Source organism: Hydrogenobacter subterraneus (genome assembly GCF_055390195.1).
In genome coordinates this window covers 655742-879692 of record NZ_AP042473.1, presented here as the reverse complement: position 1 = coordinate 879692, position 223951 = coordinate 655742, and the positions used below count along the sequence as shown (strand labels likewise).

General features: G+C 43.2%; 227 protein-coding genes, 7 tRNA genes, 1 other RNA gene and 1 pseudogene (2 of these 236 cut by a window edge). 126 read left to right on the top strand and 110 right to left on the bottom strand.

Annotation, left to right across the window (positions count from 1 at the left end; genetic code table 11):
• Both ACZ5GB_RS04860 and ACZ5GB_RS04855 read left to right on the top strand, forming a co-directional pair.
• Positions 1–282 carry the 3' end of an N-6 DNA methylase gene (locus tag ACZ5GB_RS04860; protein ID WP_464326131.1) on the top strand. It extends 1080 nt beyond the left edge of the window, so 282 of the gene's 1362 nt are visible here — the last part of the coding sequence; the start codon falls outside the window, past its left edge; it ends in the stop codon at positions 280–282.
• On the top strand, positions 273–1229 hold the full coding sequence (locus ACZ5GB_RS04855; protein ID WP_464326130.1) for a hypothetical protein: 957 nt from the start codon (positions 273–275) through the stop codon (positions 1227–1229). Before ACZ5GB_RS04860 ends, ACZ5GB_RS04855 begins: the two co-directional genes overlap by 10 nt.
• On the opposite strand, the gene ACZ5GB_RS04850 is transcribed toward ACZ5GB_RS04855, so the two are convergent.
• From ACZ5GB_RS04850 to narG, 10 genes are all read right to left on the bottom strand, one after another.
• Positions 1218–1793 carry a 3'-5' exonuclease gene (locus ACZ5GB_RS04850; protein WP_464326129.1) on the bottom strand — a complete coding sequence of 192 codons (576 nt, stop codon included), beginning with the start codon at positions 1791–1793 and terminating at the stop codon, positions 1218–1220. The two genes, ACZ5GB_RS04855 and ACZ5GB_RS04850, sit on opposite strands and share 12 nt — an antisense overlap.
• On the bottom strand, positions 1793–3994 hold the full coding sequence (locus ACZ5GB_RS04845; RefSeq protein WP_464326128.1) for a penicillin-binding protein 1A: 2202 nt from the start codon (positions 3992–3994) through the stop codon (positions 1793–1795). Before ACZ5GB_RS04845 ends, ACZ5GB_RS04850 begins: the two co-directional genes overlap by 1 nt.
• A gap of 179 nt (positions 3995–4173) precedes the next feature.
• Complete coding sequence (locus tag ACZ5GB_RS04840; protein WP_464326127.1) at positions 4174–5400, bottom strand: FAD-dependent oxidoreductase; 1227 nt, start codon at positions 5398–5400, stop codon at positions 4174–4176.
• Between the two features lie 3 nt (positions 5401–5403).
• Positions 5404–6633: a dihydrolipoamide acetyltransferase family protein gene (locus ACZ5GB_RS04835; RefSeq protein WP_464326126.1), complete on the bottom strand. Its 1230-nt coding sequence runs from the start codon at positions 6631–6633 to the stop codon at positions 5404–5406.
• On the bottom strand, positions 6623–7600 hold the full coding sequence (locus tag ACZ5GB_RS04830) for an alpha-ketoacid dehydrogenase subunit beta (RefSeq protein ID WP_464326125.1): 978 nt from the start codon (positions 7598–7600) through the stop codon (positions 6623–6625). Before ACZ5GB_RS04830 ends, ACZ5GB_RS04835 begins: the two co-directional genes overlap by 11 nt.
• Positions 7587–8558, bottom strand: a complete 972-nt coding sequence (locus ACZ5GB_RS04825) for a thiamine pyrophosphate-dependent dehydrogenase E1 component subunit alpha (RefSeq protein WP_464326124.1) — start codon at positions 8556–8558, stop codon at positions 7587–7589. The genes ACZ5GB_RS04830 and ACZ5GB_RS04825 overlap by 14 nt, the downstream gene beginning before the upstream one ends.
• 15 nt (positions 8559–8573) lie before the next feature.
• Positions 8574–9242: a TorD/DmsD family molecular chaperone gene (locus tag ACZ5GB_RS04820; protein ID WP_464326123.1), complete on the bottom strand. Its 669-nt coding sequence runs from the start codon at positions 9240–9242 to the stop codon at positions 8574–8576.
• Position 9243: 1 nt separating this feature from the next.
• Complete coding sequence (locus ACZ5GB_RS04815; RefSeq protein WP_464326122.1) at positions 9244–10080, bottom strand: ethylbenzene dehydrogenase-related protein; 837 nt, start codon at positions 10078–10080, stop codon at positions 9244–9246.
• A gap of 12 nt (positions 10081–10092) precedes the next feature.
• On the bottom strand, positions 10093–11199 hold the full coding sequence (gene narH / locus ACZ5GB_RS04810; protein ID WP_464326121.1) for a dissimilatory nitrate reductase subunit NarG: 1107 nt from the start codon (positions 11197–11199) through the stop codon (positions 10093–10095).
• Positions 11200–11210: 11 nt separating this feature from the next.
• Positions 11211–14672 carry a dissimilatory nitrate reductase subunit NarH gene (narG, locus tag ACZ5GB_RS04805; protein ID WP_464326120.1) on the bottom strand — a complete coding sequence of 1154 codons (3462 nt, stop codon included), beginning with the start codon at positions 14670–14672 and terminating at the stop codon, positions 11211–11213.
• A 260-nt stretch (positions 14673–14932) separates the two neighbouring features.
• Between narG and uvrC the strand changes: the two genes are divergently transcribed.
• On the top strand, positions 14933–16618 hold the full coding sequence (gene uvrC / locus ACZ5GB_RS04800) for an excinuclease ABC subunit UvrC (protein WP_464326119.1): 1686 nt from the start codon (positions 14933–14935) through the stop codon (positions 16616–16618).
• An 87-nt stretch (positions 16619–16705) separates the two neighbouring features.
• Here uvrC and ACZ5GB_RS04795 read toward each other — a convergent pair whose 3' ends face one another.
• From ACZ5GB_RS04795 to ACZ5GB_RS04785, 3 genes are read right to left on the bottom strand one after another with little or no spacing between them, the layout of a single operon-like run.
• Positions 16706–17086: an SCP2 sterol-binding domain-containing protein gene (locus ACZ5GB_RS04795; RefSeq protein ID WP_464326118.1), complete on the bottom strand. Its 381-nt coding sequence runs from the start codon at positions 17084–17086 to the stop codon at positions 16706–16708.
• A gap of 58 nt (positions 17087–17144) precedes the next feature.
• Positions 17145–17480 (bottom strand): DUF2173 family protein, encoded by a 336-nt coding sequence (locus ACZ5GB_RS04790; protein ID WP_464326117.1) that lies wholly within the window; start codon positions 17478–17480, stop codon positions 17145–17147.
• Between the two features lie 15 nt (positions 17481–17495).
• On the bottom strand, positions 17496–17837 hold the full coding sequence (locus ACZ5GB_RS04785) for a DUF2173 family protein (protein ID WP_464326116.1): 342 nt from the start codon (positions 17835–17837) through the stop codon (positions 17496–17498).
• A gap of 193 nt (positions 17838–18030) precedes the next feature.
• On the opposite strand from ACZ5GB_RS04785, the gene def reads away from it, so the two are divergent.
• The 6 genes from def (at position 18031) to trmD (ending at position 21449) form a co-directional block, all read left to right on the top strand.
• On the top strand, positions 18031–18537 hold the full coding sequence (def, locus tag ACZ5GB_RS04780; RefSeq protein ID WP_464326115.1) for a peptide deformylase: 507 nt from the start codon (positions 18031–18033) through the stop codon (positions 18535–18537).
• Complete coding sequence (locus tag ACZ5GB_RS04775) at positions 18534–18797, top strand: septation protein SpoVG family protein (RefSeq protein WP_464326114.1); 264 nt, start codon at positions 18534–18536, stop codon at positions 18795–18797. Before def ends, ACZ5GB_RS04775 begins: the two co-directional genes overlap by 4 nt.
• Positions 18794–19000, top strand: coding sequence for a hypothetical protein (locus ACZ5GB_RS04770; RefSeq protein ID WP_464326113.1), 207 nt, complete (start codon positions 18794–18796; stop codon positions 18998–19000). Before ACZ5GB_RS04775 ends, ACZ5GB_RS04770 begins: the two co-directional genes overlap by 4 nt.
• A 169-nt stretch (positions 19001–19169) precedes the next feature.
• The gene (locus ACZ5GB_RS04765) at positions 19170–19802 is read left to right on the top strand and encodes a hypothetical protein (protein WP_464326112.1); all 633 of its coding nucleotides are present in this window, start codon (positions 19170–19172) and stop codon (positions 19800–19802) included.
• Positions 19803–19812: 10 nt separating this feature from the next.
• Positions 19813–20676, top strand: a complete 864-nt coding sequence (locus ACZ5GB_RS04760) for a tyrosine-type recombinase/integrase (RefSeq protein ID WP_464326111.1) — start codon at positions 19813–19815, stop codon at positions 20674–20676.
• Entirely contained in the window at positions 20673–21449 is a 777-nt protein-coding gene (gene trmD / locus ACZ5GB_RS04755; RefSeq protein ID WP_464326110.1) for a tRNA (guanosine(37)-N1)-methyltransferase TrmD, read from the top strand. Before ACZ5GB_RS04760 ends, trmD begins: the two co-directional genes overlap by 4 nt.
• Here trmD and ribD read toward each other — a convergent pair.
• From ribD to ACZ5GB_RS04740, 3 genes are read right to left on the bottom strand one after another with little or no spacing between them, the layout of a single operon-like run.
• On the bottom strand, positions 21439–22515 hold the full coding sequence (gene ribD, locus ACZ5GB_RS04750; protein WP_464326109.1) for a bifunctional diaminohydroxyphosphoribosylaminopyrimidine deaminase/5-amino-6-(5-phosphoribosylamino)uracil reductase RibD: 1077 nt from the start codon (positions 22513–22515) through the stop codon (positions 21439–21441). The genes trmD and ribD overlap by 11 nt on opposite strands.
• A complete protein-coding gene (locus ACZ5GB_RS04745; RefSeq protein WP_464326108.1) occupies positions 22515–22787 on the bottom strand; it encodes a TFIIB-type zinc ribbon-containing protein in 273 nt (90 codons plus the stop codon). The genes ribD and ACZ5GB_RS04745 overlap by 1 nt, the downstream gene beginning before the upstream one ends.
• A gap of 5 nt (positions 22788–22792) precedes the next feature.
• On the bottom strand, positions 22793–23215 hold the full coding sequence (locus ACZ5GB_RS04740; protein ID WP_464326107.1) for a hypothetical protein: 423 nt from the start codon (positions 23213–23215) through the stop codon (positions 22793–22795).
• A gap of 32 nt (positions 23216–23247) precedes the next feature.
• On the opposite strand from ACZ5GB_RS04740, the gene eno reads away from it, so the two are divergent.
• The 8 genes from eno to ACZ5GB_RS04700 all read left to right on the top strand — a co-directional run bounded on the left by eno (position 23248) and on the right by ACZ5GB_RS04700 (position 31177).
• Positions 23248–24531, top strand: a complete 1284-nt coding sequence (gene eno / locus ACZ5GB_RS04735) for a phosphopyruvate hydratase (RefSeq protein WP_464326106.1) — start codon at positions 23248–23250, stop codon at positions 24529–24531.
• A 58-nt stretch (positions 24532–24589) separates the two neighbouring features.
• Positions 24590–24802 carry a hypothetical protein gene (locus ACZ5GB_RS04730; protein ID WP_464326105.1) on the top strand — a complete coding sequence of 71 codons (213 nt, stop codon included), beginning with the start codon at positions 24590–24592 and terminating at the stop codon, positions 24800–24802.
• Between the two features lie 324 nt (positions 24803–25126).
• A complete protein-coding gene (locus ACZ5GB_RS04725) occupies positions 25127–25336 on the top strand; it encodes a hypothetical protein (protein ID WP_464326104.1) in 210 nt (69 codons plus the stop codon).
• Between the two features lie 65 nt (positions 25337–25401).
• A complete protein-coding gene (gene topA, locus ACZ5GB_RS04720; protein WP_464326103.1) occupies positions 25402–27012 on the top strand; it encodes a type I DNA topoisomerase in 1611 nt (536 codons plus the stop codon).
• 42 nt (positions 27013–27054) lie between these two features.
• Positions 27055–29349 carry a DNA gyrase/topoisomerase IV subunit A gene (locus ACZ5GB_RS04715; RefSeq protein ID WP_464326102.1) on the top strand — a complete coding sequence of 765 codons (2295 nt, stop codon included), beginning with the start codon at positions 27055–27057 and terminating at the stop codon, positions 29347–29349.
• Positions 29350–29416: 67 nt separating this feature from the next.
• On the top strand, positions 29417–29920 hold the full coding sequence (leuD, locus tag ACZ5GB_RS04710) for a 3-isopropylmalate dehydratase small subunit (protein WP_464326101.1): 504 nt from the start codon (positions 29417–29419) through the stop codon (positions 29918–29920).
• Positions 29913–30455 carry an orotate phosphoribosyltransferase gene (gene pyrE, locus ACZ5GB_RS04705; RefSeq protein WP_464326100.1) on the top strand — a complete coding sequence of 181 codons (543 nt, stop codon included), beginning with the start codon at positions 29913–29915 and terminating at the stop codon, positions 30453–30455. The genes leuD and pyrE overlap by 8 nt, the downstream gene beginning before the upstream one ends.
• The gene (locus ACZ5GB_RS04700) at positions 30452–31177 is read left to right on the top strand and encodes a ZIP family metal transporter (protein WP_464326099.1); all 726 of its coding nucleotides are present in this window, start codon (positions 30452–30454) and stop codon (positions 31175–31177) included. Before pyrE ends, ACZ5GB_RS04700 begins: the two co-directional genes overlap by 4 nt.
• Here ACZ5GB_RS04700 and ACZ5GB_RS04695 read toward each other — a convergent pair.
• Positions 31169–31987: a hypothetical protein gene (locus tag ACZ5GB_RS04695; RefSeq protein ID WP_464326098.1), complete on the bottom strand. Its 819-nt coding sequence runs from the start codon at positions 31985–31987 to the stop codon at positions 31169–31171. The genes ACZ5GB_RS04700 and ACZ5GB_RS04695 overlap by 9 nt on opposite strands.
• Before the next feature lie 146 nt (positions 31988–32133).
• Between ACZ5GB_RS04695 and ACZ5GB_RS04690 the strand changes: the two genes are divergently transcribed.
• The 4 genes from ACZ5GB_RS04690 to ACZ5GB_RS04675 all read left to right on the top strand — a co-directional run bounded on the left by ACZ5GB_RS04690 (position 32134) and on the right by ACZ5GB_RS04675 (position 35217).
• Positions 32134–32463 carry a hypothetical protein gene (locus ACZ5GB_RS04690; protein ID WP_464326097.1) on the top strand — a complete coding sequence of 110 codons (330 nt, stop codon included), beginning with the start codon at positions 32134–32136 and terminating at the stop codon, positions 32461–32463.
• Positions 32464–32484: 21 nt separating this feature from the next.
• Positions 32485–32982 (top strand): hypothetical protein, encoded by a 498-nt coding sequence (locus ACZ5GB_RS04685; RefSeq protein WP_464326096.1) that lies wholly within the window; start codon positions 32485–32487, stop codon positions 32980–32982.
• Positions 32983–33026: 44 nt separating this feature from the next.
• Positions 33027–34007 (top strand): NAD(P)H-dependent glycerol-3-phosphate dehydrogenase, encoded by a 981-nt coding sequence (locus ACZ5GB_RS04680; RefSeq protein ID WP_464326095.1) that lies wholly within the window; start codon positions 33027–33029, stop codon positions 34005–34007.
• 124 nt (positions 34008–34131) lie between these two features.
• Complete coding sequence (locus ACZ5GB_RS04675) at positions 34132–35217, top strand: AI-2E family transporter (protein WP_464326094.1); 1086 nt, start codon at positions 34132–34134, stop codon at positions 35215–35217.
• Here ACZ5GB_RS04675 and ACZ5GB_RS04670 read toward each other — a convergent pair.
• From ACZ5GB_RS04670 to ACZ5GB_RS04635, 8 genes are all read right to left on the bottom strand, one after another.
• Complete coding sequence (locus ACZ5GB_RS04670) at positions 35195–35833, bottom strand: bacterio-opsin activator (protein ID WP_464326093.1); 639 nt, start codon at positions 35831–35833, stop codon at positions 35195–35197. The genes ACZ5GB_RS04675 and ACZ5GB_RS04670 overlap by 23 nt on opposite strands.
• 22 nt (positions 35834–35855) lie before the next feature.
• Positions 35856–35928: transfer RNA gene (locus ACZ5GB_RS04665), tRNA-Pro, on the bottom strand.
• 5 nt (positions 35929–35933) lie between these two features.
• The gene (locus ACZ5GB_RS04660) at positions 35934–36176 is read right to left on the bottom strand and encodes an HU family DNA-binding protein (protein ID WP_464326092.1); all 243 of its coding nucleotides are present in this window, start codon (positions 36174–36176) and stop codon (positions 35934–35936) included.
• Positions 36173–37738 carry a S1 RNA-binding domain-containing protein gene (locus ACZ5GB_RS04655; RefSeq protein WP_464326091.1) on the bottom strand — a complete coding sequence of 522 codons (1566 nt, stop codon included), beginning with the start codon at positions 37736–37738 and terminating at the stop codon, positions 36173–36175. Before ACZ5GB_RS04655 ends, ACZ5GB_RS04660 begins: the two co-directional genes overlap by 4 nt.
• A gap of 30 nt (positions 37739–37768) precedes the next feature.
• Positions 37769–39214 carry an RtcB family protein gene (locus tag ACZ5GB_RS04650; protein ID WP_464326090.1) on the bottom strand — a complete coding sequence of 482 codons (1446 nt, stop codon included), beginning with the start codon at positions 39212–39214 and terminating at the stop codon, positions 37769–37771.
• Positions 39215–39234: 20 nt separating this feature from the next.
• Positions 39235–39309: transfer RNA gene (locus ACZ5GB_RS04645), tRNA-Val, on the bottom strand.
• Positions 39310–39319: 10 nt separating this feature from the next.
• Positions 39320–39529, bottom strand: coding sequence for a hypothetical protein (locus tag ACZ5GB_RS04640; protein WP_464326089.1), 210 nt, complete (start codon positions 39527–39529; stop codon positions 39320–39322).
• A complete protein-coding gene (locus ACZ5GB_RS04635; RefSeq protein ID WP_464326088.1) occupies positions 39526–40455 on the bottom strand; it encodes a histone deacetylase family protein in 930 nt (309 codons plus the stop codon). The genes ACZ5GB_RS04640 and ACZ5GB_RS04635 overlap by 4 nt, the downstream gene beginning before the upstream one ends.
• 40 nt (positions 40456–40495) lie before the next feature.
• On the opposite strand from ACZ5GB_RS04635, the gene lysS reads away from it, so the two are divergent.
• Positions 40496–42199, top strand: coding sequence for a lysine--tRNA ligase (gene lysS, locus ACZ5GB_RS04630; RefSeq protein WP_464327806.1), 1704 nt, complete (start codon positions 40496–40498; stop codon positions 42197–42199).
• Positions 42200–42201: 2 nt separating this feature from the next.
• Positions 42202–42933 carry a ferredoxin reductase gene (locus ACZ5GB_RS04625; RefSeq protein WP_464327805.1) on the top strand — a complete coding sequence of 244 codons (732 nt, stop codon included), beginning with the start codon at positions 42202–42204 and terminating at the stop codon, positions 42931–42933.
• Here ACZ5GB_RS04625 and ACZ5GB_RS04620 read toward each other — a convergent pair.
• Complete coding sequence (locus tag ACZ5GB_RS04620; protein WP_464327804.1) at positions 42930–43697, bottom strand: Gfo/Idh/MocA family oxidoreductase; 768 nt, start codon at positions 43695–43697, stop codon at positions 42930–42932. The two genes, ACZ5GB_RS04625 and ACZ5GB_RS04620, sit on opposite strands and share 4 nt — an antisense overlap.
• 57 nt (positions 43698–43754) lie before the next feature.
• Between ACZ5GB_RS04620 and purH the strand changes: the two genes are divergently transcribed.
• Positions 43755–45272 carry a bifunctional phosphoribosylaminoimidazolecarboxamide formyltransferase/IMP cyclohydrolase gene (gene purH / locus ACZ5GB_RS04615; protein ID WP_464327803.1) on the top strand — a complete coding sequence of 506 codons (1518 nt, stop codon included), beginning with the start codon at positions 43755–43757 and terminating at the stop codon, positions 45270–45272.
• On the opposite strand, the gene ACZ5GB_RS04610 is transcribed toward purH, so the two are convergent.
• Entirely contained in the window at positions 45262–45918 is a 657-nt protein-coding gene (locus ACZ5GB_RS04610; protein ID WP_464327802.1) for a lipoyl protein ligase domain-containing protein, read from the bottom strand. The two genes, purH and ACZ5GB_RS04610, sit on opposite strands and share 11 nt — an antisense overlap.
• Before the next feature lie 19 nt (positions 45919–45937).
• Between ACZ5GB_RS04610 and ACZ5GB_RS04605 the strand changes: the two genes are divergently transcribed.
• Genes ACZ5GB_RS04605 through rsmG form a run of 11 tightly spaced genes read left to right on the top strand, consistent with a single transcriptional unit; the run spans position 45938 to position 57549 of the window.
• Positions 45938–48745: an AAA family ATPase gene (locus ACZ5GB_RS04605; RefSeq protein WP_464327801.1), complete on the top strand. Its 2808-nt coding sequence runs from the start codon at positions 45938–45940 to the stop codon at positions 48743–48745.
• 9 nt (positions 48746–48754) lie between these two features.
• Positions 48755–50113, top strand: coding sequence for an Rne/Rng family ribonuclease (locus tag ACZ5GB_RS04600; RefSeq protein WP_464327800.1), 1359 nt, complete (start codon positions 48755–48757; stop codon positions 50111–50113).
• Positions 50106–51002 (top strand): outer membrane protein assembly factor BamD, encoded by an 897-nt coding sequence (locus tag ACZ5GB_RS04595; RefSeq protein WP_464327799.1) that lies wholly within the window; start codon positions 50106–50108, stop codon positions 51000–51002. The genes ACZ5GB_RS04600 and ACZ5GB_RS04595 overlap by 8 nt, the downstream gene beginning before the upstream one ends.
• Entirely contained in the window at positions 50989–51330 is a 342-nt protein-coding gene (gene rsfS, locus ACZ5GB_RS04590) for a ribosome silencing factor (RefSeq protein WP_464327798.1), read from the top strand. The genes ACZ5GB_RS04595 and rsfS overlap by 14 nt, the downstream gene beginning before the upstream one ends.
• On the top strand, positions 51327–52457 hold the full coding sequence (locus tag ACZ5GB_RS04585; protein WP_464327797.1) for a lipopolysaccharide assembly protein LapA domain-containing protein: 1131 nt from the start codon (positions 51327–51329) through the stop codon (positions 52455–52457). The genes rsfS and ACZ5GB_RS04585 overlap by 4 nt, the downstream gene beginning before the upstream one ends.
• Entirely contained in the window at positions 52441–53013 is a 573-nt protein-coding gene (locus tag ACZ5GB_RS04580) for a GTP-binding protein (RefSeq protein ID WP_464327796.1), read from the top strand. The genes ACZ5GB_RS04585 and ACZ5GB_RS04580 overlap by 17 nt, the downstream gene beginning before the upstream one ends.
• Positions 53010–54413 (top strand): hypothetical protein, encoded by a 1404-nt coding sequence (locus ACZ5GB_RS04575; protein ID WP_464327795.1) that lies wholly within the window; start codon positions 53010–53012, stop codon positions 54411–54413. Before ACZ5GB_RS04580 ends, ACZ5GB_RS04575 begins: the two co-directional genes overlap by 4 nt.
• The gene (locus tag ACZ5GB_RS04570; protein WP_464327794.1) at positions 54410–55084 is read left to right on the top strand and encodes a response regulator transcription factor; all 675 of its coding nucleotides are present in this window, start codon (positions 54410–54412) and stop codon (positions 55082–55084) included. The genes ACZ5GB_RS04575 and ACZ5GB_RS04570 overlap by 4 nt, the downstream gene beginning before the upstream one ends.
• A complete protein-coding gene (locus tag ACZ5GB_RS04565) occupies positions 55074–56387 on the top strand; it encodes a sensor histidine kinase (protein WP_464327793.1) in 1314 nt (437 codons plus the stop codon). The genes ACZ5GB_RS04570 and ACZ5GB_RS04565 overlap by 11 nt, the downstream gene beginning before the upstream one ends.
• The gene (locus ACZ5GB_RS04560; RefSeq protein ID WP_464327792.1) at positions 56384–56968 is read left to right on the top strand and encodes an SCO family protein; all 585 of its coding nucleotides are present in this window, start codon (positions 56384–56386) and stop codon (positions 56966–56968) included. The genes ACZ5GB_RS04565 and ACZ5GB_RS04560 overlap by 4 nt, the downstream gene beginning before the upstream one ends.
• Complete coding sequence (gene rsmG, locus ACZ5GB_RS04555; RefSeq protein WP_464327820.1) at positions 56950–57549, top strand: 16S rRNA (guanine(527)-N(7))-methyltransferase RsmG; 600 nt, start codon at positions 56950–56952, stop codon at positions 57547–57549. Before ACZ5GB_RS04560 ends, rsmG begins: the two co-directional genes overlap by 19 nt.
• Here the strand turns inward: rsmG and ACZ5GB_RS04550 are convergent.
• Positions 57519–58259, bottom strand: a complete 741-nt coding sequence (locus tag ACZ5GB_RS04550; RefSeq protein ID WP_464327791.1) for a tRNA (adenine-N1)-methyltransferase — start codon at positions 58257–58259, stop codon at positions 57519–57521. The two genes, rsmG and ACZ5GB_RS04550, sit on opposite strands and share 31 nt — an antisense overlap.
• On the bottom strand, positions 58256–58702 hold the full coding sequence (locus tag ACZ5GB_RS04545) for a hypothetical protein (RefSeq protein ID WP_464327790.1): 447 nt from the start codon (positions 58700–58702) through the stop codon (positions 58256–58258). The genes ACZ5GB_RS04550 and ACZ5GB_RS04545 overlap by 4 nt, the downstream gene beginning before the upstream one ends.
• A 27-nt stretch (positions 58703–58729) precedes the next feature.
• On the opposite strand from ACZ5GB_RS04545, the gene ACZ5GB_RS04540 reads away from it, so the two are divergent.
• A complete protein-coding gene (locus ACZ5GB_RS04540; RefSeq protein WP_464327789.1) occupies positions 58730–59017 on the top strand; it encodes a DUF503 domain-containing protein in 288 nt (95 codons plus the stop codon).
• Here ACZ5GB_RS04540 and ACZ5GB_RS04535 read toward each other — a convergent pair.
• Both ACZ5GB_RS04535 and resB read right to left on the bottom strand, forming a co-directional pair.
• Positions 59006–59302, bottom strand: a complete 297-nt coding sequence (locus ACZ5GB_RS04535; protein WP_464327788.1) for a hypothetical protein — start codon at positions 59300–59302, stop codon at positions 59006–59008. The two genes, ACZ5GB_RS04540 and ACZ5GB_RS04535, sit on opposite strands and share 12 nt — an antisense overlap.
• On the bottom strand, positions 59262–60929 hold the full coding sequence (gene resB / locus ACZ5GB_RS04530; protein ID WP_464327787.1) for a cytochrome c biogenesis protein ResB: 1668 nt from the start codon (positions 60927–60929) through the stop codon (positions 59262–59264). Before resB ends, ACZ5GB_RS04535 begins: the two co-directional genes overlap by 41 nt.
• A 145-nt stretch (positions 60930–61074) precedes the next feature.
• Here resB and ACZ5GB_RS04525 point away from each other — a divergent pair, with 145 nt between their 5' ends.
• A complete protein-coding gene (locus tag ACZ5GB_RS04525) occupies positions 61075–61806 on the top strand; it encodes a hypothetical protein (RefSeq protein WP_464327786.1) in 732 nt (243 codons plus the stop codon).
• Positions 61807–61844: 38 nt separating this feature from the next.
• Positions 61845–62933: a radical SAM protein gene (locus ACZ5GB_RS04520; RefSeq protein ID WP_464327785.1), complete on the top strand. Its 1089-nt coding sequence runs from the start codon at positions 61845–61847 to the stop codon at positions 62931–62933.
• On the opposite strand, the gene lysA is transcribed toward ACZ5GB_RS04520, so the two are convergent.
• Entirely contained in the window at positions 62909–64153 is a 1245-nt protein-coding gene (lysA, locus tag ACZ5GB_RS04515) for a diaminopimelate decarboxylase (RefSeq protein ID WP_464327784.1), read from the bottom strand. The two genes, ACZ5GB_RS04520 and lysA, sit on opposite strands and share 25 nt — an antisense overlap.
• Positions 64154–64174: 21 nt before the next feature.
• The gene (gene pgsA / locus ACZ5GB_RS04510; RefSeq protein ID WP_464327783.1) at positions 64175–64675 is read right to left on the bottom strand and encodes a CDP-diacylglycerol--glycerol-3-phosphate 3-phosphatidyltransferase; all 501 of its coding nucleotides are present in this window, start codon (positions 64673–64675) and stop codon (positions 64175–64177) included.
• 310 nt (positions 64676–64985) lie between these two features.
• Between pgsA and moaD the strand changes: the two genes are divergently transcribed.
• Together moaD and ACZ5GB_RS04500 are read left to right on the top strand one after the other, a co-directional pair.
• Positions 64986–65219, top strand: a complete 234-nt coding sequence (gene moaD, locus ACZ5GB_RS04505; RefSeq protein WP_464327782.1) for a molybdopterin converting factor subunit 1 — start codon at positions 64986–64988, stop codon at positions 65217–65219.
• Positions 65212–66147, top strand: coding sequence for a glycosyltransferase family 9 protein (locus ACZ5GB_RS04500; RefSeq protein WP_464327781.1), 936 nt, complete (start codon positions 65212–65214; stop codon positions 66145–66147). Before moaD ends, ACZ5GB_RS04500 begins: the two co-directional genes overlap by 8 nt.
• Here ACZ5GB_RS04500 and ACZ5GB_RS04495 read toward each other — a convergent pair.
• Positions 66136–66510: a DsrE family protein gene (locus ACZ5GB_RS04495; protein WP_464327780.1), complete on the bottom strand. Its 375-nt coding sequence runs from the start codon at positions 66508–66510 to the stop codon at positions 66136–66138. The genes ACZ5GB_RS04500 and ACZ5GB_RS04495 overlap by 12 nt on opposite strands.
• Before the next feature lie 136 nt (positions 66511–66646).
• On the opposite strand from ACZ5GB_RS04495, the gene ACZ5GB_RS04490 reads away from it, so the two are divergent.
• Genes ACZ5GB_RS04490 through ACZ5GB_RS04470 form a run of 5 tightly spaced genes read left to right on the top strand, consistent with a single transcriptional unit; the run spans position 66647 to position 70184 of the window.
• Positions 66647–66913 (top strand): hypothetical protein, encoded by a 267-nt coding sequence (locus ACZ5GB_RS04490; protein ID WP_464327779.1) that lies wholly within the window; start codon positions 66647–66649, stop codon positions 66911–66913.
• A gap of 51 nt (positions 66914–66964) precedes the next feature.
• Complete coding sequence (locus ACZ5GB_RS04485) at positions 66965–68377, top strand: hypothetical protein (protein ID WP_464327778.1); 1413 nt, start codon at positions 66965–66967, stop codon at positions 68375–68377.
• 10 nt (positions 68378–68387) lie between these two features.
• Entirely contained in the window at positions 68388–68585 is a 198-nt protein-coding gene (locus tag ACZ5GB_RS04480) for a hypothetical protein (RefSeq protein ID WP_464327777.1), read from the top strand.
• Entirely contained in the window at positions 68557–69426 is an 870-nt protein-coding gene (locus tag ACZ5GB_RS04475; RefSeq protein WP_464327776.1) for a metal ABC transporter solute-binding protein, Zn/Mn family, read from the top strand. Before ACZ5GB_RS04480 ends, ACZ5GB_RS04475 begins: the two co-directional genes overlap by 29 nt.
• Entirely contained in the window at positions 69423–70184 is a 762-nt protein-coding gene (locus ACZ5GB_RS04470) for a metal ABC transporter permease (protein WP_464327775.1), read from the top strand. Before ACZ5GB_RS04475 ends, ACZ5GB_RS04470 begins: the two co-directional genes overlap by 4 nt.
• Here ACZ5GB_RS04470 and ACZ5GB_RS04465 read toward each other — a convergent pair.
• From ACZ5GB_RS04465 to hfq, 3 genes are read right to left on the bottom strand one after another with little or no spacing between them, the layout of a single operon-like run.
• Positions 70117–71415: an adenylosuccinate synthase gene (locus ACZ5GB_RS04465; RefSeq protein ID WP_464327774.1), complete on the bottom strand. Its 1299-nt coding sequence runs from the start codon at positions 71413–71415 to the stop codon at positions 70117–70119. The genes ACZ5GB_RS04470 and ACZ5GB_RS04465 overlap by 68 nt on opposite strands.
• Positions 71412–72518: a GTPase HflX gene (hflX, locus tag ACZ5GB_RS04460; protein WP_464327773.1), complete on the bottom strand. Its 1107-nt coding sequence runs from the start codon at positions 72516–72518 to the stop codon at positions 71412–71414. Before hflX ends, ACZ5GB_RS04465 begins: the two co-directional genes overlap by 4 nt.
• Positions 72518–72721, bottom strand: a complete 204-nt coding sequence (hfq, locus tag ACZ5GB_RS04455) for an RNA chaperone Hfq (RefSeq protein WP_464327819.1) — start codon at positions 72719–72721, stop codon at positions 72518–72520. Before hfq ends, hflX begins: the two co-directional genes overlap by 1 nt.
• A 109-nt stretch (positions 72722–72830) precedes the next feature.
• Here hfq and ACZ5GB_RS04450 point away from each other — a divergent pair, with 109 nt between their 5' ends.
• The 3 genes from ACZ5GB_RS04450 to ACZ5GB_RS04440 all read left to right on the top strand — a co-directional run bounded on the left by ACZ5GB_RS04450 (position 72831) and on the right by ACZ5GB_RS04440 (position 76027).
• Positions 72831–74522, top strand: coding sequence for an NAD+ synthase (locus ACZ5GB_RS04450; protein ID WP_464327772.1), 1692 nt, complete (start codon positions 72831–72833; stop codon positions 74520–74522).
• A gap of 24 nt (positions 74523–74546) precedes the next feature.
• Complete coding sequence (locus ACZ5GB_RS04445) at positions 74547–74735, top strand: nucleotidyltransferase family protein (RefSeq protein WP_464327771.1); 189 nt, start codon at positions 74547–74549, stop codon at positions 74733–74735.
• A 155-nt stretch (positions 74736–74890) separates the two neighbouring features.
• Positions 74891–76027, top strand: a complete 1137-nt coding sequence (locus ACZ5GB_RS04440; RefSeq protein WP_464327770.1) for an acetylornithine/succinylornithine family transaminase — start codon at positions 74891–74893, stop codon at positions 76025–76027.
• Here the strand turns inward: ACZ5GB_RS04440 and folD are convergent.
• Positions 76014–76883 (bottom strand): bifunctional methylenetetrahydrofolate dehydrogenase/methenyltetrahydrofolate cyclohydrolase FolD, encoded by an 870-nt coding sequence (gene folD, locus ACZ5GB_RS04435; protein ID WP_464327769.1) that lies wholly within the window; start codon positions 76881–76883, stop codon positions 76014–76016. The genes ACZ5GB_RS04440 and folD overlap by 14 nt on opposite strands.
• Complete coding sequence (gene cysS, locus ACZ5GB_RS04430) at positions 76868–78340, bottom strand: cysteine--tRNA ligase (protein WP_464327768.1); 1473 nt, start codon at positions 78338–78340, stop codon at positions 76868–76870. The genes folD and cysS overlap by 16 nt, the downstream gene beginning before the upstream one ends.
• Positions 78341–78390: 50 nt before the next feature.
• Between cysS and accD the strand changes: the two genes are divergently transcribed.
• Genes accD through ACZ5GB_RS04410 form a run of 4 tightly spaced genes read left to right on the top strand, consistent with a single transcriptional unit; the run spans position 78391 to position 81692 of the window.
• Positions 78391–79224 carry an acetyl-CoA carboxylase, carboxyltransferase subunit beta gene (accD, locus tag ACZ5GB_RS04425; protein WP_464327767.1) on the top strand — a complete coding sequence of 278 codons (834 nt, stop codon included), beginning with the start codon at positions 78391–78393 and terminating at the stop codon, positions 79222–79224.
• Positions 79211–79822, top strand: coding sequence for a segregation/condensation protein A (locus tag ACZ5GB_RS04420; protein WP_464327766.1), 612 nt, complete (start codon positions 79211–79213; stop codon positions 79820–79822). Before accD ends, ACZ5GB_RS04420 begins: the two co-directional genes overlap by 14 nt.
• Positions 79803–80420 (top strand): bifunctional phosphoribosyl-AMP cyclohydrolase/phosphoribosyl-ATP diphosphatase HisIE, encoded by a 618-nt coding sequence (gene hisIE, locus ACZ5GB_RS04415; protein ID WP_464327765.1) that lies wholly within the window; start codon positions 79803–79805, stop codon positions 80418–80420. The genes ACZ5GB_RS04420 and hisIE overlap by 20 nt, the downstream gene beginning before the upstream one ends.
• 15 nt (positions 80421–80435) lie before the next feature.
• Complete coding sequence (locus ACZ5GB_RS04410; RefSeq protein ID WP_464327764.1) at positions 80436–81692, top strand: NfeD family protein; 1257 nt, start codon at positions 80436–80438, stop codon at positions 81690–81692.
• A gap of 1 nt (position 81693) precedes the next feature.
• Here the strand turns inward: ACZ5GB_RS04410 and ACZ5GB_RS04405 are convergent.
• A tRNA-Ser gene (locus ACZ5GB_RS04405) sits at positions 81694–81783 on the bottom strand.
• 251 nt (positions 81784–82034) lie between these two features.
• Between ACZ5GB_RS04405 and ACZ5GB_RS04400 the strand changes: the two genes are divergently transcribed.
• From ACZ5GB_RS04400 to ACZ5GB_RS04375, 6 genes are all read left to right on the top strand, one after another.
• The gene (locus ACZ5GB_RS04400) at positions 82035–82883 is read left to right on the top strand and encodes a hypothetical protein (protein WP_196607743.1); all 849 of its coding nucleotides are present in this window, start codon (positions 82035–82037) and stop codon (positions 82881–82883) included.
• A 133-nt stretch (positions 82884–83016) separates the two neighbouring features.
• A complete protein-coding gene (groES, locus tag ACZ5GB_RS04395) occupies positions 83017–83310 on the top strand; it encodes a co-chaperone GroES (RefSeq protein ID WP_464327763.1) in 294 nt (97 codons plus the stop codon).
• Positions 83311–83334: 24 nt separating this feature from the next.
• On the top strand, positions 83335–84972 hold the full coding sequence (gene groL, locus ACZ5GB_RS04390; protein ID WP_464327762.1) for a chaperonin GroEL: 1638 nt from the start codon (positions 83335–83337) through the stop codon (positions 84970–84972).
• A gap of 75 nt (positions 84973–85047) precedes the next feature.
• Positions 85048–85494 carry a DUF4149 domain-containing protein gene (locus ACZ5GB_RS04385; protein WP_464327761.1) on the top strand — a complete coding sequence of 149 codons (447 nt, stop codon included), beginning with the start codon at positions 85048–85050 and terminating at the stop codon, positions 85492–85494.
• Positions 85495–85496: 2 nt separating this feature from the next.
• Positions 85497–85799, top strand: coding sequence for a cupin domain-containing protein (locus ACZ5GB_RS04380; RefSeq protein WP_464327760.1), 303 nt, complete (start codon positions 85497–85499; stop codon positions 85797–85799).
• Positions 85799–86941, top strand: a complete 1143-nt coding sequence (locus tag ACZ5GB_RS04375; protein ID WP_464327759.1) for a hypothetical protein — start codon at positions 85799–85801, stop codon at positions 86939–86941. The genes ACZ5GB_RS04380 and ACZ5GB_RS04375 overlap by 1 nt, the downstream gene beginning before the upstream one ends.
• A 26-nt stretch (positions 86942–86967) precedes the next feature.
• Here the strand turns inward: ACZ5GB_RS04375 and ACZ5GB_RS04370 are convergent, their stop codons facing one another.
• Positions 86968–88980: a SulP family inorganic anion transporter gene (locus ACZ5GB_RS04370; protein WP_464327758.1), complete on the bottom strand. Its 2013-nt coding sequence runs from the start codon at positions 88978–88980 to the stop codon at positions 86968–86970.
• A gap of 81 nt (positions 88981–89061) precedes the next feature.
• Here ACZ5GB_RS04370 and ACZ5GB_RS04365 point away from each other — a divergent pair, with 81 nt between their 5' ends.
• From ACZ5GB_RS04365 to ACZ5GB_RS04340, 6 genes are read left to right on the top strand one after another with little or no spacing between them, the layout of a single operon-like run.
• On the top strand, positions 89062–90045 hold the full coding sequence (locus ACZ5GB_RS04365; RefSeq protein WP_464327757.1) for a substrate-binding domain-containing protein: 984 nt from the start codon (positions 89062–89064) through the stop codon (positions 90043–90045).
• Positions 90042–90797 carry a molybdate ABC transporter substrate-binding protein gene (gene modA / locus ACZ5GB_RS04360; RefSeq protein WP_464327756.1) on the top strand — a complete coding sequence of 252 codons (756 nt, stop codon included), beginning with the start codon at positions 90042–90044 and terminating at the stop codon, positions 90795–90797. Before ACZ5GB_RS04365 ends, modA begins: the two co-directional genes overlap by 4 nt.
• Positions 90794–91456: a molybdate ABC transporter permease subunit gene (gene modB, locus ACZ5GB_RS04355; RefSeq protein ID WP_464327755.1), complete on the top strand. Its 663-nt coding sequence runs from the start codon at positions 90794–90796 to the stop codon at positions 91454–91456. The genes modA and modB overlap by 4 nt, the downstream gene beginning before the upstream one ends.
• Positions 91453–92124 carry an ABC transporter ATP-binding protein gene (locus tag ACZ5GB_RS04350; RefSeq protein WP_464327754.1) on the top strand — a complete coding sequence of 224 codons (672 nt, stop codon included), beginning with the start codon at positions 91453–91455 and terminating at the stop codon, positions 92122–92124. The genes modB and ACZ5GB_RS04350 overlap by 4 nt, the downstream gene beginning before the upstream one ends.
• A 24-nt stretch (positions 92125–92148) precedes the next feature.
• Entirely contained in the window at positions 92149–92817 is a 669-nt protein-coding gene (phoU, locus tag ACZ5GB_RS04345) for a phosphate signaling complex protein PhoU (RefSeq protein ID WP_464327753.1), read from the top strand.
• The gene (locus ACZ5GB_RS04340) at positions 92814–94526 is read left to right on the top strand and encodes a sensor histidine kinase (RefSeq protein ID WP_464327752.1); all 1713 of its coding nucleotides are present in this window, start codon (positions 92814–92816) and stop codon (positions 94524–94526) included. The genes phoU and ACZ5GB_RS04340 overlap by 4 nt, the downstream gene beginning before the upstream one ends.
• Here the strand turns inward: ACZ5GB_RS04340 and ACZ5GB_RS04335 are convergent.
• The 3 genes from ACZ5GB_RS04335 to ACZ5GB_RS04325 are packed head-to-tail and all read right to left on the bottom strand — an operon-like array spanning position 94496 to position 96248.
• Complete coding sequence (locus ACZ5GB_RS04335; protein WP_464327751.1) at positions 94496–94984, bottom strand: hypothetical protein; 489 nt, start codon at positions 94982–94984, stop codon at positions 94496–94498. The genes ACZ5GB_RS04340 and ACZ5GB_RS04335 overlap by 31 nt on opposite strands.
• The gene (locus ACZ5GB_RS04330; RefSeq protein WP_464327750.1) at positions 94981–95550 is read right to left on the bottom strand and encodes a hypothetical protein; all 570 of its coding nucleotides are present in this window, start codon (positions 95548–95550) and stop codon (positions 94981–94983) included. The genes ACZ5GB_RS04335 and ACZ5GB_RS04330 overlap by 4 nt, the downstream gene beginning before the upstream one ends.
• A 2-nt stretch (positions 95551–95552) precedes the next feature.
• On the bottom strand, positions 95553–96248 hold the full coding sequence (locus ACZ5GB_RS04325; protein ID WP_464327749.1) for an energy transducer TonB family protein: 696 nt from the start codon (positions 96246–96248) through the stop codon (positions 95553–95555).
• Positions 96249–96453: 205 nt separating this feature from the next.
• On the opposite strand from ACZ5GB_RS04325, the gene guaA reads away from it, so the two are divergent.
• Genes guaA through ACZ5GB_RS04285 form a run of 8 tightly spaced genes read left to right on the top strand, consistent with a single transcriptional unit; the run spans position 96454 to position 105327 of the window.
• Positions 96454–97983 (top strand): glutamine-hydrolyzing GMP synthase, encoded by a 1530-nt coding sequence (gene guaA, locus ACZ5GB_RS04320; protein WP_464327748.1) that lies wholly within the window; start codon positions 96454–96456, stop codon positions 97981–97983.
• 10 nt (positions 97984–97993) lie between these two features.
• Positions 97994–99280: a serine hydroxymethyltransferase gene (locus ACZ5GB_RS04315; protein ID WP_464327747.1), complete on the top strand. Its 1287-nt coding sequence runs from the start codon at positions 97994–97996 to the stop codon at positions 99278–99280.
• The gene (locus ACZ5GB_RS04310) at positions 99246–100493 is read left to right on the top strand and encodes an EAL and HDOD domain-containing protein (RefSeq protein ID WP_464327746.1); all 1248 of its coding nucleotides are present in this window, start codon (positions 99246–99248) and stop codon (positions 100491–100493) included. Before ACZ5GB_RS04315 ends, ACZ5GB_RS04310 begins: the two co-directional genes overlap by 35 nt.
• A gap of 13 nt (positions 100494–100506) precedes the next feature.
• Complete coding sequence (locus ACZ5GB_RS04305) at positions 100507–100749, top strand: NIL domain-containing protein (RefSeq protein WP_464327745.1); 243 nt, start codon at positions 100507–100509, stop codon at positions 100747–100749.
• Entirely contained in the window at positions 100746–101672 is a 927-nt protein-coding gene (thiL, locus tag ACZ5GB_RS04300; protein WP_464327744.1) for a thiamine-phosphate kinase, read from the top strand. The genes ACZ5GB_RS04305 and thiL overlap by 4 nt, the downstream gene beginning before the upstream one ends.
• 9 nt (positions 101673–101681) lie before the next feature.
• A complete protein-coding gene (gene oadA, locus ACZ5GB_RS04295; RefSeq protein ID WP_464327743.1) occupies positions 101682–103517 on the top strand; it encodes a sodium-extruding oxaloacetate decarboxylase subunit alpha in 1836 nt (611 codons plus the stop codon).
• Positions 103514–104185 (top strand): response regulator, encoded by a 672-nt coding sequence (locus ACZ5GB_RS04290; RefSeq protein ID WP_464327742.1) that lies wholly within the window; start codon positions 103514–103516, stop codon positions 104183–104185. The genes oadA and ACZ5GB_RS04290 overlap by 4 nt, the downstream gene beginning before the upstream one ends.
• A complete protein-coding gene (locus ACZ5GB_RS04285; protein WP_464327741.1) occupies positions 104182–105327 on the top strand; it encodes a metallophosphoesterase in 1146 nt (381 codons plus the stop codon). The genes ACZ5GB_RS04290 and ACZ5GB_RS04285 overlap by 4 nt, the downstream gene beginning before the upstream one ends.
• Here the strand turns inward: ACZ5GB_RS04285 and ACZ5GB_RS04280 are convergent.
• The 11 genes from ACZ5GB_RS04280 to ACZ5GB_RS04230 all read right to left on the bottom strand — a co-directional run bounded on the left by ACZ5GB_RS04280 (position 105299) and on the right by ACZ5GB_RS04230 (position 117522).
• The gene (locus ACZ5GB_RS04280) at positions 105299–106876 is read right to left on the bottom strand and encodes a CTP synthase (protein ID WP_464327740.1); all 1578 of its coding nucleotides are present in this window, start codon (positions 106874–106876) and stop codon (positions 105299–105301) included. The two genes, ACZ5GB_RS04285 and ACZ5GB_RS04280, sit on opposite strands and share 29 nt — an antisense overlap.
• Positions 106877–106892: 16 nt before the next feature.
• On the bottom strand, positions 106893–107744 hold the full coding sequence (locus tag ACZ5GB_RS04275; protein WP_464327739.1) for an ATP phosphoribosyltransferase regulatory subunit: 852 nt from the start codon (positions 107742–107744) through the stop codon (positions 106893–106895).
• A gap of 7 nt (positions 107745–107751) precedes the next feature.
• Positions 107752–108774 carry a chorismate-binding protein gene (locus ACZ5GB_RS04270; RefSeq protein WP_464327738.1) on the bottom strand — a complete coding sequence of 341 codons (1023 nt, stop codon included), beginning with the start codon at positions 108772–108774 and terminating at the stop codon, positions 107752–107754.
• Positions 108775–109266 carry an ADP-ribose-binding protein gene (locus ACZ5GB_RS04265; protein ID WP_464327737.1) on the bottom strand — a complete coding sequence of 164 codons (492 nt, stop codon included), beginning with the start codon at positions 109264–109266 and terminating at the stop codon, positions 108775–108777.
• Positions 109267–109270: 4 nt separating this feature from the next.
• Positions 109271–110971, bottom strand: coding sequence for a chloride channel protein (locus ACZ5GB_RS04260; RefSeq protein WP_464327736.1), 1701 nt, complete (start codon positions 110969–110971; stop codon positions 109271–109273).
• The gene (locus ACZ5GB_RS04255) at positions 110953–112167 is read right to left on the bottom strand and encodes a glycosyltransferase (protein ID WP_464327735.1); all 1215 of its coding nucleotides are present in this window, start codon (positions 112165–112167) and stop codon (positions 110953–110955) included. The genes ACZ5GB_RS04260 and ACZ5GB_RS04255 overlap by 19 nt, the downstream gene beginning before the upstream one ends.
• Entirely contained in the window at positions 112154–112780 is a 627-nt protein-coding gene (locus ACZ5GB_RS04250; protein ID WP_464327734.1) for a DUF5752 family protein, read from the bottom strand. The genes ACZ5GB_RS04255 and ACZ5GB_RS04250 overlap by 14 nt, the downstream gene beginning before the upstream one ends.
• Positions 112773–114953: a bifunctional alpha,alpha-trehalose-phosphate synthase (UDP-forming)/trehalose-phosphatase gene (locus tag ACZ5GB_RS04245; RefSeq protein WP_464327733.1), complete on the bottom strand. Its 2181-nt coding sequence runs from the start codon at positions 114951–114953 to the stop codon at positions 112773–112775. The genes ACZ5GB_RS04250 and ACZ5GB_RS04245 overlap by 8 nt, the downstream gene beginning before the upstream one ends.
• A gap of 13 nt (positions 114954–114966) precedes the next feature.
• A tRNA-Arg gene (locus ACZ5GB_RS04240) sits at positions 114967–115040 on the bottom strand.
• Positions 115041–115098: 58 nt separating this feature from the next.
• A complete protein-coding gene (gene rimO, locus ACZ5GB_RS04235; RefSeq protein ID WP_464327732.1) occupies positions 115099–116367 on the bottom strand; it encodes a 30S ribosomal protein S12 methylthiotransferase RimO in 1269 nt (422 codons plus the stop codon).
• 93 nt (positions 116368–116460) lie between these two features.
• Positions 116461–117522 carry a cytochrome-c peroxidase gene (locus tag ACZ5GB_RS04230; protein ID WP_464327731.1) on the bottom strand — a complete coding sequence of 354 codons (1062 nt, stop codon included), beginning with the start codon at positions 117520–117522 and terminating at the stop codon, positions 116461–116463.
• A gap of 168 nt (positions 117523–117690) precedes the next feature.
• On the opposite strand from ACZ5GB_RS04230, the gene dapA reads away from it, so the two are divergent.
• Genes dapA through upp form a run of 4 tightly spaced genes read left to right on the top strand, consistent with a single transcriptional unit; the run spans position 117691 to position 119944 of the window.
• Positions 117691–118581: a 4-hydroxy-tetrahydrodipicolinate synthase gene (dapA, locus tag ACZ5GB_RS04225; protein ID WP_464327818.1), complete on the top strand. Its 891-nt coding sequence runs from the start codon at positions 117691–117693 to the stop codon at positions 118579–118581.
• Entirely contained in the window at positions 118574–118966 is a 393-nt protein-coding gene (locus tag ACZ5GB_RS04220; RefSeq protein WP_464327730.1) for a DUF4149 domain-containing protein, read from the top strand. The genes dapA and ACZ5GB_RS04220 overlap by 8 nt, the downstream gene beginning before the upstream one ends.
• Positions 118963–119337 (top strand): RusA family crossover junction endodeoxyribonuclease, encoded by a 375-nt coding sequence (locus ACZ5GB_RS04215; RefSeq protein WP_464327729.1) that lies wholly within the window; start codon positions 118963–118965, stop codon positions 119335–119337. Before ACZ5GB_RS04220 ends, ACZ5GB_RS04215 begins: the two co-directional genes overlap by 4 nt.
• Positions 119318–119944, top strand: a complete 627-nt coding sequence (upp, locus tag ACZ5GB_RS04210; protein ID WP_464327728.1) for a uracil phosphoribosyltransferase — start codon at positions 119318–119320, stop codon at positions 119942–119944. Before ACZ5GB_RS04215 ends, upp begins: the two co-directional genes overlap by 20 nt.
• Here upp and ACZ5GB_RS04205 read toward each other — a convergent pair.
• Both ACZ5GB_RS04205 and ACZ5GB_RS04200 read right to left on the bottom strand, forming a co-directional pair.
• Positions 119928–121520 (bottom strand): LysM peptidoglycan-binding domain-containing protein, encoded by a 1593-nt coding sequence (locus tag ACZ5GB_RS04205; protein WP_464327727.1) that lies wholly within the window; start codon positions 121518–121520, stop codon positions 119928–119930. The genes upp and ACZ5GB_RS04205 overlap by 17 nt on opposite strands.
• On the bottom strand, positions 121489–121761 hold the full coding sequence (locus ACZ5GB_RS04200; RefSeq protein WP_464327726.1) for an acylphosphatase: 273 nt from the start codon (positions 121759–121761) through the stop codon (positions 121489–121491). Before ACZ5GB_RS04200 ends, ACZ5GB_RS04205 begins: the two co-directional genes overlap by 32 nt.
• A gap of 120 nt (positions 121762–121881) precedes the next feature.
• Here ACZ5GB_RS04200 and ACZ5GB_RS04195 point away from each other — a divergent pair, with 120 nt between their 5' ends.
• Together ACZ5GB_RS04195 and purF are read left to right on the top strand one after the other, a co-directional pair.
• Positions 121882–124845 (top strand): AAA family ATPase, encoded by a 2964-nt coding sequence (locus ACZ5GB_RS04195; protein WP_464327725.1) that lies wholly within the window; start codon positions 121882–121884, stop codon positions 124843–124845.
• Positions 124846–124957: 112 nt separating this feature from the next.
• A complete protein-coding gene (gene purF, locus ACZ5GB_RS04190) occupies positions 124958–126349 on the top strand; it encodes an amidophosphoribosyltransferase (protein ID WP_464327724.1) in 1392 nt (463 codons plus the stop codon).
• On the opposite strand, the gene kdsA is transcribed toward purF, so the two are convergent.
• Positions 126307–127089, bottom strand: coding sequence for a 3-deoxy-8-phosphooctulonate synthase (kdsA, locus tag ACZ5GB_RS04185; RefSeq protein WP_464327723.1), 783 nt, complete (start codon positions 127087–127089; stop codon positions 126307–126309). The two genes, purF and kdsA, sit on opposite strands and share 43 nt — an antisense overlap.
• 20 nt (positions 127090–127109) lie before the next feature.
• Between kdsA and proB the strand changes: the two genes are divergently transcribed.
• Complete coding sequence (gene proB, locus ACZ5GB_RS04180; RefSeq protein WP_464327722.1) at positions 127110–128171, top strand: glutamate 5-kinase; 1062 nt, start codon at positions 127110–127112, stop codon at positions 128169–128171.
• On the opposite strand, the gene ACZ5GB_RS04175 is transcribed toward proB, so the two are convergent.
• Complete coding sequence (locus ACZ5GB_RS04175) at positions 128168–128587, bottom strand: CoA-binding protein (RefSeq protein WP_464327721.1); 420 nt, start codon at positions 128585–128587, stop codon at positions 128168–128170. The two genes, proB and ACZ5GB_RS04175, sit on opposite strands and share 4 nt — an antisense overlap.
• A 229-nt stretch (positions 128588–128816) precedes the next feature.
• On the opposite strand from ACZ5GB_RS04175, the gene ACZ5GB_RS04170 reads away from it, so the two are divergent.
• Genes ACZ5GB_RS04170 through ACZ5GB_RS04145 form a run of 6 tightly spaced genes read left to right on the top strand, consistent with a single transcriptional unit; the run spans position 128817 to position 137045 of the window.
• Entirely contained in the window at positions 128817–129578 is a 762-nt protein-coding gene (locus ACZ5GB_RS04170) for a hypothetical protein (RefSeq protein ID WP_464327720.1), read from the top strand.
• Positions 129579–129612: 34 nt separating this feature from the next.
• Positions 129613–130914: a ribosome biogenesis GTPase Der gene (gene der, locus ACZ5GB_RS04165; protein ID WP_464327719.1), complete on the top strand. Its 1302-nt coding sequence runs from the start codon at positions 129613–129615 to the stop codon at positions 130912–130914.
• An 11-nt stretch (positions 130915–130925) separates the two neighbouring features.
• On the top strand, positions 130926–134363 hold the full coding sequence (gene rgy / locus ACZ5GB_RS04160; protein ID WP_464327718.1) for a reverse gyrase: 3438 nt from the start codon (positions 130926–130928) through the stop codon (positions 134361–134363).
• Positions 134363–134761, top strand: a complete 399-nt coding sequence (locus ACZ5GB_RS04155) for a hypothetical protein (protein WP_464327717.1) — start codon at positions 134363–134365, stop codon at positions 134759–134761. Before rgy ends, ACZ5GB_RS04155 begins: the two co-directional genes overlap by 1 nt.
• A 20-nt stretch (positions 134762–134781) precedes the next feature.
• Complete coding sequence (dxs, locus tag ACZ5GB_RS04150; protein ID WP_464327716.1) at positions 134782–136671, top strand: 1-deoxy-D-xylulose-5-phosphate synthase; 1890 nt, start codon at positions 134782–134784, stop codon at positions 136669–136671.
• Between the two features lie 56 nt (positions 136672–136727).
• A complete protein-coding gene (locus tag ACZ5GB_RS04145; RefSeq protein ID WP_464327715.1) occupies positions 136728–137045 on the top strand; it encodes a hypothetical protein in 318 nt (105 codons plus the stop codon).
• A 156-nt stretch (positions 137046–137201) separates the two neighbouring features.
• On the opposite strand, the gene ACZ5GB_RS04140 is transcribed toward ACZ5GB_RS04145, so the two are convergent.
• On the bottom strand, positions 137202–139082 hold the full coding sequence (locus tag ACZ5GB_RS04140) for a 2Fe-2S iron-sulfur cluster-binding protein (protein ID WP_464327714.1): 1881 nt from the start codon (positions 139080–139082) through the stop codon (positions 137202–137204).
• Between the two features lie 10 nt (positions 139083–139092).
• Positions 139093–139668: a DeoR family transcriptional regulator gene (locus ACZ5GB_RS04135; RefSeq protein WP_464327713.1), complete on the bottom strand. Its 576-nt coding sequence runs from the start codon at positions 139666–139668 to the stop codon at positions 139093–139095.
• A gap of 86 nt (positions 139669–139754) precedes the next feature.
• Here ACZ5GB_RS04135 and ACZ5GB_RS04130 point away from each other — a divergent pair, with 86 nt between their 5' ends.
• Both ACZ5GB_RS04130 and ACZ5GB_RS04125 read left to right on the top strand, forming a co-directional pair.
• Positions 139755–140255 (top strand): DUF29 domain-containing protein, encoded by a 501-nt coding sequence (locus ACZ5GB_RS04130; RefSeq protein WP_464327712.1) that lies wholly within the window; start codon positions 139755–139757, stop codon positions 140253–140255.
• Complete coding sequence (locus ACZ5GB_RS04125; protein ID WP_464327711.1) at positions 140252–140752, top strand: DUF29 domain-containing protein; 501 nt, start codon at positions 140252–140254, stop codon at positions 140750–140752. Before ACZ5GB_RS04130 ends, ACZ5GB_RS04125 begins: the two co-directional genes overlap by 4 nt.
• A 167-nt stretch (positions 140753–140919) precedes the next feature.
• On the opposite strand, the gene metG is transcribed toward ACZ5GB_RS04125, so the two are convergent.
• The gene (gene metG / locus ACZ5GB_RS04120; RefSeq protein ID WP_464327710.1) at positions 140920–142392 is read right to left on the bottom strand and encodes a methionine--tRNA ligase; all 1473 of its coding nucleotides are present in this window, start codon (positions 142390–142392) and stop codon (positions 140920–140922) included.
• A 29-nt stretch (positions 142393–142421) separates the two neighbouring features.
• Here metG and ACZ5GB_RS04115 point away from each other — a divergent pair, with 29 nt between their 5' ends.
• Genes ACZ5GB_RS04115 through ACZ5GB_RS04105 form a run of 3 tightly spaced genes read left to right on the top strand, consistent with a single transcriptional unit; the run spans position 142422 to position 145398 of the window.
• Positions 142422–143501, top strand: coding sequence for a hypothetical protein (locus ACZ5GB_RS04115; RefSeq protein ID WP_464327709.1), 1080 nt, complete (start codon positions 142422–142424; stop codon positions 143499–143501).
• Between the two features lie 10 nt (positions 143502–143511).
• Positions 143512–144063, top strand: a complete 552-nt coding sequence (locus ACZ5GB_RS04110) for a hypothetical protein (protein ID WP_464327708.1) — start codon at positions 143512–143514, stop codon at positions 144061–144063.
• Positions 144064–144075: 12 nt separating this feature from the next.
• Positions 144076–145398, top strand: coding sequence for a sigma-54-dependent transcriptional regulator (locus ACZ5GB_RS04105; RefSeq protein ID WP_464327707.1), 1323 nt, complete (start codon positions 144076–144078; stop codon positions 145396–145398).
• Here ACZ5GB_RS04105 and ACZ5GB_RS04100 read toward each other — a convergent pair.
• Positions 145370–146398 carry a PAS domain-containing sensor histidine kinase gene (locus ACZ5GB_RS04100; protein ID WP_464327706.1) on the bottom strand — a complete coding sequence of 343 codons (1029 nt, stop codon included), beginning with the start codon at positions 146396–146398 and terminating at the stop codon, positions 145370–145372. The genes ACZ5GB_RS04105 and ACZ5GB_RS04100 overlap by 29 nt on opposite strands.
• 171 nt (positions 146399–146569) lie before the next feature.
• Here ACZ5GB_RS04100 and ACZ5GB_RS04095 point away from each other — a divergent pair, with 171 nt between their 5' ends.
• The 4 genes from ACZ5GB_RS04095 (at position 146570) to ACZ5GB_RS04080 (ending at position 149768) form a co-directional block, all read left to right on the top strand.
• On the top strand, positions 146570–147871 hold the full coding sequence (locus ACZ5GB_RS04095; RefSeq protein ID WP_464327705.1) for an NAD(P)/FAD-dependent oxidoreductase: 1302 nt from the start codon (positions 146570–146572) through the stop codon (positions 147869–147871).
• Between the two features lie 114 nt (positions 147872–147985).
• Positions 147986–148072, top strand: a tRNA-Leu gene (locus ACZ5GB_RS04090).
• Positions 148073–148079: 7 nt separating this feature from the next.
• On the top strand, positions 148080–148880 hold the full coding sequence (locus tag ACZ5GB_RS04085) for a TIGR00282 family metallophosphoesterase (protein ID WP_464327704.1): 801 nt from the start codon (positions 148080–148082) through the stop codon (positions 148878–148880).
• A gap of 9 nt (positions 148881–148889) precedes the next feature.
• On the top strand, positions 148890–149768 hold the full coding sequence (locus ACZ5GB_RS04080) for a HepT-like ribonuclease domain-containing protein (RefSeq protein WP_464327703.1): 879 nt from the start codon (positions 148890–148892) through the stop codon (positions 149766–149768).
• Here ACZ5GB_RS04080 and mqnE read toward each other — a convergent pair.
• Both mqnE and polX read right to left on the bottom strand, forming a co-directional pair.
• Positions 149759–150871 (bottom strand): aminofutalosine synthase MqnE, encoded by a 1113-nt coding sequence (mqnE, locus tag ACZ5GB_RS04075; RefSeq protein WP_464327702.1) that lies wholly within the window; start codon positions 150869–150871, stop codon positions 149759–149761. The two genes, ACZ5GB_RS04080 and mqnE, sit on opposite strands and share 10 nt — an antisense overlap.
• A 22-nt stretch (positions 150872–150893) precedes the next feature.
• Positions 150894–152648, bottom strand: coding sequence for a DNA polymerase/3'-5' exonuclease PolX (gene polX, locus ACZ5GB_RS04070; protein WP_464327701.1), 1755 nt, complete (start codon positions 152646–152648; stop codon positions 150894–150896).
• Positions 152649–152664: 16 nt separating this feature from the next.
• Between polX and ACZ5GB_RS04065 the strand changes: the two genes are divergently transcribed.
• Entirely contained in the window at positions 152665–153483 is an 819-nt protein-coding gene (locus ACZ5GB_RS04065; protein ID WP_464327700.1) for a metal ABC transporter permease, read from the top strand.
• On the opposite strand, the gene rnhC is transcribed toward ACZ5GB_RS04065, so the two are convergent.
• Together rnhC and mgtA are read right to left on the bottom strand one after the other, a co-directional pair.
• Positions 153452–154231 carry a ribonuclease HIII gene (rnhC, locus tag ACZ5GB_RS04060; RefSeq protein ID WP_464327699.1) on the bottom strand — a complete coding sequence of 260 codons (780 nt, stop codon included), beginning with the start codon at positions 154229–154231 and terminating at the stop codon, positions 153452–153454. The genes ACZ5GB_RS04065 and rnhC overlap by 32 nt on opposite strands.
• A 4-nt stretch (positions 154232–154235) precedes the next feature.
• A complete protein-coding gene (mgtA, locus tag ACZ5GB_RS04055; RefSeq protein ID WP_464327698.1) occupies positions 154236–156941 on the bottom strand; it encodes a magnesium-translocating P-type ATPase in 2706 nt (901 codons plus the stop codon).
• Between the two features lie 346 nt (positions 156942–157287).
• Here mgtA and ACZ5GB_RS04050 point away from each other — a divergent pair, with 346 nt between their 5' ends.
• On the top strand, positions 157288–158604 hold the full coding sequence (locus tag ACZ5GB_RS04050; protein ID WP_464327697.1) for an arsenic transporter: 1317 nt from the start codon (positions 157288–157290) through the stop codon (positions 158602–158604).
• Here the strand turns inward: ACZ5GB_RS04050 and ACZ5GB_RS04045 are convergent.
• Entirely contained in the window at positions 158573–159634 is a 1062-nt protein-coding gene (locus tag ACZ5GB_RS04045) for a type II secretion system F family protein (protein ID WP_464327696.1), read from the bottom strand. The genes ACZ5GB_RS04050 and ACZ5GB_RS04045 overlap by 32 nt on opposite strands.
• Positions 159634–160137: a DUF29 domain-containing protein gene (locus tag ACZ5GB_RS04040; protein WP_464327695.1), complete on the bottom strand. Its 504-nt coding sequence runs from the start codon at positions 160135–160137 to the stop codon at positions 159634–159636. The genes ACZ5GB_RS04045 and ACZ5GB_RS04040 overlap by 1 nt, the downstream gene beginning before the upstream one ends.
• A gap of 29 nt (positions 160138–160166) precedes the next feature.
• Here ACZ5GB_RS04040 and hisD point away from each other — a divergent pair, with 29 nt between their 5' ends.
• The 4 genes from hisD to ACZ5GB_RS04020 all read left to right on the top strand — a co-directional run bounded on the left by hisD (position 160167) and on the right by ACZ5GB_RS04020 (position 164043).
• Positions 160167–161444: a histidinol dehydrogenase gene (hisD, locus tag ACZ5GB_RS04035; protein WP_464327694.1), complete on the top strand. Its 1278-nt coding sequence runs from the start codon at positions 160167–160169 to the stop codon at positions 161442–161444.
• 63 nt (positions 161445–161507) lie between these two features.
• The gene (locus ACZ5GB_RS04030) at positions 161508–163442 is read left to right on the top strand and encodes a thioredoxin domain-containing protein (RefSeq protein WP_464327693.1); all 1935 of its coding nucleotides are present in this window, start codon (positions 161508–161510) and stop codon (positions 163440–163442) included.
• Positions 163443–163495: 53 nt separating this feature from the next.
• The gene (locus ACZ5GB_RS04025; RefSeq protein WP_464327692.1) at positions 163496–163870 is read left to right on the top strand and encodes a DUF302 domain-containing protein; all 375 of its coding nucleotides are present in this window, start codon (positions 163496–163498) and stop codon (positions 163868–163870) included.
• Entirely contained in the window at positions 163867–164043 is a 177-nt protein-coding gene (locus tag ACZ5GB_RS04020; RefSeq protein WP_464327691.1) for a hypothetical protein, read from the top strand. The genes ACZ5GB_RS04025 and ACZ5GB_RS04020 overlap by 4 nt, the downstream gene beginning before the upstream one ends.
• Here ACZ5GB_RS04020 and era read toward each other — a convergent pair.
• Genes era through fbp form a run of 4 tightly spaced genes read right to left on the bottom strand, consistent with a single transcriptional unit; the run spans position 164014 to position 167273 of the window.
• Positions 164014–164919: a GTPase Era gene (era, locus tag ACZ5GB_RS04015; RefSeq protein ID WP_464327690.1), complete on the bottom strand. Its 906-nt coding sequence runs from the start codon at positions 164917–164919 to the stop codon at positions 164014–164016. The genes ACZ5GB_RS04020 and era overlap by 30 nt on opposite strands.
• A 34-nt stretch (positions 164920–164953) precedes the next feature.
• Positions 164954–165679: a sulfite exporter TauE/SafE family protein gene (locus ACZ5GB_RS04010; protein ID WP_464327689.1), complete on the bottom strand. Its 726-nt coding sequence runs from the start codon at positions 165677–165679 to the stop codon at positions 164954–164956.
• Positions 165676–166128, bottom strand: a complete 453-nt coding sequence (locus ACZ5GB_RS04005; RefSeq protein ID WP_464327688.1) for a hypothetical protein — start codon at positions 166126–166128, stop codon at positions 165676–165678. Before ACZ5GB_RS04005 ends, ACZ5GB_RS04010 begins: the two co-directional genes overlap by 4 nt.
• A complete protein-coding gene (gene fbp / locus ACZ5GB_RS04000) occupies positions 166128–167273 on the bottom strand; it encodes a fructose-1,6-bisphosphate aldolase/phosphatase (protein WP_464327687.1) in 1146 nt (381 codons plus the stop codon). Before fbp ends, ACZ5GB_RS04005 begins: the two co-directional genes overlap by 1 nt.
• A 147-nt stretch (positions 167274–167420) precedes the next feature.
• On the opposite strand from fbp, the gene ACZ5GB_RS03995 reads away from it, so the two are divergent.
• Genes ACZ5GB_RS03995 through ACZ5GB_RS03970 form a run of 6 tightly spaced genes read left to right on the top strand, consistent with a single transcriptional unit; the run spans position 167421 to position 172914 of the window.
• Positions 167421–168170: a tetratricopeptide repeat protein gene (locus ACZ5GB_RS03995; RefSeq protein ID WP_464327686.1), complete on the top strand. Its 750-nt coding sequence runs from the start codon at positions 167421–167423 to the stop codon at positions 168168–168170.
• Between the two features lies 1 nt (position 168171).
• The gene (uppS, locus tag ACZ5GB_RS03990; RefSeq protein ID WP_464327685.1) at positions 168172–168852 is read left to right on the top strand and encodes a polyprenyl diphosphate synthase; all 681 of its coding nucleotides are present in this window, start codon (positions 168172–168174) and stop codon (positions 168850–168852) included.
• Positions 168853–168886: 34 nt separating this feature from the next.
• Positions 168887–169552, top strand: a complete 666-nt coding sequence (locus tag ACZ5GB_RS03985) for a phosphatidate cytidylyltransferase (protein WP_464327684.1) — start codon at positions 168887–168889, stop codon at positions 169550–169552.
• Positions 169553–169554: 2 nt separating this feature from the next.
• Complete coding sequence (locus ACZ5GB_RS03980) at positions 169555–170868, top strand: TldD/PmbA family protein (protein ID WP_464327683.1); 1314 nt, start codon at positions 169555–169557, stop codon at positions 170866–170868.
• 1 nt (position 170869) lies between these two features.
• Positions 170870–171472, top strand: coding sequence for a hypothetical protein (locus tag ACZ5GB_RS03975; RefSeq protein ID WP_464327682.1), 603 nt, complete (start codon positions 170870–170872; stop codon positions 171470–171472).
• The gene (locus tag ACZ5GB_RS03970; RefSeq protein ID WP_464327681.1) at positions 171469–172914 is read left to right on the top strand and encodes a hypothetical protein; all 1446 of its coding nucleotides are present in this window, start codon (positions 171469–171471) and stop codon (positions 172912–172914) included. The genes ACZ5GB_RS03975 and ACZ5GB_RS03970 overlap by 4 nt, the downstream gene beginning before the upstream one ends.
• Here ACZ5GB_RS03970 and ACZ5GB_RS03965 read toward each other — a convergent pair.
• From ACZ5GB_RS03965 to ispE, 9 genes are all read right to left on the bottom strand, one after another.
• Positions 172907–174646: an ABC transporter substrate-binding protein gene (locus ACZ5GB_RS03965; RefSeq protein ID WP_464327680.1), complete on the bottom strand. Its 1740-nt coding sequence runs from the start codon at positions 174644–174646 to the stop codon at positions 172907–172909. The two genes, ACZ5GB_RS03970 and ACZ5GB_RS03965, sit on opposite strands and share 8 nt — an antisense overlap.
• A complete protein-coding gene (gene dxr, locus ACZ5GB_RS03960) occupies positions 174643–175776 on the bottom strand; it encodes a 1-deoxy-D-xylulose-5-phosphate reductoisomerase (protein ID WP_464327679.1) in 1134 nt (377 codons plus the stop codon). The genes ACZ5GB_RS03965 and dxr overlap by 4 nt, the downstream gene beginning before the upstream one ends.
• Positions 175773–176735, bottom strand: coding sequence for a KpsF/GutQ family sugar-phosphate isomerase (locus ACZ5GB_RS03955; RefSeq protein WP_464327678.1), 963 nt, complete (start codon positions 176733–176735; stop codon positions 175773–175775). Before ACZ5GB_RS03955 ends, dxr begins: the two co-directional genes overlap by 4 nt.
• Complete coding sequence (gene ppa, locus ACZ5GB_RS03950) at positions 176735–177259, bottom strand: inorganic diphosphatase (RefSeq protein ID WP_464327677.1); 525 nt, start codon at positions 177257–177259, stop codon at positions 176735–176737. The genes ACZ5GB_RS03955 and ppa overlap by 1 nt, the downstream gene beginning before the upstream one ends.
• A 21-nt stretch (positions 177260–177280) precedes the next feature.
• Positions 177281–177850: an aminoacyl-tRNA hydrolase gene (pth, locus tag ACZ5GB_RS03945; protein WP_464327676.1), complete on the bottom strand. Its 570-nt coding sequence runs from the start codon at positions 177848–177850 to the stop codon at positions 177281–177283.
• Positions 177847–178416, bottom strand: coding sequence for a 50S ribosomal protein L25/general stress protein Ctc (locus ACZ5GB_RS03940; protein WP_464327675.1), 570 nt, complete (start codon positions 178414–178416; stop codon positions 177847–177849). The genes pth and ACZ5GB_RS03940 overlap by 4 nt, the downstream gene beginning before the upstream one ends.
• Positions 178417–178428: 12 nt before the next feature.
• Entirely contained in the window at positions 178429–179364 is a 936-nt protein-coding gene (locus ACZ5GB_RS03935; RefSeq protein WP_464327674.1) for a ribose-phosphate diphosphokinase, read from the bottom strand.
• Between the two features lie 29 nt (positions 179365–179393).
• Positions 179394–179466 (bottom strand) — tRNA-Gln (locus ACZ5GB_RS03930).
• Complete coding sequence (gene ispE, locus ACZ5GB_RS03925; protein ID WP_464327673.1) at positions 179457–180266, bottom strand: 4-(cytidine 5'-diphospho)-2-C-methyl-D-erythritol kinase; 810 nt, start codon at positions 180264–180266, stop codon at positions 179457–179459. The genes ACZ5GB_RS03930 and ispE overlap by 10 nt, the downstream gene beginning before the upstream one ends.
• A gap of 115 nt (positions 180267–180381) precedes the next feature.
• Between ispE and ACZ5GB_RS03920 the strand changes: the two genes are divergently transcribed.
• From ACZ5GB_RS03920 to metK, 4 genes are read left to right on the top strand one after another with little or no spacing between them, the layout of a single operon-like run.
• Entirely contained in the window at positions 180382–182391 is a 2010-nt protein-coding gene (locus tag ACZ5GB_RS03920; RefSeq protein ID WP_464327672.1) for a heavy metal translocating P-type ATPase, read from the top strand.
• A 35-nt stretch (positions 182392–182426) separates the two neighbouring features.
• Positions 182427–182666 (top strand): 30S ribosomal protein S16, encoded by a 240-nt coding sequence (rpsP, locus tag ACZ5GB_RS03915; RefSeq protein WP_464327671.1) that lies wholly within the window; start codon positions 182427–182429, stop codon positions 182664–182666.
• Between the two features lie 14 nt (positions 182667–182680).
• A complete protein-coding gene (locus ACZ5GB_RS03910; RefSeq protein WP_464327670.1) occupies positions 182681–182920 on the top strand; it encodes a KH domain-containing protein in 240 nt (79 codons plus the stop codon).
• A gap of 15 nt (positions 182921–182935) precedes the next feature.
• Complete coding sequence (gene metK, locus ACZ5GB_RS03905; RefSeq protein WP_464327669.1) at positions 182936–184072, top strand: methionine adenosyltransferase; 1137 nt, start codon at positions 182936–182938, stop codon at positions 184070–184072.
• A gap of 5 nt (positions 184073–184077) precedes the next feature.
• Here the strand turns inward: metK and ACZ5GB_RS03900 are convergent, their stop codons facing one another.
• The 3 genes from ACZ5GB_RS03900 to ACZ5GB_RS03890 are packed head-to-tail and all read right to left on the bottom strand — an operon-like array spanning position 184078 to position 185895.
• Positions 184078–184887 (bottom strand): sulfite exporter TauE/SafE family protein, encoded by an 810-nt coding sequence (locus ACZ5GB_RS03900; RefSeq protein WP_464327668.1) that lies wholly within the window; start codon positions 184885–184887, stop codon positions 184078–184080.
• A 60-nt stretch (positions 184888–184947) separates the two neighbouring features.
• Positions 184948–185448: a peroxiredoxin gene (locus ACZ5GB_RS03895; protein WP_464327667.1), complete on the bottom strand. Its 501-nt coding sequence runs from the start codon at positions 185446–185448 to the stop codon at positions 184948–184950.
• Between the two features lie 18 nt (positions 185449–185466).
• Positions 185467–185895, bottom strand: a complete 429-nt coding sequence (locus ACZ5GB_RS03890) for an arsenate reductase ArsC (RefSeq protein WP_464327666.1) — start codon at positions 185893–185895, stop codon at positions 185467–185469.
• Positions 185896–185938: 43 nt separating this feature from the next.
• On the opposite strand from ACZ5GB_RS03890, the gene ACZ5GB_RS03885 reads away from it, so the two are divergent.
• The 3 genes from ACZ5GB_RS03885 to ACZ5GB_RS03875 are packed head-to-tail and all read left to right on the top strand — an operon-like array spanning position 185939 to position 188820.
• Positions 185939–186592 (top strand): endonuclease V, encoded by a 654-nt coding sequence (locus tag ACZ5GB_RS03885; protein WP_464327665.1) that lies wholly within the window; start codon positions 185939–185941, stop codon positions 186590–186592.
• A gap of 6 nt (positions 186593–186598) precedes the next feature.
• A complete protein-coding gene (locus ACZ5GB_RS03880) occupies positions 186599–187441 on the top strand; it encodes a glycine--tRNA ligase subunit alpha (RefSeq protein WP_464327664.1) in 843 nt (280 codons plus the stop codon).
• Positions 187438–188820: an MBL fold metallo-hydrolase RNA specificity domain-containing protein gene (locus ACZ5GB_RS03875; RefSeq protein ID WP_464327663.1), complete on the top strand. Its 1383-nt coding sequence runs from the start codon at positions 187438–187440 to the stop codon at positions 188818–188820. The genes ACZ5GB_RS03880 and ACZ5GB_RS03875 overlap by 4 nt, the downstream gene beginning before the upstream one ends.
• Here ACZ5GB_RS03875 and ACZ5GB_RS03870 read toward each other — a convergent pair.
• The 4 genes from ACZ5GB_RS03870 to ACZ5GB_RS03855 are packed head-to-tail and all read right to left on the bottom strand — an operon-like array spanning position 188817 to position 192898.
• Positions 188817–189947, bottom strand: coding sequence for an SH3 domain-containing protein (locus ACZ5GB_RS03870; RefSeq protein ID WP_464327662.1), 1131 nt, complete (start codon positions 189945–189947; stop codon positions 188817–188819). The genes ACZ5GB_RS03875 and ACZ5GB_RS03870 overlap by 4 nt on opposite strands.
• The gene (locus ACZ5GB_RS03865; protein ID WP_464327661.1) at positions 189944–190189 is read right to left on the bottom strand and encodes a hypothetical protein; all 246 of its coding nucleotides are present in this window, start codon (positions 190187–190189) and stop codon (positions 189944–189946) included. Before ACZ5GB_RS03865 ends, ACZ5GB_RS03870 begins: the two co-directional genes overlap by 4 nt.
• 8 nt (positions 190190–190197) lie before the next feature.
• Positions 190198–190923: a hypothetical protein gene (locus ACZ5GB_RS03860; RefSeq protein ID WP_464327660.1), complete on the bottom strand. Its 726-nt coding sequence runs from the start codon at positions 190921–190923 to the stop codon at positions 190198–190200.
• 7 nt (positions 190924–190930) lie between these two features.
• Positions 190931–192898: an ATP-dependent helicase gene (locus tag ACZ5GB_RS03855; RefSeq protein ID WP_464327659.1), complete on the bottom strand. Its 1968-nt coding sequence runs from the start codon at positions 192896–192898 to the stop codon at positions 190931–190933.
• 65 nt (positions 192899–192963) lie between these two features.
• Here ACZ5GB_RS03855 and ACZ5GB_RS03850 point away from each other — a divergent pair, with 65 nt between their 5' ends.
• Both ACZ5GB_RS03850 and ACZ5GB_RS03845 read left to right on the top strand, forming a co-directional pair.
• A complete protein-coding gene (locus ACZ5GB_RS03850) occupies positions 192964–193518 on the top strand; it encodes a TetR/AcrR family transcriptional regulator (protein ID WP_464327658.1) in 555 nt (184 codons plus the stop codon).
• Positions 193519–193531: 13 nt separating this feature from the next.
• Entirely contained in the window at positions 193532–194830 is a 1299-nt protein-coding gene (locus tag ACZ5GB_RS03845) for a TrpB-like pyridoxal phosphate-dependent enzyme (RefSeq protein WP_464327657.1), read from the top strand.
• On the opposite strand, the gene ffs is transcribed toward ACZ5GB_RS03845, so the two are convergent.
• Positions 194819–194916, bottom strand: an RNA gene (ffs, locus tag ACZ5GB_RS03840) — signal recognition particle sRNA small type. The two genes, ACZ5GB_RS03845 and ffs, sit on opposite strands and share 12 nt — an antisense overlap.
• Positions 194913–196229: pseudogene (gene trmFO / locus ACZ5GB_RS03835) on the bottom strand (FADH(2)-oxidizing methylenetetrahydrofolate--tRNA-(uracil(54)-C(5))-methyltransferase TrmFO); the annotation flags it as partial. The pseudogene trmFO and the gene ffs, both read right to left, overlap by 4 nt.
• Positions 196230–196262: 33 nt before the next feature.
• Here trmFO and ACZ5GB_RS03830 point away from each other — a divergent pair.
• The 7 genes from ACZ5GB_RS03830 to ACZ5GB_RS03800 all read left to right on the top strand — a co-directional run bounded on the left by ACZ5GB_RS03830 (position 196263) and on the right by ACZ5GB_RS03800 (position 203775).
• The gene (locus tag ACZ5GB_RS03830; RefSeq protein WP_464327656.1) at positions 196263–197294 is read left to right on the top strand and encodes an MraY family glycosyltransferase; all 1032 of its coding nucleotides are present in this window, start codon (positions 196263–196265) and stop codon (positions 197292–197294) included.
• Positions 197291–198607 (top strand): flippase, encoded by a 1317-nt coding sequence (locus tag ACZ5GB_RS03825; RefSeq protein WP_464327655.1) that lies wholly within the window; start codon positions 197291–197293, stop codon positions 198605–198607. Before ACZ5GB_RS03830 ends, ACZ5GB_RS03825 begins: the two co-directional genes overlap by 4 nt.
• Positions 198604–199920, top strand: a complete 1317-nt coding sequence (locus ACZ5GB_RS03820) for a protoporphyrinogen/coproporphyrinogen oxidase (protein WP_277654704.1) — start codon at positions 198604–198606, stop codon at positions 199918–199920. Before ACZ5GB_RS03825 ends, ACZ5GB_RS03820 begins: the two co-directional genes overlap by 4 nt.
• A complete protein-coding gene (locus tag ACZ5GB_RS03815) occupies positions 199920–200978 on the top strand; it encodes a hypothetical protein (protein WP_464327654.1) in 1059 nt (352 codons plus the stop codon). Before ACZ5GB_RS03820 ends, ACZ5GB_RS03815 begins: the two co-directional genes overlap by 1 nt.
• Positions 200979–201041: 63 nt before the next feature.
• Positions 201042–202073, top strand: coding sequence for an EpsG family protein (locus ACZ5GB_RS03810; RefSeq protein WP_464327653.1), 1032 nt, complete (start codon positions 201042–201044; stop codon positions 202071–202073).
• Positions 202070–202942: a glycosyltransferase family 2 protein gene (locus ACZ5GB_RS03805; protein WP_464327652.1), complete on the top strand. Its 873-nt coding sequence runs from the start codon at positions 202070–202072 to the stop codon at positions 202940–202942. The genes ACZ5GB_RS03810 and ACZ5GB_RS03805 overlap by 4 nt, the downstream gene beginning before the upstream one ends.
• Positions 202939–203775 (top strand): glycosyltransferase family 2 protein, encoded by an 837-nt coding sequence (locus tag ACZ5GB_RS03800; RefSeq protein WP_464327651.1) that lies wholly within the window; start codon positions 202939–202941, stop codon positions 203773–203775. The genes ACZ5GB_RS03805 and ACZ5GB_RS03800 overlap by 4 nt, the downstream gene beginning before the upstream one ends.
• On the opposite strand, the gene rfbD is transcribed toward ACZ5GB_RS03800, so the two are convergent.
• The 5 genes from rfbD to ACZ5GB_RS03775 are packed head-to-tail and all read right to left on the bottom strand — an operon-like array spanning position 203768 to position 207743.
• On the bottom strand, positions 203768–204610 hold the full coding sequence (gene rfbD / locus ACZ5GB_RS03795; protein WP_464327650.1) for a dTDP-4-dehydrorhamnose reductase: 843 nt from the start codon (positions 204608–204610) through the stop codon (positions 203768–203770). The two genes, ACZ5GB_RS03800 and rfbD, sit on opposite strands and share 8 nt — an antisense overlap.
• On the bottom strand, positions 204607–205593 hold the full coding sequence (gene rfbB, locus ACZ5GB_RS03790; protein WP_464327817.1) for a dTDP-glucose 4,6-dehydratase: 987 nt from the start codon (positions 205591–205593) through the stop codon (positions 204607–204609). The genes rfbD and rfbB overlap by 4 nt, the downstream gene beginning before the upstream one ends.
• 5 nt (positions 205594–205598) lie before the next feature.
• Positions 205599–206165, bottom strand: coding sequence for a dTDP-4-dehydrorhamnose 3,5-epimerase (rfbC, locus tag ACZ5GB_RS03785; RefSeq protein ID WP_464327649.1), 567 nt, complete (start codon positions 206163–206165; stop codon positions 205599–205601).
• A complete protein-coding gene (gene rfbA, locus ACZ5GB_RS03780; protein WP_464327648.1) occupies positions 206155–207045 on the bottom strand; it encodes a glucose-1-phosphate thymidylyltransferase RfbA in 891 nt (296 codons plus the stop codon). The genes rfbC and rfbA overlap by 11 nt, the downstream gene beginning before the upstream one ends.
• 11 nt (positions 207046–207056) lie before the next feature.
• A complete protein-coding gene (locus ACZ5GB_RS03775) occupies positions 207057–207743 on the bottom strand; it encodes a Wzz/FepE/Etk N-terminal domain-containing protein (RefSeq protein ID WP_464327647.1) in 687 nt (228 codons plus the stop codon).
• 45 nt (positions 207744–207788) lie between these two features.
• Between ACZ5GB_RS03775 and glmS the strand changes: the two genes are divergently transcribed.
• Positions 207789–209567 carry a glutamine--fructose-6-phosphate transaminase (isomerizing) gene (glmS, locus tag ACZ5GB_RS03770; RefSeq protein ID WP_464327646.1) on the top strand — a complete coding sequence of 593 codons (1779 nt, stop codon included), beginning with the start codon at positions 207789–207791 and terminating at the stop codon, positions 209565–209567.
• Positions 209568–209569: 2 nt separating this feature from the next.
• Here glmS and ACZ5GB_RS03765 read toward each other — a convergent pair whose 3' ends face one another.
• From ACZ5GB_RS03765 to ACZ5GB_RS03755, 3 genes are all read right to left on the bottom strand, one after another.
• Positions 209570–209920, bottom strand: a complete 351-nt coding sequence (locus tag ACZ5GB_RS03765) for a TlpA family protein disulfide reductase (protein ID WP_464327645.1) — start codon at positions 209918–209920, stop codon at positions 209570–209572.
• Between the two features lie 67 nt (positions 209921–209987).
• Positions 209988–211217 carry a threonine synthase gene (gene thrC, locus ACZ5GB_RS03760; protein ID WP_464327644.1) on the bottom strand — a complete coding sequence of 410 codons (1230 nt, stop codon included), beginning with the start codon at positions 211215–211217 and terminating at the stop codon, positions 209988–209990.
• Positions 211218–211268: 51 nt separating this feature from the next.
• Positions 211269–211535, bottom strand: coding sequence for a hypothetical protein (locus tag ACZ5GB_RS03755; protein WP_464327643.1), 267 nt, complete (start codon positions 211533–211535; stop codon positions 211269–211271).
• Positions 211536–211913: 378 nt separating this feature from the next.
• Here ACZ5GB_RS03755 and hemL point away from each other — a divergent pair, with 378 nt between their 5' ends.
• Entirely contained in the window at positions 211914–213188 is a 1275-nt protein-coding gene (hemL, locus tag ACZ5GB_RS03750; RefSeq protein ID WP_464327642.1) for a glutamate-1-semialdehyde 2,1-aminomutase, read from the top strand.
• Here the strand turns inward: hemL and ACZ5GB_RS03745 are convergent.
• The 7 genes from ACZ5GB_RS03745 to ACZ5GB_RS03715 all read right to left on the bottom strand — a co-directional run bounded on the left by ACZ5GB_RS03745 (position 213180) and on the right by ACZ5GB_RS03715 (position 219899).
• Entirely contained in the window at positions 213180–214832 is a 1653-nt protein-coding gene (locus ACZ5GB_RS03745; protein WP_464327641.1) for a lytic transglycosylase domain-containing protein, read from the bottom strand. The two genes, hemL and ACZ5GB_RS03745, sit on opposite strands and share 9 nt — an antisense overlap.
• Position 214833: 1 nt before the next feature.
• Positions 214834–215241 carry a hypothetical protein gene (locus tag ACZ5GB_RS03740; RefSeq protein ID WP_464327640.1) on the bottom strand — a complete coding sequence of 136 codons (408 nt, stop codon included), beginning with the start codon at positions 215239–215241 and terminating at the stop codon, positions 214834–214836.
• Complete coding sequence (gene rpoZ, locus ACZ5GB_RS03735; RefSeq protein ID WP_464327816.1) at positions 215234–215464, bottom strand: DNA-directed RNA polymerase subunit omega; 231 nt, start codon at positions 215462–215464, stop codon at positions 215234–215236. The genes ACZ5GB_RS03740 and rpoZ overlap by 8 nt, the downstream gene beginning before the upstream one ends.
• A gap of 18 nt (positions 215465–215482) precedes the next feature.
• Positions 215483–216742, bottom strand: a complete 1260-nt coding sequence (locus ACZ5GB_RS03730) for a nicotinate phosphoribosyltransferase (RefSeq protein WP_464327639.1) — start codon at positions 216740–216742, stop codon at positions 215483–215485.
• Positions 216743–216829: 87 nt separating this feature from the next.
• Positions 216830–218857 carry a DUF3536 domain-containing protein gene (locus ACZ5GB_RS03725; RefSeq protein ID WP_464327638.1) on the bottom strand — a complete coding sequence of 676 codons (2028 nt, stop codon included), beginning with the start codon at positions 218855–218857 and terminating at the stop codon, positions 216830–216832.
• Entirely contained in the window at positions 218854–219804 is a 951-nt protein-coding gene (locus tag ACZ5GB_RS03720) for an acetyl-CoA carboxylase carboxyltransferase subunit alpha (RefSeq protein ID WP_464327637.1), read from the bottom strand. Before ACZ5GB_RS03720 ends, ACZ5GB_RS03725 begins: the two co-directional genes overlap by 4 nt.
• 19 nt (positions 219805–219823) lie before the next feature.
• Positions 219824–219899, bottom strand: a tRNA-Val gene (locus tag ACZ5GB_RS03715).
• A 19-nt stretch (positions 219900–219918) separates the two neighbouring features.
• Here ACZ5GB_RS03715 and gmk point away from each other — a divergent pair.
• Positions 219919–220554, top strand: a complete 636-nt coding sequence (gmk, locus tag ACZ5GB_RS03710; protein WP_464327636.1) for a guanylate kinase — start codon at positions 219919–219921, stop codon at positions 220552–220554.
• A complete protein-coding gene (locus ACZ5GB_RS03705) occupies positions 220551–220820 on the top strand; it encodes a cupin domain-containing protein (RefSeq protein ID WP_464327635.1) in 270 nt (89 codons plus the stop codon). Before gmk ends, ACZ5GB_RS03705 begins: the two co-directional genes overlap by 4 nt.
• Before the next feature lie 10 nt (positions 220821–220830).
• On the opposite strand, the gene ACZ5GB_RS03700 is transcribed toward ACZ5GB_RS03705, so the two are convergent.
• The 4 genes in view from ACZ5GB_RS03700 to ACZ5GB_RS03685 are tightly spaced (at most 2 nt apart) and all read right to left on the bottom strand, a layout consistent with a single transcriptional unit that may run on beyond the window.
• Positions 220831–222408: an alkaline phosphatase D family protein gene (locus tag ACZ5GB_RS03700; protein WP_464327634.1), complete on the bottom strand. Its 1578-nt coding sequence runs from the start codon at positions 222406–222408 to the stop codon at positions 220831–220833.
• A gap of 2 nt (positions 222409–222410) precedes the next feature.
• Positions 222411–223160 (bottom strand): energy transducer TonB, encoded by a 750-nt coding sequence (locus ACZ5GB_RS03695; RefSeq protein ID WP_464327633.1) that lies wholly within the window; start codon positions 223158–223160, stop codon positions 222411–222413.
• The gene (locus ACZ5GB_RS03690) at positions 223157–223579 is read right to left on the bottom strand and encodes an ExbD/TolR family protein (protein ID WP_464327632.1); all 423 of its coding nucleotides are present in this window, start codon (positions 223577–223579) and stop codon (positions 223157–223159) included. The genes ACZ5GB_RS03695 and ACZ5GB_RS03690 overlap by 4 nt, the downstream gene beginning before the upstream one ends.
• Positions 223572–223951: the 3' portion of a MotA/TolQ/ExbB proton channel family protein gene (locus ACZ5GB_RS03685; RefSeq protein ID WP_464327631.1), read on the bottom strand. The gene runs 64 nt beyond the window's last position; the window shows 380 of its 444 coding nt (coding positions 65–444); the start codon falls outside the window, past its right edge — the gene reads right to left on this strand; the stop codon is at positions 223572–223574. Before ACZ5GB_RS03685 ends, ACZ5GB_RS03690 begins: the two co-directional genes overlap by 8 nt.

Below are 223951 nucleotides of genomic sequence, written 5' to 3'. Positions count from 1 at the left end.
GAAGACCAAATTCTCTTAAGAGATTACTTTAACCTTGTTCTTGAATATTTTAGGGAAATAACGGACAGTGAGTTCATGACCACCTATAAATACTCCGATAGTGAATATACACGCAAATATCTTGGTCTTTCTCAGGCAAAGGCCTTAATTCAAACCTTTCCTATTTTGGAAATGAATGATGAGGAAAAATTGACGCTTAAGGACCTTATATCAAAAAAAGATGGAGAGGGTTTAGTGTCATATATAAAAAACAGGAAAAGGAAAAAGGTATTATGGGTATAAAGGAAAACCTTTATTATTGGGAAGAGTCTTTGAAAAATCCAGAGCCTTTGATAGATCCTCTCTACATATCCGATGAGATAATAGTTGAAGATAAGAATTTGATTAATAAAATATGGCAACTGCGGGACCTTATAGTATGCTATTGTGTGCTTAAAGAAAAGGATAAATTGGATGAATCCCTCATAGAGGATATATACAATATCCTAACTTCCACGGATAAAATTCAATATACAGAGTTTGTAGCCTTTTGGAAAGTTCTTGATATGTCTTATTCAATATTTAAGAGCATGCCAGATGAGGTACGTAAAGAAACTTTAAAACATCTATTGGATAGCTACTGTGAAAAAAGACGCAAACTATACGATAAACTTGGATACACAGATATAGTAGCTCAAGCTTTGTACGATAGTGGTGCATCTAGGAAGAAGGGTATAGGTGGTATAAACAAGGTTATAAGACTGTTAGAAGAATGTATTGGAAAGGAAGTAAGCAGGGTTGGTAATTTAGAAGATTTAAGAAAGAATTTAGTAGCTTATTTTTTACCAGATCAGGGCGATGAAGTGTTGTTTAATGAATTTTGCAAAGTTATGGAAATTAAGTATGAATTTGGTCAAAAACATCAAGGGAAAAAGCCAGATTTGGTTGTAAAAATAAGCGAACGGTATATTGTGATAGAAGCAAAGCATATTAAAGAGTCTGGAGGTGCGCAAGATAAGCAGGTGGCTGAATTAATAGATTTTATAAAACAGCAAGAAAGAAAAGAATACGTCCATTATCTATCTTTTATGGATGGTTTATACTTCAATAAGTTCATAGAGAGTGTTGGCAAAAAGGTTAAAAAACAAAGAAAAGACATTGAAGTAGCCTTAAAAAGGAACAAGAAGAATTTCTTTGTTAACACAGCTGGCTTGAGATCACTAATAAAAGATATTATCTCAACCCTTTGAAAGCCTTTTGACCTCAAGGTAGTCTCCTATGCCAAGCCTGTGCCAAAGTATTTTTAGAAGCTCAAGGAATACCAGTGCCGTTATCTGGGCATCGTCCATCGCTCTATGGATCCTCCTATACTCTATGCCAAACTGGTCTGCGAGGTCCTTGAGGGAATACCTTTTTAGGTTTGGAAGCACGTTTTTGGCCAGGCTTAGCGTGCATATATGGGGAGGTCTAAACCTCTTGCCATAAAGCCTTCTGTAATACTTGTCAATAAAAGCTATGTCCTTTTCTACTCTATGGGCTACCAAAATGCTGTCTCCAATAAATTTTAAAAACTTAGGAAGGACCTCTTCTATCTTTGGCTTTCCTACAAGCATGGCGTTAGTAATGCCCGTAAGCTCTGTTATTCTTTGGGGTAAGGGATAGCCAGGGTTTACAAGGGTGGAAAACCTCTCCGTGATTATACCCCCTTCTACCCTTACACAGGCTATTTCAATAATGTCGGACTTTGATGGGTCAAAACCTGTAGCTTCTATGTCTATGCTGACAAAGGTGCTTTCAAGGAGAATTTCTTTCATTAAGGTATCTCCTTTACCTTAGGACCCTCTTCCTTCTTCATATACTTTGGGTCCACTATACCTTCAAGCTCATTGCTTTGATTAGGTTCTTCTCCCTTACACGCACCTTCTGTGCCTGCCACAAAGAGCATAGGTTGTGGACAGTTTACCACCACCACACCATCGGGAATGGGAAAATCGTTATATGGATACATATAACTGGCTACGGACATGTAGTCTATCCATATGGGCAAGGCTACCCTTGCACCAGCCATGCCTTTACCCATACTCCTCTTTATATCAAAGCCTACCCAAACACCAGCCACAATATCAGGAGAAAAGCCCACAAACCATGCATCCATATAATCGTTTGTAGTGCCTGTCTTTCCCGCCACCACCCTTTGCATAGAGCCTGCAGCCACAGCCGTACCCTCAAGCACCACAGCCCTTAGCATATCAACCAAAACTCTTGTCTCCTGGGGCGGAAGGATCTGCTGGCATTGTGGAGAATTCTCTTCCAGTATGGACCCGTCTGGACCTACTATCTTTCTTATAAAGTAAGGCTTGCACAAAGTACCAAGGTTGGCAAAGGCTTGAAAGGCTGAGGTGAGTTGAAGTGGTGTAACCTCAATGCTACCAAGGGCCATAGAGTAATAAGGTTTTAATTCAATTCCTAAAAGTTTTCCAATTTCTATAGGTGTGTCAAAGCCTATATCTGCAAGAAGGTTTACTGTAGCTGTGTTTATACTTTTGGCTAGGGCCGTCCTTAAGGTAATCTTGCCATATTCTGCACCTTCGTAGTTATCTGGCGTCCACTCCTTACCCGTGGAAGGGTCATAAAAACTTCTTGGGGTTGCATCTATAAGAGTGGCTTGCGTATAACCTTTCATAAGAGCGGCAAGGTAGATAATGGGCTTTATGGCAGAACCGGGCTGACGCTTGGCATATACAGCTCTGTTAAAGGTGCTTCTAAGATAAGAATAACCTCCCACCATGGCCTTTATTGCTCCCGTTTTTGCGTCAAGGCTTACCAAGGCACCTTGAAGGTCTGGAAGCACCTCTACCTTTAGACCTTTTTTACTTTTGTAAAACCTCACAAGCACATAATCTCCCTTTTCTACAGGAAGGCTTGTTCTGTCCACTTCATACTGTCTGTCTTTTAGCTCAACTACAAGGCTATCACCCTCTACGCTTACAACCTTGCCTATGTATACCTTGCCCGGCTTTTCTTCTACAGTTTGTTCTTGATATTTCTTTTCTATCTCATAGGGGTCCTCTGGCAAAAAAGGTATGCCGTTGGCCTTTGCAACCCTTTCTATTCCACGCTTTAGAGCCTTTCTTGCATGCTCTTGTAGGTCCTTATCCACGGTGGTATATACCTTATACCCGCCAGCAAGGACCACTTCACCATACTTTTCAATCAAATATTCCTTTACAAAGTCAAGGAAGTAGTCCATTCCATAGTATCTGTTTTCAAGCCTTACCTTTATAGGCTTTTCAATAAGCCTTTTATAGTCTTCCTCATTTAAATATCCATCCTCATACATACGCGTAAGCACATAGTCTCTTCTTTCTTTGACCTTTTCAGGATTTCTAAAAGGGTTATACTTAGTGGGCGCCTTTGGAAGGCCGGGAAGGATGGCAGCCTCATCCACAGTTAGGTCTTTTACCGACTTTCCAAAGTATATCCTTGAGGCGGCTTCCACGCCGTAGGCGCCTTGACCCAAGTATATGTAGTTAAGATACATCTCCAATATCTGGTCCTTTGTAAAATGCCTTTCAATCTTTAAAGCCAGAAGGGCTTCCCTTATCTTTCTTTTTATGCTTCTATCTGGTGTGAGGAAGAGGTTTCTTGCCACCTGCTGTGTTATGGTGGATGCTCCCTGTCTAACCTCTCCATGTCTTATGTTGGCAAAAATGGCCCTCAGTATGGCTATGGGGTCAATACCTGGGTGTTTGTAAAAGTTCTTATCCTCTGCGGATATAAAGGCTTGTCTTACATGAAGGGGTATATCCTTTAGCTCCACATAATATCTTCTTTGCAATGCTACATCACCAAAGGGCCTGTCCTTAGCATCATAGACCACTGTGGCAACAGGTGGCTTCCAGTCTTTTAGTGTTTCCACCGATGGAAGGCCGACGGAAAGAAGGGCTACTGTTATAAAGCCCAGAAGGAACAAAAAGCCAAAGGCTATTACAGCAATGGAAAGAAGCTTTCGCACCTTAAGTATAATTATACAACTATCTTATAAGACCTAAAAGCTTTGTCAGAAATTCTAAGACATCCCTGTTTAGAAAGATTATTGTAAAAAGTAAAATCAAAAATCTTAATTTCAGTCTTCAAAAGCAAAATATCTGCCTTTGTAGCCAAATCTTTTGTTAGTTCATCTTTTAGCATTTCTCAAACCCTCATAAAAATCACCTCTCCCAAGGTGGGATGTGGAAGGCAGAGCCTTGAAAGCATATCAAGGTTCAGCTCGGAGAAAAGACTAACTGTAAGACTCCCTATAACCTCTCCCGCATCCCTTGAGAGGACCTCCGCACCGAGCAAAAAGCCCTTCTTATCAAAGTACAAAAAGGCCATACCTTCCTCCGTGTGGTATATACTTCCTACCGCAAAGGACCTAAGGCTTACGCTTTTTTCGCTAAACTCTACTCCCTTCTTCTCAAGCTCCCTTTTGGTAAAGCCCACCTTTGCGTAAGATAGGGGCTGGGTGTATAAAACGTATGGAATTTTGTAAGGTGGTGTGAAAAAGCCCTGGCCCTTTATTATCCTTTTTGCCACAGAGAGGGCTTGAACTCTGCTGGCGTGGGCAAGCTCCGCTATACCGTTTACATCGCCCACCGCATAGTGATCCTTCAAAGAGGTCTCATAGTTTTTGTCCACAACTATATGGCCAAGGGCATCCATGGATATTTCTACCTTTATACATTTAGTGTTTGGCACCCTCCTTTTTATCCAATAGACGTTTTCCTTTGGTGCTTCAGATAAAGGCATAAGACTTATATTCATATCCTTTAGCATCTTTAACAGCCTTCCCCTTATGGAAGTATGCATAAAGTCAAGGCTTCCCTCTTCAAAGTAAAGCTCCACCTTACAATTCATGAGGACAAACATGCAGGCAAACTCAAAGGCCAGAGGATCATCACCCGCTATCTTTAAACTTTCTGGAACTTCTTCCAGTTCCAAAAGATGGTCTCCGTTTGGCTCCAAGGGATAGGACTTTCCCGTGTTTATGATGATATGCTTGGCGCTTAGCCTTTTTCCTTCCACTTCTACCACATGTGGCTCTACCAGCTCACCGTAGCCGTAGATAAAGTCCACACCCTTTAAAAGCCTCTCTATCTGGTCTCTCAAACTTTTTGTAAGCCTTTCCTTCTTTCCTTTTAAGCTTTTTAGGTCAAAGGCAATCTCCTTTACAGAGAGAAGGGAAGAGTTTTTTAGGTCATAGGCCTTTCTCGCCTCAAAGAGGTAAAGCTTGGTGGGAACACAGCCTTTATGGAGGCAAACGCCGCCAAGGTGGGAAGGGTCCTTTTCTACTATGGCCACCTTTAGGCCCGCATTCCTCAGAAGTTCTGCGCCCGTGTAGGCAAGCCCTCCTCCCAAAAGGATCACATCATAGTCCATAGCTTATCTCCGTAGCATCTTTATGTAGTTTTTGTCCAAGACCTTCTCCTTTAGGTGCTTCACAAAGAGGGCTGCATGAAGGCCGTTTACCACCCTGTGGTCAAAGGTGAAGGTAATGTGTACCTTGCCCTCTTGGTCCTGCATGCCCACGGCCATTATACATACTTGACCGTAAGGGATGACCGCATCAAAGGCTCTTATGCCAAACATGCCAAGGTTGGATATGGTGAGGGTAGCACCGCTTATGTCCTCAAGGCTAAGCCTTCCCTCTTCCGCCTTTTTCCTTAGCTCTCTTACCTCTTGGGCTATCTCCCTCAGGCCCTTCCTTTGCACATCCTTTACCACGGGGGCATAAAGCTCATCACCTACAGCCACGGCAAAGCCCACGTTGGAGGAAGGGTATATAAGGTAGTGGTCCTCTTTATACACAGCCCTTAACCTTTCAAAGTATTGCATGGCATCGCCCACAATCTTTATGAGCCAATGGGTGAGGGTGATATCTTTGTCCCAAGGTATGAGAGAGAGATCAAAGACCTCGTATATGTGGTAGTGTGGGACCACAAAGCTCTTTGAAAGGTTGGAAATTAGGCTCTTTTGAGCAAAGGAGATGGGCACCTTCTTTGGTATGTTCTTCTCTTCTACGTAGGCCAAAAGGAGGTCCTCGTCAATCTTCCTGTCTGGAAGTTCCTTCAGAAGCTCTTCTACGCTTAGCTCATACTCCTTTAAAAGCTCAAGGGCCTTTGGTGTGAAGTGCCTTTCCTTTAAAAACTCCTCTATGTCCTTGGCATGGGCTGGGGAAGGAAGTCTTTCTTCCTTTTGTAGCTCTTGAAGGTCTATGCCCTTCTCCTTTGCCAAAAGCCTTGCATAAGGAGAGGCAAAGCCGGGAGGAAGTTCCACTTTTTCTTGCACCTCCACCTTTACCTTTGGAGGTTCCTCTGGTTTTTTCTCCTCTTCCTTTTTTACCTCTTCCACCTTAGGAGTTTCCTTTACCTTTTCTCCCAGCTCCATGATGGCTATGGGCTTGCCCACCGGCACCTCTTCCCCTTCCTTTACCAGTATCCTTTTTAGAATACCCCTTTTGAAGCTTTGAAGCTCCATAACGGCCTTTTCGGCCTCAATTTCTGCTATAACCTCCCCCTTTTTCACAAAGTCCCCCTCCTTTTTTAGCCACCTTACCACCTTCCCCCTCTCCATAGTGTCTGAAAACTGTGGCATCAAAACCTCATAGTCCATGCCTTTTGCTCCAGCTTAGTATTTGGCTGTATATCTTCTCCGGCGTGGGTATGGCCAAAAGCTCAAGCTTCCTGTTGTAAGGTATGGGTACCTCCTCCCCAGCTATCCTAAGCGGTGGAGCATCAAGAAAGTAAAAAAGCTCTTCTGATACCCTTGCGCTTATCTCCGCACCAAGCCCAAGGCTTTTTGGAGCCTCATAGACCACCACAAGCCTCTTTGTCTTTTTGACAGACTGGTATATGGTTTCAAAGTCTATGGGCCTCAAAGAGACAAGGTCTATGACCTCGCAAGATATGCCATCCTTTTCCTCAAGCCACTGGCATGCCTTTAGCACATCATGGACCATCTTAAGGTAGGAGACCACCGTTATGTCCTTCCCCTCCTTTAGCACCCTTGCCCTAAAAGGGTCAAAGTCTTTAACATACTCAAAGGGAAAGTCCATACCATAAAGGAGTGTATGCTCCAAAAAGACCACAGGGTCATCCATCCTTATGGCATACAAAAGACCATGGTAGGCGCTAATAGAGTCGGAGGCGCAAAAAACATAAAGGCCCGGTATGCTGGCAAACATATGCTCAAGGCTTTGAGAGTGCTGTGCTGCAAGCTGTTTTGCCACACCTTGAGGCATCCTTACCACAAGGGGTAGAAAGATCTTTCCACCGCTCATGTATCTTAGCTTTGCCATTTGGTTTACAAACTGGTCCATGGCCAGCATGGCAAAGTTTACCGTCATTATCTCAGCCACAGGGCGAAGGCCCATCATGGCCATACCTATGGCAGTGCCCACTATGGAGTTCTCCGCTATGGGTGTGTCTATTACCCTCTTTGGCCCATACTTTACATAGAGGCCATCTGTCACCTTATAGTTGCCACCGTAAAAGCCCACATCCTCACCAAGTATGACCACCCTGCTGTCATGCTCCATGGCATGGTCAAGGGCAAGGTTTAGAGCATCACGGTATAACATCGGAACACACCCCGCAGTATATATCCGTGTATAGCTCCTCCTCAGAAGGCTCTGGAGAGCTTAGGGCGAACTGGACAGATTCTTCCACTATGGCCTCCACCTTTTGGTCTATTATCCTTATCTGCTCCTCTGTGAGCCACCCTTCTTTTAAGGACCTTTCCACAAGAAGCTTTATTGGGTCCCTCTTTTTGAACATCTCCAGCTCCCTTGGAGACCTGTAGTCCCCCTTGTCTGCCATAGAATGGCCCTCAAACCTGTAGGTAATGGCCTCTATAAAGTATGGCTTTCCATACTCTTCTATGTAGGCCTTTGCCCTAAGGACAGCCTCATAGACGGCAAAAACGTCCATGCCGTCCACCACCTCTGTGGGCATGTAGTCCCTTGCCTTAAGATGTATTTCCTTTATGGCCGAGGACCTTGATATGTGTGTGCCTATGGCGTAGTAGTTGTTTTCACAGAGAAATAAAACTGGCACCTCCCAAAGGGAGGCCATGTTTATAGCTTCAAAGAAGGTGCCGTTGTTTGTGGCTCCATCTCCAAATATACACAAAACACCCGCCTTTTCGCCCATAAGCTTTCTGGCGTAGGCTGCGCCTACCGCATGGGGAATGTGCGCCGCCACTATGGCGTTGCCCCCATAGAAGTCCATCTTTGGCTCATAAAGATGCATGGAGCCACCCTTGCCCTTTGAGACGCCCGTGGCCTTTCCAAAAAGCTCAGCCATTATAAGCTTTGGGTCTATACCCCTTGCCAAAGCCAATACATGCTCCCTGTAAGGACAAAAGAGGTCCCCCTTGCCAAAGCCCACCACCGCACCCACATGCACCGCCTCCTCCCCTATGGCAAGGTGCAAAAAGCCCGATATGTTCCCCTTCAAATACTCTTCCTTACACCTTATCTCAAACTCCCTCCCAAGCTTCATAAGGTAGTAAAACTTTTCCGCCAAGGTCTGGCTCATGGAGAAAATTATAAGTTAAAAGCCACACCTCCAGGTGGAGCCTTCCAGCACTTCCTTTCTGTATTCTTCTATATCCTTTATACCTTCTATACCTTCCCTTTGGCTGTCTAAGAAAAGCCTTAAAAGGGTAGCCATAAGCTTGTAGTACTCTTCCTCCGTGTTCTCTTTCACAAGGTCTGTGAATATCCTATACCATCTTCCCAGATGGTCTCTGAAAAAGTTGGTGTAAGCCTCCTTTGCAATCCTTGCCTCTTCCTCCATTCCTCTTTCCTCTGCATACATCTCCTTCTTTATCAGGTAGGCCATAAACTCAAGCTCCGCCACAAGGCTGTCTGGCTCCACTGGTGGCTTTACATCAAGCCCAAAGGCTTTGTAAAAGCCCTCTATGTCTGCAAGCTCCCAAGCCCTCCTTGCCGCCTTATCCATCTCATAAGCTGTCTCATTGGCAGGGGCTTTTAAAGAGGTGGAAAAGAGAGAGGTCCATTCTCCCTTGAGGTCAAGGACCCTTCTTTTACTCTCTTCTATAACCCTGCGCAAGGCTTCCACATCAAACTCAATGCCAAGCTCCTTTAAAGAGAGGGAGAGGTCATCAAGACCTCCCCACAGCTCGTCCAAGACCTCCTCCGAAGGGTAAGAAAAGGCCACCGAAAGAAAGCTATAAACATAAGCCTTATATACACTCATATCACTCCACCTTTAAAGGTATCCATGAGTAGCTTAGCACCTTCCTTGCGCCCACGTCGCCAGTAGAACCATCCCATACGGCAAAGGTTATAAAGGTTGTCTTACCAGGTCCCCAGTCGGGATTGCTCGTATTCTCCTCCACAAAAGCCCTCCTTATAACCACATACCATTTTCCATCCTTGTAAACACCCTTACCTTCCGCTCCTTGTATATCCTTCCATGTGGTAGAACCAAAACCCTCCGCCACTATCTCTCTAACAGGGGTCTTTAGCGTGTTCTTTCTGAAGACCTTTTCCCCTCCTATGTAGTTAAGGGCATATTGGTTTGCCCAGTCCTCGGGATATTTATAGGGTGGTGTGGCGTGGGGATACCAGTCGTAGACTGCATTGGGATATATTTTGGAAACGTCCGCATAGCCATGTTCTAAGTTTTCCTCCCTTGATGCTGTCCAATGAAGTATTAAAACCCTCTGCCCTTTATCGCCCATTGTAACTGGCACATCGCTGGAGGGCTTGTAAGGTATTTGAATGGCCACCGCATCGGGAAAGGCATCTACAAGGTGGAACCTGTCCTGGGTTTTGTCTTCCCATACAAGCAAAAAGGCTATATACTTGCCGTCGTTTACACTCTTTACCCTTATGCTGTTTACAGTAGGTTTTAGCTTCATGGGTGTGGTAACAGCTTGACCGGAGAGGGGAACTTCCACCTCCTTTGCCTGATCCCATACCTTGTCAAAGGGGTCTACGGTGGTCTTAGAAACCCTTTTGGATATGAGTTCCTGCGCAAAGGAAAAACTAAGTAAAAGCAAGCCAAAAACTAAAAACTTTATAACTATCATGGCTCACCTCCTTCAAGGTATGTCTTGCCTTACAACCTCAAGCCTTTCGTCCTTGTGAGGCCTTATTTGAAGAGGTTCCACAAGGGGCACTCTAACTATCTCCTTACCCTTCTCATCGTAAGCTACAACCTCCATAGACTCCACCTTAAAAGAGTGAGGTATCCTTGGCGTGGAGCCAAAGAGATGCAGAAGGGCTTGAAGCTCTGGCTCTTTTCCTTCCCTCATGGCCATGTAGGTTTTTACCGCATGCTCTGCACCATCGCCAAACATCTGTTTGAGGAACTTAATGGGCACGTTTATGGGTGGTATGTAATAGACGTTTGGCTCAAGCCCCGTTTGAGGATATAGGGGGAGGGCAACCTTCTTTATATGCACCAAAAAGTCTATAGGATTGTCTGGCATTGCCTCCTCCGGTGGGCTTATAAAGCCCATAAGCCTTATCTTACCTATGCAGGTTATAACGCATTGGGGCTGAAGCCCTTCTTCCACCCTTGGGAAACAACCTATGCACTTTTGAGATATCCTCGCTACAAAATTAAACATGGTCTTCTTGTAGGGACAGGCTTTTACACATTCCTGGTAGCCTTCGCATCTTTCTGGGTCTATAAGGACTATGCCATCCTCTTCCCTTTTGTATATGGCCTGCCTTGGGCAGGCGGCAACGCAGGCGGGGTAAGTACAGTGATTGCATATCCTTGGTAGGTAGAACATCCATATGGGGTGCGGCAAGGATTCAAGCACAGTGCCTATGTCCACGGGCTCGTTTACCTCATCCTCTCCTATGTTTGGATACATCCAATCCATATCCTCCGGTTTCCAGCCCAACACCCTTTCACCCTCCGGCGCATCAAAGACAGTCTTTTTATTGCCTTCCAAAAGCTCAAGGAGCCTCACATCCCAGCCAAGGGGATAAAAGCCGTAAGGCTTTGTTTCCACGTTGTTCCAAAGCATGTACTCCTGGCCTCTTCCGGGAGTCCATGTGGTCTTACAAGCTACAGTACATGTCTGACAGGCTATACATTTGTTTAGGTCCATGACTACTGCAAACTGCCTTTTTGGCCTTTTGACCTCGTAGGGATAGTTGATTTCCCTTTTTAGTTGCCAGTTATAAGCTTTCATGGCTCACCTCCTCACTTTATGTATTCAGCTCTTACATACTTCTTTAGCATCTCGTTTGGATTCATGGGTCTAAAGCCAAGCTTTAGTGGCCTCCACAATCCTTTTCCACCTATTCCGCCATCCTCAGCCTTTATTATCTTGGAAAAACCTTCCCTAGGTGCACCTATCGGGCCATGTACATCAAGCTCAAAACCCTTGCCTATTATCTGTCCCATAAGGTTCTTCCTTATCAACGTATCTGTTTGATAGGTAGGCTTTAGCCAAGACCTTGTAATGCTTTGGTGGCTCCCCCTCCTGTAAAGGGATTGATAGTTGGTGTAAGGATTCTTAGCAAGTCCGTTGGGGTTTTCCTTTGTTCCTCTAACGGTTCCATGAGTTGAACCATACATGTTAAACCATATCTTGGCACAGCCCGGTGGTGTGTTGTTGGATGCCCTGGCCCTTAGAAGAAGTCTTGCCACCTCATAGTCTTCTGGTCTGTTTTTCCATCCCACAAAGGGTCTATCCTGAGGGTCTGCATCCACCCACACGTAGTCCCCATCCTTTATACCCAGCTTTTCCAAATCCTTTGGATTTATATCTATGTAAGCTTCTGAAATGAAGGGCATTCTCTTATCGTGCCTATATATGTCTCCAAAAGGACCAAAGAGAAGGGTAGTAATATCCGTATCTCCCGTTGTGGTATGGGCTGAGTGTCTATACTTAGGTGTATGGACTATATGCGTAGCTCCAAAGGTGACTTTAAGGGGATGCTTTGTCTTAGGAAGTTTCTCAGGAGATACTAAAACGTTCCTTGCCTGTCTCCACTCTGTGTTTAAAAGGGCATCTTCGCTTTTAACCTTGTAGTCCTCTGGTTTTTTGGGCCTAAGGAGTGGATGTGGCTTGGCTACTATTACGTTTGGCTCATAATGGGTTGAATCTATTGGTTCTCTATAAACTGGCAGGTTTTCTCCTGCGTTTATGAACTCTGGCTCTTCTCTATAAAACTCAAGCCTTCCACTTTTTGTATACCATGGCATACTCTCCTCCGTTTGGTCTTTCCCCACATACTTGGGATAGGTTCTTGTCATTATGAGGGATGGTATGCCCTCATGGGCCTTCTTCGCTATCTCTTCAAGCTTGTAGCCCCTTAAGTTTGAAGAGGCGTTTATAACTCTTTGCACATAGACCACGTCTTGCTTCCCCTCAAGTACAAACTTCCAGTAGTTCCTAAATCGTTCATCCCCCGTAAGCTCTGTAAGCCTGTTTGCCACAAGGGCAAAGGTTTCCGCATCGTTCTTTGTGTCATATAGCCTTCTGTGTCCAGTCTTTGGCCATACATACACAAAGGGGTTAGTAACCGACCCTGCAATATCCCAGTATTTGTTCTCGTTCCATGCATCCACTCCAAGCACTATGTCTGAGTACTCGCAGGTCATAGACCACCACCACTCGTTGGTGACTATACACTCAATCTTTGGAAGGGTGTTCATAACTATGTTGTACTTCCACTTGGCGTTGCCAAGGGCAGAATTGGCATCCACAAACCATATAAACTTGGTAGGAGTGGGCATGTGGGTCTTTCCAGTAATGAGCTCTTCTCCCATATATTGGGGATGGTCGTCATGAGAATAGTAGTGGGCAGACTCTGGCCTCCAATAAAACCTAACTTTCGCAGGCTTGTTTGGATCCAGTTCCACGTTGAAGGGGTCTTCTGCCAAATATTGAGGTGCGCCATTAAAGAGTGCAAGCCTAAAGTTTCCAGCGTAGGATCCTATGTTTCCTGTGGCATGGCCTATATTGTCTGTTAGGGCGCATATCATATACATGGCTCTGTCCTTTAGGTCTGCATGCTGGTATTGATTTACACCCATGCCTTGCGCCAGCTTCATATTCCTTGGATGTGATGCTATCTCCCTTGCCAACCTCTCTATCTTCTTGGCTGGCACTCCCGTTATTATCTCCGCCTGCTTTGGTGTGTAGCTTTTTTCAAAGAATTCAAGGTAAACTTGGAAAAGGGGCTTTACCTCTACTTCTTTTCCGTCCACAGTCTTTACCTTATAAGTTCCCTCAAGTGCTGGGTCTATACCAAGCTTCCAAAAGTCCTCCCCCACATCATCCCTTGTTATCACCTTTGGAGAGTTGCTCTTTTTGTCCCACACCACAAAGTCATCCATATCTTCTTTTCTTATAGGCTCTGGTATATATTGCTTTTCTTGTTTAAAGAAGGGTGGTAGGGTTGTGCCTGGCTTGAAAACAATTGCCTTCTTGAGCTCTTTGGGTTGATAGTTGGGTATTATGTCTCTTGCCCTTAGGACCTTGCCGTTGTCCATCCTTACAAGGAGTGGCATATCGGTAAAGCTCTTCACATACCTTTCTTGATATAGTTTTTCCTTCATTATCACGTAAGCTATGGAAAGGGCTAAAGCGGTGTCCGTTCCAGTTCTTACTATGATTACCTCATCCGCAGACCTTGCAGTAGGAGAATAGTCGTTGGATATAACTATCACCTTGGAACCTTTTATCCTCGCCTCCGTTAGCCAATGAGAGTCTGGCATTTTGGTAGTAAATGGGTTCATTCCCCAAAGGATGATAAGCTTTGAGTGCTCCCACATACATAGGTCAAACTCCACGTTCTGCTGACCGCTTACCATAGGATGGCCTGGCGCAAGGTCTGTATGGAAAGCATAATTGTCCCAGCCTCTTCCTCCAAGGGCTTTGTCTGGACCCACTTCCCTTATATGGCTGTCCAAAAGGGCCATCATGTTTGCCATTCTGTAGGGAGATGTGTATCTAACAACTGCAAGGAAAGGCATAGAACCCCTAAACTTTAATACCCTTGTCCCAGCACCCTCCATGGCATCAATCATAGGCTTGGGGTATCCTTGAGCTTCAAGCCTTTTTCTTCCTTCTTCGCCTGTATAAGTGGTTGCTATATTTATTAGGGCCTTTGCTATTATGTCTGCCACTTCATCCCAGGTTACCTTTATGAACTTTTCTTTACCCCTTTGGAAATATTTCTCTGGTGGTTTACCCGTCTTTGGGTCTCTTGGAAAACCATCCTTATACCATTGGTAAAAACCCGTTCTAACCATGGGCCCCTTAACCCTTCTGTCTCCATAAAACCTTCTCATAAGAGCAAGGCCCTTATTACAACATCTTGGGTCCCATCGGTAAGATGCTTTCAGGCCGTATATATCCGTCGCCTCGCCAAACTTATAGGTGGGTTCAATCCTTGTCATCACCCCATTCTTAACATGGGCAGTCAAAAGACAGTTATGGGTGTCATTTGGAGCGCAAAGAAAGGTAAAGGTGCTTTCCGACTTGAATATGTCCCTGTAAAACCTTTCCCAGTCTCTGTTGGGATAATAAAGCATGGGGTTTTCTACTTTTACCACGGGCTCCATAACTCTGAAGGCAAAGGATGGGCTTACAAGGCTTGCCAAAGACAAGCCACCCACTTTTAGCACATCCCTTCTGCTTAGACCACCCATAGCTCACCTCCTTTGATGATTTAAATCACTTTACTCAATATAAGACTCTTTTATCACTTTGTCAATAGGTAAGTAAATCTATCCTTATTAGTTTTATCTTTACATCCACACAGCCACTGTAGGAGTGGTTAATTGATTGATAAGCTTAGTAAATAGGGCATTGAACTAAACTGTATAGGGCCTAGGACGATGCCTGAACTCTAAAAATACTATGTAATAAAGCAGGCTTTTGATTTTTCAGTTAGCCTATATTATTCTCTATGATAAGCCTTGATGTGCTTCAAAAAGCACCAGACAAGCCTGGCGTGTATATCTTTAAAAAGGGTAAAAAGGCTTTATACATAGGCAAAGCAAAAAGCTTAAGGGATAGACTTTTGCAACACTATAAGCTAGCAGAAAAGGATGGCAAAGAGAGAGCCATAATAAACAACTCAACGGATGTGGAGTGGATAATAACACGCAACACTTACGAAGCCCTAACCCTTGAAGTGGACCTAATACAACTTCACAAACCACGCTACAATGTGCTTCATAAGTACGGTGGAGGCTATCCCTTATTGCTTATAACCAATGAAACCTTCCCTACCATAAAGGTAGTAAGAGGCACAGACCACAAGGGACAGCTATTTGGTCCCTTCTTCAGCACATCCAAGGCAAGAAGGGTAAAAAGGTTAATTCATAAAGTTTTTAAGCTTCGCACCTGCGACCCGATGCCTATAAGAAAGGAACCCTGCATGGATTACCATTTGGGTCTATGTTCTGCACCCTGCTGTGGTCTCGTAGATAAGGATTCTTATAATCTTTCTGTAAAGTCTGCAATAGCACTTCTTTCTGGAGATGTTAGCCAGGTGTTGGAGGAGTTGTATTCAAGGATTGAAGTAGAGATGCAAAACCTAAGCTTTGAAAGATGTGCCATGCTTAGGGATCAAATACAAGCATTGGAAAACCTATCAAGGGGTCAAAGGGTCTCGGGGCTTGAGTATTCCAATGCGGACATAATCTACCAGATGGGAAGGCTTGTCGGTCTATTCCTTATAAGGTCTGGAAGGCTTGTGGACAAGCAGGTAATAACACTTGATAAGGAAGAGGAGTTGGAAGAGTTTCTTTTGGGATTTTATTACACCAGCCCATTGCCAAAGAATCTTATGGTAAATTTTGAAATATCAGAAGAGGCCCTTTGGTGGCTAAGACAAAGAGGAACCTTTAACCTTATAAAGGAAATAGATAGAGGTCTGGAGGAGTTAATAAGGGAGAACTTGGGACACCAATTGGACCCAGAACTCTTAAGGGAAGAGTTTAACAAGGTTTTGAATATGAATTTACCAGAAAGGATTGAAGGCTTTGACATATCCCATTTCTATGGAGATTATACGGTTGGGTCCTGTGTGGTTTGGGAAATGGGAGATATGAATAAAAGGGCTTATAGAAGGTATAGGATAAAGACCTTTAAAGGCATAGACGATTACAAAGCTCTTGAAGAAGTGCTTTCCCGCAGGGCAAAAAGGCTAAAAGAAGGTGAAGAGAAGATGCCAGACCTTTGGCTCATAGATGGTGGCTACGGACAGCTTAATGTGGCATTAAGGGTAAGGGACAAGTTTTCTCTACCTATAAAGGTCCTTGCCCTTGCAAAGGAGGAAGAAATTCTAATATGTGAGGATGGGAAAGAGATAGAGCTTAAAAAATATCCCATCCTCTACAGGATTTTTGGCCTCATAAGGGATGAAGCTCATAGGTTTGCTTTGACATATAACAGAAAGCTTAGACTAAAAGAAAGTATGCAGGATGTGTTGGATAAGATAAAGGGCATAGGCGAGGTGAAAAAGAGGCTAATCTACAGGAACTTTGAAAATCTGTATGAATTTATAAAGGCGGACGACCAAAGTTTAAAAAAGCTTGGTATAAACCCATCTTTGAAGCAAGAAGTGGCCAAATACCTTAATGATTGAAGAAGGCGTATAGTGGCAGGGCTTAACCAAACGGACACCTGTAAAATATGCACATGGAACAGAAGAAACACCCTGCCACTATTTAAACTACCACAATGTTGGCACCTTAGACATCATCCTAAGGCTTTCTTCAAAAGCAGACATATATTTCATAGCTGTTATCATAGAACCTTTAAACTTCAGCCTTTTTGTTAACATGGCAGCACGTGGCCCCATCTCTCCGGTGGCGAGTTTTTTCCAGTTTTCTGGGCTTGCCCAAAGTTCAAAATCATAGCTTTGAGAGTTGGCCTTCCCTGCAGATTTTGCTATGCCCTTTTCTACAATGAGTTCTACAGCTTCTCCTTCCTTTCCCTCCACGTAGTACTTTATACTTGCAGAAAAGTCCTTAAGGTCTGATTTTAATTTTTCGTTTTTGTTCCATTCTTCCGCGTAAGCCCTTATCCAATCTTCTGAAAGAAATTTATACATACCTGCCTCCTAAAAAAGTAATAAAAAAAGGGAAGGCTTGGAGCCTTCCCCCTACGGCCTACCTCCCTGCCTCTTCCCTCAAGGCCTTAAATACTTCGTTAAAAGATACCTCATCGTTATTTACAAACACACCCACATTACCCATAACACACACAGAGTACTTGGGACCAGTAAGGGCCCATCCATGCAGTGGTGTCCACTCTTGGCCAGAAAAGGCCGTATATCCGTCGCACTGCATCTTTGCCATAGCGTTGTTGGCCGCACACATTTCGGCTGCCATTGCAGCTTGTTCTTCCGAAATGTTGCCCTTATATGCTACAAGCTTACCGTCATCGGTAAACTCACCTGCAGCCCAAACACCTTTAATCTTCATTAGCCTGTCAAGGTTTGCCATGGCTTTTACCTCCTTTTAGATGTATTTGGAAAGAACTTCAAAGGTCTTGTCAAAGTCCGCCTTAGCCATTTCTACAAAGACTCCCACATTGCCCATTATGCAAGCAGCATACTTGCCACCCGCTACAGCAAAGCCACAAACAGGATAAAAACCACCCTGTCCCGTATATGCGCTCCAGCCCTTTGCCTGCATACTACCCATAAGCTTGTTGGCCGCACACATCATAGCGGCTATCTCTGCAGACTTCTCATCAATGTTGCCATAGTAGGCAAGAAGCCTGCCATCATCGGAAAACTCTCCTGCGGCAATCGCCCCTGGTATGGACATAAGCTCTTTTAGCTTGCTAAGTGTGGCCATCGCTACACCTCCTTTAAAGGTTTTCACTTTTAACTTTGCAAGATATATGCCAATCTACACATGCCTTTAAAATTGGCTTTAATTAATGTTTTTTTGACCATATGGGTTGTGGTATTAGTGTTGTATGTTGCAACAGTGTTGCAACCATTAAAATACTTGAAAGGTTAAAGTAAAAGTATAAACTTTTATTCTTATGGTAAGGGATATAGTAAGGTTTCCACACCCTGTACTCAAAACACCCACACAAAGAGTGGATGTTATAGATAAGGAAATAAAAGAGCTTATCAGGGATATGTTTGAAACCATGTATCACGCAGAAGGCGTTGGCCTTGCCGCAAACCAGATAGGTGTTAGCCTTAGTATTATGGTTATAGACACCACGCCAAAGAAAGAAAGCCCACCCTTAAAGTTAGTTCTGATAAATCCAGAAGTTATAGAAGCTCAAGGTAGTACAAAGTACAAAGAAGGTTGTCTTTCCTTTCCAGGCTTGGTAGTGGAGGTGGAAAGGTATAAGAGTGTGAAAGTAAAAGCCCTTAACGAGCATGGAGAAGAGCATATATACCATCTGGAAGGCTTCCCAGCCATAGTTTTCCAGCATGAGATGGACCATTTAGAAGGTATAACCTTTATAGATAGGGTAAATGGTTTAAGAAGGCGTTTGGCCCTTGAAAAGTACGCCAAGCTTCAAAAACAAAGGTGAAAGTAGAACTGGTTAATTTTTATCCCTTTGAAGTATCTTCAAAGAGGCCAAGAATATTGGCTTATGCGGATGTAAGGCTTGATGGCAAAATACTTATAAGGGGCATAAGGCTATATGAAGCCAAAAACGGAGGGCTTTTTATAGTTATGCCTGAGTTTAGCCCAGAGAGTAGAAGGGCTATAGTGGAGATAGAGGATAGGGAGCTTTTGGAAAAGATAAGGAGGGTGGTGGTGGACCGTTATAGAGAGAGTCTTTCATGACTAAGGAGGAAAAGCTTTTAAAAGCTAAAACTCTTCTATTAGAGCATATGGATTACATAAAGAAAAACTTTAGTGTTTCAAACGTGGGAGTGGTCATTGTGGATGATGAAATAATCGTGGTAGTGGATGGGAAATTTGATCCTGAGGGTTTAAAAAGCTTAAAGGCTTATCTTGAAGAAGTTTTGAAGGAAGTAGAGGAATAAGAAATCAATCACTCTAACACAAGAGGCTCTAATATGCCCCCATCTTTTTATCCATAATGTTAATATAATAGCAATTATATTAACACCTACTTCCCCTATCCTTTGACAGTCATTGACACTTAATAGTAGATGATATAAAATACTGTCAAAAGCTTGAAAGGAGGCTATCATGGAAAGTGGCAAAGATGTTGTCAAAGTGAAGGCATCCGAGTACGCTATGCTAACAGACCTATCTCTAAACACGGTTAAGAACCGTATAAGGGCCGGTGTGCTAAAGGGTGGTAAGGAGGAAGACGGTATATGGTATGTTTATCTCACTCAGGAAGAATTGGACCACCTAAGAAATCTAAAGGAGGCTCAAGAGGAAAAGGATAAAAAGCTACAGTCAAACCTTGAGGGTCTCAAATCTACCTTGGAAGGAAGCCTTATCGCTACCTACATGTCTGCACTTATGCAAAAGGAACAACAAAAGGAACAGCTCCTGCATGAGCTTTCCAGTCTTTACACTCTGCTTGCTATAAGAGAAAAGGAGATGGAGTTCCTTGTAAAGGAGTTAGCAAACGTAAAGGAAAAGTGTTTAGAAAAAGAAAGAGAGTGCGAAAAATTAAAAGAAAGCCTTGGTGAAAAAGAAAAGAGGATAAGGGAGCTTGAAGAAGCCCTAAGGGAAAAGGACTATATACTTAACCAAAAAGAGCTTGAAATTCAAAGGGTTATACTGGATAAGGACAAGGAGCTTTTGAGTAAAGAGATGGAATTATCAGCTCTTAGGATGGAGTTAGAGAAAAGGAAGAAGAAGGAATAAAATTTTAAGTATGGATAGGCTTTTGGACCTGTGGCTTAAAAGTCTAAGCAGGGCAAAAAGCCAGAGGACCATAATAACTTACAAAACGTGCCTTAGCACCTTTCAAAAGCATTTGGGAGAGGGTAAAAGCCTGCTTGAGGCGGAACAAGGAGATATATACTCTTACATAGACTCCACAAACCTTTCTGTGTCTTCCATACTTACACATCTATCTGCCATAAAGCACTTTTACAGGTTTGCCTTTAGAAGGGGTTGGCTTGATAAAGAACGCTATTCGGATATAGAGTCTGTAATAGAGGATATTAGGGATGAGTTTTCTACTTCAAGGCTCCAAAGGAGCCCAAGGGCTCTCACAAAGGAAGAACTCCAAAGAATATTTCAATCTGTAAAGAACACAAAATACGAACGGGTTTATACACTCTTCCTGTATAGTGGTATTAGGCTATCCGAGTATGCAAAGCTCAGTAGTGAGTTCTTCCGTAAAGATTCAGAAGGTATATACTGGTTGAGGCTTCCCGCGGAAATCACCAAAAGGAAGAAGGAAAGGATGGTACCTTTGATTGGCCCCACAAAGGAAGAAAGCTTAGAGATAAGCCAAAAGCTTGACCTTTGGCTTGAAGACTACGAAAAATACATAAAAGTAAACACAGGGTCCTTACAAGTTTTTACCAACAGGCTATCTCAAAGGCTTGGTATTCCTTTCTCAGTTCATAGCTTCCGGCATACCTACATAACAAACCTTGTTAATGCTGGCTTTCCTGCGGAGGTGGTAAAGGAGTTCGCCGGCCACTCTAACGTAAAGACCACCATAGACATATACTATAGGTTTAGCCAAGACAGGGCCAAAAACCTTGTAAAGAGCTTTCTTAGATGAAGTTCTTTGTGCTTACTATTTTTCCTCAGGTGATAAATTGTTATGCAGAGTATGGCATAGTAAGGCAAGCCATAAAGAAGGGATCGCTTGAGCTTTATACCGTAGACATAAGAAGGTATGCACATAAGGGACAAGTGGACGATACGGCCTACGGCGGTCATCCCGGTATGGTTATAAAGCCCGAACCTGTCTTCTTGGCATACGAAGAGTTGTTAAAAACGCATGGAAGACCACATACCATAATTCCACAGCCATGGGGCAAAAGGATAGATCAGGGAGATTTAGATAGACTTTCAGAGCTTGAAAGTATAGCCGTAATATGTGGAAGGTATGAAGGCTTGGACGAAAGGATAAGCACTCTTGCCGATGAGGAGCTGTCTTTGGGAGATTTTGTTTTGGCAGGGGGAGAGCTTTTTGCCCTTGTGCTTTTGGAAGGCATTGCAAGGCTTTTGCCCGGCGTTTTGAGTGAGCCAGAAAGTATAAAAAGAGATTCTTTTAGAAGATGGCTTGGCTCTCCAGTTTATACAAGGCCCCCGGAATTTAGAGGAATGAGGGTGCCGGATGTTCTCCTCTCCGGAAACCACCAGCTTATAAGACTTTGGGAGCTTTGGCATTCCGTAGAGAGGACCTTAAGGCTAAGGCCGGACCTTGTGCCAAAGGACCTAACAGAGTTAGAAAGCTCCATTCTTACAGCCATAAAGGAGGGCCTTACCTTTGAGGGCTGGCTTGAAAGGGTAGGCTATGAGAAGGCGATAAGGATGCTCAAAGATTAAGATACTCCAAGGCTACATCTTCTCCAAACCTTTTTATTTCCCTGAGGCGTAGCCTTTTGGCCTCTTGCAAAGCTTCTACATTAAGTTCTCCTATCCTCTTGCCCTCTCCTATCAAAAGGGGTGCTACAAATACCCAAAGCCTGTCAAAAAGTCCCTCTCTTATAAAAGTGGTATGGGTAATAGACCCCCCTTCCACCAGAAGGTGCATAATCTCCATAAAGTAAAGCTCCCTTAAAACTTCCCTTAGGTCCAACCTCCCATCCTTTGAAGGTGCCAAAAGGACCTTTACACCCATCTCTTCCAACCTCTGTATTTTTTCCCTGTTTTCACTGGCCGTTATTATTATGGTAGATGCCTTACCATCCCTTATCAGCTTTAAGTCTTCCCTTATCCTAAGCTGTGGGTCAAGGACTATCCTTATGGGCTGTCTTTCCCAAGGAAAGGCCCTTATGGTTAGCTCAGGGTCATCTCTTAAGGCTGTGTTTATACCCACAAGCACGGCCGTTGCCTCCGCCCTTAGCCTGTGAGCAAAATCTCTTGACTCTTGAGAACTTATCCATTTGCTATCTCCCGTTTTTGTAGCCATAGACCCATCTATGCTCTGAGCCCACTTTAGGGTTATGTAAGGCCTCTTTTGCGTTATGTAGGTAAAAAAGTCTTCGTTTAGCCTTTTTGCCTCCTCTTCTAACACACCCACAGACACTTCAATGCCAGCCCTTTTTAGCCTCTCTACACCTTTGCCAGAAACAAGGGGGTTTGGGTCCAATGTGGCAATAACCACCCGCTTTAGCCCGGCTCTTATTATGGCATCGGTGCAAGGAGGAGTCCTACCATAGTGAGTGCAAGGCTCAAGGGTTACATAAAGGGTAGCTCCTCTGGCCATCTCTCCAGCTTGTTGTAGTGCCACCACCTCTGCATGGGGCATGCCAGCCCTTTCATGATAGCCCTCTCCCACTATCTGTCCATCCTTCACTATCACGCAACCTACAGTTGGATTTGGGTGTGTAAGTCCCTTGCGCTCCTTGGCAAGGTCAAGGGCTCTTTTCATAAACTCAACGTCACTCATCACTCAAATATATCAAAAAGCTCGCCAAAGATAGACTTTTTCTTCTTTTTGTGTTTGTACTCTTCGTACTTTCTATATACCTCGGGATGGTCCTTTGATATAACCCTTATCTCTTCATCCAAGCTATTTTCTACCCTGCGTATGGCTTCTATTATTTTTGACAGTTCTCCTTTATCAAGCCATATACCGCCGCAATACGGGCAAACATCCACCAGCACACCGTACTTGTTTACTTCCAAAAGGTCCACATCTACACACCTTGGGCATTTCATTTAACTCACCTCATCTTTATAAATTCAAGCATATCTATGTATATTATTCTAAATGCCTCCTCTATAGCCTTCCTTTTTGGTAGGTCGCCTACCATGCCACCTTGCTGTGTATAGGGTACAAAAACGCTAAAACTTTTCTTTTTACCATCCATAGAAAGGCTCACTCTAAGTTCCAGATTATAGGCACTAACTCTTTGTTGCGGTGTGTAAGCTATAGGATGTTCCTTAAATAGCTCCACCTCTGGCTTTATCTCTTTTGAGCCCTCACCACAATCAATTTTATATCCACTTTCCAAAACAAGTCTTTCCACGTTTTTTCTAAACACATAGCTTAGATATACTTCCGAGTATGGATTATAGACTTCTCTTATACACAAACCTTCCGAAAAGGCAAAGGAAAAAAGGATAGTCAATAAAAACACTATCATCACCTATATATTATTGTGGTATAATTTAACACATGTCAAGCATAGAAAAGATAAAGGCCAGAGAAGTGCTTGATTCCCGTGGAAATCCAACGGTTGAAGTGGAAGTTATACTATCTTCTGGGTCAAAAGGAAGGGCTATTGTGCCAAGTGGTGCCTCCACTGGGGAGAAGGAAGCCCTTGAACTAAGAGACCATGACCCAAAAAGATACTTAGGTAAAGGTGTGCTAAAGGCTGTAGATAATGTGAATTCAATAATAGCCAAAGAACTGGCGGGATTACCCGCAGAAAATCAAGGATTAATAGACAAAGTATTGATAGAACTTGATGGCACGCCTAATAAAAGCAGGCTTGGAGCCAATGCCATCCTTGGAGTGAGCATGGCGGTAGCCAGAGCAATGGCCAATGAACTTGGCATAAGCCTTTATAGGTATATAGGTGGTATAAGGGCTAAAAGGCTTCCAGTTCCCTTAATGAACGTTATAAACGGTGGAGTACATGCAGACAACCCCTTAGACATTCAAGAGTTTATGATAGTGCCTGTATATGGTGAAAGGTTTTCTGAAGCTCTTAGGTGTGGTGTAGAGGTTTTCCATACTTTAAAGGCCATACTAAAGGAAAAGGGTTATTCTACCAATGTAGGAGACGAGGGGGGCTTTGCACCAAACATAGAAAGCACAGAAAAAGCCCTTGATATGTTAATGCTTGCCATAGAAAAGGCTGGTTATAAACCTGGTGAGGATGTGCTTTTGGCCTTAGATTGTGCATCTTCGGAGCTTTATTATGAAGATGAACTGTACCATATAGAAGGTAAAAGGCTAAACTCAGAAGAACTGTGCCAGTTTTATTCCAAACTTTTGGAAAAATATCCGATAGTTTCTATAGAGGACCCCATGGCTGAGGATGATGTGGAAGGGTGGAGGTTGATTACAAAAGAACTTGGTTCAAAAGTTCAGCTTGTGGGTGATGACCTTTTTGTAACCAATCCAAGCATATTTGAAGAAGGAATAAGGGAAGGACTGGCCAACGCCATACTTATAAAGCTAAACCAGATAGGCACATTGACAGAAACACTCAAAACGATAGACCTTGCACAAAGGCACGGCTATGGGACTATAATCTCCCACAGGTCTGGTGAAACAGAAGATACTTTTATATCCCATCTTGCTGTAGGCACGAATGCAGGTCAGATAAAGACGGGTTCTGCTTCTAGGACAGACAGGATAGCCAAATACAACGAGCTTTTAAGGATAGAGGAGGAGCTAAGCAATGAAGCGGAGTTTGGAGGGTGGGAGGAATTTTCCAAGTTTAAAGCCTGATTGGTTAATAAAAGGGCTTTTCTTCTTAATGTTAATATATACCTCTTATAATCTTTTTATGAGTCAATACAATATATTTAAAGTCTTAGAACTTAGAAAATCCTTGAGGAATATTCAAGCTCAAATAAACCAATATAAGGTAGAAAACGACAAAACAGACCAACTTTTAAAACTAGTAAAGGAGCATCCGGAGTATTTTAAAGAGAAATTTGCCAGAAGGTATATGCAAATGCAAAAAGAAGGAGAATATATACTCATACTGGGAGATTAATAAAAATTTCCAATTACAACTTAACTTAGACTAAGCAGTTTAGCCTTAAATCTTTACTAATTTCCTATGTTTAAAATAACATTTATCGGTAACAATAACAGCTACGTATACGTTGGGTGAGAAATTCATCCTTTGTAGTGGCAGGTTTTAAACCTGCCAAATTATAAAACATCGGGCGGGTCCAAGACCCGCCCCTACATTTTGGATTTTTTTGAGGTACGGCATGCCGTGCACCTACATTGCTTGTCTCATTTATTTTTTGCAAGGGTAGGAGTAGTAGTAAGACATTCTTTTGATTAATTTCTCACTCGGCGTATATTTAGAGTGCCTGTAATTATATGCAATGATAAATGCATTAATGGGACATGTCCTCCTGCCGAATATGCAACCTTCTTTGGCGAATACAATGGCGCAAATAACACCATAACAGGCCTGTATGGTGATGGTGTGCCAGCTGGAGATTATTGTATGGACCCTAACAATCCAAATGAAACCACCAAGGCCGAAGGCACATGGAGAGCTGTAAAAAGATAGCCCTAATATTGGGCGGGGTCTTCCCGCCTGTTTTATCCTACTTGTGTTAATTTATACTTTTCTTTGTGAAGCTCTTTATAGTGGAAAGTCCTACCAAGGCTAAAACCATAGCCAAATACCTTGGGAAAGATTGGATTGTAAAGGCTACCCTTGGGCATATAAAGGACCTACCACCGGATAGCTTGGGAGTGGATGAGGAAACCCTAAAGCCTACCTTTACTTGGGTTAAAGGCAAAAAGAAGATAATGGATGATATAAAAAGAGTTGCACAAAGGGCTGACCATATATTCATAGGCACCGACCCAGACAGGGAAGGAGAAGCTATAGCCTACTTTGTTTATAAGGAGCTTGAAAAACTAAAAAAACCAATCAATAGGGTAGTCTTCTATGAGATAACAAAGGAAAGCATAAAAGATGCCGTGGAAAATCCCACAGAGATAAACCAAAACCTTGTAAAGGCGCAGTTTGCACGCAGAATCCTTGACAGGCTTATAGGCTATAAGCTCTCTCCACACCTTTGGAAAGCCTTTAAGAAAAACACCCTATCCATAGGTAGAGTCCAATCGCCAGCCTTGAGGCTTATTGTGGAAAGGGAAAGAGAGATATTAAGCTTTAGGAAAAAGGAGTATTACTATATAAAGGTCATTTTTGAAAAGGATGGTGTGGAATTTTCTGCCCTTTGGGACTATAGGTTTGAGAAACCAGAGAATGCCAAACCCTACCTTGAAAAGATAAAAGATGCTCTCTTTGAAGTAGCAGGGTATGAAGAAGAAAAGGAAAAAAGGCAACCCCCAGCACCCTTTATAACCTCAAGCCTACAGGCCACAGCCAACAGCCTCCTAAAGCTTAGCGTGGAACAAACTCAAAGGATAGCCCAAAAGCTCTATGAAGAAGGTCATATTACCTATCCAAGAACAGATAGCCACAGGATGAACCCAAAAAAGGCTCAAGAGTTTATGAAGTTCATTGAAAAAACCTACGGTAAAGAGCATGTGGGAGCTTTGAGAAAATTCAAAGAAAAGGAGACTGCGCAAGGAGCCCATGAATGTATAAGGCCCACAAGCTTACAAAAACCACCTCTGCAAGGAAAGGAAAAGGAGCTTTACGAGCTTATTTTCAAAAGAACTCTGGCAAGCCTTATGGCCCCAGCCATTTTGATAAAGAAAAAAGCCATACTAACACCCCTTTATGAAAAGAAAAAGGGAGAAGAGATGTATTTTGTAGCAAAGGGTAGTGAACTATTTTTTGATGGATACCTTAAGGTCTATCCAGAAAGCTTAGAACTTTTAGCCTTACCAAGGCTTAAAAAAGGTGAAATTTTAAAGCCCAAGAAGATAACCCTTGAAAAAAGGCAAACACAACCACCACCGAGATATACAGAAGGAAGCTTGGTTAAAAAGCTTGAGGAACTTGGCATAGGCAGGCCTTCCACTTATGCGGTTATAGTCAAAACTCTTAAAGAAAGGGGTTATGTGGTAGAAGAGAAGGGTTATCTCAAGCCCACAGACTTGGCTTTTGAAGTAGTAGATTTCATAAAGGAATGGTTTCCAAAGGTTGTAGATTATAAATTTACCAGCCAGATGGAAGAAGGCTTAGATAGAGTAGAAGAAGGAAAAGAAGATTGGAAGGAAATGGTAAGGAAGTTTTTTAGTTCTTTAAACACGTCCAACGGCTAAAAGTCTGTCTTTTAGTTATGTTATACTATATCTATCAGCACCATGGAGATCATAACAGTTCCCATAGAAGAAGAAGTAAAGCAGTCTTACATAGACTATGCAATGTCCGTTATTGTGGGCAGGGCCATACCAGACGTTAGGGATGGTCTAAAGCCCGTCCAGAGAAGAATACTCTATGCCATGTATGAAATGGGCCTTTATCCAGAAAAGCCCTTTGTAAAAAGCGCCAGGATAGTGGGTGCAGTTTTAGGATACTACCATCCTCATGGAGATCAAGCGGTCTATGAAGCCCTGGTGCGTATGGCCCAAGACTTTAACATGAACTATCCTCTTGTAATAGGCCAAGGGAACTTTGGGTCTGTGGATGGAGACCCGCCTGCGGCCATGAGGTATACGGAAGCCAAGCTTTCCAAGTATGCCCTAAAGCTCCTTGAAGACATTGACAAGAATACGGTGGACTTTGTGCCTAACTTTGACGGTTCTACCTTAGAACCTTCTGTGCTACCCTCCAAATTTCCAAACCTTTTGTGTAATGGAACCAGCGGTATAGCGGTAGGCCTTGCCACCTCTATTCCACCCCACAACCTCAAAGAAGTATGCCAGGCCCTTGTGGAGCTTGCCAAAAACCCAGACCTCACCACTCAAGAGATAATGAAGTATATAAAAGGCCCAGACTTTCCCACCGGTGGCATAGTGGAAAACTACTCTGAGCTTATAGAGTTCTACGACAAGGGTAGGGGTCAGGTAAAGATAAGGGCAAAGGCCCACATAGAAAAGCTTTCTGGTGGAAGAGAGCAGATAGTAATAACAGAACTTCCCTATCAGGTAAACAAGGCGGAGCTAATAAAACGTATGGCAGAGCTTGCAAGGGAGGGCAAGTTAAAAGAGATATCCGATATAAGGGATGAGTCGGATAAGGAGGGTATAAGGATAGTAGTAGAGCTAAAACGTGATGCGGATGGCAATAAAACCCTTGAAAAGCTTTATAAACACACCGCCTTAAGGAAGAACTTCCCTCTTAACTTTGTAGTGCTAATAAGGGGTGAGCCAAAGCTTGTGGGTATAAAGACCCTTCTTCAGGAATTTATGGCCCATAGGCTTGAAGTAATACTAAGAAGGTCTAAGTTTTTCCTTTCAAAGGCAAAGGAAAGGCTCCATATAGTAGAAGGTCTTTTGATAGCCCTCAAGCACCTTGATGAAGTTATACAGAATATAAGAAGCTCCTCCGATGTTCAAGAGGCAAGAGAAAGGCTTATGAATAAGTATAAGCTATCCCAAGCTCAGGCGAATGCGGTCTTGGATATGAAGCTTCAAAGGCTCACATCCCTTGAAAGGGGAAAACTGGAGGAAGAAGAGAAAGAGTTAAAGGAGAAGATAGAGTATTACACAAGGCTTGTGGAAAAGGAAGAGGAAAGGATAAAGGTCTTTATAGAAGAAATGCAGGAGCTTGTCAAAAGCTTTAATGCACCAAGGAAAACTCTTGTAGAAGAGCTTCAATCCCAAGAAGAGGGTGCCCTCACTGTAGTTGTATATGTAAAGGGTAGAGTTCTACCCGTAGAGGACATGGAAGAAGGTGAAGAGGTAGTAAATATACTTGATGTGCCTTTTACCAGCGGTCTTTTTATGGTTTCCGATAAGGGAAGGGTCTATTGGATAGCAGGCTCTCAAGCCCTAAGGGGTAGCCATGTATCTCTAAAAGAAGCGGAAGAGAAAATAGTTGGCGCCTTTGTAAGGTCCCATGTAGAAGGAAGGATCCTTTTGGCAACCCAGATGGGATATGTAAAGAAGATTCCCCTTGTGGATTTTGAATATAGGTCTCAAGGTATGCAAATAATAAAGTTCTCCGAAGAAGGAGACAGAATAGTTAAGGTGGTGCAAGCGCCAGAAGAGGGGGATGTGCTTCTATTTACCCATAGAGGAAGGTTGCTAAGGTTCCCAGTGGGAGAGGTACCACCCGCCACAGTTGGTTCAAAGGGTGTGCAAGGCATAAAGTTGGAAAGCGGGGATATGGTGGTAGGCATAAGAGCCTTGAGGGATGCAGAGTATCTGCTGGTGATAACGGAAGAGGGCGGGATAAAGAAAATTTCGCTCCAAGAGGTGCCACAAAGGGGAAGGGCCACAAAGGGCGTGGAGGTGCTTGGCTCTTCAAGGGAAAGGCTTGTGGATGTGGTTCCTATAAAAGGCTCTGTAGAGCTTATGATAGCCACAAAGGAAGGTAAGGTATTTTATGATAGATTGGAGGAAAAAGACCTACCTTTGAGCAGGCTTGACCAGAGGGCAAAGAAAAGATGGGAGATAGGAGAGGATAGGATTGTAAGGGTGGTGGTAAAGGGATAAAGTTTTCAAAATATTTGAAGCACTGCAATTTCATACCCAGCATGTGTTTTTAGTTTATAATTTTCCTATGATTGTAAGAGGTAGGGTTTGGAAGTTTGGAGACAACGTGGACACAGACCAGATAATTCCTGCCAGATATTTAAACACTTCAGACCCATATGAGCTTGCCCAGCATGTGATGGAAGACTCAGAACATCCCAACTTTGCCAAGGAACACAAGGAAGGCGATATTATAGTGGCTGGCAGGAATTTTGGCTCCGGCTCTTCCAGAGAGCATGCACCCATCGCCATAAAGTATGCGGGCGTGCCTGTGGTTATTGCTAAGTCCTTTGCAAGGATATTCTTTAGGAATGCTATAAACATAGGACTTCCCATAGTGGAGGCTCCACAGGCGGTGGATGAAATGGACCAAGGTGATGAGGTGGAAGTGGACTTGGAAAAGGGTATAGTGAGAAATCTCACTAAAGGAAAAGAATACCAAGCCACAAAGTTCCCGGAAACCCTTATGGCCATCTTAAAAGCCGGTGGCCTTATGGAGTATGCTAAAGAGAAGCTAAAGGCTAATGGATAAGGAAAGGCTAAAGAATCTTATAAAGGAAAGGTCCTTAAAGGTTGCTGAAGAACCCATATTTAAACTATCTTCGGGAAGGCTAAGCAGGTATTACATAGACCTAAAGCAGATCACCTTTGACCCGGAAAGCCTGTATACACTCGGTAGAGTGATGTATGAAAGCATAAAGGACCTAAGGCCCGATGGGGTGGGTGGACTTACCCTTGGCGCAGACCCTATAGCCTACTCTGTAGCCATGATATCTTACTTGGAAGGAAGTCCCATAAAGCCCTTTGTGGTAAGAAAGGAGCCAAAGGCCCATGGCACAGGAAGACAAATAGAAGGATTGTTGAAGGCTGGGGATAGAGTGGTGGTCTTTGAAGATGTTATAACCACTGGTGCCTCTGCCCTAAAGGCTGTTCAAGCCTGTCAAAAAGAAGGCTATGAGGTTCTATGCGTTTATGCGGTGGTAGACAGGGAAGAGGGCGGAAGGGAGAACTTGGAAAGGGAAGGGCTAAAGGTTTTCTCCCTTTTTAAGGTCTCCGACCTACTATGAACATAATTTTTCTTTCCTCTTTGCTCCTTTTGGGAACCTTTCTTGGAAGCCTTATTGCTGTGCTTTTTAAAAGGTCCTTTATAAGCGTGGGGCCAGCCCTTTCTTTTACCGGTGGTGTTATGCTTGTAGCCAGCTTTACAAGCCTTATACTGCCGGGTATAGAGATAGGTGGCTTTTGGTCTGTGGCTTTGGGCATTGTGCTGGGCTTTATCCTTATGGCCCTCATAGAAAACCTTGTGCCTCACGAACATACCATAAAGGGTAAGGAAGGCCTTTCCCATAAGAGGATAGGCAAGCTTTATCTCATAGTCTTTGCTGTGATAATACACAACATACCTGAAGGTCTTAGCGTTGGCATAGCCTCTTCCTACTCTATGGATAAGGGGCTTGAGACTGCCATAGCCATAGCACTTCAAGACGTGCCAGAGGGCCTCATAGTAAGCCTTCCACTTATGGTCATAAGCGGGAAGGTGCTTATACCCTTATGGATAGGCTTTTTAAGTGGTCTTATTGAGGCCATCTTTTCACTTTTTGGCTATACCTTTTTTGAACACTTTAACAGCCTTTTGCCCATAGGTCTTGGCTTTGGTGGCGGTGCTATGATATACATAACGGCCAAGGAAGTTTTCCCAGAGGCCTACTCAGAAGAAAAACACACTCAAGCTACAATAGCTTTTCTTGTAGGATTACTGCTTATGCTCCTTTTGGATACTTCACTTTAGGGCATTCTGCACCAATGTGGGTATGAGATGCACATTGTGGCACCTATAACAATACTGGCCTATTTCCGATAGATGCTTAAAAACAGCCTCCCTATTTACCTGCGGAGCCTTTAAGGCCTTTTGTAAGTTATCAAGGGAAGTAAGATAATCTTTACCCGCAAGGGCCTCTATGGATACTTTGGAAGTATGGCATTTGGTACACATGGTATTTAGCTGTTTTGCCCTTTCCACAAAGTTGTCTCCATGCTCTTTTGCCTTTGCCACATCGCCTTGTATAAGGAATACCCTAAGGGACTTCATAGAATCGGAGAGCTTTTTCATATAGTCTTTTACCTTTAGTTCCTGCAATTCTACCGGGTCCTCAAGCTTTATGTTGTCATACCTTGGAAAGTGATAGTATAGCTTTACCACCGCTTGGTTTTCCTGATGGCATTTATTACAGGTTTGGCCAAGCTCCCTTGAAGCTTTTACGACCGCATCCGCATTCTTTGATTGGACCGCCTTTACCAAGTTTTCCGCCAAGGCAGGCTTATAGTAGTCTTTCCACTCGGGAACCATTTTTGCGCTTTCTTCATAAGCCTTTTTTAACTGATTTGCCCACTCAAGAGCCTTGTCCCATCTTCCCTCGTTTATGTTTAGGCTTATCCCATGAAAGGCAATGCTCATAGTATGCATATTGGAGAGAAACTCCATCTTTTGGGATTGTGGAGGGTAGTATTTTTCAAGGGATTTGGGTGGTTTTTTCATAATTAACTGCTGCGAAAAGGAAAAGCCAAAAAGCAAGCTCATTAAAAGTAAAGCCTTTCTCATCTTCCACCTCCTTATGCTTTTAAAGAAAAATATAATATTTCCATACGCCGAGTGAGAAATTCCCTTTAAGCTAAACCTTCCATATCAATAAAAAGACAGCAGGGCTACTATAATAGTAGCCCTAAAAACCATCGGAGGTTTTTACCATGGAAATTATACCACCTTACCTACGCATCTACCAACAAATCCTAAAAGACCTTGAAAATGCCTTGCCATTCCTTAATGTGCCAAAAGCTAAAGCAGGCAGAAAGCCTAAACTCACAGACATCCATATAGCAGCCATCTTTATACTCTCCTACATAACCAATACAAAAGTCCTCACCTTAGCTAAACTACTTATTGACCCATCCATACAATCATGGCATATCTTCAGAAAATACAGACTCAAGAGAGTATACAGGATATTGAGAGAATACAAGCTTCACAAGCTGAGGCTTATGATTTTAGCAAGGCTTTTGTATGGTAAGAAGATATAACTTGTAATAGATGGAACCATAGTGGACATAGCCAATGTAAACAGGGCGAGGACACAGAAGATAAGGAGGGTAAGAGGGAAGGTATGGTGGGCAAAGAGGAGAAGGAAGATAGTTCGGAGAGACAATGGGAAGGTAGTGGAGTTTGAGGAGGTCAGGTATGGCATGTTGATGATGGTGTTATGTGATAGGTGGGGAAGAGTTTATGATGTGTGGATAAGCTTTGGAAGTGTGCATGAGGTTAGGGCATTTAGGGAAAGGAAGAGAAGGAGTTTATGGTTTAGGAAGCTTGTGGAGAGTTGTGTGGTGTATGGAGATAGGGGTTATAGGGGTTGTGAAGGTGTGATTGTGTGTGGTAGTAGGGAGATGAGGGCAAAAAGGCAGGTAGTGGAAGGTGTTATAAGTCAGATAAAGCTTTTTAATGCTGGTAGTGGGTGGAGGACTTTAACTTGTGTGCTTGTGTATGTATATGCTTATGCTATTGGATATAGCTATTATAGGAGGGGTAAACTTGAGGTCTAATTTCTCACCCGGCGTATGCTTTTAAAGAAAAATATAATATTTCCATGCATTTTTCCATACTTGGCGGGGGTCGTTGGGGCTGTGCCTTAGCTTCCCATCTCGGAAGGTTGGGACATAAAATCCTTATCTTTGAAAAAAACCCTGCCATCATAGACCTTATAAACACAGGTAAGCATCCTTACGTAGAAGGAGTAGAACTAAAAGGCGTGCAAGCTACCCACGACCTTGAGGAAGCCTTTAGCTTTTCCGATTACATAATCCTTGCCCTTCCCGTCCAGGTCATAAGGGAAGTGCTTAAAGGGAAAAGCCTTAAGGGTAAAAAGATAATATCTGCATCAAAAGGCCTTGAGATAGGCACAAAGAAAAGGGTCTCAGAGGTCCTTTTGGAAATAGACTCAGAAGTGGAGGTTTTTTGTCTTTCTGGACCTTCCTTTGCCAGTGAGGTCTCAAAAGGACTGCCTACGGCTTTAGTTTTGGCTGGAAATAATGGGGAGGAGATGGAAAGGATAAGAGGTTGGATAAGCTCGGAAAGCTTTAGGGTTTATCTTTCCACAGACCTTGTGGGTGTGGAACTCGGTGGTGCCTTAAAGAATGTTATAGCTATAGCTTGCGGTATATCGGATGGCCTTGGCTTTGGGGAGAATGCCAGGGCTTCCCTTATAACAAGGGGGCTTGCGGAGATGGTAAGGATAGGGGTAAGCCTTGGAGCAAGGAGGGAAACCTTTTATGGCCTTTCTGGCGTGGGCGACCTCTTTTTGACCGCCAGCTCTCCCCAGTCAAGGAACAGAAGCCTTGGCTATATGCTCGGTCAGGGCCTATCTGTAGAGGAAGCTCTAAAAAGGCTAAATCAGACTGTAGAAGGTGTGCATACGGTTAAAGCCGTGTATGAACTGTCAGAATCCTTAAATATACACGCTCCTATTAGCCTTGCCGTTTACAAGATTGTGGTGGAAGGTCTTCCGGCTGGTGAGGTGGCTCTTGAACTTCTAAGGAGGCCTCCTCAGAGTCCTTTTGAGACTCTATGAGTTCCCCATAAAAATAAAACTCTCCACAGGCATCGCATCTGTATATGCCACCACCACAGCATTCTATAACCTCAAGCAAGGCACCACACTTGGGACACCTTTCCATACCTTATAATTTATCCTTGTGAGGGAGAAAATTTTTCTTTACTTCCTTTTATCGCTAACAGGCTTTTTTATGGCTTTGGCATTGCTTATGCTTCTCCCTTTCCTCAAACCTATCCTTTGGGCCATAATATTTTCCTTAGTTCTGTATCCAATACATCTTAAGCTTTCCCGTAGGATAGGGAACCTATCTTCTGCGCTTATTTTAACCTTAATAATCCTACTTTTAGTAGTTATCCCCTTTAGCCTTATTCTTGCCCTTGCGGTAAGACAATCCATAGACCTCTTCCAACTCGCCATAAATCTTACACAAAACAGCTCCTACTTGGACATTATAAAAGAGATACAAAACCATCCATACATAAAAAGGCTTTTTACGGAGGAAGAGATAAAAAGGTTTATAGCCTACATAGAATCGGAGGAGTTTAAGAACTTTCTTATTGCAGGTCTAAGGGATTTAGCTCAAAAGGGGCTTAACTTGGCTGCCTCTTTGGTTCCAGCTGTAGCAAGCTTTCTTTTCAAGACCTTTGTTTTTCTTATCACCCTATTCTTTATCCTAAAGGATGGTCCAAGGTTTATAAAGTTTGCGCAGAGATTCCTTCCCATGCATAGAGAGGACATAGAGGAAGTATCCATTACCATATACAAAACTGTTCTTGCCACCGTTTATGGCTCCATAGGCGTTGCCATAGTCCAGGGTATACTTGGTTTTGTAGGCTACAAAATAGCTGGCATTGACTATGCCATACTGCTTGCCATTGCTACTTTTATAAGTTCCTTTATACCACCCTTTGGTGCAGGCTTTGTGTGGTTTCCAGTGGCTGTTTATACCTTTGCAACCAAAGGCGTATATAATGGTGCTTTTATGTTCCTCTATGGAACATTTATAATCTCAACCATAGACAACCTTTTAAGGCCCATCATAATGAAGATGGGCATAAGCATACCCTATATAGTGCTTTTCTTTTCTATAATAGGGGGCCTACTTACCTTTGGTTTTGTAGGGATATTCCTCGGACCCCTTATCTTTACAACCCTTTTTACTCTTGCCCTAATATACGAGAAGAGAATCTTAAAGGAAAGTATCACTCAAGACCGTGCATCTTGAGATTTTCCTTTATCTTATGCAACAGCTCTGCAGGGTTCTTTATTGGAAATTCAAGCTCTTGGATTACCTCCTTTGCACTCCTACCTTTTATATAGACGTTTTCAAGCTTGTCCAGTATAGCTTCCGCAGAGTTTATAGGAAAGTCTGTTCCCTTTAGCCTCTTTAGGACCATATAAGCCCAAGGCACATCCAAAGCGTAAGCTACTCTTTCACAGTATTGGAGAAAGACGGTAGGTTCTTCATGTCCTTCTTTTACAAGCTTGTATGCAAGCTTTGCCACTCCACCGGCGGTATGCACTTTTAATTCCTTTCTTTCCTCTTCTATAAGTTCCTCAATGCTCTTTAGCTTTTCCAGAACCTTGTTTGGGTCTGCCCTTAGTATGTTCCTAACCGTTTGAATGGTAAGACCAACTCTTTGAGCTATTTCTTCTTCTGTCTTGAAATACTCTTCCCTCAATACAACGCAATAGACGGCTCTTGCCAGGGAAGGTAGCCAAGTAAGAGTTTTGTAATCGGCAAGCTTGGAAAGTCCACCAAGCACGTCAATGGACTTTAAGAAAACTCTCAAGACTAAGGCTTCTAAGTCTTGTTCTACTGGCTGTGCAATTACTACCATGTTCCACCTCCTTTTTTTAAAATCGGGGTGACGGGACTTGAACCCGTGACCTCTGGCCCCCCATGCCAGCGCGCTACCGCCTGCGCCACACCCCGTTAAATTACATTTTAGAACGCTTTAGGCCAGTTTTCAACTTCCAAAGAAGCTTTTTGCTTGGTTTGAAAACTATACGCTTCTGCCTCCTTCTAAATGTGCCAAAGCCTGAGATTTTAACATCTTCTCCAGATTGGATAGCCCCCTTTATATTGTTTATAAGAAAATTAACCATGTGGGATATTTTCTTTTTGGAAAGCTTGGTAAAATGGTCTTGTTTCAATCTTTGTACAAGGGCTTTCCTTTTCATATTTTCATCTTCTTCCTTAGTATGTCTCCAAGAGTAAAGCCCTTATCCGAGCTACTGGTGGTTATAATCTCTTCCTTCTTCTCCTCTTCTCGCATGCTAAGGGTTATCTTTTCGGGAGACAGTTCTATGATTTTAACCTCTACCTCCTGACCCTCTTCAAGCTTGGTGCCTTTTGGTATTTCTGAGATGGGCAAAAGACCATCTACGCCCTCTGGAAATTGAAGGAAAGCACCAAAAGGATGAAGGCTTTTTACCCTTAGCTTTACCTTATCTCCCACCTTGTAGCTATTTAGCACTTTCTCCCATGGGTTCTCTTTTAACTGTTTTAGCCCCAGTTTTACAAACTTTCCATCAAGGCCCAATACCGCAAACTCCAAAGACTGCCCTACTTGAAGCACATCCTCCACCCTGCCGGGCTTTACCCAGTCAAGGTCGCTTCTGTGGATCATTCCATAAACGTTTTGGTCAAGCTTTACAAAAGCCTTTGCACCTTCTATCTTCTCAACCGTTCCAACAACTTTACTTCCCACAGGGTATTTTTTAAGGAACTCTTCCCATGGTTTTGGAAGAGTCCTTTTTATACTAAGAATGAGCTTGCGCCTTTTGGGGTCAAAGTCAAGCACCAAAGCAGATACCTTATCGCCCTTTTTAAAGGTGGTACCATCATAAGATATTTCTTCTTTTGGAACATAACCTTCTACACCCTCCATAATCTCCACTATTAGCCCGTTTTCTTTTACCTCAACCACTCTTCCGTTAAGCACTTGCCCTTTCTTAATGCTCTCCTCCGCCTTTAACCATGGGTTTTCTTTCATTTCTTTTAAGCTAACAAATATAAACTGGCCATCTTTTGGTATTCTTTTTACCTTTACCCTTAATCTTTCACCAATTTCTGCGTAGTTGTAAGGGTTTCTATCCCTTCCCCAGCTAAGTTCATCAAGGGGTAAAAAGGCCCTCAAGGCATTCCCTATCAAAAGGGTTATACCCTTGTCTGGGTCTATCTTTATAACACGGCCTTCTACTATATCTCCCACCTTTAGCCTTGCAAGAAGCCTTGCCTTCTTCTTTTCTTCCTGAGCCTTTATGTAATCTTTTTGGGATAAGACCACTTTAAGACCACCCTCTTCCCTTTTTAACTCTATTATCTTTGCCACTATCTTTTTGCCTTCCCTTAGGTTCTTGCTCGCCTCCTTGAAAGGCAAAAGGGTTTTTAGACCGCTTATATCCACCACATAGGCATCCTCTCCCTTACCTACCACCGTGCCTGTTACAAACTTGCCCTTCTCATAACAGGACTTTAAAAACCCTGTAAGCTTCTCTTCTAAGTATCTTCTGTAGGAAAGTATGGGAGAGCCGTTTCTGCTAAACCTAAGGACCACAGCCTTTATCTCATCTCCTACCTTTGCTTCTGGTAGCTCTTCCTTTGGAAGTATACCTTCCACCTTGTAGCCGATGTCCACGTAAATGTTCCTGTCATCAACCTGCACAACCCTTCCCTTTATTACCTCCCCCCTTCTTATTTCCTTTAGACTCTTCTCAAAGAGCTTCTCAAACTCACCCATTCTTTCCTCCAGAAATTTTTATTATATCACTTATCCTTTCAAAGTACCTAAGGGTTTAAACCTTGCTACCAACTTTGCTATACCAAGGGAATGGACCACAAAAGCAACCTCGGAAACATCCTTATACGCCTGCGGTATCTCTTCTGCCACCGTTCCTTTTCCTCTTGCTACCACCACCAGGTCTCCCAGGACCTTCTCAAGGCCCTCCTTTCTGACAAACTCCTTTGCCTTTGTCCTTGACATAAGCCTGCCAGCACCATGGCATGCGCTTCCAAAGCTCATGTGCATGCTTTTTTCTTGACCCACTAGAAGGAAAGAGTATCTTCCCACATCTCCGGGTATGAGGACGGGCTGGCCAATATCCTTGTAAGCTGGCGGAACATCTGGATTGTGTGGTGGAAAGGCCCTTGTGGCCCCCTTTCTATGAACCAAAAGCTTTTTAACCTCGCCATCTACTTTATGCTCTTCCACCTTTCCTATGTTGTGGGCCAGGTCGTAGACCAGTCTATACCCAAACTCCTTCCAAGATAGGTTGAAAAACCTCCTTACCGTATCTGCGGTCAAATAGCCCAATATCTGTCTGTTGGCAAAGGCGTAGTTGGCTGCAGCGTTCATAGCCTTAAAATAGTCCTGGCCTTCTACGGATTTAAAAGGCATGCATGCCAATTGCATGTCTGGTATGTCTATATTGTACTTTTTTAGGGCATCCTTTGCCACCTTAAGATAATCAACGCATACCTGATGGCCAAAGCCCCTTGACCCAGAATGCACCATTATGGTAGCCTGTCCAAGCTCAAGGCCAAGTTTTTTGGCTATCTCTTCATCGTATATCTCATCCACATACTGCACTTCTACAAAGTGGTTTCCGGAGCCTACCGTTCCAAGCTCGTCAGAGCCTCTTTGAAAGGCAAAGTCGGACACCTTGGAAGGATCCGCATTGGGTAATGCTCCCTTGCTCTCTATGTGTTCAAGGTCTTCCTCAAAGCCATAGCCTCTTTCTATGGCCCACCTTGCGCCCTTTATGGCCACCTCAGAAAGCTCGGCCTTTGAAAGCTTTATCTTTCCAGTGGAACCAACGCCAGCAGGCACGTTCTTTAAAACTTCTTGCATAAGCTCCTTTCTTACAGGCTTTATATCATCCACTGTGAGGTTTGTGGCTATGAGCCTTACACCACAGTTTATATCGTAGCCTATGGACCCGGGGCTTATTATACCCTCTTCTATATCCGTTGCCATAACACCACCCACAGGAAAGCCATAGCCCACATGCACATCTGGCATTACATAAATGGCTTTTTCCACACCTGGAAGGGTTGCGGCGTTGGCCGCCTGCCTTATAGCATCCTCTTCCAAAAGTTCAAAGAGTCTATCGCTAAGGTAAAAGTAGACTGGTACTTTTTGCCCTTGAATTGTGTTCTCCGGTAGCTTGTAAACAAACTCATCAATTTTAATGAGGCTTTCCTTTAGACTACTCATAGTATTAAATCTATTTCAAATGGTGGGCGATGGAGGACTCGAACCTCCGACCTCCATCTTGTGAGGATGGCGCTCTACCTCTGAGCTAATCGCCCTCAAATAATATTATAAAGGCAATTTCCCTTTCTTTACCCAATAATAAAGAGTAAAGCTTGCCAAAAGCAGGGTGATGCCTATGGAAAAGGGATAGGCTAAGGTTTTGTTTACTCTAAGGGATGTGTCCAGAAGGAAGAGAAAAAGCAGGTAAAAGCCGTATACCACAAAGATGAAGGAAATGGCTTGAAATATGTAGTGTTTTATCCTTTTTAACATCATGCCTCCAACATCCTTTCTATGCTTAGGCTAACGCACTGGGCCAAAGCTTGCAAGTTATAGCCACCCTCTAAGGCGAAAAGCACGGGTATGGATAGGTCCTTTGCCAAGCTTAGAAGGCTGTCCACTATTCTACCAAAGCCTTCTGTAGAAAGGTTCAAATAGGTAAGGGGGTCATCCCTGTGGGCATCATAGCCTGCCGATACAAGCAAAAATTGTGGCTTGTATTCATAAAAAATCTTTGGAAGGGTTTCCAAGTATATCTGGCTAAATTCCTTATCTCCTGCGCCTGCTGGAAGTGGTTCGTTATGGGTATAGCCGTAGCCTTTCCCTGCACCTTTTTCTTCACGAGAACCTGTGCCGGGATAAAAGGGGTATTCGTGGGAAGAAAAGTAAAATACTCTGTCATCCTCATAAAAACTTTTTTGTGTTCCATTTCCATGATGGGCATCAAAATCCACTATAAAGACTCTATCAAAGCCCTTTTGAAGAAGATAGTGGGCGCCTATGGCTATGTTGTTAAAGAGGCAAAAGCCCATAGCCTTTGCATATTCGGCATGATGGCCAGGTGGCCTTACGGCACAGAATACCACATCCACTTCCTTTTTTAAAAGCCTGTCTATGCCTTCAAGCACGCCACCCACCGCATGTAGGGCTACCTCATAAGAAGATGGCACTGCATAAGTATCCGGGTCCAAGTAGCCACCACCTGCTGCGCAAAAGTCTGCCACCTCTTGTATGTAAGTAGGGTCGTGGTTTAAAGAGACCTCTTGGGCGGAGGCCCTTCTTGGGTCAATATGCACCAATTCCTTTAACAGTCCTTTTCTTTCCAGTTCTTGCACTATGGCTATAAGCCTGTCTTTGTTTTCTGGATGGTTTTTCCAATGGTGTTCAAGGTATATGTGGCTATATACAAAGCCTGTTTTCATGAAGAAGATTATACTCCAAAAGTGCTATAATCCTTTTTTTATGGAAGGGTCAAGACTTGAAAAACTTAAAAAGCTAAGAGAGAGGAATTTAGCCTATCCTCACAAGTTTGAGGTAAGCCATCAGATAGGTGATATAAGGGACAAGTATGAAAAGCCAACGGATGGTAAGGAGGTAAGCGTAAAGGGAATAGCTAAAAGGGTCTCCAAGCTGGAAAAGGGCTATCTTGTTAGGCTTTCAGACGCCTCCGGCGTTGAAATACTTGCCATAACAGAACAAGAGCTACAAGCCGGTAAGGAATATACTCTAAGGGGTAAGCTGGACAGGTATGAGGGTAAGTTATGCCTTTTTTTCGCCGTGCCTACGCAAGAAAACAATAGCCTTGATATACAAAGCCTAAAGGCCGAGTACGACCTTGAACCAAACTTTGAAGAGGTCTCTGTGGCAGGAAGGCTCATCACACTAAGAAGTATGGGAAAGGCCATATTTGGGCATCTCCAAGATGCCACAGGAAGGATACAGATATACGTAAAGGCAGACCTCATAGGAGAAGAGGCTTTTAAAGATTTTGAGGACCTGGTAGATTTGGGGGACATAATAGGAGTAAAGGGCAAGCTCTTTAGGACAAAGACTGGTGAGCTAACCGTTGAGGTGGAAAGCTTTTCTTTACTTTCAAAGAGTCTTCATCCCATGCCGGAAAAGTGGCACGGCATAAAGGATGTAGAAGTCCGCTACAGGCAGAGATACTTGGACCTTATAGCCAACGAACATGCAAGGAAGATATTCATCCTAAGGAGTAAGGTAATACAAGAGATAAGGAACTTTTTGAACTCAGAGGGCTTTTTGGAGGTGGAGACTCCCATTTTGCAACATGTGGCCTCAGGTGCTAATGCTAAGCCCTTTATTACATACCACAACTACCTTGAGCAGAACCTATACCTTAGGATAGCACCAGAGCTATACCTCAAAAGGCTTATAGTGGGGGGCTTTAACAGAGTTTATGAACTTGGCAAAAATTTCCGCAACGAGGGAGTGGACACAACCCACAACCCTGAGTTTACCATGGTGGAGTTTTATGCTGCCTATTGGGACTATGAGGACCTTATGAACTTCACCGAAAGGCTACTTTCCCATGTGCTTTTAAATACCTTGGGGACTCTTAAGATAAGCTACAGAGGAAAGGAGCTTGATTTTACACCACCTTATAAGAGGTACAAATACTTTGACCTTTTGGAAGAAAAAACTGGAAAGGACAAAGACTTTTTCTTGAGAGATGTGGAAGGTCTAAGGGAGTTTGCAAAGAAGATAGGTGTGCCAAAGGCCGAAAGCCTAACCCATGCCAAGCTAATAGATAAGGTCTTTGATATGCTTGTGGAAGATGAGCTTTGGGGACCATGCTTTGTTTTGGACTTTCCCAAAATCCTATCGCCCCTTGCCAAGAGCCACAGAAAAGACCCAGACCTAGTGGAAAGGTTTGAGCTTTTTGTGGCAGGAAAGGAGCTTGCCAACGCCTACACAGAGCTGAACGACCCAGAGGACCAAAAGGAGAGGTTCTTAGAACAGCTTAAGGAGAAGGAGATGGGAGATGAGGAGGCAATGTCCATGGATGAGGACTTTATAACGGCCCTTGAATATGGTATGCCCCCCACTGGTGGTGAAGGCATAGGCATAGATAGGCTTGTTATGATACTGGCAGATGTGGACTCTATAAGGGAAGTTATACTCTTCCCAGCTTTGAGGAGGTAAGGATGGAGCTTGAAAAAAAGCCCATAAGGGAGTTCAAAGGTAGAGTTATTGAAGTCAAAAGAGAAACACCTACCACAAAGACCTTGGTCTTTGACCTACGAGGAGTAGACTTTGACTTTTATCCAGGCCAATATGTGATGCTAAACGTTCCTTACGAGGGAGAAGTTTTGAAAAGGGCTTACTCCATAGCCAGCCCACCCACTCAAAAGGACTCCCTTGAGCTTACCATAAAGAAGGTTCCAAACGGCAGAGCCTCTGCCTTTTTAACAGAAAAGGTAAAGGAAGGGGATGAGTTTTTGATAAAGGGCCCTTACGGAAAGTTCGTATGGGTTCCTCAAATGGGCACGAGCCTTGTTCTCATCGGTGCAGGCAGTGGAATAGTGCCTCTTATGTGTATTCTAAGGTATATAGTTTCAGCAGGTCTTGACCATGTCAGAGCTACCTTGCTTTATTCCAACACACACTACGAGGAGATCATATACAAAGAAGAGCTTGAAAGGATGGATAAACACTCAAACATAAAGGTGGTTCATACCCTTACACGTTCTTGGCCACCAGACTGGAAGGGCTACACGGGCAGGATAAACACGGACATGATCCTAAAAGAAGTGGAAGACATACCTACAAACCTTTACTATCTTTGTGGCCCACCCCAGTTTGTGGAAGATATAGCCAGTATTTTGATTGAACTTGGCGTGGATAAAGAGCAGATAAAAAAGGAAAAATACGATTAAGAGAGGCTTTCAAGGATCTTAAGGTTTATATAGGCCCTTTGCACGCTTTTTTTGTCAAAGCTCCCCTTTAAAAAGTCCTCCACCATAAGCCTTAGCTTGTCCCTCTTTTCTTCCTTTAAGAGCTTTCCCCTTTCATACACCCTTTCCTCACCAAAGTCAAGAAGAAGGTCCTCGTCTATATACCAAAGCCTTCTTGGCTGTGGATGCTCCCAAGCCACGCTTATACTAAAGGGAAGGCCATCCAAACTGCCTCTCAAGGTCCAAACTTCTCCATCTATTTCCAAGGCTTCAACCTTTATGTTTTCAGATATGTTTTGAAGTAAATAGAGGTCATGCCAGGCAAGATCCCAAAGGGGTGAGATGTAGCCTCTACCTTTGCCAAACCTTTCAATCTTTATAAACTTTTCAGGCTTTCTTAGAAATTGGGCGCATACGGAGTAGCTTTCTACCTCAGAAATATAGAGTTTTTCATAGTTTTTTATACTTTCAAACTCTTTTGAGCTAAGGGCTGGTGGCTTTTCCAAAAGCACAGGAATATCCTTACTCAAAAACTCCTTTGCTATACTTACATGGTCCTTTGGGTCCACTGCCACAATAACTGCCCGCACATCCTCTTTCACATCACCAAAGTGGCAATAAAAAGGATGTGGTTTTTTCTCCTTAGATGGGTCTATATCACAAAGCACAAGCCTTTCACCCATCTGTTCCAGCTTCCAAAAATACTTATTCCCCATATTACCAAGGCCAACCAAAAGCACATGCATGGCTTAAAATTTTAATACTTTCTTAGAAGCTTTAAATTGGTGTAAAATCTTTATCCCATGAGGGCTCTTCTATCGGTTTATTACAAAGAAGGTCTTGATGTGCTTTTGGAAGCTCTAAAAGAAAAGGGCTACGAAATAATCTCCACTGGTGGTACAGCCAAGTTTATAAAAAGCCTTGGCTATGAAGTAAAAGAGGTGGAAGAGATCACAAACTTTCCAGAAATATTGGACGGAAGGGTAAAGACCCTGCATCCTGCCATACATGGTGGCATACTTTACAGAGATTGGGTAGAAAAGGACAAGGAAGAGATAAAAAGGCTTGGTATAGAACCAATAGACTTAGTGGTAGTAAACCTTTATCCATTTGAGGAAAAACTAAAAGAAGACCTACAGGAGCAAGAACTTATGGAGTTTATAGATATAGGTGGGCCTACCTTAATTAGAGCCTCCGCTAAAAATTTTTATAGGGTGGCTGTAGTGGTGGACCCCCAAGACTATGCTTGGGTAGCCAATAAGATAAAGGAAGGCACCATTAGCCTTGAAGATAGGAAAAAATTGGCCATAAAGGCCTTTTCCTTAACAGCCTACTATGATGCTCTAATATCAAGGGCTTTGGAAAGGCTGTGGGAAGTGGACAGTGCCACACACTATTTCTCACTACCTATGAAGCTTTTTGGAAGTTTAAGGTATGGAGAAAACCCCCATCAGAAGGCTTGGCTATTTCATAACCCGCTTGAGGACCTTGGCATAGCAAGGTCTCACATACTGCAAGGTAAAGAGATGTCCTTTAATAACTACCTTGATAGCGATTCCGCTTTTAGGCTTGTAAGTGAATTCTCTAACCCTGCCTGTGTTATTGTTAAGCATAACAACCCTTGTGGTGTGGCCCTTGGTAAGAATCTATTGGAAGCCTTTGAAAAGGCCCTTTCCTCAGACCCAGAATCCGCCTTTGGCGGTATTGTAGCCTTCAACGATAGAGTAGAAAAACAGCTTGCAGAAAGGCTTACAGACATATTCCTTGAAGTTATTATTGCACCAGAATGGTCGGAAGAAGCCCTTGAGGTGCTTTCCAAGAAGAAAAACCTAAGGCTTGTTCAGGCTCTTGGCTACTCCTTTTCCTTTGATATAAAAAAGGTAAGCGGTGGATATCTGTTGCAGGAAGAAGACAACATTGATTATGAAAAGCTTGAAGTAGTCTCTCAAAGACATCCCACGGAAGAAGAAATGCAAGACCTTCTTTTTGCCTGGAAAGTATGTAGGTATGTAAAGTCCAACGCCATAGTGATAGCCAAGGGTGGTAGAACCTTGGGCATAGGGTCGGGTAATGTATCAAGGGTGGATAGCTTACGCTGTGCCATTGCAAGGGCCCAAAGGTTTGGCTTTGACCTAAAAGGTAGTGTTATGGCATCAGAGGCCTTTTTACCATTTAGGGATAGTGTGGACCTGGCACAGGAAGTAGGAATAAGAGCTATAATCCAGCCAGGTGGGTCCATAAGGGATAAGGAGGTAATAGAGGCTGTAAACCAACATAATATGGCTATGGTGTTCACTGGTACAAGACATTTTAGACATTAGAAGTATTACAAAGCATTTTTAGACCATGCATTAGCTCTACGGCCTCTTCAAAGCCAAGGCCCAACTCTTTAAAGGTAATTATCCTTTCCTTTAACTTTTTTCCTTCTATGCCAGTAAGGCTTTCAAAATATGCGTAATCCATATCCAAAAATAAGCTTCCATGTAAAAGAAAGGCCTCTTTACCCATTCTCATAGCACAGGCAACCACTTTTTTACCCTTAAAGCTTATCTCACCAAGGGTTGGATAGAAATAACAAAAATAGCCTTCATAACCTCCCCTATACCTACTCATATCAAAGGCAGGGTCCACCTTTTTTAAAAGCTCAAGCAACAAACCCATAAAGTTTATGTATATCTTTGAAAAGCTACCTCCCCAATCCTTCCTAAGGCCTGTGTAGGAAAAGGACAGGTCCCAACCATGAAGAAGGGCTCCGCCACCAGTAGGCCTTTTTACCACAGGAATGGAAAGATTTATAGGCTCTTGGGAATAGCCCAAGCTAAGGGTTTTTTCCTTCCATTGGTATATTCTAAAGCAGGGCCTTTGGCTTTCTTCTGTTATAAGAAGGTTATTCCAATCCCTTTCCATGTTTTCCTTTCCATTAAGCACCTCAAGGTAAGCTAAATCATAAGCTTTTTTACCTTCCACAGATTAATATTTTATGGTTATGGGTATTCTGGACAGGATTTTTGGAAAAAAGGAAAAGGAAGAGATAAGTGTTTTAGAAATAAGAACGCCAAAAGGCGACCTAAGGCTATATCCCAAAGACTTCCTTGAAAAGGACCCAGACGCAAGGATAGAAGAGTTTTGGGTGGACGCTATAGATGTCTCGGAGGATGGCTATTGGCTCCTTGTGGGAAGAAGGCATGGAGTATTTCAGCTCTACGATTGGAGTGGAAAGCTTCATAGGCTTCCATCCAGACCACCAGCACAAGTTATTACAGAAGCCCTTTTTAAAGGCTCCTACTTAGCCCTCTTGACACCGCCTTACCTGGTGGTCTATCTCCTTGAGGACAAGAGGAACCCCCAAACCTGGAAAAGCTTTAGAACCACGCAGGAGGGCGTGCGTGCCTCCGCTGGACTGGATATAAGTGGAAACCTGCTTGCCTACGGTGTGGTAGGAGAAAGGGTTTATGTGATAGACATATCTGGAGGCTTTGGAACGGAAGGGTTGGAGTTTAAAAAGGTCTTTTCTTACTCGGAGGCAAACATAGGAGAATTAAAGCTTCTTAGGTTTGTAGGCTCCACAAGGCTTTTGCTTTCTGGCACAAAGGGTGTGGCCCTTTACGACCTTGGAGGGAACCTTATAAAAAGACTAAACCATCCTTCTGGAAAAGGCGCTCTTGTGCTAAAGGATGGCATACTTCTTTCGGAGGGTAAGGACCTATTCTTTTATGACCTTCAACTTGAATCTCCACTAAAAAGCCTTACCACAGCAATAAACATAAACCATATGGATATATCCCCCGATGGGGACTTTTTGTTCCTTGCGGATGCAGAAGATAATAAGCTTGGTCTTGTTTATCTTCCAGAGTTTGTATACATCCATACCTTTGAAGGCTTTGGATATTCTGTGGTAAGAGTATCCCCCGATGGAACCATTTACACATGCACCCATACCTACAAGGATGATAAGGATTTTTACAGCCTTAGGTCTATTACAACCAACTTAACCGAATTCCTTTTTGATGTAGACCGCCAGTCCCAGATGGTAAAGAGGGCAGAAGAGGAGCTTAAAAAGCTAAAAGGAAGTCTAAAAAAGATAAGCCCAAGCACAGACCCTTCGGAGTTGGAGGAGTATAAGAGATTAATGGCTATGGACATGCCTATAAGGAGGGTAAGGGAGGTTATACTTCAAGCAAATAGAATGATTGAAGAGGCCAAGTTTGAGGCCTTTTTAGAAAGCATAAGGCTAAAAATAGCTCAGGATAGCATTACAGCAGAGGACCTAAGGGAGGTGGAAAACAGGATAAGGATAGAGAGGGATGAGTGGGCTGAAAAACTAAAGGAGCTAAAGGAAGAGATTGAAAAGCACTTACAAAATAAGCTACAGGAACACCTTCAAAAGGTGAAAACCAGCATAGCTACCTTAAACAGCGAGGACCTAAGAGACTTTGAAAGCCTTGAAGAGATAAAAAATACAAGGGAATTTCTCAACAAACTCCCAAAGGAGCTAAGAGAGGAAGGACAAAGGGAGCTTTCCCGAATAGTCCAAGAAAAACTACTTGAAAACAAACTAAAAAGGTATAGGATAAGAATTGAAGATACAAGGGTCTTTTTTGGGTCGGAGGAGTTCCCACGCTTTTCTGGCGAAAGGAAAAAGCTAAAGTGGAGGCTAAAAGTAGAAGATAGAGTATTTATAAAGGATGAGGTTTATGCAAAGATAGCCTTTGAGAGAGAAGATGGCATCCTTTTGGAGCCCAAAAGGTATTCTAACCTGCTTTCTCAAAAAGACTTACGGTCTTTGCCCCAATGGGTAAAAAAATATCTAAGACATCTTAATGGCCTTTTTGCCTATGATCCACCAAGAACTCCCCTGTTTGTATCTTACGAGGAAACGCCATGGTTTGTAAAGAACCTTGAAAAATTCACCTCCATCGTAAAAGAGCAAGTGCTATACTCGGAAGGTATACTCATACTTGAGGGTGATGCGGGCGTTGGAAAGAACTTTTTAGTGGAGGTCTTTTCTGCCCTTACCAACAGGCCACTATATATAGTCCCTTGCAACTCCAAGATGGAAAGGGAAGACATAACCTTTGTGTATGAGTTTGACCCCAAAAGAGGCACGAGGAGAGTTTACTCAGACTTGGTAAAAGCCTTGCAAACACCAGGTGCAGTCATATACTTTGACGAGATAAACACACTACCAGCTGGTATGGTAAAGCTTTTTAACCCTCTTTTTGACTACAGAAGGTATTTAACATTGCCCACTGGAGAGGTTATAAAGGCGCACAAAGAAGTAATCTTGGTGGGAGGTATGAACCCCCAAAACTACTTAGGTGTATCCGAACTACCCCAAGACATAAAATCCAGAGCAGACATACTCTTCATAGACTATCCACCCTTTGAAGAAGAGGGAGGCCTTTACAGTGCGGACGAAGCTCTCATTTTAAGAGACCAGGTGCCGGAACTTTCACTTTTAAGCTCAGAAGACTTCCTTTACCTGTGGCATCATGTGGTAAATGGAATAAAGGTCAAGAACATAGAAGGCATTGAAAGATTAGAAGAACACATATGGAAGCTTTTTGAACTCATAAAAATAGCCAACGCCATAAGGAAGGCTTACAGAGCCTATCAAACTCAACAATCGGAAGAACCAGTAGACTTTGTCTTTTCCATAAGGGATACAATAAGATGCGCCAGAAGGCTAAACAAGTATTCCGATGTGAAGGCGCTTGTGATAGATACCATACTTCCAAAGGTAAGCTCACCCTTAGAGAGAGAAATACTTAAAAGCCTTATAGAACGTGTATAATAAAAGTGTATGGCTAAAAGACTGGTTGTTTTGTCTTCTGGCGAGCTTATACTTTCCTTTCTTATAGAAGGGGAAAGTGTGTATAAAATAAGCGCGGAAGAAAGAGGTTCAAAAAGGCTAACAGACAGCATATTTAAGGGGAAAGTAAAAAGGCTTGCAAAAGGTATGGACGGAGTTTTTGTAGACGTAGGCATAGGGAGGGATGCCTTTCTTCCTTTGAAAGGTGAAAACTACCGAGTTGGAGAAAGCCTTATAGTCCAGATGGTAAGAGAGCCAGAAGGAGAAAAGGGAGCCAAGCTCACCACCAACGTAAAACTGGTAGGAAAGTACCTTATATATTTTCCAAGAGGCAAGGATATAAAATGCTCCAGCAAAATACAGTCGGAGGAAAAGGATAGGCTTTGTAGTTTATTGGAAAAAGATTTAAAAGAAGAAGGTGTGATTCTAAGAAGCGCAGCAGTAAAGGCCACACATGAACAGATAAAAGAGGAACTTGAAAAGTTAAGAAGCTTATGGCATCAGATAGAAAAGAGGGCTAAGGTACTAAAAAAACCCCAACCCATATTGGAAGAATACCCATCATACATAAGACTAATAAGAGACCATTGGCAAGATATGGAAGAAATAATATCGGACAACCCCCTTATATGGAACGAAATAGCCTCTTTCCTTGAGGTCTTTGAGCCAGACCTGCTTAAGAAAAATCTATACATAAAGGACCCAAGCGCATATGTGCATAAATACAAGCTTCAAGATAGCCTTAGAAGCATTCTTAACAAAGTGGTTTGGCTAAAGGGTGGTGGGTACATAACCATAGAAGAAACGGAAGCCTTTACCATAATAGATGTGAACAGCGGAGACCCAATTGGTTCTTGCCATGAGGAGAACGCCCTAAGAACAAACCTTGAAGCTGTGAGGGAAATAGTAAAACAAATCATTCTTAGGGACATAGGTGGTATAATTCTTATAGATTTTATTGATATGAAAAAGCAGGAGAACAAAGAGATTATAATTAAAAGCATGCAACAGGCCTTTGGAGAAGAAGCGTGCCATATTAACATACATGGTTTTACAAAACTGGGCATACTGGAGATGTCAAGGAAAAAATCTGGAAGAAGCCTTAGTAAACTACTTACAGAATCCTGCCCTTACTGTTCTGGCAAAGGCTACATCAAAAGTTCCTCTTTCTTCCTTTTTGAATTGGAAAAAGAAATAGAAGAACATGCTCACAAAGCCATAAAGATTCAAGTACATCCTATTAGGTATGAAAAGGTTAAAAAGGCTATGCAATCAAAAGGCTATTCTTATGTGCAAGTTGATAGTAGTTATGATGTTGGTGTAAATAACTTTAATATGAGCCATGAGTAAGAAGATTATATTTTTATTACTTGTTTTTGTCTTTAGTTGTGCCAAGATGACCGAAGAAAAGAGGGCTAAACTGGCCCTTGAAGCCTACTCACAAGGCATGTCTGCCTATTCAAGAAGAGATTATAAGGAAGCCATAAGCAAACTATCCGAAGCCCTCAAATACCTTGAAAACCTAAGCCCACAAGAGATAAAATCTGCCAAATACACCATAGCTGAAAGCTATTACCTTAGGAAGGACTACATAAACGCCATTATATACTTAGAGGATTTCCTCTTTTACTATCCAGAAAGTCCAGAGGCAGAGAAGGTGTATTTTATGGTGGTGGATAGCTACATGAAGGTGGCACCAGACGCATACAGAGACCAAAGCTATACACTAAAAGCCATAGATAAGGCTAAGGAATTTCTTATCAAATATCCAAACAGCCCATATGCAGACAGAGTAATAAGCTTAATAGATGACGCTCAAAGCAAACTGGCAAAGCATGAATACCTTATAGGAAGGTTTTACGAAGACTTTGGATATTATTATTCTGCATCCCTTAGGTATAAGAACCTTTTGATAAACTACCCTGAACAAGTTTCTGAGGCCGAAGTTCTATACAGATATATAAAATCTCTACTTTTGGTGAAAAAACAGGCAAAGAAACAGGAAGATAAATACAAAGGATGGATAGAGGAAGCTCAAAAGGAGTTAAAAGCTGTTAAATCCGAAGAGGATAAAAAAGCAATACAAAACAGAATAGCCTTTCTGGAAGGAGAAATAGAAAGATGGAAAAAACTCGCAGAAGATAGCAGGCAAGAAGGTTTAAAGCTTATGGAAAAGTATAAGGAGGTATACGGAGAAAATACCTATTATAAGCAATTAAAGGAATATGCAAGACAATAAGGAACTATTAAAAACTTTAAAGAGCCTTCTTGAAGATAAGAAGGCGGAAGATATTGTTGTGTTGGACGTTTCAAAACATACAAACATAGCCAACTATTTTGTTATCGCTACAGCCAACTCTCCAGTGCATGCCAAGGCCCTCCTAAAATACCTCTTGGAAGAGCTTGAAAAGAAAAACATAAAGCCAGACCATGTGGAAGGTGCGGAAGAAGGCGCTTGGATTCTCATTGACCTTATTGATATAATAGTTCATATATTCCTCAAGGAATGGAGGGAATACTATGACCTTGAATGGCTCTACTCAACGGCGGAGAGGTTAGAGCTATGAACCTAATAAAAATACTGCTCTCTCTTTCTTTGGTGGTGCTTTTTCTTCTATTTATAGCTCAGAACGCTGGGTATGTGGAGGTAAGTTTTTTCTATACAGTTTATAAAGTGCCACTTTTTGTGCTTTTGCTCCTTTCCTTTACCCTTGGATTTTTCATACCATCCTTTTACTTTATCTTTAAGGAGGTTGGTCTAAAAAGAAAGCTAAACAGCATAGACCAGGGCCTAAAAGAGTTATCAAGAGGTTATATCAATAGGGCGGAACGTATCCTTGGAGGCCCAGCCAAGTCCCTTCAAGGCATAAAGAGCATACTTGCAAAACTTTTTATAGAACAAGGTAGAGTAGAAGAGGCAAAAGCTTTTGACCCAATTTTAGTAGGCGAACTGTTCTTAAAAGAAGGAAAGCTTCAAGAAGCAGAGGAAGAATTCAAGAAAGCTTTGTCTCAAGATGAAGAAAACCTCAAAGCCCTAAAAGGCCTAAGGGATGTTTATTCTTTACAAGATAGATGGCAAGAGGCACTTGAATATCAAGACAAGATGCTTGACCTTTGCGAAAGATGGGAAAAGGAAAAACAAAAAAGGATAAAAGCCGAAATTTTAGCAGAACTTTACCAAAAGGAAGGTGAAGAAAGGCTTATAGAAAAGGCCATGGACCTTTATACAACTCCCTTTGTGTATGCAGTTTACATAAAATACCTGCTTTCAAGAGATAAAACAAAAGACGCAAGAAAACACTGGGATAAAGTATTATCATTAAATTATCAAGAAGATGTTTTATGGAACCTTTCGGAGGATCAATCTACCCTTACCAAGTTGCTGGATATTGTGGAATCTAAAAAGGATATGATTTCACCAGATATTCTCGCTATGGTTTACATAAAGCTAAACCTTCTCAGCAAAGCAAAAGAGTTAGAAGAAAGCTTATCCGACCAGATGAAGGCTCTTTTATACAGCACACTTTCTCACAAAGACCAGGACAAATATTGCCTAACAAGTATAAAGCATCTATTAAAACCCTTTGTGTGCAGTTGTGGAAAGGCTTATAATAGCTATTACCCCTTATGTTCAGGATGTTTAACCTGGGGGGAAATAAGGATAAGGAGGGCTTTTCATGCTGGTGGACGTTGAAAAAAAGCTTATAAGGTTAAAGGTGGTTTATTATGGTGTGGCCCAATCGGGCAAGACCACAAACCTTGAAAAGCTTTCGGAGATGGAAGGTTTAGACCTTGTAAAGCTTGATACACAAGGGGAAAGGACCTTAGTCTTTGACTTTACAACAAAAAAGGTAAAAGTGGGAGATATAACTGTGTCTTTTGCTCTATACACTGTCCCTGGACAGGATATTTACAAGGACATAAGGCTTACTGTTCTTAGAGGTGTGGATGGCTTGGTTTTTGTAGTGGATTCTCAAAAAGAAAGGCTAACAGAAAACATAAATTTCTACAACCTTCTCAAGGCTGACCTTTTGCGCCTTGGGAAAAGTTTAGGAGATGTGCCTTTGGTTTTTCAATACAACAAGATGGACCTGCCAAACACCTTAAGCTACCAGGAATTAGAAAAGAGTATAAACGTTGATAGGTACCCTTCCGTATGTGCCAGTGCTATAAAGGGTGAGGGCGTATTGGAAACCTTTAAACTACTTGAGGATTACCTCATATCAAAAGTAGAAAGGATGATGTTATGATATCGGGGTATTTGTCTTCACAACAGGATTTAGTAGACCTGTTAAATGGATGTCTTTTTAGCAAGGTAGGTATATTAAACCTCTTTCTTGGAGTAAACATTGTATCCCTCTATGTAGAAAGGGGCCTAATAAAAGGATTTGGGCTTGGCACAAGCGAAAACATACCCAATGTGAATAAAAGGTCTATGCTTTTGTACCACCTTTCAGAGCTTATGGAAAACCCAGAGGCTTTTTTTACCTTTAGAGAAAACCCTATAGAAGGCATAATAGAGCTTGAAGAACCCATATCTGCAGAAGAATTGGTTCTTCAACTTCAATTGGTGCATAGAGAGTTAAAAAGTCTTATAGATAGAGTTATAACACCATTAGCCGTAGTAAAAGTGTTAAAAAATTTTGAAAAAAGCGAAATTTATGATGGTAAAAGCATATATCACATACTAATATCGTCGCCAAACAGTTTGATTGAAGAGATAAGAAACCTTAATACTCTTTTTTCCAAGGGATATTTGGACATAAACCAGTTTCAAAACCCGGATATCCTAAGAGAAAATTTTGAAATTGATTACTTAATGAACAATGTAGAGGCAGAAAAGATAAATCTTATAACTTTATTTGAGAACTTTCAGCTTAGTAAATTTACTGGCATAATGAAATTAACTGGAAGCGACTTTGAGTTTGAATTATATTACAAAAAGGGCCAACTTTTCGCAATCTATCCTTTTAATCCAGAAATATTTGATCTTTTTCTTAATAACCAAAAGCTTTCTTTTCTAAGCGTAATAAAAGTTGGTAGCAGTATACTTGACTTATTAATACTTAAGCATGCTGATAACAAGGTTGTTCAAGGTCTACCTATTTCTTTTATAGAAATTGGAAAGATATTGGTAGCTATGAGTATGGAAGGTAGAACTGGAGTTGTGGGTGTGTATTCTGGTAAATCCAAAAGCTATATCCTATGTAAAGATGGCACGCTTTTAGGTGTTGTAAAAGAAGAAGGTGAAAGCATGAAGGTCATAAACAAAATATCATTTGAAAAAATAGGATACGTTGACATTACCTTTTATCAATCCATGGAAAATATAAAAGATGTGGTTTATCTCTTCTTGCTTAACCTTATATATGGCATCCTTTTGAAACATGCAAGCCACCTTAATCATGTAATACTCTCTCAACTGTCTTCTTCAGAGGTGCTAAAATACCAAGAAGGCACCATATTTTACAGAAGACGACCAAGGGATGAAGGAGAAGCCTTTGGCTTTTTGCAATTTTTGTTGGATTTAAGCTATAATGTGCTTGGGCAGGATAGGTTTGAACAGGAGCTGGAGGTAGCACTTCAACCTTATAGGGATATATTAAAAATTCTTAAGATAGAAGAATACATAAAGCTACAAGAGGCATGAGGGTTTTATTGGTTGAAGATGATCAATCCTTGGGACAGCTACTTAAAGATGGTCTAAGCCACGAAGGCTTTCAAGTAGATTGGGTAAGGGATGGCTACAGTGCAATAAACAAGATCATGGAAGAAGATTACGAGCTTGTGATCTTGGACATTATGCTACCAAAAATGGATGGTCTAAGGGTTTGTAAAAAGACAAGAGAGACAAAAGATATTCCCATAATCATGCTTACGGCCAAGGCTCAAATTGAGGATAAGGTGGAAGGTCTTTCCGCTGGTGCGGACGATTACATAACAAAGCCTTTCTCTTTTAAAGAACTTATAGCAAGGATAAGGGCTGTATTAAGAAGGTACAAAAAGAATGGTCCAGAGGTGCTTAAGGTTGGCGATCTTGAATTAAGATTAAAGTCTCTTGAAGTTTATTATAAGGGTAGTAAAATACACACCACACAGAAGGAGTTTAACCTTTTGAAGCTTCTTATGGAGAGGGCTGGGTCTGCTATTAGTAGGGATGAGATATATGCCAAGGTTTGGGGATACTCTTATGGTGAAGGTTCTAACATAGTGGATGTTTATATAAAAAACCTAAGGAACAAACTTGGAGATAAGGATCACAAGCTTATAAAAACGGTAAGAGGATACGGTTATATGTTAAGCTTAGAAGATGTCAGTTAGGCTTAAAGCACTAATTCTTTTCTTCAGTCTTTATATAGGCAGTGTATTTTTACTTTCCTTTTTTAGTCTTTTGCTTATAAGAAGTAGCCTTTATGAATATACCCTCAATTACATGGAGTATCAGGTAAACCCTTTAATAGACTTTTATAAAAAGTATTATAAAAATCCCAATTTCTATGCCAAACTCCTTGCGGAGGACGTTGTATCAAGGGAAATAGCCAGCATTTTGGTAGATGAAAAAGGTAGAGTTTTAAATAAGGAGAGTTTTTTGGAAGGAAGTATGCCAGAGGTTGAGGAAGAAGAAATAAAGCAAATGTTAAAGGAAAAGAAGGGTGTAGGAAAGGAATATGCTTTTATAGTTAAAGAAATTGGCCACTACAAGCTTATAATCTTGGGAAAGTTGGAAGGTATAAGGAAAATAGAACACAGGATATTAATTTTTACAGCTATTTTAGTCCTATTTATATCTCTCCCTGCATCCTTGCTTGCGGTTTTTTCAATAAAAAGACTTCTTGAACCTTTGTCTTACCTTAGGGATATATCAGAACGCATATCCAAGGGTCAGTTGGATATAGAAATAAAGGTGAGTGGGAGGCGGGATGAGTTTGGCCTTTTGGAAGAGGCTTATGCCAATATGGTGGAAAGGTTAAAAAGCATAATTTTATGGCAGAGGGAGTTTATTAGGAACATAACCCATGCCTTAAAGACGCCCTTGGCCTACATAAAAGGACAGATGGAGCTTTTGCAGATGGGTGCCTATGGTGAAGAAAAGCTACGAGAAATATACTCCAGAGTATATGCCCAGTCGGAAAAGATGGAAAGGCTTATAACCCAGCTTGCCACCATAATGAGGCTTGAATCTCAAATGCCACTAAAGGTAGAAAGGGTAAGCATAAACCAGCTTTTTGCAGAGATAGAAGAGGAGTATGAGTTTATAAAGGAGGAAAGAAACTTTTTTGTGGATTATCTTGAAGAGGACAAGGAGATAGAAGTGGACAAGGAATACTTTAAACTGGCCTTAAGAAATCTTATAGAAAATGCTTACAAGTATTCTGAGAAGGGTGCAAGGATAAGCCTTTACTTTAAGGATGGATGTATAGTGGTTGAGGATGAGGGCATAGGCATGGAACATCCAGAAAAGGCGGGTGAGCTTTTTTACAGGGAGGCTACAGATAAGGATGGTTCAGGCCTTGGATTATACATAGTGAGGCTTATAGCACAAAAGAGCGGTATGGATATGAAGATAGAAAGTAAAAAGGGCCTTGGCACAAAGGTAAGCCTTTGCTATAATTTTAAATTATGAGAAAATTAACCTTTCTTATAGTCCTTCTTTTGGCCTTTGTAGCTTCTTGTAAAAAACAGCATGAGTTCTATGGCCATCTTTTTGACCAGCCAGCCTACAACTTTGAGCTAACAGACCATAACGGAAAAAGGGTAAGGCTCTCCGACTACACCAGCCAAGGCAAGATAGTGCTTATATTCTTTGGATATACCCACTGTCCCGATGTATGTCCCACAGCCCTTGAAACAATGGCAAAGATGATGAATTATCTAAGGCCGGAAGAAGCTCAAAAGGTGCAGGTGCTTTTTATAAGCGTGGACCCAGAAAGGGACACGGAAGAGGTGCTAAAAGGCTATGTGCCTTACTTTAACCCCACCTTTATAGGCCTAAGAGGATCCGAGGAAGAGATAAGAAAGGTGGCAAAGGAGTATAAGGCCTATTACAAAAAGGTGGAAGGTCAATCGGCAGGTGGCTACCTTATAGACCATACGGCCACCATATACCTTATCACCCCAGACAACAAGATAAAGCTCCTTTATACACCTTCTAAGCAAGACCCACAAAAGATGGCGGAGGATATAAAATTTCTTCTGAAAGACTGATAAGAGAAATATTCCAAAGGAATGGCTTTAGCCTGTCTGAGGAACAGATAAAAAGCTTTGATATATACCTTAAGGAGCTAAAAAGGTGGAACAAGGTCCACAATTTAACGGCCATAGAGGAGGATGAAGAGATTGTTATAAGGCATTTTCTTGATTCTGTAAGCGTGAGCCTTTGTTTGGAAGAAAAGGGTGTTAAGGTGGATGGGCTTTCTTTGTGCGATGTGGGTAGTGGTGCAGGCTTTCCCGGTGTGCCACTAAAGATATACTACAAGGATAGAATAGAACTGACCCTTATAGAGTCCGTTGCAAAAAAGTGTGCCTTTCTTGAGTATATAAAGGTAAAGCTTGGACTATCTTACAGAGTTATATGTAAAGAAGCCCAAAAGGTGGATGAAAAGTTTGACCTTGTGGTTTGTAGGGCCTTGGGAAAACTAAAGGATATATTGCCTATCTTGGATAGGCTTTCAAAAAAATACATACTCATAATGAAAGGGGCCACTGTGCCGGAGGGCTATGACTACTGCAAAATAGACCTTCCAGACATAAAGGACTATATCCTTTTTCTTGCAAAGACAAGGTAGCCTGTGTGCGCCACCATATTGTCCTGCGGCCTTAACCTTTCTGGGTTTATCTTATAGTGCCTTTGGAGTGTTTCCAAAACGTCTATATCACAAAATAGTCCTTCCATAGCTTTTATCAAAGCACTTACTTGGTTTGTGGTGGGCAGTATGCTTCCAAAGGATGCGCCAGCCTTTAGAACCTTCCAAACCTTTTCTATGTAGGGTAGTGGGTCCTTTACATCCACAAAAACGGCATCAAAAAACTCTTCCGGCAGGTCTGCCAGCATAAAATCCATGTTTTCAAGCTTTACATTCTGGCACAGTCCAAAGCTTTCCCAGTTTTTCTTTGCCAGCTTGTAAAAATCCTCTCTTACTTCATATACCCACACCTCTCCAGCAAGCTGGGAGAAAACGGCCGTAGATGCACCACTTCCTACACCAAATTCAAGGAGTTTTTTATCCTTTGAAAGGCCAAGCCTAAAGGCGATGTAAAAGCTATCTTTTGGATAAACTATCTGAGTTTTTCTTTTAAATCCATAAAGTATGATGTCTTCAAGGGTTGGAAGCAAAAGGCAAAAGCCCTTTACCACCTCACCAGGCCTTTTGCCCACTATATCCTCAAACTTTATGGTTTTCCCCTTTAAGCTAAGGTTAAAGTCCTTATTTAGTAGTTTTACATACCTTTTTTCACCTTCCACAAGAAGTATATAATCACCTTCCTTAAAAATCATCTTAGCTCCAGTATAGCCCTACCAAGATTGTAAGAAGCTATAGAGTATTTTAAGGCATATTCATAATCGCCAACCCTGTAGTTTTCTCTGGCCACTTGGTAAAAAAGAAGTTGGTAGGCAAAGAGCTGAGAGTATTTTTTAGAGTATTTTTGAGTCTCGTTGAGAAGAATTGATGCTCTTCTTAATCTTTTGCTGACAACCACTTCATCCTTTCCAAAACTCTCTGGAAATTTTATATTTTCAAGGGCTTGCAATATTTTGTCCGCAGACCTTAAGGCCTTTTTGTCCCCTCTATTGCAGGCAAGGTTTATCAAAGATTCGGCCTCTCTCATAAGGTCCTCATAGACCATATCTTCCCTTAGAGCCATATACCTTGCCTTAAGAAGAGAACAATCAAGGGCAAAGGCGTTGAGAAAGGTAATAAAAACTATTAACCAAAACACAGGAATGTTATTATAATATAACTCCATATGGTGCTTGGCATACTTAGGGTAGAACTTTTCTTTCCGGAAAACGGTTCTCTTAAGGAAAAAAGGCATTTTATAAGGTCAATAAAGGATAAGGTAAGGTCTTCTTTAAACGTATCCGTGGCTGAAGTGGACCATCATGACCTCTGGCAGAGGGCAAGCCTTGCCTTTGTATGCGTGGCAGGTGAAAGGCCAATAGCGGAAGAAACTCTGGTAAAGGTTAAAAAGCTTTTAGAAAAGTTTTATCCCGAGTTTTTGTTAGACTTAAGAGTGGAGTTTTTAAACTTTTGAGATAAGCTCTCCAGCGTTTATTATCTGGCTGTTTGGAACTACGAGGTCCGCACCCAACTCTTTTGCCAAGTTTATAAAGTCAAGCCTTTTATGCCCGCAGTAGGCTATAACCTTGGCACCTTTTTCTTTTAAGCTCTTTATTATTTCCGGAGAGAACTGCTCAAGGTTTATAAGAACAAGCTCCTCTCCTTGGTAATCTCCTCCAGTCCTTACTTCATGGCCACTTAGAGAAGACCTTATCCTGCTAAGAAGTATTAGGTTCTTTTCCATGAGAAGGATTTTCATGCTTTAACACCTCCAGAGAGTTTAAAAAGCTTTTCTTGAACTCCTCTTTGAACTTATGGGACCAAAAGGCTACCTTTAAGGTGTTCCCTTCAAGCCTTGCCCAAACCTTTCTATGAACTGTGTAAAAGGCTATTAGCATACCACCCACAACCAAGATGGAACCAAGCCATATGATAGGTGTGCCAGCTTGGCGAGATACCTGAAGACCGCTAAAGTATTGAGGTTCAAAATCCACAAGGAAAAATATATAGGGAAAGTCTTTGAGCTGTTCCAGCTGTGATTGGGCAAATATGGTAAGCTCTGGAGAATATACCACCGGCACATCATATGATTTTCCATCCATAAGCACCTTTACCACCATGGCGGGCTTTAACTCCCCTTGAAAGCCCTTTTGCTCATCCTCAAGGTTTAGGGTGGACCTGTCTATGGAAAGAAGCATATTCTTAAACTCGGAGACCTTTCCAGCCTTTAGCTCTACTTCCCCTACAAAGGCTTTCTGTGGGTCCTTGGGTGCCAAGGCTTTGTCAAAGATGGCTATTTTGGCTTTGCCAGCCTCTCCTGTAAGGCCGTAGGTGGCTTGGAATATCCTGTAGCTTCCAAAGTCAAAGGGAGAGTTGACGGCCGTTGTCCCCCTTGCCACCACTTTACCATCTTGAATTATCCTTATATCGCTTTCAAAGCTCGCTATGGCATCTTTAAAGGGCGTTTCCTTTACTTTGCCTTTCCTTTTGAACTCTTCCTCGTAGCTAACTATTCGGAAGTCTTCCAATTCTATCTGAAAGGGTAGCTTTATAGCCTTCTCCTTGGCTGGAATAATAAGAGTATCGCTTTTGGAGCCTTCCGGCACTATTACAGTGCCTCTTATTCCCCATAAGGCATCAATAAGGGCTCCAGCCATTATAACCAAAAGACCTATATGCACCACATAGACGCCAAGGCGTGAGAATTTACCCTTTTCTGCATAAAAGTATGTCCTTTCACCCTCCTTTTCCATAAAGACCTTAAAACCCATCCTTTGAAGGAATTTAACTATCTTTTCCTCTGATGGGTTTACATGGATTGAGATAGGTTTAAGGTGCTTTTCCATGTGTTCATCCAGCTTTTGAAACCTTTCCTTTGTAAAGGTTTGCACCCAAATTCTTGGAAGTCTTTTGAAAGAACAAGCTATAAGGTTTATGGCAAGCAAAACTATAAGCCCTATATAATACCAAGAGTGAAACACATCCGTTATCCAAAGCCTCCAAAACCAATAACCAAGGTCTGCACCAAACCTATCAAGGTAAAACTCTATAGGTTGATTTTGTTGCACATAGGTGGAGCCAAGCATGGAAAGTATGCCAAGGACTATCATGATAAAAATGGCAAGTCGGAGGTCTGCCAAGAAGTCAAAGATAAAGGACCAAAGGTTTTTCCTTTTTGAGTATTCTTCCTTTAAGTAGGCATATACACCAAAAAGGTAAGAGAATAGTGAAAAGCTAAACAGAGCAAGAGCACCACCCAACAAGGCAAAGTATACTACGCCACGTTCTTCAAGATGAAAAAGACCAACTATAAGGACCAACACAAGGAGAAGAAAGGAGACAACCAAAAGAGTATATCCTTTAAAACCGTAGACAAAGTTTAGCATGGTAAAAAAATATAATGCATTTCCGTAAGGTCTGGATTGTAAAGTGATATGCCTGTCCTTGCTGAAGATAAATTAGACAAAAAATTTTTATATGTTCTCTGTAAAGTTATTGACAATGAATTTCAATTTATGTTATAATACAGACATGCTCAAAAGGGCCTCTGCGGGAATACTTATGCTTTCTGGACTTGCCTACGCCTTTTACCCTTTTAATGCGGAAGACACCAATACATTGGGAGGCTTTGGTAAGTTCCAGATTGAAACGGACTATGCCTACTTTAAAAACTACGACGGGTCTTCCCATCAGGATTATATACTCCAGCTAACTATGGGTATAACACCAAAAGTGGACTTGGCGGTAGCCGTTCCCTATTCTGCTTTTAGATATCCAGATAGGGAAGACCTAAAAGGCTTAAACGATGCTTCCATATTTATAAAACACATACTTTTGGAGCAAAAGGACCTCAAGCTTGGCTACAAAATAACAGCCGTACTTGATACGGGTAAAAAGGGAATAGGTTATGGAAAACCTGTATACAATGCAAACGTAATGCTTGAAAAAGATATTGGAGATAGCACTCTTAACTTTAATGCCTTTTATACAAAGGCTGCGCAGGTGGAAGAGCTTAGAGATATCTATGGTTTTTACCTTCATGCATACACAAACCTTTATAAATACCTTACCCTTGGCGGAGAGTTAAAGTATTCCATACCAGAAGAGAGGGATACAAAAAAGAAGGACATACATATTTTGATAGGTGCTGTTTTTCATCCCAATGATAGAATAGATATAAGCTTAGGCCTACACAAAAGCTTAAATAGGGATAAAAGCTTTTCCAATTATGGCCTTTTGGCTGGCCTTCTTATGAGGTTTTAGACCATAACAGTCCTAAAACTTTCCTAAATTTATTAGTTATGGACCTTCAAAAAAAGATAAAACTCATGTCAAGGCTTGCAAGCTTTGAAAGAGAGGGAGATATAAACTTAGAAAGTTGTATATTTTATGCCTCCACTCCAAAGGGTAAGGTGCCAATTCTAAAACTTATGCAAACTACCATGTGCGATAAGAACTGCGTGTATTGCGCCTTTAGAAGGGATAGGGACCAGACCATAAGGATGGCTCTAAAGCCAGAAGAGATAGCAAGAGGCTTTATGGACCTTTATAAAGCTGGTAAAGTTAGGGGCCTTTTCCTGTCTTCTGGCATATTTGGAAATCCAGAATTCACAATGGAAAGGATGATAGACACGGTAAAAATACTTAGAGAAAAGTATGAGTTCAAGGGCTATATACACCTTAAGATTATGCCAGGCGTATCCCTTCAAACGGTGGAAGAGGCCGTAAAGGTGGCAGACAGAGTATCTATAAACCTTGAGACTACAAAGGAAGAAAGGCTACAAAGCATAGCAAAGGGCAAAAGCATACTAAAAGATATGCTTCCCAAAGTAGAGTATGTGGATAAGCTCATAAGAAATAGCAGGGGGAAAAGCCAGATAACACAGATGATGGTGGGTGTGGGCGATGAGAAGGATGAGGAGATAATAAGGGCTGTAGTTTATCTCAATAAGAACTTTAGACTAAGCAGGATTTATTTTAGTGCCTTTTTCCCAGTTTCTCACACTCCCCTTGAAAACAAACCGCCAGAGAACCCTTTGAGAGAATACAGGTTATACCAAGTGGACTTTTTGGTAAGAGAATATGGCTTTTCCTTTGAGGACTTTAAACCCATACTAAGGGATGGGAACCTTCCCCTTGAAACAGACCCAAAGACGGCATGGGCTGAGGCAAACAAACACCTATTTCCCATTGAGATAAACACGGCTGACTATGATATGCTTATAAAAGTCCCCGGTATTGGTAAAAGGACGGCAGAGGAAATAATAAAAAGAAGAAAAGAAAAAAAGCTTAAATCCGTAGAGGACTTAAAGGGTATAAGGAATGTGGATAAAATTTTGAAATATATAACTATAAACGGCAAACGCTACTTGCCAAGTATATATTCGTAATCTTCCCTTTCTCTTATTACCCTATAGCTTCCCTTTTCCACCAGCACCTCGCAAGCCCTTGGCCTTAAGTTATAGTGTGAGGACATGGCAAAGCCGTAGGCTCCCGCAGAAAGCACCGCCAAATACTCACCCCTTTCCACCGCTGGCAATTCTCTGTCAAGGGCCAAAAAGTCCCCAGTTTCACATATTGGTCCTACCACATCCGTCTTTATATAAGGCCTTTCCTTTATTGCCACAGGCACTATATGATGGTAGGCCTCGTACATGGCTGGCCTTACAAGGTCATTCATACCCGCATCCACTATTACAAAGTGTTTGTGTCCCTTATCCTTTATGAACTGTACCTGTGTAAGCAATATGCCCGCATTACCCACTATGGACCTTCCCGGTTCAAGGATAAGTTTAGCCTTTACATCTTTAAGGTTAGGAAGTATGGCTTGCGCAAGGTCCGTAGGGTCTGGATTGGACTGGTCTGGTTTATACTTTATGCCAAGACCACCGCCAAGGTCAAGGTATTTTATGTCAAAACCCGACTTTAAAAGGTCATGGTAAAGCTCTACCACCTTTTGTGAGGCTTCTATATAAGGAGAGGTGTCCAGTATTTGAGAGCCTATATGGCAGTGTATGCCAACTACTTCAAGGTTTTTCAGTTTTCCTGCATACTCGTATTCCTTCTTTGCTGTTTTTATATCTACGCCAAACTTGCTCTTTTTCATGCCTGTGGATATGTAAGGGTGAGTCTTGGGGTCCACATCTGGGTTTACCCTTATGGCTATACGTGCCTTTTTGCCAAGCCTTCCAGCTATATCATTTAGCACGTCCAGCTCCATATGAGATTCTACGTTAAACATGAGAATGTCAGAGCTTATAGCATACTCAAGCTCCCTTACCGTTTTGCCCACGCCCGCATATACTATTTTGGAAGGCTCCACTCCAGCCCTTAGGCTGGCATATAGCTCTCCACCGGATACAATATCCGCACCCGCACCCTCTTCCTTAGCCAAGGCTATTATGTGGGGGTTGAAGTTGGCCTTTACGGCGTAGCATATAAGGGCATCTGGAAAGGCCTGCCTGTAAGCCCTCAATCTATCCCTTATGTAGCTGGCGCTATAAACGTAAAGGGGAGTTCCCAGCTCTTCTGCCAAGGCCCTTAGGGAAAGGCCCTCAAGATAAAGCTCTTCTCCTCTGTATTCAAGGTATGGGTTGTATTCGCCAAGCATGGTGCTTTATTATACAACAGACTAAGCCCTTTTTTCATAAGACAGATACTTGATCACATAATCGTACATAGAAAGATAAGCCAATACTACAGAAATCCAAAGCAAAAGGCTTGAAATCCCAAAGCCAAAAGATAGAGCCAACAGGGTCAAAAACTCAAAAAAGGCCTTTGCCTTCCCAAGGTAGGATGCTGGCATGACATAGCCCTTTTCTACAGACAGGCTTCTCAGGAAGGAAACAGAAAGCTCACGCAAAAGTAAAAGCACAAAAGGCAAAAGGCTTATTTCCTGCTTATAAAGAAAAAAGGAAAGGATGGAAAGCACAAAGGCTTTATCCACAAGCGGGTCAAGCAACGTTCCCAGCTTGCTCACTTCTTTGTTTTTCCTTGCTATTCCACCATCTAACCAATCGGATACACCAGCCAAGAGTATAAAAAAGCCCGCAAGCTTCCTGCTTTCCTCTTCTAAGGCGTATAGAGTTGGCACAATAAGAAAAAACCTAAGAAGGGTTATAGCTATGGCCATGGCTTTATTTTAAGCCAGTTAGAGTGCTTTCTTCAAGTTTTTATACTCCACCGTTGTGGCCATTTCAAATATTTTGAAAAAAATTGAAGCTGTGTTGCAACTCTTTCGCCTATTTTAAACCTGCCAAATTATAAAACATCAGGCGGGTTCAAGACCCGCCACTACTTTTGGATTTTTTATTAGTAGTTGCACGGCATGCCGTGCTTCTACATTTCTTGTCTCATTTATTTTTAGCAAGAAGGTATGATGGTATCCCAGCTTCCTAATTAATTTCTCACCCGGCGTGTATTCGCCTATAATTAATAGGTATATGAAGCTGTTATACTTTGCCATACTTAGAGAAAGGCTAAAGAAGGATCAAGAGGAAATAGAGTTCAAAGGCAACATCTCACAACTGCGCCAGCTTCTAATTGAAAAGTATCCAGAGTTGGAGCCTGTTCTTAAGGTAGTCAGGTTTGCGGTAAATGAGGAGTATGTGGGAGATGAATACGAGCTAAAAGGGGATGAGAGGGTGGCACTAATACCCCCTGTGAGCGGTGGATAGAAAAGCTCTTATAGTAAGGCTATCTTCTTTGGGTGATGTGGTTCTTACCTCCTGCCTTATAGATCCTTTGTTGGAGCTGGGCTACAAGCCATACCTTTTAACCTTTAGACCTTATGGAGAAGTCTTCTTAGAGGACCCAAGGCTTGAGGTCCTTCGGGTGGAAAAGGGCGAGCTTTTTAGTAAAGAAAACCTTAATAGGTTAAAGGGCTTTGACCTTTACTTGGATATGCACAAAAATTTAAGAACGTTTCTTTTAAGGCTAAGGTTGGGAGGAACTTGGAAAAGTTATAAAAAACATTCCTTAAGACGCAGGCTTGCCATATACTTCAAAACCTTTAGAAAGGATTACAGCGTAGTAGATGCCTATCTTCAAACCATAGGTTATAAAACTGGCAAACCAAAGATAATTCTATCGGAAGAAAGGTTAAAGACATGGAAAGAGAAGCTGGGAGATAGGTATGTGTGTATAGGTCCTGGAGCAAGGTATGAAAAGAAAAGATATCCATACTTTGATAGGGTGGCGGAGCTTTTTGAAAGGGAAGGTTATAAGGTTGTCTTTGTAGGAGATGAAAAGGACAGGAATCTGTGTAAAAACTGGACAGGTATAAACCTTTGTGGTACTTTGTCCTTGTTGGATGTATTGGCGGTAATAAAGGGTGCCATGCTCTTTATTGGCAATGATTCCGGGCTTTTGCATATGGCAAGGGCTGTAGGCACAAAGGCCGTGCAGATATACGGTGGAACCCATCCCACCTTTGGCTTTGCCTTGAGTAAAGAAGAAGGTATATATCTTTTAAAGGGCCTTGATTGCCAACCTTGTGATTTACATGGAAAGGGGAAGTGCAGGCTGGGAGATTATCCCTTCCCATGCCTGCAGATAGAACCAGAAATAGTTTTTAAAAAAGCCTTGAGTCTATTACCAAGTTAGAACCCTTCCAGCCATACCAAGGGTTGGAAGAGCTTGCGTTGGTGTAAGCACTGGGAAGTTGTAGGCTAAATCTTCTTCTGTCATGCCGTTTAGGTCCAAAGATTGTTTGCATGCTACCATCTGAACGCCGTTGTCCAAGGCAAGCTTGATAAAGTAGGAAAGGGGCTGTCCACCTTCCATGGGATAGATGCTATCTGCCACACCCTTCTTGAGAAGTTCCGTTGCCGGACCGGTAAAATAAACTACCACGTTCATATCTTCCGCAGCAGCAGTGGAAGCAAGGAAAAAGGCAGAAGGAAGCCTTTTGGGATTTTCCTTTCCGGTGAGGAGTATTATTACTAAGTCGGGCGCCTTTTGTTCCATTTTAAACCTCCTTTTAAGAGTATTTATACATTATTATATCCTTAAAGCTATAAGTAATAGACCTACAGGTTCCAACTTACACAGTGATTTTCATCATAAATTGGAGTAGAATATTAACTTTAAAATTAAGACCAAGATGCAAAAGTTGTTCCACTTACTTATTGCCCTTCTCCTCTTCTTTGTGGATTTTGTCCATGCGGAACACCATCATGAGGACCACAAAATACATACCGATTGTAGCCTTTGTATTATTCAATACACTCCAGTAGATAACAAGATTCAAAAATTAGACCTCAAGCTTTCGCCCCTCTATCCACATATTGAAAAGCCTCAAAAACCAATACAACCCAAAGAAAAACTCCTTGTTAAAAGCACCTATAACAGGGCACCTCCTGTGGTGTAAGGCTTCTTAAGGACCTTTTATCTCAAAAAACTACTACAGGAGGTGCTTGACATGAAAAAGTTAGCTCTTTTACTTGGTATATTTAGCCTTTCCTTTGCTCAAGAGAGCTTAGAAGAGCTAAAAAGACAGCTTGAGGAACAAAGAAAGATAATAAAGGAGCTTGAAAAGAAGATAGAGGCCTTAGAAAAGGCACAAAAGGGCCAAGAGGAGAAAAAGGCCGAAAGGCCCTTGCCTGCAGACAGAAGCCTACAGCTAAGGGCAAAGTATGACGACAGGCTAAAAGCTTACCAGATAACCCCTCTTAGGCAAACAGCCTTTTTGCCAGACATAGCCTTTATAGTGGATACCTCTTTGGTAGGAAGAAACAGAAAGGATGAGGAATACAAAAGCCTTGAGATACCGGGCCTTTTCCATGCACATAAAGAAGGGGGACACGCTGGCCTAAACGAAAAAAGAGGCTTTAACCTAAACTACGGAGAGCTTTACCTTTATGCGCCCGTGGACCCATACTTTGACCTCTATGCCACCATACCCTTCTCGGAGGAAGGTGTAGAGCTGGAAGAGGCTTACGCAGTTACCAGAGGTTTGCCCTTTGGCTTCCAACTAAAGGTAGGAAAGTTTAGAAGCTCCTTCGGAAGGCTAAACGCTCAACATCCACACACTTGGGACTTTGCCACCCAACCCCTTATCAATAAGGTCTTTTTGGGAGAGGATGGACTTGTGGAAAAGGGCATAGGTTTAAACTGGCTTGCGCCCACACCCTTTTACTTACTCTTTGGTGCAGAGGTTTTGCAGGGAGAGAATGAGCAAAGTTTTGGTACAGATGGCTTTGAAAAAGGCACTGTAAAGGTCTCAGACACGAGAAAACCCAACCTGTATGTGGGCTATGTAAAAACTTCCTTTGACATTGGAAACCTTTCTTTACTCGCTGGACTTTCTTACGCTCAAGGTAAGGCACGCATAAACCACCTTGAAGACGAAGATAATCCTCATGCTTTTGCTGGTAAAACCAAGCTCTACGGCCTTGACCTAACGGCCAGATACCAGATAGACAGCATAAGGTATATATCACTACAAGGTGAGTATATGTATAGGGATCAAAAGGGCATAAGGTACAATTTTGACCAAAATAGCAATCTTATAGGCTCGCCTTACATCACCAAGAAACAGGGAGGCTTTTACCTACAGCTTGTAGGTAGGATAAACAAGCAATGGAGAGTGGGCATCCAATACAATCTAATAAACAAAAACACTGTAAAGGTAGACGGCACAAAAGAGGACCTTCCCAAAAACCTCCCGGCCTACTATGCCATGGTGGAGTATGGCCCTACTGAGTTTTCACGCATTAGGCTACAATTTGGAGAGAACAGAGCCTTTTACAAGGATGGTGTGAGAAAGCCGGTAAAGGAGGTCATCCTCCAGTTTAACTTTGCCATAGGAGCCCACGGCGCCCATCCCTTCTGAGGAGGAAAATATGAAAAAAGTATCCTTTAAGCTTTTGCCTCTTTTGCCCTCCTCGGGGGGCTTTCTTTATATGTTATCTTGTGGTTGTGGACATTGTCCCGCATGCCTTGGCTCTTCCGCCAGTGTGGTAAGCCTTGCCCTATACATTGGCACAAAAAAGCTTTTAGGGAGGAAAAGCCATGAGAAGCCTATTAATACTACTCCTTAGCCTTTCTCTTTCCTTTGCCCAGCTAAAAGTGGTTGCTGTTTATCCTTGGATAGGTGAGCTTGTTAAGGAAATAGGAAAGGATAAAGTAAGGCTACATGTTATAGCCAAGCCCACTGAAGATTTTCACTTTGTAGTGCCAAGGCCTTCCCATATAGCAAAGCTAAGGGATGCAGACCTCCTTATCATAAACGGCGCAAGCCTTGAGATAGGCTTTTTGCCACCGCTAATACAGCAATCCAACAATCCCAAAATACAGCCCGGAAGGGAAGGCTTTTTGGACCTCTCAAGCTATGTAAATCTAATAGAAAAGCCTCTCTCTGTCTCAAGAGCTATGGGAGATGTGCATCCTGAGGGAAACCCCCACTACAACTTAGACCCCCACAACATACCCACACTGGCGAAGGCTATAAAGGATAAGATGTGCCAGCTTGATCAAAAGAACTGTGCCTTTTACACTTCAAACCTTGAGGGCTTCTTAAAAAGGTGGAGCCAAAAGCTAAAAGAGTGGGATGAGGGCTTTTCCAAGCTAAGAGGCACAAAGGTTATACAATATCACAAGACCTATGATTACCTCTTTGTGCGATACGGAATAGAAAACGCAGGCACATTAGAACCTTTGCCGGGCATCCCACCTACGGCCAAACATCTGGAAGAGCTTATAAACAGGTCAAAGGGAGTAAAGTTTGTAGTCTATGAAGTATTTAGAGAACCAAAGCCTGCCAAGAGAGTGGCGGAGGCCATAGGAGCCAAGGCAGTTATGCTTCCCCATGATGTAGATGTGGAAGGTGTAAAGGACCTCTTTGGCCTTTTTGATGAAATACTTAGGAGGCTTTCAAAATGATGGACATCTTTCTAAACAGCTTTTTGCTTTCTGTAGTGCTTGTGGGCATCCATGCCTACTTTGGAAGGGAGATAGTAAAAAGGGGCATAATCTTTACCGATATTGCGGTAGCTCAGTTTTCCGGAGTGGGCCTTGCCCTCTCCCTCCTTCTCTTTCATGGAGAACACCTTTATCTTTTTTCTTTAATATTTTCCCTCCTTGCAAGCCTCCTTATAGCCTTCTCTCAAAGGATCAAAGAATACACAGAAGCCTTTATAGGCCTTTTGTATGCTTTGGGCTTTTCCTCCGTTGTCCTTATCCTTTCCTTTTCACCTTTTGGTATGGAGGAACTAAAGAAGATAACGGCCAGCGACATACTCTTTGTGCAAAGAGAGGAGGTCTTCAAAACAGCCATAATTTACTTTGTTATAGGCCTTCTTCTCTATTTTAGAAGGCGTCTCAAAGAGTTTTTTCAGGAGCTTTCCTTTTTTGTCCTCTTTTCTCTTACCCTTGCCAGTTCGGTAAAGCTTGTGGGCGTTTTGGTAGTCTTTTCCCTTCTGGTGGCACCAGCCTTAGCCTCTCTGCTACTTGGTAGAGGCCTAATCTTTGCTTGGGCCTTTGGCACCCTTTTGAACCTTTTGGCCATAGGCATATCCTTTAAGCTTGACCTTCCCACTGGCTACAGTATGGCCTTTTTGCAGTCCTTGGTGGCTATCTTACTTTTTCTTGGTAAGCTGGCTCTTGTAGCCAAAAATACTCTTCCCTCTCAGGACCGGTAGAGAGCATCACAATAGGCACGCCAAGGTAGCTTTGGATAAAATCCAGATAGTCAAGGGCTTCCTTTGGAAGCTGGGAGAGGCTTTTTGCTCCCTTTGTATCCCTTTGCCACCCCTTAAAACTCTTGTATATGGGCCTTATGCTTTCAAGCTGGCTCAGGCTTGCCGGAAAGTGGTCAATGGTCTGCCCTTTATACTCATAGGCCACACATAGCTTTATCTCCTCAAACTCATCCAATACATCCAGCTTGGTAATTATTAGGCCGTCAAGGCCGTTTACCTCCACCGCATACTTCAAAGCCACAAGGTCCAGCCATCCGCATCTCCTTGGCCTTCCCGTAGTGGCCCCATACTCTCCACCCCTCTCCCTCAGTTTTTCTCCCATCTCATCCTTTAGCTCCGTTGGAAAGGGCCCTTCACCCACCCTTGTGGTGTATGCCTTTGATACAGCCCAAAAGTTGGCATCAGAAAAGTACTTTGGAGGAAGGCCCGTTCCACTGGAAAGGCCCAAGGCGGAGGCGTTGGAAGAGGTCACATAAGGATAGGTGCCCATATCCACATCAAGCATGGTTCCCTGCGCACCCTCAAAAAGCACCCTACCCTTAAAATCAAGAAGCCACCTCGTAGTATCTATCACCCTATCTTTTATCTTATTGTAGCTTTCCATAGTTTTTTCAAACATCTCCTCAAGGTCAAGCTTGTGGTTCTCACAGTAGACCTTCTCACAAAGGTCCTGCACAAACTCCAGATTGTCTTTTATGAGCCTGTAGGTCCTGTCCTTGTCCTCAAGGTCGCAGACCCTTATACCCTTCCTTCCATACTTGAACATGTAGGAAGGACCTATACCCCTCAAGGTGGTGCCTATCTTGCCTTTTCTTTCAAAAAGAGAGTCAAGCACCTTATGATAGGGCATTACAAGGTGCGCCCTGTTGCTCACAAAAACCCTGTCCCAAACTTTTAAACCCCTTTCTTCAATATCTTTTATCTCTTTTACCAAAAGCTCTAAATCCACCACCATGCCTTGGGCCACTATGCCTATGGTATGCTCATGAAGTATGCCCGTTGGTAAAAGGTGAAGTATGAACTTTTCTCCACCTACCACCACCGTGTGGCCTGCATTGCTACCCCCTTGGTATCGCACCACTGCATCAAAGTCTGCAGAAAGCAGATCTACCACCTTTCCCTTTCCTTCATCGCCCCACTGGGCGCCCAGCAAAACAAGATGTTTTTTCATCGCACCGCCTCTTGAAGTTCTTCTACCTTTTCTCTTATAGCCTTCAGAAGCTCCTCTATCCCCCACCCCTTTTCCACAGAAATCACCACAGCCCTACCATCCATAAAGGCTGGTTCTGTAAGGTATTTAATATCTTCCTCTTTCTCCACCACCTTATCAGCCTTGTTAAAGACATATATAACAGGCTTTTCATCTGCAGATAGGTCCTTTAGAATCTCTTTTACCACCTTTACCTTTTCAAGCCACTTTTTGTCCGAGATGTCTATCACATGCAAAAGGATGTCCGCCTCTTGCACCTCTTCAAGAGTGGCCTTAAAGGACTCTATAAGCTCTGGTGGAAGCTTCCTTATAAAGCCCACCGTGTCGGTGATAAGCACCTTTATGTCCGGAAAGAGGAACTTGGCGGAGGTCTTTGTATCCAAGGTGGCAAAGGGCATGTCTGCCACAAAGGTTTCCCTGCCTGTCAAAAGCCTCAAAAGGCTTGATTTTCCTACGTTTGTGTATCCCACAAGGGCCACCTTTACCACCTTTAGGTCTCCAGAGCTTTCCCTCCTTTTCCTTTGCTCTCTTCTTTGCCTCTTTATGTCCTCAAGCTCCTCCTTTATCTGCTGTATCCTCTTCTTTATCCACCTTCTCCTTATCTCCGCCTCTTGCTCACCGGGACCCCTTGTCCCCACACCACCACCAAGCCTGGATAGCTCCTTTCCTCTTCCATATAGCCTTGGAAGCTCATAGGTTAGCTTGGCAAGCTCCACCTGAAGCTTGGCCGTCTTTGACCTCACCCTTCTGGAGAATATCTCAAGCACAAGGTCCGCACGGTCCATAATCTTTCTACCTATGGCCTTTTCAAGGTTTGCCACCTGCGATGGGCTTAGAAAGGTATCAAAGATGATAACATCAGCACCAGTGCCTTCGGCCACCTGTTTTATCTCCTCTACCTTTCCAGCACCAACATAAAACCTTGGGTCTGGATGGCTTTTTTTCTGGAGTATATAACCTATGCACTTGCCACCTACTGCCCTTACAAGCTCCTTAAGCTCCTCAAGGGATTCCCTGCTTTCTGACTTATTGGATTCTAATAGGCCTACCAGTAGGGTCTTCATTAACCTCCTTGCACTATGGTGCTTATAGCGTGCTTGTATATAAGGCTTGGTTCACCTTCTACTTCCAACAGTATGGTGTACTTATCATGGTCAAGTATCTTGCCCGTTATTCTGGTGCCTCTTGTAAGGAATATGGTTATATTGGCACCCTTTTTCTTTAGCTCCTCAATATACTCATCCTGTACGTTGGTGTTCTTCTCCATAAACATTCCTGCTACCTCCATTATAAATTATAAAAGCTTTTTTGATTAGTCAAGGTAGTTTGAGGCTGTTTCAAAGATTTCCACTCAAGCTTTGCTTTAAAATTATAGCATGCCTGAATTTCTAAGCCTTTCCATGGCCCAGATAAACCCAAAGGTGGGAGACATAGAAGGGAATTTAAAAAGGATAAAGGACTTTTGGGAAAAGGCTGACAGCCAAAGCCACATGGTCATCTTTCCAGAACTTTCCTTATGTGGTTATCCTCCAGAAGACCTTCTTTTGAGGCTTGATTTTATACAAAAGTGCCACAAGGCCCTTGAGGAGCTTTTGGACTTTTCCACAAAAAGGGAGTCCCTTGCGGTCATTGGCATGCCCTACTATGATGGAGACCTCTATAATGCCCTTGTGCTTTTGGGTGGTGGGAAGGTGCTTGGCATATACAAAAAGACCTTTTTACCCAACTATTCTGTCTTTGATGAAAAGAGATACTTTAGGGCTGGAGGAGAGCCATTTATCCTTGAAGTGGAAGGCCTAAGGCTGGGCTTTTCCATATGTGAGGATATTTGGCATCCTGACGGTTGGGAGAGGTTCTATGCCCTTTCGGGCTGTCAAGTGCTTATAAACATAAACGCTTCTCCCTATTATAAGGGCAAGCATGAGTTTAAGGAAAATTTTTTGAAGGCAAGGGCTGAGGACAATATTGCCTACGTGGTATATGTAAATATGGTGGGAGGGCAGGATGAGCTGGTCTTTGATGGTCGCAGTATGGTAATAGACCCGGAAGGAAGGATTTTGGCAAGGGCAAAGGCCTTTGAGGAGGACCTACTCACTGTAAGCCTTGATATAAACATGGTAAGGAGGAAAAGGCTTTTTGACCTAAGGCTAAGGGAGAGAAAGGTAGAAGAAAAGAACAGGCTTGAAATCTATTACCTTCCAAAAAGGGAGAAGATGCCACCAAGGGTGGAAGAAGGCCCAAAAGAAGAGGAGGAGCTTTATAAGGCTATCACATTGGCCATAAGGGACTATGTGGAGAAGAATGGCTTTGAAAGGGTGGCTTTGGGCTTGTCTGGCGGTATAGACTCTTCTTTGGTGGCATGCCTTGCAGTAGATAGCCTTGGAAAGGAAAGGGTGGTAGGAGTTTTCATGCCTTCCGAGTTTACCTCAAAGGAGAGCAGGGAAGATGTTTATAGCTTGGTAGAAAGCCTTGGCATAGAGCTTTTGGAGTATCCTATAGAAGGCCTTTACAAAGCTTACCTTCAGGCCTTTGATTCAAAGGAGCTAACCGTTGCGGAAGAAAACCTTCAGGCACGCATAAGGGCAAACATACTCTTTTACCTTTCCAACCGTTATGGATGGCTTGTGCTTTCTACTTCCAACAAGAGCGAGATAGCGGTGGGCTATGGAACCATATATGGAGATATGGCCGGGGGCTTTGCTCCAATAAAGGACCTCTATAAGACCATGGTCTACAGGCTTGCCCAGTATAGAAATTCCATAAGGCCAGACATTCCTCAAAGGGTTCTTACCAAGCCACCCAGCGCAGAGCTAAGGCCTAACCAAACAGACCAAGACACCCTCCCACCTTATGAGATCCTTGACAGAATACTCATGCTTTACATAGAAGAGGGCTTAGGCCCAAAGGCCATAGTAGACCAAGGCTTTGAGGAGGGGGTGGTAAAAAGGGTTTTGAACATGCTACGGAGGGCAGAATACAAGAGAAAACAAGCACCCGTGGGCCCAAAGCTTACAAAAAGGGCCTTTGGAAAGGATTGGAGGGTGCCGATAACCAATGAATATGTCTAAAATTACTATTATGGGGTGAGTGCCATGAGACACTTTGAAGAGATAAAAGAAATTCTATCCAGTCATCTTGATGAAATTAGAAACAGGTTTGGCGTTAGAGAGATAGGTATTTTTGGTTCCTATGTAAGGAGTGAGGAAAGTAAAGAGAGTGATTTGGACGTGCTTGTGGAGTTTGAAGAAGGCAAAAAAACTTTGACAATTATATGGATTTAAAGTTTTACCTTGAAGACTTATTTGGAATAAAGGTAGACCTTGTAATAAAAGCCATTAAACCCAGACTTAAAAGCTACATATTGAGCGAGGTTGTTTATGTTTAAATAGCTGTAAAATCAATCCTTAAGGGATTGGAAACATGATAAACTATAATCATGCACCTTATGAACACATACAAAAGGCTTCCCGTTAGGTTTGTAAGAGGAGAAGGTGTTTATCTTTATGATGATAAGGGGAAAAGATACCTTGATATGCTTGCGGGCATTGCGGTAAACGCCTTGGGCTACAAAGATCCAGAGCTAACACAAGCTATATGCAATCAAGCAAAAGAGCTTTTGCACATCTCCAACCTCTTTGAAAACCCGTGGCAAGAGGAGCTGGCAAAGGAACTTGTGGAGGAGTTTTGGACTTCTGGGAAAGTCTTTTTTTGCAACAGCGGAGCGGAAGCCAACGAAGGTGCCATAAAGCTTGTAAGAAAATATTTTTATGAAAAGGGAGAGAAAAGGTATAGGATAATCACCTTTTATAACTCCTTTCATGGGAGGACCTTTGGGTCCATGTCGGCCACAGCCCAAGAGAAGATACAAAAGGGCTTTGAGCCTCTTTTGGACGGCTTTGACTATGCAGAGCTAAACAACTTTGACTCTGTGCTAAAAGCCTTAAAAAAGGATACGGCTGGCATAATGCTTGAGGTCATTCAAGGTGAGGGTGGCATAAGGGAGGCAGACTTTGAATTTATGCAAAAGATTCAAGAGCTTTGCAGAAGGGAAGGATTACTTTTGATAGTGGATGAGGTGCAAACGGGCATAGGAAGGACTGGAAAGTTCTACGCCTACCAGCATTACAACGTAGAGCCAGACATTATAACCCTTGCCAAAGGCCTTGGTGGCGGTGTGCCTATAGGTGCCATCTTGGCAAGGGATGAGGTGGCAGATGCCTTTGGGCCGGGTTCTCACGGCTCCACCTTTGGGGGAAATCCTCTTGCCTGCACAAGCGCCAAGGTGGTGGTAAGGAGGGTAAAAAAACTCTTGGTTCAAGTAGAAAGGGTAGGAAGCTACTTTAAAAGGAAGCTTGAAGAGCTAAAGGTTGGAAAGGTAAGGGGGAAGGGCCTTATGCTTGGCCTTGAATTAGAAAGAGACTGTTCTCAAATAGTTCAAAAAGCCCTTGAGAGGGGCCTTGTGATAAACTGCACTTCAGAAAGGGTCTTGAGGTTTGTCCCACCTCTCATAATAGAAGAGAGGCATGTAGATGAGGCTGTGGAGATATTGAGGGAGGTTCTCACTCAAGCCTAAACCTTTTCTTATAAGCCTTCAAAGTGTTAAGAAGCAAGCCCGTCACCGTCATGGGTCCCACACCACCGGGCACGGGTGTGATGGCATAGGCCTTCTCCTTTACCTCTTCAAAGTCCACATCCCCCACTATCTTGTCTCCTACTCTTGATATACCTACATCCACCACCACCGCACCCTCCTTTACCATATGTGCCTTTATAAGGCCCGGCACGCCCGTGGCAGATATGAGTATATCCGCCCTTTTGGTGTATTCCTTTATATCCTTTGTATATATATGACAAACGCTCACTGTGGCATCCCTCCAAAGCATAAGAAGGCTAAGTGGCCTGCCCACTATAAAGCCAGCACCCACTATTACCACATCTTTGCCCTTTAGCTCTATCCCGTAATGGTTAAGCAACAGGTCTATGCCCAGTGGTGTGCAAGGTATAAAGCCATCTTCCATACGTGCTACAAGCCTTCCCATGTTTTCTGGATGAAATCCGTCAACGTCCTTTTTGGGGCTTATGGCAAGGATTATTTCTTGCTGGTTTATATGGGATGGTAGGGGTAGCTGTACAAGAATGCCATCTATCTCCTCATCGGCGTTTAACTGGGCTATAAGCTCAAGTAGTTCTTGCGTGGTTGTGTTGTAGGGAAGGCGGTAAGAGAGAGACCTTATGCCTACCTTTTGGCATGCCTTTTCCTTGTTTGACACATACACTTGGCTTGCTGGGTCTTCTCCTACCAGTATGACCGCAAGGGTGGGAGGCCTAAGGCCCTTTGAAAGGTATTCCTTTACCTCTTGGGCTATATCTCCTCTTATCTTCTCTGAGAGCGCCTTTCCGTCAAGTATAATGCCTACTGTCTTTTCCATTTTGTCCCCGCCGGTGTATCTTCAAGGATTATACCAAGTTCTTTCAACCTATCCCTTATGTGGTCCGCAATGGTAAAGACCTTCTCCTTCCTTGCCATGCTTCTAACCTCTATAAGCAAATCTATAAGCCTTGTATCAAGCACCTCTCCAGCAGATAGCTCCCTTTGGACCACTTTTTTAACCTCACACTGGGGCCTGTAATCTTCCAGAAGGCCAAAAACTCCCCTCAAGTTCCTTATAAGGGAATCCACCGCAAACTCGTAGGCTTGAAGCTCTTGATGGGATATTTTGCCTTCCGAAAAGGCCTTGTTTTTTATCTTGTTTAATTCACTCACCAAGTTATAAACCACCGCCAAGGCCTGTGGCGTATTAAAGTCTTCGCCAAGGGCTTGGAAGAAGGCCTCTTCTGCTTCCTTTACCTTTTCAAATAGTGGGTGGGTTCCCTTTTCTTCATAGCTTGGTAGTTTTTTCAAAAGCTCAAGGTCTTCCAAGGCGTTCAAAAGCCTCTCGTAGGCCCTTTTTGTCTCTTCCATCTTTTCCCAAGAGAAATCCAAGGGGCTTCTGTAGTGTGTAAAGAGGACTAAAAGCCGAAGGATATCCGGATGGTATTTAGAATAAACCTCTTTGAGGGTTATGTAGTTGCCAAGGGACTTGGACATCTTTTGACCGCCAACGGTGACGAGGCCGTTATGAACCCAATAGCGCGCAAAGGGCTTACCCGTCAAGGCTTCCGCCTGTGCTATCTCATTTTCATGGTGAGGAAAGACAAGGTCAAGGCCTCCGGCGTGGATGTCTATGGTCTGCCCAAGGTGTTTGAAGATCATGGCAACGCACTCTGTATGCCAGCCTGGCCTTCCGGGCCCCCAAGGAGAATCCCAAGCAGGCTCTCCAGCCTTGGCAGACTTCCAAAGGGCAAAGTCCAAAGGATTTCTCTTCTTCTCCGATGGCTCCACCCTTGCGCCAGCCTCAAGCTCCTCTATGTTCCTTTTTGAAAGCTTTCCATACTCGGGAAAGGCAGACACGGAAAAATAGACATCCCCACCCGACTCATAGGCATAGCCCTTATCTATCAAAGCCTTTATAACTTCTATAATCTCCTTTATATGCTCCGTTACCCTCGGCTCCACATCGGCAGGCTTTACCCTTATGTTTTCCATATCAATGTAGTAGCTGGCTATATACCTGTTTGCTATGGTCATAAAGTCGGCACATTCTTCCTTTGCCTTGTTTATTATCTTGTCATCCACGTCGGTGAAGTTTCTGACAAACTTGACCCTATATCCCATATGTTCAAGAAATCTTCTAAAAACATCAAAGACTATAAGGCTTCTTCCATGGCCCACGTGGGAGTCATCATAAACGGTTACACCGCAGGTGTATATAAGCACGTTTGGAGGGTTGATAGGAACAAACTCCTCTACCTTGCCCGTTAAGGTGTTGTATATGCGAAGGCTCATAGTGGTATATTTTAATTCATTGTTCACTCCTAATGATAAAATAGCTATTCATGGGCTTTTTGGACAGATTTAGAAAAAAGGAGGAGAAGGAGGTCCTTTGGACCAAGTGCGAAAGCTGTAAATCCCTCCTATACATCCCTGAATTAAAGAAGAACCTAAACGTTTGTCCAAAGTGCCAACATCACTTTAACATGCCTGCAAAAGATAGGCTTGAATACCTACTAAAAGACTATCAAATTCTCTTTGAGGAAATAAAGCCTACAGACCCGCTTAATTTTAAGGACACAAAGGGCTACAAAGAAAGACTAAAACAGGCACAAGAAAGCACTGGACTTTCTGAGGCTATGATAGTGGCAGAGGGGCTTTTAAAGGATGAAAGGATTGTGCTATCGGTTATGGACTTTGGCTTTATAGGTGGTAGCATGGGGTCGGTGGTGGGTGAGAGGTTTTATAGGGCATGTAAGCATGCAAAGGAAAAGGACCTGCCTTTGGTGGCTGTGATAACCTCCGGCGGTGCTCGCATGCAAGAGGGCATACTATCCCTCATGCAGATGGCAAAGACTTCCATAGGCGTGGGCTATTTAAAGGAAAAGGGACTACCCTATATAACTGTGCTTACAGACCCCACTACGGGCGGTGTGTCTGCAAGCTTTGCCTTCCTTGGAGACATAATAATAGCTGAACCAAAGGCCCTTATAGGCTTTGCAGGGCCGAGGGTTATAGAGCAGACCATTAAACAACAGCTTCCAGAAGGCTTTCAAACATCGGAGTTTTTGCTTGAAAAGGGTATGGTGGATATGGTGGTGCATAGAAAGGACCTAAAGGATACCCTTTATAGCCTTATAAAGATGGCCACCTATTGGAGAAGACATGTGGCGCTTTGAAGAAGAACACCCCTTTGCCCTTGCTTACAGGCTTGTGGAGGAGGGAAAGCTTGACCCTTGGGATGTGGATATATGCGCCCTTGCAAAGGCTTACATGGAGGAGATAAAAAGGCACGAACTACTTGACCTGAGGGTGCCCGCAAGGGCCCTTTTGGCAGCCTCTTTTCTTCTTAAAAAGCAGGCGGAAGTCCTCTTTCCAGAGCCAAAGCAAAAGAGAGAAAGGAAAAGGATAACTCTTGAGGAAATAGTGGAACAGTTTGAAAGCCAACAGGAAGAGATAATAGAGGATTTAACAGACAGGCTTGAGAAGGCAAAAAAGGTCATAAGAAAGGTGAAGGTATCCGTGAAAAGGAGGAGAGAAAGAAAATTCCCCATACACATATCAAAGTTTGAAGACGCTCTCCAAGAGCTTAAAAATCTTTTTAAAGAGAAGGGCATGGTCCTTTCCTTTTATCAGATTATCCTTGGGAAAAACCTTGTGCCATACCTAATGGCCCTTATGGTGCTATATCAAGAAGACATTGTAGACATAGAACAAGAAAAACCTTTTGAAGACTTAAGGATTATAATTAAGAGGGATGCTACAGCTCAAGTTTAACCAAGAGGGCCTAATACCTGTAATAGCACAGGATTATAGGACTGGTGAGATAAGGATGTTCGCTTGGGCCAACGAGGAGGCCATAAGGAAAACCATAGAAACGGGCTATGCCCACTACTACTCAAGGTCAAGAAAGGCTATATGGAAAAAGGGTGAAAGCTCTGGAGAGCTTCAAAGGGTGGTGGAGATAAGGGTTGACTGTGATGAGGATGTTTTGCTCTATATTGTCTTGCAAGAAAAAAACAGGGCTTGCCATACGGGGGAAAGGAATTGCTTTTTTAGGGACCTTGAGGGGAAAAAGGTAAAGAGGGTACTTCCCTTTGAAACACTTCAAAGGCTCCAAGAGATAATACAACAAAGGCTTGAAGAGATGCCAGAAAACTCATACACGGTAAAGCTCTTTAAAGAGGGTGAAGATAGAATACTTCAAAAGTTTGGTGAAGAGGCCATTGAAACCCTTATAGCCTTAAAAAGAGGTATGCCGGAAGAGATAAGGGCGGAAGCCTCCGACATGTTTTACCATCTTCTTCTCATGCTCACTGTAAGAAATATAGGGATTGAGGAAGTTCTTGAAGAGCTTGCAAGCAGGATAAAGTAGATTTAAGATTTTCCTATGAAGCTTTTGATCATACTGCTTTCCCTTATAGCCTTTTCCAACGCAAAGATATTCATCTCCAAGTGGCAAGAGGCCGTAACACCCCTCATGGTGGACCATATAAAAAGAAGTTTGCAAAAGGCGGAGAAAGAGGGGGGAAGCCTTTTTATTCTTGAATTGAACACACCCGGGGGCCTTGAAAGCTCCATGAGGGAGGTCATTCAAGAGTTTCAAAGGACTCCCCTTCCTGTGGTGGTCTTTGTTTATCCACCGGGTGGCCGTGCAGCTTCCGCCGGTGCCATAATAACTCTCTCAGCAGATGTGGCTGTGATGGCTCCCGGGACAAACATAGGTGCAGCTACGCCTGTGCAGATGGGTGGTGAAAAGATGGATGAGGCTATGAAGCAAAAGGTTATGCAAGATATGCTTGCCTTTGTGCGAAGTATTGCCAAAGAGAAGGGAAGGAATCCAGAGATAGCAGAAAAGATGGTAACTCAAGCCATATCTCTAACTCCAGAAGAAGCTCTAAAAGAGAGGATTATAGACCTTATAGCAACGGACAGGAAGGACCTTTTGGAAAAGTTGGATGGGAGAGTAATAAAAAAGCACGGTAGGGAAATGGTTATTAAAGCTAAGGACCTTCAGGTGGTAGAGGTGGGAAAAAGCTTAAGGGAAGAGTTTCTTAGCATAATAACAAACCCAACCATCGCCTACATGCTTCTTCTTATAGGCTTCTATGGCATTTTCTTTGAGCTTTACAATCCTGGAACCATAATACCCGGCACTGTAGGCATCATCTGCTTCCTTCTGGGCTTGTATGGCCTTGGAGTCATAGGTATAAACTGGCTTGGCCTTCTTCTTATCCTTGCAGGCATCCTTCTTCTCATACTTGAGCTTATAACTCCTACCTTTGGAGGTCTTGCAGTAGCTGGAGCCATAGCCCTTGCCCTTGGCTCTTTAATTCTCATAAGCCCAGATTCACCTTACGGAGATATTCCCATAAGCGTCATAGCCACCATGGTAATCCTTACCGTAGGCTTTTTCCTCTTCGCGGGAAGGCTTGGATTAAAGGCCCAAAGGCGCAAAAAGATGCTTGGCGCGGAAGAGCTAATAGGTGAGCAGGGAGAAGCTTACACAGACTTTGTAAGAGGAAAGGGTAAGGTCTTTATACACGGCGAGATATGGAATGCCATAAGCGATGAACCCATACAGAAAGGCGATACTGTAGTGGTTGAAGAAGTCAAAGGCATGACCTTAAAGGTAAGAAAGGTTTAAACGGAGGGGGCGGGATTCGAACCCGCGGTACGGGGTTTGCCCGTACACAGCATTTCCAGTGCTGCACCTTCGGCCACTCGGTCACCCCTCCTACAAAAGCCAAAATAATATTATATACCTTCTTTCGGAGCTGTAAAGAAGCTAATTGCTCAATGTAGATCCTGTTTCCATCTCGGCACAAGAAATGGTCTAATTAATACACATCATAGACTAATAAAATATGAGTTAGATATACTAAAAACGCCGAGTGAGAAATTCCCTTTAAGCTAAACCTTCCATATCAATAAAAAGACAGCAGGGCTACTATAATAGTAGCTCTAAAAACCATCGGAGGTTTTTACCATGGAAATTATACCACCTTACCTACGCATCTACCAACAAATCCTAAAAGACCTTGAAAATGCCTTGCCATTCCTTAATGTGCCAAAAGCTAAAGCAGGCAGAAAGCCTAAACTCACAGACATCCATATAGCAGCCATCTTTATACTCTCCTACATAACCAATACAAAAGTCCTCACCTTAGCTAAACTACTTATTGACCCATCCATACAATCATGGCATATCTTCAGAAGATACAGACTCAAGAGAGTATACAGGATATTGAGAGAATACAAGCTTCACAAGCTGAGGCTTATGATTTTAGCAAGGCTTTTGTATGGTAAGAAGATAGAACTTGTAATAGATGGAACCATAGTGGACATAGCCAATGTAAACAGGGCGAGGACACAGAAGATAAGGAGGGTAAGAGGGAAGGTATGGTGGGCAAAGAGGAGAAGGAAGATAGTTCGGAGAGACAATGGGAAGGTAGTGGAGTTTGAGGAGGTCAGGTATGGCATGTTGATGATGGTGTTATGTGATAGGTGGGGAAGAGTTTATGATGTGTGGATAAGCTTTGGAAGTGTGCATGAGGTTAGGGCATTTAGGGAAAGGAAGAGAAGGAGTTTATGGTTTAGGAAGCTTGTGGAGAGTTGTGTGGTGTATGGAGATAGGGGTTATAGGGGTTGTGAAGGTGTGATTGTGTGTGGTAGTAGGGAGATGAGGGCAAAAAGGCAGGTAGTGGAAGGTGTTATAAGTCAGATAAAGCTTTTTAATGCTGGTAGTGGGTGGAGGACTTTAACTTGTGTGCTTGTGTATGTATATGCTTATGCTATTGGATATAGCTATTATAGGAGGGGTGAACTTGAGGTCTAATTTCTCACCCGGCGTATCATAGACTAATAAAATATGAGTTAGATATACTAAAATTTTTTCCAAAAACCTCTTGACAAAATAGCAGGATGTTAATATAATATCTATTAGCAAAATCCCATAAAGGAGGTGGAACATGGCAAAGCTGAGACCACTCTACGATAAGATTGTGGTCAAAAGGTTTGAGGAGCAGGAACAAAGGACAGCTTCTGGCATAATCATACCAGACACGGCAAAGGAAAAACCCCAAATAGGTGAAGTAATAGCCGTTGGAGAAGGTAAGCTTTTGCAAAACGGCCAACAAGTTCCACCTAAGGTAAAGCCCGGTGATAAGGTGGTGTTTAACAAGTATGCGGGCACCGAGGTGGAGCTTGATGGAGAAAAGTTCCTTATTATGTCCGAGGATGAAGTACTTGCAATAATTGAGTAAAAAACTTTAAAAGGAGGTGGCAAGATGGCAGCAAAAAAGGTTATTTATGGAGAAGATGCAAGGGCAAGGCTTAAAGCTGGTGTAGACAAGCTTGCCAATGCTGTTAAAGTTACCCTTGGTCCAAGGGGTAGAGAGGTTATCATTGAGAAAAAATGGGGTACTCCCCTGGTAACCAAAGACGGCGTAACCGTTGCCAAAGAAATAGAACTCAAAGACCCCTATGAAAACATGGGCGCCCAATTGGTTAAAGAGGTTGCCTCCAAAACGGCAGATGTGGCCGGTGATGGAACAACCACAGCTACAGTGCTTGCCCAAGCTATCTTTACAGAGGGTCTAAAAGCCATAGCCTCCGGTGCAAACCCAATGGACATAAAGAGGGGTATAGACAAGGCTGTGGAAAAAGTTATAGAAGAAATAAAGAAACTGTCTATACAAGTTAGCGGAAGGAAGGAGATTGAACAAGTTGCTACCATTTCTGCCAACAATGATCCAGAGATAGGAAAGATAATAGCAGATGCTATGGAGGCTGTAGGAAAGGATGGCGTTATAACCGTTGAAGAGTCCAAGTCTGCCCAAACCACCCTTGAAACAGTCCAAGGTATGCAATTTGACAGGGGTTATCTATCTCCATACTTTATAACAAACCCTGATAAGATGGAAGCTGTGTTGGAAGACCCATACATACTCATATATGAAAAGAAAATATCCAATGTAAAGGACCTATTGCCTGTACTTGAACAAGTAGTAAGGGCTGGAAAACCCATCCTCATAATAGCTGAAGATGTAGAAGCTGAAGCCCTTGCAACCCTTGTAGTAAACCACATTAAGGGTGTAATAAGGGCATGCGCAGTCAAAGCTCCTGGCTTTGGCCAAAGGAGGAAGGATTACCTGCAAGATATAGCCATACTCACCGGTGGAACAGCTATAACTGAAGAGCTTGGTATAAAGCTTGAAAGCGTAACCCTTGATATGCTCGGTAGGGCAGACAAGGTCATAGTGGACAAGGACAACACCACCATAATAGGTGGTAAGGGTTCCAAGGAAGCCATAAACGCAAGGATTGAGCAGATCAAGAAGCAGATCGTGGAAACCACATCTGACTATGACAGGGAAAAACTACAAGAAAGACTTGCCAAACTCTCCGGTGGCGTAGCCATCATAAGGGTAGGCGCAGCTACCGAAGCTGAACTAAAGGAGAAGAAGGCAAGGGTAGAGGACGCAGTGCATGCTACCAAGGCTGCTGTAGAAGAAGGTATAGTGCCCGGTGGTGGTGTGGCACTAGTGAGAGCTTCAGAAGCACTTGATGAGTTGAAATTGAGCAATCCAGACCAACAAATAGGAGTAGATATAATTAAGAAGGCTTGTAGGACACCTATAAGGCAGATAGCTTCTAACGCAGGATTTGAAGGCTATGTGGTGCTTGAGAAAGTTATCCAGCTTGGAAAGGAAAAGGGTAAGAACTGGGGCTTTGATGCGGCCACCGGTGAATACAAGGACATGGTTGAAGCTGGAATCATTGACCCAACCAAGGTGGTAAGGACGGCTATACAAAACGCCGCCTCTGTGGCTGGTACCATGCTAACCGCAGAAGCCTTGGTTGCAGAAATACCCGAAGACAAGAAGGAGAAGGCTCCAACACCCGAAATGCCAGAGCTTGACTAAAAAGCCTCAGGCCCCCTCTGGGGCCTTTTATTGACAATTTTTTTTAAAAGATTAAAATATAAGTAAGGATTTACTATGAAAGAGTTGGTTTTATTTTTACACATTGTTTTTGCTACCCTTTGGGTGGGTGGCATGATATTTTTAGTCTTTGTCGTGTCTCCCTTTGTAAGAAAGCTACCCATAAGGGACCAGGTTTTTCAAGAGGTGGGAAGGCGCTTTAGCTTTTATGGAACTTTTTTCTCCTTGCTACTTCTTTTTATCACCGGCCTTATAAACATTCATTACATAGTTGGTATTACAAGCCTTTTTGACCTTTCAATCCCCTACACCAAAACTCTACTTCAAAAGATAGGTATATTCTTCCTTGTGGTAATAGTTTCCCTTGTACATGACCTATACTTTGGGCCAAGGGCTGTATCTTCAAGCTTTCACAGGTATATGGCAAGGCTTTTGGGTCTTATAAACCTTTTCCTGAGCCTTTTTATAGTTTATCTGGCAGTTAAACTAAGGCTTGGAGGCTAAATATGGCACACCTTTTGAGATTAGAACCAAGCTTTTCAGATTTTATGCCAGTAAAAAAGGCGCTATATTCTACAGAAAATTTAAAATGTATAGCCTTTTACCTCAAAGCTGGTCAGAAGATTCCCATTCATACATCACCACATAGGGTTATAACCCTTGTGCTTGAGGGTGAAGGAGACTTCTTTGTGGGAAGTGAAGAAAAAAGAGAGAGGCTTAAAAAGGGAGAGGTACTTCTTTATGAGCCTTCAGAGCCACACGGCTTTGTTGCCGTGCAAGATATGACAGTATTAGCCTTTGTAGTGTGATGTTCTACGTATCCAAGGTAAGCATCCCCTTCTTCTTCCTTGCCGTCTTGGACCTAATTTATTCCCTTTTCCTTAGAACCTTTACGGTGGATGTCAAAAGCTTATGGGCCGTTGCAGTCTTTGGCTTTGTAGCACACACCATAATGGGGGCAATGTATCAAATAGTGCCCAACTCACAGAACAGGCCCTTAAAACTTCCTTTGCTTTCTTATGTAGTCTTTGCCTTGAGCCTTGCCTCTTCCGTAGCCTTTTACAGCTCTAACCACCTTATTGGTAGCTTCCTTCACCTTGTCTCCTGTCTTATTTTCTTTTTCCATGTGCTATCTTCTATGAGGAACTTTCAGCCCATAACTGTAAAGTTTTTAACCTTGGGAAGCCTATACTTTCTTTTGTCTGGCATATTTTTAGTCCTTTCAGAGCTTGGTTATATTCCCTTTGCCTTGGCCGTTCACACCTTAACGGTGGGCTTTATGCTAAAGGTGGTGGTCGGTGTGGAGCTTGCTTGGATTCCTATGCTTTACATGGAGCCACTTAACCTAACGCTGAGTAAAAGGCTCTTCTACCTTGGCCTTTTTACCACACCACCTTTCCTTATAAGCTTTTACCTTTATTCTTACAAACTCATAGCCCTTATGAGTTTTCTCGTTTTAGCCTTCGTAGGCTACTATCTTTACCTCATCTACTCCCTCTTTGTCAAAAGGCGCACACCAAAGGAGATCCCTTACGTTATAAAATACCTCTTGCTTGCCCTCTTTATCCTTCCCTTTGGTTTGTTAATAGGCTCTTTTATGGCTGGGAAAGAACTGGTTTCTCACATGGTTTTTCTACACTTTGACCTACTTATCTACGGCTTTACAGCCATTACCATAATGGGTGGTATGTCCCACCTTTATCCAAGGATTGTTTACAACATGAAGTTTTCCAAAAAAGAAGGCGTTTATATCTCGGACCTAGTGGATGAAAAGGCCATAAAGAGAATTTTGCCACTTACTGTGGTAGCCTTGGCTTGGATGGTCTTTGCAGAAGCTCAAGGCAGACCACTATCCTATCTGGCAACCATCCCTTACCTTATCCTATGGCTCTACTTTTCTTATGCTGTGCTTATAAGAGGGCTTTTGTTTAGGCCAAAGCTATCTTCCTGAGGTTTTCCACCATCTCTTCCGTTGTGCTACCAAGATAGACAAAACCGTTCTTCATAGCGCAACCTTTTTTCCCTACAAAGGCTTCCAAGGGATACAAGCTCATCCATCCTCTTTACAACCTTGGTAGATGGAATATAAATAGCGGTTCCGTCTGTGTAAAAATCTTGGCTTTTGAGCCCAAGCTCTACAGTGTCAGCCTTCAATATCAAACTACCGTAAGCCCTTCCCACATAGACCTCCACATTTTCATAATTAGAAAGGCCTTCGTATATAGCCTTTATTGGATTTTCCGCAAGATCAAACTTTACATAATCTTTAACCGTATAGCATTCATTGAAAAGAACGTAAGGACATACCTCAGCACAGTACTTATGGTCTATGCTTTTAAACAGATAGCCCAAGGCATAACCTTTAGAAGGTAAGATGTTATCTTTGCCAAGCTCTTCCAAAAAGCCAGAACGAATCATGACATCTTTTACAGGTGCCTTCACATTCACAAAAACAAGGTTTACGCCTACGTTCTTAAGGTCCTCATGGAAATCATGTAAGGCCTCAAGGGCAGTCCCATCCACATAGTTTATAGATTCACCGTCTATCACCAGATGCTTCAAAGCAGGCTTTCCTTTAACAATATCTTTTATCTCTTCTAGTATGTTCTCCACGTTGGCGTAGTATAAAGAGGCTTCAGGCCTTATCATCTCAATCTGGGGACAGGTGGGCAAGTTGTTTGCCTCTGCGTTCACAAAGGTGCCACTAATGGGGTCCCTGGACATTCTAACTATCCTAGGATGTAGGCTTCTCCAAAGGAATAGGGACAAGGAGAGGAAAACACCTATCAGTATGGCATAGTCTGGCTTCATTATGAAGGAAAGGGCAAAGGTGGTTATGGCAGATATGCCATCGTATCTGTTTGTTTTCCAAAGGTGTATAAAGTGATAGGGTCTTATAAGGCCTACGACCGCTGTTATCACTATGGCGGAAAGGACTGGCCTTGGAAGGTAGTAAAGGAGTGGAGCCACAAACAGGAGGGTAGCTATCACAAAACAGGCGCTTATTATGTTGGACATGCCCGTCTTTGCACCAGCTTGGAAGTTGACAGCAGAACGGGAAAAGGAACCACTAACCGGATAGCTTTTAAAGAAGGATCCTACCACGTTGGCAAGGCCTTGTCCTATAAGTTCTTGGTTTACATCAAGCTTTTGTTTTGTTTGGCTTGCTATAAACTTTGCTATAGCGTAGGCCTCCATAAAGCCCACAAGGGCTATGATAAAAGCCTTGCCAAGAAGCCTATCCAAAAGGTCAAGGTCTATGTAGGGTATGGAGGGGTAAGGAAGCCCTTGTGGAATATTCCCTACAACCTTTATGCCATAGCTTTCAAAGGAGAAGTAATAAGAAAGGATCGTAAAGATGATAACGGCCACTAAAGCGGAGGGAATATTTTTGTTTATTCTTCTTAGGCCAATTATTATAGCTATGGAGGCAAGGCCTACCGCAAGGGTGTAAAGGTTGGTCTTTGGGAGGTTTATGGCTATCTCATAAAGATTTTGAAAGATTAGCTCCTTTTGTTCCACCTTTATACCAAGTAGGGCTGGGATCTGAGTGGTTATTATGATTATGGCCGCAGCGTTGGTAAAGCCCATGATGACCGAATGGGAAACAAAGTTAACTATAAAGCCCAGCCTAAAGAGTCCCATGAATAGCTGTATTAGACCTACCAAAAGGGCCATAAGGATTGCAAGTTCAATAAACTTCTCTTCTCCGGGCTTGGCGTAGCTTGTAAGGGATGTAAAGGTAAGGAAGGACACTATGGCTACAGGGCCTGTTGCAAGCTGTGGAGAGCTACCAAAGAGGGCAGCTATTATCACAGGAATAGAGGCAGCATATAGGCCATACACGGGAGGAAGCCCTGCAATGAGAGCATAGGCCATGGATTGGGGCACAAGAACTACAGCTACCGTAAGACCTGCAGTAAGGTCTTGTATAAAAACCTTTCTGTTGTAGTTTTTAAACCATGTTAAGAAAGGCAAAAACTTATCCATCCCCTTATGGTGAAATTTTAACATGACTTATATCAAACATAGATTGACAAGATTTCGTCCATAATCTACAATAAATAGTCAATGAACAGAGTAAGGGAATACAGACAAAGGCTTGGCCTATCTCAGGAAGAGCTTTCAAGGATAACGGGCATACCAAGGACCACCATAAGCTCCATAGAGTCAGGCAGTGTTATGCCTTCTGTAGATTATGCCCTTAGGCTGGCAAGGGCCTTGGGCTGTAGCGTGGAAGAACTGTTTTCACAAGAGGAATACAAGTTTTTTCCCGGCTTTAAAGAGGGCCTATTTATAAGCTATCTGGTGGGGTCTCAGAGAGTTATAGCACCGGCGCCTATGGAACATGTGGATGCGGATGGCTTTTATAAAGATGAAAAAATAAGCTGGTTTAAAAGGCTAAATATTCCCACCTTTGCTTTTGCTGGATGCGATAACTCACTAAAGCTTTTGACTGGAACCCTTCTCCAAGAGGGTATAAGGCTTCTTACAATAAATGCTTCAAGCCTTAAGGCCCTTGAGCTTTTGAAGGAAGGCTATGTGCATATGGCTGGCTTGCATATGGGATGCTTTGAGGAGAACTACAGGCTTGTAAAAGAACATCTCGGAAGGGGCTACAAAGTCCTAAAGGTCTTCTCCTGGGAGGAGGGCATTCTAACAAGGGAAATGGCAAGCCTAAAGGAGCTAAAAAAGAGGCTTTGGCTTGCAAGGGAGGAAGGAAGCGGTGCAAGGAAGGTCTTTGAGGAGATAAGAGAGGATATTGGTATTAAAAAATACAAGGTGGTTCATGCGGACCATGAGAAAGTGGCCTTTGCCATAAAGGAAGGCTTGGCGGAGGCGGGTGTGGCCACAAAAGCCTACGCATACAGTTATGGACTGGAGTTTTTCAGTGTAAAGACGGAAGACTATTGCCTTTGCTACAGGGAAGATTTAGAAGAGGATAAAAGCTTTCTTAGGCTTTTGAATCTATTGAAGTCAAAAACATACAGAAACCTTATCTCCCAAGTGCCAGGCTATAGGCCAGAAGTTGGTGTGGAGGAAGCCCTAACATGAGGTTGCTTACACTTTTTCTTTTTGTTTTCTTTGGCCTTGTCAAGGCAGAGGTCATAAGGGTTTACGCCGCCGCCGACCTTCAGTTTGCTCTAAGAGAGCTGGCAGACCTTTACATGAAAAAATATCCAGAAGACAAAATAGAGCTTATCTTTGGCTCTTCTGGTAAAGGCTTTGCCCAGATAAAGGCTGGAGCGCCCTACCACATATTCTTCTCTGCAGATATGAAGTATGTGGAAGAGCTATACAGAGAAGGCTATGCCATCACAAAGCCAAAGCCTTACGCCATAGGAAGGATAGTGCTTTGGACAAGGAAGGATTCGGGCCTTGACCCTTCCAAGTTCCCAGAGGTTCTCCTTGACCCAAGGGTAAAAAGGATAGCCATAGCCAACTGGGAGCATGCACCCTACGGGAGGGCTTCAAAGGAGATCCTTGAGGCCTACGGTGTTTTTCAAAAGGTTAAAGATAAGCTTGTAATAGGAGAAAACATAGCCCAGACTGCCAGCTATATTAGGTCCGGTGCGGCAGACCTTGGCTTTATAGCCCTTTCCTTGGCAAAGGCCCCAGAGCTTGAAAGGGTAGGAAGATACTGGCTGGTGCCAGAGGACAAACATGAAAGGATACTTCAAGGTTATGTGATCACAAAGGAAGGTCAAAAGGTTGTAGGTGCGCGAAGGTTTTATGAGTTTGTAGCCTCTACGGAAGCGAGGAAGGTCTTTACAAAGTATGGCTTTTTACTTCCGGGAGATAGATGATGGACCTTGGGCCCTTTTGGCTGACGGTAAAGCTTTCCCTTATCACCTCCTTTATCCTTCTTATTGTAGGCATTCCTCTTGCCTACTACATGGCCTACTCCAAAAGCCCCCTTGCCCTTGTGCTGGAGGTTATTACCACCTTGCCCCTTGTTTTGCCACCCACCGTGCTTGGCTTTTACCTTTTAATCCTTTTTTCAAAAAATGGCCCCTTGGGCGCCCTTTGGGAGAGGCTTTTGGGCTACCAGCTTGTCTTTACCTTTGAGGGTCTTGTTATAGCCTCCGTTATATACAGCCTTCCCATGATGACCCATCCCTTGATTTCTGGCTACAGGAGCGTTCCCAAAAGTCTGATAGAGGCAAGTTGGACCTTGGGAAAATCCAAACTTGAAACCCTTTTTAGAGTTATCCTGCCCAACATGAAGGCTTCCATACTTGTGGGCTTTGTGCTTTCCTTTGCCCACACCTTGGGAGAGTTTGGCGTGGTGCTTATGGTAGGTGGAAACATAGAGGGCAAAACAAGGGTGGCCTCCATAGTCATATACAACGCGGTAGAATCCATAGACTACGCCACAGCCCACCTTTACTCTCTTTTACTCCTTTCCTTGTCCTTCCTTAGTCTATTGACACTTTACATAATAAACAGGAGGTGGGTCCTTTGATAATCATAAAGGTCAAAAAGAGGCTTCACGGAGCTGAAGGAGACTTTTGGCTTGATGTAGAGCTTGAGCTAAGGGATGGTGAGTTTTTGGTGCTTTTTGGGCCATCGGGCAGTGGAAAAACAACTCTTTTGAGATGTGTAGCTGGCTTGGAAAGGCCTGAAGAAGGATACATTGAAGTGAATGGAGAGGTTTGGTTTGATTCAAAGAGGGGAATAAACCTTCCACCACAGAAGAGGCATGTGGGCTTTGTATTCCAGGATTATGCCCTCTTTCCAAACATGAGCCTTTTGGAGAATGTGATGTATGGGATGAAAAGAAAAGATAAGGAAAAGGCTCTTGAGCTTTTGAGAAAGGTAAGGCTTGAGGGCCTAAAGGACAAAAGGCCTAATCAAATATCTGGAGGACAAAAGCAAAGGGTGGCCCTAATAAGGGCCCTTGCAAGGGAGCCTAAGGTGCTTCTCTTGGATGAACCTCTATCGGCCCTTGATGAAGAGCTAAGGGCAGAACTTCAAGAGGAGCTAAAAAGCTTTCAAAGGAGCTATAACATTCCAACCCTTATGGTAACCCATCACAAGGAAGAGGCCCTGAGGCTTGCAGACAGGATAGTAAGGATAAAGGAAGGAAGGGTGGTAGAAATCATTAACCAAATTTTAACAAACTCCACTTAAAATACTATATTCAGGAGGAAGAGTATGAAGCTTTTTCAAGAGTTGGAAGAAACAAAAGGATTGGTTCTTAAGATGGCTGGGCTTGTAAAGGAAGCGGTGGATAAGGCTATAGAGTCTCTTAACAAACAAGATGTGGGGCTTGCGGAGGAGATAATCAAGGGTGATGACCAAATAGACCAGCTGGAGGTGGAGATAGAAAGAAGGTGTATAAGGATGATAGCCCTCTACCAGCCAGAGGCTGTAGACCTTAGGCTAATAATGGGTATGTATAAGATAGTCTCGGACCTTGAGAGGATAGGGGATGAGGCGGAAAACATAGCAGAAAGGTCCATACTCCTTGCCCAAGAGCCACCCCTAAAGCCCTACGTAAACCTTACCCTTATGGCATCCAATGTAAAGAGCATGATAGAGGATGCGGTCCTTTCCTTTTTCCAAAGGGATGTGGAGCTTGCAAAGAAGGTTATAGAAAGGGACGATATGGTGGATGAGCTATACCACCAGGTTCAAAGAGAGCTTATAACCTACATGCTTGAGGACCCAAGGAACATAAAGAGGTCCATACACCTTTCCTTTGTGGCAAGGCACTTTGAAAGGATGGCGGATCATGCGGAGAACATAGCGGAGATGACCATCTACTGGTCCGAGGGCGAAGTGGTAAAGCACCAACACATTAAGGATAAGGAAATGCATTGAGGCTTTATGTAGCCTTTGCCCTATTCCTTTTAGCCTTTCTTTTAATAAACATAGCCTTCCTTGACAACCTTAGAAAAATCTGGAACATAAGCTACCCCCTTGTCCTTCTTGTGATAAACCTTGACCTTCTTGTTTTGTTTATTGTCTTTATAATATTCTTTAGAAAGTTTATAAAGGCTTACCTTGCTGGAAAAAGAGAACCTTTAAGAAAAAAACTTTCCACAAGCCTCATGCTTTATATCATCACACCTCTTATCTTCCTTAACTTGGCCACGGCGGTAATCTTGCTTCAATCTACAAAATCCTTTGTAAGCGGACAGCTAAAGGAGGTAGCAAAAAAATCCGAAGGCCTTAGCGCCCTAATTCAAGAGGAGGAGCTAAAGAAGGCACAAGCCTACAGGGATATGTTTGTCCTGTTAAAAAATAATGGCTTGGTGGAAAGCTTTAAAGGGCTAAAAGGTGTAAAAGGTGTGATTGAGGACCCAAACTGTAAAGAGGCCATAGGAGAAGATAGCATAAGCCTGTGTGTGGATGGATATCGCCTTGTGCTTTCAAGGGAACACAGGGCCGTAGGCCTAATAGAGGATATAAAAAGAATATCCACAGAGCTTAGGAACATGGTCAAGGCAAGGGATATTATAGGTGGCATATATGTGTATTTTCTTGTGCTTGCTGGCTTTCTGTCCTTTTTGTCCGCCGTATGGTTTGGGAACCTTATAGCAAGGCATATTAGCCTACCCCTTGAAAAGCTAACTCAAAAGGCAAGGGAGATAGCCAAGGGAAACTTTGACGTTAACGTAGAAGTTCCACAGACTGGCGATGAGGTCCAAGAGCTTGGCATAGGCTTTTTAACCATGAAGGAAGAGCTAAAGAAACTCTATCAAAGACTCAATAAAGAAAAAGAGATGCTTGTTCAGCTTTTTAATGCTCTGCCAGTGGGTATTGTTTTCCTTTCAAGGGATGGAGAAAGGTTCCAAAACAGGGCCTATGAGGAGCTTTCAAGAAAGGCAAGCGTGAGGGAAAGTACCATAGAGTTGGATATAGGCAGGGTGATAGTGTATGAGGATCTTGAGACCCTTATATTGGCAGAGAGGTTCAAAACATGGCAGATGGCCGTAAAGAGGATAGCCCATGAGATAAAAAACCCGCTCACACCCATAAGCCTAAACCTGGAAAGGCTAATAAGGTCCTTGGAGAGGGGGCAGTGTGATATGGAAAAGGTCGCCCAGATGGCCAGCATCATACTTGAGGAGCTTGAAAGGATAAAGAGAACCATAGACCAGTTTAGAAGCCTTTCGGTGGAGGTAGAGCCAAACTTCAAAGAGCTTGAGCTTGGAGACCTTATAAGGCAGGTGGCAAGCATATACGAAGGTATAAGGATAGAAGTGGAAGGAAATCTAAGGGTTATGGGGGATGAGAGGCTTTTAAGGGATATGTTTTTTAACCTTTTTAACAACAGCCTTGAATGGGGTGCAAGAAGGGTGTGGGTTGAACTAAGGGAGGATAGCATGGTCTACAGGGATGATGGGCCGGGAATAGAGGAGGGCAAAGAGGAGATAATCTTTTTGCCTTACCATTCGGAGAACCCAAAGGGCATGGGCTTGGGCCTTGCCATAGTAAAACACATAGCCGAACTGCATGGTTGGAGGGTAAAGGCTATGGCCCAAAGGGAAGGCTTTTATTTGCTGTTTGAACTAAGACCAAGGTAGGGAAGGATTTGAAGGACCCTTATAAGATGGTTTTCCCATATTACTTCTAACTCCTCCATAACGGCCTTCTCCTGTTCCTCTGGAGGAAGCTTTTTAAAACTTTCCGACTTTACACCCCTTTCGTGCAAAAGCAAAGGCACAAAAACCTTACCTATGGCATAGAAGGCAAAGGAGAGTTCTATGTCCGAAAGCTGTGGAAAGCCGTTAAAGGTTTTGTATGTCTTTATACCAGCCCAATTGGTCCAATATCTTACTTCTGGGTCTTCCACCCTTTTCTCATAGCCTCCCACATACATGGAAAGAAGGGCCTTTAAAAGCCTTTCTTCAAGGCCTTCATACCTGTCCTTTAGGTCCTCCGCCAACCTTTTTATCTCTTCCGAGCTTATTTTGTTATAGTCCTTGAGAAACTGGTCCTTCCAGTTTTCGTACCTAAGAAACTCTTTATGTGGGAGATTCAACCCGTCTCCTCCGATTTTTCATACTGAGGACAGTTAAGTGTGGCAGGATCCACTTCTGGTATTATTTCCTTTGTATCCGTATGGTAGCCACAAACAAAGCACTCTATGGAAACAGCATAACCCACATGGGCGTGCCCTATATCCCATCCACACAATGGGCATTCTCCCTCGCCAGCTTTTAGAAGTTCCATAAGCCTGTTACCGTTCTTTAAAGACCTTTGAATAGATTTAATACGGTCTATTGCCTTTTGTACTTCATCGCTGTTCCATTCTGAACCACACTCAAGGCATCTATATTCTGCATAGCTCCCTTCCTTTATAAGCCTTATAACCTTTGAGGATTCGCACCTGTCATCTATACATACCTCTCCTATAAGTTTTCTTCCAAGTTTATCCAGTATGTTTTTAAAGTCTTCTGGAGTCAATCTCATAGGCACATCATGAGCCTTATAACCACAACATTGGCATTCTGCCTCTACCCTTGGATAGGGCTCATCATACTCACAAACCATTAGAGCTATCCTTTTACAATAAGGGCATAGTTCAAGGTGTGTTATACAAACCATGTCTAACCTCCTTTAAACCTAAAGCTTATTATACCCGTTTGAATAATATTATCCCTGATAGACTCAAACCTTATACCTTTTACAAAGTTAAGCATCTTTTGATCTACCTGAGGTGACCCACTCCTTTGCACTATTTGAGCTTTTGACACCACTCCAGAAGGTTCTACCCATATCCTTATCTTAAGCACACTCAAAGGCTCATCAGAAGCTACCTTTGGCAATGGTGGAATATAAACCGCAGGCCTTCCACTTCCAGAAAGACCTATACCGCTTGGAGAGACAACAGCCACTATATCACCAAGCTCGGAGGTCCTTATGCCTTCTTCTTTCACTTCCTTTTGCTTTCCTTTTATCCTCTGTTCTATATCCTGAAGCAAGGAGGGTTCTTCCTTTGGTATACCCTTTGGCACCTGCACATCTCCCCTATCTCTATCAACCTGCATAGGTGATGCGCTTATCTTCTCCCTTCCTTTCTTTAAAGTTCCTTCACCTTCCTTAGGTCTTTGGCCAACCGATGGCCTTTCACGTACCAGCCTTACTTCCTCTATCCTTGGTATATCCTCCAAATATACCTGTAATGGTGGTTTTGGTGGCGTATCCACTTTTATAAAAAGGTATATGGAAAGAAGTGTAAATAAAATTAGATTTAGAACCAAAGACACAGCAAAGTGTAGTAAGCCCTCCATTTTACTTTCCATAATTTTGAATTATAACGCCGGGCGAACGTGGAATGAGAAATTAATTAAACAACTGGATGCCATCATACCTTTTGTTAAAAATAAATGAGACAAACAATGTAGGGGCGGGTCTTTGGCCCGCCCGATGTTTTATAATCTGGCAGGTTTAAAACCTGCCACTACAAAGGATGAATTTCTCACCCGACGTATAGTATAATTATTAAAAGTGGTTAAGAGGCCTGCTTTAATCTTAAACTTTGGCTCTCAGTATGTACAGCTTATAGCAAGAAGGGTAAGAGAGCTTGGTGTATACAGTGAAATAGTGCCTTATTATATAACCCCAGAAGAGATAAGGGAAAAAGACCCATATTGCCTTATCTTCTCCGGTGGACCCGCCTCTGTGTATGAAGAGGATGCCCCTTTACCAGACCCAAGTATATACACTTTGGGACTTCCCATACTTGGCATATGCTATGGCCTTCAGGCTATAGTGCATCAGCTTGGTGGAACTGTGGAGAGGTCCCAAAGGCAGGAGTACGGTAGGGCAAGGCTAAAGGTTCTCAAAGAGGACCCAATTTTCAAAGGATTGCCACTTGAATTTGATGTATGGATGAGCCATGCGGACAAGGCGGTAAGATTGCCAGAAGGCTTTGAAAGCCTTGCCAATACAGAAAACTCTCCCTACGCCGTTATAAGACACAGAGAAAAGCCTATCTACGGAGTACAGTTTCACCCAGAAGTGGCCCATACCCAATATGGTAAGGAGATCATAAGAAACTTCCTCTTTGAGGTAAGCCACGCCGAAGAAAACTGGAGGATGGGGGATTTTGTAAAGGAAAAGGTGGAGGAGATAAGACAAGAGGTGGGGCACAAAAGGGTTATATGCGCCCTTTCTGGTGGTGTGGATTCTACCGTATCCGCCTTGTTAACATATAAGGCCATTGGAAAACAGTTACACTGCATATTTGTAAACCATGGGCTTTTGAGAAAGGGTGAGGTAGAAGAGGTAGAAGGCTACTTTAGAGATATGGGCTTGCCTTTTAAAAGGGTGGATGCAGAGGATCTGTTTTTAGAAAGGTTAAAGGGTGTGGAGGACCCAGAGGAGAAGAGAAGAATAATAGGACATACCTTTATTGAGGTTTTTGAGGAGGAAGCCAAGAAGGTGGATGCCCATTATCTTCTTCAAGGCACCCTTTACCCCGATGTGGTGGAAAGTGCGGGCATTCCAGGCGCAAAGGTGATAAAGACCCATCACAACGTAGGTGGTTTGCCAGAGAGGATGAACTTAAGGCTTCTTGAACCCTTGAGAGAACTTTTCAAGGATGAGGTAAGGCAAGTGGGAAAAATTCTTGGAGTGCCAGAGGGCATACTAAGGAGGCATCCCTTCCCTGGACCTGGTCTTGCCATAAGGATATTGGGAGAGGTAAAAAGGGAAGACCTTGAAATACTCAGAGAAGCGGACAGCATATTTATAGAAGAGCTAAAAAGGTGGGGGCTTTATGATAAGGTCTGGCAGGCCTTTGCCGTACTTCTGCCAGTAAAAAGCGTGGGTGTTATGGGAGATGTGAGGACCTACGAAAGGGTTGTAGGCCTAAGGGCTGTGGACAGCACAGATGGAATGACAGCGGATTGGTCAAGGCTTCCCTACGAGTTCCTTGACCATGTGATGAGGAGGATAATAAACGAGGTAGAAGGTATAAACAGGGTGGTGTATGACATATCTTCAAAACCACCAGCTACCATAGAATGGGAGTAAAATATTAAAGATGAGATACTTAAAAGAGACAGACCCAGAGATATACCAGGCTGTAGTGCAGGAGTATAACAGGCAGTTCTACCACCTTGAGCTTATAGCGTCGGAGAACTTTACCTCTCTTGCGGTTATGGAGGCTCAAGGTTCTGTGCTTACCAACAAGTATGCCGAAGGACTTCCCGGCAAAAGGTATTATGGAGGATGTGAGTTTGTAGATATTGCAGAAAGCCTTGCCATAGAAAGGGTTAAAAAGATATACGGCGCGGAGCATGCCAACGTTCAGCCCCATTCTGGCTCTCAAGCCAACATGGCGGTTTATATGGCCTTTTTAAAGCCCGGTGATGTAATCCTTGGAATGGACCTTGCCCACGGGGGACATCTAAGCCACGGTGCAAAGGTAAACTTCTCCGGAAAGGTCTATCAAGTTTATTACTATGGGCTAAACCCAGAAACAGAGCTTATAGACTATGATCAGGTTTGGAAGCTTGCAAAGGAACACAAACCCAAGATGATAGTGGCAGGTGCTTCAGCCTATCCAAGGATAATAGACTGGGAAAGGTTTGCACAGATAGCGGAGGATGTGGGAGCCTACCTTATGGTGGATATGGCCCATTATGCTGGCCTAATTGCCGGCGGAGTTTATCCAAATCCGGTTCCATATGCCCACTTTGTAACATCAACCACTCACAAAACCTTGAGAGGTCCAAGGGGTGGCTTTATACTGTGTAGGGCAGAGTTTGCCAAAGATATAGACAAGAGCGTATTTCCCGGGATACAGGGTGGTCCCCTAATGCATGTAATAGCGGCAAAGGCTGTGGCCTTCAAAGAAGCTATGACGGAGGAGTTTAAAAGCTACGCAAGGCAGGTAATTATAAACGCACAGGCTATGGCGGAGGAGTTTCTAAAACTTGGCTTTAAGGTGATTACGGGCGGAACGGACAGCCACATAGTCCTCCTTGACCTGAGGAACAAGGGTATAACCGGCAAAGAAGCAGAAGAAGCACTGGGAAAGGCAAACATAACGGTTAACAAGAATGCAGTGCCTTTTGACCCCCTACCACCCACAAAGACAAGCGGTATTAGAATAGGCACGCCCGCCATGACCACAAGAGGAATGAAAGAGGATGAGATGAGACGCATAGCAAGACTAATAGCTAAGGTCATTGATAATATAAAGGATGAGAAGGTTATAGAGGATGTTCGCAAAGAAGTAATAGAGCTTTGCCAACAGTTTCCTCTATACCCTGAGCTGAAAGAGGTTCTTAATGAGCTTCCTTATAGCAAAGCAACCCATATTTGATAGGGAAGGTAGGAGGTTTGCCTTTGAAGTCTTTTTGAGGAAAAAGGACAATTTTTATGAATACCCTAAGGAAGTTCCTTATAGCAGGGCTACTTACATAATAATAGAGATTATTTTAGAGCAAGGTATAGATAGGATTGGTGAAGGCAAAAGAGTAATGATAAATGTTTCTTTGGATTCTTTAATTAACAAGGCTATAGAATCACTTGACCCCAAAAAGCTTATTATAGATGTTATAGAACCTCAAATACCCGTTGGAGAAATAGTATATAGGCAAGTGCTTAATGTTATGGATAAATACATAGAGCAAGATGTCCTATTTTGTTTAGATGAGAAGTATTTAGGAAATGAAAAAATGGCAAAATTACTTGATAAGGTACATATTATATCTACAAATATAAAGCATCTTGACCCAAAAACAATTGAAATAGCGAAAGGCAACGGCAAAAAAATCCTCATCTCAAGAATAGAAAATGAGGAGGAATATAAAAAAGCTTTAACTGTTGGAGATTTTTTCCAAGGCATGTATTTAGAAAGTCCATTCATATTAAAAGAGTTCAAAACAGCGCCCTATTTAAAGACTACATTACTTAAACTCATAGCTTTACTTCACACCGCAGAAAGTCCAAAAGAAATAGCGGACATTATAGCAACGGATGTTGGTATGACGGCTAAGATTCTTCGCCTTGTTAACTCTGCCTATTATTCACCCATAAAAGAAATAAAAAGCATAGAACAGGCTTGCGCCATGTTGGGGTTAAAGAATCTTAAAAACTTCCTTTTGGTTTTAGCTATGAACGATTATATGTCTATAGAAAACCCAGAGCTATGGAAAAAGTCCCTTGTAAGAGCTATAATAGCTCAAAGAATTGCGGAGATAATAAAGCCGGAATACGAATCTGAAGCATATTTAATTGGACTATTTTCGCTAATAGGCGAGATATTAAACATGGATAAGATAACTTTTCTTAAAGAAATCAAGATAAAGCAAGAAATAATAGATGGATATACAGGAAAGAACATACATTTAAGAAACATATTGAACCATGCTATTTTCATTGAGGAGAAGTTCCCTGAGGTTTTGAAGGCTCAAGACCCAACAAAGAATGATATAGTTATAAACTTAGAAAAGCTAACCGGTATAGATAGAAATACATTAATATCAATAGCAACAGAAGCCTTTGAAAAGGCTGAATACATGCTTAAACTCTGATATAATCTTTGGTATGAATGTTATAAGGCTCCAGCTTATATACCCAGAAGAAAAGGTGAAAGAGCCTGTGCTTTGTATGGTGTGTAAAAACTTTGATGTGGTGGTAAATATAAGAACGGCAAAGGTTACAAAGGATACGGGCATATTGACCGTTGAAATGGACGGTGATGCAGAAGAGATTGAAAGGGCTGTAAAGTTTATTGAAGAAAAGGGCGTATTGGTCCAGCCCATAGAAGGGCAGATCTTTACAGAATGAAAATATCAGAAATTGGAGAGTTTGGCCTTATAGAAAGGTTAAAGGATGTATTAAGAAGTGGAATCATAGGGGATGATACGGCGCCGGTGCAGTTGGGAGGTTCCTTGCTACTCCTCACTTGTGATGTGCTTTTGCAAGACAGACATTTTAAGCTAAATTATCCACCATCCGCCATAGGCTGGAAGGCCATATCGGTCAATGTGAGCGATGTGGTGGCAAACGGTGGGATGCCTTTTTATGCCCTTGTTTCCTTGGTGCTTCCAGATATGGAGGTAAAATACATAGAGGAAGTCTATTTTGGTATAAAAAGGGCCTGTGAGTTTTATGGCTGTGAGGTGGTAGGGGGAAATGTGAGCAAGGGTGAAAAGCTATGCATTGACGTTTTTATGATAGGAAAGGCGGATAGGTTTGTGGGAAGGAAGGGATCAAAGGTAGGCGATGGTGTGTTTGTCTCCGGAACCCTTGGAGATTCAAAGGCAGGCCTTGAGCTTTTGCTTATGGATAAAAAAAGCTATGAAGACTTTGAACTAAGGCTTATAGAAAAACATCTAAGGCCCACCGCAAGGATTGACTTTGTAAAACACATATCCAAGTATGCCACAGCCAGTATGGACATAAGCGATGGACTATCTTCCGATGCTCTAAAGCTTGCAAAGGCAAGCTCTGTAAAGGTAAGGTTATTCTCCGAAAAGATACCTTTATCTAAGGAGCTTATAAGCTTTTGCAAAAAGCACGGCAAGGACCCTCTTGAGTATGCCCTATCTGGTGGAGAAGACTACGAGCTTCTCTTTACCCACCCAATGGAAAGGCTCAATCCCTTTTTAAGCATGACCCATATAGGCTTTGTGGAAGAGGGAGAGGGTGTGTATTTGGATGATAGGCCCCTTGAACCTACGGGCTTTGACCATTTTAGGATGTTATAATTTTCACTCATGAGGGAAATTCTTATAACCGATGTATCTCTAAGGGACGGCATACAGTCTTTGTTGGCCACGAGGGTCCGAACGGAGGATATGCTTCCCATAATAGAGGTGCTTGATAAATGTGGCTTTTGGTCTTTGGAGGTTTGGGGTGGTGCCACCTTTGATGTATGCCTAAGGTATTTAAAGGAAGACCCGTGGGAAAGGCTTAGGCTCTTTAAAAAGCATGCACCAAACACCAAGCTTGAAATGCTCCTAAGAGGACAGAATGTGGTAGGCTACAGGCACTACCCCGATGATGTGGTGGAGGAGTTTGTAAAAAGGGCCTATGATAACGGGATTGAAGTCTTTAGGATCTTTGATGCTCTCAATGATACAAGGAATATGAGAAAGTCCATAGAAACGGCCAAAAGGCTTGGAGCCATAGTCAAGGGTGTGCTTTCTTATGCCATAAGCCCGGTGCATACCATAGAGTATTACGTAAGCGTAGCAAAAGAATTGGTGGATATGGGCATAGATATCATATCCATAAAGGACCAAGCTGGCCTTTTGTCCCCAAAGGTATGCTATGACTTGGTAAAGGCCCTTAAATCTGAATTTCCCAACTATCCTGTCCATCTTCATACCCAAACCACCGCAGGCCTTGCCCAGATGGCCCAGCTAAAAGGCATAGAGGCTGGCGCAGATATGATAGATACGGTCTTCTATAGCCTGTCTTGTCAGACTTCCCACCCCCCGGGTGAAACCATGATATACACCCTTAGGGAGTTTGGCTATGAAATAAGGGTAGATGAAAAGCTTTACCAAAAGGCTGGAGACCTTTTTGTAAATGTAAGGAAAAAGTACAAAAAGTATGATGTGCTACCACCATACCCAGATGTGGGAGTGCTTTTGCACCAAGTACCCGGTGGCATGATATCCAACTTTATAAGCCAGCTAAAGGAACAGGGTATGGAAGACAAGCTTCCTGAGGTGCTTGAGGAGGTGGTAAGGGTAAGGCAGGACCTTGGCTATCCACCCTTGGTAACACCCACCAGTCAAATAGTAGGCTCTCAAGCTTTCCTTAATGTAGTCCATGGAGAAAGGTATAAGGTGGTGACAAAGGAAACAAAGGACTATGTAAAGGGCCTATACGGAAAACCCCCCGCACCCATACCGGAGGAGATAATAAAGAAGATACTTGGAGACGAAGAACCCATATACCATATAAGGCCTGCAGACCTTCTAAAACCAGAGCTACCAAGCATTAGAGAAGAGGCCATAAAGGCAGGAGCAAAGAGCGAAGAAGACATACTTTCCTACGCCCTCTTTCCATTGGTTGCCAAAGAGTTCTTTGAATTTAGAGAGAGGGGAGAAAAACTACCCCCAGAAGAGCTAATTGAAGAGAAAAAAGAAAACATACCAGTGGAGTTTATAATCACCGTCCACGGAGAGCAGTACCATGTGCAGATTGCAGGAAGGGGTGAGCCAACTCCAGAGGGTAAAACCTTCTTTATAAGGCTTGATGGAAAGCTGGAAGAGGTTATGCTAAAGCCACTCAGAGAAGTTGAGCATGTACCTACACCTTATGGAGAGATAAGCTTAGGCACAGAAGTAAAGCCGAAAAGGCCAAAGCCTGTAGGAGTTGGAGATGTGGCATCGCCCATATCTGGAAAGGTGGTGAATATAAAGGTAAATGTGGGACAGGAGGTAAAAGAGGGTGATGTGCTTTTCGTGGTGGAGGCTATGAAGATGGAGAATGAGGTACATAGCCCCGTTAACGGCGTGGTGGAGGAGATACTTATATCCGTTGGTGATGTGATAAACCCGGACGAAGTGGCTATAAGGATAAAGCCTACAAAGATATGAGCCTAAGGGTGCTTATAGTGGAGGATGATAAGGACCTGGCAGAGCTTATAGCTTATAATCTAAGAAAGGAAGGCTACGAGACTATTTTATCTCATAGAGGCACCTTAGCCGTAGAACTTCTAAGGTCCCAGCCACCAGACCTGGTGCTTCTTGATGTTATGCTTCCAGACTATGATGGCTTTAAGATAGCCCAGCATATAAGAAATAACCCAGAACTAAAGGACATACCCATCATATTTATAACTGCAAGGGACATGGAACAGGACAAGCTTAAAGGCTTTTCCCTTGGTGCGGATGATTATATAACCAAGCCCTTTTCTGTCAAGGAGCTAATAGCAAGGGTTAAGGCCGTTTTGAGAAGGGTTGGAAAGGAGAAAAGGCAAACACTTTTTAGGCTTGGAAGCCTTGAGGTGGACCTTGAGAAAAAAGAAGTGAGGAGAGGTAGCCAAATATTGGACCTTACACCCACAGAATTCCTAATTCTACAAGCCCTTCTTGAGAACTACGGCAAGCCGGTTAGCAGGGAATACCTTATAGAAAGAGTGCTAAAAAGGGATGTATACGATAGGACGGTGGATGTGCATATAAAAAAGCTAAGGGAAAAACTGGGTGAGGAGGGACAGGCTATACAAACGGTAAGAGGCTTTGGCTACAAGATAAGCTTATGAGGTGGTTTATCCCTCTCTTTCTGTCCATCTTTGCCCTTATGCACCTTTATACTTACACAAGAATCGTAAAGCCTGCCATCAAGGGAAAGGGTTTAAGGCTTGTTGTGGCATTTTTATTCATCTTGGGATTTTTCTCTCCCTTTATCTGGAGGTATGCGGATGCAAGGCTGGACCAAAGCGTGGCATACTTTACAGCCTTAATAGGCCTTCTTTGGATGGGCTTTCTTCTCTACTTTTCCCTTTCTGGCCTTTTCTTTGACCTTTATAGGGCTTTTGTTTTTATCTCAAAAAGATTTTTCAATATAAACCCCCTTCCCACACCTTCGGCAAAGACTTCCTTAGCCCTTATCTTATTCCTTTCCCTTAGCCTCTCTGCTTACAGCTATTATGAAACCCTTAATTTAAAGGTGGAAAGGTTTGTTATAGAAACAGACAAGCTTCCAAAGGATGTGAGCCACATAAAAATACTTCACATATCGGACCTTCATCTTGGACCCCTTATGGGTATGGATAAGGTAGGGCTTGTGCTGGAAGTTTATAAGAGGGAAAAGCCTCACATGGTTTTGTCCACGGGAGACCTTGTAGATGGAAATATGCAAAACAAGGCTTACCTTGCGGATGCCCTCTCTAAGATGGACCCACCCCTTGGAAAGTATGCCGTTTTGGGAAACCATGAGTATTACAGAGGTATAGACCAAGCCATAGCTTTTACGGAAAGGGCTGGCTTTAGACTTTTGAGGGGCGGGGTAGTCTATCTTAAGGACTACGACATAAGCATAGTGGGAATAGATGACGATGAATGTAGGTTTTTTAAGGCTTGTAATGGCACACTTTCGGACAAGGAACTTCTTCAAAAGACAAAAAGAGAAAGCTTTGTTATTTATTTGAAGCACAAGCCAAGGCTGGAGACTGGAGCAGAAAAACTTTTTGACCTTATGCTCTCTGGACATACCCATGGTGGAGTCTATTACCCTATAGGCAGGTTTATTCTAACAAGGCTGTTTATAGGCGATAGGGGCCTTCATAAGCTTGGAAGCTCTTACATCTATATAAGCAAGGGCGTAGGCACAGGAGGTCCTCCCATGAGGCTTTTCTCACCACCGGACGTGGCGGTCATTGACCTTGTAAGCAGGCGGAGATAAAGGAGACAAAAAGGGGATGGGGTTGGAAGGGCTTGCTTTTGAACTCTGGGTGAAACTGACAGCCTATATACCAAGGATGTTCCTTTAATTCCACTATCTCCACAAGCCTTTCGTCGGGCGAAAGGCCAGAAAAGACCATACCAGCCTCTTGGAAAGGCTCTCTGTATTTATTGTTAAACTCATACCTGTGCCTGTGCCTCTCATATATTAGCTCTTGCTTGTAAATCTCCCTTACCTTTGTGCCTTCTACGAGCTTACAAGGGTAAGAGCCAAGCCTCATGGTGCCACCAAGCTCCTTTATGTTCTTTTGTTCTTCCATCAGGTCTATTACTGGATGGGGCGTGAAGGGGTCAAACTCGGTAGAATTGGCCTCCTTTAGCCCAAGCACATTTCTGGCAAATTCTACACACATAAGTTGCATGCCCAAGCATATGCCAAAGGTGGGCTTTTTTGACTCCCTTCCATAGCTAAGAGCCTTTAGCTTTCCACCTATGCCCCTCTCTCCAAAGCCACCAGGCACCAGTATGCCATGGGCTTCTTCCAAGACCTTTTCATCATAATCCTCCGAATTGACCCAAATAACCTTTACCCTTGCCCTGTTGGCTATGCCACCATGTATAAGTGCCTCAACTACGCTTTTGTAAGAATCCTTCAAAGACACATACTTGCCTACAAGGGCTATCTTTACCTCCCTTTCTGCGGACCTAAGGGTCTGAACTATATCCTCCCATTTACTCTTTACCTCCTTATATTCAAAGCTAAATCGTTGGGCTATAAGCCTGTCAAGGCCCTGTTTTTTGAAGACAAGAGGCACCTCGTATATAAACTCCAAATCTGGTGCAGATATGACCGCAGATTTTTGAACGTTGGTAAAAAGGGCTATCTTTTCCTTTATACCTTCTGGAATTTCCATCTCCGACCTACAGAGGATTATGTCAGGCTGTATGCCTATGGCCCTTAGTTCCTTGACCGAGTGTTGGGTGGGCTTGGTCTTTAGCTCTCCCGCAGTCTTTATAAAAGGCACATAGGTAATATGAACAAAAAGCACCTTTTCCCTTCCCACCTCCATGGAAAGCTGGCGCACGGCCTCCAAAAAGGGCAAGCCTTCTATATCTCCCACCGTCCCACCCACCTCCACTATGACCACATGACAGTCCTCCTCCACCTCCCTTATTAGCCTTTTTATCTCATCGGTTATATGGGGAATGACCTGCACCGTGGCACCAAGATAGCCACCCTCCCTTTCCCTTTGTATCACGTTGTAATATACCCTACCAGCCGTTACGTTGTTTTTCTTAGTCATGGACCTCTTTGTAAACCTCTCGTAGTGTCCAAGGTCAAGGTCTGTTTCCGCTCCATCTTCTGTAACATAGACCTCTCCATGCTGGTAAGGGCTCATGGTGCCGGGGTCTACGTTTAGGTATGGGTCCAGTTTTTGTATGTTTACCTTAAGACCTTGCTCTTCAAGGAGGGAGGCTATGGAGGCTGAGGCCACACCCTTTCCCAAAGAAGAAAGCACACCACCGGTGACGAATATATAGTAGGGCATGTATGAATATTTTAAGCTAAACCTCTAACAAAAGGTCAAGGTAAATAGCACCGCCGAAGGCGCATATATCCCTACCAAGGTTTTTATAAAGGCCGTCATACCTTCCTCCCCCAGCCAAAGGCTGTCCCACCCTTGGATGGAAAAATTCAAAGACAAGGCCCGTATAGTAGGCCTTTGGTCTAATTTCGGAAAGGTCAAAGAGGATGTTAAAGCCTTTTAGCCTTTGGGCCACTTCCCTTAGCCTATGGCAATGGGTAGAAAACTCTGGATATTTCTTCTCAAAAGAATCAAGCACCTCAAAGCCTCCATTGGCAAGCAAAAGGTCCCTTAAAGGCCCAACGGAGGAAAGAAGGGAGAAGTTCTTCTCCAGTATGGCTTGCCTGTAAGACTCTCCATACTTATTTAGAAGTTCTTCCACTATGGCCACATGTCCAAGGCTAAGGGTAAGATTCTCCATACCACAAGCCCTTAGGTAGTCGCCTATGGACTGAAGGACCTCCACCTCCGCCTCTACGGATGGGTCTCCAAGGAGTTCCACGCCCACCTGATAACTTTCCAAGCTTCCCCCTGGTGAGAAAACGTTTCCCCAATAGAAGACCTTTAGGGGTAGGGGCAAATCCTTTTGAAGGCTCAAAAAGCGCGCAAGGCTCACAGTCCAATCCCTTCTAAGACACAAAAGGCTTCCATCCTGAAGGCTACCAACTATAAAAGGACTCTCTCCATAAAGCTCATGGCTGTATATCTCAAGGGAGGGAAGCATGATAAACCTGTAGTCCTTAAAAACCTCACAGGCTTTTAGGAAAAAGTCCTTTAGCCTTTCTGAATCTTCAAAGTTGAAAAACCTCTCCTGTGGTGGTATGACCTTCACAATGATTTTATTTTAAGCTATAAAAGGCCTTTGTCTTTAGAAGAACCTCTTGCCACTCCTTTTCTGGTACAGAATCCCAAACTATGCCCGCACCCGCATAGTAAGAAAGCCTATTACCATGGCCCATGGCAGTCCTTATAAGCACGCTCAAGGTAAAGTCCTCTTCACTTACAAGGCCCGCACACCCGCAGTAGTATTCTCTGTTGTGAGGCTCCAAAAGGTCTATGATCTCCACCGCCTTCCTCTTGGGAGCGCCTACCACAGAGGCTGGTGGAAAGGTCTCTTTTAGTATGTTTTGAAGGCTTTCCCTCGTTTGTGCCACAACCGAGGAGTGCATCTGAAAGAGTGTTTTAAACCTTTCAATCTTAAAAAGCTCTTCCACCCTTACACTACCTGGCATGGCAACCCTTGAAAGGTCGTTCCTAACCATGTCTGTTATCATGAGGTTTTCTGCTTTGTCCTTTTGGCTTTTTTCCAAGTCCTTCTTTCTTTTTGCCGTGCCTTTTATAGGCTTGCTAACCAACTTATTCCCCCTCTTTTCCAAAAAAAGCTCCATAGAACCGCTTATAAGGTAAAAGTCCTCAAGGTCAAGAAAAAAGGCATAAGGCACTGGTTGTGCCTTGTAATACTTCAAAAAAAGGTCAAGAGGCTTACCATCCAGATGGAAGTCAAACCTACAGGTAAGGTTAAGCTGGTATACGACGCCTTCAGAGATAAACTCCTTTACCTTTTTTACCCTTTCCACATAAGCCTTTTCATCAAGGGATGAGGCTAAAAGCTTAAGGTTTGTATCCTTCCTTTTTCTGTTAAAGGGTGAAAAGCCTTCAAGCTCCAAAATTATGACTTTGGGGTAAGAAGAATCCTTTAAATGAAGGTTTAAAGTCTGTGAAGAAAGATGGTAAGAGAGGACAATAAAGCCAAGTTTTACATCTTTTAAATCTTTTAAGGAGTTAAGGAAATGGACTTTTTTTACATTTGCTTCAAAAATGCCCCTTTCTTTTAGCCACCCCCCAGAAAGGATAAGCCTCATTCAGAGGTTTTTCCTCCACTCCTCCACCATCTGGCTATCTAAGTCTACAAGAATTACCTTTCTTAGGCTTAATGGCTTAAAAGCCCTTATCTCCTCTATCATAGCCCTTGCAGCTATATCCTTTGGAAGCCTACCCACACCAGTGCCCATGCCGGGCATGGCAATACTTTCAAAGCCAAGCTTATCAGCCAGCTCAAGGGAAGCCCTTACCGCTTTCCTTACCTTTTCCTCTGTGGTTTCCATGGCAGGCTCTTCCATGGTGGGTGCGTGTATCACACCCTTAAAGGGAAGCCTTCCCGCCGTGGTAATTATGGCAGAACCTACGGGTATGGGTGCCTTTTTTATGGCTTCCCTTTCTATCTCCTCCCCTCCAGCCCTCTTTATAACCCCTGCCACACCACCACCCATATAGCCCAGAGAGTTAGAAGGGTTCACAATAGCATCAGCCTCAATCTCAAGTAGGCTTCCCTGAAGCACCTCTATCTGTAGCATACTTTTATTTTAACTCCCTTACCGCCCTTGCTATGTCCTCGCGAGTTATGATGCCCAAAAGTTTTTCTTCTTTAACTACGGGAAGATGCCCTATACCCTTTGTGAGCATAAGTCTGAGCGCATTGGCTAAGCTCTCTTCCGGCTTTACGGTTATAACATTGACGCTCATTAGGTCTCTTACGGTCTTTCCTTCCTTACTGAGGTCGCTCTTTGTGAGGATTCCGACAAGCCGTCCCCCTTCTAAGACCACCAGACCGCTAATTAAATGCTCTTGCATCAGTCTTTTAGCCTCTTCTACAGGCTGGTGGGCTTGCAGGGTTATAGCTTCAGCCATGTAGTCCTTTACCTTGAGCTTCTCAAGCTTCAAAAGCCCCCATTCTTCCCTGTATGCTACGGAATCAAGCCTTGTATTGACTTGACTTGGAAAGATGCTCCTATCTCCGGAAAGCAGGTAAGCGGTGAATATGGAAAGCATGGCAGGCACCAAAAGGGAGTATTCTCCTGTCATTTCTGATATGAGTATAAGTGTAGAGAGGGGAGCCTTTGCGGAAGCTCCAAAGAAGGTTACCATTCCCACTACAGTAAAGGAAGGCACATGAAGGTCAAGCCCAAAGTATCCGTTGAGAAGCAGGCTATAGAAAGCCCCAAAAAGACCACCTATCATAACAGAAGGTCCAAAGATACCGCCGGACATACCAGAGCCAAGGGTAAAGGAAACACCCAAAGCAACCCCAATAGCCCCGGCAAGTATAAGCAGAGGGTCTGTTAGCTTTAAATCCAGTATAAGTTGCAGATATCCGTACCCGTTTCCTATGGCAAAGGGTGAAAGTATTCCCACAATGCCTGCCATAAATCCGCCGATAACAGGCTTTAAATAGTGCTTTATCTTTAATTCTTCAAAAAGAGCTTTTACCCTGAAGAATAGTAAAATAAAGAGCCTCACAAAGATGGCACAGAACAAACCGAAGAAAAAGTAGGCAAAGAGTGCAGAAGCCTTTAGATTTACACCCTCCGGAATATGCACCGAAAATATTGGCTCAAAGCCAAGGAAAAAACCCACCGTTATATAGGAGCTTATACAAGCCAAAAAGGCCGGTATCAAGTTCTCTATGTCAAAGTCCTTTTTAAAAAACACCTCCGCGCTTATTAAGGCACCAGCCAGAGGAGCTTTGAATATGGCAGAAATACCGGCTCCGAGCCCTACCCCCAGCATAACTCTTCCTTCTTCCTTAGGAAGCTGTAAAAGGCTTGACAGGGTAGAACCTATACCTGCACCTATCAGAGCTATGGGTCCCTCCCTTCCGGAGGTGCCACCCATGCCTATGGTGAAAGAAGAGGTTATCAACTTGACCACGGAGGACAAAAAGGAGAGCCTTTTTTCTTCATGGTAGGCTTTTATTGCCGAGTCGGTGCCTACGCCCGCAGATTCCGGAGATAAAAAGGTTGTTAAAATTCCGGAAATCAGTCCAGCAAGAGCGGTAAGAAGGGGCAGGAGGTAAAAACGTTCAGGATAAAAGGTAAAGGCTTCTCTGTAGCCTTCTCCGGCAGGTTTAGGAGGGTAGTAGTGAGCAATGAGGTTCAAAGTGTAGCTTTCCACTAAATCTATTGCATACACAAAGATTACCGCCACAAAACCACAGAGGACGCCCAACAATACATACATAAGGTGTTTTTTGAAGGTTTTATTTAAGACCTTTTCAAACATAGGCTCCTTATGAGTGCTACGTAGTCTTTAAGATGTCTTATTATCAGAAAGCGATGCTTTACTCTTTCTTTTGCGTAAAGGCCCATTTTTATTCTTAGCTCTTTGTCCGCAAGTAGCTGTCTTGCCCTATAGGCGGCTCCTTCAACGGTGCTCACCAGAAACCCGGTCAAACCATCTACGATTTGCCTTCTTATACCGCCCACATTACCGCCTATGACGGGCTTTTCCTTCCACATAGCTTCCGAAACTACAAGCCCAAAACCCTCTCTTATGGACTTTTGAAATACCACAGTGGCAGACCTCTGAAGAGCGTTTATCTCCAAGTGGCTGTTGGGTGGCAAATTTAGAACAAAGACATCTTTCTCTCCAGCGGTAAGGTTTATAAGCTCTGTGTATACCTCCTGTCCTTCCGGGTCATCGCCGGCGTAAGAGCCGGCAAATATTAGCTGGCAGTCATACCTTTCCTTTACCATTCTGTAAGCCTTATATACACCAAAGGGGTCTTTTAGCCTGTCAAAGCGAGAAACCTGCAGGAGTATAGGCCTTTCCGGGTCTATGCCGTATTTGGTAAGGGTATTTATTCTGAAATCTTCCTCAATTTCCGCATTCTTAGGATGTAGAGGGTCTATAGAGGGTGGTATGATGTAGGAAGGGATGCTGAGCTTCTCGTAGACAAACTCCGGTATATGGAAAATGGCAACATCGTAAGCATTCACAAAGAGCTCTATAAAGTCCCAGGCTTTAGGGTCCGGGGTGGAGGTATCTATGTGGCATCTCCAGACCCATTTTTGATGCTTCTCTTTGTTTATAACCATGCCCATAGGCTGTGGGTCGTGCACAAACACCACATCGTAATCCTGCGTCCTTATCCTTTCCAGGTTTGTGTAGGTAGTCTTCAAATACAGGGCTACTTCAGAGCTTTCTATGGTGCCAGAGCCCGGCAGATGGAGCATGTTGTGTAGCTTTTTTGTAAACCTGAAGAATTCTTCCGGACCTGTAAAAACTTCCCAGTGGGTTTGAATGCCTAAGGCTTGCATAAGGGGCACTAAGCGCGAAAGTATCTCCGCAACACCACCGCCTTCTCTTGTGGTGTTTATATGAAGCACTTTAAGACCCTTTAAATCTTCGGCTATTTTCTGCAGTTCTTCAATAGCTTCACCGTTTGTATATTTTGCGTAATCCTCAAGTCTTATCATCTTTTAGAATCTCCAGTATAAGACTTTTCACCTCATACAGGTTAAGCGCGTATAAATCTAAAGCTTCTATGAGCTCCGCCTTCTTCGGATAGCCCATACTCATGAGCCATTGGGAGTAGTCGTTTATCACCCTTTTATTGTCAATCTTTGAGGTTATAAGGTGGTGAAAAAGAGAATATATGCTGGATTTTTCTATGCCTTTTATGAGTTCTTCCAGGCTGGTGGCATGCTCTCCCGTGTCAATTACCTCTCTGTATATATCCATAAAATAAAAGGGGCTTGCCTGTCTTTTGGCGCAGTCCTCTTTGTGTTCTGAAAGTATTTCTATCAGCCTTTCCCTGAGGGCTTCCAGGTCATGATAACGGGTTGGGTCTATGGAGCTTATTTTTTCCGCCAGAGCATCGCAGCCTATGTGTTGAAACCAGTAAGCAAAACTGTTGGTGTACATGGTTGGCAGGTTATGATAGTTAAAAAGGTTTATGTACAGGTGGTAGAGGAGGCTACCGTTTGGCACACTGAGAAGAGCCTCATAAAACTCCTGAAGGCTTTCTGCTTTAACTCCCGTGTAGAGAGGCACCCATATCTCCGTTTTAAAGTAAAATACATCAGTCATCGCTCATCAGGTATTTTAATAAATTCAGAGCTTCCTGCTGGGAAGTTACATGATACCTTGCAAAGGATGAGCCTGTGCCCACTTTGATGCTTACTGCATTGGAAGGTAATACTTTAAACATGTTTTCATCCGTTACGTCATCGCCTATAGCTAGCACAAAATCGTAATCCTCTTCTTGCAAGAAGGACAGAGCTACCGTGCCTTTGTTTATACCGGACTTTCTTACTTCCACCACCTTATTACCTAAGAGAAGGGACATGTCCGTGTTTGACAGGAGGGCTGTAAGCTCATCCACTAAGCTGGATACTAAAATAGAAGCCATCTCCTGGTCTGCATTCCTGTAATGAAAGGCTAAGGTAGAGTTCTTTTCTTCCAGAAAGGACTGGGGCAGTCTATCCACATACACCTCCATTATTGTCTTTACCCTTTCTCTCAGCTCATTGTCCATACTACAAGTGGCTTCCCAATCGCTTCCCTGTCTTCTGACCCAGCATCCGTGTTCGGCTACAATGACTATAGGCAGGTCTCCGAACCAGTTTTCAAGCTCTTCCTTTCTCCTGCCGGATATCAAAACCACCCTTGTGTTTTCTACACCGCTTAGCCTTCTTAACAGTTCTTTTACCTCTTGGGTAGGCACTGCAAAACTGGGGCGTTTAGCTATGGGCACAAGCGTGCCGTCATAATCTATAAAGAGGATCTTTTTCTTTGCGCCTTTATACATGTCCTTTAACTTCTTCAGGAGTCTGCTGTTTAGCTCCCTTGTTTTTAGCATATTCCTCTTGGAGACGGCTCCTTTAAGACTTTCTATAAAATCCATGCCCCATTTTAGCACATCGTATCTTCTTAGTCTTTCCTGCATTATGCGAAGCCTGTTTTCTTGCTCCTCTTCTGGCATCTCAAGGGCGTTTTCTATAGCTTTTGAAAGCTCCTCTACAGAGTTTGGATTCACCAGAAGGGCTTCACCGAGTTCCTTACCACTTCCTGCAAATTCAGAAAGCACTAAAACGCCCCTCAAATCCCTTCTTGAGGCAACAAACTCCTTAGCCACCAAGTTCATGCCGTCTTTTATGGGGGTTACTAAAATAACATCACAAGCTCTGTAGTAGGCTATAAGCTCTTCGGTGGGCAAAGATTTGTAGTGGTATAGTATGGGTACCCATTCTATGTGTCCAAAAGCGCCGTTTATCTGCGCTACCTTTTCCTCTATCTGTCTTTTCATCCTTTGGTAGTGCTCTACCCCTTCCCTTGAAGGCACAAGGTTTAGTATCATCACCACCCTTCCGTGCCAGTCTTTTCTTCTGTTTAAAAAATCTTCAAAGGCAAGCAGTCTATTGTATATTCCTTTCGTGTAGTCCAGTCTATCCACTGAAAAGACTATGCGTTTGTTGCCTAAGGTTTCCCTTATAGCCTTTACCTTTTCCTCATCCCCTTTAAACTCGTTAAAGAGTTGAAAGTCAATACCCATAGGGAAGGTACCCACTTTTACAACTCTGTCCTTATAAATGAGTTCCCCCATAGTATGTTCAATGCCTAAGACGTTCATTAGACTGCGGAGGAAGTTGATGGTGTATTCGTAGGTGTGAAAGCCTATCAGGTCTGCACCCAAAAGACCCTCCAATACTTCCCTCCTCCACGGAAGTTGGGCGAATATCTCCGGCGGTGGAAAAGGAATATGAAGGAAAAAGCCTATGTTTGCATAAGGCATAGCCTCTCTCACGAGGGCAGGCAGTAGCATAAGATGGTAGTCGTGTATCCAGAGGAAAGTATCCGAGTCTAACTGGGTATGTTCAAGAAGCGTCTTTAAGAATAGCCTGTTTACCTCTAAGTAGCTTTCCCAGGCATTTCTTTCATAGGATGATAGGGTGGGCATGCTGTGAAAGAGGGGCCAGAGGGTTTTGTTGCAAAAACCATTGTAAAATCTATCCATTAGCCTTTCAGGTACATACACGGGAAGTATCCTGTGTTCTTCTCGCAGAACATCCCTTATCTTTTCTATACTTTTTTTGCTCAGGCTGGAGCCTGCCCATCCCACCCATAACCAGTCTTCTACAGAAGCCCTTTTTAAAAAGGTATACAGTCCAGATGCCAGACCGCCCGGACTTTTTTGAAGCTCTAAAGGTTCAACACTTTTGACGCTATGGGGAAGCCTGTTTGCTACTATAACTAATTTCATGACTTTATGCAAGCGTCCCCGGGAGGATTCGAACCTCCGACCTCGAGATTAGGAATCTCGCGCTCTGTCCTTCTGAGCTACGGGGACTAAGAGATAATTATAGCACTTGGGCTTTTGTTTATCAAGCCCTTAGGAGTTTGTAGCATTATTTTACTTCTTCCACAGCTCCCAGATCATACCCTCCCACTTGGGTTATCCTAACTTTTATAAGGTCGCCCGGCTTTAACTCTCTCTCCGTTTCTATGTAAGTTATTCCATCCACTTCTGGAGCCTGTGCGTAAATCCTTCCCACTGGCACAAAGCCAAACTCTTCATCAAAGCCATCCACCAAAAGCTCAAACTCCTTCCCTACAAACTCCTCGTTCTTTCTCTTGCTTATCTCCTCCTGGACCTTTAACAATTCTTCCTTCCTTCTTTCCTTTTCCTGCATTGGTATTGGGTCTCCAAGGCCAAAGGCGTGGGTGCCCTCCTCTTGGTAGTAGGTGAAGACACCTACCCAGTGAAAGTGGCCCTCCCATACAAAAGATAAAAGCCTTTCAAAGTCTTCCAAACTTTCCGTAGGATAGCCCACTATAAAGGTGGTTCTAAGGACTGCATTGGGTAGCTTATTTTTTATCTTCTCTATAAGCTTTCTTACAAAGGCTTCATCGTAGCCCCTTCTCATACTCCTTAAGACTTGGCTTGATATGTGTTGTAAAGGCATATCAAAGTAAGGAATGAGCTTTTGAGAGCTTGCCATGTAATCAATGAGGTCATTTTCTATCTCCGTGGGATAAAGGTACAAGAGCCTTATCCATCTTATACCCTCTATCTTCTCAAGCTCCTCAAGAAGCCTTAAAAGATATCCTTTGCCGTAGAGGTCCCTCCCGTAATAGGTGGTGTCTTGAGAGACTACGCATAGCTCCCTTATGCCCTCCTCTGCAAGATCCTTTGCCTCCCTTATAATGTCTTCCAAAGGCCTTGAACGATGTTTTCCTCTTATGTTTGGAATGGCGCAAAAGGAACAAAGGCGGTTGCAACCTTCAGCTATCTTTAAGTAGGCGTAGGATTTTGGAGTGGTGATAACCCTTTTGACTTCTTTGGTAGGCCTTAGGCCCAAAAACTCCACTATCTGGTCCCAACTTTCTGTGCCAAAGTAGGCCATAACCTCTGGTATTTCCTTTTGAAGCTCCTCCTTATACCTTTGCACCAAACAACCCATTACGATGACCTTCTTCTTATCTGAGAACTCAAGGATGGTTTCTATGGCCTCTTGCTTGGCTGGGTCTATAAAACCGCATGTGTTTATGATTATTACATCCGCTTTTTTAGGGTCGCTTACAAGCTTGGCACCCCCAGCCCGTAGCTTACCCAAAAGCACTTCCGTATCCACCAAATTCTTAGCACACCCTAAGCTTATAACACCTACCTTCATAGCACAAGTATGGAGTGCTTAAATTTAGGTCAAAGTGTTGAAAGTTTCAAGTTTTTCTGAGTTTTAAATGGGGGGCAAAGCCCCCGTGGGGTATTAGTCAAAGGAAGGTTTTGGTGTTTTTTCGGTGGATGGTGGAAGGACTGGCAGTGTCAAAGCATGCTTTGGAATCTCACCGTTCAAAGACTTAAGGAAGGCTACTATAGCCCTTACCTCATCATCCTTTAGCTGAACTCCAAGCTGGATATCCGCCATTATCCTTACAGCCTCTTCCAAGCTCCAAACTTGACCGTCGTGGAAGTATGGTGCAGTCCTTTCCACATTCCTAAGAGATGGAACCTTGAAGACATACATGTCCTCTGGCTTCTTGGTCACATCATACCTTCCCTTTGCCGGGCTTGTGGAGTTGTATGGCTTTACAATACCCATCTTTTGGAACATAGTTCCACCCAAAGCCACACCATTATGACAGCTTGCACAACCCTTTTCAATGAAAAGCTTTAGTCCTTTCTTTTCTTCTGCTGTTAGAGCCTTTGTATCACCCATTAGGAACTTGTCAAAGCGAGAAGGTGTTAGAAGTGTCCTTTCAAAGGCTGCTATGGCTTTGGCAATATTATCGTAGGTTATAGGTTCCTTTTCACCAGGGAAAGCCTTTGCAAACAGTTCTCTGTATTGTGGGATGGAAGCTATCCTTTTTACTGCCTCCTCTTCGCTTGGCATGGCCATTTCCTTGGGGTTAAGTATGGGCCCTTTGGCTTGCTCCTCCAAGTCCTTTGCCCTTCCATCCCAGAACTGGGCTATGTGGAAGGCTGCATTATAAACTGTGGGAGCATTAACAGGTCCCATTTGCCATTTGTGTCCTATGCTTGTTGGAAGGTTGTCTACTCCTCCGCTGGCAAGGTTGTGGCACGTATTACAGCTTATAAGGCCGCTTTTGGAAAGCCTAGGGTCGTGATAAAGCATCCTACCAAGCTCTACCTTTTGTTGTGTTACAGGATTTTGTGGGTTGTCTACCACCTTTTGGGTGATGGGTGAGAAATATTTCCTTGCCTCCTGTGGAGTTATTATGTCCTTGGAAGCCTTTCCTGCATAGGCTACTACCGCAAAGGCCCCTGCACCCAAAACCAGACCACTTACCAACCACCTTCCTTTCCTCATGATATCACCTCCTATTAGGTTTTGCTAATATATGGATATAATTATAAACATAATGCTAAAAAAATGCAACTGCTAATTATTTTCTTTTACATAATAAAGAAATTAAAGGTCCAATTTCCCAAGGGGGATTTCTTACCCTACATGCTTTTTGGTGTTATAATCTATTCCATGTTTTATGGGTCAATAGTAGCTCTCATCACGCCTTTCAAAGATGGAGAAGTGGATTTCAAAGCCCTTGAGAACCTTATAGATTTTCATATCAACAACCATACGGACGCCATACTTGTGTGTGGAACAACTGGCGAATCGCCCACCTTGACCTTTGAAGAACATGAAAAGGTTATAGAGCATGCGGTAAACTACGCCAAGGGTAGGATAAAGATAATAGCTGGAACAGGAGCCAACGCCACCCACGAAGCCATAGAATTAACCACCCATGCCAAAAAGGTGGGTGTGGATGCTTGTCTTTTGGTGGTGCCTTACTACAATAAGCCAACTCAGGAAGGCCTCTATCAGCACTTCAAAACGGTGGCCGATGAGGTGGATATTCCCATAATCCTTTATAACATACCTTCAAGGACGGGTGTGGAGATAGCACCGGAAACCATATACAGGCTTGTAAAAGATTGCCCAAATATAATAGGCTCTAAGGAATCTACGCCAAACATGGATAGAATATCAGAACTAAGGAGGCTTTTGGGAGAAAACTTCACCATACTCTCTGGAGATGATTCTCTAACCTTGCCTATGATGGCTTTGGGTGCCAAGGGGGTTATATCTGTAGCAAACAACATAATGCCGAGGGAAGTAAAGGCCATGGTAGATTATGCCCTAAAGGGTGATTTTCAAAAGGCGAGGGAAATGCACTACCACCTTTTTGACCTTTTTAAGATACTTTTCATAGAAACCAACCCTATCCCTGTAAAAACAGCCTGCTGGGCCCTTGGTATGTGCGAAAAGGAGTTTAGACTGCCCATGTGTCCCATGAAGCCAGAAAATGAAAAAAAACTACTTCAAGTGTTAAGGTCCTACAACCTTCCGGTGGTCAGAGATGAGTAAATTTCTCCTGTTTATAAACTCAGCCTACCTTGGGCTTGGCTCCTTCTTTAGCTTCTTTGTAGCTCCCACCCTCTTTAGAGTCCTCCAAAAGGAGCAAGCTGGTGCGGTGGTAGAAAGGGTCTTTCCAGTTTATTTCAGCATTGGTCTGGTGGTTTCCTTCATAACCCTTATCTTAGGCTTTAAGCTTGGAAGGCTTATAGCTCTTATGGCCCTCTTAACCCTTTTTCTCAATGCCATACATGTCTTTTATATACTTCCCACAGCACACGCCCTAAAGCCTGTGGATTATAACGCCTTTATGAAATGGCATGGTATTTCCATGGGAGTAAACCTTCTTAGCCTTCTCTTGGTTTTAGTTATGTGTGTGCTTTTGATGAGAAGATGATAGAGCTTAGGCTCTCTTTGCTTCCTGTTCCAAAGAGCAACAGATACATAAGGAGAAAAGGTGGCAAGGTCTTTAAGCCGCCGAGGGTAAAGAACTGGGAGGTTAGGGCCTTATGGGAGATAAAAGAGCAGTATAAGGGTGAGCCGCTTGAAAGTAAACTTTCCGTTTATGTAGAGCTTGTGCTTCCTAACCACAGGAGAAGGGATATAGATAACATGCTAAAAAGTCTTTGGGACATTTTGGAGAAGGGGGGAGTTATCAAAAACGATAGCCAGATATATGAAGTAAGAACCATAAAGAGGGTTATAAAGGGCCAGCAAGGCACCATTGTGCGCATAGGAGAGTTTAAAGATGCCGTTGAAAGTGCTTGATAATCCACTATTGAAACACAAGCTAAATACAATAAGAGACAAAAGAAATCCACCAGAAAGGCTAAGAAGCCTTGTGGAAGAGCTAACTTTAATGTGTATGCCCTACTTGATGGAAGAGGCACCCATTAGGAACGAAAGAATAGAAACTCCTTTGGAAGAGAGTATTTTTGAGTTTGTTGAAGAAGAAAAAATTGTGCTTCTGTGCATACTTAGGGCTGGCATGCCCATGCTAAACGGAGCTTTAAGAGCCTTTCCAAGGGCAAAGGCAGGCTTTTTGGCCATAAGGAGGAATGAAGAAAGCCTAAGGCCCACACTGTATTACAAAAGGATTCCAGACATAAAGGACAAATGGATTATAGTGCTTGACCCCATGCTGGCAACGGGCGGCACTTTGAGTATGGCTTTGGAGGAGATAAAAGCAGAAAGGCCTGAAAGGATATTCTCTTTGAACTTGGTGGCTTCTCCAGAGGGGATAGAAAAGGTGCTTTCTTTACATCCAGATGTGAACCTGTTTGTTGTAAGCGTAGATAGAGGGCTAAACCAAAAGGGCTACATAGTGCCGGGCGTAGGAGATATGGGCGATAGGCTTTTTACTGAATATCCTTAATATACTCCGTTGGGTCCAAAGGAATACCTTCCTTGTTTCTTATTTCAAACCTTAGCATACACTCATCGGAGTTGTTCTTTTTGCCCACCTTTGCTATGGTTTGCCCTTTGCTTACCCTTTCTCCCCTTTTGACAAGGTTTGTCTCATTGTAAGCGTACAAGGATATAAAATTATCATGCTCAATTATAACCATGTTCCCATAAGCCTGTAGGTCTCCACCGCTGTATATCACTCTACCATCCTCTACTGCTTTTACTGGTGCAGAACATGGTGCATGTATTTCCACACCCTTTGGCACTTTTGATATCTTACCTTCTACCGGCGGTAGTATATTGAGGTTCCTTGGTAAGCTTGCGCTTGTTTTATTATTCTCCTTCTCTAAGTCCTTGACAATATACTTGTCCTCCTTATTTCTTTCATCCTTTTTGGGCATCTCCTCTTGAACAGGCTTAGAAGCCACCTCTTGCTTTGGTATTTTTACCTTCGTTCCAGCCTTTAACAATTTGCCTTTTAATTCTGGGTTAAGCTTTTCAAGTTCCTTTAAAGGCACTCCCGTGGCCCTTGCCACATCCCTTAGCCTTCCGCTACGTTTAACGGTGTAAAAGTCATAATTGCCCTCCTCCTTTGTCCTTTTTGCCTCTTTGACGGGTATTTTCACCTTGGTCCCTGGGGAGAGCCATTTGTCTTTAAGGTCTGGATTTAGTCTTTCAAGCTCTTTTAAAGATGTGCCGGTGGCTTTTGCCACATGTTCAAGCTTAACCTTTCTTTTGACTCTATAATAAGCATAGCCTTCTTCCTTTGTTCCTTCACCGGATTTCGCTTCCATGGAACTTTTTGGTATTTTTACTTTAGTTCCAGCTTTAAGCCATCTATCTTTCAATTCTGGGTTAAGCCTTTCAAGTTCTTTTAAAGATATTCCCGTGGTTTTTGCCACATCTTTTAGCCTTGCTCCTCTTTTAACCGTGTAAAACTGGTAATCTTCTTCTCTTTTGCCTTCCTCTTTCTTCGCTTGAGTGGCGTCTTTTGGTATCTTCACCTTTGTGCCAGCAGACAAAAACTTGCCTTTTAGGTCAGGATTTAGTTTTTCAAGCTCCTTTAAAGGCACTCCAGTGGCCTTTGCCACATCCTTTAGCCTACCACCACGTTTAATCGTGTAGAGTTCATAGTCTTTATCTTCTCCCTTCTTTTTTGATATAGCCTTTGGCGCTGGTATCTTTATCTTTTGTCCTTCTACAATCTTTTCATCCTTTAAACCGTTAAATTCCTTTAAATCTTCCACATCAACCCCAAAGCTTTCCGCTATCTTTTGAAGAGTATCACCCTTTTTAACCTCATATATGGCATATTTTTCTGATGTGGCCTTTTTTGCGCTTTTGACAGGTATGCATAGCTTTTGACCCACTTTAAGCTGTCTTTCATCTATGTTTTTGTTAGCTTTTTTTAGGCTTTCAAGGCTTACGCCTTCCCTTTTGGCTATCTTTTCTAAGCTATCACCCTTCCTTACCGTATAATCTTTACACTCAAAGGCAAGGGCAAAGCTAAGGCTAATACCTAATAGTAAAATCCCTTTCTTCATCTCTTGGCACCTCCTTTAGGACCTCCATGCGGTCTACCCTTCCCGCGGGAGGACCCTTAAAAAGTTCTTTTAAGAAAGCCCACACTACCTCTTCATCCCCCTGCACAAAGACCTCCACCCTACCATCGGGCAAGTTTTTTACCCAACCTGCAAGGCCATAGCTATGAGCAAGCCTTTTTGTAAAGGCCCTGTAGCCTACCCCCTGCACTATACCGCTGACATAAACCCTATAGGCTACCATACCTTAATTTTATACCATTAAGGAAGGTATAGGGAAGAAAAAAGCTTTCTCAAGGCAAAACTTGACAAAAATACACTAAAGCATATTATAAAAACTACTATAAAATTTTGGAGGTGGAAGATGATTAGCGAGAACCTACTGTCTGCAAAAGCCCTTGAATATTTAAACAAGGCAAAAGAACTGGCAAAAAAGAGGGGAGATAGTAAGGTGGATACAGACCACCTACTTTTGGCCCTTCTTTCCGATGAAAAGTCCGCCTTGGCAAAATATCTGGAAAAGAGAGGAATAGACGCAAAGAGCCTTTATGGAAAGGTTTCCGAATACCTTGATAAGCTATCTTCTCAGATAAACAAAGCTGTGGAACAAGAGGCCAAGCACCTTATAGACCTAAGAAGCAAGATAATGCAAGTAAAGTCGGACATAGGACAGCTACAGATTGAATATGATAAAGTAAAAAGGGCTAAAAGAGAAATAAAAGAGGAGATAGAAAGGGCAAAGCGCTATGGAGACTATTGGAGCCTACAAGAACTCCAGATAGAGCTTACAAGGCTTGAAAGGTTGGAAAGCCAGATAAGAAGCCAGTTGGAGAGTGTAGAAAGGAGCCTTTCCACAGTTTTTAAACAGGAGGATGTGAGGGCATTCCTTGAAAATAAATTAAGCATAGACGGGCTTATAAAGAAGGCCCTTGAGGCTTCAAGCCTTGTAGAGCAGGCAAAAGAAATAGGCCTGTCGCCCGAAAGGGTAAAGGATGCGGTTGGGAAGATAGTCTTTGGCAAGGAGCCAGCCTTTGACTATTCGGAGAACCTTATAAAGGTCTTTGAAAAGGCACAAGACAAGGCGGTAGCCGAAGGGCTATCTCAAGTTGAACCTTATCATATAGTAGCAAGCCTTTTAGAGGCAAAAGATACCATAGCTGGTAAGATTTTAGAAGATATAGCAGGAGGTGAAAAGATGAAGGACGTAGCACAAGAACTAAGAGAAGAAGAAAAGTCTGCCCTTGAGAGGTTTGGGGTGGACCTCACCCAGATGGCAAGGGAGGGCAAGCTTGACCCTGTAATAGGCAGGGAAAGGGAGATAAACCAAGTCATTGAAGTGCTTTTGAGAAGGACAAAGAACAACCCAGTTCTTGTTGGAGACCCGGGAGTAGGGAAAACTGCCATAGTGGAAGGGCTTGCCCAAAGGATAGTAAACAAGGAGGTGCCGGTAGAGCTTCAGGACAAATCCATCATAGCCATAGATATAGGTTCCATAATAGCTGGGTCCAAGTATAGGGGAGAGTTTGAAGAAAGGTTCAAGAGCCTTTTGGAAGAGGCAAAGCAAAGAGGCAATGTAATACTCTTTATAGATGAGATACACACAGTAGTGGGTGCAGGAAAGGCGGAAGGTGCAGTGGATGCGGGCAACATGCTAAAGCCACCCTTAGCAAGGGGTGAGATAAGGGTCATAGGTGCTACCACGGTGGACGAATACAGAAAGTATATAGAGAAGGACCCAGCCCTTGAAAGGAGGTTCCAGCCCATATATGTGGAAGAGCCTACAGAGGAAGAAACCCTTGAGATACTAAAGGGCCTAAGGCCAAAGCTTGAAAAACACCACAAGGTAAAGATATCCGATGAGGCCTTAGAGGCTGCTGTAAAGCTCACAAAAAGGTACGTGACCTTTAGAAAGCTTCCAGACAAGGCCATAGATGCCCTTGACCAAGCTTCCGCAAGGAGAAAGCTCTCGGCTGTGGCCGTCCCTCCAGAGGTTCAAGAGATAGAAAGGAAGCTAAGGAGCCTTGAGGAAGAGATCCAAAAGGCTTACCTTGAAGGCAACTACGAGAAGGAGGCACAGCTAAAGATAAAGAAGGTTCAGTTGGAAAAGGAAAAGCAAGCCTTACTTTCTAAGGCTGGTGGTGTGGATGCGAGGATAGCAGAAATAAAGAGGAGGATGGAGGAGCTTGACCAGGAGATTCTAAAGGCCTCTGAGAAGGGAGACTATGAAAGGGAAGCAAACCTAAAGATTGAAAAGGTAAAGCTTGAAAAGGAGCTTAAGGAGCTTGAGTCCAAAAAGGCCGAGGAGCTGGTAGTGACATGGGATGACGTGGCCCAAGTGGTCTCCGAATGGACTGGCATACCAGTGTCCAAGCTAAGGGAAGAAGAAGTGGAAAAACTGTTAAAGCTGGAAGAAGAACTCCATAAGAGGGTAATAGACCAAGAGCATGCGGTGGTGGCAGTCTCCGAGGCCATAAGGAGGGCAAGGGCTGGCCTAAAGGACCCAAAAAGACCCATCGCAAGCTTCCTATTCCTTGGTCCCACAGGCGTGGGTAAAACGGAGCTTTCAAAGGCTTTGGCCGAGCTACTCTTTGGAGATGAGGATGCCCTAATAAGGCTTGATATGTCCGAGTTTAAGGAAGAACATAGCGTGGCAAAGCTCATAGGCGCACCACCCGGTTATGTGGGCTACGAAGAGGGTGGAAAGCTAACAGAAGCCGTAAGGAGAAAGCCCTACTCTGTTATACTCCTTGATGAGGTGGAAAAGGCCCACCCAAGGGTCTTTGACCTCTTCTTGCAAGTGCTTGACGACGGAAGGCTAACAGACTCTCACGGAAGGACGGTGGACTTTAGGAACACGGTTATCATCATGACCTCCAACATAGGCTCACAATACTTGCTTAGTATACCAGTGGATGGAGATGAGGAAAGAGTTCAAAAAGAGTTTGAGAAGGCAAAGGAGAAGGTTCTTGAAGAGCTTCGCTACCACTTTAGGCCTGAGTTTTTGAACCGTATAGATGAAATCATAGTCTTTAAGCCTCTTACCATGAAGGAACTCTTCCAGATCATAGACCTTTTGGTGGCAGGAATAAACAAGAGGCTGGCGGAGAGGAACATAAGCATAGAGCTAACAGATAAGGCAAAGGAACACCTTGTAAAGCTTGGCTATGACCCAGCCTACGGCGCAAGGCCTTTGAAGAGAACACTCCAAAAACACCTTGAAACTCCACTGGCAAACCTCATCATAAAGGGCGAGATAAAGGATGGCCAAAGGGTGTTGGTGGACCTATCGGAAGAAGGCAATCTGGTCTTTAAACCCATAACCTCATAAAAGGCTATAGCCCCCTTATGGGGGCTTTGCTTCAATTTTTTTTCAAAATATTTGAAAAAGTTCCTATACTTAATTTCTCACCCAATAGGTTCAAAGGGATTATTATATTCTCATGTGCGGAATTTTTGGAGTTTTCAACGCAGAGCATGCGGAAAGGTATGCTTTTTATGGTATATACGCCCTTCAACACAGGGGACAAGAAAGCGTAGGCATTGCGGTATCAGATTTTGAAAACATAAAGGTAGTCAAAAAGCCAGGCCTTGTTCTGGAAGCTATACGAAAAGAAGACCTTGAAGGTATATTTGGATATAGCGCCATTGCCCATGTGAGGTATTCAACGGCGGGCGACCCGGGTGGTATAAACTCCCAACCTATCGTAAAAGATACCACCTTTGGAAAGGTGGCCGTGGTGCATAACGGCAACTTGGTAAACCACCTTATACTCAGGTCCGAGCTTGAATCAAAAGGCATAAGGCTTACGCACACATCGGATACGGAGCTTTTCTTGGCTTTGCTTGAAGAGGGTGAGCTTTTACCAAAGGACATAGACCTTCACCCCTTAGACAGGGACATACTTCCAAGGGTTTTTTATGCACTTTCAAAGGTAAAAGGTGCCTACAGCCTTCTGTACCTTTTTAAGGATAGGCTTATAGCGGTTAGAGACCCAATGGGCTTTAGACCCTTGCTTATGGGAAGGCTAAAAGATACCATTCTTTTTGCTTCGGAGAGCTGTGCCTTTGATATTCTTCAGGCGGAGCTTTGGAGGGAGGTAAGACCTGGAGAGGTGCTTGTGGTAGACAAACAAGGCATAAGAAGCTACTTTCCTTTTAAGTCCGACAGAAAAGCCATGTGCATCTTTGAGCTTGTGTATTTCTCAAAGCCGGAGAGCTTTGTATTTAACAACTGGGTTTATAAAGTGCGCAAGCGCATGGGAGAACTTTTGGCCTATGAGGATGATATTTCTGCGGACCTTGTGGTGCCTGTGCCAGACTCTGGCCTTGTGCCAGCCATAGGATACTCGCAGGCAAAGGGCCTTCCCCTTGAGCTTGGGCTTATAAGAAACCACTACGTAGGAAGAAGCTTTATAGAACCAACGCAGGAGCTAAGGGATATAAAGGTTCTTATGAAGCTAAATTCCAACAAGGCCGTTTTGGAAGGCAAAAGGGTTATAGTCATTGACGATTCTTTGGTAAGGGGAACCACCTCAAAGAAGATAGTAAATATGCTAAAAAGGGCTGGCGCAAAAGAGGTTCATATGCGTATAGCTTCACCACCCGTTATAGGGCCTTGCTACTTTGGTATAGACACACCCACAAGGGATGAGCTTATAGCCAATAGGATGAGTATAGAGGATATAAGGAAGTTCATAGGAGCGGACTCTCTTAAATATCTGTCCCTTGAGGGCCTAAGGTCCATAGTGGAAAGTCCTCAAGACTTTTGTGATGCCTGTTTTAGCGATAATTATCCCATTGAGGTAGAGGATATAGCATTTAAGATGCGTTGAACCGTTTCTAAAACATTCCTTAGGTCCTTTAAGGGTATCATGTTGGGACCGTCTGAGAGGGCCTTGTCTGGGTCTGGGTGCGTCTCCATAAAGAGGCCATCCACTCCCACAGCCACAGCAGCACGTATAAGTGGAAGGACAAACTCCCTTTGTCCTGAGGACCTATCTCCACCACCACCGGGAAGTTGAACGCTATGGGTGGCATCAAAGATGACCTTGCTAAAGCTTCTCATTATCACAAGGCTTCTGAAATCCACCACCAAGTTGTTGTAGCCAAAGCTCACTCCCCTCTCCGTTAGGTAATAATCTACAGCACCTGCAAATTTTAGCTTTTCCACAATATTTTTTGCATCCCAAGGGGCCAAAAACTGGCCTTTTTTTACGTTTACGGGTTTTCCACTTCTTCCCGCCTCAAGTATGAGGTCTGTTTGCCTACAAAGGAAGGCCGGAATCTGGATTATATCTACTACCTCTGCGGTGGGTTTTACCTGCCATGTCTCATGCACGTCCGTGGTTATCTTCAGGCCAAACTCCTCTTTTACCTTTTGAAGAACCTTTAGTCCCTCTTCCAAGCCCGGCCCTCTAAAGGATTTATGAGAGCTTCTGTTTGCCTTATCAAAGGAGCTTTTGAAGACAAAATCAAACTCTGGAAATTCCTCCGAAAGCCTTTTGAGATGCTCCGCCACCTCAAAAACTACCTTCTCATTTTCTATAACGCACGGTCCAGCTATTATAAGCATGCTTTAAAATATAACATCTTATGCTATTAGTAGTAAAGTTGGGGTCTAACCTTATACAGACTAAGGATGGGGACATAGACCTTGCCTTTCTTTCCAGACTTGCAGGGGAGATAAAAGCCTTGAGGGAAGAAGGTATAAAAGCTTTGTTGGTCTCTTCTGGTGCCGTGCTGTGTGGGGTAAAAAAGCTTGGGCTAAAAGAGAGACCAAAGGAGCTAAGCCTTAAACAGGCCGTGGCCGGTGTGGGTCAGGCTTACCTTATGCACCTCTATGATATGGTTTTTTCTAATTATGGCCTAACCGTTGGCCAAGCCTTGCTAACAGCAGACATATTCCGGGAAAAGGAAAAACTTCAAAATACAAAAAACGCTCTTAGTAGTATGATCTCTCTCGGTATAGTGCCTGTTATAAATGAGAACGATACTGTAGCCATATCAGAGCTTCTCTTTGGCGATAACGACTTTTTGGCCGTTTATACCGCATACATGATGGAGGCAAGGCTTATAGTTATATTCTCCACCGCAGGTGGCCTTTTGGATGAAAAGGAAAGGATAGTGCCTTTTGTGGAGGACATAGACAGCGTTATGCATCTTGTTAAGGGGGTGAATTCGGAGTTTGGCACAGGTGGCATGCTTAGTAAAATCACAGCCACACGCATAGCCACCAAGCTTGGCATTCCGGTGGTAATAACGGGTAAGGAAGACAGCCTCTTTGAGATAGTTAAAGGAAAAACTAAAGGAACTTACTTTAAGGCTTCTTCAAAGCCTTTGAGAGAAGGGAAAAAGGTCCTTGCCATGCTTGAAGAACCAAAGGGCGCACTATACATAGACGATGGTGCATACAGAGCCATAAAACAAGGTAAAAGCCTTTTGCCAGCAGGCATACTTAGAGTGGAAGGCGCCTTCCAAAGGGGTGATGTGGTGGTGCTTTACAATCCCATGGGCTTTTTGGTAGGGAAGGGAAAGAGCAACTTCTCCTCTGAAGAGATAAGAAAGGTTTTAGGGAGTAAGGGAGAAGAGGTAAAGAGAAAGCTAAAAACAAACTTTGAAGAGGTCATACATGCGGACAAGCTGGTGGTCTTTTAAAGATATCCTGCCTCCACGCCTATGCACGCATTCCAGACTATATTTATTTTGTCTTTATACTTTTCTATAACTTCCATATTTTCACAACCGGGCTGTAGCCACACGCACTTGGCACCTATTTTAAGAGCCTCTTCAAAGATGGGTTCTATATGGGCAGGATTTCTAAATACGTTGACTATATCCACAGACTCTGGCACTTCCTCAAGGGAGGAAAGGACCTTTATACCGAGTATCTCTTGGCCTGCATACTTGGGGTTTATAAAGTAGACCTTATGAAGACCTTTGGAAAGAACTCTCTCACTTACATAATAGGAAGGCCTTTCCTTATCTGGAGATATGCCAACGACAGCTATTACTTTGGCACCTCTCAACACCTCAAAGGCATCATCATTGTGTGGATGATGTAGTTCGCTCATAGGGAATATTATACAACATTGTTGTAGCCACAAAGCCACATAGTTTGATTTTTCAAAAAGTTATTCAATATACAATCAAAAAATAAAAACTACTTGACAAATTGCTTAAAATATGGTATAATAAAGACAACAAAATGGTTTTAAAATGGTTTTGATATTGAATTTGGGAGGGCTTAAACATTAAAAACAAAGTCCACAAAGAAATTCTTAAGATATAGGAGGTGTTTATATGGAAAACTTTAAAGACCTACAAAAAGCCATATTAAAAATCAGCATAAGACTGTTCAAGCTAAGCAAACTCTTATCCATGGCGGACAAACTTTCTCCAGAAGACAAAGAAAGCATAGAAAAAGAATATAAGGAGTTGTCCCAAACACTGGAAAGGTTAAAGGCTGAGTATATGAAAAATGCGAAAAGGGATAATGATCAAAAGGAGCCAAACACATTTAAAAAAGTAGAAAAGAATGAGTTTGAAGAGATACGGGATGAGTTGATAAAAGCAAGGCTTAGGCTTATAAGCTTGGAACATATCCTATCTAAGGATAATCTTTCTGAAGAGGAGAGGGAAAAGAAGGAAAGGGAATATGAGCAAGCATACAGCAGGTTAAGGAGATTAGAAAGCCTATACTCAGAAAAGGCAGAGTATTTGGAGAGGGTGAAGGAAAATTATGAGAATCTGAAGTTCTCTAACCCAGAGCAAGCTCTTAAAGTGTTGGAGCCTTTGTTTAAACGAGCAAAGATTGATTTTGAAAAAGTGCATGAGGAAATTGTAGCCTTGGTAGGCGGTGGAGACTACAAGGAGCTTTTAGCGGATGCTCTGCTTGATGGAATATTTTTCACCTTTGGCCACACAGAAGCAAAAAGAAGACTAAGGAACAAGATAAGGTTAATAATTTTGGAGGCAAGATTGCATTCGGAGGAGAAAGGCTTAGACAAAAAAATAGAAGAAATAATAATGAATAAGGCCGTTAGAAAAAGACAAACCCTTTGACAAAAGCCTATTTATGTCGTAAACTCTTTTCTCTATGGCGGATGTTCTAATAGTTGGAAGACCAAACGTAGGAAAGTCTACCCTTTTTAACAGGCTTATAAAGAGGCGGAAAAGCATAGTACATGACCTACCCGGTGTTACAAGGGATATGGTGGAGGGCATAGCTCACTGGAGGGGCAAAAGCTTTAGCGTGGCAGATACGGGTGGTGTGTTGGAGAGAGGGGATGAGATAACGGAGGCTATAAAGAGACAGGTTCAAAAGGTTCTTGAGGGGGCAAAGGCCATAATATTTGTTGTGGATGGTAGGGAGGGGCTAACGGCCGGGGATGAGTATTTGGCAAGGCTCATATATCCATACAAGGACAAGGTCTTTGTGGCGGTTAATAAGATTGATTCACAGAAGCTTGAGGATAGAGTTTATGAGTTCTATTCTCTTGGCTTTGAAAGGCTTTTCCCCATATCTGCCCAGCATGGAAGGGGCGTGGATGAACTCCTTGACAAGCTTGTGGAAATACTTCCAGAGGAAGAGGAAAGGCCTTTGGAAGGCATAAAAATAGCCTTTTTGGGAAGGCCCAATGTGGGAAAGTCCTCCCTTGTAAATGCCTTGCTTAAAGAGGAGAGGGTTATAGTTTCTCCCATACCGGGCACCACCAGAGATGCTATAGAAGTTCCCTTTTCCTTTGAGGGAAAGGACTTTATCCTTGTAGATACGGCGGGCATAAGGAGGAGAAGCAAGGTAGAGTATGGTGTGGAGTTTTTCTCCGTTGGTAGGTCCATAAAGGCAATAGAGCTTTCGGATATATGCTGTCTTGTAATAGACCTTTCGGAAGGCGTGGTTGACCAAGACAAAAGGATAGGTGGGCTTATAGAGAGGAGATATAAGGGCTGTGTGATAGTGGGTAATAAGATGGACCTTATAAAGGCCAATAGAAGGGAAGTAGAGGCCTATCTTAGAAGGGAGCTATCTTTCCTTGATTATGCACCCATAGTGCTTACCTCTGCCATAAAGGGCCAAGGGGTGGAAGACATACTAAGGGCTTGTGAGCTTGTGTGGGAAGATTACAACATACAGCATAAGACTTCCTTTATAAACAGGGCTGTGGAAAAGGTGTTGAGAGAAAAGCATCCACCCTCTCAAAAGGGCAAGGAGGTAAAGGTATATTATGCCTTTCAGGAAAGCACAAGGCCACCTACGGTGGTGGTATTTACCAACGACCCAGAGCTTTGGAGAAAGGACTACCTTAGGTTCTTCCAAAGAAGGCTAAGGGAACACCTTAATATTAGGTATGCACCTTTGAGGCTTATTTTGAAGGGAAGGGAAGAGGAAAAGTTATAAAATTAAAAACCATGATAGAAAGCCTGTTTAAAAAGCTTTGTCCCAACTGTGGAGGAGATATTAGCGCAGAAAGGCTCAGTCTGGGTCTTCCTTGCGAAAGGTGTATGCCAAAGGTAGAAAGGGATTATTGTAGGCACATGTTGAGGGAGGGAGAGCTTAGCAAAGTGTGCCACATGGAAGAGGAGCTAAAAAGATGGGAGGCGCACTTTGAAAAGCATCTTAGGTCCAAGCCTTGGAGCCTTCAGGAGAGCTGGGCAAAGAGGGTGTTTCTTGGAAATTCCTTTGGCCTTTTGGCACCCACCGGCGTGGGCAAAACCTCCTTTGGTGTATCTATGGCAAGCTATTTAGCAAAGAAGGAAAAAAAGTCTTACATAATACTTCCCACCAAGGTATTGGTAGATTTAACAGTCCAAAAGCTAAAAGGTTTTGGCCTAAAGGAAGAGGACATACTTTACTTTTCCGATGATAGCGCAAAGCAAAAGGAGATAAAGAAGGCAAGACTGCAAGAGGGAGATTTTAAGGTGCTTGTTAGCACCTCCATGTTCTTATACAAAAATCAGGAGATCATACCCAAAAACTTTGACTTTATTTTTGTGGATGATGTGGATTCTTTCCTAAAAACGGCAAAGAACATAGACAAGCTTTTACTTCTTCTTGGCTTTGATATGGAAGATATTGAGCTTGCCATGAGGCTCATAAGGCTAAAGGAAAAGAGGAACAAGGATGAAGAAGATTGGGAGGGGCTAAAGGAGCTTGCAGACAAAGTAAAGGAGGTTTCTAAAAAGAGAAGGGGTGTGCTTGTGGTGTCTTCCGCCACCTCCAACCCAAGGTCAAGCAGGATAAAACTATTTAGAGAACTCCTTGGCTTTGAGGTGGGCACACCCACCTTCTACCTTAGGAATGTGGTGGACCTGTATGAGGATATAAACCATAAGCCTTTGGAGGAGTGGATTAGACTCCTTGGCAAGGGTGGATTGCTTTTTATACCTTCCGATAAAAAGAAGGAGTTTGTGGATGAGGTGGTCTCTTACCTTCAGGAGAAGGGCATAAGGGCTGTCTCCTATGAGAAGCTTGACGATGAGGTGCTAAAAAACTACGAGGAAGGGGAGATAGACATACTTGTGGGCATATCCTCTTACAGGAACCCTCTTGCCAGAGGCATAGACCTGCCCCATGTGATAAGGTATGCTATCTTTTACGGAGTTCCGAAGATAGTCATCTCTTTGAGGTTTGAAAACAACCTTTCTCACCTCTTGTGGGCCCTTATGTCTTTAAGGAGCCTTGTGGCCAAAAGGCTACCGCAAAGGCTAAGAGATATAGACCGGTGGCTTGAAAGCCTAAAAAGGTACCAGTATTTGAGCGAAGAATTCCTACGGGATAAACCAGAGCTTGCACAAAGGATAGAAGGGCTAAAGGAAGAGGTGGGAAGCTTTTTAACCTCCCAAGAGGTGATTGACCTCCTCATGAGTTCGGAGGAGATAACCCTAAGGAAAACGGAAGAGGGCTACCAGATGGTAGTATCGGACGCCACGGGCTATTTGCAGGCAAGCGGTAGGACCTCGCGCATGTTCGCCGGTGGCATCAGCAAGGGCCTTAGCCTTATCCTTGTTGATGACAAAAGGGCCTTTAAGCACCTTATAAGGAAGGTAAAGTGGTTTAACGAGGATATAAACTTTAAGAGCTTGGAAGAGGTAAACCTTGAAGAGCTATTAAAAGAAGTGGACAAAGACAGGCAAAAGATAAGGGCCTTTTTACAAGGGGAAGAAAGGCCACAAAACAAAGAGGTTCTAAAGCCTGTGCTTATAGTGGTGGAGTCTCCAAACAAGGCAAGGACCATAGCTAATTTCTTTGGCAAGGCTGTAAGGAGAAGGGTGGGGGACCATGAGCTTATGGAGACCTCTGCGGGAGATAGATACATAATGATCACCTCAAGCTTTGGCCATGTTTTGGACCTAAACAAGGAAGAGGGTTTTCACGGTGTTTATGTAAACGGCAAGCCCGTGCCTGTGTATGAAGTTATTGAAGGCAAAGACAGGATTGTGGAAAGCCTAAGGCGTATGGCCCTTGAGGCACAAGAGGTGCTTATAGCCACAGACCCAGACACGGAAGGAGAAAAGATAGCATGGGACCTGTCAGAACTATTAAAGCCATACAATCCAAACATAAAGAGGATGGAGTTCCACGAGGTCACCAGAAAGGCCATAGCCAAGGCCATAAAAGAAACAAGGGACTTTGACTATAACTTGGTAAAAGCTCAAGTTCTAAGAAGGGTGGCTGACAGGTGGGTGGGCTTTGAGTTCTCAAAGCTTTTGCAACACGCCTTTGGCAAACATTGGCTCTCTGCGGGCAGAGTTCAAACGCCCGTTTTGGGATGGATCATTCAAAGGGAGAAGGAATACAGGCAGAAGATATATAAGGTGGTCTTTCCTATAGATGAAGAGGGAAGGTTGAGGGTAGAGTGGGTCTTTGAAGATAAAGAGTCTGCCCAAAGCTTTTATGAAGGGCTTTCTAAGGTGCAAGTGGAGCTTTTGGAAGAGAGGGAAGAGGATAGAAACCCTCCACCACCCTTTAGTACAGATGCTATGCTAAAAGCCGCAAGCGATGCTTATAGGTGGTCTTTGCCAAAGACCATGAGCCTCGCCCAAACCCTCTTTGAGCTTGGTTATATAACCTACCACAGGACAGACTCCACAAGGGTCTCAGACTACGGTATAGGAGTAGCCAAAGAATACATAAAGGAGGAGTTTGGAGAGGAGTATTTCCATGCGAGAGTGTGGGGAGAAGGAGGAGCCCATGAATGTATTAGGCCCACAAAGGCCATAGAGCCAGAAGAGCTAAGGGCTTTGGTTTTGAGCGGTCAAATAGAAGGTCTAACGAGGGAACATCTTTTGCTTTATGGACTTATCTTTAGCCGCTTTATGGCAAGCCAGATGAGGAGTGTAAGATTAAAGGTTTTCAAGTTAAGAGTTAAGGCTGTGGATAAAAGCCAAGAAGTGGAAGTGCCAGTACAGATATTACAAGATGGCTTTAACAGGCTTTTGCCAGTGGAGGTCTATAAGCCAATGCTTGGCACTTTGGATGTGTCTCAAAGGAAGAATATGCTCTCAAGGCCAAAGGCCTACCTTTACACCCATGGTGAGCTTGTTCAGGAGATGAAAAGAAGAGGCATAGGAAGGCCCTCAACCTACGCCAGCATAGTGGAAAAGCTTATAGAAAGGGGCTATGTAATAGAAAACAAGGGCTTTCTTATTCCTACCAACTTGGGCAAAGAAGTCTATAACTACCTCAACAGTAGAGAGGAGGTAAAACATTTTCTTGAAGAAGAGTTCACAAGAAGACTTGAGGAATTGATGGATAAGGTGGAAGCTGGCGCAGAGGATTATGTGGATATACTTATAAACCTCTATAGAGATATAATAGAAGTTGATAAAAAGCTGGAGGTATTGTGATGATGGTATTGCACCCACTTTTTGCTTACCCCACCCTTATACTTGCCTTGGTGGTTTTTGGCCTGCAAATAGCCTCAATTTTAAAGTCAAAAAGTATACCAAGATATGCCCTTTACTTAAATGGATTGCTTATAGTGTTTGCCCTACTTTCTGTGGTTTTTGGCTTTGGCGTTTCCAACGTTCCTTTGGTGCAGTCAAAGGTGCCCTTTATTTGGGGCTTTCCACATAAATGGAATGGAATACTGCTTTTCATATTTTCCGTGCTTAACTTCATAGTCTTTTGGTTCAAAGGAGAAGGAGTAGGTAGGAAAATGGTACTACTTCCAGCCATAGGCCTTTTGATTACACTCTTCCAACTCTTTACTGGCTGGATGTTAAGGCTTGTCTTTTTCTCATAATGGGTATAGCTTTATAGACTATGCTGGAAAGGTATGAACTTTTAAGAGAATATGAGGGGCCTGCTTACCTTAAAGAGTATGATTATGAAAAGCTACAAAGGCTTGCAGAAGAGGTTAGGGATTATATAATAGAGGTTACAGCCCAAAGAGGTGGCCATGTGGCACCAAGCCTTGGCGCCGTAGAGCTTACCATAGCCCTATTGAGGGTTTTTGACCCGCCAAAGGACATAGTAGTCTGGGATATAGGCCATCAGGCATACCCTTGGAAGATCCTAACAGATAGGAAGGACACATTTCCAACCCTCAGGCAGTTTGGTGGCATATCGGGCTTTTTGAGAAGGGAAGAAAGTCCTTTTGATGCCTTTGGTGCAGGCCATAGCTCCACTTCCATATCAGCAGCCCTTGGCTTTAGAAAGGCCCTTGACCTTATGGGAGACCAAGAGAGGTATGTGGTGGCCGTTATAGGCGATGGTGCCATGACGGCTGGCATGGCCTTTGAGGCCCTAAACAACGCAGGACACTTAAGGCCAGATAGGTTTATAGTGATACTCAACGATAATGAAATGTCCATATCGCCCAACGTAGGAGCCATTTCCACATACCTTGGTAAAATACTAAGCGGCCATTTTGTCCAAGAGACAAGGCAGAGGGTCAAAAGGCTTCTTGAACATCTTGGAAGCCCGGCTCTGAGGGTTATGAAGCTCACAGAGGAGTTTTTAAAAGGGCTCCTTTCTCCCGGCGTTCTATTTGAGGAACTTGGATTTAACTACATAGGCCCCATAGATGGCCACGACCTCCCCGCCTTAGAAAAAACCCTTGAAAACCTAAAGCATGTAAAAGGACCGGTGCTTTTACACATATACACAAAGAAGGGCAAGGGCTACAAGCCGGCAGAAAACGACCCTGTGGCATGGCACGGTGTAGCTCCATATAAGAGGGATTCGGGAGAGTTCATTAAAAAGCCTTCTCCACCCACATGGACCTCTGTCTTTGGAAAGGCCATAGTGGAATTGGCAGAGAGGGACCCTCATGTGGTTGTTATAACTCCCGCCATGAAGGAAGGATCAGGCCTTGTGGAGTTCAGTCAAAAGTTCCCCGATAGGTTCTTTGATGTGGGCATTGCAGAACAGCATGCTTGCACCTTTGCAGGTGCCCTTGCGGCAGGAGGTCTAAAGCCTGTGGCATGCTACTACTCTACCTTCCTCCAAAGGGCCTACGACCAAGTTATACACGATATAGCCCTTCAGAACCTTCCTGTGGTCTTTGCCATAGATAGGGGTGGCTTGGTGGGTGATGATGGACCAACCCACCATGGAGTTTTTGACCTATCTTACCTTAGGTGCATTCCCAACATGGTGGTAAGCGCTCCAAAGGATGAGCAGGAGCTAAGGGACCTTCTTTATACTGCCTTACAGCACAACGGACCCTTTGCCATAAGGTATCCAAGGGGCCCAGCCTACGGCGTGCCTACAGAAGGCTTTAGGCTTCTAAAAGTAGGAAGCTGGGAGATGCTAAAGGATGGGAAGGATGGTGTTATATTGGCTGTGGGTTATACAGTCTACCAAGCTATGGAAGCTTCTCAAGAGCTTCTAAAGGAGGGCTTGGACTTTGCCGTGGTAAACGCAAGGTTTGTAAAGCCCATGGATGAAGAGCTTCTTGAAAAGCTTGCCCAAAGCTATGAGCTCTTTATCACGGTGGAAGACAATGTGATAATGGGTGGCTTTGGCTCTGGCGTGCTTGAGTGGCTTGCCAAAAGAGGCTACACCAAAAGAGTTTTGAACCTTGGCATCCCAGACAGGTTTATAGAGCATGGAAACCAAAACCTTTTGAGGAACCTTGTGGGAATAGATGCAAAGGGTATAAAGGAAAGGATTTTGGAGTTTGTAAAGGGCGGGATTTTTATAAGGTAAATATAGGACAGCTATTGCGTGCAAAAACTTTTTGAGACAAAAGTGATAGTTTATCAATGGAAGAGAAGCTTGGGAAGGAAGAAGCCAAAAAGGTAGCCGATGCCATTGAGATTGCCTTAGAAGGCATAGAAGAAAAAGCCAAGGAAGTAGCCATACATAAAAAGCTTGAGTTAAAGGATGAACTTACAAAGGAGTTGGCAACGAAGGCGGATTTACAGCTCTTAAGAGTGGAGCTTGAGGCAAAGATAGAAAAGGAGATTCTCAAGCTTGACAGAAAATTTACCATCCTGTTTTTAATCCTTATATTTGCCATAATCTTTTTAAACAAGGATGCCTTGGAATTCATAGCGAGGCTTTTTGGGCTTGTTAAGTAGTCCAGCGCCTTTGCACTGTTTCAAATATTTTGAAAAAGATTGAAGCTGGTGGTGTAAAATGCCACATTCTTATAAAGACTTTGCTTTATATTTTACTCAAAAGTAAATAGATAAGAAAAGCCAAGCCTACGCACAGGGCGCAGGCTATTATGAACCTTATAAGCTTCCCAATCTTATGGCCTCCTCAAGAGCTGTATTCTTCTCATAAAGCCTTGTGAGGTTTTCGCTTCTCTTGGTTATCCAGTTGCTCCTATAAAGATGTACAAACCTTTTGCCTTCAAAGGACCCACCCTTCAGGACCGCAGGAGTCTTCTCTTCAGTCGGCAAGCTTTCAAGGATGCTCCTTAAAAGGTCCGTGTGGTCAAAGAACTTGTGCAGAACTCTCTTTGCCTTCTTTTCACCCATAAGGGTATGGTAAGTGCCTTCTATCTCACCAAAGAGGTCCATGGGCACCCTTATGTGCGCCAGCTGGGCTATGCCATCCTCAAAGGGAGAAAAGGCCACAGTATGCTCCGCCTTTTCAAAGAGCTTTTCCACCTCTTCTATGCTCATGTAGTCCAGTAGGTCCTCTCCAAAGATAATAAGGTTCTTTACCCTATTTAATGCCTCTGGCAGGCTGGAGATCCAATCTATGGGTATATGCCTTATTAGGCCCATAAAGTTGCCATCGTGAAGAAGCACAAGCCCAAAGCCCTTTTCCTTGCAAAGGTCCTTTAGATACTTCCCCCATTGGCTTGCCTCTTCGGCCTTCATTCCCACCGCATTGAACACTATTACACCTTTGCCTTCCAGCTTGGAAAGCTCCTCTTTTTCAATCATCACAGGCTTTAGCTTTGAGTCTCTTTGCACCTTTCCTATCTTATAGACCTTCTTCTTTGTATAGTAAGAAAGAACGGGCGCCGTGGAGGTTATGTCTTCACCTATAAATACGTAAAAGTCTGCATCTTCCAAGTCCTTTATGCTTAGGCCTTCATACTCTCCGTAAGAAGACAGGAATGGCAAAAGGTCAAGGCTCAAGGGAGTGCTTACCATTACGCCAGTCCTTTTAACTATCTCTTTTATAAGGCTGTAGTCTTCGTTGCTCATATAGGAGGATAGCACAAGGAGTGTGTTCTCTGGGTCTCTCTTTAGCAACATGGAGAGGTAGTTGGCCAAGTTGCCCCTCGTTTCCTCCTTTCCAAACATCTTTGGAGTTCTAAGCCTTTCGTAGTTTAGCACATCGTAGCCAAAGAAGGTCTTGGCGCATATGTTTAGCTCATCAGTGGGCTTTGTTCTATAAACCTTATCCTTTGACTTCCAGTCTCCCACTCCATATTCAATCTGGACCTCACAGCCCACAGGGCAGAGATTGCATATAGTTTTCCCTTTCTTAAGTAGCCAGCTCCTTGTCCAATACTTAAAGGGCTTGGAGATTATGGCACCAACTGGGCATACATGGACGCATATACCGCACATCTCGCAGGTGGAGGTATCCATGGGCCTTATGGTGGGTGCTATGTTGGCCTGAAAGCCCCTCTCTTCCACATACAAGGCATGGGCTCCCACCACATCATCGCAGGCCCTTGTGCATCTATAACAAACCACGCATCTGTTGGAGTAATACTCAAGAAAATCGCTTTCCCAATCAAGCTGGTGCCTTTCCTTTTCAAGGGCTGAGACAGGGACTATTTGCCTTTGTGGTCCAAAAAGGGCTCCGTAGTTTTGTAGGTCGCACTCTCCAGCCTTATCGCATATGGGACAGTCAAGGGGATGCCTTGTCATAAAGGCCTGCAGAAGATACTTTTGGTTTTCTACCACAAGGGGGTGCTTGGTGGATATGGACATGCCCTCCTCTGGATAGGCGTTGCAAGAGGTCATAAGCCTTCCAGTCTTTTCGTTAAAGACTATGCACATCCTACAGGCACCTATTATCTTGAGGCGAGGATGGTAGCAAAAGTAAGGCACCTGTATGCCAAGGTCAAGAAGGCTCTGTAGCAAGGGCTTGTTCTTTTCCACCTCATACTCTATTCCATCTACGTATATCTTTACCTTTTTCATCTTTACCTCCTTATAGGTTCATTTTAACCGGTGTTCCTCTTTTCATAAGTTGCTCAATGCCTTCTACGGCTTTTTCAAAGTTGAGCACCACTCCCCCAAAGCCCTTTGCAAACTTCTCCGCATCTTCTTTGCTAGCAAAGGCAATGGCGGATGGAGAACAGCAAGGCAAAGCGGTAGAGCCTACCACATACCAAGCTGAAAAACAGCTAAGAGGCTTACAGTTTATAAAATCCCAAGTCATGCAAGACTCTATATCTTCCTCTTTTATGTTTTTGTAAAGGAGTAGGCCACAGTGGGCACAGCATGCCCTTACAATCCTTCTTTTCTTCAGCCTATATGTAAACTCAAGCCTCTTTTCTATGGGCTTGGTGCAATAAGCACATGTGGGAAGAGATTCCTCTACAAGATCTCCCGCCTCCTCTCTTAAAAGCAGTTCCCCATGCTTTCTTACAATCCTTCCTTCCTTTTCAAGCTCCCTCACATCCCTGTATATGGTCATAAGGGAAACGCCAAAGTGTTGGGCCAAGGACTTTACATTCCTATAGCCCTGAGCTATTAGCTCCACTATCCGTTCCTTTCTGTCCATGTTAAAATTATAATCCCAGAAGAGGAAAAGGACGGTAAAAAACAATAACTGTTCTAAAAAAATTAACACTTCTTATATTTATCCCTATGAGGACCATAGGCAAGGAGGAATTAAAAGAACTTTACCATAAGGACTTTCCCCTTTGGGTGGAAAAAAACTTAGAACTCCTTAGAGAAAAGGCCTATGACTTGGTAGACTGGGAAAACCTTCTGGAGGAAATAGAAGATATGGGCCTAAGACATCTTGAAAGCTGTATAAGCCATCTGGCGGTGATTTTAGAGCATCTTTACAAATGGGACCACTTTAGAGGTTTAACAAAAGCTGGAGAGGAAAAGGGCGGACTATCTTGGATAAGAAGCGTAGAAAACGCGAGAAAGAGAATAGGAATTCTCTTTAAGAGATACCCGAGCCTAAGAACAAAGCTAAAGCCGGAGCTTGATTATGCATGGGAGGAAGCAGTCATCAGATTACAGGAATGGCTTGACAAAATCGGAGAAGACCCAGACCAATACCATATTCCGGAAAAATGCCCATATACCTATGAAGAAGCCATGACAAGAGATTTAAGGAAGGAGATAAAGAGATGAGGACCATATCAAAGGAAGAGTTAAAAGAGCTTTATGAGAAGGATTTTCCTCTTTGGGTGGAGAAAAACTTAGAACTCCTGAGAGAAAAGGCCTATGACTTGGTAGACTGGGAGAATCTATTGGAGGAGATAGAGGATATGGGGCTAAGACATCTTGAAAGCTGTATAAGCCATCTGGCGGTGATTTTGGAACACCTATACAAATGGGACCACTTTAGAGGTTTGACCAAAGCTGGAAAAGAAAAGGGAGGACTTAGCTGGGTAATTACCATAGAGCTTGCAAGGAAAGAGATAGAATACCTTTTTGAAAAACATCCAAGCTTACGAGTCAAACTACCCAAGGAATTTAATTCCGCATGGAAGGAGGCCTCTCTTAGACTAATGAAATGGCTTGCAAAGGTTGGAGAGGACCCGAAGGACTATCCAATTCCAAAAGAATGTCCCTACACCTATGAAGAAGCCATGACAAGGGACTTGAGAAGAGAATTAAGTAAATAAAAGACTGTAAACAAGCAAAAACTAATGTGTTATGTGGAAATCCTAAAAACGTAGAAGTTATCGTTTTTTTTGCTAAAAATAAATGAGACAATTGAACGGCGCATTGCATAAAAGCGGAGATTACCATACCTTTACTCAAGCCTTGTCCTTGAGCATAACCATTTTAGCTACCTTTTGGGAAAGAGTAAAAGCTTTTCTTTTACGGTGTATTTGGCCTTAAGATAAGGTCTTAGCTCTCCAATCACAGGCTCACAGCCCAAGGCTTCAAGGGCCATTTTCATCTTGTTTGGCATAAAGGGTTCAAGAAGGTTTGCCAAAAGGTATAGGCCATCAGTCAATGTATAAAGCACCTTTTTAAGGGCCTCTTGGTCTGTCTTTGCCAAGCTCCAAGGTGCCTTTGCATCCACATACTTGTTAAGATAGGAAGAAAGCCTCAAAACAGCCTCTAAAGCATTGTAAAAGTCTATGTTTTGCATTCTTCTTTCGTATTCTTCTAACGCTTCCATGGCAAAGTTTTCATATCCTTGGTCCTTTTCTCCTTCCACATTACCATCCAAGTATTTTAGCACCATGGCGCTTACCCTGCTAAAGAGGTTTCCTATCTCGTTGGCGAGTTCACCGTTCAACCTGTTTAAAATGGCCTCCCTTCTTATATCTCCATCCTCTCCAAAGGGCATATCCCTCAAAAGGAAATACCTTACCTCATCCACCCCCCACTCTTTAACAAAGTCGTAAGGATTTATCACATTCCCCAAAGACTTGGACATCTTTTGACCTTCTACCTTCCACCAGCCATGGGCAAACACCCTTTTTGGAACCTCCAAGCCCACAGATATTAAAAAGGCTGGCCAATAGACCGCATGGAACCTAAGTATGTCCTTTCCTACAAGGTGTAGGTCTGCAGGCCAGAGGTACATTCTGTCCCTTATGGCAGACACATAGTTAAAAAGAGCATCAAACCAAACGTATATGGTGTGGTCTGGGTCAATGGGCACTTCAATGCCCCACCTTACCCTACTCCTTGGTCTTGTTATGGACAGGTCCCTTAGCCCTTGGCTTACAAAGGATATAACTTCCCTTCTCCTGTAGCTTGGAAGTATAAAGTCCTTTTCCCTTTCATAAAGGTCCAAGAGGACCTTTTCATACTTAGAGAGCCTAAAAAAGTATGAGGGTTCTTTTATGTAATCACAAGGCTTTAGGTGTATGGGACAAAGATTGCCTTCCAGTAGATCATCTTCAGATTTAAACTCCTCACAGCCCACGCAGTACCACCCTTCATACTCCCCAAGGTATATATCCCCCCTCTCATAGCTTTTTACAAACATCTCCTTTACCAGCTCCACATGGTCTGGGTCTGTGGTCCTTATAAACCTATCGTAGCTTATGCCTATGTGATCCCAAAGGTTTTTAAAGACAGCAGAGTTTTTGTCCGCAAGCTCCTTTGGGTCCATCCCCTTTTCTTCTGCACTCTTTTGTATCTTTAGGCCATGTTCATCGGTGCCCGTTAGGAAAAAGACCTCATAGCCCTTCTTTCTGTAATACCTTGCCAAGGTATCGGCGGACACGGTGGTATAAAGATGCCCTATGTGTGGCACATCGTTTATGTAATAGATGGGTGTAGTTATGTAAAACTTCTTCATGAGGCTTTTTTATTATATTACAAAAGAGAATGGTTGAATGCCTTTTTCTAAAGGACAAAGCCCTATACAATAGCGCAATCTTTTCTTCCCACAAAAGCCTATTGGTAGGGAGGGTCTTCAAAGAAGGAAAGCACTACAACGGACTCCTTATAGATGAAGATAAAAAGGTTGGCATAATAGTAGAAGGTGGAGAAGATATAAGCCTTTATAGCGTAAGGGAATGCAAAGACAAATATGTAGCTGTGGGACATAAAGGACGGAGGACTTTTGTAATTTTTTATCGGAGAGATTCTGGTGATGTTCTGGCCCTTATTGGTCCAGAAGGCATACTTTGGCAAACGGATTGTGCTTTAGCTGTAGGTGGCTATGAAAAAGACGGTTGGCAACTTTTGCTTTTTGACATAAAGAGAAATAGAACTCTTACTTTTTCTTCTGGTGAAAATATGTATGCCTATAGCTTTAAAAAGGCGTTGAAAGGTTATGTAGTTGTGGGCAGAGTTGGATGGGAAGGAAACTATGATGGCTTTGTGCTTTGGCTTGATAGAAATCTTAAGCCTCTTAAGACTTTAAGAACGAATTGGGGAGGCAATGATTATCTTAGGTATACGGATGGTAGATGGGCGGTGGGAAGGATAGAGATGAAAGAGGATTCGGAAGGCCTTCTTATTGATCTTAAAAGTTTGAAAGCTTTTGCATACCGAAGGCAAGGCTTTGACTATTTTAGATATATACATCCAACGAAAAATCTTATAATGGGCGAGGCAGAAGATGAGGATACTGTTAGGAAAGCTCTTGTTGTATATGGACATAAAGGACAGCTTATCGGGGATGGCTTTTCCGCCATAAGGTTTTATGATGCTAAATCTAAAAGGGCCTATGGTTATATGTATATGGGGAAGTTTGCTTATGCAATTAGAATAAAAAAGCCTTTTGGTAATACCTTCTTTTATAACATACAGGCATTGCGTTTTAGGTGGCGGGATTATAAACTACTTCCTACAAAAGGAAGCATAGGCTTTGAGCCTATTCGTATAAGCTCTTTTAATGTATTCTATGAGTGGAAGGATTGTGAAGCAATAAAAGGTTTAAAAAACTTTGAAGAGGATTAAATTAAACCTTATGTGGTTGTTGGTTTTCATTATACTTTTTCTTACATTTAGCTGTGCGACAAAGACCTGGACCTTAGAAGGCCAACCTCAAGTAATCAATCATATATCCATAGGTGTAAAAACAGACCAATGGAAATATAGTCCCTCTGACCTTGATCACTATGTTTTGCCCATATACATAGAGGTAGAAAACCACTCCAAAGAGGTTGTTAGCATAAGAAAGGAGGATATTTTCCTCCTTGATGATAAAAAGAATCAATTTAACCCCCTTGAACCGAGGGATGTGATGAGTATGGTAAGAAGGTCTTACGGTTTTGGTTTTAGCTTTGGCATCGGCTATTGGAGTTCTCCCTTTGGTCTTTGGTGGTATCCCTATTATACCCCTCCACCTGTAGAGGATGTTTACCCAGATATACTTAACAAGGCATTCACCTTTGGTGAAGTCCAACCCGGTGCAAAGCTAAAGGGCTTTGTTTATTTCCCAAAGCCTTCTGGAGATGTAAAAAGGCTAACTTTATACGTAAAGGGCTATAGCTTTTATTTAAAAGCTAAGCATGATTAAATTTTTAAGTAAATGGACGGAAGGATAAAGCTTCTGGTGGTTGAGGATGATGTGGATTTTAGAAAAGCCCTTGTAAAAGCACTATCTCAAAGCGGCTACTCATGCGATTCTGTAGGCACATTACGAGAATGCATGGAAAAGATACATAAGCATGCTTACGATATTATCCTCCTTGACCTTAAGCTTCCAGACCTGTCTGGTGTGGATGCCTTAAAGATGGTGAAGGAGAATACAGAGGCAAAGGTTATCGTTATAACTGGTTATGGAGATATAAAAACGGCCGTTGAAGCCATGAGGTCGGGAGCCTCTGACTTTATCCAAAAACCCTTCAACCTTGACATACTTGAGATAAGTATAAAGAGGGCTGTAAAAGAAAAAATAACTGAGGAAGAGAACTTAGCTTTAAAGGGAATCCTAAAAAAGGATGTGGCATATACCTTTGATACAAAGAACGAAAAATTTAAACAGCTCCTCTCTTTGTGTAAAAAGTACGCTAAAACAGATGCCAACATTCTTATAGTGGGTGAAACTGGCACTGGAAAGGAGGTTATAGCAAGGTACATACATGGCCTATCCGATAGAAGGGATAAGCCCTTTTTAGTCGTTGAATGTACATCCATACCGTCGGAGATTTTTGAAAGTGAATTGTTTGGACATGAAAAGGGAGCTTTTACTGGAGCTACTACTAAAAAGGAAGGCCTTGTGGAGATGGCAAGGGGAGGCACATTATTTTTGGATGAAGTAGGGGACATACCTTATCATTTGCAATCCAAGCTACTTAGGTTTATAGAAACCAAAAGCTTTAGGAGGGTTGGTGGTCTTAGAGAGATCACCACAGATGTTAGGATAATATCCGCCACAAATAAGGACCTTAAGGAACTTATAGATAAGGGTCTGTTTAGAGATGACCTATTTTACAGGCTTAGCACCCTTGTGGTGGAAGTGCCCCCGCTTAGGGAAAGAAAGGAAGATATACCTATATTGGCAAACTTTTTCTGTAGCAGATGGAGGAAAAAGATAGGTGAGAAGGCAATAAAACATCTTATGGAATACGATTGGAAGGGTAATATAAGAGAGCTGAAGAATACCATAGAAAGGGCATGTATCTTGGCGGATGGAGAGTACATTGATAATTATCTGCTTATAAACCCTGAAAGCAAGAAAAGCTGTGAGGAGCTTTTTGAGGAGCTACCCGATTTACGCACCCTTGAGGCAAAGTACATAGCCATGCTTATAGAAAGGTTTGGAGACCTTGATAAGGTTAGCAAAATATTAGGATGCAGTAAAAGGACGCTGTATAGGAAACTCAAACGTTTAAAGGAAGTTTTACAATAAATTTAGACCCCTCTCCCAAGGCTGTCTGCACTTCAATAATTCCTTCCAGATCTTTTACTATACTGCTTACTATGGAAAGGCCAAGCCCACACCCTTCCCTTTCTTTTGACCTCTTACCTTTATAAAAGGGCAAAAAGATCTTGTGTATTTCCTCATGCTCTATGCCCGGTCCTTCATCTTCAACGGAAATTACCGCATAATTCTTCTCTTTATAGGTTTTTATAACAACCTTTTTACCTTTTTCGGATACATCAATTGCATTGATAAGAAGGTTTGTTACAATATGCCTTATATCTGCCTCGCTACCCAGCAAGAAGCCACAATCTTCAAAATATCCTTCTATCCTTACACCTTTTTCTTTTGCATAAACTTCTATTAACTCTACAGAATCTTGAACTGCTTTTTTAACATCTATTAAGCTTCTCTCTTTTGAGTTCCTAACCATAAGAAGCAACCTGCTTACATAGTCCTTACACACCAAAATGGCTTCTTTTATCTTTTCTATATCCTCATTTGTCCCATACTTTTTCTCCAGCATCTGCACATAGGTATATATGATGTTCAAGGGAGTACTTATCTGGTGGGCAACTCCAAGGGCAAGGTGTGATATGGAGCTAAGCCTTTGGGACATGCTAAAAAGGTAATACTTCTCCTTATCGCTTTTTATACTCTTTATAATCTGTAATATGCTTCCGTTTTTCAATGGAAAGGCGCATATCTCAACGGGAAATTCACTACCGGTATGGGTGTAATGGGTATGTATAACATTAACAGCTCTGCCTGTTTTTTCTATCTCCCTCAAAGGGCAGGGATGGCACTCTCCATCGCAAGGCTCTTCCCTCTGATGGGATACCTTGTAGCAAGGCATTCCTAAAACTTCTTCCAAGGAGGTATAACCCAGGTCTTCAAGATATTTATTATTTGCGTAAACTATTTTGTAGTTTTGGTCTATAACTACTACCTCTTCTTCAAAGTCGTCAAAAATGGAAAAGTGTTCCATACTGAAAAATATATGCTGTGTCAAATCTGTCGCTCCCTTTGACATTTATGTCCCTCATGTAAAGATGCACTCTTTGAAAGATTATGTTTTAGAAGGGTTTTGATAAGCCTACCTTGTGGCATCTTTTTTGCAAGAAAAGAGGTTTGAAAAAAAATCTTAGGAGGTGCAGATATGGAGGTAAACAGGCGGGACCTTTTTAAGTATTCGGGTGTTGCCTTGGTTGGTGCTTCTTTCTTTAGTGGTAGTTTTGTCTTTGCAAAAAAGGCTGAAGAGATAAGCCTTCCCAAGCCTTCACCCGGTTCTCCGAGGGTGGTAATAGTGGGTGCTGGTTGGTCTGGTCTTACCATAGCAAAGTATATAAAGATGGGAAATCCTAAGGTGGATGTGGTGCTTATAGACAAAAGGCAGGAGTTCTTCTCCTGTCCCGTAAGCAACCTATGGCTTGTAGACCTTGTCCCCCTTGAATTTCTTATGCATGACCTTTTAAAGCCTGCTTCAAAGTATGGATATCATATATTAAACGGTGTTTCGGTGATAAACGTAGATAGGTCATCAAGAAAGGTTTATACGGATAAGGGTGTTATAAGCTATGACTATTTGGTTCTTGCACCCGGTATAGACTACCATTATGAGCCTTGGCTTAAGGACCCTAAGGATGAGGAGTTGTTAATGAAGCTCTATCCTGCAGCCTTTATACCTGGTTCAGAACATCTTAGGTTAAAGGAAAAAATACAAAGCTTTGAAAAGGGAGATTTCCTTATAACCATACCACCGGGCCTTGATTACAGATGCTTACCGGGACCTTATGAGAGGGCTACCCTTATAGCATGGTACTTCAAAAAGAACGGGGTTAAAGGAAAGGTTATAATAGTGGACAACCATCCAGACCCACCGGTTAAGGCAAAGGGCTTCCACTATGCCTGGGACAATCTTGTAAAAGGCTATGTGGAATACTATCCCAACGCAGGAATAAAGTCTGTGGACCCTAACAAACGTGTGGTGTCTACAGAGTCCTATGGCGATATAAACTTTGACGATGCCAACATCTATCCTATATGCAAAGCCGGGGAGATAGTCTTTAAGGCTGGGCTTGTCAGAAAAGGAGAAAGGTGGCCCGATATAGACCCCTTGAAATACCACGCCGTAGGCGACGAAAGGGTTTATGTGGCTGGTGATGCAAGGAATCAACCCTTTTCAAAAAGCGGTAATACGGCCAACACAGAAGCTCATTACATAGCAAAGCTTATATTGGCAAAGATAGCCGGCAAGGAGGTATCCTATGAACCGCCAAGGACCCTTTGCTACTCTGCCGTGTCTCGGAATGAGGCAGTATGGATAGACCTAACCTATAAATACTTAGGCGGTGGGAAGTTTGAGTTTGCCAACGTTAGAATGGATGAAGAACCCAAGGAGTCCAACTACAAAGCTTATATAGAATGGGCAAAGGGATTGTATAGGGATATGTTCTCTTAAAAAGAATAAGTAAAATTTTTTAAGATGGCAGGCGGGTTCTAAACCCGCCTTTTTAGTTTTACTCTAATTCATCAACCACTTTTATGGAAGTTATGCCTTATACTATAATCTTAAGCGGGTGTGGCGGAACTGGCAGACGCGCTGGACTCAGGATCCAGTGGGCTTACGCCCGTGAGGGTTCAACTCCCTCCACCCGCACCATAGAGCCATGAAAGTGCTTATCTTTGGAGACATAATAGGAAAGCCAGGCAGGAAAGCCCTAAGGTATTTTCTTGCGGGCTACAGGGACCTTGTGGATGTGGTGCTTGTAAACGTGGAAAACTCCGCCGGAGGCTTTGGCATAACCAAAAAGGTCTATGAAGAGCTTCTCCATATGGGCGTGGATGTGATGACTTCGGGAAACCATATATGGGACAAAAAGGAGGTCTATGAGTTTATAGACCAAAAGGAAAACCTTTTGAGGCCCGCAAACTACCCGCCGGGAGTTCCCGGAAAAGGCTATGGCATATATGAAAAGAAGGGCATCAAGTTTGCAGTTATAAATCTTATGGGAAGGTCCCTCCTTGATTCAAACCTTGAAAACCCCTTTTTACTCTTTGACAGGCTTTATGAAGAGCTTTACAAAGAAACCCCCATAATCTTGGTGGACTTCCATGCGGAGACCACTTCAGAGAAGTGGGCCTTTGGCATATATGTGGATGGAAGGGCAAGCGTAGTATATGGCACTCACACCCATGTGCCTACGGCAGACCAAATAATCCTAAAAAAAGGCACGGCCTATGTGAGCGATGTAGGCATGACGGGATGCTGGTACTCGGCCATAGGCATGAAGCCACAGCAGGCCATAGAGAGGTTTACAAAGGGCATTCCTCAAAAGTATGAGGTGGAGGAAAAGGAAGACTTAGTGGTGAATGCTGTGCTTGTAGAAGTTGACGAATCAAGTGGAAGGGCAAAAAGTATAGAGAGGCTTCAGCAATATATAACAAAAGAAGAGCTAAGAGAGGCATAGATTTATAGTATGCAGGAAGTTAAAAAGAGACCAAAGATAAGCCTTATAGTGGAAAGCCTAAGCCAATTGGAAAAGGCCTATGTGGACCTAAAGAAAAACTTAAGCCTTGGAAAGGAGGAGTTTATATCCAACAAGCTAATTCAAGACAAGGTAAGGGTAGACTTTAACCTTGCCTTTGAAAGCTGTATGAGGGTATGCAGACACCTTTCGGCGGTATACAACCTTAAGACCACTTCAAAGGACTGTCTTCAGAAGATTGGTGAGCTTGTGGGTATAAAAGAGATAGAGGCCCTAGGGGAGTTTACAAGCTTTTATATAAAGCACAGGGACCTAAGGGAAAGCCTTCCGGCGGAGGAGCTATATGAATTTTTGAGCAAAAACCTATACCTCTTCAAAGAGTATGCCAAGGCTGTGGTAGAGTTTGTAAAGAGGGAAACCAACAATCCACTCCTTATAGACTTTGACCTTCTTAACGAAAAGGCTGGAAGGATAAAGGAATCTCTAAAGAAGATAAACTTTGTCCTATCTCAGGGAGAAGAGGAGTTTAGCAAAAACCCCATGTATTACGACAGAGTAAAGTATTTTTATCAAGTGGCCTATGATAGCCTTTTTGATATATGCAAGCACCTGGCGCCCAAGTTTGGCATAAAAAAGTTTGGAGATGATTGTCTTTCAAAGATGGTGGAGGTGGGCGTTATACCCCAAGAGTACTACATGGATGTTTTTAAGATGACCAACTTGAAAAACAAGCTTATAAGCACTTGGGAGGTGGAGCCAAGGGAGCTATACAAAAGCCTTTTGGAGCTAAAGGATAAGATAGAGCCTGTAATGAAGGAGATAGCTAACAGCCTAAGAAGGCTTTTGAAGGAAAAGGCAGGTCAAGGATAAATAGCCACTGGCCTATAAAAAGTGTCTCTTTCTACCGGTATCTTGCCAGCATCCCTTATAAGCTTTATGAGCCTGTCCTTTGTGTGGCCCAAGGCGGACTTTGTGCCTGCAGAATGGACTATCTTTTCCTCTTGGATGGTCCCATCAAGGTCGTCCGCACCCATGTTTAAGGCCACCTGCGCCACCCTTTCGCCCAAGGTGACCCAATAGGCCTTTATGTGTTCAAAGTTGTCAAGGAATATCCTTGAGATGGCTATGGTTTTAAGGTCATCCACAGAAGAGGTCCTTTTACCGCCGATCCTCGTGCCTTCCGGCCAGTAGGCCAAAGGTATGAAGACCTGAAAGCCTCCCGTTTCATCCTGCAGATCCCTTAGTCTTTCCATGTGTTCCACCCTTTCTTCGTAGGTCTCCAGGTGTCCATAAAGCATGGTAGCGTTGGTAGGAATGCCAAGCCTGTGGGCCGTTCTATGCACCTCAAGGTATTCCTCTGCGTTGGCCTTGTAAGGCGCAATTATCTTCCTTACCCTCTCAGAAAAGATCTCTGCTCCACCACCAGGTATGGCCTCAAGCCCAACGGCCTTAAGGTCCAGCAATACCTCCTCATAGCTTTTACCGGATATCTTACTCATATGATGTATCTCTATGGCCGTCCAGGCCTTTACAACCATGTCTGGAAAAGCGTTTTTTATTTCCCTTACCAAGTTTATGTAATCCTCATACCTCCAATGGGGTGGTATGCCACCCACTATATGCACCTCCCTACCACCCATTTTATAAGTCTCTTCCACCTTTTTGAGCACCTCATCCAAGCTCATCTCATAAGCTCTTGGGTCCGACTTTAACACGCCAAAGCTGCAGAAGTTGCACTGATATATGCATATATTGGTGGGGTTTATCTGCCTGTTTACGATAAAGTAGGCAAACATACCGTTCTTTTTCCTGTTTATGTACTCTGCTAAGGCGCCCACGTAGGCAAGGTCTGCCTCATAAAAAAGCCTTACGGCTTCCTGCGGGCTTATCCTCTTGTCTTCAAGGACCTTTTCTCCAATCTCTCTTAGACTTCTATCTTTTACTCTCTCTACGATCTTTTCCACCTTAAGCATAGATATATGAATATAGGCTTTTTTACTTTAAGGCAAGCCTTCCCAGCATAAGCTCCCTCTTGCGCCTTACAAACTCCCTAACACCCTTCACATCCCTTGTGTTTAGCACAAGCTCTGGCACAGCCCAACCCCTTCTGGCAAGACCCACGCCAAGCTCCATATAAGATAGATGTTTGGTAGAATGGGCATCGGTAACTATGGCTATCATTGTACCCACTTCCATACACCTCCTTATGTTCTCTGGAGAAAGGTCAGCCCTGTAAGTGTTTAGTTCCAAGGCCGTGTTCGTTTCTTTTGCCATCTGTATTATCCTCTCCATATCCAAAGGATAACCCTGCCTTGTGCCGTAGGCCTTTCCCGTAGGATGTCCTATTAGGTTTACAAAGGGGTTTTCCATGGCCTTTAGTATTCTGTAGGTGTTGTCTTGGTTAAACCTTGAGTGGATGGATGCTACCACAAAGTCAAACTCCTCAAGCAGGCTGTCTGGCAGGTCAAGGCTTCCGTCGGGCAGTATATCCACCTCACAGCCCCTTAGTATATAAAAGCCCTTTGAATTGTAGTATTGATTTAGCCTTTCAATAAGCTTAAACTGTTCTTTGTACCTTGCTGGGTCAAGGCCGTTGGCCACCCTGGCAGACTGGGAGTGGTCTCCTATGACCATATACTCATAACCAAGCTGGTAGCAAGCCTCAACCATCTCCTCTAAGGTGTTTAGACCATCGCTCCAGTTGGAATGCATATGAAAGTCTCCCTTTATGTCCTTTAGCTCCACAAGCCTTGGCAAAGCCCTTTGCATGGCAAGTTCTATCTCTCCCGTGTTCTCCCTCAATTCTGGCGGTATCCACTCCATACCAAGAAGCTCATATATCTCCTCTTCCGTTGACCCGCCTATGCGCTCTTCCGTGTCCGACTTAAAAAGACCGTATTCACTCAGCTTTAGGCCTATGGCCTTGGCAATATCCCTTAGCCTCACGTTGTGTTCCTTTGACCCTGTAAAGTATTGGAGTGCAGCTCCCCACTGGTGAGGCTCCACCGTCCTTAAATCCACCTGCCTTCCCTCTTGCAAAATTACGCTTGACTTGGTCTCACCGCTTAATAAAACCTCCTTGACGCCAGCATAAGTTATAAAGTGTTGGTGTAGCTTTGGCCAGTTTTCTTTCTTTGCTGAGATGAGTATATCTATGTCCCCTATGGTTTCTTTCCTCCTCCTTAGGCTTCCGGCCAGTTCTATGTTTTCATAAAGGCCCTTTAGGGCCTCAAAGTGTTTAAGGATAGACCTTCCTATCTCATAGGCTTCTAAAAGGGTCATCCTTTCTTTGCTCTTCTCCCAAAGCTCAAGGCCTCTGAGGATGTTTTGAATCTTCTTTTCTCCCATTCCGGGCAAAAAGGCAAGCTTACCGCTCTTTACGGCATTTATAAAGTCCTCTTTTGTTCTCACCTTTAGCCTATCATAGGCAAGCCTTAGGGTCTTTACGCCTATGCCTGGCACTTCAAGGAGTTCTAAGAGGTCCTCTGGCACCTTTTGCCTTAGCTCCTCATAGGCGCTAACCTTTCCAGTCCTTAGGTATTCCATTATCTTCTCTATGCTGGATTGGCCTATGCCATGTATATGGTATATCTTTCCCGTGCGCACAAGCTCTTCCACATCCTCTCCCAATTCTGATAGCACCTCGGCCACCCTCCTGTAGGTGCTTATGCGGTATGGATTGTCCCCGAGGAACTCAAGCATATCTGCCATCCTCTCAAAGATACGTGCAAGCTCCTTGTTCTTCTCCATAGAGTAAAATTTAGGTATGGACCTCTTTTCTTACAGCCTATTTTTAGAAGGCTTCCTTTCTGCCTTTCTTATAGCCCTTTCTACAGCTCTCATTGGCCTTTTCCTTCTTATAAAAAGGCTTGCCATGCTTGGCGCAGGCCTCTCTCACGCCGCCTTTGGCGGCATAGCCCTTGCCTTGGTTTTAAACATAGACCCAATGATATTTACCCTCTTTTACACTATAGTGCTTGGCCTTTTGGTTCAGTTTTTGGTGGACAAAAAGTCCTTGCCCGCAGACACGGTTGTGGCCCTCTTTTTCTCCTTGGGTGTGGCCCTTGCCATAATCATACTTGGCATAACGGATAACCTTGGCACCAACGTCTTTTCTTACCTCTTTGGAAGCATGCTAACGGCTTCAAAAACAGACCTTATAGTATCTTTTGCCATCTTCCTTATAACCATCTCCTTTATCCTTTTAAACTACAGGGGCCTTCTCTTTGTGTGTTTTAACGAAGAACTGGGAAAGCTAAGGGGCATAAGGGTAAAGGCTTTAAACTATGCCCTCATTGCCTTGGCCTCTGCCAACATAGTCCTCTCCATAAAGGCTGTGGGCCTTGTGCTATCCGCCAGCTTTATATCCATCCCAGCCATGACCTCCCTTATGGTCTCCACCTCCTTTCTTCAAAGCCTTTTGCTTTCTGCGGGCTTTTCCTTTATTTCTCTCTTCTTTGGCGTAGCCCTTTCCCTCCTTTTTGACCTTCCTCCCAGCGGTGCGGTGGTAGTCTGTATGGTGCTTATCTTCCTCCTTGCCTCCTTTGGAAAGCTTACAAGAAAAAGGTTTTCAAAAGCTCCTTAGCCATCTCCCTATCCTCTCTGTATATGCTTCTTGCCAAAGAAAGGCTCTCTAAGGAAGAACCTTTTGGAAGTTTTTTATCCCTTATCCATTCTAAGAACTTTGCCCTTGCAAGAACGCTGGCCGTAGCCACCGCTATATTCTCCTCTCCCTTGTGTTCAAAGACCACCTCCTTACCAAAGGGGCTTCTCTTTGAATAGGCATCCACAAAGACCTCTGCAGAATGGTAAGACTTTTTAATATCCTTTAAGATTTCAAGGTAAAGCCTGTCAAGGATTCTGTTTAGGTTCTTTATCTCCTCATACATCTGGTTTAGCTCAGGAGGTTCAATAACTTTACACCTGAACTCTCCAAAACTTTCAAAGGCTTTAGCCTTCTTTATAACCTCCTCATCCTTCATCTTCTTACAATCCCTAAGGTTTAGGTCAAGGGCCTTTTTGTAATACTCTGGCTTTATGATGGCACAGCATAGCACAAGGGGACCAAAAACGTCTCCCTTGCCAGATTCATCACAGCCTACAAGTATTTTCTCACTTGGTGTGAGAAGGGACAGTATAAACTCTTTTAACTCCTGCGTTCCCTTTCCCTGCAAAAGAAGGGTGCCAGAAGGATAAAGATGGACATAGGCCTGCCCGTTGCTCAAGGACCAAAGTGTATTGGGAGAACTTATCTCATAAAAGCCTCTGCTTAAAAGTTCTGTCCTTAGCTTTTCTGCGTCCTCTTTTGGCACCTTTAAGGTTAGGTTTGTCATGGTTTTAATAAAGCTCTCCGTACCTTTTAATAAATTGCCTTTTTACAAACTGTGCAAGCATAAGGTATGCAAACAGTGTGGGGAAAAGGACTATGGGGAAATAGTACCAAGGAAGAGCCACCATATCAAAATAGGTTCCTAATGGTGTGTAGGGTATTATAAGCCCGATCAACATGCCGAAGGCCGTAATAACCAAGAGTGGTGTGGCTGGTAGGCTTTCCAAAAAAGGTACCTTTTGGGTCCTCAACATGTAAACCACCATGGTTTGAGTCCATAAGCTCTCCACAAACCAACCAGTTTGGAATAGATGAACAAACTGTTGCTTTTGGACTCCTGTCAAAGAAAAATAAGAAGCGCCTATTGCCATAGGCCCTATAAGGAAAAACATAAGTGCATAGGTGGTTATATCAAAGATGGAGCTTGTGGGTCCAAACCATAGCATAAAACGACCTATCTGAATAGGCTTCCACCTGCGTGGAACCTTTAGCCACTCTTCATCCATGTGGTCCCATGGCATAGCCCCCATACCAGAATGGTAAACCATATCCAAGAGGATCAACTGCATGGGTGCCATAGGAAGGAAGGGAAGGAATAAACTGGCAACCATTATGGAAAAAACATTTCCAAAGTTTGAACTTGCCGTTATGGAAAGGTATTTAAGTATATTTCCAAATACTCTGCGACCTTCCAGCACACCTCTTTCTAAGACCAGAAGGCTTTTTCTAAGGAGGATTATGTCCGCAGACTCTTTGGCTATATCTACCGCATTATCCACAGATATGGCCACATCCGCCTCCTTCATGGCTGGCGCATCGTTTATGCCATCTCCCAAAAAGCCTACAATATGCCCTTTTGACCTCAAGCTTCTAATTATCCTGGCCTTTTGAGAGGGGTTTACCTTAGCAAAGATGGTGGTTTGTTCTGCCTTTTCTGATAATTCTTCATCGCTCATTTTATCAATATCTTTGCCCAAAAGTATTCCTTTTATGGGTAGTCCCACATCTTTGCAAACTTTTTGAGCCACAATAGGATTATCGCCGGTGAGTATCTTTATCTCAACGCCGTGATCCATCAATGCCCTTATGGCCTCTGGAGCCGTTTCCTTTGGTGGGTCCAAAAAGGCCAAAAAGCCCACAAGGGTCATATCCCTTTCATCTTTTACACCAAAAACTTCCTCCGGTGGAACATCCTCCTTAATGGCAACCGCCAAAACCCTCATACCATCCTCGTTTAGGTCCCTTACCAGTTCAAGAATTTTGTCCTTTATATCCTCTGTTATAGGTAAAGCTTCTCCGTTGTAATATGCTTTTGTGCATATAGATAGTGTTTCCTCTACCGCTCCTTTTGTTATGAGCTGTCTTTTCCCTTCCTTTTCCAAGACTACAGACATGCGCCTTCTTACAAAATCAAAGGGTATTTCGTCCACCTTTTTGTAAGCCTTTTCAAGGTCAGAGCCTTTAAGGCCATGTTCCTCCGCATACTCAATTATGGCCATATCCAAAATGTTTTTTAGGCCAGTTTGATAATGGCTATTCAAAAAGGCATACCTTAGGACGTTAAGGTTTTCCTTTCCATCAAGGCCCAAGGCCTTCTTTAGAACCACCTTATTAAGGGTTAGGGTGCCCGTTTTGTCCGTGCAGAGTATATCCATAGCTCCAAAGTTCTGTATGGCCTCAAGCCTTTTTACTATGGTTTTTTGCCTTGCCATGGCTATGGCACCTTTGGCAAGGTTGCCCGTTATGATCATGGGTAGCATTTCTGGTGTAAGGCCCAAGGCAACGGCCAAGGCGAACATAAGCGCATCAAACCAATCTCCCTTTGTAATGCCATTTACCAAAAAGACTATGGGGAACATGACAGCCATAAAGGCTATAAAAACTTTGCTCGTATCGTCTATACCCTTCTCAAAGCCTGTTTTTACCTTATGCCCCACTATGGACCTTGCCATGGAACCAAGGTAAGTATCCTTTCCAGTAAGGATAACCACACCCACCGCCGTACCGCTAACAACGCTTGTGCCCATAAAACATATATTCTCAAGGTCATAAATGCTGAGGTTTTCCAAAGACTTTTTCTCATCCCTTAAATATGGATATTTCTCCACAGGCTCCGACTCTCCCGTAAGCACCGCCTGATTAACAAAAAGGTCTTTGGAAGATATTATCCTCAAGTCCGCCGGAACCATATCACCCGCAGAAAGATAGACTATATCGCCAGGAACTATCTTTTCCCTCCTTATCTCCTCCACCTCTTTTCCCTTTCTTTTTACGGCAGTTGTAATACGCACCATAGACTTTAGCCTTTCTACGGCTTTGTTTGATCGGTATTCTTGAACAAAGCGCATAAAACCGCTTATAATCAGCATGGTGGAGATGATGATCACGCTACTTATATCCTTTTCTTCCGGTGGTGCAAGAAGATAGTCCGCCACAAGAGAAACAACCGCAAGGAAAAGTAAAATATAAACAAAAGGATTGTTATAGGATTTTATTAGGATGCTATACCACGTGGGTGGCTTTTCATAAATTACCTCGTTAATACCGTATATTTCTAACCTTCTTTTGGCTTCTGCTTCACTTAGGCCTTCCATACTGGTACCTAAGGCCTTTAGCACCTCCTCCTTATCCATCTTTGCAAACTCAGAAAGTTTGGAAAGGGAAGTGTTTATTCTTCCGTTCTGCTTCTCCTTCTGGTTTTCAAGCTTAAGCACATTGCACCTCCTTAGAGGTTTGAGGATATTTTTACGGGAGCTTCCCTAAGGAGAATATACCAGGGTATATGAAAAATAGATGAAAAATTGCTTTCTAAGTGTTAGCAATACATGCACGGTATACTGTGCCTTACTTTGCTTGTCTCATTTATTTTTAGCAAGCTGCTTAATTAATTTCTCACTCCACGTATGGCAAATGGGTTTATTACAGTATAAAGCACCTGCCAGAGTGCATAAAACAGATGATAGGCACTCTTTCCCTTGAAGAAAGGCTTGTATCTTGCACGCCAAATAGGTGATGAAGGTGGATTTAATGCTAAAATTCTTTTAGACAAAGGAGATAGGAATGCCCCTTTTGTCTGTGGCTATTTTTTTACTTACCCTCTTTTTGGTCATAAAAAAGCCTAAGAAGATAGGCATAGGCTATAGTGCCACCTTCGGTGCCTTGCTTGCCTTGGCTTTTGGTGTAGTGTCCCTTCAAGACGTGGAAAGGGTTATCCATATAGTTTGGGACCCAACCCTTGCCTTCTTAGGTATTGTTTTTGTATCCATCCTGCTGGATAAGATAGGCTTTTTTGAGTGGGCCGCTCTTCATATGATACACCTTGCCAAGGGAGATGGAAAAAGGCTTTTCCTATACATAGTGCTTTTGGGTGCGTTAATATCCGCCTTTTTCTCCAACGATGGCACAGCCCTTATCCTCACACCCATCATCTACCAAAAGATAAAGTATCTAAGACTAAAGGAAAGGTATATGCTTCCCTACATCATGTCCGCCGGCTTTGTGGCAGATACTACAAGCCTTCCCCTTGTTATATCCAACCTTGTAAATATACTAACCGCCAACTTCTTTAGTATAGGCTTTTTTGAATACGCCCTTAGGATGGTTTTGGTAAATTTCTTTTCTCTTTTTGCTACCATCGTGGTGCTTTATGTCTATTACAGAAAAGATATGATAAGTAGGTATGATGTGGAAGTGTTGGAAGATAAGCCACCCAAGCTTGCCATAAGGGACCCATATGTGTTTAAACTTGTTTGGTTTGTTGCCCCCCTTGTTCTTTTGGCTTTTTTCCTTAGCGAAGCCATATACCATATACCCACTTCCTTCATCATACTTTCCGTGGGCCTTATCCTCTTTTTGGCCTCATTAAAACATAGAGTTTTTAACCTTAGGCTTCTTATCCTTAAAGAGACCCCTTGGGAGATAGTATTTTTCTCCATAGGCATGTATGTGGTGGTTTATGGCCTCAAAAAGGCTGGACTGATCTCCCAACTATCAAAGATTATAGAGATGGCTGTAAGCCACGGACTTTTTTCCGGCATATCCATAACGGGCTTTTTATCTGCTTTTCTTTCATCCACCATGAACAACCTACCCTCTGTTATGATAATGAACCTTGCCATAGAACAGGCACACCTACCTGTGGCTTTGGAAAAGACCCTTGCCTTGGCCAATGTGATAGGATGCGATTTAGGTCCAAAAATAACACCCATAGGCTCTTTAGCAACCCTTTTGTGGCTTTATGTGCTTGAATACAAGGGCATAAAAATAGGTTGGGGCTACTATTTCAAAACGGGCCTAATACTTACCATACCTACCTTAGCCTTTACCCTCTTGGGCCTTTATCTTGTTAGCCTTTTATTCCTGTTGATATCTCACTGAGAGGTAAAACCACGCTTAGGACTATAAGTGCCACCAAAAGACCTACCAAAAGCATGGCTATAGGCTCTGCAAACCTAAGCCAAAAGGCTATAATCCTTTCCGCCTGCCTTTCATACATATCCTGAAGCATTTTAAGGCTTTTCTCCAGCTCACCACTCTTTTCACCAAGGGCCAAAAGGTTTATAAAGGTGTCTGGAAGCACCCATCTTTCTTTTAGTACCAAGCTTAGACTCCTTCCTTTTGAAACCTCTTTATCTACACCGGAGAGGACAGACCTGAGATAAGCGTTGTTTAAACTTCCAAGGCTTAGGCTTATGGCCTTAGTTAGTGGTATGCCGGAGGACAAGGCCATAAGTAAAGTGCCAGCAAGGCGTGAAAGGTTATAGTAGAAAGAAACCTTACCAAAGATGGGAAGCATAAGGAAATACTTATCCCATCGTTCTTTACTTATAAGCTTATGTCTAAAAAGGTAAAGCATTGCAAAGGCTGGTAAAAAATAAATGAGATAAGAAAGGAGATGAGAAAAGAACAAAAGGGCTTTTGTGATAAGAGGTAGGTCCTTGCCAAGGCCTTGAAGAACGTTTGCTATTTTGGGAACTACAAACTTTACAGCAACAAAAAGGGCGAGCAAGCTCGCAACTATAACAAAGGAGGGATAGGCAAGGGAAGTAAGCACCTTCATTTTATTCTCTTCTATCTTTTGAAGGTATTCTCCTGCTATACGCAGTATCTTTTCAAGGTTTTCTCCCCTTTCTGCCACCTTTAGCATCTCAAGAAAAAACTCTGGAAAGACCCCAGCCTTTGAAAAAGCTCTATGCAAGGTCTCTCCAGCCTCTATGGCAGTTTTAACCTCTATGAGAGCTTCTTTTATCCTACTATTGGTTGACTGAGAAGATGCTACCTCAATAGCCCTTATGAGGGTTAGACCCGATTCTAAGAGCATGGAAAGTTCAATAAGCACAAAAGAAAGGTCATAGTAGGATATTCCTCCCTTCCTTAGTTCAAGGTAATTTTTTATTATCCCTTTCATTAAGGCCTTTCCATCTCCTTTTTTAAGTCTTTTGTCATGGCTTCTTCGTAAGTGTAAGGGCACTCTTCTGGAATGTGGTATTGGTCTGGATCCTCTTCTATTTCCGATAACCATAACTCTATGTTATCTCTGGCCTCCTCCCATGCATAATCAAGCTTCTGTGGTAGTTTAGCCATCAAGCTTGGACTCTCACGAAATAGGCGGTTTATTTTACGCCTGGATATCTCCACACTCTTTATCCAGCTAAGTCCTCCTTTTCCCTCTCCAGCTTTTGTTAGATTTCTAAGGTTATCCCACTTATAGAGGTGTTCTAAGACAACAGCCAAGTAGCTAACACAAGCCTTTAGGTCAGACCTTGCCATATCCTCTATTTCCTCCAAAAGGTTTTCCCAGTCTACTAAGTCATAAGCCCTCTCTCTAAGAAGCTCTAAATTTTTTTCCACCCAGAGAGGGAAATCCTTTTCATACAGCCCTTTCAACTCCTCCTTGCTTATGGTTCTCATAGGAATAAATATAGCTTATAATTTCACTCATGCGTATAGAGGACCTTAGGCATTCTGCATGGAGGTTTAATGAGAGGCTGCGGTTTTTAAAAGAGAGGGGACAGTTTTTGGCTGAGGAATATGAACCTGCGGTAAAGGAGATAATACAAAGGGTTCAAAAGGAGGGAGACAGCGCCATAATAGAGTACACAAAAAGGTTTGACGGCATAGAGCTAACTCCGGATACTATGGAAGTTCCTTATGAAGCCCTTGAAGAGGCTTACGATGAGTTAGAAGAGGATGTAAAATCTGCCCTTGAGATAGCTCATGAAAGGATAAGGCGTTTTCATGAGAAACAGCTGGAGAGAAGCTTTTTTGTGGAAGAAGAGGGCATAATACTTGGCAACAAAGTTCTTCCTCTTGAGAGGGTTGGCATATACGTGCCCGGTGGTAAGGCAGCCTATCCTTCTACCGTTTTGATGAACGCAGTGCCTGCGGTAGTTGCTGGCGTGGAAGAGGTTATAATGGTATCTCCAAAGCCAAACAAATATACTCTTGCGGCGGCCTTTATAGCTGGCGTGAGCAAAGTATATCAAATAGGTGGGGCCCAGGCCATAGCTGGACTTGCCTTTGGCACCCAAAGCCTGCCAAAGGTAGACAAAATCGTAGGTCCGGGAAACATATACGTGGCCCTTGCCAAAAAGCTCCTATACGGTGTTGTGGATATAGACATGATAGCTGGACCCTCCGAAATACTCATCATAGCCGACGGAAGCGTGGACCCCAAATGGACTGCCAGCGACCTTCTCTCTCAGGCGGAGCATGATGAGCTTGCTGGCGCCTTTATGATAACCACCGATGAAGAATACGCCAAAGAGGTGGCCCATTGGGTAGACAAACTCCTTGAGGACTTTCCAAGGAAAGAGATAGCTCAAAAGTCCATAGAAAGGTTTGGCACCATCTTCCTTGTGGAGGACCTATACCAAGCCTGTGAGGTGGCAAACCATATAGCACCAGAGCATCTTGAGGTTCTCACAGAAGACCCCTTTTCCCTTTTGCCTTACATAAAACACGCTGGAGCCATATTCCTTGGCAAGTATGCCACCGAGCCTCTTGGCGATTATGTGCTTGGTCCTAACCATACACTACCTACTGGAGGCACGGCCAGGTTTTTCTCACCCCTTGGTGTCTATCATTTTCTAAAGAGAAGCTCTGTTATATACCTTTCAAGGGAAGGCTTTGAAAAGGTGGCCGAACCTGCGGAAAACATAGCAAAGGCGGAAGGCCTTTATGCCCACTTTTATGCGGTAAGGGTAAGAAGAGAGTGATGTGATACAAAAAGTTGAATTGACCTTTTAAAGGCCTAAACTTTACTTAAGGAGGTAAAAAAGTTGCCAAATAGACTTATAAATTCAAAAAGTCCCTATCTTAGGAAGTCTGCCCATCAACCGGTGGATTGGTATGAATGGTCGGAAGAAGCCTTCCAAAAGGCCAAGAAAGAGGATAAGCCCATTCTGCTTTCCATAGGTGGTGTTTGGTGCCATTGGTGCCACGTGATGGCACACGAAAGCTTTGAAAATCCAGAGATAGCCAGGATAATAAACGAAAACTTTGTCCCAATCAAAGTGGATAGGGATGAGAGGCCGGACATAGACAGAAGGTATCAGGAGGTGGTTGTTGCCCTCACAGGTTCTGGAGGTTGGCCCCTAACTGTCTTTTTGACGCCCGATGGAAAGGCCTTCTTTGGGGGTACTTACTTTCCACCGGAGGACCGATGGGGAAGGCCAGGATTTAAAAGCCTACTCCTTAGGATAGCACAGCTTTGGAGGGAGGACAGGGGAAAAATACTAAAATCTGCAGAAAGTATATATGAAAGCCTTTTAAACTATAGCCAGCAAAACTTTAAGGACCCTGTAGATTGGAGTCTTCTTGAAAAGGGTATTTCTGTCTTGCTTGCCAGCTTGGACTATGACCATGGTGGTGTGGGTAGTGCGCCCAAGTTCCATCATGCAAAGGCCTTTGAGCTTCTCATATACCACAACTACTTTGTTCCTTCGCCGGTGTTGGAAAAGGCCATAAGCCTTTCCTTGGATGCCATGGCAAAGGGTGGAGTCTATGACCACCTTCTTGGCGGATTTTTTAGGTATTCCACCGACGATAGGTGGCATGTGCCACACTTTGAAAAGATGCTATACGACAACGCAGAACTGCTTCGCCTTTATTCCATAGCCTATAAGGCCTTTGGCAAAAAGCTATATAAAAAGGTTGCGGAAGGAATCCTTAGGTATTACAAGGCCTATGGCTACGATGAAAGGGGTGGCTTTTATGCCTCTCAGGATGCGGATATAGGGAAGCTTGATGAGGGTGGCTATTATACCTTTACGCAGGAAGAGCTTGAAAAGGTCCTCACACCAGAAGAGTTAAGGGTTGCCACGCTATACTTTGGCTTTGCAAGAATGCCACATGAACCACAAAAGAATGTGCTTTACATAAACATGGAAGAGGAGGAAATCTCCAAAGTTCTAAACATGCCCTTAGAAGAGGTGGAGAGGCTTGTGGACTCTATAAAGGCAAAGCTTCTTGAGTATAGGGAAAGGACAAGGGAGATGCCCTACATAGACAAAACAATATACGCAAATTGGAACGCCCTTATGATAACCGGTCTTTGTGATTACTGGAAGGTCTTTGGAGACGAGTCTGCAAGGCTTATGGCGGAGAGGACCGTGGAAAGGCTTATAAAGGAATACTACAAAGATGGCAGGCTATACCATAAGGAGGGTGTGGAAGGCTTTTCCGAAGATTATGTCTTTCTCTCACAGGCACTTCTTTCTCTTTTTGAGATAACGCAGAAGAAGGAATATCTTGACCTGTCTGTGGAGATGATGAAAAAAGCCATAGAACTTTTCTGGGATGGCCAAGACTGGGGCTTTTATGACTCTGCCTTGGAAGGTGAGGGCCTCTTAAGGGTAAGGCTAAAAAACCTACAGGACACTCCCACTCAATCTGTAAACGGATCTGCTGGGTATACCCTTTTGCTTTTGGGGACTCTTACCGGAGATGGTAGCTTTATAGACTACGCAGAAAAGACTCTTCAAGCCTTTTCAAGGTTTGTAAGAGAGGTGCCTATGGCTTCGCACTCATACCTGGTAAGCCTATATGCATACCTTAAGGGCATATACAAGGTGGAAACAGAAAGCTTTTTTGAAGAAGCCCTAAGGCTATTTAGACCCTTTAAGTTCGTGGTGAAAGCTCCTGTGGATGGCCTTGTAGTATGCGAAGGTCAAAGCTGTAGAAAGTTTGAAAACCTTAACCAAATTTTAATATAAAGATAGTATATTAAAACCAGTCTAAAACTAAGCAAGGAGGTGTAAGCATGCTTATGACCTATGAGACAACAAAAAGTGTGGAAGAGGTAAGGAAAGCTATTGAAGAGAAGGCAAAGGCCAACGGCTTTGGTGTTATGTCTGTTCATGAGGTCTCCAACATACTGGAAAGCAAAGGTGTGCCAATAAGCTACAAGTGTGTTATAGTGGAGGTTTGCTCTCCAAGACATGCAAGCCAAGTTCTCTCCAAAGACCCCTACATATCTACAGCCATGCCTTGCAGGATAGCAATCTTTGAAGAGAACGGAAAGACGGTGGTAAGCACCATGGCACCAACGACCATGCTTGAACTTTTCAAAAGACCGGAGCTTGAAGAAATAGCCAAAGAAGTAGAAGAACTAATGAAAAAAATAATGGAGGAGAGCCTATGAAGGTATTAAAGGTAAAGGACAAAAAGGTGGCCAAAAGGCTAACCGATAGGCTTTTGAAAAAGGGTATGGTGGTGGCTCAAGCAGAAAGGGAGGAGGATATTAAAAAGGATTTTTCCAAGAAGGCGGACGTGGTTATAGTGCTTTCAGAGGGTATATCCAAAGCTCTTGACTAACTCTGGCCTCTTCTTCCAATCTGGCTTTACTCGGACAAAAAGCTCAAGATAGACCTTCCTACCGGTTATCATCTCCAGCTCTTCCCTCGCCATCTTCCCTATGGACTTTATCCTCTGTCCACCCTTTCCTATTATTATGGGCTTGTAGTTTTCCCTATCCACTATTATCTCCGCCTTCACAACCAATACATTTGGGTCGTGGCTACCTTCAGAAACTTCCGTTACCATTACAGCCACACCTTGTGGGATCTCTTGATGCACCTTTAGGAGGACCTTCTCTCTTATTATCTCCGCAGCCATAAGCCTAAATGGAAGGTCGGTGACCATATCTTCCGGAAAGAGTGGCTCACCCTCGGGAAGGTATTTAATTATGACCTTTAGAAGTTCATCGGTGTTGTAGCCCTTTAGGGCGCTTATGGGGATAATCTCCTTGAACTCTGGGTATTTTTTAGAAAGGTCTTCTGCTATGGGAAGTAGGTTTTCCACCGGACCTACCTTATCTACTTTGTTTATCACAAGGAAAATATGCTTCTCTTCTGCATAGGGCTTTACATAGTTCTCAAAAACCTGTTTATCATCTTCTCTAAAGCCATCCTCCGCATCTATCATAAAGAGTATGATGTCCGCATCGTCCAAAGAAGACTTTGCCACGTTTACCATGGCTTCACCAAGGGCATCCTTTGGCCTGTAAATACCGGGTGTATCAAGGAAGATGATCTGGGCTTCTCCCGGTATGTTTTTTACACCCAAGACCCTTATACGGGTAGTGCCAGGCTTTGGAGATATGATGGATATTTTTGTTCCAAGAATTTGATTAAGCAGTGTAGACTTTCCCACATTGGGCTTTCCTACTATGGCAACATAACCAACCTTCATCTAATCCATTATAATACAGCTTTTTTGGGATTTACTACCTATGAAGCTCACCAAAGACAAAAAGTACAAAGCCAAGAAGGATTATCATATAAGGAACGCCAGCCCTGTATTGATTGGCGGATATTTTCTTAGCAAAAAGGTCGCCCAAAAGAGTGCCTGCCAAAAGCCCCAAAAGGCCAGCCATTAGAAAGCCCACATCAAGGGATACCACATCCATATAGTTGTAAAAGCTTAATCTAAAAAGGATGTTGGATGTAAAAAATAAATTTAGCATCAGCCTTATGGAGGTTGGGTCCTGTAAATGTTGGGTAAGAAAGACCAAAGGGGGAGGTCCGCCCATACCCACAAGCCCTGCAAAAAAGCCTCCCAAAAAGCCCACAGGTATGCCCATATGCCTGTTTATCTGTAGCCTTAACCACCCTTTATACACCGCAAGGTCATAAAGGCCCAAAAGGCTTATAAAACCAGCCACCACAAAGATAAGCTCCTTCGTGTTTATCCTATCAAGCACATAGGCACCCAAAAATATGCCGGGAATAGAGCCAAATATAAGAGAAAAAAGCAGGTAATATTCTATCTTCCCCTTTCTGTTTTGGTATATGAGGCTAAGAGTTCCCAAAAGATTAAAAAGGGCCGAAGAGACTATTACCATCTTAGGGTCATAAAAGATAGACAAGATTCCTATTATGAAAATGCCAGCGCCGAAGCCTGTTATGGATTGGAAAAACCAAGCAAAAAGGACCACAAAAAAGGCTATCATTTACCAAAAAGGGACTTTATAAAGTTTAAAAGGCCACCGTGCCTCCTTTTAAATTCCATTTTAAGATTTTCTACCCATTCTCCTATCTTCCCAGATACCTTAGAAAGCACCGACTTATCCCTTATCTGGTCCCCATAAAGGAATTCCTTTAAAACCTCATTGGTCTCTTCAAGGCTTCTTATAAGGCGGTGGAGGTTTTCCTTATTTTGAAAATCCGTTTGCGTTATAACCTCTTCAAGGCTTTTCATTATACCCTCAAGGGCGCTGTCAAAGCTTGTATTTCTCATCTGTGGGTCTGTAAATTGGTTTATAAGCTCCACAAGCTTGGACTTTAATCTAAACCTATATTCAGAAAGATGGGAAGGAAAGGGCTCCTTTTTGTCAAGGTCCTCTGTAAACTCCTTTACTATAAGGACAACCCTTTCCTCTATGCTATATACCCTATCCATCAGTCCGTCTCCGTATGGTGTTCTTCTCCTGTGGGCGCCTTTTTGCCCTCTTCAAGGTCATAAAACCTGTCTTCAAGCTTTTTGAGTATCTTGGGTAGGGTGGTATATTCCATCTCCTCGGAAGGAAGCCTATGAGGTTCAAAAATACCTTGGCGCCTCAAAATATCCGCTATTATCTGTGCTTGCTCCCTTGCCTTGTCAAAGGCTGGGTCATCAAAGAGGTCCCTTGGACCTATAAGCTTTCCGTTGGCTATCTGGTAGCCTGCCGCTATAACCCTTGGTGGGCCATCAAACCTTGAAGGTGTGGCATGCCTAAAGGATACGGGCATTAGAGGTCCGTTGTGAGAACCTCTCATCCAACCCTCCACAATCCAAGGCCTTGCAAAGGGCTCAAGTATTTCGCCTATGGCAGGAAAGCCCGATTGGGCCCTCACTATCATAACAGGGTCATCCTTACCCACATACTTACCCGCTATCAAAGAAAGCCTTTGAGTGGAAGCCACCGCCGCTATCTCACCGTCCGAATTTCTCCATACGCTTTTTACTGCATACCTTTCCACGCTACCAATTAGAGCCAAAAGGTCATAAAGCTCCGCTGGTGTGGAAAGCTTTACAGCCTTTCCTGTAAAGGTATCAAGCACCTCAAAGGTAAAACCATCGTGCATTTTTGGGTCTATCACAAGGCCTGCACAGACCATAGGGTCTGCAAACATCTCATATAGTGGTAGGCTCCAGGCGCTTGGCGCAGTTTTATCCGCAAAGAAAACTATAACTGGCTCGGAGGGCCTTTCTTCAAACTCCATCTCTGCAACGCCAGGACCCATACCCTTTACATTTCCGGAGAAGGTGTCCGAAAGTAGGTCCTGCCCAGCTCCATAGAGTTTTAGCTTCTTGGCTATTTGGGTGCCTTCTTCAAAGGCTCTCCAAGCTATACCATGTACAAGCTCACTATCCACACCGTGCTGGTGTGTCATAACAAGGGCGATATCATCACCGCATACAAGAACTTGGCAGTCTATAAGGTTTCCCTTTTCTACTTCCTTTAATCCTATTTCTTTTACCTTTTCCACCACCTCAGGATGGGCAGAAGAATGTCCCACATAACCCCCTATGTCTGCCTTTATTACGCTTAGGGTTATCTTCATGACTACCTCCTATGCTTTTTCTTCTAATATTATACCATTCAATACACCGGGTAAGAGATTAAAGCCTGTGGCTTCTTGCCAACCAATTTTTTAAATGGGAGTGTATTTAATGAATTCTTAATGTAGTCCGGTATATAATTAAACCTCATGAGAAAAGGTTGGATATTCGCCACCACTATAATACTTACAGTTCTAACATCTTCTTGTGGTAGTATAACAAAGGAAGAGTTTGACAAAAGGATGTATAACTTGGAAAGCAGGATCTCCCAATTGGAAGAAAGGCAAAGGACCTTGGAGGAAAGGAATCTAAAGACAGAAAGCAGAGTGGATACCCTTTCGGAAAACATAGCAAATATAAGGCTTGAGTTAGAAAGGTTAAAGATTGGCAGAGTTAGCCCACCACAGGCTACACCTACAAAATTGCCAGAGCCTAAAAAGGAGGAAAGTCTTACACAAAAGGAACAACCAAAGGCACAAATACCGCAGGATGTTAAGCCAACGGTTCAAGCTCAAGAGGAATATCAAAAGGACTACGATGAGGCCTTTAGGCTATATAACCTCAAACAACTTAATCAAGCAAAAGATAAGTTTATAGAGTTTATAAAAAAATATCCCAAAACGCCCTTAACCGATAATGCCTATCTGTGGCTTGGAGTCATATACAGGGACCTTGGTGAAACAAACAAAGCAGAGGCCGTATGGCTTACCTTAGTAGAAAGGTGTCAAAAGAAAGAGATGGTGGATTGTAATAAGGCACCATCCGCTCTATTGCAGTTGGCAAGGCTATATGAGCAAAGAGGTGATGAAAAGAAGGCAAAGGAGTTTTATGAGGCTATATTAAAGGATTATCCACTTTCAGAGGAGGCAAGCGTAGCAAAAACAAAGCTTGGCAGATAATATGAAAATACCTAAGCATTTGGCTGTTATAATGGACGGCAATGGAAGATGGGCTAAGGAAAGGGGGCTACCAAGGATAGCAGGACATTACGAAGGAGTAAAAAGGGCGGAAGATTTGGTGGATGCATGTTTGGAACTTGGTATAAAATGGCTAACCCTTTTTACCTTCTCTACAGAAAATTGGAAAAGGCCAGAGAGTGAAGTAAGGGCCCTTATGAGACTTTTGGAAGGTTATCTAAGGGAAAACTCCCATAAGCTAACGGAAAAGGGTATAAGCGTTTCCTTTATAGGTAGAAGGGATAGGCTTCCCAAAAGTCTTTTGAAAGAGATGCAAAAGGTAGAAAGTTTAAGACCAGAGCCTGAAAGACTCCATGTATTCCTTGCCGTTGATTATGGCGGAAGGGATGAGATAATAAGAACTGTCAAAAGGCTCTCGGAAGCTGGTATGGATATAAAGGAGGAAAGTTTTAAAAGCTTTTCCGACCTTGGCAATGCACCAGACCCAGACCTTCTTATAAGAACTGGCGGGGAAAAAAGAATATCCAACTTCCTTTTATGGCACTTGGCATATACAGAGCTTTACTTTACAGATGTTTATTGGCCAGATTTTACCAAGGAGGAGCTTCTCAAAGCCATAGAAGATTATTCAAAAAGGACGAGGAAGTTCGGTGCTGTCTTATAAAAATAGGGAAAGCATAGGCATATTAATAGGTGTTTTGACATTAGTCCTTAGTTTATCGCCTTATGAAATATTTTATATTGCACTTTTAGTTCTTTCTTTTCTTATAGGTTATGAGGTTTCAAAAGCTATTGGATCGGTACTTTTTTATGCCGCACCTTTAACCTTTATCTTTGGTTCCATATCTTCCGAGCTTGGTATTTTGTGTGTATTGCTTATATCCTTCTATGCAGGGTGGAAAAGTTGGAACTTTGAAGATTTCCTAAGGTCTTTTCTTATATCCATATACGCTGGCTATCTTCTCACATACTTGCTGAACATAAAGGCCATAGATAACTACGCCATTGTTAAACTGATCTTCTTTGTATGGGCAGTGGATGTTTTTTCTTACTACACAGGAAAGAAATTTGGAAAGACTCCCCTTTCTCCAAGGCTTTCTCCCAAAAAAACGTGGGAAGGTCTTATGGGTGGCTTTTTGGCGGGTAGTATACTTTTAGCAGTCTTTTATGGACCAAAGGGTCTTCTATGGTCTCCCCTTATGGTAGCCTTCGCCTTGCTTGGAGACCTTTTTAAAAGCTATATAAAAAGAAGTGTGGGTATTAAGGACTTCTCCAACGTGCTTGGTGAACACGGCGGTTTTACAGACAGGTTTGATTCGCTTATTTTCACGGCGCCTATTTATCTTTTTCTCTTAAAATTTTAAGCATGAACATAAAGGCATGGGTTGAAGAAGTTTTAAAGGGTGGCTATGAGTATGAAGTATATTTGGAACGCAAGCGTAAAACTACCATAGAAAGCTCTGATGAAAAGCTTGAAAACCTTATAAGGTCCCAAGAGATTGGCATAGGTATAAGGGTTTTTAAAGATAAAAGCATGGGCTTTGCCTATACAACGGATTTGGAAGAGTCTTCTGTAAAGGAATGCGCGAGAATTGCCATGCAGGTATGCCAATTGACGCCAAAGGATGAGGGCTTTGTGTTGGGAAGCTGTCAAAATTTCGGAGAATTACAGACCTATTATGATGAAAAGGGAATAAATACGCCTTTAGAAGACAAAATAGCTTTGGTTATTGACCTTGAAAAAAGGGCCAAGGCCTTGGATAGTAGGGTAAAAGGCGTTAGGAAGGTGAGCATAAAAGAATTGGACCTTGAAGTCTTTTGCTTTAACTCCTGTGGGCTATCATACAACTACAAAGGAACATGGTATACGTCCATGATGGCTGTGTTGGCGGAAGAGGGTGTAGACCAGTCCATATCCTACGACTTTGTTGGTGCAAGAAGTCTATCGGACTTGCCTTTACAAAGCATGGTGGAGGAGGTAGTTTTTAAGGCCACAGCTACTCTTAATCCTTCCCCTTTTGAAACAAGAAAGATGCCCGTAGTCCTATACAAGGATGCCTCCGCCATGATATTGGAGGCCTTTAGCCCCATTTTCCTTGGAGATTCCTTAGTAAAAAGTAGAACCTTTTTGAAAGGTATGAAAGGTTCAAAGGTCTTTTCAGAAAAGCTAACCATTATTGATGATGGTACTCTAAGGGGTGGTTTTATGAGCTTGCCCGTGGATGTGGAAGGGCATGCTACTCAAAGGAATCTTGTAGTTGAAAATGGAGTGTTTAAAGGCTTTCTTCATAGCACCTACACGGCTATAAAGTCTGGAGAGAGGCCCACTGGCAACTCGGTAAGGGAAAGCTTTAGAAGTCTGCCAACTTCTGGTATAACAAACCTGTATATAAAGCCTGGAGATATAAGTCTTGAAGATATGCTTCAAGAGGAGGTCTTTCTTATAACAGACCTTATGGGACTGCACACAGTAGACCCAGTATCGGGTGATTTTTCCTTAGGTGCTTCTGGTATAATATACGAGGGAGGTAAGAAAAAGAAAAGCGTGAGAGGTGTAATAATAGGTGGAAATATAAAAGAGGTTTGGAATTCTGTGGTTGGGGTGGGGAACGATTTAAGGTTTTATGGTAATGTAGGGTCGCCTTCTCTGTATATAGAGAATATCACAGTAGGGGGTTAATATGTTTAAGGCTGTTAGTGTTGTTCTTATGCTCCTGGGGGTAGTTCTATTTTTTGTAGGCCAATGGATGGCCTTTGAAGTTTATGCCAACGGTAAAATCAAAAGCCTTAGCCAAAACATGGCTAAGTTTGCATACAGTTTATACGATGGAGAAAGTTTAATAAGCATACCAAAAGCTTCAGAGAACATATTCTTGATGAAAACTCAAGACGGTAAAGTCATAGCTTCAAACAACGCTATAGGACCGTTAACAGTGGAAGGTTTTACCTTTGGTGAATATAAACAAAAGGGGGCATATGTATACGTATACTCCAAAAAAGTATCACTTGGAGATTACTTTAACCTTTTCTTTGAAAAGCCTTTGGCCATTGGTACTTCTGTATCTGGACTGCTGTTATTTTTGGTAGGCCTTATAATTGTCTTAAGATATTCAACTTCAACGCAGACCCAGCATCAGGATAAAGTTCAGGATGAAGGGCTAATAAATAGCCTAAAAGCCTTAAGGGCATCCTTAGCTATGGGAGGGTTAATACCTCGTGAAAGCTTGGAGGAGGCAAAAAAGATAGTGGAGGATATAATAAAGAGAATGGAGGGTGAAAAATGAATATACTTATAGTTTCCTTTGACAAAAGTTTGGTTAAGAAGCTTAGGGATGCGCTTAAAGAGTACAACGTAATTGACGTAAAAAACGGGGAAGAGGCAATAAACACTGTGTCTTCCTTTATAGACATAGTTATATACGATGCCGTTTCTGGTTCCATATCGGAAGAGGATATAAATAACATGTACAAACAAAAGTTCAAAGATTCTAAGTATATAGTGCTGGTGGATGACCTGTTCCCTGTGGATATGAACAATATAATCCCGCCAAAGAAGATAAAGCTTATGAGGGAGGAAGCAGTAAGTAAAATTAAGGATGCCATATCTCAAGATATAGAAGCAAGCACGCTTACACAAGGAAAGGAAATCTTTGAAGTTAAAACTCCTTCTGAGGAATTTAAACCTTCTATGAGGGAGGATTTTGAAGAGCTTTTGAGTATAGAAAAACCTACAACAGAGCCTCCAATAGAAGAAGGTATTACACTTAGCAAAATTCCTATTGAGGAAGGACCTTCGCCCGTTGCAGGCTTTGAAAAAGCCGGTAAGGAAGCTATTGTTTCTCCCACTCCTATTCCAAAGCTTATGATCGTATCCTTTGACACCGATATTATAAACAAGCTAAAAGATGCTCTTTCCTCAAAGGTTGAGATATTAGAGGCAAGAAATGTTAAGCAGGCCATGGATAAGGCGAGGGAGGTGGACATAATCCTTTTTGACACCATATCGGGCATGCTTGCCTATAGGACCTTGATGGATATGTCTAAGGATGAGGTGCTTAGGAAAAAGCCATATATACTTTTAATTGACGAACTTTTTACCATAGACGTTGATAGCATACCCTTACCAGAAAAATACACCTTTACAAGAGAAGCTGAGCTTAGCAAGGCCATACAAAAGGTGCTTGAGCTTATAGAAAGGGCCCCTACGGAGCAGGCCATAGAAGTTCCAGAAGAAAGCATACCCATAGGACAGGAAGAAATACCGGAATTCCTTGTGCATGAGGAAGAGGAAAAGGACATAATGAGCCTGCTTGAGGAAATAGTAGGTTCAAGCATAGGTGAGGTGAAGGAAGAAATTGAGGAGGAAAAGCCCACCGTAGAGGAAGGTTTGCAAGAGTTCGTGCCATCTCAAAAGGAAGAGACACCTCCCAAAGGTAAGGAAGCCATACCTTCTATACCTTCGGAAGCTATTATAGAAGACCTCTCAAAAGCTATAAAGGATGTTATACAAGCCCAGCTGTCTCAAGAAAAGCTATATTCTATAATTTCTCAAGTTATAAACTACGAGGACCTACGGGCTTATATATCTGGGTCAATTGAAAGGAAGATGGAAGACATATTGAGGACACAGATAAATGAGACACTTTCAAAGATAGACGTAGCACAGATACTTAGAGAAGAGGCTTATAAGGTTTTAAAGGAAAGGCTCAGAGAAATAATTACTTAATAAATAGGGCTTCTTCCTTGTACCATCCCCAAACGGTAGGGAAAAGGTTCTCAAACTTATCTCTTACGGCAAGCATGCTTTTTGGTGTGGTCAAGAATATCATAGGTTGTTCTTCTGCTATTATTCTGTAAGCTTCTCTGTAAAACATGATCCTTTTCTCTTGGTCTGTCTCTATGGCTCCCCTGTCAAAGAGTTCATCTATTCTTTTTTCCCACTCCGTTGAGGGTTTTTCCTGCCTTGGGTTCCACATATGAAGGGTGCCGGAGGAATGCCATACATTCCTACCAAAATGGGGGTCCATAGAGCCCGTAAGGCCTATTATGACCGCCTCCCAGCTATAGGGTGGTGAGGTAAGTCTGCTAACAAGGGTGTTAAAATCTATGGGTCTAAAGATGACTTTTATGCCTATCTTTTCAAGGTCTTCCTTTATCATGTTTCCCATGGCCTCCCTTTCCTTATTGCCTGCATTGGTAAGAAGCACTATTTCTACCTTATGACCCTCTGGGTCTTCCAACCATCCATCACCATCCTTGTCCCTAAAGCCTATGCTTTCTAAGATTGCCTTTGCTTTTTTTAGGTTGTAATCATAGACAGGAAATAGGCCATCTTCATAATAGGGTCTGTTTGCTGGAGTTATTGGCCCGTAAAGGGGTTCTGCAAGCCCGTTGTAGACCAAATAGCACATGCCAACCCTATCTATGGCATGGGATATGGCCCTTCTAAATTCCCTGTTTTGAAACCATTTAAGTTTATACTTTGGAATGTCAGCCTTTGGGTTCATGTTAAAAGCCAAAAAGGTGGTGGAGGGTGTGGGACCCAGGTCAAAAAGTGTAGTTTCTTTCATCTTACTCATAAAAAGCACATCTTGAGGCCTCACGCCCATATAGTCTATCTCTCCAAGGGAATACTTTAAAAGGCTTGTGTCTGGGTCTTGGATTATGTAGCCTATTTTGCTTTTTATGTAGGGAAGCCTTATACCCTTTTGGTCGTATTCATAATAGTAGGGGTTTGCGGTGTATTCCACAAGCACGCCCTTTATATATCTTTTAATTACATAAGGTCCTGTTCCCACTATCTCCTTTGGGTCCGTGTTTACATTCCATGCAGTCATAAAGGTGCCTTCTTTTACATATTTTTCCAGCTTATGCTTTGGCAGAATGGGTGCAGAAAGGGCATTTAAAAAGGGTGCAAAGGGACTGGGAAGTCTAAACTCCACCGTATATTGGTCTATTTTTCTCACAAAGTTTTTTACATCCTCTTGGCTTTTGAGTATTCCCTTAAACATATCGCCCGTAGAGTTTGGAATTTGTGGGTTTAGGTATATGTCCTTGTATGTAAAGACCACATCGTCCGCACCAAAGGGTGCGCCATCGCTCCAACGTATACCCTTTCTAAGATGGAAGATATAAACCTTGCCCCCCTCCTTTTCTTCCCACCTTTCGGCCAAGTCTGGTACCACCTTCATGCTTTTTAGGTCTGTTTTTGTAAGCCCAGTAAATAGGTCCGAAAGAACGGCCGTAGAGGAGGTCTCTTGAGCCAAGGCAGGGTTTAGAGTTTTGGGGTCGGAACTGAGAATAAACCTTATCTGTCCTCCTTCCTTTCCCTCTTTAACCTCAAAGCTTTGAGGATTTACCTTCACAAAGGATACATTGCCACCTTTGGGTGAAGAGGAAAGATAAAAGGGAAGAAAGGAAAGAATACAAAAAAGTAAGGCACCAAAAAAGGACCTCATCCTTTTACTCCCGCAAGCTCCTTACCCTTTTCATAAGCCCATTGTATAGCATTGAGAATTCCTTCAATGCTTTCTGGTTCTTTAAAATTGACCGAGCTTAATATTTCCTCCACCAGGCTAACTATATCCAAAAAGCCAATTTTGCCATCAAGGAAAAGCTCAACGGCCACTTGGTCTGCACCTACCAGCACAATGGGGTAAACATCTCCCATAAGGGCAACCCATTTGCAAAGAGGAATACTCTTGAACTTTTCCGTATCAACCTTTTCAAAGTGTATAGGGGAAAGGTCAAAAAGGCTTTTCTTTTCAAAGGGATAGGGTCTTCTTTCCGGATAGTATAGGCTGTATAGAATAGGGATTTTCATATCCGTCTGAGAGGCATGGAAGAGAAAGCTACCGTCTATTAGCTCCACTATGCCATGGACTACGCTTTGGGGGTGTATTAAAACGTCCAAGCTTTCCACGGGCAAGTCAAAGAGGTTTATGGCCTCTAAAAGCTCCATGCCCTTGTTCATAAGAGTGGCCGAATCTACCGTTATCTTTGCTCCCATCCTCCAAGTGGGATGGTTTAGCGCCTCTTCCACAGATACATTTTTTAGCTCTTCAAGGCTTTTGTTCCTAAAGGGACCTCCAGATGCTGTTAGATAGACCTTTTTTACTTCCTGACTTTTTACCATAGAAAGCAGTTGAAAGAGGGCGTTGTGTTCGCTATCCACTGGCACTATAAGTTCTCTTTTTTCTTTTACAAGCCTTCCAAGGCATATAAGGGATTCCTTGTTGGAGGCCAAAAGCCTTTTGTTTTTCTCAAGCACAAGGTAGGTTGGGAAAATACCATCGGTTCCAGATATGGAATTCATAAGCATATCCGACTCTTCCACTATGGCATACAGGCCCTCCTCTCCCTTCAAAAACTTGGTTCCGTCTGGGAGGCTATCCAGCCAATCCTTGGGAGGGTCTTCATAACAGGATATATACTTGGGCTTAAACTCCTTTGCCTGAAGCAAAAGCTTATCGGAGGCCCTTTTGGCCAATAGGCCTATTAGTTCAAAATCTTCCCTATTTACCCTTACAATATCCAAGGTTTGACTTCCTACAGAGCCTGTAGAACCAAGTATTCCAAGTTTTTTCATACCACGCCAGCCCTCAAAATGTCATGCATATGAATTATACCCACGGGCCTATTTTCTTCATCCACTACCAAAAGGACAGTGATCTTATAATCCTCCATCCTCCTTAGGGCTTCTACGGCCAGTTCATCCATACGTGCTGTTTTTGGGCTTTTAGTCATAACATCCCTTGCCAAGCTTTCGTCAAACTTTCCACCTCTATTGACAAACCTTCTTAGGTCTCCGTCCGTTATAATCCCCACCAGCCTACCATCTTCATCCACCACAGCAGTAGCACCAAAGCCCTTGCTGGACATCTCTATGATCACCTCCCTCATGGGTGTATCCTCCCTAACAACAGGCACCTCCTCACCCGTATGGCAAAGGTCTGCCACACGTCTAAGCTTTCTTCCAAGAGAGCCTGCAGGGTGCCTGAGGGCAAAGTCCTTTTCTGTAAAGCCGTTTAGTTCAAGAAGCACCATGGCAAGGGCATCTCCTAAAACTAAAGAAGCTGTAGAAGAGCTTGTAGGAGCAAGCTGTAGTGGGCAGGCTTCTCTTTCCACCGCTAAAAATATATGTACCTCAGCATGCTTTGCCAAAGTGGATTGGGGGTTGTTGGTGATGGCTATAAGGGGGACTCCCAAAAGCTTTATATAGGGTAGGAGAGAGATAACCTCTGGAGATTCTCCGCTGTTGGAGAAGGCAAGGACCACATCACCCGTGTCTATTACGCCAAGGTCTCCGTGAAGGGCCTCTGCTGGGTGCAAATAGTGGGCGGGTGTGCCAGTGCTGGCAAGGGTGGAGGCCACCTTTCTTGCTATGTGTCCCGATTTTCCCACGCCCGTGGTTATAACCTTGCCCTTACAATTCCTTATAAGCTCTATAGCCTTTATAAAGCTTTCATCCAGGCTGTCCCTAAGCCTTTTTAGGGATTCTATCTCTATATCAAAGACCCTTTTCGCTTTTTGTAGGACATCTTCCATCACTTTTTATAGTTGCTTATGCCCTTATTTATCTCCTCGTAGGCAAAGTCCACTCCTTTAAACTCTTCCACCTTTACCCACTTACCAGGTTCAAGCTCTTTGTAATGTTCAAAAAAGTGTTTTATCCTATCCAAAAGGGCCTTTGGCAGGTCTTGGTAAGACTTTATATCCTCATAGGTTGGGTCTATTTTGCTGTGAGGCACGGCCAAAAGCTTTGTATCTACACCCTCTTCATCCCTCATCTGAAGGGCGCCTATGGGTCTACACCTTATAACACTACCGGGTGCTACGGCATACCTTGATATTACCAAAACGTCCACAGGGTCTCCATCATCGGCCAAAGTCTGGGGAATAAAGCCGTAGTTAAAGGGATAATGCATGGCTGTAAAGAGGAACCTATCCACAAATATTGCACCGCTTTCCTTATCAAGCTCATACTTAATAGGGCTGTCCTGCGGTATCTCAATTACCACATAAATATCCTCTGGTGGGTTCTTTCCGGGTGGTATTTTCCTTATGTCCATCTTCTACCTCCAGATTTTATTTTACACCTGCACGTTGCAAAAGTTCATGCTTTCTTCTACGCCAAACTCTACACACCTTAAAAGGCACTCGCTTGCCCTGTTTATAACTCTGTATAAGACCTCTTCCTCCTCCTTACTAAAGGGAGATAACACATAATCCACCACCTTGTTTTTATCCTTGGGCCTCCCTATACCTATCTTTAATCTTGGGAACTTTTCCGTTTTTATCTCTCTTATTATAGATTCTACGCCGTGATGGCCTCCACTGCTTCCCTCCAGCCTAAGCCTTAGCTTTCCAAGGGGCAGGTCAAGGTCATCATAAACCACCAACATCTCCTCTGGCTTTATATCATACTCCTCCAACAGGTTTATCACGGCAAGCCCAGAGTTATTCATGTAGGTTTGAGGCTTTGCCAAGATAACCCCCTTACCATTTACGCTTACCTTATACACAAGGGATAGGCATTCTTCTGTGGGCTTTGGGGCCTTCAGCCTCCTAAGTATCTCATCTATAACCATAAAGCCCACATTGTGGCGTGTCTTCTCGTATTTTTTACCTGGGTTCCCAAGACCTACAAGGAGCCTTATCATTCAGTAGGAGCAGTTTCCTCCACTTCTGGTTCAAGCACAACGGCCACAGTTTCCTCTGGAGAGTCCATTATTACACAGCCTTCTGGTGGCACTATATCCCTTACGTGCAAAGCATCACCCAATCCAAGAGAGCTTACATCAACGGTTATCTTTTCAGGCAATCTGTCAATCTTTGCTTTTACAGTTAAACTGTGCAATAGAGCTTCAAAGGTTCCTCCAAGGGCTACACCAGCGGGAGTACCAACGAACTCTATAGGAACTTCTATTTCAATCTCTTGCACATGGCTTATATCCTGTAGGTCCACATGTATGGGATTATCTCCAAGCCAACCCATTTGTATTTCTTTCAACAGACATACCCTTTTTTCACCTTCCAATTCTGCTTCAATTAAGAAGGTCTCTCCGTGTGGAAAGGAAAGAAGGTCTTTAAGGCTCATATAGGCATGCTTATTTTCCACACCCTTTCCGTAAATTTCCACTGGCACATAACCTTCCCTTCTAAACCTTTTTATTTCACTCTTCCTTCCAAGGCTTCTTGGCAAAAGCTTAACCTGGATTTTACGCATATCTTACCTCCTTTATATAAACAATGAACTTATAGATTCACCTTCATGGGCCCTCTTTATGGCCTCCGCTATAAGAGGCGCTATAGAAACCACCCTTAACTTTTCAAGCCCCTTGTTTTCCACCTGTAAGGTGTTGGTAACTATAACCTCTTCTACGGGCGATTCTCTTAACCTGTCTATGGCAGGACCGGAGAATATGCCATGAGTGGCGGACACATATACGCTTTTGGCGCCTTTTGAAAGAAGCATGTTGGTGGCGGCAACCACTGTACCGGCCGTATCTATAATATCATCAACTATGATAGCCTTTTTACCTTTTACATCCCCTATTAGATCAAGAACCTCAGCCACATTAGGCTCTGGTCTTCTCTTATAGATGATAGCAATACTACATCCCAGCTTATTGGCCAAAAGCCTTGCCCTTTCAACACCGCCAGCATCTGGAGAGACCACCACAAGCTCTCCCTCTATTCTTTCCTTTATATACTCATAAAGCACATTTAGGGCATAGAGGTTATCCACGGGTATATTAAAAAAGCCTTGGATTTGAGGGGAGTGAAGGTCCACCACTATAAGCCTTTGGGCTCCTGCAACGGTTATAAGGTCTGCCAAAAGCCTTGCGCTTATGGGCACCCTCGGCTTGTCCTTCCTATCCTGCCTTGCGTAGGCATAGTAGGGTATGACTGCAGTGATCCTACCGGCGGAGGCCCTTTTTAGAGCATCAAGTATGAGGAGAAGTTCCATTATGTTGTCGTTTACCGGATGGCCGAGGGATTGTATAACAAAAACATCCTCCCCTCTCATAGACTCGTTTATCTTAACCCTTACCTCACCGTCGCTAAACCTACCAACCAATGCATCGGAAAGAGGTATACCAAGATGTTCGGAGACCTCTTGAGCTAACTTAGGATTGCTATTACCCGTAAGAAGCTTTATAGACCCAAACATTTTGCACCTCTTCTTTATTGTGTGGAAAGCTGGGGTGCCTGGATTCGAACCAGGAGCCCCCGGATCCAAAGTCCGGTGCTCTGCCAGTTGAGCTACACCCCATAACTTTCCACTCTGTAAAGCATCCAATTTCTGAGCTTGCAGGCAAGCCCCACCTCTGGCAGTGGCTCACCTACATAAAAGACGCTTGAACCACTACCACTAACCAGGGCCTTAAGCCCCAAGCTCCTCAAAAACCTAAGCACTTCACCCACTTCTGGGTAAAGCTCTCCAGCAAGCTCACCCAGCCTATTCTCCAAAGGGCTAAAATCTCCAGCCCTTAAGCAATCTATTATTTTATCACTTGATAGGTTTTCTGTCAATATATTTTCTTTCACCATACTATACACATAGGCGGTAGAACACTTTACCCTTGGGTATATGAGGGTAAAGACCCTTTTGGGCAGGTTTATCTTTTCAAGCACTTCTCCCCTACCCCTTCCAATGGCAGAGCCACCAAATAGGAAAAAGGGCGCATCGGAAGAGACTTGGGAGGCTATACTTTTTAGGTCCTCAAGGTCCAATGGGTTTCCAAGAAGTTCGTTTATGGCTTTTAGGACGGATGCCACATTGGAAGAGCCACCACCAAGGCCTGCGCCCTCTGGTATGTTCTTTTGTATGTATATGCGGAAGTTTATCTCTTTCCCAAGTCTATTTTCCATAAGTTTTATGGCCTTATAAACAAGGTTTTCTTCCATGGGTATGCCAGTGCTTGTCTCTACGGAAAGAGGTCCTTCCTCTATAAGTATTTCATCAAGGAGGTCTATTGTATGGTATACGGTAAATATCTCATGGTATCCATCGGGCCTTTTGCCCAAAAGCCATAGGCCAAGGTTTAATTTGGCAGGGGATAAAACCTTCATAATTATTATTTTAAGAGCATCTAAGCTAAAGGATAAAATCTCTTTATTCTTCTCAAAAAACAAAGTAAAATAAACCTCTTGAAATTAACATGCTTTGAATACATTACTTAAAGCTATGCGGGTTAGTCTAAAAGTTTCTGGAATGTCTTGTGTGAACTGTGCAAAGGCCATAGAGATAAGCCTTAAAAAGTTAAAGGGTGTGGAAGAGGTGCATGTATCCTTTGAGCTTGGAAGGGTGGTAGTGAGCTTTAATGAGGACCTCCTTGACGTGGAGCGGATAAAAGGTGTTATAGAGTCTTTGGGCTATAAGGTGGAAAGGGTAGAGGGTGGGCCAAAGGATATGCAAATACTTATCTTTTGCTGGCTTTCAAGCATAGCTATCATGGCTTTAATGTTTTGGCACAGTCCTTACAGCCCATATTTCCAGCTTGCCCTTGCTTTCTTGGTTCAGGCCTTAGGTGGTTATGGCTTTTATAAGGGTGCTTGGAGTTCTATAAAGGCAAGGGTGGGGAACATGGACCTTCTTGTAGCCCTTGGAAGCACATCAGCCCTTCTTTATAGCCTTCTTGCCTTTTTGGGTATAATACCCGGCGAGCCTTTTTTTGAGACCTCCGCTTTTCTGATCACTTTTGTAAAAACGGGTAAGTTCCTTGAGGAGCTTGCTAAGGACAGGGCGCTCAAAAGCCTAAGAGACCTCTTTGGCCTACAAACTGTAAGGGTTAGAGTTTTAAAGGATGGAAAGGAGGAGCTTAAGTCTTTGCAAGAGGTTTTTGTGGGAGATGTAATAGTGTTAAGGACTGGCGATATGGTGCCAGTGGATTGTAAGGTCCTTGAGGGTTCTCTTGAGGTGGATGAGTCCCTTATAACCGGTGAGAGTATGCCAGTCAAAAGGTCTCAAGGTGATAGGCTCATATCTGGTAGCTTGGTTATATCTGGGTTTGCAAAGGCAAAGGTGGAAAAGACCTTTAGCGGTAGCTATGTAAACCTATTGGTAAAGCTTGTGGAAGAAACACTTAGCAAACGGCCCAAGATTCAACGCCTTGCGGATAAAGTCTCTCACTACTTTGTGCAGTTTGTGGTAGCCCTATCCTTAATCATCTTTGCCCTTTGGTATATAAAGACGGGTAGCCTTTCTATGGCAGTTAATTTTTCCCTTGCGGTGCTTGTGGTCTCTTGTCCTTGCGCCTTTGGTATAGCTGTGCCTCTTGCCATAGTGGTGGGTGTGCTAAGGTCTCAAAAGAAGGGTCTTCTCATAAAAGACCCATCGGTTTTTGAAAAGGATGTGCATGTATTGGTTATGGACAAAACTGGCACGCTAACGGAGGGCAAGCCCAAGCTGGTAAACTATGTGCTTTATAGGGAGGATGCTTTGGCCCTTACATGCAATATGGTAAAGGTATCAAACCACCCTTATTCCTTGGCCCTTAGGGAGTTCTGTGGTGATAAAAGGCTGGAAGGAATAGACATAAACACATGCAAAGAAGAAGTGGGTGTGGGTGTGGTATGTGGTGAATACGTTCTAAGGAGGGGAGAAGAGGGGCAAGTGGCTCTGTATGAAAATGGTTCCAAGCTGGCCGAGTTCTTCTTTGAGGATGTGATAAGGAAAGGTGCCAAGGAGGTAGTAGAGTTTTTAAGGTCCAAGGGCATAGAGGTTATCATGCTTACAGGAGACAGGCAAGATAAGGCAAGGCGAATAGCAAAAGAGCTTGGCATTAGGGAGTTTTTTGCCGAGGTAAAGCCAGAAGAAAAGCTAAGCAAGATAAGAGAATTAAAAGAAAGGGGGTTAAAGGTTGGGATGGTAGGGGATGGTATAAACGATGCACCAGCTATGGCAGAGGCGGACCTATCCTTTGCCGTAGGTTCTGGCACGGATGTGGCCAAGAGAGTAGGTCATGTAATACTCCTCAGAGGCATAGAGGGCATAAGGGACTTTTTTGAGATAAAAGAAAGGACCATGAGAAGGATATGGCAAAATCTCTTTTGGGCTTTCTTTTACAATGCCGTAGGTATTCCCATAGCGGGTGGTTTGCTGTATAATAAGGGTATATACCTACGGCCAGAGATAGCCGGGTTGATGATGGCCTTTTCTTCCCTTAGTGTGGTATTGAATTCTATAAGGAAGTGATATATAATAGAAAAGCTGTATAACAGGAGGTAAAGATGGCGCTTAGGATTAGGGTTTCTAGGTATGGAAGAAGGCACCATCCCATATACAGGATTGTGGTGGCCGATGCAAAGGCTCCAAGGGATGGTAAGGTGGTGGATGTTATAGCCACCTACGACCCTGTAAACAAAAGGCTTATAGAGGTTAAAGAAGAAAAATTAAAGGATTGGTTAAGCAAAGGTGCTGAACTTACAGACAGGGCAAAAAGCATACTCAAAAACGCAAAAATACTCTAAGTAGGAGGTAGACCATGAGCCAACTAAGGGACATTGTGGAGATCACCGCCAAGTCCTTGGTGGACAATCCAGATAAGGTAAACGTGCAGGAGATTGAAGGGGAGAAGACTGTAGTTATTGAGCTAAGGGTTGACAAAGCAGACCTTGGCAAGGTAATAGGAAGGGGTGGGCGTATAGCAAGGTCTTTGAGAACCATCTTGGCCTCCATGGGCAGGAGGATAAACAAAAGGGTGGTTCTTGAAATCCTTGAGTAGGTTATAATAACCTCCATGGGAAGGACCATAAAAATGGCCGAGTCCCCCATGGAGGGGCATCCAGATAAACTGGCAGACCTTATAGCAGATGCACTCCTTGATGAGTTTATAAGAAAGGACCCATACAGTAGGGTTTCCCTTGAAATACTCCTTATATCTGGCATGACCTTAGTGGCTGGCCATGTGTCCACGGAAAGCTACGTGGATATTCCCGGCATAGTAAGAAAAACCATAAAAGAAGTAGGTTATAGCAGGCCAGAACATGGCTTTGATGCGGATTCTTCCGCCGTTTTAACCTCCATAGAAGAACAAAGTCCAGACATTGTTTTGGGTATATCCTCCGAGGGTGCGGGAGATACTGCCACCGTGGTGGGCTATGCCTGCACGGATACGGAAAACTACATGCCACTACCCATAAGCCTTGCCCATAGGCTTTCTCAAAAGGTCTCCGACCTTAGAAAATCTGGAAAGGCGCCCTTTTTGCGCCCCGATGGAAAGGTCCTTATCACCGTAGTATACGAGGATGACAAACCCCTTTTTGTAAAGGATGTAATAGTCTTTTGCCAGCATGACCCAGAGATATCCTTGGAAAAGCTAAGGGATTTTGTAGTGGAGGAGGCTGTTAAGAGGGTGATTCCCCAAAATCTTTTACAAAAGGATACAAAAATACTTGTGAATCCCTCCGGTAGGTTTGTTTTGGGTGGGCCTGCGGCGGATGCTGGTCAAACTGGAAGGAAGATAGTCTCCGATGCATACGGCGATGTGGCATACTCTGGCGGTAGCGCCTTTTCTGGTAAGGACCCAACAAAAACGGATAGGTCTGCCTCTTACCTTGCTCGTATGATGGCAAAGCATGTGGTAGCAAGCGGCCTTGCAGATAGATGTATGGTCCAAATGGCTTACGCCTTTGGCATGAGTGAAGTAATAGCCTTTGATATAGAAACCTACGGCACAGAAAAGGTAGACAAAGAAAAGATAAAAGAGGCCCTTTTGGATGTTTTTCCAACGGGACCAAAGAAGATAATAGACTTTCTGGACCTTAGAAAGCCCATCTATAAAAAAACGGCCTGTTATGGGCATTTTGGAAAGGAAGACCTACCCTGGGAAAAGCTAAGCCACATAGAAAGGTTAAAGGAAAGGATAGGAGTTTAAAAGTTTTAAAGCAGGCCAAAGGTGTAGGCCATACCTAATACCAAAAGTAAAAGGCCAATGGCCGTGCGTAGTATTCTTTCTCCTATTATCTTAGATAGATATGGCCCAATGGCTGAACCTATCCACACACCCAAGGCTTCTTTAAGCAAAAAATTCCAGTTGATATCCACACCAAGCTTGTAGTAATTTAGCATGCCTGTCAAGGTGGTTATAAAAACGACCAAAACTGCAGTGCCAGGTACATAATAAGCCAAAAGCCTCACTACCAACAGCATATAAGGAACTATCAAAAAGCCACCCCCCACACCCATGGCAGAGGAAAGCATGGCAATGCCAAAACCAACAAAAAAGGGATTGAAGATGCTAATACTTTTTACTTCCTCGCCTTGCCTTAATTCAATCCTTAGCCCTTTCAAGCCTGTTGATAGATCCTTGTAGGTTTTTACCAGCTTTTTAGAGCCAAAGGCTTCATACAAAACCTTTATGCCTATGAAAAGAGTTAAAAGTCCAAAGAGGTATTTGTATTGCCTTATGTCTTTTAAATACTGGTAGGATAAAAAGGCTCCAGCGCTTGCACCCAATACACTACCAACTGCCAGCCAGAAAGCCAACCAAAAAACCACCCTTTTCTGTTTTAGATAAAGTGGTAGAGATATTAGAGGAGATAGGGCTACCAAGAACTGATTGTAGAACTTTACAAGGTTTGCATCCCTTATTCCAAAGATGGAAAGATGTCCCACGCCAGCCAGTATACCACCCGCAGCACCCACGGTGGAAAAGATAAGTCCCACAACAAATCCCCAAAGTAATTCCATAGTAAACTTATTAAGTATAACACGTAGGTCTTGTGCTAAAAATAAATTAGACAAACCTTTTTATATTTTACTTTTTATATAGTCCAAAACCCTCTTTGGGTCTGCGGAAGGGTCCACTCCTCTGTATATCTTTTCTACCTTTAGTTCTGGATTTATCAAGATTGTATCCCTTGAACAAAATCCTGCTATCACATTTACACCATAAGCCTTTGCTACATTGCCCTTAGGGTCGGATAGGAGTTCAACGGATAATTTATGTTTTTCTCTAAACTTTCTTAGACTTTCCACATTATCCGTGCTTATCCCAAACACCTTTACCTTTAATTTTTCAAATTCTGGCATGAGTTTTGTATATTCTTTTGCTTGTGTGGTACATCCTGGCGTATCCGCTTTTGGGTAAAAGTATATAACTACCCACCTGCCCTTATAATCAGAAAGGTTAACTACCTTCCCTTCATGATTTTGCAAGCTAAATAGATAGGCAGGCTGGCCCTCCTGTATAGGGCTACCCATTTGAGCTATACCGAGAAGGGTAAAAAACTTTATGATAAACTCCTTCATGAAAATTTAAAGATAGGACTAACTTTTTATGTGTAAACTCTGTAATAGGTCCCAAATCCTTTCTTCAATACTATCTCTAACCTTTCTAAAAAACTCTCTTTTTGCTTCTGGTGGGCCTTCAAAGCTTGCTGGGTCTGGAAGGTCCCAGTGTATGTGCTTTCTTGCTGGGAGATTAGGACAGCTCTGTCTTGCGCTATCGCATAGGGTTATTACTATATCAAGGTCGTTGTAAGGTATTTCCTCAAGGCCCTTTGGTCTTTGAGAAGATAGGTCTATGTTTTTTTCTCTCATTACTTCCACGGCAAAGGGGTTTATTTCTTTTGCAGGATTGGAACCCGCAGAGTATATCTGAAGGTTTATACCAAGCTTTTCTGCTATTTTCTTTGCAAAAGCTTCTGCCATCTGGCTCCTTGCGGAGTTCCCTGTGCATATAAAGGCTATCTTCATAGCTTTGATTTTAAACGATTATTGTTAAGATTTTATTAAACCCATGGACCTTGAAAGGCTAAAAAACCTACAGCTTGATTGTGCAAAGAGGGTGATACAGGAGGACAGGTTTGAAAAGGTGGAGCTAATAGGGGGCATTGACCTCACCTTTGAAAGGATAGAAGAGAACCCCACACGCGCCTGGGCATGCCTTGCAGTAGTAAGGCTCTCGAACCTAAGGCTTGTCTATTATAAGGTGGTGGAGGGAGTGGTGGACTTTCCCTACATACCCACCTTTTTGGCCTTCAGAGAGCTCCCTCTTATGCTAAGGCTCTACCAAGAGGCGGAGGTAAGGCCTCATGTCTTTTTTATAGACGGTCAGGGGGTGGCCCATCCAAGGGGCTGTGGCATAGCCTCCCATTTTGGCGTGGAGACAAACAGCGTAAGCGTGGGTGTGGCAAAGACAAGGCTCTTTGGCTACTACAAAAACCTTGGAGAAAAAAGGGGAAGCTACTCCTATTTGACCTATAAGGGCAATATAGTGGGTGCGGCCCTCAGAACAAAGGATGGGGCAGAGCCTATTTATGTTTCCGTTGGCCATCTTATAAGCCTAAAAACTGCCATGGACCTTGTTTTAAAGACCTGTATTTACCGGATACCAGAGCCTACAAGGCTTGCCCACAACATACTTCAAAGGGTGAGAAAGGGTTTAAAATAGTTTTCCATGTACTTCCAGGACCTTATAATGGCCTTGCACAAGTTTTGGGCAGAGAGGGGCTGTGCCATCTGGCAACCCTACGATATAGAGACGGGCGCAGGAACGATGAACCCTGCCACCTTTTTAAAGGTGCTTGGGAAAAAGCCTTGGAATGTGGCCTATGTGGAACCGTCAAGAAGGCCCAAAGATGGAAGGTATGGGGAGAACCCAAACAGGCTACAGCACTACTTTCAATTTCAGGTGATCCTAAAGCCCGCACCAGAAAACCCTCAGGAGATATACTTGGAGAGCCTTAAGGCCCTTGGCATAGACCCGAGGGAGCATGATATCAGGTTTGTGGAGGATGACTGGGAGTCTCCTACCCTTGGCGCCTGGGGTCTTGGGTGGGAGGTTTGGCTTGACGGCATGGAGATAACCCAGTTTACCTACTTCCAGCAGGCTGGAGGCCTTGACCTTGAGGAGATATCGGTGGAGATCACCTACGGCCTTGAGAGGATAGCCATGTATTTACAAGATGTGGACAGCGTCTTTGATATAAGGTGGAACCAGTGGCTAACCTACGGTGATGTTTTTAAAGTTTCAGAATACCAGTGGAGCGTGTATAACTTTGAAAAGTCAGATCCCAAGATGCTTTTTGAGCTTTACGATGTTTATGAACATGAAACTAAAAGGCTTTTGGAGGAGGGGCTTGTGCTACCAGCTTACGATTATCTTCTTAAGTGTTCTCATACCTTTAACCTGCTTGATGCAAGGGGTGTAATATCTGTGCAGGAGAGGGCAAGGTACATAAGGAGGATGAACACCTTGGCTCAGAGGATAGCAAAGATGTATTTGGAAACCTTGGCATGAAGGTAATACCCTACGGTGGTGCCAAAAGGGTAACGGGTAGCTGTTTTTATGTGGAGGTGAGGGATGTAAGGCTTCTTATAGACTGTGGTATGTTTCAGGGAGAGGACGAGGAGAAAAACTACGAGCCCTTTCCCTTTGACCCCAAAAAGATAGACTACTTAGTGCTTACCCATGCCCACATAGACCACTGCGGAAGGATACCCTTGCTTGTAAAGGAGGGCTTTAAAGGAAAGATCATATGCACGGAGCCTACGGCCAAACTCTCAAGACTTATGCTTTTGGACGCAAGCAAAGTTATGTATGAAAACTACAAGACTCTTTTGAAAAAGCTTGTTAGGACAGGCAAGGTGCCAAGGGAGCCACTCTACGAAGAGTATGACGTGCTTGAAGCTATGGAGTTTTTCAAAATAAGGCTTCCTTACAACAAGGACTACAGGCTTTCAAAGGGCGTTGTGCTAAGGCTTAGGGATGCTGGGCATATACTTGGGTCAGCCTTTGTGGAGCTTGATATATACGAGGACAAAAAGCCCAAAAGGGTCATCTTCTCTGGAGACCTTGGCAACAAGAACAAGCCCATAGTGCAAGACCCAGAAAGTCCATCGCCTGCGGACTATGTCTTTATAGAAAGCACTTACGGAGATAGGAATCACAAGAGCTTTGAAGAATCCAAGCAAGAGCTTCTTGAGGCCATAAGATACACCATAGGAAGGGGTGGCAACCTCATCATACCCTCCTACGCCCTTGAGAGGGCCCAAGAGATACTCTACGTTTTGAGAGAGTTTTATGAGGAGGGAAAGCTACCCAAATGCCAAATATTCCTTGACAGCCCTTTGGCCATAAGCATAACAAAGCTTTTCACCTCCCATCCAGAGTTTTATGACAGGGATACTTACGAGGTCTTCCTTGAGAAGAATCCCTTTGAACTTCCAAACCTTATCTATACAAAGGATGTGGAAGAGTCAAAGGCTATAAACTCCATAAGCTCCGGCGCCATAATAATCGCAGGGTCTGGCATGCTAAACGGTGGGAGGGTTCTACATCATCTCAAATACAACCTCTGGAGGGAGGAGTGTTCCATAGTCTTTGTGGGCTACCAGCCGAAAGGCACCCTTGGAAGGAAGATAATAGAAGGGGCTCAAACAGTAAGGATATTCTCGGAAGAGATAAACGTGAGGGCAAAGGTCTTTACCATAAATGGCTTTTCCTCCCATGCGGACCAAAGGGGCCTCTTAGAGTGGCTCTCCTATACCCAAAGGCCTCAAAAGGTCTTTCTCATACACGGAGAGGAGGAGAAGATGAAGGTCTTTGGTGAGGCCATAAAGAACGAGCTTGGCCTCCCTTGGCATATACCAGAAGAGGGAGAGGTGATAGAGCTCTAATCCAGCACATTCACGCTTATTATGGACCTGTATATACTTCTTAGCCTGTGTCTTTCAAGATAGTTCTTGGCTATGGCGCCTATATGATTCCTTTTCCCATCCTCTTGGGTGATGCTGTGGACTGCATGGTAGATAACAGGCTCTCCCCTTTCCATGCCCCCGTATATCATCACATGACCTTTCATGAATATAAGGGTCCTAAAGGGTGGAAGGTCTTTCAAAAGGCTTTTAAACTCCTCATAAGAGGAAAAGCTTCTTGCCACAATCCTTCCTATCTTTGCCTGCTGGGCTGAGTTCCTTGGAAGTTCAAGGCCAAAGACGGCATAAAGACTTTGCACCAGGGAAGAGCAGTCCCACCTTCCCTCCTTCCCACCCCAATCGTAAGTTGTGCCAAGAAGGCCTTCAAGAATGTACCTTACCCTCTCTTCGCTGAAGTTTAAAAAGCCTTCTGAAAGGCCTTCTCCCTTTTTTATCCATATGGTTCTTAAATCCGGGAGCAACACTCTGTAGCTTTCTTCCTTCTTTTCCACATAGGGTATTTTGGAGCCAAGACCAAAGACCACGCCGCCTATCTCTACCTTATTCTTCACAACCACAAGGAAGGGCATTCTTATGATTTTTAGAAGTTCCTCCCTGCTTCTTACAAGAACATCTTCCTTCCTTACCCAACCCCTCATATAAGGCGCATGCACATAAAGCCACTCTCCATCCTTTGATCTGTGGAGTATGGCAAGGGGTGTGAAAGGCTCAAGGAGGGTGTATTGGTTGTAGTCTATGGATGGGTCTCCTTTATGAATAATGTCTTGGCTTGGGTACATACGCATGTTGGTCCTTTTTAGCGTCCATCCAAACTTTACAAGCACAAGGTCCGGTATGTTTTCAAGGTTTGTTTTTTCCATAAGGGCCAAAAGGTCTTCTTTCTTTAGCTCTCTACCCTTTATAAAAAGCCTCCCCTTAGGTAGCTCATCCTCCCTTATCCAATCTTTTACCCTTTTGCCCTCCAATGCTTCGGGAAAATCTTCAATCCTTTTCATATGGTCAATGAGATCGTAGGACTGTTGGTTTATAAGCGCCACGTTGAGGCCATAGCCAAGGTTAAAAATAAAGAGTATAAAAAGGGCTATCATACCTCCCTTCTAAAGCCTTCTTTCAAAGCCTTTTCCACCCAGCCAAAGCATATGGTATAGTTTTCCTCAAGCCTTGCATTCAACTCTTGTAAGAAGACCCTTACCTCTATAAGCTCTTCTGGTGTCATATTAGGAAGGTCCTTTATTAGACTCTCCAGCTCCACCCTTAAGGCTTCCGGGTGAAAAGGGTCAAGGGATAACCTTTTAATCTTTTCCAACCTTTCCCTTAAGTCTTTTTCCATATACACCTTCAAAGGCCAAAAATAACCTGCTTTCCACCTTCTACCCTTAGGGGTGGTGTATGCCTCAAAAGGTTTATGGAAAACTCCAGATTATCATAAAGGGTTATGGAATAATTGTCCCAAAAGACACAGGTGCCAGCCAAGCAGAAGTAGCCTCCGCTTGTGGGTGCCAGCTGTTCCGCTATCAAAAGGGTGTAGTTGCCCATGTTGGACTGGGCCGTATCTTCGGCCCTTACCACCACCTTTATATCGGGCATGAGGGGCTTTATGGAGGCGGTGCATGCAAGCATTATACGGTTTACATTCACCTCGTTCTTCTCGTTCTTGTTATACCTTCTTATCTTTGAAGTGACCACAAAGTACTTGTCCCCTTGGTGGTTGTTTACCTCATCGGTCACCTCGTCGGGGTTTAGCTCCATGCCAAACCTTCTTGCAAGTGTGTTGCAGGTGTCCGCTATGTGGTCTTCATTTTTATAGTATCCCAAAAGGATCACCTTTTTGCCCTCTTCCCAAACCCACTTTTCTACTTCCTCCGCCTCCTTTTGGCTAAAAGGTATTTCTGGATAGTTAAAGACTATGGTGTCATACTCTATAAGCTTTTCCCACTTGTCTACTTCATGTATTATAAGGCCTCTCTTTTCTGCCTCCTTTTGGAGGATGGAAAAGTAGTAGTAGTCCGTTATGGTAAACTCTTGATGTGTTATACTCCAAGCCACTCTTGTTTGTCTAAGCATAGCTTAATTATACCACAGGCTTTAAAAAGGCTGTGTGTATGCTCTTTCTGCCCGATGGGAACTCCACCAAAGCCTTTGAATCCTCAAGGCTTAGAATGAGGCCCTCTCCAAAGACCTCATGCCATACCCTGTCGCCCACCTTGAACCTATGAAGGCTTTTTAGCTCTGGCATGTAGGTGGTTTTCTTCTTTACAAAGGCCGAAAGGTCAAGGAGGTTTTTGGGTATGTAAGATAGAAACCTGCTGGGCTTTGAATCCCTTGTGTAGCTCATAAAGAGTAGGTCCTTTGCCCTCGTTATGGCCACATAGAAGAGTCTTAGCTCCTCTTCAAGCTCCTCCTCGCTTTCCAAGGCCTTCTCATGGGGCAGTATGCCCTCTTCTAGCCTTGGAAGGAAGACCACATCAAACTCCAAACCCTTGCTGGCGTGTATGGTCATTATCCTCACCGCTCCCTCTTCCTCCTCATGCTCCAAAAGAAAGTCTATCTCTTTGAAGACCTCCTCCAAGCTATAGCCCTCCTCTCTTTTCTGCCTTAAATACCTTATTAGCTCCCTCACATTCTCTTTTCTCTCCTCACCGTCCTTGTATTCCTCCTCCAGATAGGACCAAAAGCCTACCCTTTCAAGGAACTCTTCAAAGGACCTTGCATAGTCCTCAAGTCCCTTCTTCAAAAGGGATAGGTTTTTCAAAAGGCCGTAGAGCTCCATGGCCTTTGTCTGAGGAAGCTCCTTTAATGCAAGCCTTGAGCCCTCCAAGCAGTTGCCCTTGCCAAGTTTCACTATAAGCTCTACGCTCTTTTCCCCTACGCCCCTTGTGGCCACACTTACGGCCCTCTCAAAGCTAAACCTATCGTAAGGGTTTACAAGAAGCTTTATAAAGCTCAAGGCATCCTTTATCTCAGCCCTCTCAAAGAACCTTATGGCACCCACCACCTTGTAGGGTATCTTAAGGCTATAAAAGGCTCTCTCAATGGCCTCTGTAATGTAGCCCACCCTAACAAGGATAGCTATCTGGGAGTGTTTGTAGTGGTTTAAAAGCTCTTTTACCTTTGAGGCTATCCATAGGGCTTCCTCTTCAGGTTTTTCAAACCTTTTTACCACAGGCCTTTCTTCCCCCTGCCTTGTGGGCCTAAGGGTCGGCACAAGCTCCTTCCATTGGGCCTTGGAAGCCTGAAGTATGGAATTGGCCACATACAGTATGTAGGGCTTTGAACGGTAGTTATACTCCAGCTTTATCACATCCGGGTTAAAGTCCTCCATAAAGCGCAGGATGTTGTCCGGCCTTGCATACCTCCATTCATAAATACACTGGTTTGGGTCCCCTATCACGCATACATTCTTGTCCGCAATGAGCCTTAGGACCTCATACTGCACCGTGTTCGTATCTTGGAACTCATCCACCAGAACAAAGTCAAAGTCTTCCCTTATGCTTGGCCTTGACTTCAAGAGCTTTAGAAGGTAGAGCATAATAAGGCTAAAATCAAGAAGGTTCATCTCCCTCGCAACGGTCAAATACTCTTTGAAGGCCATCTCAAGCCTCTCATCCTCCGGTCCTTTTAGGTCCTCTATCCTGTGTGACATGTAGGCTTTTAAGAGGTCTGGGTTTAGGTTTTTTAGCTGGGCTACCCTTTTGATAAGCTTGTTCCTGTCCTCTTCTGAGAGTAAAGTAAAGTCAGGCCTTAGCCCTATCTCCCTTCCCCTCTCCTTCAAAAGCCTTAGAGCTACCGAATGAAAGGTGCCAGCCCAAGGAAGCTCCACTTCAGCCACCTTTTTCACCCTTTCCCTTATCTCCCTGCTTGCCTTGTTGGTAAAGGTGATGGCCAAGATCCTTAAAGGGTCAATGGCCTTCTCTTTTATGAGAAACTCTACTTTGTGAGCCAAGGTCTTGGTCTTTCCAGAGCCAGCACCCGCTATAACAAGAAGGGGCTTTCCAAAGTGTTTTACCGCTTTCTCCTGAGATGGGTTTAGCCTCTCCATGGAAGGTTTAAAAATATGCTACCACAAGTTTATGTAAGCAAGCATAAACTGATATAATATTCACCATGCGACGCAAAGGAACAAAGGAGAAGATATTAGAAGCTTCCCTTAGGCTCTTTTCTGAAAAGGGGATAAGGGAGACTACCATTAAGGACATAGCCAAGGAGGTGGGCATAACGGAGGGGGCCATATACAGGCATTTTAAAAGCAAAGAGGAGATAGTGCTTGGCCTTTTTAGCTCCTACTCGGAGGAGCTTTATAATAGGCTCATATCTGTAGTCAAAGAAGAAGCACCTTACAAGGAACGCTTTTACAAGGCTGTAGAGACCTTTCTCTCCTTTGCCTTTGAAAATCCTTCTGCCTTTAAATACCTAAACATCTTCCACTACCTTAGGGCTGAGGATATAAAAGGCTTTGAAAGGCTTCCAAAGGATGCCCTGCTTGAACTCATTGAAAGTGGCATAGAGGAAGGCCTCATAAAAATAAGAAAAGAGTATGCCCTTGCAGTCTTTGTGGGAACTTTAGAAAGAATCTTCCTTTTGGTGGATGTTGGGTTAATAGGTAAAGAAGAGGTTAAGACGGAGGAGATAGCCAACATAATATGGAAGTCATTGAGTTAAAATAAAAGCTACTATGAAGTATTTACTTTCTGAAAACCAGATACCAAAGAGATGGTTTAACATAGTGCCTTATCTTCCCAAACCCCTTGACCCTCCCCTTGACCCTCAAACGGGCCAGCCTGTAAGCCCCGATAAGCTCTTGGCCATATTCCCAGAACCCATAGTGGAGCAGGAGGTATCCGATAAGGAGTGGATTGACATACCGGAAGAAGTGTTGAGGATATACAGCCTTTGGAGGCCCACACCCCTTCACAGGGCAAAAAACCTTGAAGAGTACTTGGGAACTCCCGCCAAGATATTCTACAAGAACGAAAGTGTATCTCCCCCTGGGAGCCACAAGCCCAACACCGCCGTAGCCCAGGCTTACTACAACAAAATATCCGGTGTGAAAAGGCTTACCACAGAAACGGGAGCTGGTCAGTGGGGAAGCTCTCTTGCCTTTGCCACCCAGTTTTTTGGCATTGAGTGTGAAGTTTTCATGGTAAGAGTTAGCTACAAGCAGAAGCCCTTTAGAAGGATCCTTATGGAAACCTGGGGAGGAAAGGTGGTACCATCACCAAGCCCTTATACTCAATCGGGTAAAAGGTTTTACGACGAAGACCCAGAGCATCCCGGAAGCCTTGGTATAGCCATAAGCGAGGCCATTGAAAGGGCCCTTTCCACGCCAAACACCAAATACTCCCTTGGAAGCGTTCTCAATCATGTGCTATTACATCAGACCATAATAGGCCTTGAGGCAAAGATGCAGATGGAGATGGCTGGCTACTACCCAGACTATGTGATAGGTTGCATAGGAGGTGGTAGCAACTTTGCGGGCCTTGCCTTTCCCTTTTTAAAGGATAAACTCACTGGAGAAAGGCCAAACCTTGAGGTTATAGCTGTGGAGCCAAAGGCATGCCCAACCTTAACAGAGGGTGAATATAGGTATGATTACGGAGACACGGTTGGGCTTACGCCCTTGATAAAGATGTACACCCTTGGTCATGATTTTGTTCCACCACCCATACATGCGGGCGGGCTAAGATACCACGGCGATGCGCCCCTTGTGTGCCTCTTATACAAGGAAGGCTTCATATCTGCATCCGCCTACAAACAGAGGGAGGTTTTTGAGGCCGCTTTGACCTTTGCAAGGACTGAGGGCATAGTACCCGCTCCAGAGTCATCCCACGCCATAAAGAAGGCCATAGACATAGCCCTTGAATGCAAGAGAACGGGGGAGGAAAAGGTTATTCTCTTTAACCTTTCTGGACATGGCTACTTTGACCTTAACGCTTACGATATGTTTTTAAGAGGTGAGCTTGCAGATACATAAACCCCGCACCCGAGACGGCGGGCCTACCGTTGCTCCCTTTCGGGCCTGGCGGGGTTCAACCCTGTCCCGTTGCGGGGCTATGTATAATTATATCCTCATTTGCCTCCTTTGACCACTCTTGCATGGCCCTAAGGGCCCTCTCTACCAAAAGCCTCTTCCTCTCTTGCTTGTCCTTTACCTTTATATCCAAAGGCGGCAAAAGGCCAAGCATTGGGGACATGGGCTGAAGCGTTCCTTCTTTTGTGGTTATATACTTCACCAAAGCTCCAAGCATGGTCTCCTCTGGAGCCATAAGTAGCTTCTTTCCCTTTATAAGCCTTCCTGCGTTTATGCCAGCCAATATGCCCGTGGCTGCGGAGGCCACATAGCCTTCCACGCCCGTTATCTGCCCAGCAAAGAAGATGTTTTCATACTTTCTCATGTTCAAAAAGGGCGTTAGCACCCTGTTGGACTGTATGAAAGTATTCCTATGCATGGAGCCAAGCTTTACAAAGACAGCATTCCTCAAGCAGGGTATTAGCCTCAAAACCCTCTTTTGCTCCGAGTAGGTCATCCTGGTCTGAAAGCCCACCAAGGAAAGAAGAGTTCCTTCCTTGTTTTCCTTTCTTAGCTGGACCACCGCAAAGGGTTGTTTTCCAGTCCTTGGGTCCACAAGGCCCACGGGCTTCATAGGCCCAAAGAGCAAGGTCTTATAGCCCCTTTCGGCCATCTCCTCTATGGGCATACAGCCCTCAAAACAAACAAGGTTTTCAAATTCCTTTGGCTTTATCTTCTCAGCCTTCAAAAGCTCCTCATAAAAGACCTTATACTCCTCCTCTGTAAGCACGCAGTTAAAGTAATCATCCCCACCTTTCCCATAACGGGAAGCCCAAAAGCCCTTTGAAAAGTCCACGCTGTCGGCCTCCACTATGGGAGCTATGGCATCGTAAAAGTAAAGGTAATCAAAGCCTACCAGCTCCTTTATGTCTTCCGCCAGAGCTTCGGAGGTAAGGGGCCCAGAGGCCACTATCACCACCCTATCCCTTGGAACCTTCTTTACCTCTTCCCTTACAAGCCTTATGTTGGGATGATCTTGTATCTTCTTTGTTATATAATCGGAAAAGATTTCTCTGTCCACCGCCAAGGCAGTGCCCGCAGGCACATAGGCATACCTGCCAGCAGAGACCACAAGAGAATCAAGCATCTCCATTTCAGCCTTAAGAAGCCCAGCACCGGAAGTGATCTCCATACTACCCAGAGTGTTGCTACACACAAGCTCGGCAAGCTTATCCGTCCTATGAACTGGCGTGGGCCTTTGAGGCCTCATCTCATAAAGAAGCACCCTTATGCCCATGTTGGCCAGCCTGTAGCTGGCCTCCACACCCGCCAAACCACCACCTATTACAATCACCTCCTCCATAAGCTTTATAATAATACGCTGGGGGTGGCACTTTTGAAAGAGCTTTGGCTTTTTATTGCTTCATTCCTTCTCTCTTTTACAGCCTGCTATCTTTTCATAAGGTTTAACCCCTTTGGCAGTTGGGCCTATGACCCTACCTCCGGTGGCCCTCAGAAGTTTCACACCAAGCCTGTGCCAAGGGTGGGAGGCCTTGCCATATTTATAACACTTTTGTTCTTCTCCCTCTTCGAAGGTTCCTATTGGACCCTTGTCCTATGCACTCTTCCTGCCTTTTTGGGTGGCCTTTTGGAGGACCTTACAAAAAGGGTTGGAGTAAGAGAGCGCTTTTTCCTTACCATGCTTTCCGGCGCCCTTGGCTACTTCCTCCTTGATGCCTACATAAACCGTGTAGACCTTCCCATCTTTGACCACCTTTTGAGCCTTTCCCTTGTATCCTTTGCCTTCACAGTTTTTGCAGTGGGTGGAGTGGCCAACGCCATAAACATAATAGATGGCTACAACGGCCTTGCCAGCGGCGTATCCCTCCTTAGCCTCTTGGCCCTTGGCTATGTGTCCTACTTGGTGGGGGACTATCATCTTGCCAAGCTGTGCCTCCTTTTATGCTGTGCCATCTTAGGCTTTTTCCTTTGGAACTACCCTTCCGGAAGTATCTTTTTAGGCGACGGTGGAGCCTACCTCCTTGGCTTCCTGATAGCGGAAGTTAGCGTGCTTTTGGTCCAAAGGAACCCAGAGGTCTCCCCATGGTTCCCCTTGCTTGTGGTAGCTTACCCAGTGGTGGAAACGCTTTTTTCTATTTATAGGAAGAAATTACTAAGAGGCACAAGTCCGGGAGAACCAGACAAGTTGCACCTACATATGCTCATATACAAAAGGCTGGTAAAGGTGGAAGACAAGCTTCTAAGAAACTTCATGACTTCCCCCTACCTATGGACCCTAAGCCTCCTAAGCATAATCCCCGCCGTAATCTTTTGGAAGAATACTTTAATACTTATAGCATTTTTCCTTTGCTTTGTTTGGGTTTATGTGGTTTTTTATAGAAGGTTGGTGAGGTTTGGAAAGGTATGAAAGTCAACTCAAATAGCTTAATTAAAAACTGGGTATTTTCTACCTTACGTAGCAATGTTATAAAAAATATTTTCTCGCTTTATATCATCCATTTTGCAAACTATTTATTATCTTTAATCGTAGTTCCTTACCTTGTTAGAGTTCTAAGTCCTTCTGGATTTGGTATAGTTTCCTTTGCTCAAAGTTTGATAGCATACCTTACCATCTTTGTAGATTATGGATTTGCATTATCAGCAACAAGGAAAATTTCTGTATATCGTAATAACAAGATAGAAGTTAGTCGTATTTTCTTCAATGTACTGGCTGCTAAAGGCTTTTTAGGTTTAATAGGGTTTATTGTTTTATTGCTTTTAACAAGTTTAATACCTCAATTTAAAGAAATTTCTACACTTTTAATAATTCTTTATGGCACAATAGTTGGTAATATACTTTTCCCTATTTGGCTTTTCCAAGGATTGGAAAAAATGGTCTTTATTTCCGTAATTAATTTGACCACAAAAATCCTTATGGTAATGGGCATTTTTCTTTTTGTAAAAAGCTCGCAGGACTATCTCCTGTATGCAATTATTTTAAGTGTTAGTTCTATGTTTGCAGGATTTATAGGTATAATATTAGCTTTGTGGAGGTTTAAAATAGACTTTACCATGCCGTCTTTACAGGGGATTGGGAAGGAGCTTAAGGATGGTTGGATACTATTTTTATATATGGCATCTGCAAGTTTATACACGGCAGGCAATCCTCTAATATTGGGCTTGCTAACCAACAATCATACCATCGTTGGTTATTACAGTGCTGCCGAGAGGATTGTAAAAGCAATACTTGGGCTTTTGGGGCCAATCTCTCAGGCTGTATATCCAAGATTTAGTAAAATGGCTGCAGAGTCAAAAGATTTAGCGCTTCAGTGGGGGAAGAGAATGCTTGTTTTGATGGTGGGTATAGGATTTTTTCTGTCGTTTGTAATATTCTTATCTTCTCCTTTAATTGTTAGATTAATTTTAGGGTCTGATTATATACCTTCTATTGCAGTTATGCAAATATTAGCATGGCTATGCTTTCTTATTGCAGTAAGTAATGTTTTAGGTATCCAAATTATGTTGCCTTTTGGAAGAGATAAGGCATTCACCTCTATAATCTTTGGAGCAGGGGTTATTAACGTTATACTTGCTGTTTTATTAGTCCCTACTTGGTACGAATTGGGCATGGCATTATCTGTCTTGATAAGCGAGCTGTTTGTAACTGCCGCAATGTTTATTTACCTAACACTCAACCAACTTAATCCCTTAAAGACAATAGCAAAGGAGGTAAAGCAGTGAACCAAAAAGTTTACATCTTAGGAGGGGGTATGACTGGGCTTGCGGCAGGAGTTGTTTCAAAGCTTCCTGTATTTGAAGCAGAAGAGTTTCCAGGTGGTATATGCTCTTCTTACTACATTCGTCCAGGAGATAATAGGCGTTTTCACACCACCCCAGAGGATGGTAAAGCTTATCGTTTTGAAATTGGAGGAGGTCATTGGATCTTTGGAGGAGACACACTGGTTCTTCGTTTTATCCGTTCTATAACTCCTGTGAAGTCCTATGAACGCAAATCTGCAGTTTACTTTCCAGATAATGAACTCTTTGTCCCTTATCCTATTCAAAACCACCTGCGGTATTTAGGGCAAAAAGTAGCTTCAAAAGTTCTTAGTGAAATTGTAGAAGCAGTTAACACTAAGCATACCGCAAGAACTATGGCAGATTGGTTAAGGGCTAATTTTGGTCAAACTTTGTATGAACTTTTCTTTGAACCTTTTCATGAGCTTTATACTGCCGGGCTTTTTAGAGAAATTGCTCCGCAGGATGCTTACAAAACACCTGTAAATCTTTCATTGGTAATTCAAGGAGCGTTTGACAGCGTGCCACAGGTAGGCTATAATACTACATTCATTTATCCCAAGGAGGGGCTTAACACTTTAGCACTTCGTATGGCTGAGAGGTGCGATATAAGATATAAAAAACGTGTTGTGAAGATTGATGTTCAAAGCCGTGAGATTTATTTTGAGGATGGAAGTTCACAAAAATATGATGAGCTAATCTGTACTCTTCCATTGAACAAGGTTATAGAAATGACAGGACTTAATGTGGGAGAACGGCCTGACCCAGCCACATCTGTATTGGTGGTAAACATTGGAGCTATTAAAGGGCCAAAGTGTCCCTCTGAGCACTGGGTTTACATTCCAAAAAGCAAAGCTGGTTTTCACAGAGTAGGATTTTATAGCAATGTTGATTCATCTTTCTTACCGTCATCCAACCAAAACCAGGGTGAACGTGTGAGCATTTATGTTGAAAAGGCATACAGGTATGGAAATAAGCCTGAGAAATCAGAAATTGAGCAGGTTTGCCAGGAGATTGTCAAAGAGCTTCAGGATTGGGGTTGGATTAAGGAAGTTGAAGTGGTAGATCCCACATGGATTGATGTGGCATATACTTGGTCTTGGCCGGGTTCTAAATGGCGTGAGAAGGCCTTAAAGATGTTGGAAGAGTATGGTATACATATGGTAGGCCGTTATGCTCAGTGGGTATTTCAAGGGATTGCAGAGTCAATAAGGAACGGATTAGTGGCAGGTGGAGTGTATGCAGGAGGGAGATAGTGATTAAAATATACCCAAACACCAAAGTTTATATTGCTGCTCCTGCTGCTGCTGCAACTGGTGGCCCAGAGTTATTACATCAACTTGCTTTTCATTTAAATAACGAAGGAATTAAAGCTTATATGTACTATTATCCAAGTAATCATCCTAATCCTATCCATCCGAATTATAAAGAGTATAATGTTCAATATGTTAATGAAATAGAAGACAAGAAAGATAATGTTTTTATTGTACCTGAAGTTTTTCAAGGTCTCGAATTGCTTGAGAATTATCAATATATTAGAAAAACAATTTGGTGGCTTAGCGTAGATAATTTCTATTTATCATATGTGTTTGCTTCTAAATTAAATTTTTTTATACCCCGAATGATAAATAAAATTTATAGAAAGCTTTTTGGAAGCAGTTTGATTGATATTAATGAAATGGCACTAAAAAGTAAGAAATTCAAAAATTTCCAATTGCCTGAATTTGTAAAAAAAGTAGATTATCACCTTACACAAAGCTTTTATGCACTAAACCATATAAAAAATATGGGAATACCAGAGGAAAAGATATATTATCTATCCGATTATTTGAATAAATCTTTCCTTGATATAAAAACCGATATATCTGAGAAGCAAGATATAGTTGCATACAATCCTAAGAAAGGGCTTGCCTTTACTAAAAAGATAATCTCTGCTGCAAAGGATATAAAATTTGTTCCTTTAATAAACATGAGCAGAGAAGAGGTAATTCATACTCTCCAAAAGGCAAAAGTATATATAGATTTTGGAAATCATCCTGGTAAAGATAGAATCCCAAGAGAAGCTGCTATTTTAGGTTGCTGTGTAATTACTGGAAAAAGAGGTTCTGCTGCATACTTTGAAGATGTCCCAATTCCTGAAGAGTATAAATTTGATGATAAAGAAGAAAACATTCCTAAAATAGTAGAAAAAATAAGAGATTGCTTTGAGAATTTTGAAAAAAGATACAAAGACTTTGATTATTATAGAGAAGTTATAAAGAAAGAACCAGAGAAATTTTTAGAAGATTTAAAGAGAATTTTTGTAAAGGTTTAAATTATAATACTTATTAACCAAGTTTTGGCATGTAGGAGAGGAAATTGTTATGGAGGCTGGGAAGTGAATAGATATGCTGTTCCCTTACCGTTTTCTTTAAGAATTAATAAAAAAACTCTTGTGTTATTTACAGTTGCACTACTTCTTATCTTTATCGCTGGATTTAGACCTATTGGTTTGGATAGAGATTCACCAAATTATGTAAGTCTTTTAAATATTCCTTTCTCTCAAGCAAATTTCTTAGATAAAGAGCCAGCTTTTTGGATGCTTGTGGAAATTAATAGGGTATTATTCAGTAGCAATGAGCGTACCTTTTTCTTAATCTTTGCTATTATTGGAGTTTCTCTTAAAATTTTAGCGATAAATAGGCTTTCATCAATGCCTTTCCTTAGCCTATGGGCTTATATTTGTTTATATTTTATTCTTCATGAAATGACACAGATAAGAGCAGGTGTAGCATCTGGAATCTTTCTGCTTGCAATTCAAGATATTGTAAATAGAAATTTTAAAAATTATTTAATCAAAACTTTTTTAGCAGTTATGTTTCATTATTCGGCTATAATAATGTTGCCACTATATTTTTTAAATCCAAAGCGTATAAATTATGCACTATTTTTAACATTGCCTATTTTAGGAATAATTTTAGGTATATTAACCAAAAACGAGATGAGGTATTTAATAGAGATATCTTCTGAATTTTTACCTGAATTTATAGGCGTTAAAATAAACACATATTTATCACTTCTTGAGATGGGATTGTTCAATAGGTTAAATATAATAAGAAATTATTTAATTGCAGGCTTATTGGGAACTTACTATTTTCTTTTACTCAATACAAAATATCTAAAATTTAATTTAGATTTAATCATGATTAAGATTTTAGGAATAATGTTATTTTTATTTTATTCACTACTAGCAGTACCTGTTTTTGCTGGGAGAATTTCAGAATTTTTGGGTGTGGTGTTAATAATTTTGATTCCACATATTGCCTTGATGTTTAAACAAAAAGATATCATAAAAGCATTAATTTTTCTTTACCTTTCTGGTTGTTTAATTCTTACTGCTAAATTATTAAACTTTGAGGTGATTCTATGAAAGTTTTTGTAGTGTATGTGACTTACAACCCAGACATTGAGCTTTTAGCTAAATCTATTGAAAGTATATATCATCAAGTGGACAAGATTTATGTTGTTGATAATACACCTGGTGGTTGTAAAGAATTGGAAAGGTTTGCAAAATTGAAAAATATACAAATAATTTATCTTCTGGACAATTTCGGTATTGCATATGCTCAAAATGTGGGGATTAGAAAAGCTTTGGAAGAAGGTGCAGAGTATATTATGCTTTCTGACCAAGATACAGTATATCCTGAGAACTATATAAAAGAGATGTTAAAAGGCTTTTCCTATGATGAAAAAGTTGCAGCAGTTGCTCCAAGGTTTGTGGATATAAATAGTGGTAAAGAAGCAGGTTTTATAAAACCTTCTATATTTTTTAAGCGCTTTTATCCTAAAAGCGGCACTCATGAAGTGATGCAAGCTATTGCTTCTGGGAAAATATTGAAAGCAAAATATTTAAATAGTATCGGGTTAATGAATGAAAAACTTTTTATGGATTGGGTTGACTTAGAATGGTGTTGGAGAGCGAGAAAGAAGGGTTATAAAATTATTGGAAATGCTAATATTATTATAAGTCATAAATTGGGTGAGAAATCTAAAAATATTGGTTTTAGAAATGTAAATATACGGAGTCATATAAGACATTATTATATCACCAGAAATGCTTTCTATTTAGCTTTATATTCAAAGGATTTAGATATTTTTCACAGAGTTCTGTTGTTTTTAAAATCATTTAGATATATACTTGGTTACCCCCTTTTAGCCAAACCGCATCTTACCAATCTTAAATATTGTCTCCTTGGCTTTTGGCACGGAATTACAAAGAGATTAGGAAGGTTAGAATGACCCACCTTTACGGCTCTATCGTTCTTTATCGCAACAAAAAAGAGCAAGTCCTAAAGGCTATAAATAGCTTTCTTAATACTGAGCTAAAGGTTAAGCTATTTTTAGTAGATAACTCTCCTGATGACAGTTTAAGAGAGCTTGAAAAAATAGACTCAAGAATAGAATACATCTTTAACAACGCAAACCTTGGCTACGGGAAAGCTCATAATATAGCTATTAGGAGGTCCATAGAGGATAATGTGCCATACCATCTTGTGCTAAATCCTGATGTTTATTTTGAAAAGGGAGTTTTGGAAAAGCTTTATGAATATATGGAAAATCATCCAGATGTGGGGAATGTTATGCCAAAAGTGGTTTGCCCAGATGGGTCTATCCAGTATTTATGCAAGCTTCTCCCAACGCCAATAGACCTATTTGTTAGAAGATTTATTCCTTTCAAATCCATAAAAGAAAAATTAAACTATAACTATGAACTTAGATGGACAGGATATAACATAGAGATGAATGTACCATTTCTCTCAGGCTGTTTTATGTTTTTAAGAGTTTCTGTGCTAAAAGAAGTGGGTCTTTTTGATGAGAGATTTTTTATGTATGGAGAGGATACGGATTTAAATAGAAGAATACACAGGAAATATAAAACTATGTTTTATCCTTACTGCACTGTGGTACATGAACATGGTAGAGAATCTTATAAAAGCTTTAAAATGCTTAAAATTCATGTAATTAATATGGCAAAATACTTCAATAAATGGGGATGGTTTTTTGATAAAGAAAGAGATAGAATAAACAAAAAGGCCATAGAGGAGATAAAAAGGTCCTTAGGTATTACGTAAGATCTAAACAAACCCTTTCTAACTCCTCTCTCCACTCTCTAATCTCTATATCCAGCTCTTTGCTTATCTTTTCATTGCTCATAGCTGACCATCTTGGCCTTTTGGCTGGTAGGTTAAAGTCCGATTGGTATGCTGGGTAGATAAACTTGTTTATGCCCTTTAATTTGAAAAACTCTTTGGCCCACTCATACCTTGAGGCATAGCCAGAGTTGGTAAGGTGATAAAGGCCTGTTAACCCTTTTGAAATAGCTTTTAGGGAGACTTCCACTATGGTGGTAGTAGAAGTAGGCACAGAAAACTCATCGCAAGCCACCTTTAAAATGTCATTATTTTTGGACCACTCAAGGAGTTTATAGAGGAAGTTTTGGCTTCCGCTTCCGTAGACCCAGCTAACTCTAAGGATAAGATAGTCTTCAAGAGTGTTTCTTATGACCTCTTCTCCCAATAGTTTGGAAAGAGCATATTTATTCAAAGGGTTTGGAGTGTCCTCTTCTGTGTATAGGCCTTCCTTTTTTCCATCAAAAACATAGTCGGTAGAATAATGAACAAGCTTTGCCTTCACTTCCAAAGATGCCAAGGCAAGGTTATAAACTCCCTGCACATTTACCTTGTAAGCACTATGAAAGTCTGTTTCAGCCTTATCCACATAATTGTAGGCTGCACAGTTTAAAATCACGTGGGGCTTGTATTCTCTTACCACCTTTATAACTTCCCAAAAATTGGAAATGTCCAAAGTATTCCTATCAAGGGCAAGAAAGTCTGCCTTTACACTTCCTAAGGCTTTTATAAACTCCTTGGCAAGCTGCCCTTTGGCACCTGTGATTAGGTACTTCAAGAGTACACCTTCCTCCAGAGGTTTTTAAGCTCCTCTTCCTTCTCTTGGACCCAGTCTAAGTGATTTAGATAAAAATCTACGGTAAGCCTTAGGCCTTCTTCAAAGTCTGTTTTTATGCTAAAACCGAGCTCTCTTTTTATCTTTTGGCTGCTCATCCTGTACCTAAAATCATGCCCTGGCCTGTCCTTTACAAAGGAAATAAGGTCCTCTGGCTTTCCAAGGATCCTTAGAATGGCCTTTACCACCTCTAAGTTTTCCTTTTCTATGCCGCTACCAAGGTTATAAACCTCTCCTACCTTTCCCTTTTCCATAACAGTCAAAACACCTTCCGCACAATCTTTTACATAAAGCCATTCCCTTCTATTCTTCCCTGTGCCATATACTGGTATAGGTTCGTTCCTTATGGCCTTTAGGATTACCACTGGTATAAGCTTTTCTGGATACTGCCATGGTCCATAATTGTTGGAAGGCCTAACTGTAATAACCGGTAGGTTATAGGTTCGGTAGTAGGCTCTTCCAAGCATGTCTGCAGAGGCTTTGGAGGCAGAGTAGGGTGAGTTAGGCCTAAGGCAAGAATCTTCCGTAAACTCGCCTTCCAAATCTTCCAGCTCTCCATAGACCTCATCGGTAGATATGTTTATAAACCTTTCCACTTCAAACTTTTTTGAAAGGTCAAGTAAGTTAAAGGTGCCTTCCACGTTGGTTTTTATAAAGGATAATGGGTCTAAGATGCTTCTGTCTACATGACTTTCTGCCGCAAAATGCACCACCATATCTGGCTTTTCTTCCCTAAAGACCTTTTCCAAGCTCTCCCTGTCTGTTATATCCACCTGAAAAAACTTTATATGTTTTATCACATCTTCAAGCCTTCTTAGGTCTCCTGCATAAGTTAGCTTATCCAAAGCCAAGATATCATATCCCTTCTCCAAGGCCACCTTTACAAAATGACTTCCAATAAAGCCTGCTGCTCCTGTAATAAGCACTTTTTTCAAAGTAGGTCCTCCTCTTTTAAGTCTTTAAGATAGGGCAATCTCTTGTCCTTCTCCGAAAGGATCAAAAGGTTTGGGTCCTTTATGGGCCAATCTATGGCAAGGTCTGGGTCATCAAACCTTATGCCTGCATCATGCCCGGGAGAGTATTCTGAGTGGGAGACCTTATAGATAACCTCTGCATAATCGGATAGGACCAAAAAGCCATGGGCAAAGCCTGGGGGTATCCAAAGCATAAGCTGGTTTTCTTCCGAAAGCCTAATGCCAAACCACTTCCCAAAGGTTTTGCTTCCCTTTCTAATATCCACAGCCACGTCAAATATCTCACCTTTAACACACCTTACCAGCTTTCCTTGAACCTTTGGCTTCTTTTGATAGTGTAGCCCTCTTAAGGTACCTTTAACAGAGGCTGAATGATTATCTTGTAAAAACTCCACCTCTATTCCATTTTTGTAAAACTCTGACCTTTTGTAAAACTCCAAGAAAAAGCCTCTCTCATCCCTAAAGACCTTTGGCCTTATTAAAACCAAGCCCTCAAGTTCAAGCCTCTCAAACTCAAAGGGCATGCTCTTCCTCCACAAGCTTTATAAGATATCTTCCATAATCTGTTTTTGAGAGAGGTTTTGCAAGCTCAAGAAGCTCCTCTTTACTAATCCATCCGTTCCTGTAGGCTATTTCTTCCAAGCAACCTATCATAAGCCCCGTTTTGTTTTCAATGGTGAAAACAAAGTGGCTTGCTTCCAAAAAGCTATCATAAGTTCCTGCATCAAACCAAGCAAAGCCCCTTCCAAGGGTCTTAACCTTTAGCTCTCCTATGTTTATGTATTCCTGAAGAACAGAGGTTATCTCAAGCTCTCCCCTCTCGGAAGGCTTTACCCTTTTGGCAAACTCTACAACCTTTTTGTCAAAGAAGTAAATGCCTATAACCGCAAAATGGGATTTGGGACGCTTTGGCTTTTCTTCTATGCTTATAACCCTTCCCTTTTCATCAAACTCCACAATACCAAACCTGTGAGGGTCTTTTACATAATACCCAAAGGTATAGGCACCAGTCTTGCCCTCTTCCACCTCCCTTTTTGCCTGATCAAGCTCCTTCCATACATTGTGTCCATACAAAAGGTTATCACCAAGTAAATACATAACATTGGAGTCTTTTATAAAATCCTCTGTAAGGATCAAACCCTCTGCAAGGCCGCTGGGCCTTTCTTGAAAAACATAGCTTAAATTCAACCCAAGCCTTTGAAGAACTTCAAAAAGCTTTAAAAACATAGGCTCATCTTCCGGGTTTATCACAAAGACAATGTCCTTAATCTTTAAAAGCATAACTAAGGAAATGGGATAATAGATCATGGGCTTGTTGTAAATGGGAAGAAAATGCTTATTTATAAGCTTTGTGGTTGGATATAGCCTTGTGCCACTTCCCCCTGCAAGGATAACAGCTTTCATATCATACCCCACTATTTTTCTGTTTTAAGCCAATCATAAAACAAAGCTATAAATATGCTTAAAAGAAAGGCGGAAAAAGTGGAAAGAAAGACTATTTTAAACCTTTTGGGAGAATATGGCTCGTAGGGAGTTTGGGGCATGCTGGTGATTATCAGATAGTTAATGTCTTTACCCGGTGAGTAAAGCTGGTTGATTCTGCTGTTTACTTCTTTTATGAGGGCAAGGTTAAACTTGGCTGCAACCTCGGGAGAAGAGTGAATTACTTCAATCTTTATGCTTCCATCCTTTTTATCAACATCTGCTTTTATCTTAAATTCTTTTTCAATTTGCTCTAAAGGTGATCTATACTTGGAAGAGTTATAAAGGCCTGAGGATTTTAAAGCAGAGATGGCCACATCTTCACTGTTGAAGTAGGGTAGTATCATGTTTGTATTGACTTCAACATTGAGGTTTATAATGGTGTTATTGCTATATTCTTTAAGGATATCTTTTAGCCTACTTATTTCTATCTTTTTAAACTCCATTAAATTTGGAACCACACTTGCCTGGGATTTATATTTGGGCTTAATCATATTTGCCGCCAGTGCGGAAGCTATTAAAGCAAAAACAGTAAAAATTAGTATAAAGACCTTATACTTCCAAAGCTTTAATAAGAGTTCCCTTAGGTCTATCTCTTCGTTTAGGTTTTTTCCCTCCATGGTTGATAGATATTATAAAGCACTCCTACCTTATAATTTTACTCCATGTGTGGAATAATAGGCTATGTGGGGTCCAATCCTGCCCTTTTGGTGCTACTGCAGGGGCTTGAGAGGCTTGAGTATAGAGGGTATGATTCTGCCGGTGTGGCTCTCATAGAGAACGGGAGCCTCTATGTGGAGAAGAAGGTGGGAAAGATAAGGGAGCTGGTAAGAAGCCTGTGGGGGAAGGAGCTGAAGGCTGTGGCTGGCATAGGACATACCAGATGGGCCACCCATGGTGAGGTCTGCGAGCTAAACGCCCATCCTCATACAGATAATAGAGGAGAGTTTGCGCTGGTGCACAACGGCATTATAGAAAACTACAGGGAGCTAAAGGAGGAGCTGGAGAGGCAAGGTGTGGAGTATAGGTCCCAAACGGACACGGAAGCCATAGTGCATCTCATAGCACTAAACTACGATGGAGACCTTCTTAGGACGGTTTTAAAAGTTATAAAAAGGCTAAAGGGAGCTTACGCCTTTGCCGTCATATCCACAAAGGAGCCCAACAGGATTGTGGCCGTAAGGTATGGAAGCCCTCTGGTGGTGGGTGTGGGAAAGGGTGAAAACTTTATAGCTTCGGACATACCAGCCCTCTTGCCCTTTACAAGGACCGTTATACCCTTGGGGGATGGTGAGGTGGTAGATTTAAGGCCTGATGGCTTCTTTATATACGATTTTGAGGGGAACCTGCTTACAAAGGAGGCTATGCATATCGCTTGGGATGTTATCTCTGCGGAGAAGGGGGGCTTTAAGCATTTTATGCTAAAGGAAATCTTTGAACAGCCAAGAACCTTAGGAGATACCATAAAAGGCTACATATCCAGAGATTATGAGATGCCCATAAACCTTAAGGATTTTAGGCGTGTGCTTGTGGTGGCCTGCGGCACCTCCTACCATGCGGGCCTTGTAGGAAAGTATTGGATTGAGAAGTATGCCAAGGTGCCGGTGGAGGTGGTTTATGCCTCTGAACTAAGATACTCGGACAGCCCTGTGGACGAGAGGGACTTAGTGCTTGCCATATCTCAATCTGGTGAGACTGCGGACACGAGGTTTTCTGCCCTTGCCATGAAGGAAAGGGGTGCCACTCTTTTGTCCATAGTGAACGTGATAGGGAGCGCCCTTGACAGGGAGTCGGATTACACCCTTTATACCCATGCCGGTCCAGAGATAGGCGTGGCGGCCACAAAGACCTTTACGGCCCAGTTGGCCGTGCTTTATGCCCTTGCCATAAGCCATTCGGAAGAAAGACAAAGCCTGATGGACGGCCTTTTGAAGGTGCCACACCTTGTGGAAGAGGTGCTTTCCGATGCAGAGGCCATAAGAAGCTTAGCCTTAAAGTATGCCGATTACAAGAATGTCCTTTATCTGGGTAGGTATTTGAGCTATCCCGTTGCCCTTGAGGGAGCTTTAAAGCTCAAAGAGATCTCTTACATACACGCTGAGGGCTACCCTGCTGGTGAGATGAAGCATGGGCCCATAGCCCTTATAGATGAAAAGACGCCTACGGTGGCTGTGGCACCAAGGGACAGGGTCTATGAAAAGATCCTTTCCAACATAGAGGAGGTTTTGGCAAGAAAGGGAAAGGTCTTGGGAGTTGGCTTTAAGGGTGATGAAAACCTCAAAAGGCTTTGCACAGACCTTATAGAAGTGCCTCCCATTGAAGAGGACCTTACTCCCTTCTTGACCGTAGTGCCTCTGCAACTCTTTGCCTACTATATGGCGGACTACCTTGGCCTTGATGTGGACCAGCCAAGGAACTTGGCAAAGACGGTCACCGTTGAGTAAATCTAAGGAACATATAGGCCCGGGTAGGATTTTATAAGTTTCCCTTTTTCGTCAAAGAGGTATGTGGAAGGCAAAAAGGTTATGGGAAAGTGGTCGTTGAAGCGCACCTCCGTATCAATCAATGTGATAAACTTTGGTTCAATCCCTATGTCCTTGTAGCTCTTTATCACATCCTCTCTTTCCATGGCTATGGCGTAGGAGATTATGGTGTAATCTTTCCTCTCTTCTGTAATCTGGTTTAGCCTTCCAAGGTCCTTTGAGTGGCCTGCGCATGTCCTACTCCACACATAAAGGAGCACCTTTTTGCCCTTATAGTCCGAAAGGTAGACCTTTTTACCCTCAAGGGTCTTCACCTCTATTTTGGGAAGAGTGTCCTTGGAACAAGATATAAAAAGGAGGGAGAGGAGAAGGAGCAAATACTTAAACACGGGCAAGGATCTTTTCTTTAAAGTCTGCAAGGGTTGGCTTTATGTGAATGGTCTCCTTAAGGTGGTTGTCTAAGACCTCCATGGTCTTGTAGCCGTTGCCCGTAATGTAGGCTACCACCACCTCATCCCTTCTGAAGGCGCCTCTTTGAGCAAGCTTTTTAAGAACTGCAATGGTAGTGCCACCTGCCGTTTCTGTAAATATACCTTCTGTCTCCGCAAGGAGCTTTATGCCTTCTATGATCTCCTCATCGGTGGCAGTTTCCCAATCTCCTTTGCTTTCTTTTGTGACCTGGAGGGCGTATATGCCGTCGGCTGGGTTTCCTATGGCTATGGACTTGGCTATGGTGTTGGGCTTTACAGGCTTTATAAAGTCCCTTCCCTCCTTCCATGCCTGAGCTATGGGAGAGCATCCTTCCGCCTGGGCGCCGTAGACCCTTGTCTTTACCTCATCTATTAGGCCCACTATGGCCATCTCCTTTAGGCCCTTCCATATTTTGGTGACAAGGGAGCCTGAAGCCGCTGGCGCTACCACCGCATCCGGCGCTCTCCAGCCAAGCTGTTCCACTACCTCAAAGGCTAAGGTTTTTGAACCTTCTGCATAGAAGGGCCTTATGTTTATGTTGACAAAGGCCCAAGGAAGCTCATTGGCTATCTCTGAGCATAGCCTGTTTACATCGTCGTAGGTGCCTTCCACTGCCACCACTGTGGGAGAAAAAACAAGGCTTCCGTATATCTTTTGGGATTCAAGGTTGGCTGGGATAAAGACAAAGCAGTTTAGGCCAGCCTGTGCAGAGTGGCTTGCTACCGAATTGGCAAGGTTCCCAGTGGAGGCGCAGGCTGTAGTATCAAAACCAAACTCTATGGCCTTGGATATGGCAACGGAGACAACCCTGTCCTTAAAAGAGAGGGTTGGGTGGTTTACCGAATCGTCCTTTATGTAAAGGTTGTCAAGGCCCAAAAGCTTGCCAAGGTTTTCCGCCTTTTTTAACGGTGTAAAGCCCGCGTGAAAGCCCACCCTTGGCTCTTCCACGGGTAAAAGGTCTATATACCTCCATAGGCTCTTTGGACCTTCCTCTATCTTCTTCCTGCTTATGTTCTTCTTTATCTCCTCATAGTCATACTTGACCTCAAGAGGGCCAAAGCAGAACTCACATACATGGATAGGCTCTATGGGGTACTCTCTTCCGCACTCCCTACACTTGAGAGCCAGGGCCTTTGCCATTCTACCACCTCCAAAAGAATCTGGAAAGAATTAAGATTATAATATATGCCACTACTTAATAAGTCCAAAAAGCTTTGCTATAACCTCTAAGGCCTCCTTGTTTAAAAAGATTATGGCAAATAGGAGGATTAAAAACAAGATGGTGAATTTTCTGTCAAGCTTAAGGATTTCATTTTCTATCTTTGCTTCAAGCTCTGTTTTTAAGGTCCTCATCTCCTGCCTCAAGGCCTCCATTTCTTGCTTTATTAGCCTTATCTCTCCATAAAACTCCGCCTTTGTTATAAGCTCTTTCGTAAGCCCCTCGGTCAAGTGCGGCATAGTTAAAATTTTAGACAAAAAAACTATTAACAGCAAGGAATAGCAGTTATAATATATGCTAAATACGTTGGGAGAGAAATTCATCCTTTGTAGTGGCAGGTTTTAAACCTGCCAAATTATAAAACACCGGGCGGGTTCAAGACCCGCCACTACTTTTGGATTTTTTATTAGTAGTTGCACGGCATGCCGTGCTTCTACATTTCTTGTCTCATTTATTTTTTGCAAGAAGGTATGATGGTATCCCAGCTTCCTAATTAATTTCTCACCGGCGTATTGTTTGTATCATTTATTTTTTGCAAGGGTAGGAGTAGTAGTAAGACATTCTTTTGATTAATTTCTCACTCGGCGTAAGGAATAGCGGTTTATAATATATGCTAAATGAAAAACAGGGAACTCTTTGAGAAGGCAAGGTCTCTTATGCCGGGGGGTGTTAGCTCTCCGGTCAGAGCCTTTAAGGCTGTAGGTGGGGACCCTATCATAGTCTCAAGGGCAAAAGGCTCAAGGCTTTGGGATGTGGAAGATAAGGAATACATAGACTTTCTCATGTCTTGGGGGCCTCTCATCTTAGGCCATGCCCATCCCAAAGTTGTGGAAGCGGTAAAAGAACAATCTCAAAAGGGGCTTTCCTATGGCCTTACAAATCCTTATGAGATAGAGCTTGCGGAGCTTGTGGCCTCTTGCATGCCCTCTGTGGAGATGGTAAGGTTTGTCTCTTCTGGCACGGAGGCCACCATGTCCGCCATAAGACTGGCAAGGGGCTATACGGGCAAAAAATATGTGGTGAAGTTTGAAGGCTGTTATCATGGGCATGGTGATGCCCTTTTGGTGAGTGCTGGGTCTGGTGTGGCCACCCTTGGCATTCCGGGAACTCCGGGAGTGCCGGAAGAGGTAGCAAGGCTCACTCTTGTGATACCCTATAACAACACAGAGGCCTTAGAAGAGGTCTTTAAAAGGTATGGGGAAGATATAGCCTGCGTGATAGTGGAGCCTGTGGCTGGGAATATGGGTGTGGTCCTTCCAAAGCCGGGCTTTTTGGAGGCCATAAGGGACCTAACTAAAAGGTATGGTGCTCTATTTATCTGCGATGAGGTCATTACCAACTTTAGGCTTTCTAAGGGTGGGGCCCAAGAGGTTTTTAACGTAGAGCCGGATATTACATGTATGGGGAAAATACTTGGTGGTGGTATGCCCTTGGGAGCATACGGTGGAAGAAGGGAGATTATGGAGAAGGTGGCACCAGAGGGGCCTATCTATCAGGCAGGGACACTTTCGGGCAATCCCCTTTCCATGGTGGCTGGCCTTGCCACCATAAGGGAGCTTCTAAGCCTTGACCCATACCAAGAGCTGGAAAGGCTAACAAAGAAGCTCACAGATGGCCTTTCTAAAATACTATCGGACAAAGGCATAGCCCACCGCATAAACCAGATAGCCTCCATGTTTACAGTCTTCTTTACAGACAGAGAGGTCTATGACTATGAAAGTGCAAAAAGCTCAAATACAGAGCTCTTTGGAAGGTTCTTTAGGGCCCTGCTGAAGGAAGGTGTTCTCATACCACCATCCCAGTTTGAGGCATGGTTTTTAAGCACGGCTCACCAAGAGGAAGATATTGACCTTGCCCTTGAGAGGATAGACAGGGCAATAAGGTCACTTTAATAGGTCAGAATAGACATAGTAGTTGTAAAGCACCCTCTTTACGTAGTTTCTAGTTTCCGCTATTGGCACCGTTTCTATAAAGAGATAGACATCTTCTGTGCTGTTCCAGTCTTTCACCCTTGTGGGGCCGGCGTTGTAGCTGGCAAGGGCCCTAACTAAGTCTCCATTCCACATATCAAGCAGATATCTAAGGTAGGCCACTCCTAAAAGTATGTTGGTCTCCGGATGAAAGAGGTTTTTTATCCTTATTCCCTCCCTTCTTGCCACATACTGGGCTGTGCCATCTAGGAGTTGCATAAGGCCCTTGGCGCCCGCGACGGAGATTGCATAGGTGTCAAAGAGGCTCTCCTGCCTCATAACCGCGTATATTAAAGCTGGACTAATGCCGTAGGTGTTAGAAGCCCTTTCTACTATATCCCTATAGGGCTTTGGAAAGGCTACCGCGCTGTATACAAGGCTTCCATAGCCGTATTTTCTAGTGGCAAGCCTGATGGCAAGGTAGGTGTCAAGCTTTGATAGGGCAAGGATATCGGAGGAGGTCATCTCCCTTATCCTTTTGAAGGCCTCAAGCCTTGCATACTCTGGAAAGCCGGCAAGCCATATTGCCCTTATAATACTCGCAGTTTTTGGAAAACTCTCATCCTCCATCACCACCCTCATGGCCTTGCTTGCCACAGGAAGGCCAAGCATGGCGCTGGATACCGCATAGTAAAAGCCATTTCCATTGGATGCCTTTATAAGATACTCGTTGGCTCTCTCTTTGTCTATCATAAAGGCGCTCTTGTAGGCCCAAAAGTAGCTGGCAGACCTCTCCTCCTTATCCCTTGTGTATTCCAAGGACCTAAGAAAGCTCTCAAGAGCCTTTGAATAGTTCCCTAAGGCATAGTAAGAAAGTCCTAAGTTAAACTCCCTCCTGTAAGATGGTTCCATGCGAGAAAGGTAATCAATAGCACACCCATAGTTCTCCCTTGTCAAACACTGCCTTCCCATTCTAAAGAGGGCATCGGACAAAAGCTTTTTATCTTGAATGGTAGAAAGTATCCTTTCGCTTTGATCTTTTTGGCCAAGCTCAAAGTAGAGGACCGCAAGGTCCGCCTTTGCCCTCTCATCCTCACACCTTTCAAAGATCCCAATGGCCTTCTCCCTTTCCTTAAGAGATAGATAGGACCTTCCAAGCATATAGCATGTCTTACCGAATTCCAAAGGCTCCAAAAGGCTTATCACTTCTTTGTAATACCTTTTTCTGAAGAGTTCTTCCGAGGCACTAAGGGCCTCCTCTGGGCTAAGCCTTAGCTGTGGTATAAACTCTCTGAAAATCACTGGGTGTTTTAAAAAGCCTTCCTTTGGATCGAGCCCAAGCTCCTTCCATAGGCCGACATAGTCATCTTTGTACTGTGAGCTTAAGTTCTTTGGATTTATATCCTTAATTAGCCTTTTGGCCTCTTCTTCCCTTCCCTTAGACTTTTCCAGCTTTGCCAAAAGGAGCATAAGGTCATCTTTGAAGACCGCATCGGGGTAATCCTTTAGTATCCTGTAGGCTATGGAAGGGTCTGAAGTCTGTTTGAATTGAATAAGAAGTTCATACTCTTTTGGAAGTTGGGACCAAGCGTAAAGGAAGGTAAGGAGTAAGAGTAATAAGGGCATACTATCTTATGTAGATGATTATGAGGAGTATGAGTATGCTCAAAAGCAGGTTTATACCTATGAGGTTGGGAATGTGGGAAAGCTTACCTCTTCTAAATAGGAGAAAGTAAATGTAGGAAAAGACTATAACCATAAGGCCAAAGAGGAAAAGCTTTATGTGAAAGAGAGGATTGTCCGAAAAATCCTTTCTGTAGCCATGCCATAGGCCCATGCCGGTGAGGAAAAGCACAAGTATGGAAAGCCAAACGGCCAGGAAAAACCTATGGAATACCTGTTTTAAAAACTTACCTCTTTGCTCTTCTTGTGTTATCTCTTTTAAAGAAGGCCTCAAAAAGAGCAGGCTGTATATCATTCCCCCTATCCACACTATAGCAAAGAAAAGGTGCAGGAAAAGAAGGCTCTTAATCATTGTTTGCACTCTTTTTAATCTTTATAACTTGCACCTTACCTTGGGCTATATCTTCTATGGCTTGAAAGGTCTTTTTTATTAGCTCACCTCTTGCTCTGTCTCTGATGAATATATCATCTCCCCTTTCAAGGAGCTGTTTTACCCTCTTTGCCGCCGCATGCACAAGCTCATACCTTGAAGATACCTTTTTAAGAGCTTCCTCTATGTTTGGCCTTCTACTCATCATACACCTCCTTACATATTATATTATAAGCACCTTGTATTCGGCCTTCTCATGCAAAGATTTTAAACTCTCCGGAAGCCTTGAAAACTCCTCCATAAACACTTCTCTTATCTCCTTAAGGCTTGGAAGTTTCTTTATAAGGTTTCCTTCTTTGCATACCATCTCCACAAGGCCCCCTTCCCTGTAGGGTACCACCTCATCATAGGCCATAAGGCCATCCTCATAGTGTCTTATTACCTGTCTCTTGTATGGAAAGGTAGCCTTTCCTGGGCTTAGCTTAAACTTGGGCTTTCCCTCATACTCTACAAGCTTGTAGGCTATGTCCAGATAGGGTGCGTCTGAAGAGGTCAAAAGTTTGGTGCCCACACCAAAGGCATCTATGGGCGCAGACCTGGAGAGCCACCTGTCTATATCCATCTCATCCACCCCTCCACTGACAAGGATCTTCACATCCCTAAAGCCCTCCCTATCAAAGATCTCCCTTACCTCTTTGCTTAGCTCCTCCACATCTCCGCTGTCAATGCGCACACCAACTACTTTTATGCCTTCCTTCATAAGCCTTAGGGCCTTTTTTGCCCCTTCAAGAGTGTCATAGGTATCAATGAGAAGCACTGTCCTGTCTGGAAAGCTCTTGGCAAAGGCCCTAAAGGCCTCTTCCTCCTCTTCAAAGACCATGACAAAGGAGTGGGCCATGGTTCCAAAGACTGGGATAGAGTACTTCATACCAGCAAAAAGGTTGGAAGTGCCAGAAAAGCCTGTTATGTAGGTTGCCCTTGCCGCATAAAGGCCCGCATCAAGGCCATGGGCCCTCCTTAGACCAAAGTCCACAAGGCCCTTCCCCCTTCCAGCTATATAGCATCTTGCAGCCTTTGAGGCTATAAGAGTGTTGTAGTGTATAAGGTTTATCACTATGGTCTCAAGGATTTGCACATCGGGCAAAGAGCCCTCCAGCTGAACTATAGGCTCATTCTGGAATATGATCCTTCCTTCGCCTATTGCGTAGAGGTTTGACCTAAAGCTATACTCTTTTAAATAGTCTAAAAACCAATCTTTGAAGATGCCAAGGGATTTGAGGTATTTTAGCTCTTCATCGCCAAAGCGAAATTCTGAGAGGGCTTCAAGGAGAGGTTCAAGCCCGCATGAAACCAAAAAGTTCCTGTTTTCTGGAAGCTTTCTAACAAAGAGGCTAAAGACTGCTTTGCCAGTTTTGTTTGCCTCAAAGTATGCTTGAGCCATTGTAAGCTCATAGAGGTCTGTAAAAAGGGACTTAAAGGGCATGAATACTATTTTACTTGATTAAACCCAAAAGCCTTGCTATGAATTCCAAGGCATCTTTGTTCAAAAGGACCAAGGCTGAAAGCAAGATTATAAAAAATCCAAAAGCCTCAGAGCCTCTCCAGATAACCTATCCCTGTTTTCCCATGCCCAGTTTTGAAGCTCCCAAAGGTTTACCATAAGCTCCATCCTGCCCACAGACCTGTTATACTCTTTTACAAGGCTTGCAAGCCTTTTTGCTTCCTCTTCCGAAAGACCCAAATTAACCTTTCTACTAATATACTCTTCAAGCCAAAACTTTAACCTCTCATCGCCAAGGTCTATCCCAAGGCCTTCCGCCTTCTTTAACAGCTCTTCCACCGCCTCCAAAGGTGCCACCTCTTTTAGCAAAAGGTAAAGCCTTAGCTTAAGGTAGTCCTTTACCCTTGACTTTAAAAGATCATCGCATTCAAAGGGGCTTCCCTTGGCATAAAGGATCAGGTTTTCAAATAGATGCTCGTAGCTCTCTTCAAACTCCACATCCTCTTTAAAGTATTCCATGACCCAGCCCTTTAGTAGCCAGCCAAGCAAAGGCTGTGGAATCCTATCGGTGCTAAAATCTTTGAGGTCCTCCGCCTCATAAAACTCTTCTTCTGTTTCTTCATCCTTTAAAAAGACCCTCCAAGGCTCAAAGCCCTCCACCTTGTAATAAAACTTTCCAAGCCTTCCCTCCTGTGGTACAAGGTCTGAAAGCTCAAGGATCACTATGGACCTTACCATATCCCTTTCTGATACCACATGAGGTAAGACAAGCTTTTGCCAAACACCCAAGCCGTTGCCATAGACCTGCACGTTGCTTGGTGTATCGGAAAGGATGTCTAAAAAAGCTTTTTCTACAGACCTATCGCCAAGTAGGTCTATGGCCCTTTTGGCAAAGAGAAGGTTTTTTACTGCCTCTATGCCCGATATGTCTGCAAAGAACCAACCATCGGAAGAGAAGGCATAGCTCACATACTTGTAAGCGTAAAGTAGTCTAAGAAGCTTCCTCTTTTCCTCCGGGCTTACATGGCCCTTAAGATGCCTTTTGAAATAATCTTCCTTTGGACCTCCCATTAGGACCTCTACAAAGTCAAAGAGGGCCTCCTTTGGGTCAAGGGTGTGTTGAGAAAGAACATCAAAAAGCCTTTCCTTTACCTTGGACCTTAGGACTTCAAGGGCTTCCCTCAAGGGTTTTCTCCACTTTTGGTGCCAGCCTGGCTCCCCTCCCGTAGAGCATCCGCAGTCAGACCTCCACCTTTCCACACCGTGGGCGCAGCTCCAAGAGGTGTATTCGTTTATATCCGCCTCACCCTCTGGATGTAGGCTTTCACAAACCTTTTCAAGGGTGCTTATGTTTGGATGGCTTTCCAAAAGGTAGGCAAGGCCCATCTCTCCAAACTTTTTGTGGTGGCCAAAGGTTTCACCATCAAGGGCTATAAGGATTATGCCCTTTCTGTCCCTTGTTCTCCTTATTACCTCATCCATATGGTTTATCAGCTCTCCAAAGGCTATGCCATGGGACAGCTCTCCATCGTAGACAAAGATGTCTATGTGGCCCTCCGGAAGATGGTGCCTCAAATAGTTGCCCTTTGTTTTTACTTGATGGGGTGCAAGGATGGTGTATTTTATGCCGTGTTTTACAAGGAGGGATAGGGTCCTTTTGTCTACCGCTAGCTCTGGAAGCCAAAAGCCTTTTGGCCTTCTTCCAAAGACCTTTTCAAAGGCCCTTATGCCCCAAACTATCTGAACCTCCCTGTCTTCCTCCGGGTCAAGGGGCAGTATGGTGTGGTTAAAACCGCTGGCTATTGCATTTTGGCCTGCCCTTTTTAGCCTTTCCACAAACCAAGGCCTTTCCTTCAAAAGCCAAGAGAGTAAGCTGTAGGTGAAGTCAAAGCTTATGCCCTGGTAGTTGTTGACCACCTTTAGGACCTTTCCATCCCTTGTATAATGGGCGTACATGTTGGGAAGGTAGGACTCTCTAAAGATCCTTTCGTTCCAGTTTTCAAAGGGCATGGCGGATGGCTCTGTAGGAACTAAGCCAAGGTATGGGTTTTCCCTAGGTGGCTGATGAAAATGGCAATGAACGCAGAAGAAGTTCATACCTCCACAAAGGCTCCCATCTTTTCAAACTTTTTTATCCTATCTTCCACAATTTCCTCCGGCTTTAATCTCAAGAGGTCCCTTAGGTGCCTCCTTAAGAAGAACTTTAAAATCCTTGCGCTCCTTCTGTGGTCCCAATGGGAGGCTCCAAAGGGCTCGGGAATTATCTGGTCTATCACTCCAAGCTTTAAAAGGTCTTGGGCTGTAAGCTTTAGGGCCTTGGAGGCCTCTTTTACCTTGCTTTGGTCCTTCCAGAGGATGGCCGCACAGCCTTCTGGCGAGATAACAGAGTATATGGCATTCTCCAGCATTAGAACTCTGTTGGCCACCCCCAAGGCAAGGGCTCCGCCAGACCCACCTTCACCTATGATAACGGCTATGGTAGGAACTTTTAAGTAGCCAAAGATATATAGGCTTTGGGCTATGGCTCTTGATTGGCCCCTCTCTTCTGCACCTATGCCCGGGTATGCCCCCGGCGTATCTATAAAGGTTATTATGGGCATGCCGTATTTTTCCGCCAGCTCTGCCACCCTTATGGCCTTCCTATAGCCTTCTGGGTGTGGCATGCCAAAGTTTCTCTCCATCTTTTCCTTTGTTGTCCTTCCCTTCTCCTGCCCTATTAGGGCCACAGGCATGTGGTCAAAGTAGGCAAAGCCGGCCATTATGGCTTTGTCATCCCCAAAACATCTGTCTCCGTGGAGTTCTATAAAGTTTTTGAAGATAAGGTTTATGTAGTCTATGGTGTGGGGCCTTTGGGGGTGTCTGGCAAGGAGAACCTTTTCCCAAGGGTCAAGCTTTGAGTAGGTTTCTTTGGCTTTCTTCTTGAACTCCCTTTGTAGCTTCCTTAACTCCTTTTCCTTCTCCCTTTCTCCAATGGCGTATAGCCTTTTTAGCTGTTCTATCTTTTGATACAGCTCTTGGAGGTCCTTTTCAAAGTCTAAGAACATCAGAAAAGATTATACACCATGGTAGGCGCGGGCGGATTTGAACCGCCGACCTCTGGCGTGTCGGGCCAGCGCTCTGCCAGCTGAGCTACGCGCCTTTAGGTTTATAATTATAACATGCTATTCGTACTTTCTGCACCTTCCGGAACGGGCAAGACCACTGTGGCAGAAAGGTTGCTTAAAAGCTGTCCCGGTGTAAGAAGAATAATAACGGCCACCACAAGGTCCAAAAGGGAAGGGGAAGTGCATGGAGTGGATTACCTTTTTATAAGCTATGAGGAGTTTAAAGAGAAGATAGAGGAAGGCTACTTTTTGGAGTATGCGGAGGTTTACGGCCACTACTATGGCACTCCAAAGGACCAGGTTATAAGGAACGAAGAAGAAGGCGTAGACTCTCTTTTGGTCATAGATGTGCAAGGGGCAAAGAAGGTAAGGGAAACTTACAAGGATTCTATCCTCATCTTTTTGATGCCACCGAGCCTTGAAGAACTAAGAAGAAGACTGCTTACAAGGGGCTACGGCACAGAGAACTTGGAAAAGAGGCTAAGGAAGGCAGAAGAAGAAATAGCCTGTGCCAAGTACTTTGATTATATAGTGGTGAACGAGTTTATAGACAAGACGGTGGAAGCCCTGTGCCACATAATCAAGGCACAAAGGCATAAAAAGGAAAACTTCTTTAAAAGGCCTACCCCTTTGGATGAAGAGATTCTTAGAATTATAAAAGAAAGCCAGTGCCACACCTTTGAGAGATGATGGACATTGAAAAGGCTAAAGAGAAGCTAAGGGCTATGGGATATGAGGGCATATACCTCTGGCAGGACCCACCGGGCACTTACTATGACTGGCACACACATCCAGAGGACGAGGTGCGATACATTCTGGAGGGTGAGATGACCATAGGGACTGAGGAAGGGGTTTATCATCTAAAGGCTGGGGACCTATTAGAAGTGAAGGCTGGCACAAGGCATTGGGCAAAGACGGAGAAGGGAGTGAAGTATCTTTGTGGGAGTAGGAGATAATTAAAACCTTTTAGCCATATTTCTCCAGCCTTCCGTAGGTATAAACAAACTCTGCATCCACTTCCTTAGGCGCATCCTTTCTGTATTTGTTGACCGTATATACTATTACTCTGGCCCTATCTCTATTTAGATTAAGCACAGAATAGCCCCAGTTTTTCATATTGAGATGTTTTATCCAAGGGTTTTGTAGCATTTCTGCCCTTTCTACCTCTTCTATAGAAGTATAATTTGGCCAGTTTCTTTTCCACCAACCCATCTCTTTTGAATTAACAGAAGATATGGCTGGCGTCATAAACTCTGCACCAAGCACTTCCTTTGGCTCTTGATAGCTGTCTGGAATCTCCGCTATAAATGTAGCATGTCTGTCTCCGGTTGAGATTAGTAAGTTTTTCATGCCTTCCCTCTTTAAAAAGTCCAGTATTTTTTGCCTTTCGCCCGCATAACCATCCCAAGCATCCAAAGAACCAAACTTGCCATCCACAAGGCTTTGAGAAAACTGCACATCATTGCCCCAAACCTTCCAAACAAACTTATCTTCTTTTAACTTTTTCAAGAACCATCTTAGTTGGTCTTGGCCAAGCATGGTAGTCCTATACTGTTCTGCACAGCCGGGTGCACCATACTTTCCTCTGCAAGGCTGTTTGTCTCTGTAGCTTCTTCCATCGGTCATTATAAGATGGGCCAAGCTTCCTATTTTAAAGTCGCGGTAGATGGTTATCCATAGTAAGGGGTCTCTGTTTTGAAAGTTTGTCTTTACTCTGGCTGGTATATACTCAAGCCAAGCCTTTATGGAATCCAGCCTAAGCTGTAGCAATTTTTCCCTTTCTCTGATGGGATAGTCTCCAATCCAGTATTCCCTTTGGTAATTGTAGTAGTAGTCGTTTAGAAACTCATGGTCATCCCAAGTGTGCACAAAGGTATGCATGGCTCTGGCAAGTCTGATGTCTGGGTCGGAAAGGTAGGTTCTGTATAAGTATCTATAATCTTCCAAGTTTTGGACTATGTTTGACCCTGACGGAAGCTCCAAAAGCCTGCCCGCCACCCTTGGTGGGCCGTATATCTTTTCGTATATAAAGTCTCCCAGATGAACCACCAATTGAAGGTCCTCTTGGGCCATATGCCTGTAGGCTGTAAAGTAGCCATCGGCGTAGTTCTGGCATGTGGCAAAGGCTATGCTTATATCTTGTGCCTCCTCTGGAAGAGTTTTTAACCTTCCTATCATAGAAGGCACATCTGCATAAACAAACCTGTAGTAATAGGTTCTTCCGGGTTGCAATTTTCCTTCCAGGTCTATCCTTACCGTGTGGTCATCTTTGGATGATATGCGGTCCCATGGTAGTCTTCCAGAAAATACAAGCCTTTTGAAGTCCATATCTTCCGATATTTGTAGGATTAGGTCCTTTTTCATCCTTTCATGCACCTTTGGGTTTATACGGGTCCAAAGGATGGCGCCGGTGTGCGTGGGGTCTGCGCTTGCCACACCTTGAGGGAATACCTCCTCCGTATCCATGGAAAAGCTAAGGCGGTTCAAGGACAAAAGCATTAGGGTGGCAAGGCTACCTTCCAAGAACTCCCTTCTTGTGATCATATCTATCCTCCTCCAAGGCGGTAGTCTATTTCTATTTCAAGCTCCAAGGGGGCCTTTGGGGGTGGTGGAAGCTTGGCAAGGGACCTTAACATTCTTATGGTTCCTTCGTCCAAATACCTGCTTTGACTGCTCTTTATTATCCTTATATCTTCTATCCTTCCTTCCGAGTTTATCCTTAGCCTTACCACAAGAGTGCCTTCCTCACCCCTTCTTTTTGCCTCCTCTGGGTATCTTTTATTCCTCTCAATTATGGCCTTTACTTGACTGTAGTAGGCTATCATTTGGTCCTTAGACTCTTCCTTTTTGGCCGTTGGTAGCTCCCTTTTGACCTGTGGCCTCTCTACCTGCGCTTCTTTTTGAGGCTTCTCTTGGCTTGTTTCCTTCTCTTTATTTGAAGTGTCTTCTTTTGTTTCTTCTCTGGCTGTAATTTGTGTTTGGGCCTTTTCTGCTATGGGTATGGCCTCCTTTGGTGGTGCCACAGGCTCTTGTCTTACTTCCTGCTTTTGGGGAACATTTTTTATAACCTTTTTAACCTCCTGCCTTTTGGGTGGTGTTTTTTGAGGTCTTGATTCTTTTGGGTTTGTAGTCTCCTGTGTGGGTGGTAGGGTGAGGATGATCTCTACGGGCTTGGATCCACCACTTGGAAAGGTCATTTTGCTAACAGACATAAGCCAAGAGATAACAAAGGAAGAGAGGAGGGAAAGGCTTATGGAAAGAGCAAGGGCTTTGGGCCTGTCTTCTCTGAGGATCATTTCTTGTCGCCCACGATGCCTATGTTGTATATGCCCGATTCCTTTATGGCATCTATAACCTCTATAACTTTTTGCAGGTTCACTTCCTTATCTCCCACTATTAGAACGGTGGCCTTTTCTTTATCTTGCACATTCCTTAGGTAGTTTTTGAGGGCCTGTAGACCCTCCTCCCTGTTTTCCAGAAGGACTCTTCCATCTTTGGATATATACACTTTGATAGGTTCTCTGAGGTCCTTCCTCTGCACCGTGGAAGAGGTAGGCACTTTTATCTCTTGTAGCATCATGGGAAAAACGTTTAGGGTATAGACCATGAAAAAGACCAACAAAAACAGCATTACGTCTATCATAGGTATTATTTGTATTTCTTCCTTCTGATGTTCCTCCTCCATAAGCAGTAAAAGTAAAGCCTTTTTATTCATTGCCTTCCTCCAAAAGGGACCTTAGAAGCTCAAGCTTTACTTCCTCTTTTATGGAAGATACTTTGGAATGGAAGAACTTGAAGAAGAAGTAAAACCAGAGGGACATGGCTATACCGAGGGCTGTGGCCCAAAGGGCTGTGCCTATGGCTGCGCTTATCTCACCTGCACCGCTCACACCTTTTGCGGCAAGCTGTTGAAAGGCTATTATAAGGGCCAATACGGTGCCCAAAAGGCCCACTATGGGAGAGACGGTGGCTGCAAAGTCCAAAAACCATAGCCTCCTTCTTATAGACTCTGCATGCTCAAGCCTTTTGTCCGCTGGACTGTTGGGCCTTCTTTTAAGCTGGAAGAAGTTCATAGCCACTAAATAGT

Excerpts from the sequence above, each read along its gene's own strand:
- ACZ5GB_RS03725 (WP_464327638.1), bottom strand. The coding sequence starts at position 218,857 with ATGAACTTCTTCTGCGTTCATTGCCATTTTCATCAGCCACCTAGGGAA.
- ACZ5GB_RS04315 (WP_464327747.1), top strand. The coding sequence starts at position 97,994 with ATGAGATACTTAAAAGAGACAGACCCAGAGATATACCAGGCTGTAGTG.
- ACZ5GB_RS03695 (WP_464327633.1), bottom strand. The coding sequence starts at position 223,160 with ATGATCCTCAGAGAAGACAGGCCCAAAGCCCTTGCTCTTTCCATAAGC.
- rnhC (WP_464327699.1), bottom strand. The coding sequence starts at position 154,231 with ATGACAAACCTAACCTTAAAGGTGCCAAAAGAGGACGCAGAAAAGCTA.
- ACZ5GB_RS04760 (WP_464326111.1), top strand. The coding sequence starts at position 19,813 with ATGGATAGGCTTTTGGACCTGTGGCTTAAAAGTCTAAGCAGGGCAAAA.
- ACZ5GB_RS04020 (WP_464327691.1), top strand. The coding sequence starts at position 163,867 with ATGAAGGTATTAAAGGTAAAGGACAAAAAGGTGGCCAAAAGGCTAACC.
- ACZ5GB_RS03850 (WP_464327658.1), top strand. The coding sequence starts at position 192,964 with ATGCGACGCAAAGGAACAAAGGAGAAGATATTAGAAGCTTCCCTTAGG.
- ACZ5GB_RS04310 (WP_464327746.1), top strand. The coding sequence starts at position 99,246 with ATGAGCTTCCTTATAGCAAAGCAACCCATATTTGATAGGGAAGGTAGG.
- ACZ5GB_RS04385 (WP_464327761.1), top strand. The coding sequence starts at position 85,048 with ATGAAAGAGTTGGTTTTATTTTTACACATTGTTTTTGCTACCCTTTGG.
- proB (WP_464327722.1), top strand. The coding sequence starts at position 127,110 with ATGCTATTAGTAGTAAAGTTGGGGTCTAACCTTATACAGACTAAGGAT.
- kdsA (WP_464327723.1), bottom strand. The coding sequence starts at position 127,089 with ATGCTTATAATAGCTGGACCGTGCGTTATAGAAAATGAGAAGGTAGTT.
- modA (WP_464327756.1), top strand. The coding sequence starts at position 90,042 with ATGAGGTTGCTTACACTTTTTCTTTTTGTTTTCTTTGGCCTTGTCAAG.
- ACZ5GB_RS04080 (WP_464327703.1), top strand. The coding sequence starts at position 148,890 with ATGCAGGAAGTTAAAAAGAGACCAAAGATAAGCCTTATAGTGGAAAGC.
- ACZ5GB_RS03935 (WP_464327674.1), bottom strand. The coding sequence starts at position 179,364 with ATGTTTGGGTCTATAAAGCTTCTTACGGGTAATAGCAATCCTAAGTTA.
- uvrC (WP_464326119.1), top strand. The coding sequence starts at position 14,933 with ATGATAAGCCTTGATGTGCTTCAAAAAGCACCAGACAAGCCTGGCGTG.
- ACZ5GB_RS04170 (WP_464327720.1), top strand. The coding sequence starts at position 128,817 with ATGGAAAACTTTAAAGACCTACAAAAAGCCATATTAAAAATCAGCATA.
- ispE (WP_464327673.1), bottom strand. The coding sequence starts at position 180,266 with ATGAAGGTTTTATCCCCTGCCAAATTAAACCTTGGCCTATGGCTTTTG.
- ACZ5GB_RS04265 (WP_464327737.1), bottom strand. The coding sequence starts at position 109,266 with ATGCTACAGATAGAGGTGCTTCAGGGAAGCCTACTTGAGATTGAGGCT.
- ribD (WP_464326109.1), bottom strand. The coding sequence starts at position 22,515 with ATGAGTGACGTTGAGTTTATGAAAAGAGCCCTTGACCTTGCCAAGGAG.
- ACZ5GB_RS04100 (WP_464327706.1), bottom strand. The coding sequence starts at position 146,398 with ATGGAACACTTTTCCATTTTTGACGACTTTGAAGAAGAGGTAGTAGTT.
- ACZ5GB_RS04850 (WP_464326129.1), bottom strand. The coding sequence starts at position 1,793 with ATGAAAGAAATTCTCCTTGAAAGCACCTTTGTCAGCATAGACATAGAA.
- ACZ5GB_RS04245 (WP_464327733.1), bottom strand. The coding sequence starts at position 114,953 with ATGAAATTAGTTATAGTAGCAAACAGGCTTCCCCATAGCGTCAAAAGT.
- lysA (WP_464327784.1), bottom strand. The coding sequence starts at position 64,153 with ATGCTTGGCGAATACAACCCATACCTTGAATACAGAGGAGAAGAGCTT.
- ACZ5GB_RS03940 (WP_464327675.1), bottom strand. The coding sequence starts at position 178,416 with ATGCGTAAAATCCAGGTTAAGCTTTTGCCAAGAAGCCTTGGAAGGAAG.
- hisD (WP_464327694.1), top strand. The coding sequence starts at position 160,167 with ATGCGTATAGAGGACCTTAGGCATTCTGCATGGAGGTTTAATGAGAGG.
- dapA (WP_464327818.1), top strand. The coding sequence starts at position 117,691 with ATGTTTTATGGGTCAATAGTAGCTCTCATCACGCCTTTCAAAGATGGA.
- ACZ5GB_RS04575 (WP_464327795.1), top strand. The coding sequence starts at position 53,010 with ATGATATCGGGGTATTTGTCTTCACAACAGGATTTAGTAGACCTGTTA.
- lysS (WP_464327806.1), top strand. The coding sequence starts at position 40,496 with ATGGAAGGGTCAAGACTTGAAAAACTTAAAAAGCTAAGAGAGAGGAAT.
- ppa (WP_464327677.1), bottom strand. The coding sequence starts at position 177,259 with ATGGACATAAGGAAAATACCACCCGGAAAGAACCCACCAGAGGATATT.
- ACZ5GB_RS04375 (WP_464327759.1), top strand. The coding sequence starts at position 85,799 with ATGTTCTACGTATCCAAGGTAAGCATCCCCTTCTTCTTCCTTGCCGTC.
- ACZ5GB_RS04085 (WP_464327704.1), top strand. The coding sequence starts at position 148,080 with ATGAAAGTGCTTATCTTTGGAGACATAATAGGAAAGCCAGGCAGGAAA.
- ACZ5GB_RS03800 (WP_464327651.1), top strand. The coding sequence starts at position 202,939 with ATGACCCACCTTTACGGCTCTATCGTTCTTTATCGCAACAAAAAAGAG.
- thiL (WP_464327744.1), top strand. The coding sequence starts at position 100,746 with ATGAAAATATCAGAAATTGGAGAGTTTGGCCTTATAGAAAGGTTAAAG.
- ACZ5GB_RS03720 (WP_464327637.1), bottom strand. The coding sequence starts at position 219,804 with ATGTTCTTAGACTTTGAAAAGGACCTCCAAGAGCTGTATCAAAAGATA.
- metK (WP_464327669.1), top strand. The coding sequence starts at position 182,936 with ATGGGAAGGACCATAAAAATGGCCGAGTCCCCCATGGAGGGGCATCCA.
- ACZ5GB_RS04490 (WP_464327779.1), top strand. The coding sequence starts at position 66,647 with ATGCAAAAGTTGTTCCACTTACTTATTGCCCTTCTCCTCTTCTTTGTG.
- ACZ5GB_RS04480 (WP_464327777.1), top strand. The coding sequence starts at position 68,388 with ATGAAAAAAGTATCCTTTAAGCTTTTGCCTCTTTTGCCCTCCTCGGGG.
- ACZ5GB_RS04660 (WP_464326092.1), bottom strand. The coding sequence starts at position 36,176 with ATGAAAAGGAAAGCCCTTGTACAAAGATTGAAACAAGACCATTTTACC.
- ACZ5GB_RS04550 (WP_464327791.1), bottom strand. The coding sequence starts at position 58,259 with ATGATTTTTAAGGAAGGTGATTATATACTTCTTGTGGAAGGTGAAAAA.
- ACZ5GB_RS04730 (WP_464326105.1), top strand. The coding sequence starts at position 24,590 with ATGAGTCAATACAATATATTTAAAGTCTTAGAACTTAGAAAATCCTTG.
- ACZ5GB_RS04260 (WP_464327736.1), bottom strand. The coding sequence starts at position 110,971 with ATGTTTGAAAAGGTCTTAAATAAAACCTTCAAAAAACACCTTATGTAT.
- ACZ5GB_RS03845 (WP_464327657.1), top strand. The coding sequence starts at position 193,532 with ATGAAGTATTTACTTTCTGAAAACCAGATACCAAAGAGATGGTTTAAC.
- groL (WP_464327762.1), top strand. The coding sequence starts at position 83,335 with ATGGCAGCAAAAAAGGTTATTTATGGAGAAGATGCAAGGGCAAGGCTT.
- cysS (WP_464327768.1), bottom strand. The coding sequence starts at position 78,340 with ATGAGCCTTCGCATATACAACACCTTAACGGGCAAGGTAGAGGAGTTT.
- rfbC (WP_464327649.1), bottom strand. The coding sequence starts at position 206,165 with ATGCCCTTTGAGTTTGAGAGGCTTGAACTTGAGGGCTTGGTTTTAATA.
- eno (WP_464326106.1), top strand. The coding sequence starts at position 23,248 with ATGTCAAGCATAGAAAAGATAAAGGCCAGAGAAGTGCTTGATTCCCGT.
- glmS (WP_464327646.1), top strand. The coding sequence starts at position 207,789 with ATGTGTGGAATAATAGGCTATGTGGGGTCCAATCCTGCCCTTTTGGTG.
- ACZ5GB_RS03900 (WP_464327668.1), bottom strand. The coding sequence starts at position 184,887 with ATGGAATTACTTTGGGGATTTGTTGTGGGACTTATCTTTTCCACCGTG.
- ACZ5GB_RS04470 (WP_464327775.1), top strand. The coding sequence starts at position 69,423 with ATGATGGACATCTTTCTAAACAGCTTTTTGCTTTCTGTAGTGCTTGTG.
- gmk (WP_464327636.1), top strand. The coding sequence starts at position 219,919 with ATGCTATTCGTACTTTCTGCACCTTCCGGAACGGGCAAGACCACTGTG.
- rfbA (WP_464327648.1), bottom strand. The coding sequence starts at position 207,045 with ATGAAAGCTGTTATCCTTGCAGGGGGAAGTGGCACAAGGCTATATCCA.
- ACZ5GB_RS04820 (WP_464326123.1), bottom strand. The coding sequence starts at position 9,242 with ATGAGTGTATATAAGGCTTATGTTTATAGCTTTCTTTCGGTGGCCTTT.
- purF (WP_464327724.1), top strand. The coding sequence starts at position 124,958 with ATGTGCGGAATTTTTGGAGTTTTCAACGCAGAGCATGCGGAAAGGTAT.
- ACZ5GB_RS04835 (WP_464326126.1), bottom strand. The coding sequence starts at position 6,633 with ATGGACTATGAGGTTTTGATGCCACAGTTTTCAGACACTATGGAGAGG.
- pgsA (WP_464327783.1), bottom strand. The coding sequence starts at position 64,675 with ATGGCCATAGCTATAACCCTTCTTAGGTTTTTTCTTATTGTGCCAACT.
- accD (WP_464327767.1), top strand. The coding sequence starts at position 78,391 with ATGGGCTTTTTGGACAGATTTAGAAAAAAGGAGGAGAAGGAGGTCCTT.
- rpsP (WP_464327671.1), top strand. The coding sequence starts at position 182,427 with ATGGCGCTTAGGATTAGGGTTTCTAGGTATGGAAGAAGGCACCATCCC.
- pth (WP_464327676.1), bottom strand. The coding sequence starts at position 177,850 with ATGATAAGGCTCCTTGTAGGTCTTGGGAACCCAGGTAAAAAATACGAG.
- ACZ5GB_RS04475 (WP_464327776.1), top strand. The coding sequence starts at position 68,557 with ATGAGAAGCCTATTAATACTACTCCTTAGCCTTTCTCTTTCCTTTGCC.
- ACZ5GB_RS03890 (WP_464327666.1), bottom strand. The coding sequence starts at position 185,895 with ATGAAGATAGCCTTTATATGCACAGGGAACTCCGCAAGGAGCCAGATG.
- ACZ5GB_RS04535 (WP_464327788.1), bottom strand. The coding sequence starts at position 59,302 with ATGAAAATCCTTCTCATGGAAAAGAACCTAATACTTCTTAGCAGGATA.
- ACZ5GB_RS04290 (WP_464327742.1), top strand. The coding sequence starts at position 103,514 with ATGAGCCTAAGGGTGCTTATAGTGGAGGATGATAAGGACCTGGCAGAG.
- ACZ5GB_RS04450 (WP_464327772.1), top strand. The coding sequence starts at position 72,831 with ATGCCTGAATTTCTAAGCCTTTCCATGGCCCAGATAAACCCAAAGGTG.
- ACZ5GB_RS04400 (WP_196607743.1), top strand. The coding sequence starts at position 82,035 with ATGGAAATTATACCACCTTACCTACGCATCTACCAACAAATCCTAAAA.
- ACZ5GB_RS04410 (WP_464327764.1), top strand. The coding sequence starts at position 80,436 with ATGAAGCTTTTGATCATACTGCTTTCCCTTATAGCCTTTTCCAACGCA.
- ACZ5GB_RS04570 (WP_464327794.1), top strand. The coding sequence starts at position 54,410 with ATGAGGGTTTTATTGGTTGAAGATGATCAATCCTTGGGACAGCTACTT.
- purH (WP_464327803.1), top strand. The coding sequence starts at position 43,755 with ATGAGGGCTCTTCTATCGGTTTATTACAAAGAAGGTCTTGATGTGCTT.
- ACZ5GB_RS04250 (WP_464327734.1), bottom strand. The coding sequence starts at position 112,780 with ATGACTGATGTATTTTACTTTAAAACGGAGATATGGGTGCCTCTCTAC.
- ACZ5GB_RS04205 (WP_464327727.1), bottom strand. The coding sequence starts at position 121,520 with ATGAAGAAAGGGATTTTACTATTAGGTATTAGCCTTAGCTTTGCCCTT.
- ACZ5GB_RS04640 (WP_464326089.1), bottom strand. The coding sequence starts at position 39,529 with ATGATGTTAAAAAGGATAAAACACTACATATTTCAAGCCATTTCCTTC.
- ACZ5GB_RS04745 (WP_464326108.1), bottom strand. The coding sequence starts at position 22,787 with ATGAAATGCCCAAGGTGTGTAGATGTGGACCTTTTGGAAGTAAACAAG.
- ACZ5GB_RS04655 (WP_464326091.1), bottom strand. The coding sequence starts at position 37,738 with ATGGGTGAGTTTGAGAAGCTCTTTGAGAAGAGTCTAAAGGAAATAAGA.
- hfq (WP_464327819.1), bottom strand. The coding sequence starts at position 72,721 with ATGGAGAAGAACACCAACGTACAGGATGAGTATATTGAGGAGCTAAAG.
- ACZ5GB_RS03855 (WP_464327659.1), bottom strand. The coding sequence starts at position 192,898 with ATGGAGAGGCTAAACCCATCTCAGGAGAAAGCGGTAAAACACTTTGGA.
- mqnE (WP_464327702.1), bottom strand. The coding sequence starts at position 150,871 with ATGCTTAAGGTGGAAAAGATCGTAGAGAGAGTAAAAGATAGAAGTCTA.
- fbp (WP_464327687.1), bottom strand. The coding sequence starts at position 167,273 with ATGAAGATAACCCTAAGCGTAATAAAGGCAGACATAGGGGGTTATGTG.
- ACZ5GB_RS03870 (WP_464327662.1), bottom strand. The coding sequence starts at position 189,947 with ATGATAGCCCTTTTTATACTCTTTATTTTTAACCTTGGCTATGGCCTC.
- ACZ5GB_RS04330 (WP_464327750.1), bottom strand. The coding sequence starts at position 95,550 with ATGGTTTGTATAACACACCTTGAACTATGCCCTTATTGTAAAAGGATA.
- ACZ5GB_RS04255 (WP_464327735.1), bottom strand. The coding sequence starts at position 112,167 with ATGATAAGACTTGAGGATTACGCAAAATATACAAACGGTGAAGCTATT.
- ACZ5GB_RS03865 (WP_464327661.1), bottom strand. The coding sequence starts at position 190,189 with ATGGAAAAAGACTTAAGGGAAAGGTTGGAAAAGATTAAAAGGTTATCC.
- ACZ5GB_RS03955 (WP_464327678.1), bottom strand. The coding sequence starts at position 176,735 with ATGGAAGATGTCCTACAAAAAGCGAAAAGGGTCTTTGATATAGAGATA.
- ACZ5GB_RS03885 (WP_464327665.1), top strand. The coding sequence starts at position 185,939 with ATGGACCTTGAAAGGCTAAAAAACCTACAGCTTGATTGTGCAAAGAGG.
- ACZ5GB_RS04285 (WP_464327741.1), top strand. The coding sequence starts at position 104,182 with ATGAGGTGGTTTATCCCTCTCTTTCTGTCCATCTTTGCCCTTATGCAC.
- rgy (WP_464327718.1), top strand. The coding sequence starts at position 130,926 with ATGATAGAAAGCCTGTTTAAAAAGCTTTGTCCCAACTGTGGAGGAGAT.
- resB (WP_464327787.1), bottom strand. The coding sequence starts at position 60,929 with ATGCTAAACTTTGTCTACGGTTTTAAAGGATATACTCTTTTGGTTGTC.
- ACZ5GB_RS04280 (WP_464327740.1), bottom strand. The coding sequence starts at position 106,876 with ATGCCCTACTATATATTCGTCACCGGTGGTGTGCTTTCTTCTTTGGGA.
- ACZ5GB_RS04840 (WP_464326127.1), bottom strand. The coding sequence starts at position 5,400 with ATGGACTATGATGTGATCCTTTTGGGAGGAGGGCTTGCCTACACGGGC.
- ACZ5GB_RS04325 (WP_464327749.1), bottom strand. The coding sequence starts at position 96,248 with ATGGAAAGTAAAATGGAGGGCTTACTACACTTTGCTGTGTCTTTGGTT.
- ACZ5GB_RS04580 (WP_464327796.1), top strand. The coding sequence starts at position 52,441 with ATGCTGGTGGACGTTGAAAAAAAGCTTATAAGGTTAAAGGTGGTTTAT.
- ACZ5GB_RS04440 (WP_464327770.1), top strand. The coding sequence starts at position 74,891 with ATGCACCTTATGAACACATACAAAAGGCTTCCCGTTAGGTTTGTAAGA.
- trmD (WP_464326110.1), top strand. The coding sequence starts at position 20,673 with ATGAAGTTCTTTGTGCTTACTATTTTTCCTCAGGTGATAAATTGTTAT.
- ACZ5GB_RS03975 (WP_464327682.1), top strand. The coding sequence starts at position 170,870 with ATGTTTAAGGCTGTTAGTGTTGTTCTTATGCTCCTGGGGGTAGTTCTA.
- ACZ5GB_RS04595 (WP_464327799.1), top strand. The coding sequence starts at position 50,106 with ATGAGTAAGAAGATTATATTTTTATTACTTGTTTTTGTCTTTAGTTGT.
- ACZ5GB_RS04855 (WP_464326130.1), top strand. The coding sequence starts at position 273 with ATGGGTATAAAGGAAAACCTTTATTATTGGGAAGAGTCTTTGAAAAAT.
- ACZ5GB_RS04695 (WP_464326098.1), bottom strand. The coding sequence starts at position 31,987 with ATGAGAAAGGCTTTACTTTTAATGAGCTTGCTTTTTGGCTTTTCCTTT.
- ACZ5GB_RS04175 (WP_464327721.1), bottom strand. The coding sequence starts at position 128,587 with ATGAGCGAACTACATCATCCACACAATGATGATGCCTTTGAGGTGTTG.
- ACZ5GB_RS04700 (WP_464326099.1), top strand. The coding sequence starts at position 30,452 with ATGAACATAATTTTTCTTTCCTCTTTGCTCCTTTTGGGAACCTTTCTT.
- ACZ5GB_RS03980 (WP_464327683.1), top strand. The coding sequence starts at position 169,555 with ATGAACATAAAGGCATGGGTTGAAGAAGTTTTAAAGGGTGGCTATGAG.
- ACZ5GB_RS03805 (WP_464327652.1), top strand. The coding sequence starts at position 202,070 with ATGAAAGTTTTTGTAGTGTATGTGACTTACAACCCAGACATTGAGCTT.
- ACZ5GB_RS04115 (WP_464327709.1), top strand. The coding sequence starts at position 142,422 with ATGGTTGAATGCCTTTTTCTAAAGGACAAAGCCCTATACAATAGCGCA.
- dxs (WP_464327716.1), top strand. The coding sequence starts at position 134,782 with ATGCTGGAAAGGTATGAACTTTTAAGAGAATATGAGGGGCCTGCTTAC.
- ACZ5GB_RS04830 (WP_464326125.1), bottom strand. The coding sequence starts at position 7,600 with ATGTTATACCGTGATGCTCTAAACCTTGCCCTTGACCATGCCATGGAG.
- ACZ5GB_RS04765 (WP_464326112.1), top strand. The coding sequence starts at position 19,170 with ATGGAAAGTGGCAAAGATGTTGTCAAAGTGAAGGCATCCGAGTACGCT.
- ACZ5GB_RS04025 (WP_464327692.1), top strand. The coding sequence starts at position 163,496 with ATGACCTATGAGACAACAAAAAGTGTGGAAGAGGTAAGGAAAGCTATT.
- oadA (WP_464327743.1), top strand. The coding sequence starts at position 101,682 with ATGAGGGAAATTCTTATAACCGATGTATCTCTAAGGGACGGCATACAG.
- ACZ5GB_RS03880 (WP_464327664.1), top strand. The coding sequence starts at position 186,599 with ATGTACTTCCAGGACCTTATAATGGCCTTGCACAAGTTTTGGGCAGAG.
- metG (WP_464327710.1), bottom strand. The coding sequence starts at position 142,392 with ATGAAGAAGTTTTACATAACTACACCCATCTATTACATAAACGATGTG.
- ACZ5GB_RS04625 (WP_464327805.1), top strand. The coding sequence starts at position 42,202 with ATGGAGCTTGAAAAAAAGCCCATAAGGGAGTTCAAAGGTAGAGTTATT.
- def (WP_464326115.1), top strand. The coding sequence starts at position 18,031 with ATGGTAAGGGATATAGTAAGGTTTCCACACCCTGTACTCAAAACACCC.
- ACZ5GB_RS04560 (WP_464327792.1), top strand. The coding sequence starts at position 56,384 with ATGAGAAAATTAACCTTTCTTATAGTCCTTCTTTTGGCCTTTGTAGCT.
- ACZ5GB_RS04600 (WP_464327800.1), top strand. The coding sequence starts at position 48,755 with ATGGCTAAAAGACTGGTTGTTTTGTCTTCTGGCGAGCTTATACTTTCC.
- ACZ5GB_RS04445 (WP_464327771.1), top strand. The coding sequence starts at position 74,547 with ATGAGACACTTTGAAGAGATAAAAGAAATTCTATCCAGTCATCTTGAT.
- ACZ5GB_RS03705 (WP_464327635.1), top strand. The coding sequence starts at position 220,551 with ATGATGGACATTGAAAAGGCTAAAGAGAAGCTAAGGGCTATGGGATAT.
- ACZ5GB_RS04050 (WP_464327697.1), top strand. The coding sequence starts at position 157,288 with ATGCCCCTTTTGTCTGTGGCTATTTTTTTACTTACCCTCTTTTTGGTC.
- ACZ5GB_RS03740 (WP_464327640.1), bottom strand. The coding sequence starts at position 215,241 with ATGATTAAGAGCCTTCTTTTCCTGCACCTTTTCTTTGCTATAGTGTGG.
- ACZ5GB_RS03860 (WP_464327660.1), bottom strand. The coding sequence starts at position 190,923 with ATGCTTAGACAAACAAGAGTGGCTTGGAGTATAACACATCAAGAGTTT.
- ACZ5GB_RS04135 (WP_464327713.1), bottom strand. The coding sequence starts at position 139,668 with ATGGACAGAAAGGAACGGATAGTGGAGCTAATAGCTCAGGGCTATAGG.
- ACZ5GB_RS04380 (WP_464327760.1), top strand. The coding sequence starts at position 85,497 with ATGGCACACCTTTTGAGATTAGAACCAAGCTTTTCAGATTTTATGCCA.
- ACZ5GB_RS04825 (WP_464326124.1), bottom strand. The coding sequence starts at position 8,558 with ATGAGCCAGACCTTGGCGGAAAAGTTTTACTACCTTATGAAGCTTGGG.
- ACZ5GB_RS03730 (WP_464327639.1), bottom strand. The coding sequence starts at position 216,742 with ATGCCCTTTAAGTCCCTTTTTACAGACCTCTATGAGCTTACAATGGCT.
- ACZ5GB_RS04105 (WP_464327707.1), top strand. The coding sequence starts at position 144,076 with ATGGACGGAAGGATAAAGCTTCTGGTGGTTGAGGATGATGTGGATTTT.
- folD (WP_464327769.1), bottom strand. The coding sequence starts at position 76,883 with ATGGAAAAGACAGTAGGCATTATACTTGACGGAAAGGCGCTCTCAGAG.
- leuD (WP_464326101.1), top strand. The coding sequence starts at position 29,417 with ATGATTGTAAGAGGTAGGGTTTGGAAGTTTGGAGACAACGTGGACACA.
- ACZ5GB_RS04605 (WP_464327801.1), top strand. The coding sequence starts at position 45,938 with ATGGGTATTCTGGACAGGATTTTTGGAAAAAAGGAAAAGGAAGAGATA.
- ACZ5GB_RS04130 (WP_464327712.1), top strand. The coding sequence starts at position 139,755 with ATGAGGACCATAGGCAAGGAGGAATTAAAAGAACTTTACCATAAGGAC.
- moaD (WP_464327782.1), top strand. The coding sequence starts at position 64,986 with ATGAAGCTGTTATACTTTGCCATACTTAGAGAAAGGCTAAAGAAGGAT.
- ACZ5GB_RS04230 (WP_464327731.1), bottom strand. The coding sequence starts at position 117,522 with ATGAGGAAAGGAAGGTGGTTGGTAAGTGGTCTGGTTTTGGGTGCAGGG.
- ACZ5GB_RS04525 (WP_464327786.1), top strand. The coding sequence starts at position 61,075 with ATGCTCAAAAGGGCCTCTGCGGGAATACTTATGCTTTCTGGACTTGCC.
- ACZ5GB_RS04125 (WP_464327711.1), top strand. The coding sequence starts at position 140,252 with ATGAGGACCATATCAAAGGAAGAGTTAAAAGAGCTTTATGAGAAGGAT.
- ACZ5GB_RS04065 (WP_464327700.1), top strand. The coding sequence starts at position 152,665 with ATGGACCTCTTTTCTTACAGCCTATTTTTAGAAGGCTTCCTTTCTGCC.
- ACZ5GB_RS04715 (WP_464326102.1), top strand. The coding sequence starts at position 27,055 with ATGGAGATCATAACAGTTCCCATAGAAGAAGAAGTAAAGCAGTCTTAC.
- thrC (WP_464327644.1), bottom strand. The coding sequence starts at position 211,217 with ATGGCAAAGGCCCTGGCTCTCAAGTGTAGGGAGTGCGGAAGAGAGTAC.
- ACZ5GB_RS04215 (WP_464327729.1), top strand. The coding sequence starts at position 118,963 with ATGATAGAGCTTAGGCTCTCTTTGCTTCCTGTTCCAAAGAGCAACAGA.
- rimO (WP_464327732.1), bottom strand. The coding sequence starts at position 116,367 with ATGAAGGTAGGTGTTATAAGCTTAGGGTGTGCTAAGAATTTGGTGGAT.
- ACZ5GB_RS03755 (WP_464327643.1), bottom strand. The coding sequence starts at position 211,535 with ATGCCGCACTTGACCGAGGGGCTTACGAAAGAGCTTATAACAAAGGCG.
- ACZ5GB_RS04145 (WP_464327715.1), top strand. The coding sequence starts at position 136,728 with ATGGAAGAGAAGCTTGGGAAGGAAGAAGCCAAAAAGGTAGCCGATGCC.
- ACZ5GB_RS04200 (WP_464327726.1), bottom strand. The coding sequence starts at position 121,761 with ATGGTAGCCTATAGGGTTTATGTCAGCGGTATAGTGCAGGGGGTAGGC.
- uppS (WP_464327685.1), top strand. The coding sequence starts at position 168,172 with ATGAAAATACCTAAGCATTTGGCTGTTATAATGGACGGCAATGGAAGA.
- ACZ5GB_RS03745 (WP_464327641.1), bottom strand. The coding sequence starts at position 214,832 with ATGCCCTTATTACTCTTACTCCTTACCTTCCTTTACGCTTGGTCCCAA.
- pyrE (WP_464326100.1), top strand. The coding sequence starts at position 29,913 with ATGGATAAGGAAAGGCTAAAGAATCTTATAAAGGAAAGGTCCTTAAAG.
- era (WP_464327690.1), bottom strand. The coding sequence starts at position 164,919 with ATGAAGGTTGGTTATGTTGCCATAGTAGGAAAGCCCAATGTGGGAAAG.
- ACZ5GB_RS03965 (WP_464327680.1), bottom strand. The coding sequence starts at position 174,646 with ATGAGGTCCTTTTTTGGTGCCTTACTTTTTTGTATTCTTTCCTTTCTT.
- ACZ5GB_RS04485 (WP_464327778.1), top strand. The coding sequence starts at position 66,965 with ATGAAAAAGTTAGCTCTTTTACTTGGTATATTTAGCCTTTCCTTTGCT.
- der (WP_464327719.1), top strand. The coding sequence starts at position 129,613 with ATGGCGGATGTTCTAATAGTTGGAAGACCAAACGTAGGAAAGTCTACC.
- ACZ5GB_RS04420 (WP_464327766.1), top strand. The coding sequence starts at position 79,211 with ATGTGGCGCTTTGAAGAAGAACACCCCTTTGCCCTTGCTTACAGGCTT.
- ACZ5GB_RS04305 (WP_464327745.1), top strand. The coding sequence starts at position 100,507 with ATGAATGTTATAAGGCTCCAGCTTATATACCCAGAAGAAAAGGTGAAA.
- ACZ5GB_RS04155 (WP_464327717.1), top strand. The coding sequence starts at position 134,363 with ATGATGGTATTGCACCCACTTTTTGCTTACCCCACCCTTATACTTGCC.
- ACZ5GB_RS04585 (WP_464327797.1), top strand. The coding sequence starts at position 51,327 with ATGAACCTAATAAAAATACTGCTCTCTCTTTCTTTGGTGGTGCTTTTT.
- modB (WP_464327755.1), top strand. The coding sequence starts at position 90,794 with ATGATGGACCTTGGGCCCTTTTGGCTGACGGTAAAGCTTTCCCTTATC.
- ACZ5GB_RS04565 (WP_464327793.1), top strand. The coding sequence starts at position 55,074 with ATGTCAGTTAGGCTTAAAGCACTAATTCTTTTCTTCAGTCTTTATATA.
- hflX (WP_464327773.1), bottom strand. The coding sequence starts at position 72,518 with ATGAAGACCCTACTGGTAGGCCTATTAGAATCCAATAAGTCAGAAAGC.
- polX (WP_464327701.1), bottom strand. The coding sequence starts at position 152,648 with ATGGAGAAGAACAAGGAGCTTGCACGTATCTTTGAGAGGATGGCAGAT.
- ACZ5GB_RS04680 (WP_464326095.1), top strand. The coding sequence starts at position 33,027 with ATGCATTTTTCCATACTTGGCGGGGGTCGTTGGGGCTGTGCCTTAGCT.
- ACZ5GB_RS04815 (WP_464326122.1), bottom strand. The coding sequence starts at position 10,080 with ATGATAGTTATAAAGTTTTTAGTTTTTGGCTTGCTTTTACTTAGTTTT.
- upp (WP_464327728.1), top strand. The coding sequence starts at position 119,318 with ATGCCGTTGAAAGTGCTTGATAATCCACTATTGAAACACAAGCTAAAT.
- rpoZ (WP_464327816.1), bottom strand. The coding sequence starts at position 215,464 with ATGAGTAGAAGGCCAAACATAGAGGAAGCTCTTAAAAAGGTATCTTCA.
- ACZ5GB_RS04620 (WP_464327804.1), bottom strand. The coding sequence starts at position 43,697 with ATGCATGTGCTTTTGGTTGGCCTTGGTAATATGGGGAATAAGTATTTT.
- ACZ5GB_RS03700 (WP_464327634.1), bottom strand. The coding sequence starts at position 222,408 with ATGATCACAAGAAGGGAGTTCTTGGAAGGTAGCCTTGCCACCCTAATG.
- ACZ5GB_RS03875 (WP_464327663.1), top strand. The coding sequence starts at position 187,438 with ATGAAGGTAATACCCTACGGTGGTGCCAAAAGGGTAACGGGTAGCTGT.
- ACZ5GB_RS04220 (WP_464327730.1), top strand. The coding sequence starts at position 118,574 with ATGAGTAAATTTCTCCTGTTTATAAACTCAGCCTACCTTGGGCTTGGC.
- ACZ5GB_RS04540 (WP_464327789.1), top strand. The coding sequence starts at position 58,730 with ATGGTGCTTGGCATACTTAGGGTAGAACTTTTCTTTCCGGAAAACGGT.
- rsfS (WP_464327798.1), top strand. The coding sequence starts at position 50,989 with ATGCAAGACAATAAGGAACTATTAAAAACTTTAAAGAGCCTTCTTGAA.
- ACZ5GB_RS04195 (WP_464327725.1), top strand. The coding sequence starts at position 121,882 with ATGATTAGCGAGAACCTACTGTCTGCAAAAGCCCTTGAATATTTAAAC.
- ACZ5GB_RS03775 (WP_464327647.1), bottom strand. The coding sequence starts at position 207,743 with ATGGAGGGAAAAAACCTAAACGAAGAGATAGACCTAAGGGAACTCTTA.
- ACZ5GB_RS04670 (WP_464326093.1), bottom strand. The coding sequence starts at position 35,833 with ATGGTAGTAATTGCACAGCCAGTAGAACAAGACTTAGAAGCCTTAGTC.
- ACZ5GB_RS04140 (WP_464327714.1), bottom strand. The coding sequence starts at position 139,082 with ATGAAAAAGGTAAAGATATACGTAGATGGAATAGAGTATGAGGTGGAA.
- ACZ5GB_RS04095 (WP_464327705.1), top strand. The coding sequence starts at position 146,570 with ATGGAGGTAAACAGGCGGGACCTTTTTAAGTATTCGGGTGTTGCCTTG.
- ACZ5GB_RS03970 (WP_464327681.1), top strand. The coding sequence starts at position 171,469 with ATGAATATACTTATAGTTTCCTTTGACAAAAGTTTGGTTAAGAAGCTT.
- ACZ5GB_RS04785 (WP_464326116.1), bottom strand. The coding sequence starts at position 17,837 with ATGGCCACACTTAGCAAGCTAAAAGAGCTTATGTCCATACCAGGGGCG.
- hisIE (WP_464327765.1), top strand. The coding sequence starts at position 79,803 with ATGCTACAGCTCAAGTTTAACCAAGAGGGCCTAATACCTGTAATAGCA.
- ACZ5GB_RS03895 (WP_464327667.1), bottom strand. The coding sequence starts at position 185,448 with ATGAAGGAGTTTATCATAAAGTTTTTTACCCTTCTCGGTATAGCTCAA.
- ACZ5GB_RS04005 (WP_464327688.1), bottom strand. The coding sequence starts at position 166,128 with ATGGATAGGGTATATAGCATAGAGGAAAGGGTTGTCCTTATAGTAAAG.
- ACZ5GB_RS04465 (WP_464327774.1), bottom strand. The coding sequence starts at position 71,415 with ATGAAAAAACATCTTGTTTTGCTGGGCGCCCAGTGGGGCGATGAAGGA.
- ACZ5GB_RS04650 (WP_464326090.1), bottom strand. The coding sequence starts at position 39,214 with ATGAGTAGTCTAAAGGAAAGCCTCATTAAAATTGATGAGTTTGTTTAC.
- ACZ5GB_RS04770 (WP_464326113.1), top strand. The coding sequence starts at position 18,794 with ATGACTAAGGAGGAAAAGCTTTTAAAAGCTAAAACTCTTCTATTAGAG.
- ACZ5GB_RS04635 (WP_464326088.1), bottom strand. The coding sequence starts at position 40,455 with ATGAAAACAGGCTTTGTATATAGCCACATATACCTTGAACACCATTGG.
- ACZ5GB_RS04365 (WP_464327757.1), top strand. The coding sequence starts at position 89,062 with ATGAACAGAGTAAGGGAATACAGACAAAGGCTTGGCCTATCTCAGGAA.
- ACZ5GB_RS04740 (WP_464326107.1), bottom strand. The coding sequence starts at position 23,215 with ATGATAGTGTTTTTATTGACTATCCTTTTTTCCTTTGCCTTTTCGGAA.
- ACZ5GB_RS04110 (WP_464327708.1), top strand. The coding sequence starts at position 143,512 with ATGTGGTTGTTGGTTTTCATTATACTTTTTCTTACATTTAGCTGTGCG.
- ACZ5GB_RS04520 (WP_464327785.1), top strand. The coding sequence starts at position 61,845 with ATGGACCTTCAAAAAAAGATAAAACTCATGTCAAGGCTTGCAAGCTTT.
- ACZ5GB_RS04270 (WP_464327738.1), bottom strand. The coding sequence starts at position 108,774 with ATGAGGCTTATCCTTTCTGGGGGGTGGCTAAAAGAAAGGGGCATTTTT.
- hemL (WP_464327642.1), top strand. The coding sequence starts at position 211,914 with ATGAAAAACAGGGAACTCTTTGAGAAGGCAAGGTCTCTTATGCCGGGG.
- ACZ5GB_RS03920 (WP_464327672.1), top strand. The coding sequence starts at position 180,382 with ATGCGGGTTAGTCTAAAAGTTTCTGGAATGTCTTGTGTGAACTGTGCA.
- dxr (WP_464327679.1), bottom strand. The coding sequence starts at position 175,776 with ATGAAAAAACTTGGAATACTTGGTTCTACAGGCTCTGTAGGAAGTCAA.
- ACZ5GB_RS04010 (WP_464327689.1), bottom strand. The coding sequence starts at position 165,679 with ATGATAGCCTTTTTTGTGGTCCTTTTTGCTTGGTTTTTCCAATCCATA.
- ACZ5GB_RS04690 (WP_464326097.1), top strand. The coding sequence starts at position 32,134 with ATGGAAATTATACCACCTTACCTACGCATCTACCAACAAATCCTAAAA.
- ACZ5GB_RS04795 (WP_464326118.1), bottom strand. The coding sequence starts at position 17,086 with ATGTATAAATTTCTTTCAGAAGATTGGATAAGGGCTTACGCGGAAGAA.
- ACZ5GB_RS04045 (WP_464327696.1), bottom strand. The coding sequence starts at position 159,634 with ATGAAAGGGATAATAAAAAATTACCTTGAACTAAGGAAGGGAGGAATA.
- phoU (WP_464327753.1), top strand. The coding sequence starts at position 92,149 with ATGAAGCTTTTTCAAGAGTTGGAAGAAACAAAAGGATTGGTTCTTAAG.
- ACZ5GB_RS04040 (WP_464327695.1), bottom strand. The coding sequence starts at position 160,137 with ATGAGAACCATAAGCAAGGAGGAGTTGAAAGGGCTGTATGAAAAGGAT.
- ACZ5GB_RS03995 (WP_464327686.1), top strand. The coding sequence starts at position 167,421 with ATGAGAAAAGGTTGGATATTCGCCACCACTATAATACTTACAGTTCTA.
- ACZ5GB_RS04370 (WP_464327758.1), bottom strand. The coding sequence starts at position 88,980 with ATGGATAAGTTTTTGCCTTTCTTAACATGGTTTAAAAACTACAACAGA.
- ACZ5GB_RS03910 (WP_464327670.1), top strand. The coding sequence starts at position 182,681 with ATGAGCCAACTAAGGGACATTGTGGAGATCACCGCCAAGTCCTTGGTG.
- ACZ5GB_RS03825 (WP_464327655.1), top strand. The coding sequence starts at position 197,291 with ATGAAAGTCAACTCAAATAGCTTAATTAAAAACTGGGTATTTTCTACC.
- groES (WP_464327763.1), top strand. The coding sequence starts at position 83,017 with ATGGCAAAGCTGAGACCACTCTACGATAAGATTGTGGTCAAAAGGTTT.
- ACZ5GB_RS03690 (WP_464327632.1), bottom strand. The coding sequence starts at position 223,579 with ATGAATAAAAAGGCTTTACTTTTACTGCTTATGGAGGAGGAACATCAG.
- narG (WP_464326120.1), bottom strand. The coding sequence starts at position 14,672 with ATGGGTGGTCTAAGCAGAAGGGATGTGCTAAAAGTGGGTGGCTTGTCT.
- narH (WP_464326121.1), bottom strand. The coding sequence starts at position 11,199 with ATGAAAGCTTATAACTGGCAACTAAAAAGGGAAATCAACTATCCCTAC.
- ACZ5GB_RS04790 (WP_464326117.1), bottom strand. The coding sequence starts at position 17,480 with ATGGCAAACCTTGACAGGCTAATGAAGATTAAAGGTGTTTGGGCTGCA.
- ACZ5GB_RS04495 (WP_464327780.1), bottom strand. The coding sequence starts at position 66,510 with ATGGAACAAAAGGCGCCCGACTTAGTAATAATACTCCTCACCGGAAAG.